Here is a 207,570-nt window from a genome sequence, read left to right as displayed (position 1 = left end):
AGATGTGTATAAGAGACAGCCCCAGCACCATCCCCGCCCCCAGCGTACCCATACCGCCAATAAACTTGACCGGAATAACCCGCCACCAGCGTACGGGTCTCAGCTCTTCAAGCGCCCCTTCTATTTCAGGAATCCCGGATCCAGATGCCTCAGGCGCAAAGCGCTGGACCAGCCAGTAGCCCGCTACGGCCAGCAGCGCCGAGAGAATAAAAGCCAGCGGAAACAGCAGCCAGTGCGCATCAAGGGCGGCCAGCAAAGACAAACGCCGGGTCGTGACCCAGAGGACGGCCTTTTCAAACCCTACCCCCAGCAGGCCAGCGAGCATTCCCACCACGCCGGCGAGAACCAGCACCGCCACCGATGTTTTATCTCGCTTCAGCAGTAGGCGCAGAAAGTCGCCGCGTCGGGCGGGAACGGAGGACAACGTATCGGTAGAAGGGGACGCTGAGTTCATAGGGGTTACAATATGTTCTAACAGAGGGGATATCATACTCAGCATCCGCGCAATGTCTTATGAAAAATTAGCAGCGTTGTGCATTAACGCGCGTCTTATCTTTTAACCCGCTGCCATGTTCCTTAGAATGGCGGGGTTTTCTTCGCAAATCCTCAGGAGCGGAACCATGAGTAAGTCTGAAAATTTGTATGCTCAGGCACAGCAACTAATTCCCGGCGGCGTTAACTCGCCGGTACGCGCCTTTACCGGCGTTGGCGGTGTACCGCTCTTTATCGAACACGCTGACGGCGCAAGGCTGTACGACGCCGACGGTAAAGCTTATATCGACTATGTCGGTTCATGGGGGCCGATGGTTTTGGGCCATAACCACCCCGCCATCCGTGATGCGGTCATCGAAGCCGCAGGACGTGGGCTGAGCTTCGGCGCACCGACCGAGATGGAAGTAAAAATGGCGCAGCTGGTGACTGACCTGGTACCCACCATGGATAGGGTCAGAATGGTCAACTCCGGTACGGAAGCGACCATGAGCGCCATTCGCCTGGCGCGTGGTTTTACCGGCCGCGACAAAATTATTAAGTTTGAGGGCTGCTACCACGGCCACGCCGACTGCCTGCTGGTGAAAGCGGGATCCGGCGCACTGACGCTGGGCCAGCCTAGTTCACCGGGCGTACCCGCTGATTTTGCCAAACATACCCTGACCTGCACCTATAACGATCTGGACTCGGTACGCGCGGCTTTTGAGCAGTATCCCCATGAGATCGCCTGTATCATCGTTGAGCCGGTTGCGGGTAATATGAACTGCGTGCCGCCGCTGCCTGACTTTCTGCCGGGCCTGCGCGCCCTGTGTGACGAGTTTGGCGCGCTGTTTATCATTGATGAAGTGATGACCGGGTTCCGCGTAGCGCTGGCCGGCGCGCAGGCTCACTACGGCGTGGAGCCCGACCTGACCTGTCTGGGTAAAATCATCGGCGGCGGAATGCCGGTCGGTGCCTTCGGTGGACGCCGCGAGGTGATGGATGCGCTGGCACCCGTCGGTCCGGTCTATCAGGCGGGTACGCTTTCCGGCAACCCCATCGCTATGGCCGCCGGGTTTGCCTGCCTGAGCGAAATCGCCAAACCCGGCTCGCACGACAGACTGACGGCGCTGACCGACCAGCTGGCTGAAGGCCTGCAGGCTGCGGCGAAAGCAGAAAATATCCCGCTGGTGGTCAATCACGTCGGCGGTATGTTTGGCCTGTTCTTTACCTCAGCAGACACCGTCACCCGCTATCAGGACGTGATGGAGTGCGATGTGCAGCGTTTTAAAACGTTCTTCCATCTGATGCTTGAAGAGGGGGTATATCTGGCTCCTTCCGCCTTTGAAGCAGGCTTTATGTCGCTGGCACATACCCAGCAGGACATTCAGCACACCGTCGACGCCGCGCGTCGCTGCTTCGCAAAGCTGGCCTGAATCACCCGGCCTCCCGGATCGCAAATGCGCCTCACGCATCCTGCATCGGAAAAATCAGCGTAACCCTCCGGCTTCCCTGACGGGAAGCCAACGCCTGAGAGCCTGCCCGGGAGATCGGCGCAGGCTCTCTCCTGTCGATAACAGGAGATCTCTGCTGTCGCAGCCGCACGCCCCTTTCCTCCTGCGACAACACCCGGCGTAAGAAAGGAGCGCGTTAAGCGCAGACTTACGCCTGCTGGCGTTAGTCATCCCTTCCGCCATCCTGTTTACATTTTTCGCAGCAGATAGACGAAGTAAGGCGCGCCGATAAAGGTCGCAAGCAGCCCCGCCGGGATCTGGTCGGGGAAGGCCACCATGCGACCGCACCAGTCCGCTATCACCATCAGCCCACCGCCCAGCAGCGCCGACATCACCTGCTGGGGTAAGGTACGGCGGAAGCCAAGCATCCGCGCAATGTGCGGCGCCATCAGCCCCACAAAGCTCAGCGGTCCAATCGTCAGCGTGGCGGCGGCAGTCAGCGCGGCCGCCAGCAGCAGCAGCAGCAGCCGGGAGGATTTCAGCGCCATACCCAGCGAACGGGCCGTCTCGCCGCCCAGCGGCAGAATAGTTAGCCAGCGGCGGCAGAGCGGAACCAGTGCCAGCAGCAGCGCTGCGGTGACGGCCGTACGCCACGCCTGGAGGGCATCAACGTGATAGGTTGAGCCAGAGATCCACGTCATCAGCTGGGCCATACGCGGATCGCCGCTGGCCATCAGTAACAGCAGCAGCGTACCAAAGGCGGTACTCAGCGCCATCCCCGCCAGCAGCATACGTTCCGGTGAAAATCCCCCTCTCCCGCTGGCGAAGGTGATAACCAGCAGCGTCGCCGCCGCGCCAAGCGTACCCGCTGGCAGCAGCCAGCCAAAGGCATCGCCGGGCACAATAAACAGCATCACCACCACGCCAAACGCCGCGCCCGAGCTGATGCCCAACACTTCCGGGCTGGCCATCGGGTTGCCGGTCAGCCGCTGAACGATGCACCCGGCCACGCCCAGCATCATACCGGTCGCCAGCGCCGCAGACAGTCGCGGCAGCCGCCAGGGCAGCAGCTGGTCCCACAGCTGGCCCGTCGCCCACTGCCAGCTATGCGCATCGCGCCCCAGGCTCAGCGCCAGGGTAGCCAGCAGCAGCAGCGCCACGCTACCCACAGCCGCCCACAGCAGCACGCGATGCCGCTCACGGGTCAGCCCTTCCCGCTGGCTGGTCGCAGACGGCACCGAGGTGGTACGCAGGCGCGGCAGCAGCCAGAGCAGCAGCGGGGAACCGATAATTGCCGTCGCCGTACCGGTTGACACCTCCCGCCAGTTATCGGTCAGCCAGATAACCGCCTGATCGGCCAGCCAGAGCAGCAGCATTCCAATCAGCGGGGCCAGCAGCATACGGCTGAGCAGGCGCCGTGCGCCAAGCATCTTCGCCAGCAGCGGGGCAAACAGGCCGATAAAGCCAATAATCCCGGCGGCGTTCACCAGCTGGGCGCTGAGAATAATCGCCAGCGCCAGCACGCCCATTCGGGCGGCCGACAGCGCCAGCCCGAGATTTTTAGCGACGCCATCATCCAGCCCCATCAGCGTCATCGGGCGCAGCAGCAGCAGGGAGAGCAGGAAGCCCACCAGCAGCTTTGGCCAGAGGAAGATGACGTTCTGCCAGTCCATCTGATTGAGCGTGCCGGTACTCCACAAAAACATCCCCTGCAGACGATCGTGGTTAAACAGCCCCAACAGCTGATTTACCGCTCCGCAGTAGAGCGACAGGACCAGCCCGGCAAGGATCAGCGTGACCGGAGAGAGTCGTTTTCCCCAGGCGATACCGAACACGATCAGCCCCACGATAATCGCCCCGCTCATCGCGGCGATCTGCTGGGTAGCCAGCCCGCCGGGCAGGCTCCACAGCGTCACCACCGTCAGGCCCAGCTGTGCGCCGGTCGCGACGCCCAGCGTGGTGGGCTCCGCCAGCGGATTACGCAGCACCTGTTGAAACAGCAGCCCCACCAGCCCAAGGCCGGCGCCCACCAGCAGCGACATCGCCAGGCGCGGCAGCAGGCTGTAGTGGAACACCATCTGCGTAACGCTATCCCTGTCCGGGGCAGTGAACGCGCTCAGCCACTGGTCGCGTGGCAGATGCTGGCCGAAATTGTAAAAAGTCAGCAGCGCGGCCAGCGCAAATAACAGCGTCAGCAGGGTCATCGGGAAGCGAAAAGTGGTCTTCATGATGTCCCCAGCGCGCGTTCAAGCGTTTGACAAAAGCGCATCGCAGACAGCGTTGCGCCATAGAACCAGACCTGCGGCACGCGCTGGAAGCGGTTTTCACGTACGAAGGGCATCGACTGCCAGAGCGGCGTCGAGGTGACCTGCTGCACCAGGGCATCATTTTCATGATCGAAGCAGATCGCCTCCACATTATGCATCGTCGCCAGGCGTTCGATACCAATAACCGCGCTGCCCCAGAAGTTGGTTTCTCCCCGCCAGGCGTTTTCAATATCCAGGGCATTCATTACTTCAAGAAACATACTGCCCTTACCGAAAACCAGCGCATGGCGTGAATCGAGAATCGACATCAGCAGCAGCGGCCTTTTCGCGCGATGCGCCAGCCGCGTTTTGGCCCCGGCCACGTAAGCATCGTACTGCGCCAGATGGGCTTTCGCCTGCGGTACACGCCCTACCCGCTCTGCCAGCTGCATCAGGGAGTTGCGCGCCATGGTCAGGGGTTTCCCGCTGGCATCGCTGAAAGGAAAGCCCATCGAGGGGGCAATCCGATCGATTATGTCCCGCGCCGGGCCATAGCCCGAGGAGAAAAGGATCAGGGAGGGTTTCATCTGGATAATGAGCTCCAGATTAGGTTCAGTACGCAGGCCGACATCCACCGTGGATGCCGGTAGGGCAGGCTGGCCGACCCACTGCTGGTAGTTGAAAATTTCAGCCGCGCCCATCGGTGCCACACCGAGCGCCAGCAGCAGCTCGGCGGGCAGCCATTCAAGTGTAATAATACGGCTGACATCAATGTCCTGTGCCGCCTGGCTTTGCAGCGCAGGCAGCAGGGGTGAAAGCGCCATCGCCATCAGCAGGCGGCGGCGAAAAAGATCCGGCATGACGTCTCAGTCCCTCAGTATACAAAGCTCACCGGCGCGCCGCCGTGAGGATGAGGCAAAATCCCCATGGGGATGCCGTAAATGCGCCCAAGTGATTCCGCCTGCATAATGGCTGCGGCATCCCCCTGGGCGATCATTTCCCCTTCCCGCAGCGCCACCAGCCAGTCGCTGTAGCGGGCGGCAATATTAATATCATGAAGGATCGCGATCACCGTCAGGCCGCGCTCGTGGCTCAGCCGCTGGATCAGCGCCAGCACCTCAACCTGATGCGCAATATCCAGCGCCGAGGTCGGTTCATCCAGCAGCAGGCAGCGGCTATTCTGCGCCACCAGCATGGCGATCCAGGCTCGCTGACGCTCTCCCCCGGAGAGGCTGTCAACCAGCCGCTTAGCAAACGCGTCCAGCCCCACCAGCGCAATGGCCTCATCAACCCGATCGCAGTCCTCCGGGCCAAAACGCCCCAGCGCACCGTGCCACGGATATCGCCCCATCGCCACCAGCTCGCGTACCGTCATCCCTTCTGCGGACGGCAGCTGCTGCGGCAGATAGGCCACCTCACGGGCAAAGGCTTTTCCCTTCCATTCTGACACCGGCCGATCGTTGAGCAATACCCGGCCTGCGGTGGCGGCATGGTGCCTGCCAAGCAGCTTCAGCAGCGTTGATTTACCCGAGCCATTGTGACCAATCAGCCCGCAAACTTTCCCGGCAGGAAAGGTCAGGGACAGCGGCTGCAACAGCGTACGGCCAGGAACGGTAAAGGAGGCGTTATCAAGCGAAAAGGTGGTTTCAGTTGCATGCAGATGAGACATAGCGGTCTTCTGATTGGTGGGCGCAGCAGAGCCGCGCCCGGGTGCAAAGATTAGAAACGGAAGGTTGCCGTGCCGACGATCTCACGCTCAGCGCCCCAGTAGCAGGCATAGTCGCGGTAGCAGCTGGCAACGTAGTTACGATTAAACAGATTACTCACGTTAACGCCAATTGACGAGCCCGGCATGCCAAAGCGGCCCAGATCGTATTTTACCAGCGCATCCACCGTGGTATAGCCTGCGACGTCAAAGTTCTGATTACTCTTAACGCCATTTTCTGCCGTCTCTGCGTACAGGCCTTTACTCTCACCGATATAGCGCACGCCTGCGCCCAGGGTCAGGCCGGAGAGTGCGGTTTCATGGAAGGTATAGTCTGCCCACAGGGAGGCCATATTTTTCGGCACTTCAACCGGCGTCTTGCCCTTCAGCAGAGTATCGTGAGTATATTCTGCATCGGTATAGGTGTAGGCCGCCGTCACGTTGACGTTTTCGTTGACCGCCGCTTTGGCCTCCAGCTCTACGCCGCGCGAGCGGATTTCACCGCCCTGCACGCTGAAGTTAAGATTGCGCGGATCGGCAGTCAGGTTTTTGGTTTTGGTCAGCTGATAGACCGCTCCGGTTAGCACCAGGGGGCGATCTTTCGGCACATATTTCACTCCGGCCTCATACTGTTTGGCGCGGGAAGGATCGAACGTCGCGCCGTCCAGGGTGCTGCCCGCGGTCGGAATAAAGGATTCGCTGTAGCTAAAGTAAGGTGCGATGCCGTTGTCGTAAACGTAGTTAAGCCCGCCGCGCCAGGTAAACGCCTGATCGTGGTTTTTTGCAAGGCTGTCGCCGCTGCGGTTGTAGGCAGAGGTCATCGCGTAGTCGTAGCGTCCGCCCAGGGTCAATACCCAGCGATTCCACTCCATCTGATCCTGAGTATACAGGCCGGTCTGTTCCTGCTTGTTCAGATAGTGATAGGGAAACAGTGAACCGGGCACCATTTGATCGCTGCCATACTGCGGATCCAGCGCGCTGAGCGAGGTCGCCGAGCCGAAACCGGCGTTGATATCGTTGCGGGTGCGCTGATAGTCGACGCCCATCAGCAGCGTATGATCCACCTGCCCGGTGGCGAACTTCGCCTGCAGCTGGTTATCGACGGCAAACTGATTCAGTTTTTCCTCAGAGAGGGCGTAGCCGCGCGTAATGGTATTGGTGCTGCTGTCGAAACCGTTGCCGTAAATGCTGCGATAATTCGTGCGCAGATCGGCATAGCGCAGGTTCTGCCGCACGGTCCAGGTATCGTCGAAGCTGTGCGAAAAGTTATAGCCAATCATTTTGGTGTTGCGGGAGATCTTGTTGCTGGCTTCGCCTTCATCAAAATCCCGGCCCAGCTTATGCTGATTGCCATTCGCATCGACGAACGGTACCACCGTCCCCTGACGCGGCAGCCAGCCGTAGTAGCCGGTTTGCGGTTCGTTCTGGAAATAGGTCAACAGGGTAAAATTGGTTTTATCATCCGGCTGCCAGCTAAAAGAAGGCGCGAGGGTGTAGCGCTTTTCCTTCTGCATGTCCTGCTGCGCATCCTGGCTGCGAGCCAGACCGGTCAGGCGGTACGAGTAGACGCCCGCATCATCAATCGCGCCACCGAAATCAAAACCGGTAGAGAAGCGGTTGTCGGTGCCCATCTGGAACTGCACTTCGCGCAGGGTTTCAGTGGTCGGACGCTTGCTGACCAGTGACACCACCCCGCCCGGGTTACTTTTTCCATACAGAACCGAAACCGGGCCGCGCAGCAGCTCGGCGCGCTCCAGGAAGTAGGGATCGATAGCGAATTCAGAGTAGTTATCGCCCTGTAATTTCAGGCCATCCAGATACTGGTTGGTATTGGTTTCACTAAAGCCACGAATCGAGAGCGCATCTATCACGTTGGAGCTGCCGCGGTTGCCCGTCAATACGCCCGGCGTGTAGTTGAAGGCGCTTTTCACCGTGGTGACGTTATGCAGCGCCATCTCTTCCTGAGTGACGACGGAAACCGACTGCGGATTTTTTTCTATCGGCGTATCGGTTTTAGTGCCGGTCGCGCTGTGCTTAGCCGCGATGGTTGGCGCTGGTCCCCAGGCGCTCTCCTGCGGCGCCGCGCTGGCATCGACGGTCATGGTCTGCTCAGCCGCGAAGGCGGAAGAGGACGAAACCGCCAGCGTCACCAGGACGGCCAGTTGGCGTTTAGAGGTATTAATTGGTGAAAAAGGAAGCAAAAATTCGGTCGCCATTGTGCTTTTCTCTGGATGTAATAAGTTAAATGCAAACGTAAACGATAATTATTATTATAACGATTGGATAATATGCGAAACGACGGAATTGGCGCAAGCAAAAATCATCAACGTTTCTGCCGCCTGAAAGGGGAAATAACCGCAGTTTATACGGGGTAAACAGGATTTTAAAAGTTCTGCTGGTACTAACGCACTTTTTTCATCTTATTTACACGCTTTACGCGCCAGCCAAAAAAAAACCGGCCCCCTGAGGGGCCGGTTTTTATCCGTAGGGTCGGGTTATTTACCAAACATATCCTTGATCCATCCCGCCACGCCGTTGCTGTCCTTCTGCTCACCCTGCTGCTGACCGCCCTGCTGCTGCTCATTCTGCTGCTGCAACTGCTGCTGCTGCACCAGCTGGGCCTGCTGCTGGCAAAGCGCGTTGGCATCGGTCGTCCACACGGGCAGTGTACGCCAGCTGCTGCTACCGGAGCCGCAGACGAAGTTACCGGCAGAATCGACGTTCATCGGTGCGATATCCTCCGGCGGCGTAGCCATCAGCGGCATCGGTGCCTGATTATCCAGGTAACGACGGTAGATCTGCATTGCACCGCTGGCACCGTACAGCTTCGTCGGCTGGTTATTATCACGACCAATCCAGGTGATCGCCACTTCCTTGCCGTCAACGCCTGCAAACCAGCTGTCTATCTGGTTGTTGGTGGTCCCGGTCTTCCCGGCCAGATGGGCCTTCGGATAGCGGGCGCCCAGCGCACGCGCCGTACCGTGATCAACAACCTGCTGCATCGCATACAGCGTCAGCCAGGCCGCCTGTGCAGGCACCACGCGTTCGGCCTGCGGGAAGCTCTGGTAGAGTACCGTACCGTCTTCCGCAATCACCGAGCGCAGCGCGGAGAGCGAAGCGCGGTTACCGCCGCTGGCGATGGTCTGGAACGCCTGGGCGACTTCGATCGGCGTCAGGTTCAGCGCCCCCAGCAGCATCGCGGGAACCGGCTGGAGCTGATCTTTTGGCACGCCCAGTCTGGTCCAGGTATCCACCACCTGCGGCAGGCCGAGGGTCATCCCCAGGTTCACCGTCGGCACGTTCATCGAGTTGGTGAGCGCGTCCACCAGCATCACCTGGCCGCTAAAGCGACGGTCGTCGTTCTGCGGTTTCCAGATCTGCCCGTTGGGCTGCTTCAGCGCGATAGGATTGTCGGCAATCCAGCTGTTCAGACGGTATTTATCGGGCTGGCTCAGCGCCGTCAGGTAGGTAGCAGGCTTAGCCAGTGAACCGATGGATCGACGGGCCTGTAGCGCACGGTTATAGCCGGCGTACTGCGGATCCGCATCGCCCACCAGAGCACGCACTTCGCCGCTAAAGCGATCGACAACCACCATGGCGGTTTGCAGGTCGTTAATACCCCGCTGTTTACGCAGCGCCGGGATCCCCTCTTCCACCGCTTTTTCCGCCGTATCCTGCGAGACAGGATCCAGCGTGGTGAAGATTTTCACGCCTGACAGGTCTTTAACCTTATCACCCAGCTTCGCCTGCAGCTCGTTACGTACCATCTGCATAAAGGCCGGCTGCGGCGTAATCACCCCGCCCTTCGGCTGGACGCCCAGCGGTCGGGCGCTCAGCATATCGTACAGCTCCTGATCGATAACCTTCTGCTGCTGTAGCAGACGCAGCACCAGGTTACGGCGTTCCAGCGCCAGCTTCGGGTTGCGCCACGGATTATAGAGCGACGCCCCCTTCACCATGCCCACCAGCAGCGCCTGCTGATCGAGGCTCAGCTCATCGACCGGGCGGCCAAAGTAGTAGAGGCTGGCCAGCGGGAAGCCGCGGATCTGATCGTTGCCCGCCTGCCCGAGGTAGACTTCATTCAGATACAGCTCAAGAATACGATCTTTACCGTAACGCGCATCCATGATCAGGGCCATATAGGCTTCGTTAGCCTTACGCCACAGCGATCGCTCGTTGGTCAGAAACAGGTTTTTCACCAGCTGCTGCGTCAGCGTACTACCGCCCTGCACCGCACGTCCGGCGGTGATGTTGGCGAGGAAGGCGCGGCCAATCGAGTAGAAGCTGATGCCATCATGCTGGTAGAAATGACGATCTTCGGTAGCGACCAGGGTATCCACCAGTAAATCGGGGAAGCCTGCACGCGGCACAAACAGGCGCTGCTCACCATTGGGGGATTGCAGCATGGTGATCAGGCGTGGATCGAGGCGGAAGAAACCAAAATCCCGACCGCTGTCGAGGTTCTTGATCTCAGAGAGGGTGTCATTGCTGAAGCTCAGACGCGCGCGGATCTGCCCCTCTTTACTGTCCGGGAAATCGAACGGGCGGCGGATCATCTCAATGCTGTTGGCCTGCACGGTAAACTCGCCGGGCCGCGTCATGCGCGTCACCTCGCGGTACTGTGTGCCTTCCAGCAGGGCGATCATCTCTTTTTTATTGTAAGACATGCCCGGCTCAAGGCTGACCATACGGCCATAGACCGTGGCGGGCAGCTGCCAGACTTTGCCGTCAATGCGGCTGCGGATTTGCGAATCGAGGTAAACCCCGTAGGCCGCCATCAGCACGATAAAGATCAGCAGTAGCTTGATCAACAGGCTCAGCCAGCCCCTTTTTTTCCGCGATGGACGCCCTTTTCCTTTACGTGGCACCGGTTTTATCTCCTCGTCTTCATTGTCATCGTCCTGAAAATCATCGTATTCATCATGTTCATCATCCCTGCGGCGACCTCTGCCCGCCGTCTTGCGCGGAGGTTTGGGCTGTTTGCCTTTGCGCCCAATGGGTTCGCGATCGTCAGACATCTGTTTCTTTTCTCCAGGGGTAGCCGTCGGCCAGGCCGACTACTCTGTTATGACTCAACTCGCTTCGGAACGGGAACCTTCCGAAATGCCTGCCTGCGCGCCACCGTCAGGAGGGCGCAGAATATTTTTTGCTGCGCCGCGTCGGCGCTGCCGTTGCCGGGTCGTCCGGCCAGACGTGTTTAGGGTAGCGACCCTTCATCTCTTTCTGTACCTCGCGCCAGGCACCCTGCCAGAACGCGGCCAGGTCGCGGGTGATCTGCAACGGTCGCTGCGCGGGTGAGAGCAGTTCCAGCACCAGCGGAATACGGCCCCCGGCCACGCACGGATTCTGCGCTTCGCCAAACATCTCCTGCAGACGAACCGCCAGCGCCGGCGGATTCTCTTCGTCGTAGCGAATCGGCAGCCGGCTTCCGGTGGGCACAGTGTAGTGAGTTGGCAGAGCAGTATCCAGTTGCTGACGCTGTGACCATGTGAGTAATTGTAATAAAGCGCTGGCGGCGTTAATTTGTCGCAGCCCTTTTGCGTCCCGCACGCCGCTCATCATCGGCAGCAGCCAGCGCTCAAGTCCGGCCAGCAGGCTGGCCTCATCGGCTGCAGGCCATCCCTCTTCCGGCAGCCAGCGTGCGGCACACACCAGCCGGATCCGTAGCTGTTCCGCCTGCGGCGTCCAGTTGAGCACCGACAGCCCTTTGCTGCGGATCCAGCGCAGCATCGCCGGATGCAAATCCGCTTCATCGGGCTTATTCAGCGGCTGTGCCTTGAGCACCAGCTCACCAATCTGCTCCCGCTGCCAGGCGCGCAGCGTACCGCGCTGTTCATCCCACTCCACCTCAGTGCGCTGTTCCACCAGGCCGGGACGCTGCTTAACCAGCCGCTCAGGTTCTACCGGCATCGCCTGAAGGATGCGCGCGGAGGTTCCGGCGCTGCCCTGTAACAGACCCGGCGCAATCAACCATTCATAACGGTTAAGGGCATCCGTACCGTCGAGCATTGCCCCACTGCCGTTCGCCAGCTGATAGCGTCCGGCCTCGCCGCGTTGGCGGGCTACCCGGTCCGGGAAAGCCCCGGCGAGCAGAGGCGCAATTTTTTCGCTGTCCGGCAGGCCGCTGGTCAGCTTCAGGCGCTTTTGCAGCTGTTTTGCCCGCGCCAGCCAGTTAGGCTGACGGCGGTGGAAGCTGTCGCGGAGATCGCTACTGCCGCGCGCGGGTTCTTCCAGCATCGCTACCAGCAGCGCAGCCGTAGCCACGCTGTCGGCATCGCTGCCCGCATCGGCCAGCATGGCGCTCAGCCGGGGATCGGCGCCGATCCGGGCCATACGCCGCCCTTTTGCGCTGAGCTGCCCGCTGGCATCGGTGGCGCCCAGCAGGCGCAGCAGGCGCGCGGCCTGCTGAATTCCGCTCTCCGGCGGGCGATCCAACCACTGGAGCTGACTGACATCGCGGCAGCCCCACTGCAATATTTCCAGCCACAGGGAGGCCAGATCTGTATGCAGGATCTCCGCGTCTGCATAGCTGGCGGCGCGCTCTGCCTGCTCTTTCGCCATCAGGTGCAGGCAGATACCCGGCTCCAGACGCCCCGCGCGACCGGCGCGCTGAGTCATTGAAGCCTGGCTGACCCGCTGCGTTTGCAGCCGCGTTAGCCCGCTGCGTGCATCAAATATCGCCGTGCGTTCCAGCGCGCTGTCGACCACCAGTCGGATCCCCTCAATGGTCAGGCTGGTTTCCGCAATATTGGTTGCCAGCACCACTTTGCGGCGGCCCGCAGGCGCGGGGAGGATCGCTTTGCGCTGTTCAGCGAGCGGCAGCGCGCCGTAGAGCGGGCAGAGATCGACATCCGTGGCAACCCGTGCTGAGAGCTGCGTGAGCACACGCTGGATCTCGCCGACCCCCGGCAGAAAGAGCAGCAGGGAGCCGTGCTCCTCGCACAGGAGCTGACTGACCTGACACGCCACGGCGTCTTCCATGCGCAGATGCGAGGGCAGCGTGACATAGCGACGTTCGACCGGAAACGCGCGCCCTTCTGAAGCGATAGCCGGGGCATCCGGCAGCAGGGCCTGGAGACGGGCATTATCCAGCGTGGCCGACATCAGCAATATTTTCAGATCGTCCCGCAGCGCCTGCTGCACGTCCAGCAGCAGCGCCAGCGCCAGATCGCCCTGCAGGCTTCGCTCGTGAAACTCATCAAGGATCACCAGCGAAATGCCCTCCAGCAGGGGATCCTGTTGCAGCATCCGGGTGAGGATGCCCTCCGTCACCACTTCCAGTCGGGTTGTTGGCCCGACACGGCTCTCCGATCGCATCCGGTAGCCAATGGTCTCCCCCGGCTGCTGGTTAAGCTGCTCCGCCAGGCGCTGAGCCACGTTACGCGCCGCCAGCCGACGCGGCTCCAGCAGCAGGATGCGTCCGCTGAAGTTAGCCTGGTGCAGGATCTGTAGCGGCAGCCAGGTCGATTTCCCGGCGCCGGTAGGGGCGGCAAGCAATACCTGGGGCGAGCGGCGCAGCGCATCAAGCAGTTCAGGTAAAACGGCACCGACCGGATATGAACTCACTTTTGGCTCCATAACGTAGTGGTCTGAATCAGCTGGGCATTGTAGCATTCCTGCTTATGGAATACCGGAGAGCACCATGAGTGAGCAAAAAAAGCTGTTTTTTGGCATCAGCCTGCCGGAAGAGAGCAGGCAGGGCATCATTCAGTGGCGGGCCGATACTTTTGTCGCCGGGACAGGTCGCCCGGTAGCCGCGGCTAATCTGCACCTGACGCTGGCCTTTTTAGGCGAGATCGGTGAAGAGAAATCCCGCGCGCTACAGCGGCTGGCGAGCCGCATCCGTCAGGCACCTTTTACGCTGACGCTGGATGATGCCGGACACTGGCCGCGATCGGGCGTGGTATGGCTGGGTCCCAGACGATCGCCGCGCGGGCTGCTACAGCTGGCCGAACTCCTGCGTTCGCAGGCGGCGCGCAGCGGATGCCATCAGAGCACAATGCCCTTTCATCCGCACGTCACCCTGCTGCGTCAGGCTACCCAGCCCGTGTCGCTGCCGCCACGCAATTTTAGCTGGCCGTTTCGCGTGGAACGCTTCGCGCTGTTTCAGTCCATTTATGCGCAAGGCCGCACACGCTATAGCGAAGTTGCCGCGTGGCCGCTGTCACAGGAAGAGAAATGAACTATACCCCCGCACTGCGTCCGGCGACGCTGATTAAACGCTATAAGCGCTTTCTGGCTGACGTGGTCACCCCGGAAGGAACGGAAATGACGCTGCACTGCGCCAATACTGGCGCGATGACCGGCTGTGCCACGCCGGGCGATCGGGTGTGGTACTCCACCTCGGACAGCCTGACGCGAAAATATCCGCACAGCTGGGAGCTGACGGAAACGCAACAGGGCGACTGGATCGGCGTGAATACCCTGCGCGCCAACACCCTGGTCAGGGAGGCGCTGGAGGCGCAGCGGATTCCAGAATTATCCGGTTACACCAGCCTGCGCGCTGAGGTGAAATACGGCGACGAAAAGAGCCGTATTGATTTCCTGTTGCAGGCAGACAGTCGGGTAAACTGCTATATTGAAGTCAAATCCGTGACGCTCCTCGAGCAGGGTAGAGGGTTCTTCCCGGATGCGGTCACCGAGCGTGGTCAGAAGCATCTTCGTGAACTTACGAAGATCGCCGAACAGGGCGCGCGCGCGGTGCTATTTTTTGCCGTTTTGCACTCGGGGATTGAGGACGTTGCCCCCGCGCGTCATATTGATGTGCGCTACGCAGAACTACTGGCACAGGCACAGCAGAGCGGTGTTGAGGTGCTATGTTATAAGGCGCAGCTGTCGCCCACCGGCATAGATTTAAAAAAGGCAATTTCGGTGACGTCGTAAACCAGAGGTCAATTGATTGTTATTAAATTACTTCTGCCGCGCGCCAGATACGCTTTTCCTCACAGCCTTGTCAAGGCATGTTCAGGAATAATTGCTAACCTCAATCGCTTCTGTTATTTATAGCGACCTGTTTTTTTCCCCAAGTGGGGATCGATAGTGCGTGTTATCCAGGAGAAGCAACATGCAAGAAGGGCAAACCCGTAAAACCTCGTCTCTGAGTATTCTCGCCATCGCTGGGGTGGAGCCTTATCAGGAGAAACCGGGCGAAGAGTACATGAATGAAGCCCAGCTGGAGCATTTCAAGAAGATCCTTGAAGCCTGGCGCAACCAGCTTCGGGATGAAGTTGACCGTACGGTTTCTCATATGCAGGATGAAGCCGCCAACTTCCCCGATCCGGTCGATCGCGCGGCCCAGGAAGAGGAATTCAGCCTTGAACTGCGTAACCGTGACCGCGAGCGCAAGCTGATTAAAAAGATCGAGAAGACGCTGAAGAAAGTAGAAGATGACGATTTCGGCTACTGCGAGTCCTGTGGCGTTGAAATCGGTATTCGTCGCCTTGAAGCGCGTCCTACCGCCGATCTCTGTATCGACTGTAAAACGCTGGCAGAAATCCGCGAAAAACAAATGGCCGGTTAATGGCCGCAAGACTGTGCAGTGAAGCTGGCCCTGCGGCCACTTCACTGCCTCTCTCTATGAATAACACCTCCGCTTATATCGGGCGCTTCGCCCCCTCTCCCTCCGGTGAACTGCACTTCGGCTCGTTAATTGCGGCCCTTGGCAGCTACCTGCGCGCGCGTTCTCAGCAGGGGCTGTGGCGGGTACGTATCGAAGATATCGATCCCCCTCGCGAGGTTCCTGGCGCCGCTCAGCGCATTTTGCAACAGCTGGAGCAGTACGGCCTGCACTGGGACGGCGAAATTCTCTGGCAGTCCCAGCGTCATGATGCCTATCGTGCGGCCTTGAGGTGGCTTAATGAGCGCCACTTCAGCTATTACTGTACCTGTCCGCGCAGTCGTATCCAGCAGCTCGGCGGCGTGTATGATGGCCACTGCCGTGAGCTGAACCAGGGTCCGGATAACGCGGCATTGCGCCTGAAATCGACTCAGCCCGCCTGCCTCTTTCAGGATATTCTGCGGGGGGAGGTGCGGCCCGATAGCGCCCTGGCGCGGGAAGATTTCATTATTCATCGCCGCGACGGGCTGTTCGCTTACAATCTGGCGGTGGTGGTGGATGACCACTATCAGGGGATGACCGAGGTGGTCAGAGGCGCTGATCTTATTGCGCCGACGGTGCGTCAGATAACGCTGTTTCAACGGTTTGGCTGGCCGGTACCGAACTATTTACACCTGCCGCTGGCGACCGGGCCGGACGGTAATAAGCTATCTAAACAGAATCACGCAGCGCCGCTGCCGCCGGGCGATCCGCGCCCCGTGCTAATAGAAGCGCTGCATTTTCTCGGCCAGCCGGTCAGCGAAGAGTGGCAGGATCTGACGCTGACCGCTCTGCTTAAGCAGGCGGTGCAGCAGTGGGATTTGTCTGGCGTCCCGCTTACGGCTTCAGCAAACCACGTGCAGTACGCAACGAATAGCGGAAAGCAGTAACGCCGTTACCGTCTTGCCGATACGCTCTGGCAGACAATATCAGGGTAAAAGCGTCCTGCCGCAGCGTGAAAGATGACGGGGGAGTTAATATGAGCATTCTCAAACGCCCCGCACTGAGCTATGATTAGCCGCTATTTTTTTTCGCCCAGATTAATTGTCACTATCGAGGTGTCCCATTTTTTCCCGAGTTGCTAATTTTTGCCGAAAAGTTTTGAGTCGCGAAGACGAAACGCCAGCTAAGGTTGAGGTTGTCCCGCAGATGACCGTTATCCCTCGCGATCGTCATACTATTTCGCGTAAAGACATCAGTGAAAATGCCCTCAAGGTATTATACCGACTGAATAAAGCCGGGTATGAAGCCTATCTGGTGGGCGGCGGCGTGCGCGATCTGCTGCTGGGGAAAATACCAAAAGATTTCGATGTGACCACCAATGCCACCCCGGAGCAAATGCGCAAGCTGTTTCGCAATTGCCGTCTGGTTGGGCGTCGGTTCCGCCTCGCGCACGTGATGTTTGGGCCGGAAATCATTGAGGTGGCCACCTTCCGCGGGCACCACGAGGCGGAGCAACTCGAAGAAAATCGCAATAATTCCCAGCGCGGTCAGAACGGTATGCTGCTGCGCGACAACATATTCGGCACCATTGAAGACGATGCCCAGCGCCGCGATCTGACCATCAACAGCCTCTACTACAGCGTGGCGGATTTTAGCGTACGTGACTACGTTGGGGGTCTGAGCGACCTGCAACAGGGTATTATCCGCCTGATTGGCGATCCGGAAACGCGCTACCGCGAAGATCCGGTACGGATGCTGCGCGTCATTCGCTTTGCCGCCAGGCTGAATATGTCGATCGCGCCGGAAACTGCCGAACCGATCCCCCGCCTGGCGACGCTGCTGCATGATATTCCCGCTGCCCGTCTGTTTGAAGAGACGCTTAAGCTGCTGCAAACGGGCTATGGCTATGCCACCTGGGTCAAGCTGCGTGAATTCCAGCTTTTCCAGCCGCTGTTTCCGATCATCACCCGTAACTTTACGGAGAACGGCGACAGTAATATGGAGCGGATGATTGAACAGGTGCTTAAAAACACCGATAACCGCATCCATAATCAGATGCGCGTTAATCCGGCGTTCCTGTTTGCCGCTATTTTCTGGTATCCCCAGCTGGAAGCGGCGCAGAAAATCGCTCAGGAGAGCGGCCTGGCCTATTACGACGCCTTTGCGCTGGCCATGAACGACGTACTGGACGAAGCCTGCCGGTCGCTGGCGATCCCTAAACGCATTACCACGCTGGTTCGGGATATCTGGCAGCTGCAGCTGCGGCTCTCCCGCCGTCACGGCAAACGCGCCTGGAAGCTGATGGAGCATCCTAAATTCCGCGCGGCCTACGATCTGCTGGCGCTGCGCGCCGAGGTGGAAAATAATCAGGAGCTGCTGCGCCTCTCCGCCTGGTGGAATGAATTCCAGGTCTCAGCCCCGCCGCAGCAAAAGACCATGCTGAATACGCTGGGCGACGATCCCGTTCCGCGTCGCCGCACCCGTCGCCCGCGCAAGCGCGTTCCCGGTCCGCGCCGCGACGGTAACAGCAATAACGTATGACCCGCGTTTATCTGGCCCTGGGCAGTAATCTTGCCGATCCGCTGCATCAGGTGCATGACGCACTTGATGCGCTGGATAAACTGCCCTCCACCCAGCGCATCGCCACCTCGTCTTTCTATCGTACGCCGCCCTACGGCCCACCCGACCAGCCCGATTTCCTCAACGCCGCGGTCGCACTTAATACCCAGCTAACGCCTGAAGCGCTGCTGGACGCGACGCAGCGCATTGAGCTGGAGCAGGGCCGGGTGCGCAAAAAAGACCGCTGGGGCCCCCGCACCCTTGATATTGATATCATGCTCTTTGGCCACCTGCGGCTAAACACCCCGCGCCTGATCCTGCCGCATTACGATATGCACAATCGCGCCTTTATGTTGCTGCCGCTGCTTGAGATCGCCCCCGATGCTGCCCTCCCGGACGGTCAGCGCCTCAACGATCTGCTTGCGGAACTGGACACCTCGGCCATCCGCCGCTGGGCATAGCGCCTGTTCTGATGGCCCAGGATCGCAGGACCTGACCCGCGGCACCTGGCCATGTGCAAACCCTTTCCCCATCCATTAAGATACGTCCATTATAAAATGCCTAAAGAGGTTGCGATGAAACCCACAACAATCACGACGCTTCGCCAGTGGAAAAAAAGCGGACGCCGCTTTGCGTCCATAACCGCCTACGACTATAGCTTTGCCCGCCTGTTCAGCGACGAAGGCCTCCAGGTCATGCTGGTCGGAGATTCCCTCGGCATGGTGGTACAGGGGCATGACTCAACGCTGCCCGTCACTCTGTCCGATATTGTCTATCACACGCAGGCGGTACGCCGGGGGGCACCAGCGGCCCTGCTGATGTCCGATCTACCCTTTATGAGTTATGCCACGCCGGAGCAGGCCTGTGAGAGCGCCGCGCAGCTGATGCGTGCCGGGGCCAATATGGTCAAGCTGGAGGGCGGAAAATGGCTGAGCGAGACGGTGAAGCAGTTGACCGAACGTGCGGTGCCGGTCTGTGGACATCTTGGCCTTACGCCGCAGTCGGTTAATATCTTTGGCGGCTATAAGGTGCAGGGCCGCGAAAGCGAGGCCGCTGACGGCCTGCTGGAAGATGCGCTGGCGCTGGAAGCCGCCGGTATACAGATGCTGGTGCTGGAGTGCGTTCCCGTGGCGCTGGCAAAACGCATTACCGACGCGCTGACCATTCCGGTGATCGGCATTGGCGCGGGCAACGTTACCGACGGCCAGATTCTGGTGATGCATGATGCCTTTGGCATTACCGGTGGGCATGTTCCCTCCTTTGCCAAAAACTTCCTCGCCGATACCGGCGATATCCGCGCAGCGGTCAGGCAGTATGTGTCGGACGTTGAAGCGGGAATTTATCCGGCTGAAGAACACAGTTTCCACTAACTCAGGAGAATATCCGTGCTGATTATTGAAACCCTGCCGATGCTGCGTCGGGAGATCCGGCGCTGGCGGCAGGAGGGTAAACGTATTGCGCTGGTCCCCACCATGGGAAATCTGCATGACGGGCATATGACGCTGGTTGACGAAGCGCGCGAGCAGGCTGATATTGTGGTGGTCTCCATTTTTGTTAATCCGATGCAGTTTGAACGCCCTGACGACCTGGCCCGCTACCCCCGAACGTTGCAGGAAGATTGCGAAAAGCTGAACCGACGCAAGGTGGATCTGGTCTTTGCTCCGGCACCTGGCGACGTCTATCCACAAGGGCTGAGCGAGCAGACCTTTGTCGAGGTTCCCGGCCTCTCCAGCCTGCTGGAGGGTGCCAGCCGTCCCGGCCATTTTCGCGGCGTTTCCACCATCGTCAGCAAGCTGTTCAATCTGGTCCAGCCCGATCTCGCCTGCTTCGGCGAAAAGGATTATCAGCAGCTGGCGCTGATCCGCAAAATGGTGGCCGATATGGGTTACGATATTGAGATCGTTGGCGTGCCTACCGTTCGGGCGAAGGATGGCCTGGCGCTCAGCTCACGTAATGGCTATCTGACCGCTGATGAACGCAAGCTGGCACCGACGGTAAGCCGCGTGATGAACAACATGGCGCAGCGGCTGGCTAACGGGGATCGCCATCTGGAAGAGATTATTGCCGAGGCTGAAACCGCTCTGGCAGAAAAGGGATTGCGGGCCGATGGCCTGGCTATCTGCGATGCAAATACGCTGCTGCCGCTCAATGTCGATAGCCAGCACGCGGTGATTCTGATGGCCGCCTGGCTCGGCAAAGCCCGCCTGATCGATAATCAGCAGGTTGATCTGACGCAATAGTGAGTGATTTCGCTCAGCCGAAGCTGGCGCAGGATTAGGTGATAGTGCTCAGCTGATACTGGCACAGTGGTCGTTGATAACACCGACTGATACTGATGCAGTAGCCGTTGATAATACCCGGCGGATAATGGCGCGGGTGTTTCTGGTAACTTTTGTAACTAGGGTAATAAGGCGATGAACCGTACTATGCTACAGGGCAAACTCCACCGGGTGAAGGTGACTCAGGCGGATCTGAATTACGAAGGCTCCTGTGCCATTGACCAGGACTTTCTCGACGCTTCCGGCATTCTTCAGTACGAAGCTATCGATATTTACAACGTGACTAACGGACAGCGTTTCTCCACCTACGCGATTGCCGCCGAACGCGGCTCGAAGATTATCTCGGTAAACGGCGCGGCGGCTCGCTGCGCCTGCGAAGGGGATATTTTGATTATCTGCTCCTACGTGCAGATGACGGATGCCGCGGCACGCCAATGGCAGCCAAAAGTTGCCTACTTTGAAGGGGATAATCAGATGAAGCGACTGGCGAAATCTATCCCGGTACAGGTGGCCTGAATAAACAGTATTCTCAATCAAAAAGCGGTATGAATAAAAGGAGCGGGCAGGTTGCCTGCCCCTTTTTTGCTGCACACCGCGCACGCTATTATCATTCAGCGCGCAAACGTCCAGGATGAGCCACCGCGATCTTCGCTGGCAAAACTCACCTGAACTACCCTTCAGCAGGCATATTGCCCTGAGGCTGCATTTCGATGTTGTCCGTGTTACGCTCAATTTGACTTCGGCGCTGTTCAGCCTGCCACTGGCGCGAGCTGGTCGCTACCCTTCCGATTGTATTATCAACGACTTTTCCCACGCCCTGCCCCAGCTTACTGTTAGCAAGCTCACTGGCTTTTTTATCCACCCACTCATCATTACGCGTTGGCGCTGGCCCAGCCAGCGCACCGGCCACTCCCTGCGCCGCATAGGCCACCCCCGATAACGCCGCGTTCAGATATGCGTCTTCGGCGATCTCTCCTCTTGAGGTTAGCTGTGCCGCACTCAGTCTTCCGGTAATGGCGTCAATAGTGGCTGAGGATGCCGTGCTGAGTGGTCCATGCGCGGGTGAATTCCGCACGATATTGCGCACAGCATTGGTCCCTGCAATACCCGCTGCCAGCGTACCAATTTCGGATACCATATTGCCGGACGCGATGTTCAGCGCTCCTTTTGCATAGTTTTTCGGCGTGAATAAGCTGCCCACCAGGGTTTTTGCTCTGTCTACCCCCCCCGAAACCATCTGGTGCGATACGCTGGTATTGTTGAGCGCCGTATAACGTTCTTTCCAGTCGGTGCGTCCAAAAAGGAACTCCGGCCCCCGCGTTGCACTGGCCGCATTAGTCAGAACGTTTCCTGCCGCGCCAGCCCCCAAACTCAATACGTTATTGAGGTTTGAGATAACGGCGGGGTTGTTTTTACTGGCGACCGCTGCGGTAGAAGTGACGAGATTACGACCGGTAAAGCCCAGCCCACCCAGCGGAGCCAGCTTCATGCTTTCACCCAGTCCTTCCCGTTGCTTCAGCACATTCTGCATGGCGGGCTCCAGTTTGTCGGCATCCGCGGCGAGCCACTGCGAATCCTTTACCGTGTCGGCAAAAACCTTATCGCCGACCGACTTAAGCACCATCGCGGTTCCACCGTCTACTGCCCCCGCCAGCGCCTCGGTACCTGGTGTGGTTCCATCAATGCCTAAACCGAGCTTTACCGCACCGGAAGCAAATCCGGAAACAGCAAAGGGGAAGGCTTTCACCGCCCCACCTGCCGCATCGCTGATATAATCCATTTTTTGTGCTTTTGCCATATTCGCGGCAATGCTCTGCGGCGTTTCCCCCATCTCATGCAGTTCGGTAGACCGGTTCTGAATCAGGTCATTGAGCTCTTCGCTGCCGGGGAAGTATTCCCGGAGCTGGGTACTGATTTGCGCTATCTGCTGCTGGCGCTGCGCTTCAGAGGTATTTGACGCGCTGGAGACCTGGGAGGTAGGGGTTGCAGTGGATTCGTGAGACTCATGCGACGCACTGGACTCGTGTGATTCCCCCGACGCCCCGGGCCCGTTGGATGCATTAGAACCCTGTGATTCACCCGACGCACTGCTCCTGTTGGATGCACTGGACTCATGAGATACGTGGGACGAATGGGTAGCGTCAGATGCTATTGAGGCTCCGGAGCCGTTTGGAAGGCTATAAAAGGATTGGGATGTACTCGATCCGCCAGACCCCCTCGAGCCGTTTGGAAGGCTATAGAAGGATTGGGCTGTACTCGATCCGCCAGACGCCCGGGAGGTACCCGACGCCAGGGAGGCACTTGAAGCGTTCGGTCTCCCGTTCTCTTCATTCTGGGAAGAGAGTAAGTCCACATGACCAGGAGGTAATCGGCTAATACCAGGCATAATAATCGCTCCGAAGATGAACAGGTCTGCACCACGCAGTTAACCTATGTTTTCCAGTAGGTATATCGTGCCAGATCCGGTAATAGCTGATACCAGTACAGCGTGTTCACGACGTTACTAAGTGAGTGCCCGTGGGGATAAGGTCGCTCAGCAATAACATTTAGTTATGTTTAGTGATCAACCTCTAAAGATTGGGTTACGTTTGTGTAGGCTGAGAGAGCTGCTGAGCCGCAGCGCTGAGTGAAGAGAGGAAGACCCGGATGGGCCAGTAGGGATGCTGGCACAAGGGCGCCACCCATTGGCGACGCCCACAGCCTTTGCAATATTAATCTGAACTGAAAAAAACTACGTCCGTAATCCTCTGCCGCGCTCAATAAGCACCCATACCAGCAGATAAAACACCGCGATAAAGCCCGCTAATACCGCCAGGGTGAAAAACAGCGGCACATCGTTAATCCCCAAAAAGCCAAAGCGGAAGCCGCTGATCATATAAACAATGGGATTCAGCTTCGACACCATCTGCCAGAATGGCGGCAGCAGCGTTAGCGAGTAGAATACCCCGCCGAGATAAGTCAGGGGCGTCAGCACAAACGTTGGGATCAGGCTGATATCATCGAACGTTCGGGCAAACACCGCGTTGAGCAAACCGGCAAGGGAAAACAAAATCGCCGTCAGCACCAGCGTGACCGATACCATCAGCCATGAATGAACGTGAAAAGGCACGAAAAACAGCGAAATAGCGGTAACCAGAATACCTACGCAAATCCCTCGCGCCACGCCGCCGCCAACGTAGCCAGCAATAATCACGTGCGTGGGCACCGGCGCGACCAGAAGTTCTTCAATATTGCGCTGGAACTTAGCGCTGAAAAACGACGAGGCCACGTTGGCGTAGGCATTGGTTATCACCGCCATCATAATCAGACCCGGCACGATAAACTGCATATAGGAAAAGCCGTGCATATCGCCAATGCGAGAGCCAATGAGGTTGCCGAAAATAATAAAGTAGAGCGTCATGGTGATCACCGGCGGCACCAGCGTCTGGATCCAGATACGGGCGAAGCGGTTAATCTCTTTTCCCCAGATGCTTTTCAGAGCTACCCAGTATAAATGTGTCATGCTTTCTCTCCTGTACGACCATTAACCAGGTCTACAAACAGCTCCTCGAGTCGGTTAGCCTTGTTACGCATACTTAACACCTGCACGCCCTGATGACTCAGCTGGCTGAATACGCTGTTCAACCCCTGCTCACGCAGCACTTCGACCTCCAGCGTAGAGGTATCCACCAGCCGGTACTGAAACCCTTCCAGCTGAGGCAGTGGGCTTTTCGCCGCCAGATCGAGAATAAAGGTTTCCGATTTCAGCTTGGAGAGCAGCCCTTTCATGGTGGTGTTTTCCACCAGCTCCCCGCTCTGAATGATGCCGATATTGCGGCACAGCATTTCTGCCTCTTCCAGATAGTGGGTAGTCAGAATAATGGTGGTGCCTCTGGCATTGAGATCCTGAAGGAAAGTCCACATTGAGCGGCGCAGTTCAATATCCACCCCAGCGGTAGGCTCATCCAGAATCAGCAGCTTAGGCTCATGCATCAGCGCACGGGCGATCATCAGGCGGCGCTTCATCCCCCCGGAAAGCATACGGGCACGTTCATCACGTTTGTCCCACAGATCCAGCTGCTTAAGGTATTTTTCAGCGCGCTTAATCGCCTCGGCTTTAATCACGCCATACAGGCCCGCCTGGCTGACCACAATCTGCATTACGGTTTCAAACTGATTAAAATTAAACTCCTGCGGCACCAGTCCCAGCTGACGCTTCGCGTTGACCATATCCTGCTGCAGGTCGTATCCAAACACCCGGACCCTGCCCGACGTTTTATTCACCAGCGAGCTGATGATACCAATGGTGGTGGATTTCCCCGCCCCATTAGGGCCGAGCAGCGCGTAGAAGTCACCCGCTTCCACGTTCAAATCAATTCCCTTGAGGGCCTGAACGCCACCCGCATAGGTTTTGGTCAGTTTTTCAAGTTCCAGTGCATAAGTCATAGGTTAAAGAGTGCCCTGTTTTGTGTGGTTTGCTTGTTTAACGTTTTAAATCACGGCGTGTTGACCTATATTATCGCCACGCATTTCGAGTATCGGTCGACACAACTATGAAAGACATTAATACCCTTATCAGTAATAATCGCGAATGGTCCAGACTGCTGAAAGAGGAAGATCCGGGCTTCTTTGAGCGCCTGTCACTGGCCCAGAAGCCCCGATTTCTCTGGATTGGCTGTTCCGACAGCCGCGTCCCGGCCGAGCGCCTCACCGGCCTGGAGCCGGGCGAACTCTTCGTTCACCGCAACGTCGCTAATCTGGTGATTCACACGGACCTAAACTGCCTCTCTGTCGTGCAGTACGCCGTTGAAGTACTGGAAGTGGAGCACATCATCATTTGCGGTCACTACGGCTGCGGCGGCGTACAGGCGGCGGTGGAAAATCCTGAGCTGGGCCTGATTAACAACTGGCTGCTGCACATTCGCGATCTGTGGTACAAGCATAGTTCGTTACTGGGTGAGCTGCCGCCGGAAAAACGCTTTGATAAACTCTGTGAAATCAATGTGATCGAACAGGTCTACAATCTGGGGCATTCTACTGTGATGCAGTCTGCCTGGAAGCGCGGCCAGAAAGTCACGATTCACGGCTGGGTTTACGGCATTCAGGACGGCTATCTGCGTGATTTGGAGGTCGCCGCCACCAGCCGCGAAACGCTTGAGCAGCGCTATCGCCACGGCATTGCTAACCTGCTTAACGAGCTTGAAAGCCCCAACTGATTACAGGCGACGCATCATATAACAGGCCGGGAAACCCGGCCTTAGTCGTTTGTGCGCAGGTCCGACTGCACGGCCAGTTGCAAAAATGCGTCTTACTCTTCCAGCATCACCACGTTGCCGACGTACGGCAGGTGACGATAGCGCTGGGCATAGTCAATGCCGTAGCCAACAACAAACTTATCTGGAATAGTAAAGCCCACGTACTCAACCGGTACGTCGACTTCACGACGTGAAGGTTTATCCAGCAGGGTGCAGATTGCCAGTGATTTCGGCTGGCGCAGGCTGAGAATATCGCGAACTTTGCTCAGCGTGTTGCCGGAGTCGATGATATCTTCCACAATCAGCACGTCCTTACCGCGAATATCCTCATCCAGATCCTTAAGGATTTTGACATCCCGGGTGCTGGACATACCGCTGCCGTAGCTGGATGCAGTCATAAAGTCGACCTCGTGAGGCACGTCGATTTTACGGCAGAGATCCGCCATAAACATAAAAGAGCCGCGCAGCAGCCCGACCAACACCATTTCGCTGCCGCTGTCACGGTACTGCGCCGTGATCTGCTGGCCTAATTCTGCGATACGTTTGGCGATCTCTGCCTCAGAGATCATCACTTCTACGGAATGTTTCATAAATTACTTATCTCACTGATTTTATTCAGTTAAAACTCAATACCAGCGCGTCGAGTCGCCGTTACCCAGCGTTGGATCCCCGAGGGTGCAGTCGGCAACCTGCCTCCCTGCGCTAACATATGGACAAAAGAAAGCGTGGGATTATATCAGGGATGTCGGCTTATGACCGCACAAGGTTGAAGCAGCAGGCCCATCCTGTAGAGTCGATTTACGCCAGCAGATTCGACGTCTCACCTTTATCAGGCAGACGTATGGACTTCCAAATACCAGCTTATCGAAATTTTATAACGCAAAAGCTTCTATAGATAGAACGTTAATTCATTTACAGCCGCGATTATGCGCATGATAACGTACGCTGAAGTGATTCCTTTTCAGCATGCCACATCGGCAGGAGATTGCATGGCTACCCCTCATTCTAAAAAGACCCATATCGGCGTACGCGAACTACAGCCGGAAACGCAAATGGTAAACTACGGCTACGACCCGGCCCTGTCAGAAGGTGCGGTTAAGCCCCCGGTTTTTCTGACGTCTACCTTTGTGTTTAACAGCGCTGAGGAGGGGAAAGACTTTTTTGACTACGTTTCCGGGCGGCGGGAACCGCCAGAGGGAGGTGCCAACGGGCTGGTTTACTCGCGTTTTAATCATCCCAATAGTGAAATCGTTGAGGACCGGCTGGCTCTCTATGAGCGAACCGACAGTGCCGCGCTTTTCTCCTCCGGTATGTCAGCCATCTCCACCACCCTGCTGGCCTTTGTTAAACCCGGCGATGCCATTCTGCATTCCCAACCGCTTTACGGTGGCACGGAAACGCTGCTGACCAAAACCTTTCGTCAGCTCAACGTAGCCACCGTGGGTTTCTCTGACGGCGTTGATGAAGCTTCCGTTCAGGCGGCGGCAAACGAGGCCATGCGCCAGGGGCGCGTATCGGTGATTCTGATTGAATCTCCTGCCAACCCCACCAATAGCCTGGTGGATATTGCGCTTATTAGTCGGGTTGCAGACGCTATTGAACAGCAGCAGCAGCATCGCCCGCTTATTGCCTGCGACAACACGCTGCTCGGGCCGGTTTTCCAGCGTCCCATTGAACAGGGTGCGGATATTTCGCTCTACTCCCTGACAAAATACGTTGGCGGGCATTCGGATCTTATCGCCGGGGCGGCAATGGGCAGTAGAGCGCTTATCCGGCAGATTAAAGCGCTGCGGAGCGCCATCGGCACGCAGCTCGACCCGCACTCCTGCTGGATGATTGGCCGCTCGCTGGAAACGCTGTCGCTGCGCATGGAGCGGGCAAATGAGAATGCTGCCGCCATTGCTGAGTTTCTGCGTGGGCACCCCAAAATCGAAAAGCTGCATTATCTTCCCTTTCTGGACCCTGACTCTTCGGCAGGTCAGACGTTCAGTAAACAGTGCAGCGGCGCGGGCTCAACCTTCTCGTTTGACGTGGTGGGAGGTCAACCCGTCGCTTTCAGGCTGCTGAATGCCCTGCAGCTGTTTAAGCTGGCGGTAAGCCTGGGCGGTACGGAGTCCCTCGCCAGTCACCCGGCCAGCACCACGCACTCCGGTGTGCCTGCGGAGGTGCGCGCACGCATCGGGATTGATGAGTCGACCATTCGCGTATCCATTGGAATAGAGAACCGGGACGATTTGATTGAAGACCTGCGCCTGGCGCTGGAACAACTCTGATGCTGGCTTCGCCATAGCCCCGGACAGGCCAGGTGGCTCAGCCGTTTTGCCCTCTGTCCTGTCTTTATCTGGCTGGCTCAGTACAGCAGCTCGCGGGCACAGGCGATAAAATCGCGCACCGCGCTGTTGTGCATATGCCTTTGCCAGCTTAGCGTCAGCGTGGTGGTCGCCAGCGGGTCATCCAGATGGCAATAGTCCACCTCCGGCACCATCACCGAAAGCTGGGTTTCCGGTGCCAGCGTCACGCCCATGCCGATGGCCACAAGGCCAATTGCGACGGAAACATCCCGCGTAAACTGAACCTTTTGCGGCGTAAAACCGGCGCGCAGGCAGGCTGAAAGCGTTGACCAGCCCAGTCCCACGCCCGGTGGGTCCTGCTGGATAAGGAACGGCTCCTCTGCCAGATCGCTCAGGCTGATCCGCGTGTTATGTAACTGTGGATGATGGTGCGGCAGCACGGCAATCAGCGGCCGGGTGGTTAAATCCAGATAATCCAGCTGCGCCTGGCGGGGAACGGGCGAACGCACCAGCGCAATATCCAGCTCATCATTTAACAGCAAGGTTAATTGTCGGTTAACATCATGTTCTTCAATAGAAATTTCTATCTCGGGCCAGGCTTTTCGGTAACCGCTGATTAACATTGCCAGTACCGGATCGATAATAGATGAGCCTACATAGCCCAGCCGGATCCGTCCTTTGAACCCCTTACGCAGGCTTAACGCCGTTTTACGAATTTTTTCATAGTGGCTGACCGCCAGGCGTGCATCCGCCAGCAGCTGTGCCCCCTCATGGGTTAATACCACGCTGCGCCGGTTACGTAAAAACAGCTTCACCCCCCACTCCTGTTCCAGCGCCTTAATATGCTGGCTTAAGGCTGGCTGGGCGATATTCAGTCTGAGCGCCGCCTTACCGAAATGAAGTTCCCCGGCCAGGATCACAAAGGAGTGCAGTTGACGATTGTCCATCAGTAATAAAGATTCCTTATCAGAAAGGCGTTATTTATTATTGGACATATATCACTGGGGTCCTGAAACTGCAAGGACAGCAGCGGCAGGCAAGGCCATCATCGACTGACCTCGCGGCTGCTGACGGCTGCGTCAGCAGAGTCAGGGCTGGCGTGATGGTGATGAAACGCGTTGAGGTTCATTAAGATGTCTGAAAAGAATAAACAGGATACCCAGCCAAAGGTCACAGACCTTCGCTCCGCACTGGCGCTACTGAGTCAGTATGATGACGAGTTGATTTATACCGATGAACCCGTCGACCCCATTGCCGAGCTATCCGGTGTTTATCGTTACGTGGGGGCCAACGGTACCGTGCAGCGCCCTACTCAAATTGGTCCAGCCATGATTTTCAATAAAATCAAAGGCTATGATGATATGCGCGTCCTGATTGGACTGCTGTCCTCGCGCAAACGTGTGGCACGCCTGTTTGGTACCACTCCCGAAAAGCTGGCCTTTATGCTGAAGGATTCAGTCAATACGCCAGTTGCCCCTGTCGTTATCCCGCGTGAAAAAGCCGCCTGTCAGGAAGTGGTACACCTGGCAACCGATCCCGATTTCGATATTCTTAAGCTGCTTCCCGCGCCGACCAATACGCCCGACGATGCCGGTCCCTATTTTACCCTGGGCATGTGCTATGCGGCCGATCCGGAAACCGGCGAACATGACGTGACCATTCACCGTCTGTGCGTACAGAGTAAAGATGAGATCTCCATGTACTTCGTGCCGGGTCGCCATCTGGACGTTTTCCGTCAGAAAGCCGAAGCCGCAGGTAAACCCCTGCCTATTTCAATCAGCATTGGCGTCGATCCCGCCATTGAAATCGGTGCCTGCTTTGAGCCGCCGACCACGCCGCTGGGTTTTGATGAGCTATCTATTGCCGGTAGCCTGCGTAACCAGGCAGTTGAACTGGTGGACTGCGTCAGCGTCAAAGCACGCGGTATCGCCAACGCCGAAGTGGTGATTGAAGGTGAATTACTGCCTAACGTTCGGGTACGCGAAGATCAGAACACCAATACCGGCAAAGCCATGCCAGAGTTCCCCGGTTACACCGGTGACGCCCAGGCAGAAGTGCCGGTGATCAAAGTGAAAGCCATTACCCATCGTCGCCACCCCATTTTGCAGACCTGCATTGGTCCCAGCGACGAACACACCAATATGGCCGGGATCCCAACCGAAGCCAGTATTCTGCAAATGGTTGAACGCGCCCTGCCCGGCTTCGTCCAGAATGTGCACTGCCCGTCACCGGGAACCGGCAAATATCTGGCGGTGTTGCAGGTCAAAAAACGTTCTCTGGTGGATGAAGGACGGCAGAAACAGGCCGCGCTGCTGGCATTTTCGGCCTTTTCCGAACTGAAGCACATTATGCTGGTGGATGAGGATGTCGATATCTTCGATCTCAGTGATGTAATGTGGGCGATGACAACGCGCTATCAGGCGGATATCAGCACCACCTTAATTCCAGGCGTACGCTGCCATCCGCTCGATCCCTCTTCGGATCCCGCTTTCAGCCCCTCTGTCCGCGCCCATGGCATTGCCTGTAAAGCCATTTTTGACTGTACCGTGCCTTATCATCTGAAAAAGAACTTTATCCGCAGCCAGTTCCTTGAGGTTGACGTTAACCGCTTTATTCCGGGCTTTAAAAAGTAAACGGGAGTAAAAAGTCGTGATTATTGGACCTTATATCAACGGTGCCGCGGTGCTAATTGGCGGTATTGTGGGTGCCCTGCTGAGCAGTAAGCTGCCTGAACGGGTACGCACCTCAATGCCGCTGATTTTTGGCGCGGCCTCAATGTGCATGGGGATCGTGCTGGTCAATAAAGTGTCCCATATGCCGGTGATGGTGCTGTCGGTTATCCTTGGGGCACTGTTGGGCGAGCTGGTTTATCTTGAGAGAGGAATCGGTAAGCTGGGCGCAAAGGCGCGCGGACTGGTTGAACTGGTGGTGCGGTCTGAGCCGGGCAGTGAAGAGTCACAGGCGCAATTTTTGCAAAGTTACGTGGCGATTATTGTTCTGTTTTGCGCCAGCGGCACGGGGATTTTCGGTTCCATGCATGAGGGAATGACCGGCGACTTTAGCATTCTGATTGCCAAGTCCTTCCTCGACCTCTTTACCGCGGCCATTTTTGCTACCACGCTCGGGTTTTCGGTCGCCATAGTGGCGATACCCCAGCTGATTATCCAGCTGCTGCTGGCCTACGGAGCCGTGTTTATTCTCCCGATGACCACGCCAGCCATGCAGGCGGATTTCTCAGCCGTCGGGGGCGTTCTGATGTTTGCGACGGGTTTTCGCATCTGCGGTATCAAGGTGTTTCCGGTGGCGAATATGCTGCCCGCCCTGGTGCTGGCCATGCCCATTTCGACGTTGTGGAGCGTGATATTCTGACAGGGTTTGCTTGCAGTAATAAAAGCAGCTGGCTCGTTTAGTGATAAACCCGCCTGCTGCCCCCTGTTTAACCATAGTGTTTTATCGTCAAATAACGACGGGGCGACCTCAACGTTAAGCCAGCCTGCTGCCGTAAGGTAACAATTTTCACCCCCTTGCCGTCGCTATCACGGGTTTAAGGCGGGGCCCTGCCCGCCTTATACTGGCCTCAGCTGACGGTAAAGCCCAGCATCATCCCCGTGTCCTCATGCTCCAGCAGATGGCAGTGCGCCATATAGGCCTGATCTGTGGTCGCTGAGTAGTTAAAGCGTACCAGTACTTCGCTGCGCCATCCCTCTACCCTGACGATATCCTTCCAGCCGCTGCGGTGCGCCGCCGGGGGCTTGCCGTTTTCGGAGAGGATGCGAAACTGCGTGCCGTGAATATGGAACGGATGAAGCATCTCGTCGCCTTCCCCGGAGATAGTCCACTTTTCCACCGTCCCACGCGGTACATCAAACGCAACTTTGGTCATGTCAAAGGGCACACCATTGATCTTATTGCCGCTATGAAAATCGTACTCATCCTGCCGGGGCTGAGGATGGGACATACCCGCCATGTCGCCGTCCGCAGGCCTTTTCTCAGGTGCCGCGTCGTTATCGTCGTGATCGTGCGCATCGCCGCCCATACCGGCCATCGCCGCCCCCCCATACCTTTTCATCAGCGCCAGCATTCCGCGACGCTCAAGCTCCGGATCCATTGACAGCTGTAGCCAGCGGTTCTTCCCGACCTGCTCCGGCAGCGCCGGTAGCTCAACCAGCCTGTCGGGCAGCGTGCCGCTCGCCATAACCCGTAGCGGGGTAATGCTCAGTACCGGGAGCGGCTGGTTGAACGGTTCCAGCGTCATGCCCATCTGCCGCACCGGCAACGTCTGCAGGTCAAATGCTTTGCCATCGTGGGTATCAATCAGCACTTCAAAGCGCTCGCCCGGCATCATTGACAGTGCCTTAAGCGGCACCGGCTCGGACAGCAAGCCGCCGTCGCTGCCAATAACATACAGGGTGCGGCTATCGCTGGCGGTGAGGTTAAGCGAGCGGGCATTGCAGCCATTCAGCAGGCGCAGGCGCAGCCAGCCGCGCGGTACGGCATGCTGCGGATAAATTGCTCCGTTCGTCAGCATCGTATTCCCGAACCAGCCAACCGCCGCACCCATCACGTCCAGTTCATAATCAATCCGGCTGCCATCGGCGCTCAGCCGTTTATCCTGGAGGATCACCGGAATATCATCCACCCCCCAGATTTTCGGCAACAGCAGCTTACCGCTTGCTTCATCATTGAGCAGAATCAGTCCGGCCAGCCCCTGCGCGACCTGGTAGCCGGTCCTGCCGTGCTGATGGGGGTGGAACCAGCAGGTGGCGGCGGGCTGATCGGGCGTAAAACTGACGCTACGGCTGGCCCCCGGCGCAATCAGCGCCTGCGGGCCGCCGTCCACGTCGCCAGGCAGCGCCAGTCCGTGCCAGTGAACCGTGGTCGCTTCGGGCAGCGCGTTGTGAACGTTGAGGGTGACGGCCTTGCCACGTTCAAGCTGAATGGCCGGGCCATGCAGGCTGCCATTATAACCCCAGCTGGTGACCGACTGACCCTGCCAGACGGTCCTGCCCTGCTGCGCGGTGATGTTTATGACGCCGCGGGGATCCGGCGTTAACAGGCTGGGAATGGGCAACTCGGCCCGGGGCATCGCGGCCATCAGTGAACGGCTCCACAACGGTAGCGCGCTGGCTGCGCCTGCTGCTGCACTCAGCTTAATAAAATCACGACGTTGCATTACCCTGTCCTTACGCTGGCGGTCGGTATCAGTGACGCAGCATAAACCCTTACCCTGCGGGAAGGTCAAGCCTTGCCGGTCACTCTGCGCCACCCACCGTAATAAAATCCCCGTTTCAGCGCGTTACTCTGGCAAATTTGTCTGTAGCCGCCGCGTAACTGTGCTAAGTTCAGCCTATTGCCAATCTCTGAGAACAATGTATGAAGAAAAGCATCAAGGCTCTGTTGATACTGGGCCTCTTCGGCTTCTCGTCGACCAGTTTTGCCCTGAGCGAATCGGAAGCGGAAGACATGGCGGATCTGACCGCCGTTTTTGTTTATCTGAAGAATGACTGTGGTTATCAGGATCTGCCTGATACGCAAATCCGTCGGGCGCTGGCCTTTTTCGCCCAGCAAAATCGCTGGGATTTAGCGAACTACGACAGTTTTAATATGAAAGCTTTAGGTGAAGACAGCTATCGCGATCTGAGCGGCATTGCGGTGCCCAACGCTGATAAATGCAAATCTCTCGCGCGTGATTCTCTCAGCCTGCTCGCCTGGGTGAAATAATCCTCTTTCTCATCTACCCTTTGTTGATAATTTGACCGTGCAACCGCGGTCAGAGTTAGCTATTATATCGCGCCCATTTTTCGTGGCTGTTTATGAGGAAGGAGAGTCCCACCATGGCCGAAAAAGAAATGTGGTATGAAACGCTTCATGCCGGGTTTGGACAGTATTTCGCTGTCGATAAGGTTCTGTACCGTGAAAAAACCGGACACCAGGATCTGGTTATCTTCGAAAATGCCGCTTTAGGTCGCGTTATGGCACTTGACGGCGTGGTACAAACCACCGAGCGCGATGAATTCATCTATCATGAAATGATGACGCACGTCCCGCTGCTGGCACAGGGTGCCGCAAAGCGGGTGTTAATTATCGGCGGTGGCGATGGCGCGATGCTGCGCGAAGTCAGCCGACATAAAAGCGTCGAGCACATCACCATGGTCGAGATCGACGCAGGCGTCGTGACGTTCTGCAAACAGTATCTGCCGAACCATAGCGCGGGGGCCTACGACGATCCGCGTTTTTCGCTGGTCATTGACGATGGCGTTAATTACGTCAGACATTGCCAGGATAAATTTGACGTGATCATCTCCGACTGTACCGATCCCATCGGTCCCGGAGAGAGCCTGTTTACCTCGGAATTTTACGAAGGCTGTCGCCGCTGCCTCAATGAAGATGGCATCTTTGTGGCACAGAACGGGGTCTGCTTTTTGCAGCAGGATGAGGCTGTCAACAGCCACCGCAAGCTAAGCCATTATTTTGGCGACGTGAGCTTCTATCAGGCGGCAATCCCCACCTACTATGGCGGCATCATGACTTTCGCCTGGGCGAGTAATAATCCAGCGCTGCGCCAGCTTGATAAGGCCACGCTACAGGCGCGCTTTGACGCCGCCAACCTGAATTGCCGCTATTACAATCCGGCAATCCATACCGGCAGCTTTGCCCTGCCGCAATATCTGTTGAATGCGCTGGCTAACTGACGGTGTATTTTAAGGGGGTGAACGAAATTGCAAAAGCTTAAACTACATGGCTTCAATAACCTGACCAAAAGCCTGAGTTTTTGTATCTACGATATCTGTTACGCGAATACAGATGCAGAGCGTGACGGATACATTGCGTACATTGATGAACAATATAATGCCAACCGCCTGACGGAAATCCTGAGCGAAACCTGTTCGATTATCGGCGCTAACGTGCTGAATATCGCCCGACAGGACTATGAACCACAGGGCGCCAGCGTCACCATCCTCGTGAGTGAGGAACCGGTTGATCCTAAGGATATTGATAATTCCGAGCACCCTGGCCCGCTGCCGGAGTCGGTGGTCGCGCATCTGGATAAAAGCCATATCTGCGTGCATACCTATCCAGAGAGCCACCCTCAGGGCGGCCTTTGCACCTTCCGCGCCGATATTGAAGTATCGACCTGCGGCGTGATCTCACCGCTGAAGGCGCTTAACTACCTGATCCATCAGCTTGAATCGGACATTGTCACCATCGACTACCGCGTCAGGGGTTTTACCCGTGACGTGAATGGCGTGAAACACTACATCGATCACCAGATCAATTCTATTCAGAATTTTATGTCTGACAGCATGAAGTCGATGTACGACATGATGGATGTGAACGTCTATCAGGAAAATATGTTTCATACCAAGATGATGCTGAATGACTTCGATCTGAAACACTACCTGTTTAATACCAAACCGGAAGATCTTAGCCCGCAGGAGCACAAGCGTATTACCGATCTGCTGTGGAAAGAGATGCGTGAGATCTATTACGGACGTAACATTCCGTCCGTTGGACTAAAAACACAGTAACGCATTACCGTCGATAAGATGCGGGCGGCCACTGTGCCGCCCGTTTTTATTTCAGCAACAGTCGCGGGCCTGACCTGTCTGGATTAATCGAAGGCGTGATACCCCCAGCCGACTATGCCCTTCATGCCTGTGCGGACCAACTAGTGCCCCTGCAAAAAGGCCCGGTAGGCGGCAATCACCGCAAGGAAATCCTCTACGCCGCAGAAGCACAGACTCTCTTCATCGTAGTAATTCATTCCCTCTTCTATCTCGTCTCCCTCGAAGCTGAGCAGATTCGCGCGGATGATCACCTCTTCTTCATCCAGCCACAGCGTATACTCATGTCCAATGCGCTGCCACTGACGCTCGCTGCCTTTCACCTCACGCACGGCGGCTTCAACCTCGTCCAGCAGCGTCAGGTTGCCCTCCACCTCTTCATTAAACCAGTGGCCGACGGCCTCATGACCCATTGACATGCGCACCTTCACGCTGCCGGTGATGTCGCGTAAAAACTCATATTCCACAGTAATACCCTTATACATGCAGCTGACGAAGTTGATGCTTCAGCCTTGCCTTCATTCTGACAGGATCCGGTTATTTTACCACGTTAAATCATTGCCAGCTGCGACTGACGGGGTAGCCAGGCGACCGCGCAAATATTGCCGATTTTCTCTGCATAGCGTTACGCGTGCATTTTAAAAAATAGTACAGCTTTACTGCTTTTGGTGAGGTGAAAAAATATTATGAACCTGGCTCGCAACTTAAAAATTAAGTATGAACCTTAATTAGACGACGTTTGTAAAAGCGATCGCCTTAGGATAAAATTCCCGCAAGAGATGCATGATGCATTGGTATATGATCAAGGATGACGATCAATGAACGCTACCCGTAAATCCGTCCTGCTTTTGCCCCTGGCGCTGCTCTTATTCCTTTCTGCTGCCCTGATAAGGGCTGATAGTGCGCCCGTTACCTCATCTGAACTCGTAGCCCTACCTGAGCCCCTGTATTACCATTCGCTCAGTCTGGACAGCCGGAGCAAATTAAAAAATCCGGTCAACCTGTTAAAAATACCCTCTTCTGAAATACCCCTCAGCCACTATTCAGGTGAGAAAAGCGTTATTATTCAGGCTCCATCAGTGATCTGCTCCTTAAATAATAAACCCTCTGAAATGAATGACCGTTGTTTTCCCGACTGGAACAGCCATTCTCTTTCCTCAGAAACGCTAATGGGCGATGGGGCTTATATATTGCCGCTCTTCAGTAATGAACCCGCTGTCCCTGCCGAGGAGAATCGCTCTGACGGGATGGGTGACAACGGGAATAGAGAAGCCCTGCCTTATCGCTCCCTCAGTACACCCTCAAGCTGGCAGCTCTCTGAACAGCCGCCGTTTACGCTAAGTGCCTACGCCCTGCGTATGGCCGCTCCCCCCCTGACAGACGAGATAACGCACGGCTGGTACGGCTGGATGATGGGCTCCCGCGGGTTGCTGGCAGATAACGAACAACAGCGGACCGGATTTCGTCCCGGTTTCTCACCGGGTGTGAAGGTAGCCAGCCCTGCAGCCAAAATCGGGTATGCCGGAGTGACGACCAGCAAGAGCTGGCGGTACGGCCATCATCAGCTTTCTCCCATGCTGGAGTTGTTGTTTCACTATCTGACGATTGACAGCGCCCGGTATGGCGTCGGGCCCGGTAAACAAAGCGAACGCAGAATAAGCTACTCTGGCGGAATGCGATATGAATTCACTCACGATGCTAAAAAGGTCAGCGGGCTGCGCTTTGGTAACGAAGCGATACTGGTACATCGTGCGGGAAGATCGGATAAGCGTATCGTCGCGGAGGGCTGCAGGGCCATAAGCTTAATATCCGACCCGAGGGGCAACAGTTTCCAGTTTAAAACGGATGCAGGTCTCCCGCTGGTGGGGAACACTGAACTCTCCAGTCAGATGCTCTATCAGAAGCGCCTGCAAAAAGAGGGTATCGACGACTGCGGAATTGCGGCAGGAATAACCGTGAGTTTCTAAAACAACCGGGGATGATTTCTCATCCCCGGTTTGGTGGCCATCTTCAGCGCCTGGGTAAACTTCCCCTTTATACGGCGGTCTGGAAGATCACGCCGTCGGCCTTATCCGTATACTGGCTCAGCTGGTCAAAGTTCAGATAGCGATAGGTATCCAACGCCGTCTTATCAACCTGATTCATAAACTGCTGATACTCATCCGGCGCAGGCAGCCGGCCCAGCAGGGAAGCAACCGCAGCCAGCTCCGCAGAAGCCAGATAGACGTTCGCCCCGGTGCCAAGACGGTTCGGGAAGTTGCGGGTAGACGTGGAAACCACCGTCGCGCCGTCTGCAACCCGAGCCTGGTTCCCCATACAGAGTGAACAGCCGGGGATCTCAATGCGCGCACCGCTTTTACCAAACACGCTGTAGTAACCCTCTTCGGTCAGCTGCGCCGCATCCATTTTGGTTGGCGGAGCCACCCACAGACGCGTTGGCAGCTGGCCCTTGTGGCTATCCAGCAGCTTACCGGCGGCGCGGAAGTGTCCAATATTGGTCATGCAGGAGCCAATAAAGACCTCATCGATCTTCTCACCCTGTACGTCAGACAGCAGACGCGCATCGTCAGGATCGTTAGGCGCACACAGAATCGGCTCTTTAATCTCAGCCAGATCGATCTCAATCACCGCTGCATACTCTGCATCAGCATCGCCTTCCAGCAGCTGCGGATCCGCCAGCCATTTTTCCATGCCCTGAATACGGCGTTCCAGCGTACGACGGTCGCCGTAGCCTTCCGCAATCATCCACTTAAGCAGGACAATGTTGGAGTTTAGATACTCGATAATTGGGTCTTTGCCCAGCTTGATGGTGCAGCCCGCGGCCGAACGCTCGGCCGACGCATCGGAAAGCTCAAACGCCTGCTCTACTTTCAGATCCGGCAGACCTTCGATTTCCAGAATGCGGCCAGAGAAGATGTTTTTCTTCCCTTTCTTCTCTACGGTCAGCAGCCCCTGCCGGATAGCATACAGCGGAATAGCATGCACCAGATCGCGCAGGGTGATCCCCGGCTCCATCTTCCCTTTGAAGCGTACCAGCACGGACTCCGGCATATCCAGCGGCATAACGCCGGTGGCGGCAGCAAACGCGACCAGGCCTGAACCCGCAGGGAAAGAGAGGCCAATTGGGAAGCGGGTATGGGAGTCACCGCCGGTGCCGACGGTATCCGGCAGCAGCATACGGTTCAGCCAGCTGTGGATAATACCGTCGCCCGGACGCAGAGAGACGCCGCCGCGATTCATAATAAAGTCAGGCAGCGTATGATGAGTTGAGACGTCCACCGGCTTCGGATAGGCCGCGGTGTGGCAGAAGGACTGCATCACCAGGTCGGCGGAAAAGCCCAGGCAGGCGAGATCTTTCAGCTCATCACGGGTCATTGGCCCGGTGGTATCCTGCGAACCGACTGAGGTCATTTTAGGTTCACAATAGGCTCCCGGACGTACGCCGTCGGTGCCGCAGGCGCGCCCCACCATTTTCTGCGCCAGCGAGAATCCACGCGTACTGGCCGCTACGTCTCTGGCCTGACGGAATACGGTGCTGTGCGGCAGACCGAGCGATTCACGCGCCCTGGTGGTCAGGCCGCGTCCGATAATCAGCGGAATACGGCCACCGGCGCGCACTTCATCCAGCAGCACGTCGGTTTTCAGCGCAAAGGTCGCCAGCACGTCGCCGGTAAGGTGATCCCTGACTTCGCCTTTATAAGGCCAGATATCAATCACATCACCCGTATTCAGGTTATCGACATCGACTTCGATCGGCAGCGCGCCGGCATCTTCCATGGTGTTGAAGAAGATAGGGGCGATTTTGCCACCCAGTACTACGCCGCCGCCTTTCTTGTTTGGCACGAAGGGCAGGTCATCACCCATAAACCACAGCACCGAGTTGGTCGCCGATTTACGCGAGGAGCCGGTTCCCACTACGTCCCCGACGTAAGCAAGAGGGAAACCTTTCGCCTGTAGCGCTTCAATCTGTTTAATTGGGCCAACGTTACCCGCCTCGTCCGGCTCAATGCCTTCACGGGCATTTTTCAGCATGGCTAACGCGTGCAGAGGAATATCAGGACGGGACCAGGCATCCGGCGCGGGAGAGAGATCGTCCGTATTGGTTTCACCGGTAACTTTGAAGACGGTAACAGTAATTTTTTCAGCCAGCTCGGGACGGGAGAGATACCATTCCGCATCGGCCCAGGAGTGCATGATTTTTTTAGCGTGCGGGTTACCGGCTTTGGCTTTTTCTTCTACGTCGTAGAAGCTGTCAAACATCAGCAGCGTATGGGACAGGGCTTTGGCGGCGATCGGGGCCAGCTTCTCATTGTCCAGCGCGTCAATCAGCGGATGAATGTTGTAGCCACCCTGCATTGTGCCCAGTAACTGGACCGCTTTTTCAGGCGTAACCAGAGGAGAAGTCGCTTCACCTTTGGCGACCGCCGCCAGGAAACCGGCTTTCACGTAGGCGGCTTCATCAACGCCCGGCGGGACCCGATTAATTAACAGCTCGGACAGGAATTCTTCTTCACCCGCTGGCGGGTTTTTCAGCAGTTCAACCAGCGCGGCCATTTGGGAAGCATCTAACGGTTTTGGAACGATCCCCTGGGCAGCACGCTCGGCAACGTGCTTACGGTATTCTTCTAGCACGACGTTCTCCTCGCTCACATTGTAATGGCTTACCGGGCGCCCTGAAGGTTCACCGTAACGTGACGACTGTCCATGTGTAGGGTATGGTGCCCGGTTCCGCGAGGGGCAGCATAGCAGGATTTCAAAGACATGTTAATCTGTTTACAAAAAAGCAACATATTTGCGGATTTAGAGGATCGCCTTTCTGGCTGGCATGAGGCATTTTGGCTTAGGGTGTTTTATTAAAAAATGGGCGTTGTAAACTGCTCTCGACGTAGCATGATTTGAGGGCAATATCTCTAAGCGGCCTGTAGGGCAGTCAGCTGTTGAAAAGTATCATAACGCAATATTTCACAATAGGAACTGCTCTAATCTGTGCCAGAACCCTTTTTATTCGGTATATTACATAAACATAATCAACAAGTTAAATACATTAAAAATAAATGCTTTTACCTTCCACGCCAGTTATACCAGTGAGGTCTGAGCTGGCGGTAATATCCCATGATGGAATCTTTATCGCCATGCTGGCTTCGCTAAAGTTTATATACCCATTATCAGGCCATCGACAGAGCTTTACCTGTCAGTGCTGAATCAGGGAAAAATGATATCGCCCAGCCAACCGGTTTACGGGAAAACAAATCGAGTACAACAGCCAGATAAGCCCAGCGTTTTCCCGTCCAGATATACGTCACATCACCGCACCAGGCCTGATCAGGCCCGGCAACAGGAAACCGCGCCCTGAGTGTCTCAACTAATGAGAATTGTTCAGGGAGTCTGACATCAGGAGCGCGGTAGCTTTTTTGATATATCCCATTTCAATGCGTTGAAGTCTTTTCATCAGCTCACCTGTCTCAATCTGCTCAGGCGTCATGGGTGAAACTGATTGCGTCTGTTACGTCCGGTCATAATGTCCTGTTTTGACGATGAAGTGATGATATCACCCCTGTTCAGGTGGCCAGATTCACTATGCCACTATAAGTCAGGGCAAAGTGACGGGTAAGGCAGGCGCTTAGCCAGCCCGCATAAATCCCTGCTTCACTTACTCATACGAACCTCACTACCCCCCAGCCAAAAAAAAAGCCCCCATTCGGGAGCTTTTTTATCAGCAAAGAGACTTACTTCTTCTTCGCTTTCGGGTTAGGCAGGTCGGTGATGCTACCTTCGAAGATTTCCGCCGCCAGGCCTACGGACTCATGCAGCGTTGGGTGCGCATGGATAGTCAGCGCGATATCTTCGGCGTCACAGCCCATTTCGATAGCCAGGCCAATCTCGCCCAGCAGCTCGCCGCCGTTGGTGCCGACGATGGCGCCGCCAATGACGCGGTGCGTCTCTTTATCGAAAATCAGCTTGGTCATACCGTCTGCACAGTCAGACGCGATAGCACGTCCCGAGGCCGCCCATGGGAAAATCGAGGTCTCGTAGCTGATGCCTTTTTCTTTCGCTTCTTTCTCGGTCAGACCAACCCAGGCAACCTCTGGCTCGGTATAAGCAATCGAAGGGATCACCTTCGGATCGAAGTAGTGCTTCTTACCAGAAATAACTTCGGCCGCTACGTGGCCTTCATGCACGCCTTTATGCGCCAGCATCGGCTGGCCGACGATATCGCCAATGGCGTAGATGTGCGGCACGTTGGTACGCATCTGCTTATCAACGCGGATAAAACCGCGATCGTCCACTTCAACGCCTGCCTTACCTGCATCAAGGCCTTTACCGTTAGGTACGCGACCAATAGCAACCAGTACCGCATCGTAGCGCTGAGGTTCGGTCGGCGCTTTTTTACCTTCCATGGAAACGTAGATACCGTCGTCCTTCGCTTCCACGGCGGTCACTTTCGTTTCCAGAATCAGGTTGAACTGCTTGCTGATGCGCCTGGTGAAGACTTTCACCACGTCTTTATCGGCAGCCGGAATAACCTGATCAAACATTTCGACCACGTCGATCTGTGAGCCGAGCGCATGGTATACGGTCGCCATTTCCAGACCGATGATACCGCCCCCCATAACCAGCAGGCGCTCAGGAACTTCTTTCAGCTCCAGCGCGTCGGTGGAATCCCATACGCGAGCGTCGTCATGAGGAATAAAGGGAAGCTGAATAGGACGCGAGCCCGCAGCGATAATGGCGTTATCGAAGTTAATGGTCGTTGCACCATTTTCCCCTTCAACCACCAGCGTATTCGCGCCGGTAAATTTACCCAGACCGGTAACCACCTTCACTTTACGGCCCTTCGCCATACCCGACAGACCACCGGTCAGCTGGGTAATCACTTTCTCTTTCCAGCTGCGGATCTTGTTGATATCCGTCTGCGGCTTGCCGAACACAATGCCGTGTTCTTCCAGTGCCTTCGCTTCTTCAATCACTTTAGCAACGTGCAGCAGCGCCTTGGAAGGGATACATCCAACGTTCAGGCAAACGCCGCCGAGGGTGCTGAAACGCTCAACGATGACGGTCTCCAGACCTAAATCAGCGCAACGGAAAGCTGCGGAGTAACCCGCAGGGCCTGCCCCAAGTACCACGACCTGAGTTTTAATTTCTGTACTCATCATGACCTCTTAGTTAACTGGGGGATATTCATCCGCCGGTTCGTATTCAGGGCAAGAGTTTACAGAATTGTTAACAGAGTGCAAACAACCTGCCCGATACGTCTTCAACGACCTTGTCGACCTATGGCATCGAAAGTCGGCTATGAGAAGGCCGGCAAAAGCCGGCCTTCATTCCTTACATCACCAGACGGCGGATATCCGCCATGAGGGTGGCGATATAGGCAGCAAACCGTGCGCCCGCTGCACCATCAATCACCCGATGGTCGAAGGAGAGCGACAGCGGCAGCATCAGGCGGGGAACGAACTCCTTCCCATTCCAGACCGGCTCCATCGCGGATTTTGACACCCCGAGGATCGCCACTTCCGGCGCGTTAACAATCGGCGTAAATGCCGTACCGCCAATACCGCCCAGGCTGGAGATGGTGAAGCAGCCACCCTGCATATCGGATGCGGTCAGCTTGCCGTCGCGGGCCTTTTTAGAGATAACAGCAAGTTCGCGAGACAGCTCGACAATGCCCTTTTTGTTAACATCTTTAAAGACCGGCACAACCAGACCGTTTGGCGTATCAACCGCCACGCCGATGTTAATGTACTTTTTCAGCGTCAGCTTCTGGGCATCTTCAGACAGCGAGCTGTTGAAGCGAGGGAACTCCTCCAGCGCTTTTGCCGCCGCCTTCATGATAAACACCAGCGGCGTGATCTTCAGATCCAGCTTCTTCTTCGCCGCTTCATCATTCTGCTGCTTACGGAAGGCTTCAACCTCGGTGATATCCGCTTTGTCATGCTGCGTAACGTGCGGGATAACCACCCAGTTACGGCTCAGGTTAGCCCCGGAGATTTTCTGGATACGGCCCAGCTCGACTTCTTCAATCTCACCGAACTTGCTGAAATCCACTTTCGGCCACGGCAGCATGCCCGGCAGACCGCCGGAGGCGGCAGCAGCTGGGGCAGACTCGGCGCGTTTTACCGCGTCCTTCACGTACGCCTGAACGTCTTCTTTCAGGATGCGGCCTTTACGGCCTGAGCCTTTCACCTTCGCCAGGTTAACGCCGAATTCGCGCGCCAGGCGACGGATAACCGGAGTCGCATGAACGTAAGCGTCATTCTCAGCAAATTCGCCTTTCGCTTCACTCTTCGCCGGGGCAGGAGCCGCCTGCGCTTCCTGCTTAGCCGGTGCTGGTGCTGGTGCCGCGTCCTCTTTCTTCGCCGCAGGTGCCGCTGCCGGAGCCGCGCCTTCCACTTCGAACACCATCAGCGGCGATCCGGTTTTCACCCGGTCGCCGGTGCTGATGTTGATCGCTTTGACGGTGCCGGCAAACGGCGCAGGCACTTCCATTGAGGCTTTATCGCCTTCGACGACGATCAGCGACTGCTCAGCGGCGACCTTATCGCCCACCCTGACCAGTATTTCCGTCACTTCAACGTCGTCGCCGCCGATATCCGGCACGGCAACGTCTTTTGAACCGCCGGCTGCAGCAGGTGCAGCCGCCGCTTCTTCTTTCACTTCAGGCTTCGCGTCGGCAGGGGCAGTAGCAGAACCCGCCGTTTCGAAGACCATTATCAGGGAGCCGGTGCTGATTTTATCGCCGGTGCTGATTTTGATCTCTTTCACCTTACCGGCGAAAGGCGCAGGCACTTCCATTGACGCTTTATCGCCTTCGACGACGATCAGCGACTGTTCGGCCTCGACCGAATCGCCCACTTTAACCAGAATCTCGGTGACTTCCACTTCGTCAGAACCGATATCGGGAACATTGACCTCTTTGCTTTCTGCTTTTGACTCGGCAGCGGCAGCGGGTTTCGCTTCCTCTTTTTTCTCTTCCGCCTGCGCTGGCGCCGCATCAGCAGCGCCTTCGGCAGCATCAAAAATCATAATCAGCTTGCCGGTGGCAACGGTATCGCCGGTTGCCACTTTGATCTCTTTCACCACGCCCGCCTGCGGAGAAGGCACTTCCATCGAGGCTTTATCACCCTCGACGACGATCAGCGACTGCTCAGCCTCAACCCTGTCACCCACCTTGACCAGGATCTCGGTCACTTCAACTTCGTCTGCACCGATATCCGGTACCTTAATTTCGATAGCCATTACTCTTTACCTCTTATGCCAGACGCGGGTTGACTTTATCGGCATCAATATTGAATTTGGTGATCGCTTCTGCCACCACGCGCTTATCAATTTCACCGCGTTTAGCCAGTTCACCCAGCGCCGCCACCACGACGTAAGACGCATCCACTTCAAAGTGGTGACGCAGGTTTTCACGACTGTCAGAACGTCCGAAACCGTCGGTGCCCAGCACGCGATAATCGCTGGCTGGCATAAAGGTACGGATCTGCTCGGCAAACAGTTTCATATAGTCGGTTGAAGCCACGGCCGGTGCATCGCTCATGATCCGGGCAACATAAGGCACGCGTGGCGCCTCGGTCGGATGCAGCATGTTCCAGCGCTCGCAGTCCTGACCGTCGCGGGCCAGCTCGGTGAACGAGGTCACGCTATAAACGTCAGAACCCACACCGTAGTCGTTTGCCAGAATCTGTGCCGCTTCACGGACGTGACGCAGAATAGAGCCGGAGCCCAGCAGCTGAACTTTACCTTTGTTCCCTTCTACCGTTTCCAGCTTGTAGATACCCTTACGGATACCCTCTTCCGCACCCTGCGGCATGGCAGGCATGTGGTAGTTTTCATTCAGGGTGGTGATGTAGTAGTAGACGTTTTCCTGCGCTTCGCCGTACATACGTACCAGGCCGTCATGCATAATGACCGCAACTTCATAGGCATAGGCCGGATCGTAAGAGATACAGTTTGGAATAGTCAGCGACTGAATGTGGCTGTGACCATCTTCATGCTGTAGCCCTTCGCCGTTCAGCGTGGTACGCCCTGAGGTGCCGCCAATCAGGAAGCCGCGAGCCTGCTGATCGCCAGCTGCCCAGCACAGGTCGCCAATACGCTGGAAACCGAACATGGAGTAGTAAATGTAGAACGGGATCATCGGCAGGTTGTTGGTGCTGTAAGACGTTGCCGCCGCCAGCCAGGATGCGCCTGCGCCCAGTTCGTTGATCCCTTCCTGCAGGATCTGGCCCTTCTCGTCTTCTTTGTAGTAAGCAACCTGCTCACGGTCCTGCGGCGTATATTGCTGGCCATTCGGACTGTAGATACCAATCTGACGGAACAGACCTTCCATGCCGAAAGTACGCGCTTCATCTGCGATGATCGGCACAAGGCGATCTTTAATCGATTTGTTCTTCAGCATCACGTTCAGGGCACGGACAAACGCGATGGTGGTGGAGATCTCTTTATTCTGCTCTTCCAGCAGCGAGCGGAAGTCTTCCAGCGTCGGCATCTCCAGCTTCTCGCTGAAGTCAGGCTGACGGCTTGGCAGATAGCCGCCCAGCTTCTCGCGCTGGCCGTGCAGATAGTTGTACTCTTCGGAGCCCTTTTCGAAGGTGATGTACGGCAGTTTTTCAACGCCCGCATCGTCCACCGGCACGTTGAAGCGATCGCGGATGTAGCGAACGCCATCCATGTTCATCTTCTTCACCTGGTGGGCGATGTTCTTACCTTCGGCGGTATCACCCATACCATAGCCTTTGATGGTATGCGCCAGAATCACCACCGGCTTACCTTTGGTATCCTGCGCTTTTTTCAGCGCTGCATAGATCTTCTTCGGATCGTGACCGCCACGGTTCAGCGCCCAAATCTCGGTGTCAGACAGATCTTTAACCAGCTCTGCCGTCTCCGGATATTTACCGAAGAAGTGCTCGCGCACGTAAGCGCCATCGCGGGATTTAAAGGTCTGATAGTCGCCATCAACGGTTTCGTTCATCAGCTGGATAAGCTTGCCGCTGGTATCTTTACGCAGCAGTTCATCCCAGCGACCGCCCCAGATAACCTTGATCACTTCCCAGCCGGCACCGCCAAAGATACCGGCCAGTTCGTTGATGATCTTGCCGTTACCGGTGACCGGGCCGTCCAGACGCTGGAGGTTACAGTTGATGATAAACACCAGATTATCCAGCTTCTCACGGGTGGCAATGGTGATGGCGCCTTTTGATTCTGGCTCGTCCATTTCGCCATCGCCCAGGAAGGCATAGACGGTCTGTTCAGCCGTATCTTTCAGTCCACGGTGCTCAAGATACTTCAGGAATTTGGCCTGGTAGATCGCGCCAATCGGGCCAAGGCCCATTGATACGGTCGGGAACTGCCAGAAATCAGGCATCAGTTTAGGATGCGGATAAGAGGAAAGCCCCTTACCGTGAACTTCCTGACGGAAGTTATTCATCTGATCTTCCGTCAGACGTCCTTCAAGGAAAGCGCGCGCATAAACGCCAGGGGAGATATGCCCCTGGAAATAGACCAGATCGCCGCCGTCTTTCTCGCTGCGCGCTCGGAAGAAGTGGTTAAAGCACACTTCATAGATAGTCGCAGAAGACTGGAAAGAGGACATATGTCCGCCCAGTTCCAGATCTTTTTTCGAGGCGCGCAGAACGGTCATAATGGCGTTCCAGCGGATCGCCGAACGAATGCGGCGTTCAAGCGACGTATTGCCCGGATAGTCCGGCTCGTCTTCCACGGCAATAGAGTTAACATAATTGCTGGCCCCAGCGCCCGCAGCCACTTTCACGCCACCTTTGCGTGCTTCGCTCATTACCTGATCGATCAGGAACTGTGCGCGCTCAACACCTTCTTCACGGATGACCGATTCGATCGCCTGTAGCCAGTCGCGGGTTTCGATCGGATCCACGTCATTGTGTAAACGTTCTGACATGGGGGTATTCCTTATCTGTGTCTAATACGTTGAATTGTCTGGAGCCTGTCTCCCTGTGCTCTGTTATCAAAGCACAGGGAGACAGGTCCGTCGTTTATTTGCCGCGTTATGTTTACGCGTTTATTCCTTACGTTGCTGTAAACGTCGTAAGGAGCGCTCTCTTCGACTCTGCTCCCGACTTCTGTCCAGCAATATTTCCTCAATAAACGCCAGATGGCGATGTGAAGCTTCGCGCGCCTTTTCAGGCTCACGGGCCACAATCGCCTCGAAAATTCTGGCGCGATGACCGCTTACTTTCGCCAGCATTTCGCGGCGGGCGTAGAGCAGTTCAAAATTCTGTCGAACGTTTTGTTCCAGCATGGGCCCCATACTGCGTAACAAATGCAGCAGCACCACATTATGGGCGGCTTCTGTTACCGCAATTTGATACTGCATCACCGCATCGGCTTCCGCGTCCAGATCGCCGCTGGCCTGAGCAGACTGGATCTGCACGTGACAGTGGCGGATGCGCGCTAAATCCTCTTCCGTGCCGCGTAGTGCGGCATAGTATGCGGCGATCCCTTCCAGCGCGTGGCGCGTTTCCAGCAGGTCAAACTGAGATTCAGAATGACCGGCCAGAAGTTCAACAAGCGGATCGCTAAGGCTTTGCCACAGGTTGGTCTGAACGAAGGTGCCGCCGCCCTGACGGCGTAGCAGCAGGCCTTTCGCTTCCAGACGCTGAATGGCCTCACGCAGAGAAGGGCGGGAAACATCGAACTGCTTAGCGAGCTCGCGCTCCGGGAGCAGTTTTTCGCCCGGACGCAGCGTCCCCTCCATAATCAGGGATTCAAGCTGTTGCTCGATAGCATCGGAAAGCTTTGGTTGGCGGATTTTGCTGTAAGCCATCATCCCTTCATCTGCTATTTGCCGGAGTAAATTGGTAATACCAATTGCAAAAAGGTGCCCGTAAAGTAACAAAGTATTCAGGCGATGTCCATATAGCAACCGCCCGAAATCGGACCCTGGTCTCGTTTCCCAGGTCACCATAAGGGAATGCTATTCGTTATTTATACCTGTTTATGGCAGAAACGAAGGGGCGACCTCTGATCTCGTTGTCGCTTTCTTCTCGTCACAAAAGAAAGCGAGTGCATTGGCGGCTGCTTATCATTATTCTTGTCGCCACGGTAGCGTCAGGCTGATTTTAATTTGACTGAGACTGTATCAATTTCAATACGCTCTCTGTAAGAAACGGATTACAGAGTTAGCCTTCTGGTTAACAAAATAACGGATAACGAGGTTTACTATGGAACAACAGCAGGGCGAGACGCTGAAGCGCGGGCTTAAAAACCGGCATATCCAGCTTATCGCGTTGGGCGGGGCCGTCGGGACAGGCCTTTTTCTGGGAATTGCAGACACGATCAGAATGGCTGGCCCCTCAGTGCTATTGGGCTATGCCATCGGCGGCTTTATCGCCTTTATGATCATGCGCCAGCTGGGTGAAATGGTTGTTGAAGAGCCGGTTGCCGGTTCCTTCAGCCATTTTGCTTATAAATACTGGGGTAATTTCGCAGGCTTCGCCTCCGGCTGGAACTACTGGATCCTCTATGTGCTGGTTGCCATGGCGGAACTGACGGCCGTGGGTAAATATATTCAGTACTGGTGGCCGGAGATCCCCACCTGGATCTCCGCCCTGGTGTTCTTCTTTATCATCAATGCGATTAATCTGACCAACGTAAAAGTCTACGGCGAGATGGAGTTCTGGTTTTCCATTATTAAGGTGGCAGCGGTAATCAGCATGATCGTCTTTGGCGCATGGCTGCTGTTTGGCGGTCATGCCGGGCCTGATGCCTCCGTCTCCAATCTGTGGGACCGGGGCGGCTTCTTCCCGAACGGCATCACCGGCATGGTTATGGCGATGGCGGTGATTATGTTCTCGTTCGGCGGCCTGGAGCTGGTAGGTATTACGGCCGCGGAAGCGGACGATCCTGAGAAGAGTATCCCGAAGGCCACCAACCAGGTGCTGTTCCGCATCCTGATTTTCTATATTGGCTCGCTGACGGTATTGCTGTCGCTCTATCCCTGGACCAAAGTGATCGGTGGTGCCAGCCCGTTCGTGATGATTTTCCACGACCTGGGCGATTCCCTGGTCGCCAATGCGCTTAATGTCGTGATTCTGACCGCTGCCCTGTCGGTCTATAACAGCTGCGTCTACTGCAACAGCCGGATGCTTTTTGGGCTGGCGCAGCAGGGCAATGGCCCTAAGGCGCTGATGAAGCTAGACGGTCGCGGCGTGCCGTTTGTCGCCATCGGCGTTTCTGCGGCGGCAACCGCCATTTGCGTACTGATTAACTACCTGATGCCGGGGGAAGCTTTTGGTCTGCTGATGGCGCTGGTGGTCTCAGCCCTGGTGATTAACTGGGCGATGATCAGCCTGGCACATCTTAAGTTCCGCCGCAGGAAAGATGCACAGGGCGTTAAGACCCGCTTTAAGGCGCTGTTTTATCCCGTAGGAAACTGGATCTGCCTGCTGTTTATGGCAGCAATTCTGGTCATTATGGCGGTAACGCCCGGCATGGCGATTTCCGTCTGGCTGATCCCGGTCTGGATCGCTATTCTGGCGGTGGGTTTCATGCTGAAAAACCGGCTGCAGAAAGCCTGATGATATAGAAAGCCGGGCCGACAGGCCCGGCGATGCACACTGCCCCCGGCACGCTCATTATCCTGCCCTGCTTATCAATATTCCCTTCGCGATCCGCCCGCCAGGCTAAGTGTTATCCTTCTCACACTTTGCTGTCCACAGCCTTTTCGTCCATGTCTGCGACCCATTCAGCCAGCGTAAGTCTGTGCTATTGCATAAATAATGCCTGCTGAGATTCAGACGGAGAAATATCCATGAATGGCACGGCACTTTCAATCAAAGAAAAACTGGGATATGGGATGGGCGATGCCGGCTGTAATATGATCGGCGGCGCAATCATGCTGTTTCTTAACTATTTCTATACGGATGTTTTCGGTCTGGCACCGGCGCTGGTCGGGGTGTTACTGCTGTCGGTCAGGGTGGTGGATGCCGTTACCGACCCCATTATGGGCGCTATTGCTGACCGAACGCAAAGCCGCTGGGGTCGCTTTCGTCCCTGGCTACTATGGATATCGCTTCCCTACGTGCTGTTCAGCGTACTGATGTTCACCACGCCGGACTGGACCTATGACAATAAAGTTATTTACGCCTTCGCTACCTATTTTCTGATGTCGCTCACCTATACCGCTATCAATATCCCCTACTGCTCCCTTGGCGGAGTTATCACTAACGATCCCGGTGAACGCGTCTCCTGCCAGTCGTGGCGATTTGTAATGGTCGGGGTAGCGACCCTGATCCTCTCCCTGACGCTGCTGCCGATGGCCGAGTGGTTTGGCGGCGAAGATAAAGCGCGCGGCTATCAGATGGCGATGAGCGTGCTGGCGCTTATTGGCCTGTGCATGTTCTTATTCTGTTTCGCGACGGTTCGCGAACGCATTCGCCCGGCCGTGCCGAGCAATGACGATCTGCGAGCCGACCTGAGAGACGTATGGAAAAACGACCAGTGGGTGCGTATTCTGCTGCTGACCTTTTGCAACGTCTGCCCCGGCTTTATCCGCATGGCGGCCACCATGTATTACGTTACCTGGGTTATGGGACAGAGTACGCACTTCGCCACGCTGTTTATCAGCCTGGGCGTTATCGGCATGATGATCGGCAGCACGCTGGCTAAGGTCCTTACGGACCGCTGGTGCAAGCTTAAGGTCTTTTTCTGGACCAACATCGTGCTGGCGATTTTCTCCAGCGGATTCTACTTCCTCGATCCCCAGGCCACCCTGCTGGTGGTAGTGATGTACGTTGTACTGAATATCCTGCATCAAATCCCTTCCCCGCTGCACTGGTCACTGATGGCCGACGTGGATGATTATGGCGAATGGAAAACCGGCAAGCGCATTACCGGCATCAGCTTTTCAGGAAACCTGTTCTTCCTTAAGGTTGGCCTGGCCGTGGCCGGTGCAATGGTCGGTTTCCTTCTTTCATGGTACGGCTACAGCGCTGGCGCTAAAGCCCAAACGCCGGAAGCGCTTAACGGCATCGTCATGCTCTTCACTGTGATCCCGGGCGTAGGCTACCTTATTACTGCTGGGGTAGTCAGATTACTGAAAGTGGACAAAAAAATGATGCAGCGTATCCAGCTTGAGCTGGAAAAGCGCCGCCATAATTTCCAGGAACTGAACGATTACCGCGACGGTAAAGCCACGATTAAACCGGAAGGAACTGCATAATGACGCTAAACCGCTGGCCAAACCCGCTGATAGAACAGCGGGCCGACCCTTTTATTCTGCATGTCGATAAAACCTGGTACTTCATCGCCTCGGTTCCCGAGTATGACCGGCTGGAGATCCGCCGCGCCAGCACGCTGACCGGGCTGGCCGACGCCGAACCGGTTGTGGTATGGCGCAAACATTCTCAGGGTCCAATGAGCGAATTGATCTGGGCACCTGAGCTGCACCGCATTGATGGCACCTGGATTATCTACTTCGCGGCTGCACCGACCCGCACAATTAAGGACGGGCTGTTTCAGCACCGGATGTTTGCCCTGGCCTGTACGGCAGAGGATCCGCTCAGCGGGGAATGGCGCGAGTGCGGCCAGATCAGGGTGCCGATCGACAGCTTTGCGCTGGATGCGACCCATTTTGTTCATCAGGGGAAAAACTGGTATCTGTGGGCGCAGAAAGATCCGCATATTCCCGGTAACTCTAACCTCTACCTTGCAGAGCTGGATGCCCCCTGGTCAATTAAAGGCGAGCCGGTCATGCTGAGCAAGCCGGAGTATGAGTGGGAGTGCAGAGGCTTTAGCGTAAATGAAGGACCGGCGGCCATTCGTCATGGCAGCCGGCTATTTGTCAGTTACTCGGCCAGCGCCACTGATGAAAATTATTGTATGGGTCTGCTGTGGATCGACGCGGAGGCCGATCCCCTGATCCCCGCTAACTGGCAGAAATCGCCCGTTCCGGTTTTCACCACCAGCCGGGAAAACCAGCAGTATGGGCCTGGGCACAACAGCTTCACCGTTTCCGAAACCGGCGAGGATCTGCTGGTTTATCACGCACGTAACTACACAGAGATTGAAGGCGACCCGCTTTACGATCCCAACCGCCATACGCGTATTAAAAGTTTCAGCTGGGAACGCGGGCTGCCGGTATTTGGCATTCCCCCAGCGGATGATACGTCAAACCAGCGTACCGTAAATCGTTAGCAGCGCCACCACCACTACCACCACCAGCGAAACCTTTTTGGCAAGGGATACCGCTACGCGAGGCGTTTCGACCTTATCGTTATGCGGATCCCGGGAGAGGGAAAACTGCGCCAGCCGCGTCAGTACCTGGTACTGCGACGTATGGCTGTCGGTCAGGGAAGCAAACCAGGCGGGCAGCGCGCGCTCTCCGTGTCCAAGCAAAGCATAGGCTACCCCGGCCAGACGAACCGGAAGCCAGTCAACAACGTGGAGGATGGCATCTATGCCCGACTGGGATCGCTCCAGCGGCGAATGATGCCGGGCCAGCCAGCTTTGCCAGGCGCGAAGAAACGCATAGCCGACCAGCAGTACCGGTCCCCAGGGGCCACCCACTACAAACCAGAACAGCGGGGCCAGATAATAGCGAAAGTTAATCCACAGCAGCGCGTTCTGTAGCTCGCGCAGATATTCGCGCTCATCGCAATCAATTGGGATACCGTGGATGAGCGTCAGCTCTTCAGCCATCGCGTTATGTGCGCTGGTATCGTTGCGGCTGGCGGCTTTAAGGTAAGCATGATAATGCAGGCGCACCGAACCGGCACCAATGCAGAGCAGCCCGACCGCTACCCAGAAAAGCAGCTGAGGTACGCCGAAAAATACGCCCTTCAGCCCCAGTAAACAGATGGCGATAATCGCCATCGTGACGAGAGTCATCAGCAGCGTTCGCAGCAGAGAAAAACGATCTCGCCCGCGAAACAGCGCTGCAAGATAATGGTCCAGCTGCCAGTGTTCGCCCATCTTGAAAATGCGTTCCCATCCCAGCACCAACAGCAAACTAAACAGCGTCATGCCCGTTACTCCTCCCAGGGGAAATGTCTGAAGCGCCTGACCGGGGCCGCCCGGAATCTGGCCCAGTCAAAGGCAGGACCGGGATCGGTTTTCCGCTCGGGTGCGATATCGCTGTGCCCGGTAATATTTTCAGCAATGGCCGGGTAGCGTTCAATCAGCAGCGCCGTCACCGCCTGCAGTGACGCATACTGTGCGTCGGTATAGGGCTGCACGTCGGTTCCTTCCAGTTCTATGCCAATGGAGAAATCATTACAGGCCTCCCGTCCCTGATAGCATGAGATCCCGGCATGCCAGGCGCGAAGGTGGAAAGGAACGTACTGCACGACCTCACCGTCCCGGCGAATCAGGCAGTGTGCCGACACCTTCAGTGCGGCAATCCCGGCAAAATAAGGATGTGCATCCGCATCAAGCGTACCGGTAAATAAGGCATCTATCCACGGGCCACCAAATTCGCCCGGCGGCAGGCTGATATTATGAATAACCAGCAGCGTTGGCGTCTCCTGGTCTGGCCGTTCATTGAAATGTGGCGAGGGAACCCGCCTCACTCCGGCGATCCAGCCCGCTTGCAGCTGCATACCTGACTCTCCTTTAATCCAGTAACGCCCAGATTAGCATGAATCATTTTACGAAAACCAACCTTCCGACACCGCGCATAACAGGCCCGAGCTGAGACTGACTCTCTCTCTATTTATGGCCCGCCTCTGCTTTGTGGTGGCTGGCAAGCCTGTGACAAACAGGCTAGCATGAGCATAACTTCCCCCCTCCCGGATCTTCGAAGATTTATCATGACGACCCGTCGCTACGATCCTGACCGCTGAGCGTACCGCGCTCAATTTTGTGCAAATGCTGTCTGGCGTCGCCGCAGAGGTGAGCCGCTACGTGGCTATTCTTAAGGGGACGCCGAAGAGGGGGGGCGCCCGGCGCCCTCTTTAATCTCTAATTTGCGCGCTGCCTTCCCTGTTTTTTGAACCCTGATGTAACGTCGAAAACATATCCAGACCCGCTTTCAGAATCCATCATCTGTGGGTGGTCAGGCATTTTTACGGCTATTACGCTTCTCTCCCCACCACAGAAGGAGAGATGCAATGGAACAGCAACAAGGATTTACCCTGATTGAGTTGATGATTGTCATCGCTATCGTCGCTATTTTAAGTGCCATCGGCATACCGGCTTATCAGAACTACCTGCAAAAAGCCGCGTTAACCGATATGTTGCAAACCGCCATGCCTTATAAAACTGCCGTCGAGCTGTGTGCACTTGAACATGGCGGGCCTGTTAACTGTACTGAGGGCGTTCATGGCGTACCTACGGGGAAAGGTTCGCGCTATGTTGCTAAGGTTGCGGTTCAGGCTGGCACAATCACTCTTACCGGGCAGGAGAGCCTTTCCAGTCTGAACGTGGTAATGACCCCACAGTGGCAGGAATCCGAAGGGCTAATGAACTGGCGTCGCAGCTGTACCAGCCAGCAGCCTGCTCTCAGGGAGGCCTGTGAAAGCCTGTTCCGCTTTGATGATGGGGATAAGGGAGAGCTGAAATGACGTCGCTCTCCACCCGCAACGCCATTGAAACCCTCTGTCGCCAGCATCAGGCGGTGATTTTAGCGCTAACCGATGAGCGACTACATATCGCCGTCGCCGAACCCCCTTCGGTTGAAATGATGGAAGCCCTGCGTTTTGCTACCCATGCGGCTATTGAGGTTGAAAGCTGGCCACCGGCGCGGCTCGACCAATATATTCAGGCTCAGGGATCCGGAACGGGGGATGAAACATCGGCGCGGGCTGGCCCTGCTGATGCCGTTCCGGAACGCATCGATCAGCTCCTGCAGCTGGCGATCCAGCGGCGGGCTTCCGATATTCACATTGAGCCCCAGTCGCACCTAATCCGCATTCGGCTCAGGGTAGATGGCGTATTGCAAAGCCTCCCCACCCACCCGGCGGATGTGGGTGCATCGCTCATCGCGCGGCTGAAGATCCTTGCCGGTCTGGATATCGCCGAGCGTCGCATACCACAGGACGGACAGTTTACCCTGGAGCTGAATGACCGTACTGAGTCATTCAGACTGTCGACGCTGCCCACGCGATATGGTGAAAAAGCCGTGATCAGACTCCTCCAGGGGAGCAGTCAGTCCGTGATGCTGGAAAATCTGGGTATGCCTGCGGCATCCCTGCGGCGTTTTCGCGAAATACTCTCGCGCCCGCAGGGGCTGATTCTGGTTACCGGACCGACCGGAAGCGGCAAGACCTTCACGCTGTACAGCGGCCTGAGCTGGCTTAACTGCCCCCAGCGCAATATATGCAGCGTAGAAGATCCTATCGAAATCCCGCTGTCCGGCGTGAATCAGACGCAGATCCATCCCAGGGCTGGCCTCGATTTTGGCCGTATTCTGCGCGCCCTGCTGCGCCAGGACCCTGACGTTATTATGCTCGGTGAAATACGTGACGCTGAAACGGCAGAAATTGCCATTAAGGCTGCCCAGACGGGCCATCTGGTGCTGTCGACGCTGCACACTAATTCAACAACCGAAACGCTGACGCGGCTTGGTCAAATGGGCATTCCGGGCTATTTGGTAGCCTCCGCCCTCAGGCTGGTTATCGCACAACGGCTGGTGCGGCGTCTTTGCCCTCACTGCCGCGAACCCGCTGAAGCCGTGGGTCATTTTCCTCAGGCCATATGGCCGGGAACCGTGCAGAACTGGCGGGCTGTCGGGTGCGAACACTGTTGTTCCGGCTTCTATGGTCGCCTTGCGCTATTTGAGCTTCTGCCTGTTTCAGCCCGCCTGCAGAACGCAATCGCAAATGAGCAGGGACCCGATGAGCTGGCCGCCATAGCGAAAAAACAGGGGATGAACTCGCTGTTTGTTGAAGGATTACACTGCGTTAATCGTGGAGAAACCACCCTGGAGGAGCTTAACCGCGTGGTAGGGCCGGAAAATGGCTGATCGACAGCTGTTTCGCTGGCATGCGCTGGATGAAGAGGGAAAAATGACCCGCGGCGCCTTCTTCTGTCACTCCAGACAGGAGGTAATGGATTTACTGGTCGCGAAAAACTATCAGCCGTTCAGGCTCTTCTCCGGGCGTCGTTATCGTGCCAGAGACTGGAAGTGGCACCATAAAACCAGCTTTTACCGGCAGCTTGCTACGCTGCTGAAAGCAGGGCTGACGCTGTCGGACAGTCTGAGTCTGATTGCGGACGGCCATGCCGAGGCCGGGTGGTCTGCGCTGCTCGTCCATATCCGGCAGCGCGTATCAGAAGGGATACCCTTTTCGGACGTACTGGCGCTCTGGCCGGACGTGTTTCCCGCGCTCTGCCCTGCCCTGATGAAAGTGGGAGAGATGACCGGCCAGCTGGATGAGTGTTGTCTCCAGCTGGCGCAGCAACAGGAGAGGCAGCAGCAGCTGCAAAAAAAGGTGGCTAAGGCACTACGCTATCCGCTCTTTATACTTGCCGTTGCGCTACTGGTCAGCCTGGGAATGCTGGTGTGGGTTCTGCCAGAATTTGTCTCCGTTTACCAGGCTTTTGATGCGCCACTGCCTGGGTTCACCGCTGCGGTAATCGCGCTTTCGGACTGGCTACGGCGTTTTGGGACGCTGTTTCTTCCCCTGCCCCTGTCAGGGACGGTCTGCTGGACGTGGTACACCCGCCGTTCGCCTGCTTTGCAGATGAGCTTTCAGCGGATCCTGCTGAAAATTCCGCTGATCGGCAGGCTCTATCGCGGCGGCCAGCTCAGTAAAATATTTACTATCCTGTCGCTTACCCAGCAGGCTGGCCTGACGCTACTGCAAAGCCTGCAGGCGGTGGAACACTCCCTGAATCATCGCCTCTGGCGCGAGGCTATCGTCGGCATCCAACAGCATATCTCCTCAGGAAGACCGCTCAGTCAGGCATTACAACAGCACCCACTCTTCACACCGCTCTGTTACCAGCTTATCAAAGTAGGCGAAGAAGCAGGATCGCTTGATAGCCTGTTGACCCGGCTGGCGAATTTTCATGAACAGTCAACTCAGGAGCTGGCAGACACGCTGGCTGCTTCACTTGAACCCCTGATGATGATCGTAACCGGCACAATGGTGGGAATACTGGTTATTGCCATGTATCTGCCCGTATTTAATCTCGGGGATGCGTTGGGGTAGTGTGCCTGTACTTGCCGCGTCACCGTCAGGCTGAGCGAAAAGAAGGGATGATCAAAAGCGTGAGTTTGAATGAGAGGCAGCATGGGATAGTGTTAACCCTCTCCTAAAGCTTACACCCTAAGGCACTTTCCCTGAAGCACACCCCCGCCGCCAGCGGCGAGAGAGGCGACAGGGGCGACAGGGGCGACAGGGGCGACAGGGCGCAAGATACACCAGAGGTGTCTGCTATATCCGTAGTGACCAGAGTGGCCGCCAGCTTTAGCGGTTAAATACCTGGTTTTCCTGCTCGGCAACGCGAATAAAGGTCGTACGCTTGGTCAGCTCCTTCAGGCGTTCCGCCCCTACATAGGTACAGGCGGAACGCAACCCCCCCAGAATATCCCGGGCAGTGTACTCAACCGGGCCTCGTACCGGGAGCCTGACGGTTTTACCCTCCGCTGCGCGGTAATCCGCTACGCCGCCTACGTGGCGTTTCATCGCCGACTCGGAGCTCATTCCGTAGAACAGCATAAACCGTTCGCCATTCTCTTCGACAACCGTGCCTTCACACTCATCGTGCGCGGCCAGCATGCCACCGAGCATCACAAAATCGGCCCCGCCGCCAAACGCCTTAGCAACGTCTCCGGGAACGGAACAGCCGCCATCGCTGACGATCTGACCGCCCAGGCCGTGCGCCGCATCCGCGCACTCAATCACAGCAGAGAGTTGAGGATAGCCCACGCCCGTTTTGACCCGTGTGGTGCAGACGGAACCTGGCCCGATGCCCACCTTGACGATATCCGCACCGGAGAGGATAAGCTCCTCAACCATTTCACCGGTAACGACATTACCCGCACAGATAGTTTTGTCCGGGCAGGCTTCACGCGCACGCTTCAGGAACTCAACAAAATGTTCTGAGTAGCCGTTCGCAACGTCAATGCAGATAAAGTTCAGCAGCGGTGAAAGCGCCAGAATCTGCTGTAGCTTGAGGAAATCCGCATCAGAGGTGCCTGTGGAAACCATCACATGGCGCAGTACGTTATCAGGAACGCGAGAGACAAACGCCTGCCACTGCTCCACGCTGTAATGCTTATGTACGGCGGTCAGAACGTCAAAGGATGCCAGCGCTTCGGCCATGCTGAAGGTGCCAACGGTATCCATATTCGCAGCGATAATCGGCACGCCCGACCAGGCAACACCAGAATGTTTAAAGGTAAACTGACGGGTGAGTTCGACCTGAGAGCGGCTTTTGAGGGTGGAACGTTTAGGACGGATCAGCACATCCTTAAAGCCTAACTTGATATCTTCTTCAATACGCATGAGATGTTTCCTGGTTGATGGCGCAATCTGTCGATTGGGTGCTGCTACCAGCTCCAGTGACGTTATCATACGCGCTAAAAACGCCACGACAAGACTGCGAAAACAGCTTTATTTACGCTACAATCCCCTAAATTTATCCAAAACCCCGTCATGTGATCCGTGCCGCAGTTTTGACCCGGCGCAGCGCGGAATGTCTGACACATGAGCAACCTGCGACGCTGAAGCCATGGGAGGTAAGCCTTATGCGCTATACTGTTGCCCTTACCGGTGGGATTGGCAGTGGCAAATCGACCGTTGCCAATGCGTTTGCCGCCAGGGGAGTGGATATCGTGGATGCCGACGTCATTGCCCGACAGGTCGTCGAACCCGGACAGGCGGCACTGGTGGCCATCCAGCAGAAATTTGGGGGGGAAGTGATTCAGCAGGACGGTTCACTTAACCGCGCCGCGCTGCGCGAGCGTATTTTCAGCACCCCCCAGGACAAAGCCTGGCTCAACGCGCTGCTGCACCCGCTTATTCAGGCTGAGACCCGCCGCCAGCTGGGCAAGGTTCAGTCAGAATGGTGCCTGTGGGTGGTACCGCTTCTGGTCGAAAACAATTTGCAGCACCTGGCAAACCGGGTGTTGGTCGTGGACGTCGATCGCGACACTCAGCTTTCACGCACCATGCACAGAGACGGGATTACCCGTGAACAGGCTGAACATATTCTTGCTGCTCAGGCGACTCGCGAAATGCGGCTGGCTGCGGCAGATGACATTATAGATAACGGCGGTTCGCCCGATAAGGTGGCCGCCAGCGTTGCCCTTCTCGATCGGCGCTACAGGCTGCTGGCGCAGGCAACACACCAGGATTAACAGTATGAGCACAACCGTTTTATTTGAGTATCCGTTAAACGAAAAAATGCGTACATGGCTGCGTATAGAGTTTCTCATCCAGCAGCTGGAGCAAAGCCAGACCATTACCGATCATCATGGCGCGCTGACGTTCTTTCGCAATGCGTCAGAGCTGCTGGACGTGTTTGAGCGCGGAGAACTGCGCACCGAAATTATCAAAGAGCTGGAAAAGCAGCAGCAAAAGCTTCAGGCCTGGGCCGATGTACCCGGCGTTGATATGGAACGGGTCAACGCGCTGCGCGAGCATCTGAAAATGCGATCAACTGTGCTGATGGCTGCGCCGCGAATGGGTCAGCTGCTGCGCGATGACCGGCTTATCGGGCTAATTCGCCAACGCCAGAGCATACCGGGTGGCTGCTGTAGCTTTGATCTTCCTACTCTGCATATCTGGCTGCACCTGGAACAAGGCGTGCGTGATGCTCAGGTCGGGATATGGATGGCCTCGCTGAGTCCAATCCGCGAGGCACTCATGCTGATCCTCGATTTGATTCGTCAGTCGGGAAATTTCCGTAACCAAACCAGCCTGAACGGTTTTTTCCAGGATAACGCGGAAGGCGCTGAACTGCTGCGACTGCAGCTGGCGTTAGAGGAGTCCCTATATCCTCAGGTTTCCGGCCATAAGAGCCGTTTCGCCATTCGCTTCCTGCCGCTCGACAGTGAAAATGGCGACGTTCCGGCACGGCTCGATTTTGAACTCGCCTGTTGTTAAGGTTATGACTAATGAATAAAGATGAAGTGATCAGCGTTAACTGCCCGACCTGTGCCAAAGAGGTGATCTGGGACGAATTAAGTCCGTGGCGTCCCTTCTGCAGCAAGCGCTGTCAGCTCATTGATCTGGGTGAGTGGGCAGCAGAAGAGAAACGTATCGCCAGCGGCGGCGGTATCTCCGAAAGTGAAGACTGGAGCGAAGACTCGCTTCCACCGTATGAACATTAAGAACCGAAACCGCAGGGTTTTCTCTTCAGGCAGATGATGACCGACAAGGCTGATCTGACTATGGATGAGCCTCTGCCTGAAGGCGGGCAACAATGGGTTTGTTTGCAGGCGGAAATTCATCTGCCTGTAACTCCGCTGCTGACAGCCAGCGGACAGGCTGGCCTTCACGACCATAAGGGGTGCCCTGCCACCGCTCGACAATATAAAAATGCAGAGTGACATGCAGAGTGTTGTCCGCATGAACGGCAGTATCGTAGGCGATAGCATTTTCCACGCAGATACCCGTTTCTTCCAGCAGTTCACGACTTAGCGCCTGCTCAGGCGTCTCGCCCGCCTCTATTTTCCCACCGGGAAACTCCCACATATTGGCCATGTGTGAATCCGCTGAACGCTGGGCAATGAATATCATGCCTTTCTGGTCCTTTATAATGCCAACCACAACCTGTAGGTATTTCATCGTCATTAACGTCCTTTATTCTGCTCGCTATCGGGAATCATACACCCTGAATATGGCTTGATCGTGGTAACTTTGCACAGTATGACCAGGATAGTCAGGGGCATTCTTCCACACGTTTTCAACTGGGTTTACATCCTCTGCCGGCCTGGGCTGGGACATCTGCGCCAGCAAAGTAATCCCAGTGGCTACTATCCATTAGTCGTCTATGCTGCTGACAGGATGCAAAAAAAGGAAAAAAAAAGCACCCACCAAAAGGCTGGGTGCCATTTATATTCAGTCAGGATCAGGCAAGACGTCCATGACACTGTTTGTATTTTTTACCCGATCCGCACGGGCAAAGATCGTTACGCCCTACTTTGCGGTCACCGGTCTGATCGGCCAGTTCAATCGCGGCCTCAGTTTCGGTTTCAACGTGGCTTAACTGCTGCTGCTGAGCAAGACGCTCCGCTTCTTCACGGCGCTGCTCCTCCATCGCTTCCACTTCTTCCGGCATGCGCACCTGAACCTTACAGAGGGTGCTGATCACCTCATATTTCAGTGATTCCAGCATCGCGGCAAACATCGCAAAGGATTCGCGCTTGTACTCCTGCTTCGGATCCTTCTGTGCGTAGCCACGCAGATGAATACCCTGACGCAGATAATCCATCGCGGCCAGATGCTCTTTCCAAAGGGAATCCAGAGTCTGCAACATCACGCCTTTTTCAAAGCTGCGCATCATTTCAAGGCCGACAACCTCTTCTTTCAGCAGGTACTGCGCTTTAGCCTGCTCCATAATCCGTTCGCGAAGGGTCTCTTCATGCAGCTCAGGCTCTTTATCCAGCCACTCTGCCACCGGCATATGCAGGTCGAAGTCATTTTTCAGACGCTCTTCCAGACCGGTGACGTCCCACATCTCTTCAAGCGACTGAGGGGGAATAAAGGTGTCAATGGTGGTTTTGAAGACATCGTCACGGATGCTGGCGATGGTTTCAGACACATCTGACACGTCCAGCAGTTCGTTACGCTGACTGTAAATGGCACGACGCTGATCGTTGGCGACATCGTCATATTCCAGCAACTGCTTACGGATATCGAAATTGCGGCTTTCAACCTTGCGCTGGGCGTTAGCAATCGCTTTGGTCACCCACGGATGCTCAATCGCTTCACCAGGCTTCATACCCAGCTTACGCATCATATTCGTTACGCGATCGGAGGCGAAAATACGCATCAGCGCATCTTCCATGGACAGATAGAAACGGGATGAACCGTTGTCCCCCTGACGGCCTGAACGGCCGCGCAGCTGGTTATCAATACGGCGCGATTCGTGGCGCTCGGTACCGATAATATGCAGACCGCCGGAGGCCAGCACCGCATCATGACGGATCTTCCAGGCAGATTTAATCGCTTCTATCTGTTCAGCAGTGGGGTCGGTCAGTTCAGCAATCTCTGCCTGCCAGCTGCCGCCCAGCACGATATCCGTACCACGGCCTGCCATGTTGGTTGCAATCGTCACCGCACCCGGCTGGCCAGCCTGTGCCACAATATCTGCCTCGCGGGCGTGGAATTTGGCGTTCAGGACGGCGTGTTTAATACCGGCCCGCGACAGCTCCTCCGACACCACTTCCGATTTTTCGATAGAAATGGTACCGACCAGCACCGGCTGACCGTTAGCGGTACGCTCACGGATATCCTCGATGATGGCATCAATTTTCTCTTTCTCGGTCATATAGACCAGGTCCGGCAGATCCTTACGAACCATCGGACGGTTGGTTGGAACGACGATGGTTTCCAGCTTATAAATCGAGCTGAACTCGAAGGCTTCGGTATCTGCCGTACCGGTCATACCGGCCAGCTTATTATACAGACGGAAATAGTTCTGGAAGGTAATGGAGGCCAGCGTCTGGTTCTCATTCTGGATATCGACGCTTTCTTTCGCTTCGATAGCCTGATGAAGCCCATCAGACCAGCGGCGGCCCTGCATCGTACGGCCAGTATGCTCATCGACAATGATGACTTCGCCATCTTTTACAATGTAATCCACGTCGCGGGTAAACAGCACGTGCGCGCGCAGCGCAGCCGTTACGTGGTGCATCATCATGATATTGCCCGGCGAATAAAGCGATTCGCCCTCCTGCATGATGCCTTCGCTGACCATCAGCTCTTCAATCGCGACCAGCCCACGCTCGGTGAGGTGTACCTGACGGGATTTCTCGTCCACAGAGAAGTGCCCTTCACCCTGGAAGCTGTCTGAATCCTCTTTTTCCTGACGGATCAGGTTAGGGATAATTTTATTTACTCTGATGTAAAGCTCAGAGCTGTCCTCTGCGGGTCCGGAGATGATCAGCGGCGTACGCGCTTCATCGATCAGGATGGAGTCAACCTCGTCCACCAGCGCATAGTTCAGCTTACGCTGTACGCGGTCCTCGGGGCTGAACGCCATGTTGTCGCGCAGATAGTCAAAGCCGTATTCGTTATTGGTGCCGTAGGTGATGTCCGCCGCATAGGCTTCACGCTTGGCAGGGGCAGGCATACCCGGCAGGTTGATGCCAATGCTCAGGCCGAGAAATTCAAACAGCGCACGGTTATTTTCGGCGTCACGCTGGGCCAGATAGTCGTTCACGGTAACCACGTGTACGCCTTCACCGCTCAGCGCATTGAGGTAGGCCGGCAGCGTTGCGGTCAGGGTTTTACCCTCACCGGTACGCATTTCCGCGATGCAGCGATTGTTGAGTACCATGCCGCCCAGCAGCTGGACGTCAAAGTGACGCATGCCAAACACGCGCTTACTGGCCTCACGCACGGTGGCGAAGGCTTCCGGGATGAGATTCTCCAGCACTTCGCCCCTGGCCAGACGCGCCCGGAATTCGACGGTTTTCGCTTTGAGCTCGTCGTCAGACAGCTTCTCGAAATCAGGCTCCATTTTGCTGATTTGCTCAACGACTTTACGCATGCGGCGCAGGGTACGATCGTTGCTGCTACCAAAAACCTTGGTCAATAATTTGATTAACATAATAAATAATTTCTCTCAGCCACCGCGTTCTGCGGTTTAGCATTTAGCTTCTAATGTAGTGGGTATGCGTCAGATATCAGGCGAGAGAAGCGGGTCCGGCACGAATACCCTGTACGCGCGACAGCCAGAGGCCGGGATGATAGCCGGGTGCGGAGGCCAGGGCAGGCCGCGCCGTCTGGCGGATAATAACCGGTGGCCGGGCTTCATGCGTCAGTAGCGCATTAAGCGTATCCAGCAGCGCCAGCTTATGGACCTCAAGCGGCAAAACCTGCTCGGCAGCAGGGAGACTGGCTGGCGTCAGCGTGAAGGAGAGATGGCGAATAACGGTACGAATGGCGTGCTGGTGCCAGTAGTCGACGTTAAAATTGGTGCGACGGACGCCCTCCTGGAGCAGCGCGAGGTGGTTACCACGCACCCCATTGCTGATATTCAGGCTTCTGGAAGAGGATTCTGATAAAGTTGTACGATCGCAGGCTGACGCGTGAGGCAGGCCAAGGCTCGCCGCGACCATCCCCAACAGGAGATGCGGCCAGAAGTAACGTCTGCCAAATTGTCGCCAACAATTTAAAATACCGATCACTGTTTTCCGCCGGAGCCCGCTATGCGTGATAGTCGCCCGCAATCAATTGAACATTTACTCGATGCCACCGAAGGTCAGGGGGTTCTGCAATCCATTCAGCAGCGTGCTGTCGCCCTGAACAAACTGAATATCGCCGTACGGGGGGTTCTTCCCGCCCAGCTTCATCCCTGGTGCCGCGTGGCAAACTTTCGCCAGGGCATTCTGGTGCTCGAAACGGCTAATGCCAGCTGGATGATGCGTCTTCGCTATGAACAATCCAGCCTGCTGTCAGCTTTACGTGCGCAAATATTACCATCATTGACCGCAATCGACATCAGGATAAATCCATCACTGGCGGCAAAAGGACAGGAAAGCGTACAGGAAAACAGCAGTCGGGCGATAAAGGAAGAAAAAACAGGTGGACGTGAGCTGAGTCAGCAGAGCGCGGAAATTTTAAGAGGCGTCGCGAGCCGTAGCCCGGAGAAGCTGAAAAAGATTATAGAACGACTGGCTGCACTGGCCGGAGAGAGTACCAGCTCAACCAGTCGTAATAAGTAACCTGGCGCTAAGCCAGAACCAGGTTTGGCGCCCTGAAGGTAACCGGCAGTTCGGCTTCATCTTCAAAGGTTGCCCATTCCCAGGCTTCCTGTCTGGCCAGAACGGCCTGCAACAGCTTGTTGTTCAGCGCATGGCCCGATTTGAATGCGGTAAAGGCACCGATAATGTTGTGACCACACATAAACAGGTCGCCGATAGCGTCGAGCATTTTGTGACGCACGAATTCGTCTTCGAAGCGTAAGCCGTCTTCGTTCAGTACGCGATAGTCATCTACCACAATGGCACAGTCAAAGCTGCCGCCCAGGCACAGGCCACGAGACTGCAACGCTTCAATATCACGCATAAACCCGAAGGTACGCGCGCGACTGATTTGACGGGCAAAGGCTTCAGCCGAGAAATCCATGCTGTAGCGCTGTGAGCTGGAATCGATCGCCGGATGGTTAAAGTCGATAGTGAAATCCAACGTAAACCCATTGTGTGGTCTGAACTCGGCCCACTTATCGCCATCTTCAACCCGGACAGGCTGTCTGATGCGCACGAATTTCTTCGCGCTATTCAGCTCTTCAATGCCGGCATCCATCAGCAGATAGACAAAGGGGGCAGCGCTGCCATCCATAATAGGAATTTCAGGCGCGTTCACTTCCACCACGATGTTATCAATACCCAGGCCAGCCAGAGCGGCGTTAAGGTGCTCGACCGTTGAAATACGTACGTCATGCTCATTAACCAGGCAAGTACAGAGCATGGTATCACGCACGGATTTAGCATCAGCCGGGAAATCCACCGGTGGATTCAAGTCAGTGCGGCGATAGATGACCCCGGTATTGGCCGGCGCAGGGCGTAACGTCAGTGTGACTTTCTTGCCGGTATGTAAACCGACACCTGTCGCCTGAACGATACGTTTTAATGTCCGTTGTTTGATCATCGCATTATCTCGCAAAATTACTCATCCGACCGCCAGTATAACTTACTGGCGGGCGAACACTTTAGCACAAAGAGCGGAGAATCCCAATTCTCAGGATATTCTTAATCTGCCTGCTTACGCAGGAAGGCGGGAATATCGAGATAATCAGGCTCTTTGTTGGTTTGCGCAGTCGGATCGTTGACCACTTTTGCCGCAGGTTTCTGCTCCTGAGGCAGCGGGGCCATGCCGTGCTGCTGATAGCGGTGATCCATCACAGGCTGCTGCTGCTTCTGGTTAGTGACCAGGGTAATCTCCGGACGCTTATCCATGCCGATACCTGTGGCGACAACGGTCACACGCAGTTCGTCGTTCATCTCAGGATCCAGAGAGGTACCGATAACCACGGTCGCGTTATCGGAGGCGAAGGCGCGGATGGTGTTACCCACCGTTTCAAACTCGTCCAGACGCAGGTCGAAGCCCGCCGTAATGTTAACCAGCACGCCCCGCGCACCGGAAAGGTCGATATCTTCCAGCAGTGGGCTGGAGATCGCCATTTCAGCGGCTTCTTCTGCACGGTCTTCACCGCAGGCCACGCCAGAACCCATCATCGCGTAGCCCATTTCGGACATCACGGTGCGCACGTCAGCAAAGTCGACGTTCATCAGGCCAGGACGGGTGATCAGTTCAGCAATACCCTGTACCGCGCCTTTCAGCACGTCGTTAGCTGCGCCAAACGCGTCCAGCAGGGAAATGCCGCGACCCAGTACTTTCAGCAGCTTGTCATTAGGAATGGTGATCAGAGAATCGACGTGTTTAGAAAGCTCAGCAATACCCTGCTCGGCAAATGCCATGCGTTTTTTGCCTTCAAAATTAAAAGGCTTGGTGACCACGGCAACCGTCAGGATACCCAGGTCTTTTGCCACTTCGGCCACAACCGGTGCTGCGCCTGTTCCGGTTCCGCCGCCCATACCTGCGGCGATAAACACCATGTCTGCACCTTCCAGTGCCTGACGCAGCGCTTCGCGATCTTCTTCAGCAGAGTTACGACCCACTTCCGGGTTCGCCCCTGCGCCCAGACCTTTGGTGATGCCATTACCGATCTGGATGGTCTGGCCGACAGCCGTTTTACGCAACGCCTGTGCGTCAGTGTTGACGGCAAAGAACTCGACACCTTCGATGCGCTCACGCACCATATGTTCTACGGCGTTACCGCCGCCGCCGCCGACGCCGATGACTTTAATCACCGCGTCATTGGTTAATTCCATTGGTTCAAACATAATTTCTCTCCGTTATGTGCCTGTCGCCTGGAGATCATAAAAAAGTCTAGCATGATCCCCTTTTATCAAAATTAAAACTCTTTTCTCAGCCAGCTGTTGATTCGTTTAAACCAGTTGCCCACCGAGGCTCTTTTTTCTACATCTGCCTCACCGTTGAGGTGAGACTCTTTTCCGTAGTGCAGTAAGCCTACTGCCGTAGAGTAGTATGGCTCCTGCGCGTAATCCGTTAATCCCGTAATGTTTAACGGCTGTCCAATACGCACCTGCGTGTGGAAAACGCGCTGGGCGCAGGCCGCTAATCCCTCAATCTGAGCCGCACCGCCGGTCAGGACGATGCCTGCTGCCAGGTGATGCTTCACGCCCTGCTGGCGCAGCTGTTCCTGCAACTGCAGGATTTCGTCGTTAACCAGATTCAGCAGCTCGGTATAACGCGGTTCGATCACCTCTGCCAGCGTCTGGCGCTGAAGGCTACGGGGTGGACGTCCGCCCACGCTCGGCACCTCAACATTTTCATCCTTACCGACGATGGAGCCCAGCGCACAGCCGTGACGCACTTTAATGGCTTCGGCATCCGTCGGCGGCGTACCAAACGCGTAGGCAATATCGCTGGTCACCACGTTGCCCGCATAGGGAATAACCTTGGTGTGACGCAGTGCCCCACCGGTATAAACCGCAATATCCATCGTGCCGCCGCCGACATCCACGACGCACACGCCAAGCTCACGCTCATCTTCGGTGAGCACGGCAAAGCTTGAAGCCAGGCCGGCGAAGATCAGTTGGTCAACTTTCAGTCCACAACGTTCAACGGCTTTAACAATGTTTTTCGCCATATCGTTGTGGCAGGTAATCAAATGCACTTTTGCCTGCATACGTACGCCAGACAGTCCCACCGGGTTTTTGATCCCTTCCTGGTAGTCGATGGCGTACTCCTGCGGGATCACATGGAGGATGCGGTGTTCATCCCGAACGCGAACCGATTTAGCGGTGTGTACCACATTTTCCACATCTTCCTGAGTCACTTCCTCTTCGGAAATAGGAACCATCCCTATTTCGTTCTGGCAGCTGATATGTTTACCCGATAATGCAAGGTAAACGGAGGAAATCTGGCAGTCAGCCATCAGCTCAGCCTGATCAATGGCGCGCTGGACGCATTTCACAACGGATTCAAGATCGTTTACGCCGCCTTTATCCATCCCCCGGGAAGGGCAGCTACCGACGCCGATGATGTTAACCATGCCGTCGGGCAGAATTTCACCTACCAAAGCGGCGACCTTAGCGGTGCCGATTTCAAGTCCAACTACCAGTTTTCTGTCCGTCGCTTTGATCATTGTTGTTTAACCTGTGCCTGATTCTGTTGCTGTTTACTGTCAGTGCTCTCAACCGCCGGTGCCCATCCTACTGCCGCGCCAGAGTCATACCGCAGATCGACATAGCTGATACGTTTGTTTCCCGCCTGCGCCTGCTGCTGTAGCGTTGGATAAAGCTGGATAAAGCGCTGAAGCCGTTTCATATCTTCATTGCGCCCTAACTCAAGACGGATATCGTCATCCAACACCAGTTGCCAGGACCGCCGGGCGGTCATTGATGCCACTTTCAACTTAAATTTGCTGGCAGCCAGCACATCGCTCATCTGGTGGTAGCCCGTCAGCACTTCAGACTCGCTGCCCTCAGGGCCGTACAGCATCGGCATCACCGCTTTGCCGAGATGGCTGGCCGGGACGCTAAAGGACTTCCCCGTCGCGTCCACCATATGCAGATCGTTCCAGCGCGCGACCGGAACATACTCCACCAGATGAATTTTCAACTCATCAGGCCACTGCTTGCGCACGCTCACCTGCTGGATCCACGGCAGACGCTCAATCTGCTGTTGAATCACATCCACATCCTGGGACATAAACGTTCCCGGCGCGCCCAGCGATAAAATCGCCTGGCGAATATCGTCGTTGGTGGTGTAGCGGGTCTGCCCCGTCACCACCAGCTTCGAGAGCGGCTGGCGCGAGGCGTCGTTCATCCACTTCACCACTACGAACCCAGCAGCCAATATCACGCCAAGCACCAACAGCAAAAAAATGATGCCGGCCAGCCGCGAACCATTACTGCGACCGGACCGCGCCTTCTCCTGCGCTTCACGGTTACGAACATTCAGAGCCGCCTGGGACATATCAGTCGGCAAGCTCCAGAATACGGGCGACCAGCTGGGAGAAGCTCATCCCGGCCTGCTTCGCCGCCATGGGAACCAGGCTGTGCCCGGTCATACCCGGTGAAGTGTTGACCTCCAGCAGATAAAACCGACCGTCGCCGCCCATCATCACGTCCACGCGTCCCCAGCCGCTGCAACCCAGTGCGCGCCAGGCTTTGATTACTATCTCGCTCAGTTCAGCTTCCTGTGTGACCGACAGCCCGCTTGGGCAGAAGTATTCCGTTTCGTCAGAGAAGTATTTCGCTTCATAGTCGTAAAATTCCGACCTGACCTGAATGCGGATCGAAGGCAGGATCTCGTCGCCAATGACCGCCACGGTATACTCCGGGCCACTCAGAAAGGCCTCAACCAGCACATCATCATCGTGGCGGAAAGCCTCATCCAGCGCGGCCTGTAGCGCCCCCACGTCATTCACCCGACTGATACCAACGCTCGACCCTTCACAGCTGGGTTTAACGAAAAGCGGCAGGCCCAGCGCCGCGATCCGTGCTTCCGTTTCGGGCGTCAGCCCGGCCTCCTGCTCCCGACGGGTAATCGCCACCCAGGGGGCGATGGGCAGGCCGCAACCCTGCCAGAGAAATTTGGTTCTTAGCTTATCCATGGTAATGGCCGACGCCATTACGCCGCTGCCGGTGTAGGGAATAGAGAGAAATTCCAGTACGCCCTGCAGCGTACCATCTTCGCCGCCGCGGCCATGCAGCGCGATAAAGGCTTTATCGAAGCCCTCTTCTTTCAGGCGCATCACCGGGAAGTCACGGATATCAACGGCATGAGCATCTATACCGGCTTCTTTCAGCCCGTTCAGAACGGCGCTGCCGGACATCAACGACACTTCACGTTCTGCCGACGTGCCACCCAGTAATACGGCGACTTTCTCAGCCATGATGATCACCTTCTTTATTCTGTAATTGTAACTTTTGATCGGCCAGATGACGCGCAATGCGCCCGACGTTTCCGGCACCCTGAACCAGAATCAGATCGTTACCGGAGAGCTTGGGTGCCAGCATTTCCAGCACCGCGTCATGGTCCGCGATCAGAATAGGGTCGACTTTCCCGCGACCGCGAATGGTCCGGCACAGCGAGCGGCTGTCAGCGCCCGGAATGGGCGTCTCGCCCGCGGAATAAACATCCAGCATCAGCAAAACGTCAACCTGAGACAGCACGTTAGCAAAATCGTCATACAGGTCGCGGGTGCGCGTATAGCGATGCGGCTGGAAAATCATCACCAGCTGTTTATCCGGCCAGCCCGCACGGGCGGCTTTAATGGTTGCATCCACCTCCGTCGGATGGTGACCGTAGTCATCCACCAGCATCGCCGTGCCTGCTGTACCGTCCGCGGCGGTGATGGGGAATTCCCCCAGCGAGTCGAAACGGCGTCCGGTTCCCTGAAAACTCTCCAGGGCGCTGAGGATCTCTGTATCCTCAATCCCCTCTTCCGTCGCGACGGCCACCGCCGCAGCGGCGTTAAGTGCGTTATGGCGGCCAGGCGCGTTAAGCGTTACCCGCATCAGCGGCTTATCCAGCCGGGCCAGAGTGAAATGTCCCTGCGCACCGTGCTGCTCATAGCTGGCGATGCGCACATCGGCATCTTCGCTGAAACCGTAGGTGGTTATCTGGCGACCCACGCGCGGGATCAGCTCGCGGATTACCGGATCGTCCACGCAGAGTACCGCACGGCCGTAAAACGGCAGGTTGTGCAGAAAGTTAATAAACGTCTGCTTCAGGTTTTCAAAGTCGCCCTGGTAGGTATCCATATGGTCGGCTTCGATATTGGTGACAATGGCCACCATCGGCTGAAGATGGAGGAATGACGCATCGCTCTCATCCGCCTCCGCAATCAGGTAGCGGCTGCTGCCCAGACGCGCATGGGTGCCTGCCGCTTTCACCAGGCCCCCGTTCACAAAGGTAGGATCCAGTCCGCCTTCGGCATAAATGCTGGACACCATCGCCGTGGTGGTAGTTTTACCGTGGGTGCCTGCAACGGCAATCCCGTGGCGGAATCGCATCAGTTCAGCCAGCATCTCCGCGCGGCGGATCACCGGGATGCGCGCTTCACGCGCGGCAACCAGCTCCGGGTTGTCATGCGAGACGGCGGTAGAGACCACCACCACGCTGGCATCGCTGACGTTTTCCGGGCGATGGTTGAAATAAATTGTCGCACCCAGTTTGCTCAGATGCTGGGTAACCGGGTTCGGCGCCAGGTCTGAGCCGCTGATTTCATAACCTTCATTGGCCAACACTTCGGCAATACCGCCCATGCCAGCACCGCCGATGCCAACAAAGTGGATGTGCCGGACGCGACGCATCTCGGGCACGATAGAACGCAGTTTTGCCAGTTGTTGTATATTCATCTTCTTTTGCCTGTCGGTACGTCACCGCACCGTATGTTGCGGGCCAGGTCGCCCTGCCCCTGAAAATCGTGTTTTATAACGCTGCGGCACTGACCTGTGCCGCAACGCGGTCGGTCGCATCCGGGACTGCCACGCTGCGCGCTTTTATCGCCATTTTTAACAGCCGGGGGCGATCCCACTGACCCAGCGTTTCCGCTACCGCATCCGCAGTAAACTGCGGCTGCTCATAAATTTTTGCCGCGCCCGCCTGCTCAAGCGGCAGCGCGTTCCAGTACTGCTGACGATCTTTATGCTGAAAGGGAACAAAGATAGCCGGCAGACCTGCTGCGGCCACTTCACTGACCGTCAGCGCCCCGGAACGGCACACCACCACGTCAGCCCAGGCATAGGCTTCAGCCATATCATCAATAAACTCGGTCACCCGATGCTGCGTCTGGTTGACCTGCTGATAAGCCTGATTCACGCTATCCAGCGCCCCTTTGCCAACCTGATGCCACAGCGTGATGGTATCGCCCGCTTTCGCCGCCACCTGCGGCATAGTCTGATTCAGCACCCGTGCGCCCTGACTGCCGCCGATCACCAGCACACGGATCGGGCCGGTGCGATTTGCCAGCCGCACCCCGGGCAGAGGCAGCGCCAGCACGTCGGTTCTGACCGGGTTACCGACCACATCCGCGTGTGGGAATGCGCCGGGGAACGCCTGCATCACCGTCTTCGCGATTTTCGCCAGCCATTTGTTGGTCAACCCGGCGATACCGTTTTGCTCATGCAGCACGACCGGGATGCCACAGCTCCATGCCGCCAGGCCGCCGGGGCCAGAGACATAGCCGCCCATACCCAGCACCACATCCGGGCGGTAAGCCTTCATAATGGCCCTGGCCTGACGCACGGCGGTAAAGATACGCAGCGGCGCGCTAAGCTGAGCCTTCAGGCCTTTGCCGCGCAGGCCGCTGATGCGAATAAAGTCGATTTCAATGCCATGCTTCGGCACTAAATCGGCCTCCATGCGGTCGGCGGTGCCCAGCCAGCGAACCTGCCAGCCCTGAGCCATCAGATGATGCGCAACCGCCAGCCCGGGGAAAACGTGCCCACCGGTTCCGCCAGCCATCACCATCAGTCGCTTCCCTTTCATCGACTACCTCGCGTAAACGCCTGCGCTTTAGCCAGACGTGTTTCATAATCTATACGTAACAAAAATACGATGGCGGTCGACATAATAATCAGACTCGACCCTCCGTAACTGATCAGCGGCAGCGTTAGCCCTTTGGTAGGTAACATGCCCGCAGCGGCACCCACGTTAACCAGCGCCTGGAAGCTAAACCAGACGCCAATCGAACAGCCGAGGAAACCGGAAAAACGCTGATCCTGCTCCAGCGCGCGGCGTCCAATCGACATCGCACGAAAAGCGACGAAGAATACCATTAACAGGGCTAAAACCACACCGATATAACCCAGCTCTTCACCGATAATCGAGAAGATAAAATCGGTGTGCGCTTCCGGCAAATACTCCAGTTTTTGCACCGAGTTGCCCAGGCCCTGCCCCCAGAATTCACCGCGGCCAAACGCCATCAGCGACTGGGTCAGCTGGTAGCCGCTGCCGAAAGGATCTTCCCACGGATTCCAGAAGGAGGTCACGCGGCGCATACGATAGGGTTCAGCAATAATCAGCAGGCAAACGGCAAAGACGCCCGAGCCGATAATTGCCAGAAATTGCCACATTTTCGCCCCGGCCAGAAACAGCATCGCCAGGGTGGTAACGAACAGTACCACTACCGTACCGAGGTCCGGCTGGGCCAGCAGTAAGACCGCCAGCACCACCATCACGCCCATCGGCTTACAGAAGCCCCAGAAGTTATTGCGAACCTCATCGACCTTGCGCACCAGATAGCTGGCCAGGTAGCAAAACAGTGACAGTTTGGACAGCTCTGCGGGCTGTATACGCAGCGGTCCCAGCGCGATCCAGCGCGAGGCACCGTTTACCGAACTGCCCACTACCAGCACAACCAGCAGCATCACCACCGTCACCAGCAGCATGATGTTGCTGTAGCGCTGCCAGAAATCCATCGGCACCCGCAGCGTGACCAGCGCCATACCAAACGCCAGCGCCAGATAGAAAGCGTCGCGCTTGGCGAAGAAGAAGGGATCGTCTGAGAGACGCTGCCCCACCGGCATAGACGCCGAGGTCACCATAACAAAGCCAACAATCGCCATGCCAATGGTCAGCCACAGTAGGGTACGATCGTAAAGAACCATCGAGCTGGCGTCGCTTTCTCGCGCGCCCATCACCCACTCTTTCAGACGATTAGAAAAGAAGGTGGCAAGACCAAAGCCGCGAATATTCATCAGCCAAGCTCCTTAGCCAGCTGCGTAAACGCATCACCGCGCTGCTCAAAGTTCTTAAACTGATCGAGGCTGGCACAGGCAGGCGACAGCAGAACAGTGTCTCCCGGCTTTACCTGTGCGGCGATATATTCCATCGCCTCAGCCAGGGTTTCCGTCTGCATGGCGATCTCAGGGCGCAGAGCAGCCAGGGCGGCGCGATCGCGGCCAAAGCAGCAGATGCGGACGTTATCGGACAGGTAGCGACTCAGCGGGCTGAAATCAGCGGCCTTGCCATCGCCGCCCAGCAGCAGCCAGAGCGTGCCCGCAACCTTAAGCCCGTTAAGCGCGGCTTCGGTGCTGCCGACGTTGGTCGCTTTCGAGTCGTTAATCCAGCTCACGCCGTTATGCCTGTAAGCCAGCTGAAACCGGTGCGCCAGCCCGCCAAAGGTGGTCAGCGCCTTCAGGCTGGATGCGCGCGGCAGGCCAACCGCGTCGGCCAGCGCCAGCGCCGCCAGCGCGTTGGTATAGTTATGCTGCCCGGTAAGCAACATTTCATCCGTATTGAGCACCTTCTCTCCCTTCACCCGCAGCCAGATGCTGCCCTGCTGGCGGTTGAGATGATAATCGCCCACGTCCGCGCCAAAGCTTACGCAGCGCTTATCGGCACCCCGTACCGGCATGGTCATCGCATCGTCTGCATTAACCACGCAGACGCTGGCCTGCTCGTAAACGCGCAGCTTGGCCGCGCGATACTGCTGAAGGCCGAACGGATAGCGATCCATATGATCTTCCGTCACGTTAAGCACGGTCGCGGCGGCGGCCTTCAGGCTGCAGGTGGTTTCAAGCTGAAAGCTCGACAGCTCAAGCACGTAAAGCTGCGCAGGCTGATTAAGCAGCATCAGCGCAGGCAGGCCGATATTTCCACCCACGCCGACCTGCCAGCCTGCGGCCTGCGCCATCTCACCGACCAGCGAGGTGACGGTGCTTTTGCCATTGGAGCCGGTAATCGCCACAATCGGCGCCTGTGCTTCCCGACAGAACAGTTCGATATCGCCAACGATCTCCACACCGGCATCCGCTGCTGCCGCCAGAGACGGATGCGCAAGCGGCATTCCAGGGCTGGCAACGATCAAATCGGCATCAAGCAGCCAGTCGTCGTTAAGCGAACCCAGCCAGCACGCCACCGTCTCCGGCAGCTTGTTAAGGCCGGCTGGCGCGACACGGGTATCCATCACGCGCGGCGTCACGCCACGCGCTAAAAAGAAATCAACACAGGACTGGCCGGTGAGGCCGAGCCCGATAATGACCACTTTTTTACCCAGATAGTCTGCCATTTTTTAGCGTACCTTCAGCGTTGCCAGGCCAATCAGCACCAGCATCAGCGAAATAATCCAGAAGCGCACGATCACGCGCGGTTCCGGCCAGCCTTTCAGTTCATAGTGGTGATGGATCGGCGCCATACGGAAGATGCGCTGCCCACGCAGTTTGAACGAGCCGACCTGCAAAATTACCGACAGCGTTTCCACGACAAAGACACCGCCCATAATTAGCAGCAGGAACTCCTGCCGCAGCAGCACGGCAATGGTGCCCAGCGCGCCGCCCAGTGCCAGCGATCCCACATCGCCCATAAACACCTGGGCCGGATAGGTGTTAAACCACAGGAAGCCCAGCCCTGCCCCGACGATGGCGGTACAGACAATGACCAGCTCACCCGCATGGCGCAGATAGGGGATATGCAGATAGTTAGCAAAGTTCATGTTGCCGGTCGCCCAGGCCACCAGCGCAAAGCCCGCCGCGACGAATACCGTCGGCATAATCGCCAGCCCGTCCAGGCCGTCGGTCAGGTTCACCGCATTGCTGGTGCCGACGATCACGAAATAGCTCAGCAGGATATAGAGCAGTCCAAGCTGCGGCATGATGTCCTTAAAGAAAGGCACCACCAGCTCGGTCGCAGGCGTATCCTTGCCTGCGGCGTACATCACAAAGGCTACTGCCAGCGCAATGACCGACTGCCAGAAATATTTCCAGCGGGCAATCAGCCCCTTAGTGTCTTTACGCACAACCTTACGGTAATCATCAATAAAGCCGATGATGCCATAGCCCACCAGCACAAAGAGCACGCACCAGACGTAAGGGTTAGAGGGATAAGCCCACATCAGTACCGAAACGGTAATTGAGAACAGAATCATGATGCCGCCCATGGTCGGCGTACCACGCTTGCTAAAGTGCGATTCCGGGCCGTCATTACGTACGACCTGACCAAATGACATTTCCTGCAGGCGCGCAATCATACGCGGCCCCATCCACAGAGAGATAAACAGGGCCGTCAGCAGGCTGACAATGGCGCGAAACGTCAGATACGAGAAGACGTTAAATCCAGAATAAAAAGTGACCAGATGTTCGGCCAGCCAGACTAGCATGTTCCTTTCTCCTGTAAGCTCTGCACTACCTGCTCCATGGCGGCACTACGTGAACCTTTAACTAAGATGGTGATATGAGGATGCTCCGACAGCAGCGCCCGCAGGCGCGTCGTAGCGGCACTCTTATCAGTAAAATGTTCGCCGCTCTCGCTGGCGTCGCTGATTAATTTGCTTAAGGTGCCGACGCTAAGGACTTTATCAATGCCCGCCTGGCGCGCGGCCTGCCCCACTTCACGGTGGCGCGCGTCGGCCTCATCACCCATTTCCGCCATGTCGCCGACCACCATCACGCGATATCCCGGCATCTCGGCCAGGACCTGCGCAGCGGCGGTCATTGAGCCGACGTTAGCGTTGTAACTGTCATCCAGCACCAGCTGACCTTCACCCAGCAGCAGCGGGAAAAGTCGGCCAGGCACCGCCTTAAGCGTTGATAAGCCCTGACTGACCGCGCTAAGCGGTGCGCCCACGGAGAGCGCCAGCGCGGCGGCGGCCAGCGCGTTAGCAATATTGTGACGGCCAGGCAGGGGCAGTTCGACGTTAACGTCGCCTGCGGGCGTGGACATCACAAAGCGCGTACCGATGGAAGAAACCCTGACGTCCGAGGCAGAAAAATCGCTGTTCGTCGGTGTACCAGCGGAGAAACGCCAGACGGTTTTACCCTCGAGCGCCGTCTGCCAGTGAGGCCAGTCGTTACTGTCGTCATTCAGAATGGCCGTGCCGCCGGCTGCCAGCCCCTGAAAGATTTCGCCTTTGGCCTTTGCCACGCCCGCAAGCGAACCAAACCCCTCAAGGTGTGCCGCGGCGAGGTTATTCACCAGCGCGCTTTCAGGGCGAACGATGCCGGTGGTCCAGGCAATTTCACCCTGATGGTTTGCGCCCAGTTCGATAACCGCATATTGATGCTGTTCGGTAAGGCGTAGCAGCGTAAGGGGGACGCCGATATCGTTGTTCAGATTGCCCGCGGTATAGAGCGTTTCACCGCACTGCCGGAGTATGGCAGCGGCCATCTCTTTCACCGAGGTTTTACCCGAGGAGCCGGTGAGGGCGACGATACGCGCCGTCGACTGCTGGCGAACCCAGCCGGCCAGCTGACCGAGCGCAATACGCGTGTCCTCTACCACCACCTGAGGAACAGCCACAGGTAAGTGCTTACTCACCAACAGAGCTGCCGAACCAGCGGAAATCGCTTCACCGACGAAGTCATGAGCGTCAAAGCGCTCGCCCCGCAGGGCAATAAACAGACAGCCTGCGCTCACTTTCCGCGTATCGGTGACGACCTCAGACAAGCGGAGATCGCCGCCCACCAGCGTTCCATTAGTGACTTCGGCCAGCGTTTGAAGAGAGAGAGGGATCATGCCATCACCCCCAACAACCGCGCGACGGTGTTACGGTCGGAGTAGTCCAGCCGACGGTTACCGACAATCTGATAGTCTTCATGGCCTTTACCCGCCACCAGCACGATATCGCCCGCTCTGGCCTGCATGACGGCGTTAGTAACCGCTTCCGCACGTCCCGGCATTACGCGGGCGCGTCCGGCATCGAGCAGCCCGCTCAGGATATCGGCGACAATGGCACCGGGATCCTCACTGCGCGGATTGTCGTCAGTGATCACCACCACATCAGAGAACTGTTCGGCAATCGCCCCCATAAGTGGGCGCTTACCTTTATCACGATCGCCGCCGCAGCCGAATACGCACCAGAGCTGCCCCTTGCAGTGGAGCCGCGCGGCCTGGAGCGCTTTTTCCAGCGCATCCGGGGTATGCGCATAATCGACCACCACCGTGGGTTTGTCCGGTGCGGTAAAGACTTCCATACGCCCTGCGACGGGTTGCAGCTGATGACCCGTGGCAACCAGTTTGGCCAGCGGATAGCCCAGCGCCAGCAGCGTAGCCAGCGCAATCAGCAGGTTACTGACGTTAAATGCGCCCATCAGGCGGCTTTCAATTTCGCCGGTTCCCCAGCTGGAGTCGAAGCTGATGCGGGCACCGTTATCGTGGTAGTCCACGCGGGTCGCGCTAAGCCAGCGTCCCCGGCATCCCGGCTGCAAATTGTTATCCATGGTAACCGCGACGGCATCAGGCAGCTTCGCCAGCCAGCGGCGCCCCACCTCATCGTCGGCGTTAACAATCGTCTGACCCACCTGGTGTTCAGAAAAGAGCAGCCACTTGGCCGCTTCGTAGCGGGTCATATCGCCGTGATAGTCCAGATGGTCACGACTGAGATTGGTAAAGGCCGCGGCGGCAAAGGGCAGCGCTGCCACGCGATGTTGCACCAGTCCATGGGACGAAATTTCCATTGCGGCAAGCGTTGCGCCTTTCTCAACCAGCGTGTGCAGCGTTTGCTGCACCTCAACCGCCGAGCCGGTAGTATTTTCCGTCGGCGCAAGCTGACCATACAGGCCATTACCCACGGTGCCCATTACGGCGCCGGTTTCGCCCAGCAGGTTCGCCCACTGCGCCAGCAGCTGAGTGGTGGTGGTTTTACCATTGGTACCGGTTATGCCTGTCAGCTTAAGCTTCTCGCCCGGCTGCTGATAAAAGCGCCCCGCCAGGGCAGAGAGCCGCTGCGAAAGCTGCGCCAGATAAATTACCGGCACGCCGTGCATCACGGTGATATGCCCATCTTCTGCTTCGCCGTCGGCATCAGCAATGACCGCCGCCACGCCCTGCGCGATGGCCTGCGGAATAAAACGGCGGCCATCCGCCTCGTGACCTTTAATGGCCACAAACAGGTCACCAGCCGCGGCCATGCGGCTGTCCAGAATCATTTCATGTAGCGGCAGCGAGGGTGCACCAGGCACCCAGGGAGCCAGCAGGTCGGACAGATTACGATCGGTCACTCGATCCCTCACTTCTGTTATCTACCATCTCGTTTTTTTCCGCTGGAACCGTTGAAGGAAGCGCATCGGGCTCGATATTCATGGTACGCAGTACGCCACCCATGATCGCACCAAAGACGGGTGCAGAAATGGCGCCGCCATAGTATTTCCCGGCCTGCGGGTCGTTAATCAGCACCACCAGGGCAAAACGAGGATGACTGGCTGGCGCGACGCCAGCGGTATAAGCGATATATTTGTTAACGTACTTCCCATCCGGCCCAACCTTTTTAGCCGTACCGGTTTTGATGGCAATACGGTAGCCTCTGATCGCCGCCTTAACACCACCCCCGCCAGGCAGCGCAACGCTTTCCATCATACGCATTACCGTGCGCACCAGGGGTTCAGGGAAGATACGCTGCCCGCCTACCGGCGGGTCAACTTTGGTAATCGACAGCGGGCGATAGACGCCGTAGCTGCCGATCGTTGCATAGACTCGCGCTAACTGTAACGGCGTTACCATTAGCCCGTAGCCGAAAGAGAAGGTGGCCCTCTCTATGTCAGACCACCGTTGTTTTTGAGGATATAAGCCACTGCTTTCTCCGACCAACCCCAAATTGGTCGCCTTTCCCAGTCCAAAGCGCGCGTAAGTATCTACCAGCGCTGAGGATGGCATCGCTAACGCCAGCTTTGATACACCAACGTTACTCGATTTCTGTAAAACCCCGGTCAGGGTCAGCTCGTTATAGCGCGCCACATCTTTAATTTCATGGCCGTTTACGCGATAGGGAATGGTATTGAGGACGGAGTTCTCTTTCACCACGCCGCGCTGTAAGGCCGTCATTACTACCATGGGCTTGACCGTGGATCCCGGCTCGAAAATATCGGTGATAGCGCGGTTGCGCATGACGTCTTTGGTTACGCCGGTCAGATTATTCGGGTTATAAGCGGGACTGTTGGCCATCGCCAGCACTTCGCCGGTGTTTACATCCACCAGCACCGCCGTACCTGATTCCGCCTTATTGAACGCCACGGCGTTGTTTAACTCACGATAAACCAGCGCCTGTAGCCGCTCATCAATGCTCAGCGTCAGATTATGTGCGGCCCGGCTGTCGACGGAAGAGATGTCTTCGATTACCCGACCATAGCGATCTTTGCGCACGGTGCGCTCGCCCGGCTGGCCGGTCAGCCACTTATCAAAGCTTTTTTCAACGCCTTCAATGCCCTGACCATCAATATTGGTGAAACCGATCAGATGCGAGGTCACCTGCCCTGCCGGATAGTAGCGACGCGACTCCTCACGGAGGAAGATGCCGGGCAGCTTGAGCTTTTTGATATAGTCGCCGATGGCGGGATTCACCTGGCGGGCAAGATAGACAAAGCGCCCTTCAGGATTGACGTTAACGCGAGCAGAGAGCTGATCGAGGGGAATGGACAACGCCTCGGAGAGCGCCTTCCAGCGGCTGTCTGCCGTGATGCCGCCCTTTTCGTTAAGGACCTTAGGGTCGGCCCAGATGGCATTAACCGGCACGCTAACCGCCAGAGGACGACCGGCGCGGTCGGTAATCATGCCGCGCGCGGTGGGTACGGCCTGTACGCGTAGCGAACGCATATCGCCTTCGCGCACCAGCCGATCGGGGTTAATGACCTGTAGCCAGGCCATTCGCGCGATCAAACCCAGCAGCGCCAGAAGAATACACCCGCACAGCAACACAAAACGCCAGCTTACAAAGCTGGCCTGATCGTGCGGGCGTTTTAACTTCAGCGTCTTGGTTGCCGGTTTCATTCAGTCCCTTATGGCTGTACCACAATATTTTCCTGCGATGGGTCAACATGCTGCATTTGCAGCTTTTCCGTTGCCGTTCTTTCTACCCGGCTGTGATCGCCGAGAGCGTTCTCTTCCAGGATCAGGTTACGCCATTCGATATCTAATGCGTCGCGTTCTAACACCAGCTGTTCACGCTGGGCGGTGAGCAGGCGGGTTTTATGCGCCGTGGTCACCACCAGTATCGCCGACACCACCACGGCCACGGCCAGAATCACCGGGATCTTACCGTGGCGGAGGAGATCGCCAGCAATCACGCCCGGCAGACTGTGCCGCTCGTTGCCGATCATGAAGCCGATCTTTCCGCAATACGCAGCACCGAACTGCGTGCTCTGGGATTTTCTGCCACTTCAGCTTCGCCCGGCATCATTTTGCCCAGCGCCTTAAGCTGACGTCCGCCCAGCTTGCTCAGCTGATCCTCGGTCATTGGCAAACCCGCAGGCACCTGAGGGCCGCGGCTGTTTTCGCGCATAAAGCGCTTAACAATGCGGTCTTCCAGCGAGTGAAAACTGATTACTGACAGTCTGCCTGCGGGTGCCAGGGCGGTCAGTGCCCCCTTAAGCGCCTGCTCAATCTCTTCCAGCTCGCTGTTTACCCAGATGCGAATCGCCTGGAAACTGCGGGTGGCAGGATGCTTGAATTTATCCTTAACCGGCGTGGCGGCGTAAATCACATCGGCCAGCTCTTTGGTACGCGTCATTGGCTGCTCGCGATTGCGCTCAACGATGGCGCGGGCAATACGTTTAGCAAAACGCTCCTCACCAAAGGTTTTCAGGACAAAAGCAATATCGCTCTCCCCCGCTTTCATCAGCCATTCGGCAGCAGAAAGCCCTTTATCCGGGTCCATTCGCATATCCAGCGGCCCGTCACGCATAAAGGAAAATCCCCGTTCGGCATCATCAAGCTGCGGCGAGGAGACGCCCAAATCCAGCAGGATGCCATTAATTTTACCGGTCAGCCCCCGCGCCTCGGCGTAGTCTGCCAGCGCGGAAAAAGGACCATAAATAATCTTAAAACGTGGATCGGTAATCGCGGCTGCGGCGGCAATAGCCTGCGGATCGCGATCGATGGCGTAGAGACGGCCACGCTCGCCCAGTTGAGAGAGAATCAGTCGTGAGTGGCCACCTCGTCCGAAGGTGCCATCAATGTAGATACCGTTGGGATCGATATTAAGGCCTTTCACCGCCTCGCCCAACAGTACCGTTGTATGATTGTAATTTTCCTGCATAGCTATAGCGACAAATCCTGTAGGCGCTCAGAAAGCGGTTCCTGAGCCGACTGCTCTGCTTCAACATCATCCCTGACTTGTTGATACCAGGTCTGTTCATCCCACAGTTCAAATTTATTGAACTGTCCAACCAGCATCACTTCTTTGGTCAGGTTCGCATGCTGGCGAAGCGTCGTTGCCACCAGCAGTCGCCCTGCATTATCCATCTGGCATTCGCTGGCATGCCCCAGTAACAGACGCTGAACGCGACGCTCTGCGGGGTTCATACTCGATAAGCGGGCCAGCTTACGTTCAATAATTTCCCATTCGGGCAGGGTATAAAGCAGCAGGCATGGCTGGTGAAGGTCAATGGTACAAACCATTTGCCCCTGTGATTCCCCGATCAGCGTTTCGCGATAGCGCGTTGGTACAGCAAGCCGTCCCTTGCTGTCGAGATTGACTAACGTTGCTCCGCGGAACATGCCAGCCTCACCCCCCAGTTACCCCTCATCACCACTTTACACCACAAATTCCCACCAAAGGAGTTTACGGAGCGGAGGAAAACATTGTCAAGCCGCAGCATACGCCGATTGAGATTATTTCTTAGAGGGAAAAAACGCGGTAAGAGTTAAAATATCGGGGATATTTACACAATTCAAAAATAAACCAATGAATACTGTCGTAAATTTCCTGCCATAATTTAAATTGCTCAAAAATATGTCGGCTTTAAGGTCCGCTTAACGCATCCTTCAGTTTGCGACACAGGCGGCATTTTAAGGTATTTCTTAATTTTTGTCCTGGGTAGCCCCGACAGGCCTGATGGGGTGTCAGCATGGATTATCGCCAGTAAAAATACTTATGTTAAATGAACAGGGCTGCGGCCTCTTCTTTACCTTTATTTACATCGGGCAGCCAACAGGTGAATACCTGCATTTTATTAACCTGTTGAGTGTGAAAACCTGGCTATATCTGAACGGGTTCGCTGCGAGATTAAAAAAGGGCAGCGTCGCTGCCCTGTTACGCAAATACTAAACCAGGTTACGGCTCAGACGCCCGCGTCGATATAGATTCCGGCGAATACGGGTCAGTCCCGGCTTCGGTTTACGGGGCTCATCCAGGCTTGCCAGCACCAGCTCCAGTACCCGCTCCGCCACGTCCCGATGTCGCTGAGCGACCGCCAGCACCGGACACTCAAGGAAGTCCAGCAGCTCATGATCGCCAAAGGTGGCGATCACTAAATCCGTAGGCAGGCGACCTTCACGCTTAAGGGTGACATCCATCACCCCCTGCAACAGTCCAAAGGAGGTTGTGAACAGCGCATCCGGCATCGGGTGCGTTTCCAGCCAGTTTTCAAACAGCGTGGCCGCCGCGCTGCGTTCAAAACTGTTGGCATAAATAAAGTCTGGCTGACGCGCATCTCCTTCCCAGGCATCACGAAAGCCCAGTTCACGCAGAAAACTGACCGACAGCTCCGGCAGAGCGCCCAGATAAAGCACCTTCTCTACCGGCTGCTTGCGCAATTCAGCCGCCAGCATTTCCGCATCATCCTGATCGGCCCCTACCACGCTGGTGAAATGCTCACGGTCCAGCGCGCGATCCAGCGCAATAATCGGCAGCGGGTCGTTTTTCCAGCGCTGATAGAAGGGGTGTTCAGGTGGTAACGAGGTGGAGACGATAATGGCATCAACCTGGCGCTGAAGAAGATGTTCAACGCAGCGCATTTCATTGTCCGGCTGATCCTCAGAACAGGCAATCAGTAGCTGATAGCCCCGCTGACGCGCCTGGCGTTCAAGATAGTTAGCGATGCGGGTGTAGCTGGTATTTTCCAAATCGGGGATCACCAGCCCGATGGAGCGCGTCCTTCCGGCGCGCAGGCCTGCCGCAACGGCATTCGGATGGTAATTATGCTCTCTTACCACCGCCATGACCTTCTCAACGGTTTTATCACTGACACGATACTGCTTCGCTTTACCGTTGATAACGTAGCTGGCCGTCGTCCGTGATACACCAGCCAGGCGCGCAATTTCATCCAGTTTCACAATAACTCCACACTTCAGGCACCGGGAAGGCGCGGATAATAGCCACAACGCAGCTATGGATTATAACTTTGTTACATCTAACAGCAGAACAGTTCAGCGAGCAACCGCTTTTAACCTCCGGCGATTGCTTTCAGATAAATTAAAAAACCCGACTTTACGCCGGGTTAGCTCACTTTTCACGCTGTCCGCTGCTAAATTAACGCATAATTCGCTCGCCGCGCGCCACGCCAACAACGCCGGAGCGCGCCACTTCGACAATTTCGGCTACGTCGCGCACCGCGCTGAGAAAGGCGTCCAGCTTCTCACTGGTACCTGCCAGCTGAACCGTATAAAGCGAGGGCGTCACGTCAACGATTTGCCCACGAAATATCTCCGCGCTGCGTCTCACCTCTTCACGCCCGTATCCGGTGGCCTGAAGTTTCACCAGCATGATTTCGCGCTCCACGAAGGCGCCCTGCCCCAGTTCGCTGACCCGCAGCACATCCACCAGCTTGTGCAGCTGTTTTTCAATCTGCTCCAGAACCTTTTCATCGCCCACCGTCTGAATGGTCATACGCGACAGCGTGGGATCGTCCGTCGGGGCGACCGTCAGACTTTCAATGTTATAACCGCGCTGTGAAAACAGCCCTACCACGCGGGATAATGCGCCGGACTCGTTTTCCAGCAGTACCGATAACACACGACGCATAATTATGTCCTCTCCGTTTTGCTCAGCCACATTTCGTCCATCCCGCCGCCGCGAATATGCATCGGGTAAACGTGCTCGGTATCATCTATTTTGACATCCACAAACACCAGGCGACCTTTCCCGACCTGCTCCAGCGCCTCGGTCAGTTTGGACTCCAGCTCCTCCGGATGCTCAATGCCAATGCCCACGTGGCCATAAGCCTCAGCCAGGCGCACGAAGTCGGGCAGCGACTGCATATAGGACTGTGAGTGGCGGCCGGAGTAGACCATGTCCTGCCACTGCTTAACCATCCCCAGGAAGCGGTTGTTCAGGCTTAGCACCAGTACCGGCAGATCGTACTGTAGGGCGGTGGATAATTCCTGAATGTTCATCTGGATACTGCCATCGCCGGTGACGCAGATAACCGTTTCTTCCGGTAGCGCCAGCTTGACGCCCAGCGCGGCGGGCAGACCAAAGCCCATTGTGCCCAGACCACCTGAGTTGATCCAGCGACGGGGTTTGTCAAACGGATAGTAGAGCGCGGCGAACATCTGGTGCTGACCAACGTCAGAGGTGACCCAGGCCTCGCCTCGCGTCAGCTTCCAGATGGTTTCGATAACGGCCTGCGGCTTAATGGCCGGGCTGCTGCGATCAAATTCAAGGCACTGGCGGGCACGCCACTGGTCAATTTTCTGCCACCAGTCGCGCAGGCTGTCGAAGTTTTGGCTGCTGTCACCGGCGTTTAACAGCTCGATGATCTGCGCCAGAACCTGCTTCGCATCGCCGACGATCGGCACATCTGCCGCCACAGTCTTAGAAATTGACGTCGGATCGATATCAATATGCAGCACGGTGGCGTTCGGGCAATATTTAGCCAGGTTATTAGTGGTGCGATCGTCAAAGCGCACGCCGACGGCAAAAATAACGTCGGCATTGTGCATGGTCATGTTCGCTTCATAGGTACCGTGCATGCCCAGCATGCCCAGGCTCTGGCGGTGAGTACCAGGAAATGCCCCCAGGCCCATCAGCGACGCGGTAACCGGCAGGTTGAGCGTTTCGGCAATCTGTCTGAGTTCATCATGACACCCGGCGTTGATGACACCACCGCCGGCATAGATTACCGGTTGTTTTGCGGCCAGCAGCGTTTGCAGGGCGCGTTTGATCTGGCCCTTATGTCCCTGGGTGGTGGGACTGTAGGATCGCATGCTAACGGCGTCAGGCCAGACATAGGGCAGCTTATTGGCCGGACTCATCATATCTTTTGGCAGATCGACGACCACCGGGCCAGGGCGTCCGCTGGCTGCCAGCCAGAAGGCCTTTTTCATTACCGTGGGAATATCTTCGGCGCGCTTAACCATAAAGCTGTGTTTGACCACCGGGCGGGAGATACCGACCATGTCGCACTCCTGGAAGGCGTCATAGCCGATCAGGGAAGAAGGTACCTGGCCCGAGAGCACCACCATCGGGATCGAGTCCATATAGGCGGTGGCGATACCGGTTATCGCATTGGTTGCACCGGGGCCGGAGGTTACCAGCACCACACCAACTTCGCCGGTCGAGCGGGCGTAGCCGTCGGCCATATGCACCGCGCCCTGTTCGTGGCGCACCAGAATATGGTCAATGCCACCCACGGTTTGCAGCGCATCATAGATATCCAGCACTGCGCCGCCGGGATAGCCGAAAACATGCTTAACGCCCTGGTCGATCAGCGATCGAACGACCATCTCGGCTCCTGACAACATCTCCATTTTTGCCTCCAGGCTTAAGGTACTGCGCTTTCAGCAGGCCGAATGCATGAGCGTTAATACTTCACATTCCAGCCGGATAAGCTCAATACCTGTGTTTATGCTCAGACATTGGAATGCATTTCCAAAATCCAGGGTACAGGGCAAAGCCCTTATTATTTTGCTTTTAATTGGTTGAAGTACCATAACCGTAGAAAAGTAAGCAGGCAAATAGCACGCCAATTACGGAAGGGGTATCTTCCCCCTGGCCCACTGCTTTCAGGCGGTTGCTGACGTTAATTAAACCGGAGTGAGGGTTAAAAGAAAGTGGTTTACGCTGCCGAAGGCTTTAATTTCAGAGCGATCGTTTTGTTGTTATCTGCATTCGCTGCAAAATAAAAGCGGTCTTGTTCAAACCCTCCGTTCTTTATAGATTTATCTGCTTTTTAATTTTATTTATACAAAATATTCCACCTGAAAGGTAGTGATTTTCACTGCACCTTAACCATAAGTTATTCCTTTACTACTGGTTTATCGCTCTTTGTAAAATGTGAGGACCGGTGCGGCAAAGGCCTGGGGTGTCGCCTGCGGGTTGGGACCGGTGCCTGGCGGTACTCGCGCCGCGCTGCGGCGCAGACGGAGGGCCAGGCGAGGGCAGCAGGGATGCTGCACTCAGGGAGCGGCGGGCAGGGATGCCCGCTCGCGACCGGGCCGTCCGGCCTGGCGTCGGAGCCAAAGGCACCAGGCAAAGCCTGTAGCTGTGACGCCCGGCAAACGCTGGGATTGTCCACCGACACCGCAGATACCGCGTTTCACCAGTTTGCCATTTATTCTGCGAATATCCTCGCAGACAGAGTATTTCCCCCCAGCCTTTACGCTGTTATTTCAGATCCCGGGTTGACATCTCCCCCGCCGATCAAGTATCAATAAAGGAACAGCACAATTTATTGAGGTCTGATTCAATGATTTATTCTACCCGCCTACCCGGTCTACTACTAAACGCATCTTTATTGCGCGGTAGCCTGGTGGGCGGAATCAATCACTGATTCACACTTCAGACTTAAAAAACCCGCGCCGCAGCGCGGGTTTTTTTATGCCCGCAGTAACGGCAAAACAAATTCGACAAGGAATTATCCGATGAGCCAACAAGTCATTATTTTCGATACCACTCTGCGCGATGGCGAACAGGCATTACAGGCCAGCCTGAGTGTGAAAGAAAAATTGCAAATTGCCCTGGCGCTGGAAAAAATGGGCGTTGACGTCATGGAAGTCGGTTTTCCTGTCTCCTCACCGGGCGACTTTGAATCCGTTCAAACTATCGCCCGTCAGATAAAAAACAGCCGCGTCTGCGCACTGGCCCGCTGCGTGGAAAAGGATATTGATGCCGCTTACGAAGCCCTGCGCGTAGCCGACGCCTTTCGCATTCATACCTTTCTGGCCACATCGCCCATGCATATCGCCACCAAACTGCGCAGCACCCTGCCCGAGGTAATTGAGCGGGCAGTGAAGATGGTCAGGCGGGCGCGTAACTACACCGACGATGTGGAGTTCTCCTGCGAAGACGGCGGACGTACGCCGGTTGACGACCTGTGCCGGGTGGTAGAAGCGGCAATCAGTGCGGGCGCAACCACCATCAATATCCCGGATACCGTGGGCTACACTCTGCCGTGGGAATACGCCAGCATCTTCAGCGCACTGCGCGAGCGCGTTCCCAATATCGATAAAGCCATTTTGTCGGTGCATACCCACAACGACCTGGGAATGGCAGTTGGCAACGCGCTGGCAGCGGTCAACGCGGGCGCCCGGCAGATTGAGGGCGCAATGAACGGCCTGGGTGAGCGTGCCGGTAACTGCGCGCTGGAAGAAGCCATTATGGCGATTAAAACCCGTAGCCAGCTGATGAATGTTCATACCCGCATCAGTCATCAGGAAATCTACCGTACCTGTCAGACCGTCAGCAAAATCTGCAATATGCCCATCCCGGCGCACAAAGCGATTATCGGCTCTAACGCGTTCGCACACTCCTCTGGCATCCACCAGGATGGCGTACTGAAGAATCGCGAAAACTACGAAATTCTGACCCCGGAATCTATCGGTCTGAAGCAGGTGCAGCTGAACCTGACCTCCCGCTCTGGTCGCGCGGCCGTGAAGCACCGCATGGAGGAGATGGGCTACGCCGACACCGATTACAATATGGACACGCTGTATGAAGCGTTCAAAACGCTGGCTGACAAAAAAGGTCAGGTGTTTGACTACGACCTGGAGGCCCTGGCGTTCATCGATAAACAGTCAGAGGAGCCGGAATACTTTTCCCTGGATACCTTTAACGTCCAGTCCGGATCCAGCGTGATTGCCACGGCGACCGTCCAGCTGCGCTGCGGTGACCAGCAGAAAACCGAAGCGGCAACCGGAAACGGTCCGGTCGATGCGGTTTACCAGGCCATCAACCGTATTACGGAGTTCGACGCAGAACTGGTCAACTACCAGCTCACCGCGAAGGGACACGGGAAAGACGCGCTGGGCCAGGTGGATATTGTCGTCAACTACAATGGCCGCAAATTTCACGGCATCGGACTGGCAACGGATATCGTCGAATCCTCCGCCAAAGCGATGATCAACGCGCTGAACAATATCTGGCGCTCGCGTCAGGTGGAGCAGGAACTGCTGCGTAAATCTCAAACTAACGACCAGAAGGAAGCGGTGTAATGTCCAGGAGCTACCATATTGCAGTTCTGCCCGGTGATGGCATCGGGCCGGAAGTTATGGCACAGGCGTCAAAGGTGCTGGATGCCGTCCGCCAGCGTTTTGGAATGCGCATTACCACCAGCGAATATGACGTCGGCGGCATTGCGATTGACCGTCACGGCGAACCGCTTCCCCCGGTAACGGTCACCGGCTGCGAACAGGCGGATGCTATCCTGTTTGGATCGGTGGGCGGCCCTAAGTGGGAGCATTTACCGCCCGCCGGGCAGCCAGAGCGCGGCGCGCTGCTGCCCCTGCGTAAGCATTTCAGGCTGTTTAGCAATCTGCGTCCGGCAAGTCTGCACAGCGGCCTGGAGGCGTTTTGCCCGCTGCGTGCCGATATTGCCGCGCAGGGCTTTGATATTCTGGTGGTACGCGAGCTGACCGGCGGCATCTACTTCGGCCAGCCAAAAGGGCGCGAAGGACAAGGGCCGCACGAAAAGGCCTGGGATACCGAAGTTTATCACCGCTTCGAAATCGAGCGTATCGCCCGCATCGCTTTTGAGTCTGCCTGCAAGCGTCGTAATAAAGTGACCTCGATCGACAAGGCCAACGTGCTGCAATCCTCCATTCTCTGGCGGGAAGTCGTCAGCGACGTGGCGAAGGATTACCCGGACGTCGCGCTCAGCCATATGTATATCGACAACGCGACCATGCAGCTGATTAAAGCGCCGTCACAGTTTGATGTGGTCCTCTGCTCAAACCTGTTTGGTGACATCCTCTCCGACGAGTGCGCCATGATAACCGGATCGATGGGGATGCTGCCGTCGGCCAGCCTTAACGAAAAGGGCTTTGGCCTGTTTGAACCCGCAGGCGGCTCAGCCCCGGATATTGCCGGTAAAAATATCGCTAACCCTGTTGCGCAGATTTTGTCGCTGGCACTGCTGCTGCGCTACAGCCTGGACGCCGGAGAAGCGGCGGATGCGATTGAACAGGCGGTTGCCCACGCCCTGGCAGAAGGCTACCGCACCAGCGACCTGGCCGGTGACGGCAAGGCAATCGGCACCGATGAAATGGGCACCCTGATTGCCCGGTTTATCAGCGGAACCTGACGATGAAAACACTCTATGAAAAACTGTTTGATGCGCACGTTGTGCACGACGCGCCTGATGAAACGCCGCTGCTCTATATTGATCGCCACCTTGTGCATGAGGTGACGTCCGCGCAGGCCTTTGACGGGCTGCGCGCCCATGGCCGGCCCGTCCGCCAGCCTTCAAAAACGTTTGCGACAATGGATCATAATGTCTCCACCCAGACGCGGGACATCAACGCCAGTGGCGAAATGGCCCGTATCCAGATGTCGATGCTGGTTAAAAACTGTAATGAATTTGGCGTCCGGCTGTACGACCTGAATCACCCTTTCCAGGGCATCGTTCACGTTATCGGACCTGAACAGGGCATGTCTCTGCCGGGTATGACCATTGTCTGCGGCGACTCGCACACCTCGACGCACGGCGCCTTTGGCGCGCTGGCGTTTGGCATTGGCACCTCGGAAGTCGAGCACGTGCTGGCGACGCAAACGCTGAAGCAGGCGCGCGCCAGGACAATGAAAATTGAGGTAATCGGTGAAACGCCGCCGGGCATTACAGCGAAGGATATTGCGCTGGCGATTATTGGCAAAACCGGCAGCGGCGGCGGTAACGGACACGTGGTGGAGTTCTGCGGTGAGGCGGTTGAGCGGCTCAGCATGGAAGGCCGCATGACCCTGTGTAATATGGCTATTGAACTGGGTGCTAAAGCCGGTCTGGTCGCGCCGGATGAAACCACTTTCCGCTACGTCAAAGGCCGTCAGTTTGCGCCGGATGCCCAGCAGTGGGACGCGGCCGTTAGCTACTGGCGTACTCTGAAAAGCGACCCGGGCGTGGCGTTCGACAAGGTGGTCACCATCAACGCGGCGGATATCGCACCCCAGGTCACATGGGGAACCAATCCGGGCCAGGTGATTGCCGTGAATGAATGCATCCCGGATCCGGCGACGTTTAGCGATCCCGCTGAGCGCGCATCGGCGGAAAAAGCGCTGGCCTACATGGACCTCAAGCCCGGCATCCGCCTGAGCGACGTGCGTATTGATAAGGTTTTTATCGGCTCCTGCACCAATTCCCGCATTGAAGATCTGCGCGCGGCGGCGGCGGTAGTGAAAGGTCATAAAATTGCGCCGGGCGTGCAGGGCTATGTCGTCCCCGGGTCCGGACCGGTGAAGGAGCGGGCCGAAGCCGAGGGGCTGGATAAAATTTTTCTGGCTGCCGGTTTCGAGTGGCGCCTGCCCGGCTGCTCGATGTGTCTGGCGATGAACAATGACCGTCTCAGCCCCGGCGAACGCTGCGCCTCAACCAGCAATCGTAACTTCGAAGGTCGCCAGGGTCGCGGTGGCCGGACGCATCTTCTGAGTCCGGCCATGGCGGCGGCGGCGGCAGTAGCGGGTCATTTTGCCGATATTCGCGACCTGCCCGGCTCTGCGGCAACCTCTACCATCCCAATGCAGTTATTCCCTTAAGGAGAAGCGCAGTGGCCACTCAATTTACCCGGCATACCGGCGTCGTGGTGCCGATGGATATCGCCAATGTCGATACCGATGCCATTATCCCTAAGCAGTTTCTGCAAATGGTCACCCGGACCGGGTTTGGGCGAAATCTTTTCTACGACTGGCGCTATACGGATGCCGCCGGGCAGATCCCCAACCCGGACTTTGTGCTGAATAAGCCTGAGTTTGCCGCTGCCAGCATTATGCTGACGCGCGAAAACTTTGGCTGCGGCTCGTCGCGGGAACATGCCCCCTGGGCGCTGGCGGACTATGGCATTCGGGCAATTATCGGCAGCGACTTCGCGGACATTTTCGCTAACAACGCCTTTAACAATCAGCTACTGCTGGTTTCGCTCAGGGAAGAAGAGGTTGACGCGCTGTTCCAGCAGGTTGCCGCCCAGCCCGGCATCAGCTTTACCGTTGACCTTGAACGGCAACAGGTGGTTGCCGGGAAGCAGCAGTATGCCTTCAACATTGACGGCTTCCGCCGTCACTGTCTGCTAAACGGGCTGGATAATATTGGCCTGACGCTACAGCATGATGCGGACATTTCCGCTTATGAAGCCCGGCAGCCGGCCTTTCTGCGCTAAATAGCCGTACTCACTGGCGCACGACGCAGCCGGGTACGCTTCTGCGTGCCTGGCCGCGCTATACGTCTTTCACCCTGGCAGACATCACCAGCGACGCCAGCAGCAGGGCAAGCGCCGCCCAATAGACCGAGTAGTGGCCAAAGTTTTCAGCCATGACCCCCTGGAGCACCCCGGCCATAATCACCCCGGTTGAGATACTGTTGGTAAACAGCGTGGTCGCGGCACCCGGCCTGCCGGGCATCAGGTCCTGGAACCAGAGCATGCCTATCCCGGCCACGATGCCAATAAATATCGCGTTGAACAGCTGTAACACCAGCAGCGCCGTGCGCGACTGAAACAGCACCATGCCGCCATAAAAAACAATACCGGCTACCAGCGCAAACAGCATCATTTTCCGCTTACCGAAGCGCTTAACATAATATCCCGCCAGCAGCATCGCCGGGATCTCCAGCCCGGCCGCAACGCCCATCAGCAGTCCCGCCAGGCGATCCGGCAGCCCCAGCACGCTACTGATGTAAAGCGGCATATCAATGATATACATGGTATTGCTGGTCCACATCAGCAGGGAGGCGATAAACAGCAGCCTGATATCCAGATTCTTCCAGCCGCCAGTTTGCGTGACTGGCACCTCTGCAGGCTGTTCAACGCGCGGGACGGAGGGCAGCGTAAAGGCGATCAGCGCCAGGCACAGCACAAACAGCCCGGCGGCAATAATAAACATGGTGGTAAAGCCATAGTTAAGCGCCAGGGCAAAGGAGAGCGGTGGCCCGACAACCCATGCCAGCGACAACTGCGCCCGCATTACCGAGCTGAACATTACCACTTCCCGCGCCGAACTGTCAGCGTACTCGCGGGCGAGGGCAAAAATTTGCGGCATCGAGACGCTGGCGATCGCCGACAGCAGCACGCCGCAGGTGACCAGCGTCAGATAGTGGCGGTTAAACGCGAAAAGCAGCGCGTTTCCCACCGCCATCAGGCAGCAGAACATGATTAGCCTGCGCCGATCGCCGCGGTTATCTGAGCGTTTCGCCAGCAGCAGGCTGACGGCGATGCCAGCCACGGCATTGATGGTATAAAACAGGCCAACCCACAGTGGGCTGACGTGGACTTCCCGACTCAGAAACAGGCTGAGCGTTGGTGCCTGTAGCGCGCCCGCCACCCCCACCATAAAAGAGACGGCCATAAAGGCGAGATAAACGGGATTAACACCCCGACGGCGCGTGAGAAGCGATTTCATACCTGGTCCTTCAACAACGGAAAGTCGACGCGGTACGCGTCTGACAAACAGGAAGCATAGGTTAAAAGTGGCACGGATGAAAAAAAGCCAGCAGCTTTAAGAGCCCGCTGGCTGGTGAAGTTGCACCATACTCAGATTCAAATTTCACAGATGGCCGAGCGCCATTCAGAGAATGCCTCCCGCTCTTCCATCTTTTATGAGTATGGTTTTAATATAGGGCACGAAAAACAGACAGCTTTCAGACAAGGGTTCCCCTTTTATGTCTTCACCCCGTTTACAGCAGCAGTTTATTCGTCTGTGGCAGAGCTGCGATGGACAGCCTCAGTCCACCACCCTCGGTGAACTGGCAGAGCAGCTATGCTGCTCACGTCGGCATATGCGTAATCTGCTGAATGGAATGCAGCAGGCGGGATGGCTGACCTGGCAGGCAGCGCCGGGCCGGGGGAAGCGCGCCCGGCTGAGTTTTCTCTATACCGGCCTGATGCTTCAGCGGCAGCGGGCGGAGGAGCTGCTGGAGCAGGATCGTATCGACCAGCTTGTCCAGCTGGTGGGCGACAAAGACAGGGTGCGTCAAATGCTTGTCTCACACCTCGGTCGCAGCTTTCGTCAGGGAAAGCACCTTCTGCGCGTGCTCTATTATCGCTCCCTGCTGAATTTATTGCCGGGTACGCCGCTGCGTCGTTCAGAAACGCATCTCGCCAGGCAGATCTTCAGCAGCCTGACGCGAATAAATGAGGAAAATGGGGAAATCGAACCGGATATCGCCCATCACTGGCAGCAGGTATCCCCAACCCACTGGCGCTTCTTCCTGCGCCCCGCCATCCGCTTTCACCACGGACGAGAGCTGGAGATGGCAGACGTGATCGGCAGCCTGCAGCGGGTACGGTCACAGCCGCTCTACTCGCATATCCTGCGGATTGAATCGTCAACGTCCTGGACGCTTGATATCCACCTGGCCTGTCCCGATTGCTGGCTCCCCTGGCTGCTGGGCAGCGTCAGTACCATGATCCTGCCGGGAGAGTGGCCCACCCTGCCCCATTTCTCCCGCCAGCCGATCGGCACCGGCCCCTATGCCGTGGTGGGGAATCAGCAGAGCCAGCTGCGCATTAAGGCTTTTGATGACTACTTTGGCTACCGGGCGCTGATTGACGAAGTCAGTATCTGGGTACTGCCGGAAATCAGCGAGGAACTGGTCTACTCAGGCGTCAAGCTACAGGGTTCGACGCGTGACGAAAAATCTGAGGAGAGCCGCCTTGAGGAGGGCTGCTACTTCCTGCTGTTCGATCAGCGTTCAGCGAACGGCCGCGATGAGCAAATCCGTCGCTGGGTGACCAGCGTGTTAAACCCAATCGCCCTGCTCAACGGATCGGAGCCGGGTTACCAGCGCTACTGGTTTCCGGCATATGGCCTGCTGCCACGCTGGCATCATCGCCGCGACATGGCACCGATGGCAAAGCCTGGCGGGCTGACCTCGCTGACGCTCACCTGGTACAACGATCATATTGAGCACCAGGGCATTGCCAACACGCTGGCCCCGCTGCTGGCAGCACAGGGCGTTGAACTGCTGACCCGCCAGGTGGATTACGAAACCTGGCACCGGGGTGAGGCCGAAAGCGACATCTGGCTGGGGAGTGCTAATTTCACCCTGCCGCTGGCGTTCTCGGTATTCGCCCTGCTGTATGAGATCCCACTGGTGCACTACTGCATACCCATTGACTGGCAGCGGGATGTCCGGCGCTGGCGAGAAAATAGCCTGCCGCTGGCCGAATGGAGCCAGCAGCTGCTGGCAAGCGGTTATCTGCATCCCCTTTTTCACCACTGGCTGCTGCTGGAAGGCCAGCGCAGTATGCGCGGCGTACGGATGAATACGCTGGGCTGGTTCGACTTCAAATCCGCCTGGTTTGCGCCGCCAGCGTCATGACGCTTTCGCCCGGGCGGGGAAATCACTAGAATAGTCCGTTCTCAACGGGGTGCGAAAAACCACGCTATTACCATGCTGCCCGCGCAGCCGTTTTTTTTCGCTGAGAAAGACCCGTCGAACCTGATCCGGCTTGTACCGGCGTAGGGATTTGAGAGTAGTCTCCCGCTCAGATCCTTTGCGACCCCCTAACCTGTTAAGGAACGCAAAGTGTTAAAAAAAGTGCTGCCCCTGCTGGTCCTGATCTCCCTGCCTGCGCTTGCGGCAAAGCCCCAGCTGACGGTCTATACCTACGACTCTTTTTCCGCTGAATGGGGCCCTGGCCCGGCGATTAAAAAAGCCTTTGAAGCGCGCTGCGGCTGCGAACTGAAATATGTTGCGCTGGAAGATGGCGTCTCGCTGCTCAACCGTCTGCGGATGGAAGGCAAAAACAGCAAGGCCGACGTGGTGCTCGGGCTGGATAACAACCTGCTGGATGCCGCGCAGAAAACCGGCCTGTTTGCGCCCGCAAAGGTCGATACCCACAGCATAACCCTGCCTGGCGGCTGGCATAACACTACCTTTGTTCCCTACGATTACGGCTGGTTCGCCTTCGTCTATGACAAGACCCGGCTGCAAAACCCGCCGAAAAGCCTCAGTGAGCTGGTCGACAGCGATCGTCCGCTTAGAGTCATCTATGAAGATCCGCGCACCAGTACGCCGGGCCTCGGGCTGCTGCTGTGGATGAAAAAGGTCTATGGCGACAGCGCGCCGCAGGCATGGCAGAAACTGGCGCAAAAAACCGTCACCGTCACCAAAGGCTGGAGCGAAGCCTATGGCCTGTTCCTGAAGGGAGAAGGCGATATGGTACTGAGCTACACCACCTCCCCGGCTTATCATCTGATCGAAGAGAAAAAGAGCCAGTACGCGGCGGCGGACTTTCAGGAAGGGCACTACCTTCAGGTCGAAGTGGCCGGACAGCTAAAGTCGAGCATGCAGCCAGAGCTGGCGCAGAAGTTTATGCAGTTTATGCTGGATAAACCCTTCCAGCAGAGCATTCCTACCGGCAACTGGATGTATCCGGTTGTGAAAACCGCCCTGCCCGCCGGATTTGCTACGCTGGCCATCCCGGCGAAGACCCTGACGTTCACGCCGGAAGAGGTCGCCAGCCAGCGCAGCCAGTGGATCAGTGAATGGCAACGCGCCGTCAGCCGCTGATCACCGGCCTGGTGCCCGGCGGCGTGGCCGCCACGCTGCTGGTGGCGACAGCGCTGCTGGCCTTTACCGCGCTCTGGCAAAATGCTCCGGCGATAAACTGGCGTGATATCTGGAATGATGACTATCTCTGGCACGTCCTGCGCTTCTCCTTCGGGCAGGCACTGCTGTCGGCGGCGCTGTCGGTTATCCCCGCCATCCCCCTTGCCCGGGCGCTCTACCGCCGCCGCTTTACCGGCAGACGTGCGCTGCTGCGCCTTTGCGCCATGACGCTGGTTCTGCCGGTCCTGGTCGCGGTATTCGGTATTCTCAGCGTCTACGGCAGAACGGGCTGGCTGGCCCAGCTCTGCGCCCTGCTTGGCATTCATTACCACTTCTCCCCCTATGGCCTGCAGGGCATCCTGCTGGCACACGTCTTCTTCAACCTGCCGCTGGCAGCCCGTCTGTTTTTACAAACGCTGGAGCTTATACCCGGCGAGCAGCGGCAGCTGGCGGCACAGCTTGGGCTGCGCGGCTGGTACCATTTTTATCGCGTGGAGTGGTACTGGCTGCGGCGGCAGATCCTGCCTGCGGGTGCGCTGATATTTATGCTCTGCTTCGCCAGCTTTGCCACCGTACTGTCGCTGGGCGGCGGGCCAAAAGCGACCACTATCGAGCTGGCGATCTTTCAGGCGCTGAGCTTCGATTACGATCCTGGTCGGGCGGCGCTGCTGGCGATGATCCAGATGGTCTGCTGCCTGGGGCTGGTGATCCTCAGCCAGCGGTTGAGCAAGGCTCTGCCCTCCGGCAGCAACAGCATTGCGGGCTGGCGCAATCCCGAGGACAGCCTGCTGGCAAAGCTGAGCGACGGGCTGGCAATCGGGCTGGCGCTGCTGCTGCTGCTTCCGCCGCTGCTGGCGATCGTGGCCGACGGGCTGAACGGTGGCCTGCTGACCGTCCTCCGGCAAAAGCCGCTCTGGCTGGCCACCCTGACCTCGGTACGTATTGCGCTGGGCGCGGGCATGCTTAGCGTGATCCTGACGGTGATGCTGCTGTGGAGCAGCCGCGAACTACGGCTGCGTCAGCATCCGGGGTGGGGCGAGTCTCTTGAACTGAGCGGAATGCTGATTCTGGCTATGCCGGGGATCGTGCTGGCGACCGGCTTTTTTCTGCTGCTGAACCAAACGGTCGGGCTGCCCCAGCAGGCTGACGGCATTATTATCTTCACTAACGCGCTGATGGCGATCCCCTATGCGATGAAGGTGCTGGAAAACCCGCTACGCGATATCGCTGAACGCTATAACCGTCTGTGCCTGTCGCTGGATATTCGCGGCTGGAACCGTCTGCGGCTCATTGAGCTGCGCGCGCTCAGGGTGCCGCTGGCGCAGGCGCTGGCCTTTGCCTGCGTACTCTCCGTCGGTGATTTTGGCGTGGTGGCGCTGTTCGGCAACGATGATTTCCGCACCCTGCCGTTCTACCTCTATCAGCAAATTGGCGCTTACCGTAGCGCAGACGGCGCGGTTACCGCCCTGCTCCTGCTGATGCTGTGCTTTTTGCTGTTCACCCTGATTGAAAAACTGCCGGGACGCCATGCTGACGCTGACTGATTTGACCTATCTCTATGACCACCTGCCGATGCGCTTCACGTTCAGTATGAAAGCGGGCGAAAGGCTGGCGGTGCTTGGCCCCAGCGGCGCGGGTAAAAGTACCCTGCTTAGCCTGATCGCCGGTTTTCTAAAGCCAGACGGCGGCAGCCTGCTGATTAACGGCGAGGAACAGCGCCTTGCGCCCCCCGCGAAACGCCCGGTTTCCATGCTGTTTCAGGAGAACAATCTGTTTCCCCACCTGACGGTGGCGCAGAATATCGGGCTGGGGCTGCATCCGGGGCTGAGGCTGAATGAGCAGCAACAGCAGACGCTGCGCAATATCGCGCAGCGCGTCGGTTTACAGGATTATCTGCAACGCCTGCCCGGCGAGCTTTCCGGCGGTCAGCGTCAGCGTGCGGCACTGGCGCGATGCCTGGTGCGTCAGCAGCCGGTGCTGCTGCTGGATGAGCCTTTTTCAGCGCTGGATCCGGCGCTGCGCAAAGAGATGCTCCAGCTGGTAGACGAGGTTTGCCTTGAACGTAATATCACCCTGCTGATGGTGTCGCACAGCGTCGGGGACGCCGCGCGCATTGCCCCCCGCAGCGTGCTGGTGGTGGACGGGAAAATCTACTGGGATGGCAGCACCCGAGCGCTGCTCAACGGCGAGGTCGCCGAGGCGGCGGTGTTAGGTATTGCTCTGCGCTGACGGGATGCCGGAAAAGCCGACATTTCCCTCAGCCACTAATAACGCCCTGCCGCAGCGATATCCCCTTCATCTGCCGATATCCGGCAGCTTGCGCCCGCTGTTCGAAATAAGCACAATACACGCAGGTTTAAGATGGACTTTCTCCGTCGGGGAGGCACGACCCGACAGGCCCCCCTCCAGGAAAAGGCGCTGATAAAGTATGCCTGCTTTAGAATGCGCAGCAGGCCTGCGATTTCCGGCTGGGGATCTGCTCGCGGGTGCTGCATATCGGGTTCTTTTTTGACGGCGTGGGCCGCAACATTGAGCAGGATGCGCCGCAAAACCGACTGAGTAATATTTCCCGGCTGTATAGGGCATTTCCAACCCCGGATAAAGACAGTTCAACTGAAACACATCAAAAACATTACATCTCCGGCCTTGGCACACCGTTTACCGAGACCATTGAGGAAAGGCTGCAGGAGGTAATGGATAAATCCCTCGGCTCACTGCTGACGGACCTCAGGGGCAAACCCGCCGATATGGCCAAAGAGGCCTTTCAGTCCTCGCTGGGTGGTGCCAGCGGCCGGGACGTGCTGACCGGGATGAAGGATCTGCTTCTGACGCCGAAGGGCCGACTGGGGCTGCTGGAGGATTCGGCGGTAAACGCCCTGAAACGGGTGAGCATTGAGGCAACGCCGTGGCTGCGTGATTCTGAGTTTATGGCCTACAACTTTGTGACGGGCGCTGACAGCCGACTGAACAGCGTGAAAGCGCGCTTCAAGCAGTCATTTAATGAGGCGGTAAAAGGCAGCGAAGTCCCCGTGCGGCTGATTTCAGTGTCGGTGTTCGGTTTTGATATGGGCGGCACGCTGGGGCGGCAGTTTATTGATATTCTGCTGAACGAAATGTGTGAAAAGGGGACGGGCGGTCAGTATACCTGGCAGTCGGTGCCGGTCGATATCGTGTTTGCCGGGCTGTTTGACTGCTCGCGGGATACGCCGCAGAGCAGCGACGACGGGCTGGACTATGCCGCTTCGGCGGTCAGCTGGCTGCCAGGCCCGGTCGCTAAAACAGCGGGAACGGTCGGTTCACTGTTCGGGCGTAAATACCCTGAACATCTGTCGCCGCTGCCGGAGACGGTCAAAAAATCCCTGCATCTGGGGGCGGCCCACGAGCGGCAGCGCTGGCGGTGCGTGTACCGCACCGGGCGGAAAGGTTTTGATCATCAGGAGATGCTGATGCCTGGATGCAGCGAGGATATCGGGGGCGGGATGAAACCTGATGAACAGAAACCGAGCGCGGAACTGTGCCGGGTATCGCTGCGGAAGATGTATGTGGAGGCCATGAAGGCCGCCGTACCGTTTCCTGACCTGAAGACCTTAGATGAGTTTGATCCAGTGGTCGCTGCCTATTTTAGCATGCAGAATGGCGTACAAAACCACTCTGCCGGGCAGTGGGTGAGCCGCTATCAGAAAGCAATCTCCGATAAAATGCTGAGCTACCGGGCGATGAACCGGCATTTGGACAGCTATTTTGAATGGCTGGGCAAACAGCACGATGAGTACAAGAGAGAGCGGCGGCGGCTGGAGAGTATCCGCGCCGGCATAATGGCCTCTGCCGGTGCGTCAATGGGGCTGGCGAGTATCACGCCGCAGGCGCGGCAGGCGGCGGAGGAGGTCAGTGAGGAACTGCGTATCCTGAACAAGCACTGGGGCTGGCTGTCGGATGTGGCCAGTGCAGCGGATGTTCTGCTGACCCGACGGTTGCACCATTCACCGCAACTATTTATGAAAAACATCCACGAACCAGCCTGCGCGCGTGCCGCACATTTTCTTGAATGCGGTACGGCAGGCTTTGATGGCAAGCCGCTGCCGATGATGTGGTACAACGCTCCGAATGCGCTATATGCATGGTTTTTGCATGATGTGCAGCGGCGGGAAACACTCAGTGACGCCTATTTTTCGGTTCGGTGGATGGAGCCGCGGGAATAAAAGCCCGGATCGGGCGAAAAGATGCGCTTTATGCCCGATAACCACCGGAAAAAGGCGGCGGCACTCAGCCGCCGATAAACACGTGCCACAGCAGATGGCGGAAAACCGGCATCATCGGGTGAAACTGGATAGCAGTAAAGCTGGCGACGGCAAGCAGCAGCATCAGCGGTGCCAGCCAGCGCAGTCGCGATGCGGGCAGCAACGGCGTTGCCCAGTCGGACTGCTTTTTCGAACGCAGCCAGCGCCATCCCAGCCAGCAGCCCAGCCAGACCACCGCTGCAACCGCCAGCAGCAGCCATTTGAAGCTGCCGCTGCTGGCGTCTTTAGGAACGTCAATCGCCACCCCCGCGAGGATGCCGGGCAGCAGATAGAGCGGCGGCCACAGCACGCAGCCGATGATATTCGGCGGGATAAACTTCTTAACCGGCAGTTCAAGCATGCCGGCCACCAGCGGGATCAGCGGCCGCGTCGGCCCCACGAAGCGCCCCACAATGATGGTGAACATACTGTGCTGATGCAGCGCATGTTCGGTCTTATCCATCATTTTCTGATGCCTTTTGATAAACGACCAGCGATGCAGCGGCCCCTTAAACTGCCAGCCAATCAGATACGAAATCCAGTCACCAACCAGGCAGCCCAGCGTGCCGACTGCCCAGGCGGGATACAGCCCAATCTGCCCGCTGCCAATCAGCGCGCCAAAGGAAGCCATCAGGACCGTGCCGGGTAGCAGCAGGCCAACAAGCGCCAGCGACTCGAAAAAGGTGATTACCCCAATAGCCAGTAGCGAAAAGGCCAGTGATTGCGTAACAAGGTGTTGCAGCCAGGCTTCCATACAACTCACGTTCTGTTTAATTGAGGACGGATTGTCCTGAGCCTCTCCCGATCCGTCAAGAGCTGTTTTGTATGCGAATGCGGATGCAGACGGGCGAAGGGGCTCCGTCCGTCTGCATGGTGGCCCCTCTTCGGATACGCTTAATGGAACAGATGCGGATGCAGAGAGTAATGGAGGATGTAATAGCTTATATAGGCAAAGGCGAACAGCAGCACCAGCGTGGCAAGGAATCCGAGGGTATTGGTCAGGGGTATGGCAAATACCGGCTGCCGTCTGGGGGTACAGGCAACGGCTATCAGCGGCACGACAAACAAAAAGTGCCCGATAAAATCAACCGTACCAAACGGGATGATAGCGGCCAGCACCAGCACGGCCAGTGCGCCCAGCGAAATATAACCCGCCAGCCTGCCGGTCAGGATATGCCAGGCCAGACAGAACTCCACGAATCCGGCGGCGCGAACAAAAAATTCCCGGTCGATACCCATGGTCAGATAGGGGTGTCCGGTAAGCAGCTGGTCGAACAGCGCGGGCTGCATAAACTTCTCTATGGCCCCCCACAGGAAGGAGTAACAGAGCGTCAGGCGCAGCAGCTCAATTTCTCCCCCCTGCTGACCGGGCTGACGAAAATTCTGCATAATCAGGTAGACCGCCGTTCCGACGAACACCAGATAATCCAGCATGTGGAACGTCCCGTACAGCTGCACGGCATAGCTGTAGAGAAAAAGTATGCCCAGACCGGCAACAATACTGGTTCTGCGGTGAAAGGCGGTGAGCGCGATAAGAAAATGCACGTAGCGCAGCGCCGGATTATCCGTCACCAACTCTGGCGTCAGCATAATGTAGGGGAACAGCAGCGTCAGCGTCAGAAAGAAAAGGCCGGTACCGTAACGCATGATACTGGGTGCCAGCCTTTCCAGTGCCGTTAGTCGGTTTTGCCAGCGAGGAACGTCAACCGGCGACGGCCAGCGGCGATCCAGCCAGGAGGTGACAAAAATAGCTGCCACCGACAGTAACAACAGCACCCCTGTCTGCGGTTCGCTGAGCAGGGCAATCATCGACTCAGGCTCTTTCGTGGTGTCAAACTGCACAAACCATTTCACATGGGCAAAAGCGCCCGACGAGAAGGCAAACAGCATGAATAAGTAGCGGGGACTCATCTTCATGGTGATTCTCCTGAGAGAGGCGGGTGAGGCATATTTACGCGCAGGCATTATGAGTATTACAGAGTTATAAAAATTTATTTTTTATTTACGTATGAATAATTTACGGTCTTACCAGCCTTTACTTTAGCCACAAACGTTAATGGACTCTCCCCACCCGTTAACCCGGACTGACTATCTGTTGTGGTGCCTGAACATGCTATTATTAGCCATCAATGAAATAATAAGGGTTCCGGTGAACAACGCGCGCGCAGGTTTCTTGCTCACCCGCCACTGGCGGGATACGTCAGCCGGTACGGAGGTGGTATTTTGGCTGGCCACGGATGAGGGTCCGCAGCGCGTGGTGCTACCGCCACAGGAATCGGTCGCCTTTATTCCGCTGGAATACCGCTCGCGAGTCGAAACCCTGCTGAAGCAGGAGCGTCATTTTCGGCTGGCCTCACTGACGCTAAAAGATTTTCACCAGCGCCCGGTTTTCGGGCTCTATTGCAAACAGTATCGTCAGCTTCAGAAGCTGGAAAAGCTGCTGCGTGAAAACGGCATCACCCTGTATGAGGCCGATATCCGCCCGCCCGAACGCTTTTTAATGGAGCGCTTTATCACCTCCCCGGTCTGGTTTAGCGGCGAACCGGCAGGCGACAGCCTGGTTAACGCCCGCCTCAAACCGCACCCTGACTACCGCCCACCGCTGAAATGGGTCTCGCTGGATATTGAAACCACCCGCCAGGGTGAGCTGTACTGCATCGGCCTGGAGGGCTGCGGCGAGCGGGTTGTCTATATGCTGGGGCCAGAAAATGGCGATGCCAGCGCGCTGGACTTTACGCTGGAATACGTCTCCAGCCGCCCTCAGCTGTTGGAAAAGCTCAATGCGTGGTTTGCCCGGCACGACCCCGACGTGCTGATCGGCTGGAACGTGGTGCAGTTCGATCTGCGCGTGCTGCAAAAACACGCCGACCGCTACGGCATTCCCCTGCGGCTGGGGCGCAACGGCGAGGCGCTGGAGTGGCGCGAGCACGGCTTTAAGCCGGGAATATTTTTTGCGCAGATGAGCGGACGGCTGGTGATCGACGGAATTGACGCGCTGAAATCCGCCTTCTGGAACTTCAGCTCATTCAGCCTGGAGTCCGTTTCCCGCGAGCTGCTGGGAGAAGGCAAAGCGATTGATAACCCCTGGGATCGGATGCAGGAGATCAACCGTCGTTTTGCCGAAGATAAACCCGCGCTGGCGCACTACAACCTGAAAGACTGCGAACTGGTCACGCGCATCTTCCGGCATACCGAGCTGATGCCGTTCCTGCTGGAGCGCGCCACCGTCAACGGTCTGCCGGTAGACAGGCACGGCGGCTCCGTGGCCGCCTTCAGCCATCTCTACCTGCCCCGCATGCACCGGGCGGGTTTTGTTGCCCCCGGCATGGGCGAGGTGGCGCCGGAAGCTAGCCCTGGCGGCTACGTGATGGACTCCCGACCCGGTCTTTACGACTCGGTGCTGGTGCTGGATTACAAGAGCCTGTATCCGTCGATTATCCGCACCTTCCTGATCGACCCGGTTGGCCTGGTCGAGGGGCTTGCTCATCCCGACGATGCAGACTCGGTAAGCGGCTTTCGCGAGGCGCGCTTCTCCCGCACTAACCACTGCCTGCCGGAGATCGTCAGGCAGATCTGGCTGGGGCGTGAAGCCGCTAAAAAAGCGGGCAATAAACCGCTCTCGCAGGCGCTAAAAATCATTATGAACGCCTTCTATGGCGTACTCGGCACCAGCGCCTGCCGATTTTTCGACCCGCGCCTCACCTCCTCGATCACCCTGCGCGGCCACGAAATTATGCGTCTGACCCGGGAGCGGGTGGAGGCCGAAGGCTACACCGTGATTTATGGCGATACTGACTCAACCTTCGTCTGGCTGAAAACGCCGCATGATGAAGCCAGCGCCGCCGCCATTGGTCAGCGCCTGGTAGAGAATATTAACGGCTGGTGGCGCGACCACTTGCGGCAGACGTTTAATCTGGACAGCGCGCTGGAGCTGGAATATGAGACGCACTTCAGCCGCTTCCTGATGCCGACCATTCGCGGGGCCGAACAGGGAAGCAAAAAGCGCTATGCCGGGCTGATCCGCAACGATCGGGAAGAGCGAATGGTCTTTAAAGGGCTGGAGACCGTCCGCACCGACTGGACGCCGCTGGCCCAGCGCTTTCAGCAGGCGCTTTATCTGAAAATTTTCAAGGGTGAACCCTACCAGGAGTATATCCGCGACACCGTTCGCCAGCTGCTGGAGGGCGAGCTGGATGAACAGCTGACCTACAGCAAGCGCCTGCGTCGTCCGCTGAACGATTACCAGCGCAACGTTCCCCCGCACGTGCGTGCGGCGCGGATCGCCGATGAGCAGAATCAGAAGCTGGGTCGACCGCTGCTCTACCAGAACGGCGGACGCATCCGCTACGTGATGGCCACCTCCGGCCCCGAGCCGCTGGAGGCCCGTATCACGCCGCTGGACTATGAGCACTACCTCTCGCGCCAGCTACAGCCGGTTGCCGACGGCATCCTCCCTTTCCTTCAGGATGACTTTGCTACACTGGTAACAGGTCAGTTGGGTTTGTTTTGACAGGTGACGAACGCGCCACCTTCCAGTACCATAGCGCCCTTCCTGATTATCTGAATTTTTCTGCCGGGCAGACTCTGCCGGGCGGTCGTGCTATTGCCTGAAATTATCACTACGAGAATCGAGCCGAATATCTATGCCTTTTACACTTGGTCAACGCTGGATCAGCGATACGGAAAGCGAACTGGGACTGGGAACTATCGTCGCGGTCGATACGCGCATGGTGACTGTGCTTTTCTCCGCCACCGGTGAAAACCGTCTTTATGCAAAAAATGATTCTCCTATCACCCGCGTGATGTTTAATCCGGGTGACACCATTACCAGCCATGAAGGCTGGCAGCTTGAGGTGGAAGAAGTCCTCAGCGAAAACGGGCTGATGGACTATATCGGGACGCGGCTGGACACGGGCGAAACCGGCGTGCTGCTGCGCGAGGTGATGCTCGACAGCAAGCTGGTGTTCAGCAAGCCGCAGGATCGCCTGTTTGCCGGCCAGCTCGACCGCATGGATCGTTTCGCCCTGCGCTTTCGCGCCCGTAAATATCAGAGCGAGCAGTACCGCCTGCCGGTCAGCGGCCTGCGCGGTATGCGCACCAGCCTGATCCCTCACCAGTTGCATATCGCTCACGATGTGGGCCGACGCCATGCGCCACGCGTGCTGCTGGCGGATGAGGTAGGACTCGGTAAGACCATCGAAGCCGGGATGATTATCCACCAGCAGCTGCTGGCGGGCCGCGCCGAGCGCATATTGATCGTGGTGCCGGAAACGCTGCAACACCAGTGGCTGGTGGAGATGCTCCGCCGCTTTAACCTGCGCTTTGCCCTGTTTGACGACGAGCGCTACACCCAGGCTCAGCAGGACAGCGACAACGCCTTTGAAACCGAACAGCTGGTGATCTGCTCGCTCGACTTCGTGCGCCGTAACAGACAGCGTCTGGCGATGCTGGCAGACGCCGAGTGGGATCTGCTGATTGTCGATGAGGCCCACCACCTGGCCTGGGAAGACGGGCAGCCGAGCCGCGAATATCAGGTGATCGAGCAGCTTGCCGAACAGATACCTGGCGTGCTGCTGCTGACCGCCACGCCAGAGCAGCTGGGTATGGAAAGCCACTTTGCCCGCCTGCGCCTGCTGGATCCCGATCGCTTCCACGACTTTGACGCCTTTGTTGAAGAGCAGCAGCATTTCCGCCCTATCGCCGACGCGGTGACCGGCCTGCTGGCCGATAAGTCCATCAGCCAGCAGGAGATGAACATGCTGAACGATTTGATGGGCGAACAGGATATCGAGCCGCTGCTGCAAACCGCCAACAGCGACAGCGAAGGCAAGCTGGAGGCGCGCAAAGAGCTGATCAGCATGCTGATGGATCGCCACGGCACCAGTCGTGTACTGTTCCGTAACACCCGCAACGGCGTGAAAGGCTTTCCGAAGCGCGAGCTGCATCAGATCCGTCTGCCGCTGCCGACGCAGTATCAGACCGCTATTAAAGTGTCCGGCATTATGGCCGCACGGAAATCGGCCGATGAACGCGCCCGCGATATGCTCTATCCCGAGCAAATTTATCAGGAGTTCGAGGGCGATAGCGGCACCTGGTGGAATTTCGACCCGCGCGTTGAGTGGCTGATGGGCTTTCTGACCAGCCATCGCGAGCACAAAGTGCTGGTGATCTGCGCCAAGGCCGCCACGGCGCTTCAGCTTGAGCAGGTACTGCGCGAGCGCGAAGGCATTAAGGCGGCGGTATTCCATGAGGGACTGTCAATCATTGAGCGCGACCGCGCCGCCGCGTGGTTTGCCTCTGAGGAAGAGGGCGCGCAGGTGCTCCTCTGCTCGGAGATTGGCTCTGAAGGACGTAACTTCCAGTTTGCCAGCCAGATGGTGATGTTCGATCTGCCCTTTAACCCGGACCTGCTTGAGCAGCGTATTGGCCGTCTTGACCGTATCGGACAGGCCCATGATATTCAGATCCACGTGCCGTGGCTGGAAAAAACCGCTCAGGCGGTGCTGGTGCGCTGGTACAACGAAGGGCTGGATGCGTTCGAGCACACCTGTCCGACCGGTCGCGCCATCTATGACAGCGTCTATTCGCGGCTAATCGATTTTCTTGCCACACCGGATAACACCGAAGGGCTGGATGCGTTTATCGCCGACTGCCGCAGCCAGCACGATGCGCTGAAATCCCAGCTGGAACAGGGGCGCGATCGCCTGCTGGAGCTGAACTCCAACGGCGGTGAACCGGCTCAGGCGCTGGCCGAGGCGATCAGCGCGCAGGATGATGATATCGAACTGGTTAACTTTGCGCTTAACCTGTTCGATATCGTCGGCATCAATCAGGAAGATCGCAGTGATAATCTTATCGTCCTGACGCCAGGCGATCATATGCTGGTGCCGGATTTCCCCGGGCTGCCGGAGGATGGCTGCACCATCACCTTCGATCGCAACCAGGCGCTGTCGCGTGAAGATGCGCAGTATGTGACCTGGGAGCATCCTATCGTGCGCAACGGTCTGGATCTGATCCTCTCCGGCGACACCGGCAGCTGCGCGCTGTCGCTGCTAAAAAATAAGGCGCTGCCGGTGGGAACGCTGCTGGTTGAGCTGATTTATGTGGTAGAAGCGCAGGCGCCGAAGCATCTGCAACTGACCCGCTTCCTGCCGCCGACGCCGGTACGCATGCTGGTTGATCGTAAAGGCACCAATCTGGCGGCCAGGGTGGAGTTCGAAAGCTTTAACCGACAGCTGAACGCCATCAACCGTCATAACGGCAGCAAGCTGGTTAATGCGGTGCAGCAGGATGTCCATGCGATCCTCAAGCTGGCGGAGGATCAGGCGGCGGCCGAAGCCCGCGTGCTAATTGATATTGCCCGCCGGGAAGCCGACGAAAAGCTGAGCGCGGAACTGTCGCGTCTGGATGCCCTGCGCGCCGTCAATCCTAACATCCGTCAGGATGAAATTGACGCGCTGGAGAGCAACCGTGAGCAGGTTCTGTCGGCGCTGAGTGAAGCAGGCTGGCGCCTGGACGCGCTGCGCCTGATCGTCGTCACGCACCAGTAATTACGCATGGGGCGGCGCAGGTCGCCCCGCTAAGGCAGCAGAATGGAACCCTATAATCCCCCGCAAGAGCCATGGCTACACGTACTGTATCAGGACGATTTTATTATGGTGGTCAACAAGCCCAGCGGACTGCTCTCCGTGCCGGGTCGCCAGCCGGAACACCAGGACAGCATCATGACGCGTATTCAGCGTGATTATCCGTCAGCAGAGTCGGTTCACCGGCTGGATATGGCCACCAGCGGCGTGATGGTGGTGGCCATGACCAAGCAGGCCGAGCGTGAGCTGAAAAGGCAGTTTCGCGAGCGTGAGCCGCAGAAAACCTATGTGGCACGCGTCTGGGGGCATCCGCAGCCGGAAGAAGGCATCGTTGATTTACCGCTGATCTGCGACTGGCCAAACCGCCCTAAGCAGAAGGTCTGCTATGAGACCGGTAAGGCAGCGCAAACGCTGTATCAGGTGCTGGAATATGCGGCGGATAACAACAGCGCCCGGGTTCAGCTGAAACCGGTAACCGGCCGCTCTCACCAGCTGCGTGTCCATATGCTGGCGCTGGGCCACCCTATCCTGGGGGATAATTTTTACGCCCATGACGAAGCCAGGGCGATGGCCGCACGCCTGCAGCTGCATGCGGAAATGCTGACCATCACCCATCCTAAGTACCTCTCGCCCATGACTTTCCGGCAGCCCGCTGATTTTTAAACGCGGCGGACGTGAGATCTGAGCAGCGAGGTTAGCGGAAGCCCTTTTCCCGTTTTATCAGGTCGTAGGCGGCCTGAATTTCCTGCGCTTTCTGTTTAGCCATCTCCATCATCTGCGGCGGCAGCCCTTTCGCGACCAGCTTATCCGGATGATGCTCGCTCATCAGCTTGCGGTAGGCACGCTTAATGGTGGCGGCATCGTCACTGCTTTTCACACCCAGCACGCTACAGGCATCTTCCAGCGTCGGCCCGCGCTGCCCGGGGTTGAAACCACCCTGAGAACCCGCGCCCCCGGCAGAATAGCCGCCGCCGCCAAACTGCTGTCCGCCGGCCATCATGCGCAGGAACTGATCGAACTGACTGCGGGAGATCCCCAGCTCTTCAGCGATTACGTACAGCACCTGACGCTCGTTCGGATGCAGCGACCCATCGGCAAAAGCGGCCTGAATCTGGATTTCAAGGAACATCCTGATCAGATCAAAACGACCAAAGCAGGCGCTGCGCAGCTCGCGGAGCTTATCACGCAGCGGATAGTTGCCCTCCTTACCTTCACGAAACGCACGCTGGGCCGAGGTGCGCGCTTCGCCGTGCAGCTGCATCCTGTCCATCAGCAGCGAGGCCATCTGAATATCCGCATCGGTGACGCGCCCTTTAGATTTGGTCAAATGCCCCATCACCTGAAAGGTGGTACGGAAAAACAGCGTCTGCCGGGTCTGCTGATTGGTGAAGTAGCCCTGCCCCTGTACACTTCGTACTTTATCGACCAGGTGGCCGATAAGCAGTCCGATTGCCAGTCCCCAAAAGCCGGTGCCGCTTAACAAACCCAGCACAAGACCCATTACTTTTCCCCAATAGCGCATATACTCCTCAATTCGCCATGCCGAAGGTTAAAAATTGCATTATCATACCCGTCATTTACTCAAGAGCCTAACGGCAACGCGGTCAAACAACCAGGATTAACACTAGCGCAACGCAGTTGAGTACGTTAGTCTCTGAGCGTTTTTCGGCAAGATGTCAGCTATCACGGAATTTTGATACCGCGTATGAAAAAACGACTACCTACTTTGCTGGCCACGCTAATCGGCACAGCGCTTTACAGCCAGCAAGGCCTGGCCGATGACCTCGCTTCCCAGTGTATGCTGGGCGTGCCCAGCTACAACCGTCCGCTGGTGCAGGGGAAGGATACCAACGCGCTGCCGGTCACCATCAACGCGGATAACGCGAAAGGCAACTACCCGGATAACGCGGTATTCAACGGCAATGTTGACATCAGGCAGGGCAACAGCCGCATGCTGTCTGACGAGGTACAGCTGCATCAGAAACCGCAGCCGGGCCAGCCGACGCCGGTACGCACCGTAGACGCACTGGGTAATGTGCACTACGACGACAATCAGGTCATCCTGAAAGGTCCGAAAGCCTGGTCCAACCTGAATACTAAAGATACCAACGTCTGGAATGGGACTTATCAGATGGTGGGTCGTCAGGGCCGCGGCAGCGGCGATCAGATGAAGCTTCGCGGGCAGAACCGCTATACCATCCTTGAAAACGGCACCTTCACCTCCTGTCTGCCCGGCGATAACAGCTGGAGCGTGGCGGGAACCGAGGTGATTGAGGATCGTGAAGAACAGGTGGCAGAGATCTGGAACGCCCGCTTCAAAATTGGCGCGGTGCCGGTACTCTATAGCCCTTATCTGCAACTGCCTATTGGCGATCGTCGCCGCTCCGGCTTCCTGATCCCTAATGCCAAGTACGGCAGTTCAAACGGCTTTGAATTCATTCTCCCTTACTACTGGAACATCGCGCCTCAGGCGGATGCCACCATCACGCCGCACTACATGAGCAAGCGTGGTATGCAGTGGCAGAATGAGTTCCGCTATCTGACCAAAGCCGGCGCAGGCCTGATGGAGTTCGACTACCTGCCAACCGACGATCAGTACAACCGGGATGCCGCCTCGCGCAATATCTCTGATGATAAAGACTCTAACCGCTGGCTCTTCTTCTGGAAGCACTCCGGCGTTTACGATCAGAACTGGCGCTTTAACGTTGACTACACCAAGGTCAGCGATCCTTACTACTTTACCGATCTGGATTCGACCTACGGTAGCTCCACTGACGGCTACGTGACGCAGAAGTTCAGCGTCGGCTACGCCGAGAAAAACTGGGATGCCACCCTGTCGACCAAACAGTTCCAGATTTTCTCCACCAACGCCAGTAACGATGTTTATCGCGCTGAACCGCAGTTCGACTACAACTATTATCAGAACGATGTCGGCCCGTTCGATACGCATCTCTACGCGCAGGCGGTGAAGTTCACTAACGTCAACGAAAACTACCCTGACGCGACGCGTCTGCATCTTGAACCGACGATCAACCTGCCGCTGTCGAACGGTTGGGGCAGCCTGAATACCGAAGCGAAGCTGCTGGCGACCCACTACGAGCAGGATGGTATTGACTACTACAACAAGAATGTTGATACCTCCAAAGTCAACCAGCTTAAAAGCAGCGTCAATCGCACCATGCCGCAGTTCAAGGTTGACGGCAAAATGGTATTCGATCGCGATATGGACTGGTCTCCGGGCTATACCCAGACTCTGGAACCGCGACTGCAGTACCTCTACATCCCGTACCGCGATCAGAGCGACATTCGCGCCTACGACTCCACGCTGCTGCAAAGTGACTATACCGGTCTGTTCCGTGACCGTACCTACAGCGGCCTGGATCGCATCGCATCTGCCAACCAAATGACCAGCGGCGTCACCACGCGAATTTTTGATAACGATTTGGTTGAACGTTTTAACGCTTCGATAGGTCAAATTTACTCGTTTACCCCCGCTCGTACCGGTCTTGAGACGGCAGACAACGACGATCGCGGCAGTCTGGTCTGGGCAGGTGATACCTACTGGAAGATCAGCGACCGCTGGGCCGCGCGTGGTGGCGTACAGTATGATACCCATCTCGATAACGTTTCTCAGGGAAATGCCGTACTGGAATATCGCCAGGATGCAGATCGGATGGTGCAGCTGAACTATCGCTATACCAGCCCGGAATACATTGAGCAGACGCTGAGTCAGATTACCAACCCGGGTTATCAGCAGGGGATATCGCAGGTTGGGGCAACGGCCAGCTGGCCGGTAGCCGATGCCTGGTCAGTGGTAGGCGCATGGTATTACGATACCAAAGCCCGTCAGCCTGCCGATCAGCTGCTTGGCGTGCAGTACAGCTCCTGCTGCTATGCGATCCGTCTGGGCTACGAGCGTAAAATTACCAATTGGGAAAACGACAGCAGTAAGTACGACAATAAAATCTCATTCAACATTGAGCTTCGTGGCCTGAGTCCTTCGTATAGCCTGGGCACCGGTCAAATGCTGCGTCAGGGCATACTGCCTTATCAGCGCTCTTTCTGATGTTGTAATAATTACTATGCCAACCCGCAGTGCGGATAGAAGAATGGAAAAAGTATGAAGAACTGGAGAATGCTGATCCTCGGTGCAGCGCTGTCAGCCAGCACTGCGTTTGCAGCCCCGCAGGTTGTTGATAAAGTTGCCGCCGTCGTGAATAACGGCGTGGTACTGGAAAGTGACGTCGACGGTATGATGCAGTCGGTGAAGGGTCAGGCCCAGCAGGCGGGTCAGCAGCTGCCTGACGATAAAACCCTGCGCCATCAGATCGTTGAGCGTCTGGTCATGGACAACATCCTGCTGCAAATGGGTAAACAGGCTGGGATCCAGATCTCAGACGCGCAGTTGGATCAGGCCATTGGCAATATTGCCGCGCAAAACAAAATGAGTCTCGATCAGCTGCGCAGCCGTCTGGCCTATGATGGCATGAACTACTCAACCTACCGTGAGCAGATCCGTAAAGAGATGACCATTGCGGAAGTACGCAATAATGAAGTGCGTCGTCGCGTGACCATTCTGCCGCAGGAAGTCGACTCGCTGGCGAAGCAGGTGGCTACCACCAACGATGCCGGGACCGAGCTGAACCTCAGCCACATCCTGCTGCCGCTGCCGGAAAACCCGACCCAGCAACAGGTTGACGATCAGGAAACGCTGGCGAAGCAGCTGGTTAGCGAAAGTAAAAACGGCGGCGATTTTGGCAAGCTGGCCATCACCTATTCAGCCGACCCTCAGGCGCTGAAAGGCGGTAACATGGGCTGGGGCCGAATTCAGGAGCTCCCTTCCCTGTTTGCCCAGGCGCTGGCTACCGCGAAAAAAGGCGATATCATCGGTCCGATCCGTTCAGGCGTGGGCTTTCACATCCTGAAGGTCAATGACATTCGCGGCGACAAGCAGAACGTCTCCGTAACCGAAGTGCATGCCCGTCATATTCTGCTTAAGCCTTCCCCGATTATGACCGACGCCCAGGCACGTGAGAAGCTGACCCAGGTTGCTGCGGATATTCACAGCGGCAAAACCACCTTTGCCGATGCGGCTAAGCAGCTTTCACAGGATCCAGGCTCAGCCAATCAGGGCGGCGATCTGGGCTGGAGCTCACCGGAGATGTATGATCCGGCGTTCCGCGACGCGCTGCTGAAGCTGAAAAAAGGCCAGATGAGCGCGCCAGTGCACTCTTCCTTTGGCTGGCATCTGATTCAGCTGCTCGATACCCGCCAGGTTGATAAAACCGATGCGGCGCAGAAAGAGCGTGCCTATCGCCTGCTGTTCAACCGCAAGTTTGCGGAAGAAGCACAGACCTGGATGCAGGAACAGCGTGCTTCGGCCTACGTGAAAATTCTGGATCCTAATGCTCAGTAACAGCCCCGTGGTTATCACTCCCGGCGAACCCGCCGGGATTGGCCCTGACGTCACCCTCCGGCTGGCCCAGCGCGACTGGCCGGTTGAGCTGGTAGTCTGTGCCGACCCGGACCTGCTGCGCCAGCGCGCCGCCACGCTGGGGCTGCCGCTGACCCTGCGGGAATACCAGCCGGGCCAGCCCGTGCCACAGCGGGCGGGTACGCTGACCGTGCTGCCGGTACACACCGCGCAGCCGGTCAACGCGGGAGAACTTTGCACCGGGAACAGCCACTACGTCCTTGAGACCCTGGCCCGCGCCTGCGACGGCTGCCTGAGCGGTGAATTCGCCGCGCTGGTTACCGGTCCGGTGCACAAAGGCGCGATCAACGACGCTGGCATCCCCTTCAGCGGGCATACCGAGTTCTTTGCCGAACGCGCCCGCTGCGCACGCGTAGTGATGATGCTGGCGACGGAAGCGCTTCGCGTGGCGCTGGCCACAACGCATCTGCCGCTTAAAGACGTCTCTGCTGCTATTACGCGTGAAAGTCTGCATGAGGTGATCCACATCCTGCATGCTGATCTACAGGAAAAGTTTGGCATTGCCTCACCGCATATCTTTGTTTGCGGGCTGAACCCCCACGCGGGCGAAGGCGGTCATATGGGACGGGAAGAGATCGACGTGATTATTCCTGCCCTGGATGCACTGCGCCAGCAGGGTATTCAGCTGACCGGGCCACTGCCGGCGGATACGCTGTTCCAGCCGAAATACCTGCAACATGCCGATGCGGTTCTGGCGATGTATCACGACCAGGGCCTGCCGGTGCTAAAATTTCAGGGATTCGGGCGAGCGGTGAATATCACCCTCGGCCTGCCCTTTATCCGCACGTCCGTTGACCATGGTACCGCCCTTGAACTGGCGGGCCAGGGGAGCGCCGATGCGGGCAGCTTTGTTACGGCGCTTAACCTCGCCATCACCATGATTAAGAGCAGTAATGAATAATCGCGTCCATCAGGGCCATTTCGCCCGCAAACGTTTCGGACAGAACTTCCTGAACGATCCCTATATTATCGACAGCATTGTCTCCGCTATCCATCCGATGCCCGGCGAGGCAGTGGTTGAGATCGGCCCGGGGCTGGGTGCCTTAACCGAGCCGGTTGGCGAGCGGCTGGATGCCATGACGGTGATTGAGCTTGACCGCGATCTGGCGGCCCGCCTGCAAACCCATCCGTTCCTTGGCCCAAAGCTGACTATTTTCCAACAGGATGCGATGGCCTTTGACTTTGCCGACTATGCGCGGCAACAGGGCCAGTCCCTGCGCGTATTTGGTAACCTGCCCTATAACATCTCTACGCCGCTGATGTTTCATCTCTTCAGCTATACTGATGCGATTCGGGATATGCACTTTATGCTGCAAAAAGAGGTGGTCAACCGTCTGGTTGCCGGGCCTGGCAGCAAAGCCTATGGCCGTCTTACCGTAATGGCGCAGTACTATTGTCAGGTGATCCCGGTACTGGAAGTGCCGCCGGAATCCTTTACCCCGGCGCCTAAAGTGGATTCAGCCGTGGTACGGCTGGTGCCCTACGCGAATATCCCCTACCCGGTGGAGGATATTCGCGCGTTAAGCAGAATCACCACCGAGGCATTTGGTAAGCGGCGTAAAACCCTGCGCAACAGCCTGGGTCATCTGTTTTCGTTAGAGGTGTTGCAGGAGATGAATATTGACCCCACGCTGCGGGCGGAAAACATCTCGGTAGCACAGTACTGCCAGCTGGCTAACTGGCTGACCGCGCATCCACATGCGCCGCAGGAGAACTGATTTTATGACTGAACGGCCCCGCGTCAGCGTCCAGGTGCAGAGTGCGTATATTCCTTCGCAGTCCGTGCCTGATGATGAGCGCTACGTTTTCGCTTATACCATCACCATTCGTAATCTGGGCCATGCCGCCGTGCAGCTGCTCGGACGCTACTGGCTTATCACCAATGGCAACGGTCATGAAACCGAAGTACAGGGCGAAGGTGTGATCGGCGAACAGCCGGTTATCGCGGCCGGGGGCGAATTTCAGTATACCAGCGGTGCAGTGCTGGAGACGCCGATAGGCACCATGCAGGGACACTATGAGATGGTTGACGCAGAGGGCGATGCCTTTCGCGTTGAAATCCCGGTGTTCCGGCTGGCCATTCCCACGCAGATCCACTAATTTTCGCCCGGCACCGTGCGGCCTTAACGGGCAGCAATAATCGGTGCCGGTGACCTTCATCGTAAACGCCTGGGGCGATTTAATGAGCACTTATCTTATTGGTGACGTTCACGGTTGCTATGATGAACTTCAATCCCTGTTACAGCAGGTCAGCTTCGATCCTGCTCAGGATACGCTCTGGCTGACCGGCGACCTGGTGGCTCGCGGACCCGGCTCACTCGACGTACTGCGGTTTGTCCGGTCGCTGGGGGATGCCGCGCGTCTGGTATTGGGTAATCACGATCTGCATCTGCTTGCCGTCTATGCCGGGATCAGTCGCAATAAGCCTAAGGATCGGCTGGCCGCGTTACTGGAAGCAGAGGATGCCGACACGCTGATTAACTGGCTGCGACGCCAGCCGCTGCTACAGGTCGATGAAGAGAAAAAGCTGGTCATGGGACATGCGGGTATTACGCCGCAGTGGGATATCGACACGGCGAAGGCCTGCGCCAGAGAGGTGGAGGCCGTACTCTCCAGCGATACCTATCCACTGTTCCTGGATGCGATGTATGGCGATATGCCAAACAACTGGTCACCGGAGCTTACCGGCCTTGCCCGGCTACGCTTCACCACCAATGCGCTGACGCGAATGCGTTTCTGTTTTCCCAACGGCCAGCTGGATATGATCTGTAAAGACACGCCGGAATCCGCCCCACCGCCGTTAAAGCCCTGGTTCACTATTCCGGGACCGGTATCAAAAACCTATACCATTGTGTTTGGCCACTGGGCGTCGCTGGAGGGCCAGGGCACACCGGAAGGGATTATCGGTCTGGATACCGGCTGCTGCTGGGGCGGCGTGCTGACGATGCTACGCTGGGAGGATAAGGCCGTATTTGTGCAGCCCTCTCACCGGAAACGGGCAGCAGAAGTCTGAATCAGTGAGCGCATCCTGATGCCGTAACGGTATTTCTGCCTTTAAGTGCATCCTGAATGCCGTAACGATATTTCTGCCTTTAAGTGCATCCTGAATGCCGTAACGATATTTTCTGCCTGTGCGCCCCACGCTGTGGGGCGCAACTTCGTTAACGACGATCGAGAATTTCCCAGCAGTAGCTGTGGGAGTTTTTTTCATCGGCGTCGTGGAATTCGCTAAACGTCGACTGCCACTGATCCGGCTCGTAGTCCGGGAAAGTCGTATCCCCTTCCACTTCGGCATCAATATGGGTCAGGTAGAGTCGGTCCGCTCGGGCCAGCAGCTGCTCGTAAATCTTACCGCCGCCAATCACCATCACTTCTTCTGCATCGCCAGCGGCCTTAAGCGCTTCCTCAATAGAGGTTACCCAGGTGGCACCTTCTGCATCGCCCGGCTGGCGGCTGATAACGATATTTAAACGGCCCGGCAGCGGACGCCCGATAGACTCCCAGGTCCGGCGCCCCATGATAACCGGCTTACCCAGCGTATTACGTTTAAACCACGCCAGATCGGCTGGAATATGCCACGGCATGGCGTTTTCCATTCCAATAACGCGGTCGGCCGCCATGGCCGCAATCAGGCTTATCATTATTGACACTCAACAGGCAGTAAATTTGGCGCCATCATACGGAAAGGTGAAACTTTCGTCGATACCCTACGGGCGGGTTTTACGTAAAGGTTTTTAAGGGCGATATTTACCCTGAAAGGCCAGCGGCTGGTTGCTCAAAAGGCCGGTGATCGTGCTAAAATCCGGGTCCCAACTCCAGGATACGATCATGTTAGAAACCAGCCTGATTATCTTCACTATTGCGGCCCTGGGAATGCTTTCCCCCGGTCCTGACTTCTTCCTTATTATCAAAAATGCCGCCCGTTATCCGCGTACGGCGGCGATGTTTACCGCGCTCGGGGTGAACTGCGCGGTCGCCACACATATGATTTACTGCGTGGCCGGGCTGGCCGTGGTGATCACTACCACCCCCTGGCTGTTTATGCTGCTGAAATACGTTGGTGCGGCATACCTGATCTTTATCGGCGTCCAGGCGCTACTGTCACGCGGCAGCAGCAAAATGGACCTCAGCAATGTGACCCCGGAGACCACCTCGCTGCGGAAAGCCTTTCTTCAGGGCTATCTCTGCAACCTGCTCAACCCGAAAGCGACGCTGTTCTTCCTGTCGATATTTACGCAGGTGCTTAACGTTCACTCCAGCTTTGGCGAAAAAATCTGGTACGCCAGCATTATCCTGATGCTCTCATCCCTGTGGTGGCCGCTGCTGGTGGTGATTATCCAGAGCGCCCCGGTACGCCGTGCACTGGCGAAAGCCCAGAAGCTTATCGACAAACTGCTGGGCGGCGTACTGATTGCGCTGGGTATTAAAGTTGCGCTTTCTTAAACTCGTCTTTCGCCTTCTGTAACTGCTGGCTAAAGGCCGGATCGGCATGCAGCCGCGCAACAACGGCGGCGGCAACGATCCGGGCAGCGGTCACATCGCTCTGCCAGTGGTATCCGCAAATCACCCGGCTCTGCCCCATCTCATAGCCCCTTTTAAGGATCTCACCCTGTCGGGCCGGATTGACCTCGGCCAGCACCAGTGCCGTCGCCCAGCCAATCGTGGTATGCCCGGAGGGATAAGAGCCATTTTTAGCGAGCGTGCTCTCTTCATCCGCGCGGCAGGTGGGTTCGTTGTAAAAGGCGAAAGGGCGGATGCGCATATAGTGCTCTTTCGCGCTGCGCGTCGCCAGATCGCCCGCATCCTCACGCATTTTCATAACCAGCCGGAACAGCTCAGGCGTTTTTTCTCTGGTAATGGGCTTGCCAAAAGCGGGCGACAGCGCCTCGGCGACGCCATCGCCTGAGACGTGTGCATCCTGCCAGGCCTGTTTACCCCTCGGGGTATTTCTCAGCATTTTCCCCACATCGTACTGCGCCTTGTCATTGAGAAAATCAATGCTGTCCATCGCCGGAGGAGGAGGCAGTAAAGCCAGGCTATCGGGTGACTGTGCCTCTTTCAGAAAGTACACATCGGGTTGGGTGGTCACGTCTTTTGCCGCGAAAGTGGCGGGTATAGTGGCGGCACAAATCAACGTGGCTAACAGAACTCTCTTCATCTTATCTCCCTGAATCACTCAACAGTACGTCATTTTCTGCCGCCTGTTTTCGGCAGACTTATCGGGTAGGGAAGAATACAGAAGGTCAGAATTTCGTTCTGGTAAACGCTTCACAAAAATCACACCGCCCTGGAAATATTGTATTTATTTGGAGCATTAATATTACATTGATTTATTAATGAAATCTTATATTGACGATTAGCCATCAAATAGTGAGTGAATCAATAAGATATCCGTATGATTCAAAAAATAAAAACAAACCCACCCAACTGAAATATAATGATTTATACCTGACCAGTACTGTAATCACCTCCATTTTCTTAACCTTCACGCACCCGCTCCTCACACTGAACTATGCTAAATAAAAAATGGTAATTAGCCTGAAACCTGGAAAACAGCGGAAAATACAATTATTCATTAAAAGATCAATTAAGTAACAGGCCGCTTACCCTTACTCATGACCTTCAATACTGGCAATGGCACTGCCCGTTCTAAATAATTAACGCAGAGCTTACTGCGCTGTGTTAACTGTCAGCCATTATTTCCAGTTAATAAGAGGTCGAGCTGCATGTACGGTACTGATAGTATTCTGAGAAAACTAAACACTATTGACCACGCGTCTGAAGAAGATGTGTCTGAAATTGGATCCAAACGTATCCAACGCGCGCCCTGGCCCCTGGCAGATATCATGGGCTACTCATCACCTGAAATACGTAATCTGTCCGCGAACAGGCTGACATGGGGTGAGAAAGAATACCTGCATCAGCAGGCCGATCAGGAGCTGAAAGAGAACCAGCTTGAGGAAGCGCGCATACTGACCCGGGTGAATCCTCAGTTGGCACATACCGTAAGTCTGGGTATCCGTCAGTCTGCGCAGAAGCGGAGCTATAACGATCTCTTTGGCCATCGCGCCAGCCAGTTTGTTAAACCGGTGAGCGGTTGCCTCGATGTTCTCTCCGGCAGGTTACCTGACAGAAACTGTACCACGAAGCCACAGGTCAGCGACAGCATGACGCCGGAAATCGCCAGCCTGATTGAGACCCTGAATAATGGCCTCGCCAGTCAGGGCGATAATGGCGACAGGTTGCTGAGCGATACCGCGCCGCTTATCGCCGCCGCAACCCAGCTTGAATCCGGGGAACACGCCCTGGCCATGCCGCAGGGCTGTTTTTCCGACTTCGCTCACGGATTCGACCTGCGCACCCGCCGCCTCTGTCGCCAGGGGCTGCTGTTTCACCGGCTGCGTACCCTCGCAGGGGCACATGAGGAGACGTTTTGACCGCACCTGTAGCCTGCAGATGGCAGATATCCAGGGGCTGGGCATCGCCAGCCTGATCCTGACCCTCACCCGACAGCTGGAAGACTGGGACAGAAGAAACCGCCGGGATATTACCTCCGCAGGTGATCACCCTGACGACCGACCGTTATGACGACGCTGCGGAACAGCAGATCCGCCAGCAGGTGGTGTTTAGCGATGGTTTTGGTCGCGTGCTCCAGGCCGCACCCGTCAGGCAAACGGTGAAACCTTGCAGCGAACCGACGATGGAGTGCTTGCGGTAGATAAAAATGGTGCGCCCATCGTGGCCGAAACGCGCTTCCGCTGGGCGGTAACCGGCCGCACCGAGTATGACAATAAAGGTCAGGCCATCCGCACCTTTCAACCCTGGTTTCTGAACGACTGGAAGTACATCAGCGACGTGAGCGTACGGAAGGATCTCTATGCCGATACCCATTACTACAATCCGCCTGGTCGTGAATGGCAGGTGAAAACGGCGAAAGGCTGGCTGCGTCGTACGCTATTCACGCCCTGGTTTGTGATCAGCGAGGATGAAAATGATACGGCGTCAGAGGTGAACGGGAACCTTTAGCCGAGATACCGGCTGGCGTGGACGGATTCAGGTCCAAAACTGCCGCCAGGGGATGCTCCCCTGGCGGTAACAGAGAACTACGCCTGGTGAGCGTTGATCTGCGCGTGCATCTCCTGCACCGAGATCACCTGCTCGCAGGGGTCAGAGTTGAGGGACATCGCCGTGGCAAATCCGCCGTTCAGCGTGGTGTCATAGTGCACCTTGTACTGAAGCGCACTGCGACGCAGCAGTTTAGAATCTTCAATAGCCTGGCGCCCTTCGGTGGTATTCACAATATAAGCATACTCGCCGTTCTTCAGACGATCCTGAATATGCGGACGGCCTTCGTGCACCTTGTTCACCAGACGCGGGTTGATCCCCGCCTCACCCAGCACCACGGCGGTACCGTGCGTCGCATCCAGTTCAAAACCGAGCTTTTGCAGCTTAGCGGCGAGGTCGACGATGCGCTTTTTGTCCCCTTCGCGCACCGACAGCAGAGCGCGTCCGGTTTTCTTCATATTGCTCTGCGCGCCCAGCATCGCCTTTGAGAACGCCTCGGCAAAGGTTCGTCCCACGCCCATCACCTCACCGGTAGAACGCATTTCCGGACCGAGGATCGGGTCAACGCCCTGGAATTTGTTAAACGGCAGCACTACCTCTTTCACCGAGTAGTAAGGCGGAATCACCTCTTCGGTTATGCCCTGCGCGGCCAGCGTTTTACCCGCCATTACCCGTGCAGCGACCTTCGCCAGCGGCACCCCGGTGGCTTTCGACACAAAGGGAACGGTACGGGCGGCGCGCGGATTCACTTCAATCAGGTAGACTTCGTTATCCTTCACCGCAAACTGCACGTTCATCAGACCGCGAACGCTAAGTTCGAAGGCCAGCTTCTCAACCTGCTGACGCATTACGTTCTGAATCGCTTTGCTCAACGTGTAGGCGGGCAGCGAACAGGCAGAGTCACCGGAGTGGACGCCCGCCTGCTCGATGTGTTCCATAATGCCGCCAATCAGCACCCGCTCACCGTCGCAGATGGCATCAATATCCACTTCGACCGCATCATCAAGGAAGCGATCCAGCAGCACCGGCGCATCGTTGGAGACGGAAACCGCCGTCTGGAAGTAGCGTTTAAGATCGACCTCGTCGTAGACGATTTCCATCGCCCGACCGCCGAGCACGTAAGAAGGACGAACCACCAGCGGATAACCCAGCTGTGTCGCTTTTTCGACGGCCTGTTCCAGCGCGGTCACCGTAGCATTGGCGGGCTGCTTCAGGCCCAGACGATCCACGGCCTGCTGGAAGCGTTCGCGGTCTTCCGCCCGGTCAATCGCATCCGGGCTGGTGCCAATAACCGGCACGCCTGCGGCTTCCAGCTCACGCGCCAGCTTCAGCGGCGTCTGACCACCGTACTGTACAATCACTCCTTTCGGCTTCTCAATGCGCACAATTTCCAGCACATCTTCCAGCGTCACAGGTTCGAAATAGAGGCGGTCCGAGGTATCGTAATCGGTCGAAACGGTTTCCGGGTTACAGTTAACCATAATGGTTTCGTAACCGTCTTCCCGCAGCGCCAGAGAGGCATGCACGCAGCAGTAGTCAAATTCAATACCCTGCCCGATGCGGTTTGGCCCGCCGCCCAGCACCATGATTTTCTCACGATCCTGAGAGGGGTTCGCTTCGCACTCTTCCTCGTAAGTGGAGTACATATAGGCGGTGTCCGTTGAGAACTCCGCAGCGCAGGTATCCACGCGTTTGTAGACTGGATGCAGATTGTAGCGCTCGCGCAGCTTACGGATCTCGCTTTCCGCTACGCCAGCCAGCGCACACAGGCGCGCATCGGCAAAGCCTTTACGCTTCAGGTCCCGCAGGAACGCTTCCGTCAGGCCGTTGATCCCTTCCCGGGCAACCTTCTCTTCCAGGCGCACCAGCTCTTCTATCTGTACCAGGAACCAGCGATCGATATTGGTCAGGTTAAAAACGCCATCAACGGACATCCCGGCCCGGAAGGCATCGGCGATGTACCAGATGCGATCCGAGCCGGCATCCTTTAGCTCACGGCGAACGTGGGTAAGGGCTTCGGGATCGTTGAGGCTAACCTTGGGATCGAATCCGCTGGCGCCCACTTCCAGCCCGCGCAGCGCTTTCTGTATCGACTCCTGGAAGGTGCGGCCAATGGCCATCACTTCCCCGACGGATTTCATCTGGGTGGTCAGGCGATCGTTCGCCCCGGCGAATTTCTCAAAGTTGAAGCGGGGAATTTTGGTGACGACATAATCAATCGACGGCTCAAACGATGCCGGGGTCAGGCCGCCGGTAATATCGTTCATCAGCTCGTCCAGCGTGTAGCCGACCGCCAGCTTGGCGGCGATTTTCGCAATCGGGAAGCCGGTCGCCTTCGAGGCCAGCGCAGAGGAACGCGACACGCGCGGATTCATTTCGATAATGATCAGGCGGCCATTTTCCGGATTCACCGAGAACTGCACGTTGGAACCACCGGTTTCGACGCCGATTTCACGCAGTACCGCCATCGAAGCGTTACGCATGATTTGATACTCTTTATCGGTCAGCGTCTGGGCGGGCGCGACGGTAATCGAATCGCCGGTGTGGATGCCCATCGCGTCGAAATTTTCAATGGAGCAGACGATAATGCAATTATCGTTCTTATCGCGCACCACCTCCATTTCATACTCTTTCCAGCCGATAAGGGATTCATCAATCAGCAGCTCGTTGGTCGGGGAGAGATCCAGTCCGCGCTCACAAATTTCCTCGAACTCTTCACGATTGTAAGCGATACCGCCACCGGTGCCGCCCATGGTGAACGAGGGGCGGATAATGCAAGGGAAGCCAAGCTCGTCAGCTACCCTGAAGGCCTCATCCATGCTGTGCGCAATGCCGGAACGCGCCGTATCAAGGCCAATCTTTTTCATCGCTTTATCAAAGCGCTGGCGATCTTCCGCCTTATCAATGGCATCGGCGGTGGCACCAATCATGGTCACGCCGAATTCAGCCAGCACGCCCTGACGCTCCAGCTCCAGCGCACAGTTCAGCGCCGTCTGGCCCCCCATGGTGGGCAGAACCGCATCCGGGCGCTCTTTTTCAATGATTTTGCGTACCACTTCCCAGTGGATCGGCTCAATATAGGTCGCGTCAGCCATATCCGGGTCGGTCATGATGGTCGCCGGGTTGGAGTTGACCAGAATAACGCGATAGCCCTCTTCCCGCAGGGCTTTACAGGCCTGAGCGCCTGAGTAGTCGAATTCACAGGCCTGTCCGATGACGATCGGACCTGCGCCAAGGATCAGGATACTTTTTATGTCGGTACGTTTTGGCATTTTCTCGCTCCTGATTATTTCGCGTTTGAACGGTAGGCTTCGATCAGTTCGATAAAGTGATCGAACAGCGGGGCGGCATCATGCGGACCCGGGCTGGCTTCAGGGTGACCCTGGAAACTAAAGGCCGCTTTGTCCGTACGATGAATCCCCTGCACCGTGTGGTCAAACAGCGAGGTATGGGTAACGCGCAGATTGTCCGGCAGGTTGCTGCCATCAACGGCAAAACCATGGTTTTGTGCGGTGATCATCACCCTGTTGTTATCGAGATCTTTTACCGGATGATTACCGCCGTGATGGCCCAGCTTCATTTTGACCGTTTTTGCCCCGCTCGCCAGCGCCAGCAGCTGGTGACCCAGACAGATGCCGAATACCGGCACGTCGGTTTCCAGAAAGCGCTTAATCGCCGTGATGGCGTATTCGCACGGCTCCGGATCGCCAGGGCCGTTAGCCAGGAAAATACCGTCCGGATTGAGCTTTAACACCTCTTCTGCAGAGGTCTGGGCCGGTACGACCGTCAGCCTGCAGCCGCGATCGACCAGCATCCGCAGGATACTGCGCTTAACGCCGTAGTCACAGGCCACCACGTGGAACGGCAGTTCTTCACTGCTTTTCGCCGCTGGCAGGCCGTTGAGCGTCCAGCTGCCCTGCTGCCAGCTATAGGTTTCCGCCGTAGAGACCTCTTTCGCCAGGTCCATGCCTTTCAGGCCGGGAAACGCCTGCGCTTTTTGCAGCGCCAGCGCTGCGTCTGGTGCATCACCGGCGATGATGCAGCCATTTTGTGCACCTTTCTCGCGCAGCAATCGCGTTAGCTTACGCGTATCAATATCGGCAATAGCGACAATGTTATTGCGCTGCAGATAAGCAGACAGCCCTTCTTCGCTACGAAAGTTGCTCGCGATCAGCGGCAAATCACGAATGACCAGCCCCTGTGCCTGAACCTTCGAGGACTCTTCATCCGCAGCGTTAGTGCCGACATTGCCGATATGAGGATAGGTAAGGGTGACAATCTGGCGGGAATAGGATGGATCAGTGAGGATTTCTTGATAACCGGTCATCGAGGTGTTGAAAACGACTTCTCCCACAGCCGATCCTGTGGCCCCGATGGCACGACCATGGAATTGGGTTCCGTCTTCCAGAACCAATAGCGCTGACTTAATCAAAACACCCTCCAGGGAATAAACAGTCATATTATTTGCATATTAATTCATTTCAAGCCTTAAAATCAATGCAAAACCGTCTGACCGTCCGATTTTGGCAAATTGCGCGCATTCTAATGATCGCCCCGGCCCTTGTCCACCCTGGCGCCCGATTTTTCATGGTTTTTTATCAGACTGGGGGATAAAAGTGATAGTTATGCCTGAAAACAGCAGATATCCAGACCAAAAAACCGATTGCCTTCGCGGGAAAAGTCCAGAATACTCTTATCAGGCGCGAAAAGTGGACCAGATGGTCAAAAATAGCGTTACAGAGAGGGCAGAAATGATAAAAACACCAAAAAATATGAGTCTAAAAAGAAAATACAACCAGGATGACTATTTTTTCATTAAACTTAAAAGGAGGTAAATAACCCCCTTTATCTCAACAAATTATGGAAATTATTTCTGAAGGATGTCAGGATTGCTTTTATAGATCGTCAAGATTAAGCACATTTTTCATATCAAAAATTCCATTTTTATGCGCACTTAGCCAGATAGCGGAGCGAACCGCCCCTTTAGCAAAGGTCATGCGGCTTGAAGCCTTATGGGTTATCTCCACACGCTCGCCGATATCGGCAAACATTGCCGTATGCTCGCCCACGATGTCACCGGCGCGTACGGTGGCGAAGCCAATCGTTTGAGCTTTACGCTCTCCGGTGTGGCCCTCGCGGGCATAAACCGCATGCTGGTCCAAATCCCATTCCATGGCATCGGCGATCGCCTCACCCATCGCCAGCGCTGTCCCTGATGGAGCATCTACTTTATGGCGGTGGTGGGCTTCCACAATCTCGATGTCGGCATAGTCGCCCATCACCTTTGCCGCCTTTTCCAGCAGCTTTAAGACCAGGTTAACGCCAACGCTAAAGTTGGCGGCAAACACGATGCCAATATGCTGGGCCGCCTCGCTGATGGCTGCTTTACCGGCCGGGCCAAATCCGGTGGTGCCGATCACTATCGCCTTATGCTGCTCACGGCAAAATTTCAGATACTCCAGCGTGGCTTCAGGCCGGGTGAAATCGATAAGTATGTCAAAGTCATCCACCACCGCCGCAAGATCGTCAACTATAGCAACGCCCAGCGTGCCCGCGCCTGCCACTTCACCGGCGTCACTCCCCACCAGCGTTGAACCTTTGCGTACCAGTGCAGCGCCCAGAGAGGCACCCTCGGCATCATGCACGGCCTGAATAAGCTGACGTCCCATGCGTCCCGACGCGCCGACAATGGCAATACGAATATCACTACTCATAATTTTTTTCTTTCCTGACGAAGATTGATTCGTTGAACTCTCTTTCAGATTAACCAGCCTCCGGGGCAGAAGCCAGAGCCAAAAAGGCATAATCAGAGTATCATTGCGTGAAATCAGGTGACAGGGTGCAACACTGCAACACAGGCACATAAGTACTTCGCAGGCAGGATCAGGGTGAACACCCTTTGAGACGTCGCGCGCTATATAAAAGTTATAGCGCGCTGTAAACTCTATATGGCTATGACCGGTACAAGCTCAGGTGTTTCCTCCGGGGGTGTGGTGACCTTGTGACCCAGGGCTAGCTTAACCGTGCCCAGAATCATCATTGCACCGGAAAGGGCCGTCACCACAATGCCTGAGGTCATTCCTATAAAGCCCAGCCCCAGAGTGGGTATGCCCCAGATTGCCCCACCGACAATAGTGGGTATACCTACGGCCAGGCCAGCACTGCCTGCACCCAGCAACAGACCGCCGCTTAGCGCATCAACAGCCCCTCCCCCAACGTTATTGAGTTCAGTAAGCGTTAGTTCTCTCATTATTAACTCCATTTAAATTTATTTAAAAAGATCCCGTGGTGATTAATCACCTTAAATAAGCATGTATTTAATAATTTCCCGTTGCCTTTCGGGAACAGAATAACCATAACGCATGAGACAGTACACTTCAATGAAGTGAAACAGTTTTATAATAGCCTGAGCCAGGTTTAAATATATTTCTATGGGGATAAGAATGGTTTGCAGGTCCGCGCATCCATGCGCCCGATGGTCCGTATGCCGCCCTGGCTCCCACTGGAGTAGTACCTTGATCTGCCAGTGAAAAAACCAGGAGAGAGATATCGTTATCGCTATTCCAGATACCTGCCGAATTATTCAGATGTAGCGATTTAAAAAACCTGTGCGGTATTAGTTAACTTCCCGAATATCTACACGCAACTCTTTCGGCACCTCGAAAACAATATTCTCTTCGCGGCCAATCAGCTCAATGGCGGCTTCGCCACCAAATTCGCGCAGGCGCTGAATAACCTCCTGCACTAAAATATCCGGTGCCGAAGCACCCGCCGTCACGCCAACGCAGCTCACGCCTTTAATCCACTCTTCCTGAATATCATCGGCAGAATCAATAAGACGGGCAAGCTTGCCCGCTCGCTGAGCCAGTTCGGCCAGGCGATTAGAGTTAGAGGAGTTGCGTGATCCGACCACCAGCACCACTTCTGCATCCTTTGCCAGCGTACGTACCGCTTCCTGTCGGTTGGTGGTGGCATAGCAGATATCATCTTTACGCGGCCCGATAATTTTCGGAAAACGCGCGCGAAGTGCGTCAATCACCTCTGACGTATCATCAACTGACAGCGTCGTCTGGGTCATAAAGCACAGATTCTGATCGTTCTTCACCTCAAGCTTCAGGACATCCGCCGGAGATTCCACAAGGTACATTCCGCCCTCAGGGTTGCTGTACTGGCCCATTGTGCCTTCCACCTCTGGATGCCCGGCATGACCAATCAGTATCGCCTCTGTCCCTTTACGGCTGGCGCGCGCCACTTCCATATGCACTTTTGTCACCAGCGGACAGGTTGCGTCAAACAGCATGGTCAGACTGCGCGCCCTGGCTTCTGCGCGAACGGCCTGGGAGACACCGTGAGCGGAGAAGATCAGAATCGAACCGTCCGGCACTTCTCCGATCTCCTCAATGAAAATAGCCCCGCGCTCGCGCAGGCTGTTCACCACGTAGCGGTTGTGCACCACCTCATGCCGCACATAAATAGGTGCGCCATACATCTCCAGCGCACGCTCTACAATGCTGATTGCGCGGTCAACGCCCGCACAGAATCCCCGAGGATTAGCCAACAGGATTTGCATTTCTCGCCTCCCGTACCGGATCGATCTCCAGCACCTCAACATCAAAATGGATGACCTGTCCGGCTAACGGATGGTTAAAATCCACGGTAATCGAGTCGCCAGAAATTCCGCGGATAACACCCGGCATCTCATTACCGTCCATCCCGCTGAACAGCATAATCGCCCCCAGCTCAGGCTCTCCCGCCTGGGTAAAATCCCGGCGGGAGAAGTACTGAACTAAATCCGGACTGGCAGAGCCAAATGCGGCCTCAGGTTGCAGCGAGAATGCTTTTTTATCACCCGGGTGCAGACCGAGCAGCTCATCTTCAAGCTGCTCTGAAAGGCTACCGTCTCCCAGACTAAACAGCGCCGGTTTTCCGTTATCCCGCGTGGATTCCGCCGTGGAACCGTCGGCGAGTTTTAACGTGAAATGCACCAGCACCGCGCTATCGCGCTGTACAGAATCAGTCATGCCCTACCCTTAGTTTTTAGCACGTTTGCTGGCCGGGCTGAGAAAGCCCTCCAGCACAATCAGTGCGGCACCGATACAGATAGCGGAGTCGGCAATGTTGAAAGTGGCGAAGTGCCAGTCGCCAACGTAAAAGTCGATAAAATCCACTACAAAGCCGTGATACGCGCGGTCAAACAAATTGCCTGCCGCACCGCCAATAATCAGCGCGTAGGCGATATTATTCAGCTTATTACTGGCCGCGGTGCGGTACATCATCACCAGCAGCGCAATAACAATCGCCGTGGCGATACCGGCAAAGAACCAGCGTTGCCAGCCCCCTTTATCGGCCAGGAAGCTAAAAGCCGCACCGTAGTTATGCGCGTAAAAGAAGTTGAAGAATGGCATAACATGCATCGACTCATGCAGCATCAGCGTATTCATAATCCACTGCTTACTGGCAAAATCGACGGCGATTACCACCACCACCAGCCATAGCCAGCGCAGTCCGGTTGAAAAAATTGATTTACGCATTATGCAAACTTACGCTCTTCGCCGTCACCGGCTACGTTAGTGACGCAGCGCCCGCAAATTTCCGGCCAGGCAGCATTTTGTCCAATATCGGTAGTGTAGTGCCAGCAACGCTGACATTTCTCACCTTCCGCCTTATGCAGGGCAATTTTCAGACCTTTCACCAGATCGCTCTGCTGAGCCTCTTCGGGCGCCTGTGCGTACGCCGCCACCTGCACTGATGAGGTTAGTAACACAAAGCGCAGCTCCGTATCCAGGCTCAGCAGCTTTTCAGCCAGCGCCGCATCGGCATAGAGCGTAACGCTTGCCTCCAGCGACCCGCCTACACGCTTGTCGGCACGCGCCTGTTCGATAACTTTATTCACTTCGCCGCGCACTTTCAGCAGCTCAGCCCAGAAGCCATCGTTCATTGATTCATTGTCCGCCAGGCCAAACAGCCCGTTGAACCACTCGCCGGTAAAGACATACTTCTCACGCTTACCGGGCAGCTCATTCCAGATCTCATCGGCGGTGAAGGACATGATTGGCGCCATCCAGCGCACCAGCGCCTCAGCAATATAGTACAGCGCGGTTTGGCAGCTGCGACGCGCCAGGCCGTCCGCACGGGCGGTGTACTGACGGTCCTTAATGATGTCCAGATAGAAGGAACCCATCTCAATAGAGCAGAACTGCATCAGACGCTGGACCACCTCGTGGAAATCATAGCGCGCGTAGGAGGCGATGATGTCCTCCTGTGCCGCTCTGGCCCGCCCTACTGCCCAGCGATCCAGTACCACCATCTCTTCCGGCTCAACGCGATCGGTTTCAGGGTTGAAGCCGTTGAGGTTGGCCAGCAGGAAGCGAGCCGTATTACGGATACGACGGTAGGAATCCGCAGAACGTTTCAGGATCTCATCGGATACTGCCATCTCACCGGAATAATCGGTGGAGGCGACCCACAGGCGCAGAATATCGCCGCCCAGCTTGTTCATGACATCCTGTGGCGATACGGTATTACCGATGGATTTTGACATTTTGCGTCCCTGACCATCCACGGTAAAGCCGTGAGTCAGTACCTGACGGTAAGGCGCTTTGCCCTTCATCGCCGTCGAAATCATCAGCGAGGACATAAACCAGCCGCGGTGCTGATCCGATCCTTCCAGATAGAGGTCAGGCGAATGCCCCTCAAATTCCGGACGCGCATCGACGACGGAGTAGCTGGTCGATCCTGAGTCAAACCAGACGTCGAGCGTATCAGGCACCTTCACGTAGCTGTCGGCATCAGCGCCCATTAGCGCGTGCGCATCAAGATCCCACCATGCCTGAATGCCATCCTGCTCAACGCGTTCAGCCACTTTCTCCATTAGCGCCAGGGTGTCAGGGTGTAGCTGTTCGGTATCTTTATGCACAAACAGCGCCATCGGCACGCCCCAGGTACGCTGACGTGAAATACACCAGTCCGGGCGGTTCGCCACCATGGATTCGATACGCGCCTGGCCCCAGTCAGGGATCCACTGCACATTTTTAATCTCAGAGAGTGACTGCGCACGCAGGCCTTTCTGATCCATGCTGATAAACCACTGCGGCGTAGCACGGAAGATGATCGGCGTTTTGTGACGCCAGCAGTGCGGATAGCTGTGCAGCAGTTTTTCAACGTGCAGCAGGGCGCCCTTTTCGCGCAGCAGCTCGACCACCAGATCGTTGGCCTTGAAGACGTTAACACCATCCAGCCCGGGGTAAGTGCCCGGCAGGTAGCGGCCATCCGGACCGACCGGGTTAGCGACTTCGATACCGTATTTCTGACCAATCACAAAGTCATCCGGCCCGTGGCCCGGCGCAGTATGCACCGCACCGGTACCGGCTTCGACCGTAACGTGCTCACCCAGAACCACCGGCGACGTCAGCGCCAGGAAGGGGTGCTGGAAAGTCATCAGCTCCAGCGCCGCGCCTTTTGCTTCGCCCAGTACCTGCCATTCTGCTACGCCAATGCGTTTCATGACGCTTTCAACCAGCTCTTTGGCCAGAATCAGCGCACGGCCTTCAATCTGTACCAGCTGATAGTCAAACTCAGGGTGCAGAGAGATCGCGCGGTTAGCAGGCAGGGTCCACGGCGTGGTGGTCCAGATAACCAGCGAGACGGGACCGGTTACGCTGCTAACACCAAATTTGGCCTGCACCGCACCGGCATCCACGGCGTTAAAGAGCACGTCAATGGAGGGGGAGGTTTTATCATAATATTCGACTTCCGCCTCAGCCAGCGCGGAGCGGCAATCCATGCACCAGTGCACCGGCTTCGCCCCTTTGTGCAGATGGCCATTACCGATGATTTTACTCAGCGCACGGATAATGTTCGCTTCGGTTTTGAAGTCCATCGTCAGATAGGGGCGATCCCAGTCTCCCAGCACGCCAAGGCGGATAAAGTCTTTTTTCTGCCCTTCCACCTGCTCAGCGGCATATTGCCGACAGGCGGCACGGAATTCTGCGGCGGTGACTTTCTCACCGGGCTTACCGATCATCTGCTCAACTTTATGCTCGATGGGCAGGCCATGGCAGTCCCAGCCCGGCACGTAGGGCGCATCAAAGCCCGCGAGGCCTTTGGACTTCACGATAATGTCTTTCAGAATCTTGTTGACTGAGTGACCAATATGAATGCTGCCGTTCGCGTAGGGAGGGCCGTCGTGCAGAATAAAGGTTTTTTTCCCTTTTTTAGCTTCGCGGATGATGCCGTACAAATTATCATCATACCAGCGTTGCAGCATTCCCGGTTCGCGTTTGGCCAGATCGCCACGCATCGGGAACCCCGTTTCCGGCAAGTTCAGGGTAGATTTATAGTCACTCATCAGATTCTCGGTTCCGTGTTTCGGTTCTGGTTAATCCGGTGTTTTCAGCCCAAAAAACCTTCGGGCGCTCACCACATCGTTAGCAATTTGCTCTTTCAGCGCGTCAAGTGAAGCAAAACGCTGCTCATTACGTATTTTTTCGCACAGCACCACATCTATATGGCGCCCGTACAGGTCGATTGCAACGTCAAGCAGGTGAACTTCCAGCTGCTGACGTACACCGGCCACCGTGGGCCGCGTGCCGATATTTGCCACGCCGGGCAGCGGGCGTTCGCTGATGCCATGGACCTCAACGGCATAAACCCCTTTGACCGGCGACACAAAGCGTCGAAGAGGCAGGTTAGCCGTGGGGAAACCTATTGTGCGGCCCAGCGCATCACCGTGCACCACCCGGCCTGAAATACTGAAGGGATGCCCCAGGAGTGAGGCGGCAAGCGGCAGATTGTCCTCTGCCAGCGCCTGACGAACGGCGGTGCTGCTGATTCGCCGGCCGTTATCACAGAATGTCTGCGTACCGACGACATCGAAGCCATAGTCGACCCCGGCTTTCTGTAATAACAGGAAATCCCCCCGACGACCAGCGCCAAAGCGGAAATCATCCCCGACCGCCAGAAATTTAACACCGAGCTTTTTCACCAGCAGATCGGTAACGAAACTCTGCGCCGTCAGCCCCGCAAACAAAGGGTCGAAACGCACGCACAGTACAGCGTCTACGCCCGCCTCGCTGAGGTAGCGAAGCTTCTCGCGCAGACGAGTCAGACGAGCCGGGGCTTTATCGGGCGCAAACAGCTCCAGGGGCTGCGGTTCAAACAACATCACCACCACCGGCAGATGACGCTGACGCCCCTCTTCACAGAGTCTTGCCAGCAATGCCTGATGTCCCCGGTGTACGCCATCGAAGTTACCGATAGTCAGTACGCAGCCACGATGCTGCTCCCTGAGGTTATGTATGCCGCGGATAAACTTCATGGCTGACTCAAATGGGTGGAAATCGGCGGATTATACCTTGTACAGCGATGAAGGTTAACCCGGTAATGCCGCTTTAGCGCTTTCTTACCGCCATTTTCCCTGACAAAAGCGGCCTGCGCCCGGCATTCTTATTTTTCTTGTGATTAAGCTGTATTCATCTGACCGAAGCTGGTAGAATCTTGCGCCATCGAAACGTAACCAGGCGTCGTTTTTTTAGCGGCGCTTATTTGCACAAATCCATTGACAACCATGGGCGAAAGAGGCATATTCCTCGGCCTTTGAATTGTCCTCATAGAACTATTTGGGAGTTGGACCTTGGCTAATATCAAATCAGCTAAGAAACGCGCTGTAACGTCTGAGAAGCGTCGTAAGCACAACGCTAGCCGTCGTTCAATGATGCGTACTTTTATTAAGAAAGTATACGCGGCTATCGCTACTGGCGATAAAGCAGCTGCGCAGAATGCATTTAATGAAATGCAGCCTCTTGTGGACCGTCAGGCAGCTAAAGGCCTGATCCACAAAAACAAAGCTGCACGTCATAAAGCAAATCTGGCTGCACAGATCAACAAACTGGCTTAATTGCCACGCTGTTATCTGCCTTTGAAAAAAAACCGGCTTAGCCGGTTTTTTTTTGCCTGTCATCTGGCGAGCCGTTCAGGAATCCCAGATTGCGCCATAGGCTGCCACACCCTTCGCTTCACATCCCTCCACCACATAATCGGTTAACTTACGGTTGGCGATGCAAATCACCGCTTCCGCCTCGCTCTCGTCTGCCATGTGTAATGCCAGCTGTAATAAATCTGGTTTACCGTGCGCATCGGTATCCCAGATCAGCACATCGGGTTGTAGTCGAATGATTTCGTCCACCATTTGGTCGCCATAGGTCAGTCGCGGGTTACGCGTCGACCAGATTAAGCGCCGGGGTCGGTTAAGCGTCATCAGATGGGGCAGCAGCGGCCCGATACCGCTACCGGTGGCAACATAAATGACCGAATGAAAAATTTTCCCTACGCTGCCGACCCCCGGTGTGGGCAGGCCTTTGAACCAGACATGAGAAGGGGGTGAGTCGATAAAGCGGCTTGTCCAGTCTCCGGCACGCGATATCAGCATACGGCAGCCGCTACGATCGCCGAACGGGATATTAGCAAAAGCGTGCCACTCCGACAGCGGTGACCGGCTGATGGCAAAAGAGGATCCGGCAAAAGGGTCACGCGGCAGGTCAAAGCTGACAATCGCGGCGTGTTCTGACGGGCGCTCAATGGTGACCGGCACTTTTCTCAGGCGCAGCCACGGCAAAATAATACTGCCGGTAATCGCCAAAAGCGTCCAGAATGCCGGCGTTTCCGCAAGCGTCAGTAACGACCACAGGCCGCCGTTGCAGTCGCGGGTAAAACAGACCGCCTGCCCCCAGGAGAGCAGCAGCGCGGCCCAGCCGACATACCGGTGTACGTGCTCAAACAGATTGTGGTATCGCCTGCGGATCGCCGGATGCGCCATTATTGTAATGATTGCCAGCAGCGCGGCCAGCAGGGCATTGATCGTTACCAGCGCAGCAGAGACATTCGGCAAGGCGTGGCAGTGATGATAATAAACCGCAGCACTGAATACGATAAGCCACAGACAGGCAAAGAGTGCACAGCCGGAATGCAGGCCACCAAAATGATATACTTTAGCCAGCCGACGCCGGACAAATAACGGCCAGCTCAGCGGAACCCGCCACACCAGACGAAAGAGAAAATTGATAATATATTGCTGACGGATCAGTACGGCAATGGCCAGATTAACCAATACCATATTACTGATATCGACCAGCTGTATCCCTTTTTCAGACCACCAGTGACCTGAGGTCACCCCGTAAATTAAAAAAAAGGTATTGACCAGCGTGACCAACAGAAATAGCCGCTGGTAATAACTCAGTGGTGTCCATCGCAGGGATAAACCCAGGATCGGGTAAGAGGGAACCAGCGCAGCGCCGCTCTCCCTTACTATATTTTTATTGTTGATTTTCAATATACTACCCTAAAAATAAATACTATTAACTGCTCATTCGTGACACGAATCAGTAAAGTCATTCAGTCATATTGATTAGAAAGAACGCAGCCTCAGGAGGCTTCAGCTGACAGCGTATGAAAGGTTCAGGTGACAGTAAATAGCCTTATTTTTTTTGAGAATTTCGCTATTACTTTACGGCGGAGGGAGAAATAATAAAGCCAGATATTACAGTAATAACTGGCATTAAATAAAAATAGCCTGCTAATTATTATCGACTTATTCGCCAGGCAGGCTGAAGATCCAGAATATGGCCTGCCGCTAGCGCAGCTTGATACGCAGCAGAATAAAACCGACCACCGCCGAAATGACCGAGCCAAAGAGAATACCGATCTTCGCCAGCGTGATCATCTCCTGATGCGCCGCATCGAAAGCCAGCGAGGCGATAAGTATCGACATGGTAAAGCCAATACCACACAAAACGCCGACGGCAGAAATATCACGCATCCGCGTGCTCTCCGGCAGCGCAGCAATGCGTAGCCTGACGGCCAGCCAGCAGATTAGCGTAATCCCCAGGGGCTTGCCGATAAACAGACCCAGGATAATGCCCAGTGGCACGGTTGAAAACACGCCGTCCAGCGAAACGCCGGTTAACGAAACGCCCGCATTGGCGAAAGCAAACAGCGGCAGGATAAGCCAGCTTACCCAGGGTGTCAGGCTGTGGGCCAGATGGATAGCCGGAGAGTGGCCGTTCTGTTTCTCCAGGGGAATAAAGAAGCCCAGAATAACGCCTGCCAGCGTGGCATGAACGCCCGATTTTAACACCGCCACCCACAGCACCATTCCCACCAGCAGGTAGACTGACAGATTTCGCACACCCATACGGTTGAGCAGCGCCAGCACCACAATCGCACCGCCAGCCACGCACAGTGAGGTAACCGACAGATCCTGGGTATAGAAGAAAGCGATAATTATAATGGCACCCAGGTCATCAATCACCGCCAGCGCCATCAGGAACATTTTCAGCGCGGGCGGCACGCGACTGCCCAGCAGCGCCAGAATCCCCAAAGCAAAGGCAATATCAGTTGCCGTGGGGATTGCCCAGCCGTGAATAGCCAGCGGATTGCTATGGTTCAACAGCGCAAAGATGGCACCTGGCGCAATCATCCCGCCAATGGCCGCAATCAGCGGAAACATCGCCCGTTCACGCGTCGCCAGCGAACCGGAATGCAGCTCGTGCTTCACCTCCAGCCCAATCATTAAGAAGAAGAGCGCCATCAGCGCATCATTGATCCACAGCAGCAGATCCTTACTGATATCCAGCGCGCCAAAACGAAACTCCACCGGCATGGAGAGGATAGCCTGATAAGCCTGCTGGGTTCCGGCATTGTTGGCCAGAAACATCGCCACCGCCGCAGCAATGATCAGTATTACCCCACCGGTCGCTTCATTTTTCAGTAGCCGCGTAAGTGCTGATTTCATTGATTCCATTCCTGATTACAGATTTGACTGACATAGCTCAAGCATAACCGCTTCAGCTACTGCCAAAGAAGCCTTTATACGCTCCTTTACCTCCCTCAGGCGAAAAAAAGGCAGCCCGCAGGCTGCCTTTTATGCTTCTACCACGTAAAGTTAGCGGGTTAAATCATCGAAAAATTTCTTAACGCCGTCGAAAAAGCTTTTTGAACGCGGGCTGTTTTTCTCACCGCTCGGTCCACCAAAGCTCTCTTCCAGCTCGCGCAGCAGCGACTTCTGCTTGTCGCTGAGGCTGACTGGCGTTTCAACGACTACGCGACACAGCAGATCGCCCTGCGCGCCGCCGCGTACCGATTTAACGCCCTTGCCACGCATGCGGAACAGCTTACCGGTCTGCGTTTCCGCAGGCACCTTGAGCTTGACCCGACCATCCAGCGTGGGCACTTCAATTTCCCCCCCCAGCGCGGCCATCACAAAGTTGATGGGCACTTCGCAGTAGAGGTTATTCTCTTCACGCTCAAATATGTTGTGCTTGCGCACCTGCACCTGAACGTAGAGATCGCCCGCCGGCGCGCCCTGCTCACCTGCTTCACCTTCACCCGTCAGACGAATGCGGTCGCCGGTATCCACGCCTGCCGGGATTTTAACCGACAGCGTTTTAGATTTTTCGACGCGACCGTGTCCATGACAGGCATTACACGGATCTTTGATAACCGAGCCGCGCCCGTGACAGGTCGGACACGCCTGCTGCACGGTAAAGAAGCCCTGGCGCATCTGCACCTGACCCTGCCCGTGGCAGGTCGAACAGGTCTGAGGTTTCGTTCCAGCCTTCGCGCCGCTGCCATGACAGACATCACACTCTTCCAGCGCAGGAATACGGATCTCTTTGGACACGCCGCGGACGGCTTCTTCAAGCGTCAGCTCCATGTTGTAGCGTAAATCGGCTCCGCGAGCGGCGCGCTGCTGACGGCGTCCCCCACCGAAAATATCGCCGAACACGTCGCCAAAGATATCGCTGAAGTCCGCGCCACCGCCGCCGCCAAAGCCGCCGCCACCGCCCATGCCGCCCTGTTCAAAGGCTGCATGACCGTACTGATCGTAAGCCGCACGCTTCTGCGCATCGGTCAGGATCTCGTACGCTTCCTTAACCTCTTTAAATTTAGCTTCGGACTCTTTATCACCTGGATTGCGGTCAGGATGGTGTTTCATCGCCAGGCGTTTGTAGGCCTTTTTGATTTCACGCTCATCCGCCGACTGGGGAACGCCTAAAATCTCGTAATAGTCTTTTTTCGCCATTCTGCTGGTCCTGCCCTTAATATGCATGCACGGGCGTGGAGATTAACTCCTACGCCCGTGGGTTTATGCAGTGGCCTGAATTGTTATACCTGAAGCTACAGGCCACCGTGCCCGCTCAAGGGCGATTATTTTTTGTTGTCTTTTACTTCTTCAAACTCAGCATCAACAACGTCGTCTTCTTTCTTAGCTGAAGCGTCAGCGGCATCCGCAGCGCCGCCAGCAGCCTGCTGCTGCTGAGCAAATTCCATCAGTTTGCTGGACACTTCCATCAGCGCCTGCATTTTGGCTTCGATTTCAGCTTTATCTTCGCCTTTCAGCGCAGTGTTCAGCTCGGTCAGGGCCGCTTCAATTGGTGCCTTGTCGTCTGCTGGCAGTTTGTCACCGGCTTCGTCCAGCTGCTTACGGGTGCTGTGGGACAGATGATCGGCCTGGTTACGAACCTGCACCAGTTCCTCGAACTTACGGTCGGAGTCGGCGTTAGCTTCCGCATCACGAACCATTTTTTCGATTTCATCATCGTTCAGACCAGAAGAAGCCTTGATGGTGATCTTCTGTTCTTTACCGCTGTTTTTGTCTTTAGCAGACACATGCAGAATACCATCGGCGTCGATGTCAAAGGTGACCTCGATCTGCGGCATGCCGCGCGGTGCGCCCTGAATACCGTCAAGGTTAAACTGGCCGAGAGATTTGTTATCCGCTGCGCGCTTACGCTCACCCTGTACAACATGGATGGTCACCGCAGACTGGTTGTCTTCAGCGGTAGAGAACACCTGGCTGTGCTTGGTCGGAATGGTGGTGTTCTTCGCGATAAGCGCAGTCATCACGCCGCCCATGGTTTCAATACCCAGCGACAGAGGCGTCACGTCCAGCAGCAGTACGTCTTTCACGTCGCCCGCCAGTACGCCACCCTGAACGGCAGCACCTACGGCAACCGCTTCGTCGGGGTTCACGTCTTTACGTGGTTCTTTACCAAAGAACTCAGCCACTTTTGCCTGAACCATTGGCATACGCGTCTGACCGCCAACCAGGATAACGTCGTTGATGTCAGAAACGGAGAGACCCGCATCCTGCAGAGCCACTTTCAGTGGATCAATAGAGCGTGCTACCAGGTCTTCAACCAGTGATTCCAGTTTTGCACGGGTCACTTTGATGTTCAGGTGCTTAGGACCGGTTGCATCAGCCGTAATGTACGGCAGGTTAACGTCAGTCTGCTGCGCAGAAGAGAGTTCGATTTTCGCTTTCTCTGCGGCTTCTTTCAGACGCTGCATCGCCAGCGGATCGTTGTGCAGATCGATACCCTGATCTTTCTTAAATTCCGCGACGAGATAGTTGATCATGCGGCTGTCAAAGTCTTCACCACCCAGGTGGGTATCACCATTGGTTGCCAGAACTTCGAAGGTTTTTTCGCCATCCACTTCATCAATTTCGATGATAGAGATATCGAAAGTACCGCCGCCCAGGTCATAAACCGCGATGGTGCGGTTACCCTGGCCTTTATCCATACCGTATGCCAGCGCAGCAGCCGTAGGTTCGTTAATAATACGCTTAACGTCCAGACCCGCGATGCGGCCTGCATCTTTCGTTGCCTGACGCTGCGCATCGTTGAAGTAGGCAGGTACGGTGATAACTGCTTCAGTGACCGCTTCGCCCAGGTAGTCTTCGGCGGTTTTTTTCATTTTTTTCAGCACTTCTGCTGAAATCTGCGGTGGCGCCAGTTTCTGACCTTTTACGTCAATCCAGGCATCACCGTTGTCTGAGCCGGCAATTTTGTAGGGCATGATTTTAATATCACGCTGCACTTCTTCGTCCTGGAAGCGACGGCCAATCAGGCGCTTGATCGCAAACAGGGTATTTTGCGGGTTAGTCACCGCCTGGCGCTTAGCCGGCTGGCCGACCAGAATCTCACCGTCCTGGGTATAAGCGATAATAGAAGGTGTGGTGCGATCGCCTTCCGCATTCTCAAGTACGCGAGCCTTGCCGCCATCCATAATAGCAACACAAGAGTTAGTCGTACCCAGGTCAATACCAATAATCTTACCCATCTAAACGTCTCCCACTTAAATTTGTTTCAAATCAGGTTATGCACACTTAATGCGGGCTATTTTGGCCATTTCAACTGCCAGTACCGCGCTTTTTTTCCAGGCCCATAACCTTGGATGCCAAATAAGATGGGGCCATCGCCAACGGCATCAAGGGGGGGAAGTAAAAAAATTTCAATTTTACCGTTGTCAGGATCAATGTTTACCCAGCACTAACTTATTACCATGCCGTCCGGACTGATAACGCGGCCTGTTTTTGCCGCTTCAGGCCCGTTTGCTAATGGTTTCATTATTATGATTTATTTCTACTATCACTGAGGATTTATGCACAACAACACACTGGCGAATCCCGGTCCTTTGGGGCTGATGGGGTTTGGAATGACCACTGTTTTACTCAATCTGCACAATGCAGGTTTTTTCCCTCTGACCTCGGCCATTATCAGCATGGGGATTTTTTTTGGCGGGATGGTGCAGATTATTGCGGGTCTGCTGGAGTATAAAAAGGGCAATACTTTTGGCCTGACCGCATTTACCTCTTACGGTGCTTTCTGGCTGAGCCTGACGGGCATTTGGTTGCTGCCGGAGATGGGGCTGGCCGAGCCAGCCGACGCCACTACGCTGGGCATCTATCTGGCGCTGTGGGGTATTTTCACACTGTTTATGTTTTTTGGCACGCTGCGCGCCAATCGCGCCCTGCAATTTGTGTTTGCCAGCCTGACGCTGCTGTTTGCGCTGCTGGCCTACGGCCATATTACCGGTAATGCTGTCGTGTTGTTGTTCGCAGGTTATGAGGGTGTGGTTTGCGGTGCCAGTGCAATTTATCTGGCGATGGCAGAGGTGATCAATGCGCAGCTTGACCGTCAGGTGCTTCCCACTGGCGAACCACGCCGCGCGTCGGTGCTGGCCAGCGCATTGAGTCAGGCGTAGCCCGTAGGCCCGGTGCGGCACAGGCATGGGGTGTCGCCTGCGGGTGGGGCCCGGTGCCTGCTCCTTTTGCATTGTGCTGGCTGCGGGTAAAAGCTTTTTCAGGTGTTACAGGAAACTCTTCAGTAGGTCTGAAAAAGAACCCGGCCAGGCGAGGGCAGCAGGGATGCTGCACTCAGGGAGCGGCAGGCTCCCACCCATGCCAAAGGGCAACAATGCACTGACTCCCGGAATTGAACCTCTACAAATCGGCATGCACGATAGCATCGCGATAAGAAAGATCACGGTTAAGATAAACCCCCAGCAGTAAACCCATGGCGGAAAGCGCCAGCACATAATAAGCCGGAGCCAGCGGCGTTATGGACATCATCAGCGTCACCAGAATCGGCGTTAACCCGCCAAAAAAGGCATACGCGACATTATAGGAAAACGAAATGCCGGTAAAACGCACCTCTGCCGGGAACGCGCGCACCATCACATAAGGCACCGCCCCCACCACACCCACGCTGTAACCCACCAGTGCGTAACAGGCAAAAAGCCCCTCAGGATAAGCAGCAGGAGCCTGATAAAAAATCCAGCTACATGCCGCTAACAGCAGGCTGCCGAAAATAAAGGTTTTGCTGGCGCCAAAGCGATCGGCGGCCAGGCCTGCGCTAATACATCCTGCTATCAGGGTAAGGGTCGCCAGACTGTTAGCCTGCAATGCCTCTGCTGCCGCAATGCCATAGCTTTTTTGCAGCCAGGTCGGCGTCATTAGAATCACCACGACCACGCCCGCCGAAAGCAGCCAGGTCAGCAACATACTGACGGCGATCTCTTTTTTATACTTCACCACCACGGTTTTTAGCGGCAGCTCAGCCGCCAGCGCTTTACGCGCCTCAAGCGCCTTAAAAACCGGGGTTTCATGCAGCCAGCGACGCAGATACAGGGCAACAAAGCCGAAAAAGCCACCGAGCAGGAAAGGAATGCGCCAGCCGCCCGCAGTAATTCCCTCGATACCAAACGCCCGATTAATCAGCGTTGCCACTACCGAACCGACCAGGATCCCCGCGGTCAGCCCCGCCGTCAGCATGCCGCAGGCGAATCCGATACGCTTCTGTGGAACGTGCTCGGCAACAAACACCCAGGCGCCGGGGACTTCACCTCCCACCGCGGCTCCCTGCAACATCCGCAACAGCAGCAGCAAAATGGGGGCCGCTATACCTAACGTTGCGTAGGTGGGCAGCAGCCCCATCGCTAACGTCGGCAGCGCCATCAACAGAATACTCAGGCTGAACATTTTTTTGCGCCCGCGACTGTCGCCAAAATGCGCCATAACAATGCCACCGAGCGGGCGCGCCAGATAACCCGCCGCGAAGATAGCAAACGTCTGGAGCTGGCGGAGCCAGTCGGGAATATCAGGAGGAAAGAAAAGATCGCCTATGACTGACGCGAAGAAGACGAAAATAATAAAATCATAAAATTCCAGCGCGCCGCCCAGCGCGGCCAGAGTCAGTGTTTTGTAATCCTGCCGATTCAGGCGGCCCGGGCTTTGAGGAGGCATAAATAGTCGCGTATATCCAGAAGTAGAGGGAAATAAGTATGTCAGAAGCTGTAAAACTAACCGTACTATACCGTCCATTTCCTGTTACGCCAGCCAGCCTGGCGTTTATGCCTGAATCAGAACATTTTTTAGCTGTTTGTCTCACGCCGGGCGCTTTTGGGGCGAAATGCTGCTACCACCACCGGGTGAGTATCGACCCACGGCCCTTCCAGCAGTTGAATACAGTATGGAACGCTGGCAAACAGGCCCTGCACCTTTACCGTTCCATCAGGCGCTTTTACGCCCTCAAGCGTCTCTTTGATCGACTTAGGCTGGCCCGGCAGATTGACAATCAGCGACTGCTTACGAATAACCGCCACCTGTCGTGACAGGATTGCCGTCGGGACGAAATTAAGGCTGATCTGCCGCATCTGTTCACCAAAGCCCGGCATTTCCCGATCTGCTACCGCCAGCGTGGCATCCGGCGTCACGTCCCGTCGCGCTGGACCGGTTCCGCCCGTGGTAAGTACCAGATGGCAAAAACGCTCATCCACCAGCTCACAAAGGGTCTGTTCGATCATTGACTGTTCATCCGGCACCAGGCGCTTTTCAATGCTAAAAGGCGTACTCAGGGCCTGCGTAAGCCAGGCCTCCAGCGCCGGCAGGCCCTCATCCTGATAGATGCCGTTTGCGGCGCGATCGGATACCGAGATCAATCCTATACGTAGTGTATTCATCGTGTTATCACCGTAATGCCCACGGCGTAAAGCGCGGACGCAGGTTAAAATTCATTTGCGGGAAGAATAAACATTGCAGGGCAGGAAGTACAGCCGGGGAAAAACGCGGCCAGGGGAGTGGCCGCGGGCATGCATTACAGCAGATCGGCAATCATTTTATCCAGCTTGCCCTGGTCAAGCGCAAAGTTGCGGATCCCCTGAGCCAATTTATCAACCGCCATCGGATCCTGATTGTGCTGCCACAGGAACTCGGATTCCGTCATTTTTGCCGGACGCGCTTTTACTTCGCCGCTGTAGGAGAGTTTACGCTCCAGTGTCCCTTCGCTCTCAGCCAGCTCTTTCAGCAGGCCTGGAGAGATGGTCAGGCGGTCACAGCCAGCCAGTTCGGTAATTTCACCGATATTGCGGAAGCTGGCACCCATGACCACGGTTTCATAGCCGTGCTGCTTGTAGTATTCGTAAATTTCAGTGACTGAAATAACGCCTGGATCTTCATGCGCCGCATACTCTTTCTTGTCAGTATTGGCTTTGTACCAGTCCAGAATACGACCTACGAATGGCGAAATGAGATAGGCACCGGCTTCAGCACAGGCACGCGCCTGAGCAAAGGAGAACAGCAGGGTCAGGTTACAGTTGATGCCCTCTTTTTCCAGGATCTCCGCGGCACGGATCCCCTGCCAGGTTGAAGCCAGCTTAATCAAAATACGGTCGTTGCCGATCCCGGCATCGTTATAAAGCTTGATCAGCGTACGCGCCTTATTGATGCTGCCTTCGGTGTCATAGGACAGGCGCGCGTCAACTTCGGTAGAGATACGGCCAGGCACCAGCTTCAGGATCTCCAGACCAATGTTCACATTCAGCTTGTCTGCCGCATGCTGGATCTGCTCATCCTTGTTGCTGCTGCGATCGCGTGCCCAGCTCACCGCATCATCAATCAGCCTGCGGTACTCAGGAATTTGCGCCGCGCTAAGGATTAGCGAAGGGTTGGTAGTGGCATCCTGCGGCTTGTACAGCTTAATCGCAGCAATGTCGCCGGTATCGGCAACAACGGTAGTCAGTTGACGCAGGGAACTCAGTTTGTCCGTCATGATTGTCATTCTCGTCAGAGTAGCGTTATCGGGATGTTAATCGTGTTTATGTCGATCATATCACGCGTACCAGGCCATGCAAGGTAAGGTTTCCGTCAGGCCACGTAGTGCTAAAAGTGTTAATAATAAGGGTAAGAGGCGATACGGCTATGGCAGTGATTTGCCCTTTCTCGTCGCTTTTTTGCTAAAGTAGCGGCCTCGTTTATTTCGCCCGGTCAGGGCAGTTTCACATAAGGATACAGGCATGTTGATGGTTATCTCTCCGGCTAAGACGCTGGATTTTGAAAGCCCGCTGGCTACCCGTCGTTTTACCCAACCTGCCCTGCTGGATGAATCACAAAAACTGATCGAAATAGCCCGCAGGCTCACGCCCGCACAAATCGGCTCCCTGATGAGCATCAGTGACAAGCTGGCCCACCTTAACGCCGAACGCTTCAACGACTGGCACCCGCCTTTCAGCCCCGACAATGCCCGCCAGGCGATTCTGGCCTTTAAAGGCGATGTGTATACCGGGTTACAGGCCGAAACCTTCCATGAAAAAGATTTCGATTTTGCCCAGCAGCATTTGCGTATGCTTTCCGGGCTGTACGGCGTGCTGCGACCGCTGGATCTGATGCAGCCCTACCGTCTTGAAATGGGCATCAAGCTGGAAAACCCGGCCGGGAAAGATCTCTACACCTTTTGGGGCGACCGGCTGACCGACGCGCTGAATACCGCGCTGGCCGAACAGGGCGACGATGTTCTGATTAATCTGGCCTCGGACGAATATTTCAGAGCGGTGAAACCCAAAAAACTGGCGGGCCGCATCATTAAACCGATCTTTCTTGATGAGAAAAATGGCAGGTTTAAGGTCATCAGCTTTTACGCTAAGGAAGCACGCGGGCTGATGAGTCGCTATATTATCCAGCATCGCCTGAGCCAGCCGGAGCAGCTTAAAAAATTCGATGTCGATGGCTACTTCTTCGTAGCGGAAGAGAGCACTGACAGCGATCTGGTCTTTAAGCGCCGCGAGAATCCATAACCTTAAATGATGCGTACGCGGCTTTTGCGCGTCAAAAGCCGTATTTTCTTCCCCCCCTTCCTGCCCCGCCATAGCCTTTCGTTATAACCGACGACAGAAACCGAACGCACGATCCGTTATTGACCACCCAAGCCCAGTTGCGACAAATCAGCTATCGGGAGGTAGGTATGGATCAGTACGCGCTGCGCAAAACCCTTAGCGATCGCGTTTGGCAGGCCACACATCATCAGCCGGAAAACGTACTGGCCACGTTCAACAATCCTGTACCCACGGCCGCCAGGGCCTGGCTCTGCGCGGCGGCAAAGCACCTGGGCGTTAAAAAAGCTGAGCAGCAGCAGTTTGCTGCCTCCGGACGCCTGAGGCTGGATGCGCTGGACGTGGTAGCCATCTGTCAGCGGGAAGCCCCCGTGCCCCTGTGGCTGGTGGTTGGCTTCCTGCAACCCCCCGCTGCACTCCATCCCGAGGTCTGGCAGGAGGCGCTGCTCAGAGCGAGCGATGTCGCCATGGGTCTGAGCGGCATCGCCCTTTCGCTGGATGAGAAGGGCCAGACGCGGCTAACACTGCGGCTGTCTTTTGATATATGGCAGGACGCAGAAGCGCTGGCAGAGAAATTAAACGACGTCAATTCGCTGGCCTCAAGCCTGACAGACTTACTGCTCTCTGCCGCAGGCACACAGCAGCCTTCCGCGTACACCCGCGATAGCGCACCCGTTGAAGATTGGGTGAGTGAGTGGCGGCAGACAACGTCGTTGCGACTGGATGAGCTTGCCGAACAGGCCATCAGCCATCGCTGGCACTATTCGCTGCTGCATCAGGCCATCGCCCAGCTTGAACTCCCCCCCACCCGCTATCGGCTGGAGGGCTGTTGCGGCATCCTCAGCTTTCCTGAACGCCAATTTACTTTACTTGCCGATGGCGATCGACGTCACCTCCTGATCTCAACGCCCCTGGCGCTGGATTTCACACCCGGCGCCGCGCAGCAACGCCTGTTGCAGGCTAACAGCGAGCTGATGGTGCTGACCAACTGCTCGCTGGCGCTGTGCGGTGAAATGCTGTGTCTGGTCTGCCGATGGGACACTCTGGGGCTGGACGGTTCCGATCTCGCCAGCTGGCTTGCCGACCTTATGACGCTCAGCGTCGCCATTGACCGTCGCGAACCCACCGCGGCCTGAATCGGAGCACAATGATGAGCGATACCATCCGGCCGGCTTCCGGCCAGTATGAAATGACCCGTCTGGGCGGTCGCGGCGATGAAGAGAGCGGTCCGCGCCCCGATGATGCCCCGGGGCGCGCAGCCCGGGCAGCCACCAGCGCGGGGCAGTTTTTCTCAACGCTCAGTGAGGGTGCCTGGGACGGTGCCAAAACGGGCGGGGGCAAAGTATGGGACGGCACCAAAGCCCTTGGCAGCATGACGCTTAACGGTGCGAAATCGGGAGGGAACAAGGTTCTGGAAGGCAGCAAAACCCTTGGCAATATGACGCTGAATGGCGCGAAATCGGGCGGAAGCAGGGTATGGAACGGTAGCAAAACCGCAGGTAAGCTTGGGTGGCAGGGCGCAAAATTTGCCGGTAAAGCCGGGTGGCAGGAGACGGCCGCCTCCGCCGCCGATTTAGGGAAGTTTACGCTGGCACCCCTGCAAAACAAAGCCTGGGGGGCGCTGAGTGGTCATGCCCTCCAGCAAATGATCACCTGCGGGCTGCCGACAATGGCTCGTGAAGAAGCCTTTATTGAGGCCTATAACCAGCTGCTCCCTCACCTGGTAGAAAAACATCCCGCCGCCGCCGTGACCCTACAGGCCGTTATCTCTCTTGCCAACGTTGCCCTTCAGCATCATCTTCGTGAGCCTCGGCTTATGCGGCAGACGGAGCCGGATGCGCAGCCTCAGTCCGGTAGCGCACAGCCCGGTGAGGTGGCCGTGCGCGGTCAGTTTGGCCTCAGCCCCAGCCAGGCCAACGCGATGAAGCGTGACAAACCCGCTGAATGGGCTCGCCTGAGTCAGCAAACGGTAAAAGATTCAAAGCGCGTTTCCGGTCAGCAGGTTATGGCTGAAATGCTCAATGTGGGTATGTCGCTGGCAGGCGTGCTCAGTGGGAATCCGGCCCTGACGGCGCGCGTAATGAGTACTCAGCTGCGCAACGTTATCTATGCGGGCGCCAGGGAGTCGTTGCAGGCGACGGGTAGCCTGGTAGCCTCACGTAAAGGCACGCCAGGCTATGGCGTTAATGACGACAATATGAGTACTAATGCGGCCTGGTATACATTAAACACGTTGGCAATGGGAATGCTACAGGATGGGCTGATCCAGAAGGCGCTACCAAAAGGCTACAGCGTTTCCGGCCCGGAAATCCGCGATGCGGCAGGACAGCGCCTGACCGGTAAAGCGCTGCATGAAATGGGCACTATCGTATCGGCCCTGCGATCGGCCTGTAACGCCTTTATCGAAACCGGTGATGCTTTTCTCGGCAAGCACTACGACAGCAAGCAGGTGGGTGACACGCAAAAATTCTCCCCTTCCCTGCCGATGAAGGATTACGTCCGTCTGCTCGATCACTCCATCGCCCGGCTGAGCTGGAATAATTTTGCCAACAGCAGCACGCTGGCCTCGCAACAGATACTGGCGGCAATAACGAAAGGCCATACCTCCCCGGCGCTATCCAGCCTTTTCAACAACGCCGGGACCGCGGCCGCCTTTGGCCTCACCTATAAAATGGTGAACCAGATTTATCAGGCGCACAGTAAGGTTCGCGGGGCTATTGCAGCGACACCCGCAGAATCACCGGCACCCGCATCGATACCAGCCGCACCCGCAGAATCACCGGCACCGGTTAGTACCCGTGATCCCAGGCCAGGATAATCACCGATCCCGGTAGCCGCCCTTAACACCCGGCCAGTGCAACCCGCCATGGCTGGACTGCGTTCGTCTGGTGGCACGCCGGGAAAGGGGGAACAGGGAGCTCGGGGTGGAGGATGAAGAGGAGAAAAGGAGGAAAGGAGAAGAGAGTTAATCAAAAAGGCCCCTACCGGAGTAAGGGCCACGGCGAAAGGCCGCAAGGAGTCAGGCCGCAGGTGTTATTTATGCAGAAGGAATTCACGCAGTGCGGAGAAGTCCGCCGCCATCTTGTGGGACAGCAACGGCAGCGCGGCACGATCGGCCAGCGCCGCTGGCAGCGGCAGCTTGCGCCCCAGCACCGCTTCCACGCTTTCAATAAACTTAGCCGGATGCGCGGTGCTCAGGAACAGGCCGTACTCCCCTTCCTGAAGCTGATCGCGCAGCAGGCGATAGGCGATCGCGGCATGCGGTTCAGAGATATAGCCCAGATCCGCCAGCTCGCGCAGGGTGGCCTTAGTGGTTTCATCATCCACCGCACCATAGCCAAGATCGGTCAGACGCCAGGTTTTACGGCGGAAGATCTCTTCGACGCGCGGCCAGTTGTTAGGCTGGCTGACATCCATGGCGTTAGACAGGGTGGAAACGGTCACGTTGGGCTGCCACTCGCCGCCGGTCAGGAAGCGTGGAACGGTGTCGTTGGCGTTGGTCGCCGCAATAAAGCGCTTCACCGGCAGACCCAGGGATTTCGCCAGCAGGCCCGCCGTCAGGTCGCCAAAGTTGCCGCTTGGCACAGAGATAACCAGCTGATTACGTTTTTCCTGCGGCAGCTGAGCGACCGCCTCAAAGTAGTAACAAATCTGTGCCAGCAGACGGCTGATATTGATGGAGTTGGCCGAGTTAAGGCCAATGGCTTTGCGCAGCGGCTCATCATCAAATGCCTGCTTAACCAGCGACTGACAGACATCGAAATCACCGTCGATGGCGATGGTCTGGATGTTGCCGCCCAGCGTACAAAACAGCTTCTCCTGTAGCGGGCTGATTTTGCCCTGAGGGTAGAGGATCACCACGCGAACGTTTTCCATGCCGTAGAAAGCATGGGCAACGGCGGCGCCGGTGTCGCCCGAGGTGGCGGTAAGAATGGTGATTTTTTCATCCGTTCCGCTCACATATGAGAGCATCTGCGCCATAAAGCGGCCGCCGAAGTCTTTAAACGCCAGCGTTGGGCCGTGAAACAGCTCCAGCGAAGCGATATCGTCGGTGACCTTTGCCACCGGTGCAGGAAAGGCAAAGGCGGTTGCCAGGCGCTCTTTTAGCTGATGCGCGGGGATCTCATCGCCAATAAAGGCCGACAGGATTTTGCTGCTGCGGGTAACGAAATCCATCTCCAGCATCTCGTCGATATCGGTCAGCTCAAACTCAGGCAGTTCAAGCGGGAAAAAAAGCCCCTGCTGCTTGCCCAGGCCCTGCCTGACCGCCTGTGAAAAGCTTACCTGTTCGTTATGGTCCTTAAGATTATAGAGTTTCATACGTTATCCCAGTTTACGTGCGCCTGCCGTATCAATACGACAGATATGAACGAAGCCTTCATCATTTTGCAGATAGTGCTGGCTGAGCCAGTCAGCCATACGCTGAGCCGTTTCCAGCTGGTTACTGACGGCAAACAGCGTGGGGCCGGAACCGGAAATGCCACACGCCAGTGCGCCAATATTCTTAAGTTCCTGCCGCGCCAGGGCAAAGCCTGGTAACAGTTTAGTGCGGTAAGGCTCGGCTATCACGTCACACATCAGCTTCGCCGCCAGTTCCGGCTGCTGGGTGTGACAGGCATGAACGAAGCCCCCCAGATAACGGCCGTGTTGAATAATATCCTCTTTGCGATACTGCGCCGGAAGGATCGCCCGCGCTTCTGCGGTCGACACCTTAATGCCAGGGTAGGCCATCACCCACAGCCAGTCGTTAAAGCTCGGTACTGGCTGGCTGATGATGCCGTTTGCTTCCAGCATCAGCTGGATACCGCCAAGAAAGCAGGGCGCGACGTTGTCATAATGGACGCTGCCGGATATACGCCCTTCCAGCTCCCCCATCAGCGCCAGCAGTTCAGTATCGCCAAGCGGTTTGCCACAGTGTTCATTCATTGCCACCAGGCCGGCGACCACCGAGCAGGCGCTGGATCCCAGACCTGAACCGATAGGCATATTTTTTTCCAGCGTCATCCTGACCGGCACCCGCCTGCCAATGGCCTCACAGAAGCGATCCCAGCAGTGCCAGACGATGTTGTCCTGCGGATCGGCGGGCAGCTTGCTGACAAAACGGCCCCCATTGTGCAGGCTGAACTCACTGGCTGCCTCCACGCTCACGCAGTCGCCCAGCAGCGTACCATCAATTGGCGAAACCGCCGCACCCAGCACGTCGAAGCCCACGCTGACGTTGCCGATTGAGGCCGGGGCATAAATTTTAACCATCGTTAAACTCCTAACTTCCATGACAGGGTACGCAGCAGATCGGCAAACACGCCGGCGGCCGTGACATCGTTACCCGCGCCGTATCCGCGCAGCACTAGCGGAATAGGCTGATAATAGCGGCTATAAAAGGCCAGCGCATTCTCGCCATTTTTTACCTTATACAGCGGGTCGTTACCGTCGACGGCGTCAATTTTTACCCGGCAGCGCCCCCCTTCTTCAATGGCCCCCACGAAGCGCAGGACCTTATTCTCATCGCGTGCCGCCGCGACGCGCGCAGTAAAGGCGTCATCCAGCTCCGGCAAACGCGCCATAAATGCCTCCGCATCTGCCAGCGAGGTAAGTGATGCTGGCAGTACAGCTTCAATTTCAATATCGCTCAGCTCCAGCTGATATCCGGCCTCACGGGCGAGGATCAGCAACTTACGCGCCACGTCCATGCCGGACAGATCGTCACGCGGGTCCGGTTCAGTAAAGCCCAGCTCACGCGCCATTTTCGTCGCGGCAGAGAGGGAGACGCCCTCATCAAGCTTACCGAAAATAAACGACAGGGAACCGGAAAGAATGCCGGAAAAGCGAATCAGTTCATCTCCGGCATTCAGCAGGTTTTGCAGGTTCTCAATGACCGGCAGGCCTGCGCCCACGTTGGTGTCATACAGAAATTTACGGCGCGATTTAGCCGCTGCCGCGCGCATCTGCTGATAATAATTCCATGATGAGGTATTGGCCTTTTTATTCGGCGTCACCACGTGGAAACCCTCGCCCAGGAAGTCGGCGTACTGGTCGGCTACCGCCTGGCTTGAAGTACAGTCGACAATCACCGGATTGAGCAGATGATACTCTTTCACCAGTCGGATCAGGCGCCCAAGGTTAAACGGCTCTTTAGCCTCCTTCAGGGCATTCTGCCAGTTATCCAGCGGGATGCCGTGTACGTTGGTCAGCAGGGCGCTGGAGTTGGCGATGCCGCACACCCGCAGATCGATATGCTTGTTTTTCAGCCATGCCTGCTGACGGTGTAGCTGTTCAATCAGTGCGGCACCCACGCCCCCCACGCCGATAACAAACACTTCAATCACCTGATCGGTGGCAAACAGCATCTGATGCACCACGCGCACGCCGGTGGTGGCATCGTCATTATTGACCACGACGGAGATAGAGCGTTCTGACGATCCCTGGGCAATGGCGATAATATTGATATTCGCACGGGCCAGCGCAGAGAAAAATTTGGCGGAGATCCCACGCAGGGTGCGCATACCGTCGCCCACCACCGAAATTACCGCCAGCTTTTCCATCACATCCAGCGGCTCCAGCAGGCCATCCTTCAATTCAAGATAAAACTCCTCCTCCAGCACCCGACGTGCACGGGCCTGGTCGCTCTGCGGTACGCAGAAACTGATGCTGTATTCTGATGAGGACTGGGTGATCAGCACCACGGAGATGCCGCTACGCGACATGGTGGCAAAGACCCGGGCGGCCATACCGACCATACCTTTCATGCCCGGGCCGGAGATGTTGAACATCGCCATGTTATTAAGATTCGTGATGCCCTTCACCGGATTTTCATCATCAGTACCGTCGCCGCCAATCAGCGTGCCGGGTGCCTGAGGGTTAGCGGTGTTTTTGATAAGACAGGGAATATGAAACTGGGCAATCGGGGCGATGGTGCGCGGATGCAGAACTTTGGCGCCAAAGTAGGAGAGCTCCATTGCTTCCCGGTATGACATAGAATTAAGCAGACGGGCATCTGGCACCTGCCGCGGATCGCAGGTATAAACGCCGTCGACATCCGTCCAGATTTCACAGCAGTCGGCGCGAAGACAGGCGGCCAGCACGGCCGCAGAGTAATCCGAGCCATTACGTCCCAGCACCACCAGCTCGCCTTTGTCGTTACCGGCGGTAAACCCTGCCATCAGGATCATATTTTCAGGCGGGATCTGGCTGGCGGCAATGCGGCGGGTCGATTCCGTAATATCCACGGTGGATTCAAGATAGTGCCCCACCGCCAGCAGTTTCTCGACCGGATCGATAACGCTAACACCGTAACCCCGCGCCTGTAGCAAGGCGGCCATGATGGCTATCGACAGCTTTTCACCCCGGCAGATAATGGCCGCGTTAACGCTGTCCGGGCACTGCCCCAGCAGGCTGATGCCGTGTAATACCTGCTTCAGCTGTGCAAATTCTTTTGCAACCAGGCGGGCGACGCCCTCGTCATCAAAGCCGGGCTGTGATTCCGCCAGCCCCTCTATGAGCGATGCGAAAATACTTTCCGCATCGCTCATATTCGGCTGCATATCCTGACCGTCGATCGTTTTTTCGATCATTGCGACCAGATGATTCGTAATTTTCGCTGGCGCGGACAATACGGTGGCAACCTGTCCCTGCTTCGCATTACTTTCCAGAATATCAGCCACGCGCAGAAACCGCTCCGCGTTAGCTACTGAGGTTCCACCGAATTTCAGCACTCGCATTCTAACTCTCCTGAATTTTTGCCGAAAAAAAAGCCCGCACTGGTTAGGTGCGGGCTTGTTTTTATTTTTTCCTGTATGCGTCAGCCCGCACCGTTACTCGTGGTAATGGTGGTGGTAATAATGATTGTTGTCATCAGGCTGTGGTTACGCATTATAGATTTATCATCTGTCTGTTTATAAAATCTGTCGGCTTTCAGAAGTAAAGCAATCGCCCTGCTAAGTCAATTTTTTTATCTTCCCCTCATTCCGGCAAACGCGAGAAGGCCACAGGGAATTTACCCCTGACTCAGCGCTTATCTTTCACCCCTTGCGGAAAAAGCAGCAGCACCTTCTGGAAATGCAGAATTAATCAGCGTTTTTATCTATAAGATTTTTTTCTATGTCATGCAGCAGACGATGCAGCATGGCGCTGTCGCGCTGGGCCAGCAGACCCAGACGCTGCGTCAGCCAGTCGGCCAGCTTGCGATCGTCGCTGACCGCCAGCCTTGCCAGCAAAGCATCACAGCGCTGCCGCAGCGCCGCCAGCTGCTGCACATCCGCCGCGATCTCTGGCCGGGCAGCGATCTGACGCAGCGTGGAAAGCTGGTAGCAGTAAACCATGACCGCCTGGCCCAGATTTAACGACGGGTAATCTGCTGCCATCGGAATACCGGTCAGCACATCGACCAGCGCCAGCTCTTCATTAGTCAGCCCGGTATCCTCGCGACCAAATACCAGCGCCATGCTGTTAACCCACTGCTGCTTCTCTTCAAGCAGCGGCAGCAGCTGCTGAGGCGTCGCGTAATAGTGGAATCGGGCGCGGCTCCGGGCCGTTGTTGCCACGCTGAAGTCGATATCATGCAGCGCAGCAGACAGTGAATCCCAGTGGGTGGCATTATCCAGAATATCTCCCGCACCGTGGGCTACCCTGCGCGCCGCGGGATCACGATGCGCCTGACTATTGACAATACGCAGCGTATCAAAACCCATCGTTTTCATGGCGCGCGCCGCTGCGCCCACGTTCTCAGCCCGGGCCGGGGAAACAAGGATTAGAGGGAAATGCATAATGGCCTTAATTTTCATCCAACAGGAATAGCAGTGTGACAGGATCGCATAAAAATAAAAGGCGATGATAAATAACAAGCCAACAACATCCGATCTCATGTGCGGGAGGGGGCAAACTCCGTTCTGCTTTAAATTAGTCCCACATTTAAATATAAACCTAAGTTAGCCTTCACTAAATACATATAAATCAATGCAATATAAAATGTTAAAACATTAGTAAGACTGAATGAGGCTACCGACGCCGAAGTCAGGGCAAAACAGGCATAATTGTGAGCTAAGCTGGCATTCTGGTAAGAGTTTTTCACAAAAGAGTTAACGTGCTACACTTGGTTTGATATAAGTCAACTAAGCGTTGTTTTATTACATATTGTTAGTGGCCAGTACTGTTATGTTACTGTTAATGCAGTTAGGATATACGCCTTTTCAGATCCCGCTACGGCAGGCTCTGACATCTTACTGGGGCAGCGGAACCGGTCGATGCTGATGAGGATGAGTATATCCTGCACATCATTCTGTACAGCTAAGGTTACGCGCCGGATAGCGTAAGCGCGATATCCGGATCGGTGTAACCGCTGTATGCCCTGTTTCGATTTTGTTGGCAATTTTAGGTAGCGAACACATGCAGACCCCGCACATACTTATCGTTGAAGACGAATTAGTTACTCGTAATACTCTCAAAAGTATTTTTGAGGCCGAAGGCTACATGGTTCATGAAGCTACGGATGGTGCTGAAATGCATCACATACTGACCGATAACGACATTAACCTGGTGATTATGGATATCAATCTCCCCGGGAAAAATGGCCTGCTGTTAGCGCGTGAGCTGCGCGAACAGGCTAACGTGGCACTGATGTTTCTGACCGGAAGGGATAACGAAGTCGATAAAATCCTTGGCCTGGAAATTGGTGCGGATGACTACATCACCAAACCCTTTAACCCGCGTGAGCTGACTATTCGTGCCCGCAACCTGCTGTCGCGTACCATGAATCTTGCGCCGCAGAGCGAAGAGCGCAAGCTGGTCGAAAGCTATCGCTTTAACGGCTGGGAGCTGGATATTAACAGCCGCTCACTGGTTGGCCCGCAGGGAGAGCAGTATAAGCTGCCGCGCAGTGAATTCCGCGCCATGCTGCACTTCTGCGAAAACCCGGGCAAGATCCAGACCCGCGCTGACCTGCTGAAGAAAATGACCGGTCGCGAGCTGAAGCCTCACGATCGTACCGTTGACGTCACCATTCGTCGTATTCGTAAGCATTTCGAATCCACGCCGGATACGCCAGAAATCATTGCCACCATCCACGGTGAAGGCTATCGTTTCTGTGGCGATCTTCAGGACTGAATTCCCCCTTTTAGCGATAAACAGGGCCGGTTATCCGGCCCTTTTTTTGTTGCAGATCATTTGTTCCACGGCATAATAGGCACGGCGCTCAGGGCATTTTTAGGTGAACCATTAACGATCTTGTCAGAATAGCTGAGATAAATCAGTGTATTACGCTTTTTGTCATAAAAGCGCACGACCTGTAATTTTTTGAATACCAGCGACGTTCGTTTACGAAACACCACCTCGCCCTCAGATTTATTCCGGGCAATGCTGTCACTGAGTTCCACGGGTCCCACCTGCTGACAGGAAATGGCCGCGTCTGAGGTATCCTCCGCCAGCCCCAGCCCGCCCTTGATGCCCCCGGTTTTAGCCCGACTGATATAACAGGTTACATTTTTTACATCGGGGTCATCGAAGGCTTCGACCACGATTTTATGATCCGGGCCTAAAATCTTAAACACCGTATCCACAGACCCGACTTCCTCCGCCTGTACGGCAAAAGAGGAAAAAATTACAGAAGTGATAATTAACAATTTTTTCATTGTCATAACGTTACCATTGCGTTGAAAATAGATGACATTGTAAGTTATCAACTCAGGCGATCACCTGCCCGGGAGAGCCCACAAAACCTGACGCGCTCTGGTATAGCACATCCGCAGCGATTAACAACGGATAGCGCGTCATTAGCGGCACAACGCATCATTTCTTTAGCACTACTCCGAACCAGGATGAGGACGTTTTATGGATCAGGCCGGTATCATTCGCGATTTGCTTGTCTGGCTTGAAAGCCACCTTGACCAGCCACTGTCGCTGGACAATGTCGCCGCTAAGGCTGGCTATTCGAAATGGCATTTGCAAAGAATGTTTAAGGAAGTGACCGATCACGCTATTGGTGCGTATATCCGGGCACGGCGTCTGTCAAAAGCCGCAGTTGCGCTGCGTCTGACCAGTCGGCCAATCCTGGATATTGCTCTACAGTACCGCTTTGATTCCCAGCAGACATTCACTCGCGCGTTTAAAAAACAGTTTAACCAGACTCCGGCCTGGTATCGCCGTTCAGCAGACTGGAACTCATTCGGCCTCCGTCCGCCTATCCGTCTGGGCGACTTTACCCTGCCTGAGGCCGCTTTCGTTACCCTGCCGGACATAGAGCTTATCGGCCAGACGCAGAGCTATACCTGTACGCTGGAGCAAATTTCCTTCTACCGTGATGAAATGCGCGTGCACTTCTGGCGTCAGTTCCTGGCCGAAACGGATAGGGTTCCGCCTGTCCTGTACGGGCTGCATAGGGTACGCCCGAGCATTGAAAAGGAGGACGAGCAGGAAATCTTCTATACTACGGCGGTGCCGTCAGACAAGCTGTCGCAGCCGCTTCAGTCTACGCAGAAAGTCCAGCTGGAAGCAGGTGAATATGTGCAGTTTACCTATGACGGCCCGCGCAGCAATCTTCAGGAATTTATCCTGTTAATTTACGGCACCTGTATGCCTACGCTACAGTTGACCCGCCGTCACGGCCAGGATATTGAACGATTTTATACTCACGGTGGGAAAAAGCTGTCAGAACCGCCAAAAAACATTCGCTGTGAATACTTAATTCCCATCCGTTCGCACACTGAAACCCCGTCGGTATAGCATAAGGGCGAAATAATTCGCCCTGTTACTCTTGACCGCAGGCCATCAATCAGCGCTGTCGCTCATACAGAGTCAAGCATCAATCAGCGCTGTAACTCATCCAGCGTGAAGCATCAATCAACGCTGTAACTCATCCAGCGTGAAGCATTAATCAGCGCTGTAACTCATCCAGGGCGGGCGCATTCAGGTGTGATATATCCCCTGCGGTTTCCACAATCCAGCCCGATGCCAGCCAGTCGCTTTGCTGATAATCCACCCGTGAGATTGAACAGTTACGCAGCCTCAGCCGACGTTCCGCATGCGCAGGCAGTCCAAGGATGGTACTGACCAGCACGCCGAGCGCCATACCGTGACTGACCAGCAGGGGTCGGCTGCCAGCGGGCAGTTGAAGACAGGCGTTAAGCGCTTCATGCATTCGGGTCGCCATTTCCGCCATAGATTCTCCCTGAGGGATGCGGCCATTGACAGTGCCGTTGACCAGCGCTTTACGCCAGCTCTCTTCCTCTTCCGTCAGATGGTCAATAGGACGCTGCTCCAGCACACCCATATTCAGCTCACGCAGGCGCGGATCGAGCTTAACGTCGCAGCCGCAGGCGTGGGCAATAATTTCAGCGGTGCGTCTGGTGCGCCCCAGATCGCTGGCAATAACATGGGTGATGCCGACGTGTTTGACGCACTCGCCCACCTGGCGGGCCTGATACTCTCCCTTATCCGTCAGCGCGCTGTCTGACTGTCCCTGAATGCGGCGCGCCGCATTCCATAGCGTTTCTCCGTGACGAACAAGATAAACCTGTAACATGCTATTTTCCGTTATACTGCAAAAAAATTACGTAAAGGGTTCAAACAATTATGTACCATGTTGTCGCCGCTACCATCAATCCAGCAAAAATAAAGGCAATTTCTCAGGCATTCAGCGATATTTACGGTGAAGGATCCTGCCATATTGAAGGGGTAGAGGTCGACAGCGGCGTGGCGGCGCAGCCCGTGACAAATGCTGAAACGAGAACTGGCGCACGTCATCGCGTGATGAATGCCCGTCAGGTCAGACCTGAAGCCGATTTTTGGGTCGCTATTGAAGCCGGAATAGAGGACGACAGCGCTTTCGCGTGGATGGTGATAGAAAACCATAAGCTTCGTGGCGAATCGCGTTCAGCCAGCTTTACCCTGCCGGCAGTGGTACTGAAAGGGATTGCGCAGGGTCGCGAACTGGGTGATGAAATGGCCCGTCTGACGGGTATTGACAATATCAAACAAAAAGGTGGCGCGATTGGCGCTTTTACCGCCGGTCTGCTGAGCAGAACCAGCGTCTACCATCAGGCGCTGATCCTGGCACTATGTCCTTTTCATAACGACGTCTATCAAGAGAAGCCCGCCGACGATGCTGATTCAGAGCTTGTCTGAAGACGCTGACTCAACGCTCGTCTGAAATACTGATTCAGAACTCATCTGAGACGCTGACTCAACGCTCGTCTGAGATACTGATTCAGAACTCATCTGAGACGCTGATTCAACGCGCGTCTGAGATACTGATTCAGTACTCATCTGAGACGCTGATTCAACGCGCGTCTGAGTCCGATAGCAGCTCGGCCTCCAGCCAGCCCTTCAGGGCGGGGGGCGCGCTTTTCAGGCTGTTCGATCCCCGCGTTATCGTCGCGATACCGACGCCCAAATCGTTTTTCAACTCACGCTGGCTCAGTTCACCGCGCATCAGCTCTTCAATAATACGCAGGCGCGTGCCAAGCGACTCACGCTCGTCGGGCGTCAGCATCAGCTGCAGGAGCGGCAGATGCAGGTTGTGGTTGAAGGCTCGCTGTAGCAGCGAGACGAAACGCTGCCACTCTTCGTTATGCGGCTCCGCCGTAACGGGAACAGAAGAATCGGTCATGTCAGGCCCATACTCATAAACTAGTACAGCAGCATAACATACCCCATTGCAGATCAGTAGCGCCGCTGCCATTCCGCGTCAGACAGAATTTTATCGGGCTTGCTCATCAAATGCCGGTAGTAAGCATCGTAAGCGAGCACGTTTTTGACATAACCCCGGGTTTCAGAAAAGGGTATCGTCTCAATAAATGCTACCGCATCCAGCCGCCCCGCACTGTTCCCCAGCCAGGTTCTGACGCGCGACGGGCCTGCATTATAGGCCGCCGAGGAAAATATCCGGTTTTCACCAAACTGCTGATACACCGACTCCAGATACTGCATGCCAATCTGAATACTGGTTTCAGGATCCAGCAGCTGGCTGCTGTTGCTGTAGCCAGGCAGGCTGTAACTTTTCACCGTATGCTGAGCGGTCGCGGGCATAACCTGCATCAGACCCGCGGCGCCGACCGGGGAGTGCGCCTTAGGATTCCACGCGCTCTCCTGGCGGGCAATCGCCATCGCATAGCTGATGGGTATCGCTTTACCGACTCCATAGCGCTGGAACTGGTCCTGATAAGCCAGCGGGAAACGCTCCTGTAAGCTGTTCCACAGCTTGCCGGTAATCGTCGCCTGAACGCTCAGATCCCACCAGTTTTGTTCGCGCGCAAAGCGGGCCAGCTGCTGCTGCTGACCGCTGTTTTTGCTGGCCACCAGATAGCTCCACTCCGTTCGGGCCAGGTTATCCATCCCCCAGTACATCAGCTCCCGCACGCGGGAAATCTCTGTACCGGTAGTCAGGGCAGCGTCCGGTGAGGCGGCCTGATCAATCTGCAGCGGGTAGGATTCACCCAGCCTTTGCGCGGCCACCATCGGATAGAATCCGCGCGCCTTCATCAGTCCATGCAGGATTGCTTCCGCTTCTTCTTTCCGCCCCTGCTCCAGCAGCAGGTCGGCCTGCCAGTACTGCCACTCATCTTTTTGCTTTGCTTCCAGCGGCAGGCGGGAAATCCAGGTATTCATACCCCGTCGGTCATTATTGCCCAGCGACATTCTGACTCGCCGTTCAATCAGGGAGGTAGACTCGCTGCGCATAACCACATTGTCCCGCCAGCGAGCCTGCTCAGAGGTGATGTCATTACCCATCAGACGCCAGGCAACCGCCTCGTTGAGATCCTGCTCATCGCTCTCGCTCATTTTTTGCAGACGCACCAGCGTGGGGATCATCGCCCGGGCGTTTTCAGCATCCTCACGCGCCACGCGCGCAAAGGCAATGGACGTCGCCTGGCGGGTAAAGTCAGTCGGCCCCACCGTTCGGGCAAAATTTTCCACGCTGGCCGGATTATTTTGCAGCGCCATAACGGCGTTCGCCATGGTCTGATAATCGCCAGGCAGCTGCTTCGCCAGGGCATTCACCAGGCTGGTATTGCCCTCTTTCATCGCCAGGCGGATGCGTGCCAGCGTGGTAATCGGCGTTTGCTCACCCGCGGCCTGCCAGGCGCTGAAAAGTTTGTCACAGGCGGAAGGCAACGAGGTTCCCCGCAGCCAGATAGATTTCGCCCCCTGCCAGGCCACCTGCTGCTGGCCTGTCGCCCACCTGGCGTAGTACCAGTTGCAGCGCGCCGCTACCGGTTTTGGCTCGTCAGGGCTGAAAACCAGCAGGCCTCGCCAGTCCTGACGATAGGCCAGCTCGTTGATAAAGCGCGCGGAAAGCGACTGTACCGGCGGCAGCGTGGGATATTTTTTGATAAACGCCTCGACGACGAAGCCGCTTTGCTGGTCAAGATTCTGCGTCAGTTCACGGTATTCCAGATAGGGGTAGAGTGGATAATCGCGCAGCGTTGGCATCAGCTCCGCCACCCTGTCCATCTGTTTGCTGTCCCAGGCCTGCTTAATTTGCTGGTAACGGCTGCGCTGCACATCCAGCGAATCCGCCTGTGCCGTGCCGGTGATAGCGGTTAAACAGGCGCCTACTATCCAAAACTTCCATTTGTCGACCATGACTTTCCTCACGTTTACGCCTCTCTTTGACCTGAATACTGAATCGCTCACTTCATGCTAACCAGGCTGGAGCCGTCCCGCTATGTAATGCAGAAAAATTTACGCTACTTACTGCTGCGCGCCTCTGGTGCATTCGAGCCAGAAGGGGTCAGTTCAGGAAGGGGGAGGCCTCCTGACTGCCTGTTTTCTCCCGTGGTGCGGACGGAGGGCTACCCACGTCGTCCCGGTTATTTCATCAGATAAAACGCCCTTATAAATGAATTAAAACAATAAAAGTTAATTATCAGGAATAATTAAATTGCCATCTCTTAAAAAAACGGCAATCTCTAAATGAAATAAATACCGATCGCGGCTAAAAAAACAAAACCTCATTTAAAAGGGTTTTTTGGGGTATTAAGATTGCTATCTCAAAACAAAAGTTATAATACCTAAAAGTAATTAAAATAAACGCATAACGAAATACCTATAAATGTGTATTATGGTTTCCAGGTATTTATATACTGGCCTGCCGTTAACCGTTTTTATTTTACTATCCTTAACTGGAGGTTCGCTTATGTCTTTGTTTCCTTTAACTTCCGTACAGCAGGCTGTATGGTTGGATCAGCTGCTTACATCCGATACGCCCTGCTACAACATCGGTGCGCAGTGGCGTATTGAGGGCACGCTGGATATCCCATTATTATGTAAGGCAATAATGGAGGTAGCAGAACAGCATGATGCGTTACAAATCACGCTTAAGGAAAGTGAAAGCGGCGTTAGCCAGACCTTTATTGATAATGAAGCCCCCTATCTGGAATACCATGACGTCAGTCAGGATGATAATCCTGAGGAGGCAGCGCGCGCGCTTACGCAGGCGACGTTTGTTAAGCCCTTTGCGCTTTATGAGCAACGTCTCTGGCGAACGAGTTTAATTAAAACAAATACCACAGCGTTTATATGGTCTATTAACAGCCATCACATAATAGCGGACGGCACTTCCGTATCTCTGCTGAGCAAAATCATTATTTCACGCTATAAGGCGCTGCTTAGGGATGAACCCGCTTTCGAGAATGAAGCAAAAAAATATGCGCAATTTATTATTGAAGATGGTGCTTATCTCACCTCCCCCCGCTACGCGCGTGACCGTGAATGGTGGCTGACCCATTTTAACAATGCTCCGCCCTCGCTGCTGGAACGCCGCAGCGGCTTTGAGGAAAACAACGCCTGGCCGAGCGCGCAGATTACCCGCCGACTCCCCCTGGCACGTTATCAGCAGTTAACGGAGTATGCACACCGGTATGGCGCCTCGCCGATGCACTTTCTCAGTGCGCTGATCGCCTGCTGGTTTTCGCGCCAGTGGCAAACGGAGGCGGTGACGCTCGGCGTGCCGGTGCATAACCGCGCCAGGCACAAACAGACGCTGGGTATGTTCTCCTCCATGATCCCGGTAAGACTGGATACCAACACCGCTAATCCTTTTTCTACGCTGGTAAAGCAGGTCGCAGGCGAACTGCGGCGCAGCTATCGCCATCAGCGTTTTCCGATCGCTGAGCTTAATCGCGAACTGCGACTGAGTCAGCAGGGGCGGCGCCAGCTGTACGATTTGAGCTTTTCACTGGAAACCTTTCCCACCGACATCGAGCTGAACGGTAGCCCACTTAAGGTCGAGGCCTTACAACACGGATACGAGCAGACGCCGCTGGCCGTTTATCTGCGCCACTACCATCCCGGTGACGATCCGGTGCTGGAGTGCAACGCTAATGAGGCCTGGTTCAGCCGGGACGAAGGTGAGCGTATCGCCGACCGTCTGCTGCACCTGATCGCGGCGATACTGGATGCCCCGCCGGAGCAGCCCATGGCGCTGCTGCCCCTGCTGCTGCCGTCGGAGCAGCACAGTATCCTAAATCTGTGGAACGACACCGCGCAGCCATGGCACTTCCCCCAGGGTATTCACCGCTATTTTGAACGCCAGGCGGCACTGACGCCGCAGGCAGTGGCGCTTTGCGGCGATGTGGCAACGCTAAGCTACGCCGCGCTCAACCAACGCGCCAACCAGCTGGCCGGATACCTGCGCGACAGCGGGATTGGGGCAGACGATCGCGTTGCGCTGTGCGTCGAGCGAAGTGCAGAGATGGTGGTGGCACTGCTGGCCATTCTGAAGTCCGGGGGCGCCTACGTCCCGCTCGACCCCGATTATCCGGCGGACCGCCTTCAGCACATGCTGACCGACTGTGGCGCAAAATGTCTGCTGATCGACGACGCCGGACAACGGGCGCTGAGCGGCCTGCTGGAGGGCAGTCTGGCGACGCTGCATATGCAGAGAGACAGACAGAAGTGGCGGCGAAGGTCCATGACCAACCTGCCTGATATCCTGCCGGATACGCAGCGATCGATGGCCTATGTTATCTATACTTCCGGCTCCACCGGCAAGCCTAAGGGCGTAATGAACGAGCATCTGGCGGTCATGAACCGGCTGCTGTGGATGCAGGAAACCTATCACCTGACGTCGCAGGATACCGTGCTGCAGAAAACCCCCTTTAGCTTTGACGTCTCAGTGTGGGAGTTTTTCTGGCCGCTGATGGCGGGTGCCCGGCTGGCCATAGCCAGGCCGGGCGGCCATCAGGATCCCGCCTATCTGAGCGACATGATTTCCCGGTGGAGGGTGACCACGCTGCATTTTGTCCCCTCCATGCTCCAGCTGTTTCTGCGTCACGGCGCGATGGCGCAGTGCGCCAGACTGCAACGGGTCTTCTGTAGCGGGGAAGCGCTGCCGCTGGCCGCCGTTAAGCGCTTTCATCATCAGCTGCCGCAGGCTGAGCTACACAATTTGTACGGGCCTACCGAGGCGGCGGTTGACGTCTCTTTCTGGCACTGTCGGTCAGACGATCCCCGCGCACGGGTGCCAATAGGAAAACCGGTAGCCAATACCCGCCTCTATATTCTGGATGCCGGGCTGCAACCCGTTCCGCCCGGCGTCAGCGGTGAGCTGCATATTGGCGGTGTCCAGGTCGCACGGGGTTACCTGAACCGCGATGCGCTCAGCCAGGAACGCTTTATACCCGACCCGTTTAGCGACGCCGCCGGAGCAAGGCTCTATAAAACCGGCGATCTGGCACGCTGGCTGGAAGATGGCAGCATTGAGTACCTGGGACGCAATGATTTCCAGGTGAAAATTCACGGACTGCGTATTGAGCTGGGTGAGATCGAGCAGGCACTGCGCGGCTGTCCGGGCATTGACGATGCGGTAGTGCTGGCCTGCGACGATCGCCAGGGCGACAAGCGTCTGGTGGCCTGGGTGGCCACGGCGGACGTCGCGGACGCTAGCCAGTGGCGGGAACAACTGAGCCGCTCGCTACCGGGCTTTATGATCCCGGCCTGCTTTGTTCCGCTGGCGGCGCTGCCGCTTTCACCCAACGGCAAGCTGGATCGCCGGGCGCTTCCCCAGCCCACTCTCGCCGGGGCGGAGAAAAAGATTTATCAGCCCGCCGTAACCGAACAGGAGCGCATTCTCGCGGTGCACTGGGCCGATCTGCTGGAGGTGCCCACCCCTGGCCTTGACGATGATTTCTTTGAGCTGGGCGGCCACTCACTGCATGGCATACAGCTGATGATGCGTCTTAAGCGTCAGGGAATGAAGATAGATATGAAGGCGCTTTACGCCCATACCACCCTGCGTACCCAGGCTGCCCTCCTGGCGCAGAACGGGCCGGAGCCGCAAACCAGTGACCTCAGCGTCCATGACTATGCATCACCGCCCTTACCGCCTTTAGCGGACTTCAGCCTGTTGCAGCCGCTGAACCAGCATCGCGCCGCGGAGGCTCTGTGGACGGTGCATCCGGCAGCCGTTGGCTGCGAGATTTATCAGGATTTGGCTACGCGCCTCGAGGGAGAGATGAACGTCACCGGGGTAAGCAACTACAACCTGTTTAACCGGCCACATATCCCCACCCTGCCCGCACTGGCCAGTTACTATCTACAGCATATACAGCAGCAGGGACTGCCCGTCGATCGTTCGGTAAACCTGCTTGGCTGGTCGCTGGGCGGCCTGATTGCGCTGGAGATGGCCGTGCAGCTGGAACAGCTCGGCTATCGCCATATTCACGTCTGCCTGCTGGATACGCTCTATCGCTGCGACGTTCACCAGCAGATTGCGCCTGGTATGCTGGCGACCTTACTCTCGGCCATCGGCCTGGACGAGATGGCCGTGAAACGCGCCATTCAGGCGGAAGAGACCGAGCTGGGCATGAACACTCAGGCACTGAGCGGAACGCTCAACGCGACCCGCGTCACGTTGTTTAAAGCCACCCAGTTTGTCGATCTCAGCGAGTCGGGCACGGCGGATGGCAGCAGAATACTGGCCCTCAGCGATAATGGTCTGGGCCAGGTCTGCCCTCACCTGCGGGTCATCCCGCTGGCGGAAAACCACCACTCGATGATTCACCGCCACGACGTGATTATCCCTGCATTGCTCGGCACGCTGCCGCCGCAAAGCATCGCCGTTTCGCGCGACGCCGTGGCGCAGAACGGCGGCCCGACGTTGGCGCTTTCCGGCAGTGAAAAACGACAGCGCTGAGCCAGACGCCCCGTGACGTGTAGCGTGCGCAGACTCACCGCGGGCAGGCGGTCTCCATCATGCCGGTTTCCACCCTGAAGTCCCGCTGTTGCCCGGGTGCCAGCTGAATAAGCGTATCCGCCTGCTTCGCTGCCAGAAACCCCTCGGGGCGACAGGTGGCGGGGAGGATAAAGGCGGCTACCTGCTGGTCAGCATTATGCAATATCCAGCGCGTCGCATGGGGAAACTGCGCGGTAGCAAACCGCGTGCTAAAGCCGTAACCCTGCGGCGATTGCACGCTAAATTCCGCGCTTTCGCCATACTTCGCAAGATTATCGGCAAAGAAGACAATCTCCGGATCGCACATTTCGGGGCGGCTCAGCCCGTCAAATTCCGCAGGCGCGCTCGCCAGCTGTCGCGTGTAGTCCAGCCAGCTGGCGGTCGGGTGAACGTGGCCCGGAATACTGGTTCTCAGTTGAAAAGCCGCCTGCGGAATAGTCTGGCGAAAGACGCCGTTGTCCACCCACGCATAGTTCATATGGCACATATACTGTAACGGCATTGGATTGCCGGAGAGGTTAGTCACCTTCATCGCTATCTCAAGGCGCGGCCTCCCGGCCAGCAGGGTCACCGACGGTGCGGCGCGGTAGTGGTGTCCAAACCCTTTGATATATTCCACCTCCCCCTGCAGCGTTACCCGCTCCTCATCCAGCGCCAGCCAGGCGCTGTCCATTCGCGCGCAGGCCATTTCGCCATGCAGGGGATGCTCGTCCTCCGGGGCCGGGCAGCCGTTGGCCAGCAGGCCGGAATGGAAAGCAAAGCAGCCATAGGTATCAATAATATTGTTACCCGGCAACGGCTGAGTAAAGCCGCTGCCCATGGTCAGAGATCGCCCGTCAAACACCGCGTCCCAAATCATCTGGCCATAGAACGGCAGCACGATAAGCGATCCCCGGCTGTTTATCAGCTTTACCGCCTCAATCCCTGAGGGGAAGCGGAACAGCTCAACGGTAAAAGCGGGGTTATCTAATAGCACGCGCGGCGTCGCAGAAAACAGCGCGGGGGTCAGCGGCAAACGCGTTGTCATAACGCCCCCTTAGCCAGATCGCCGCCGGCAACGGGCTGTTTTTTGAAGCGCAGCTCACCCCAGAAGTAAAAGCCTACCCAGGCAAAGCACAGCAGCGAGACGCCAAAGGCCAGCTGCATAGACCCCAGCCGATCGGACACCAGTCCCTGTAGCGCGGGCACGAAGGCCGCCCCCACGATAGCCATCACAATAAAGGCACCGGCCACCTCGGTATATTTATTGTCGACCGTCGCCAGCGTACCGGCGTAAATCGTCGCCCAACAGGGACCAAACAGCACGCTGACAAACACGGCGGCATAAACGGCGGTAAAGTCTGGCACCAGCATCACATAGAGTAGCGTGGCAACGCCCACCACCGAATAGGCGATCAGGACCTTCTCGGCGCGAAAGCGGGTCATCAGGAAATTGGCGACAAACTTGCCGATAAAGAAGCAGATAAAACTGTAAATCATAAAGTTAGAGGCATGACGTTCGTTCGCTGCGCCCAGGTTCAGCGCCAGTCGAATGGTAAACGACCACACCGCCACCTGCATGCCGACATACAGGAACTGGGTAATAATCCCGCGCTTAAAGTGCCGATTGTTCGCCAGATAGCGAAAGGTTTCACCCAGCGAGGGGCGCGCTCTGCCGACGCTTGCCGGTTTACAGTGTGGATAGCGCGTCAGCAGAAACAGCACCATAACCACCACCAGCACCATCACCAGATATTTGTAAGGCGCCAGCGTATGCTCCAGCATCGCCAGGCGGAACTGATGCAGCTGCCCGGCATCCATGCCCGCCATCTGGCTGTGCAGGCTGTCGCCATCCTGAAACACCAGATATTTCCCCAGCACAATGCCCATCAGCGCGCCAACGGGATAAAAGGTCTGGCTGACGTTAAGGCGCAGCGTAGCGCGGTCGCGATGGCCTATCATCGAGCTGTAGGTATTGGCCGCCGTCTCCAGAAAGCTCAGCCCGATGGCGATGGCAAAGATAGCCGCCAGGAACATGGTATAGGTCGCCATATGCGACGCGGGGTAAAACAGCACGCAGCCTGCAATATAGAGCGCCAGTCCCAGCAGGATGGCGACCTTGTAGCTGCTGCTGCGGATCACCAGCGAAGCCGGTATCGCAATCAGGAAATAGCCGCCATAAAAGGCGCTCTGCACCAGCGCGCTGGCGAAGTCGCTCAGCGCGAATACGCTTTTGAACTGGGTAATCAAAATATCATTCAGACTGGCAGCACATCCCCACAGCGGGAACAGGCAGGAGAGCAGAATAAACTGGAACAGCGGCGTTTTATTTAAGTAGCCGTCAGGCTGCTGGACAATGTTCTGGTGCATGGCGAATCCTCAGTTAAGCGGTGAGAAAACGGTGAAAGGCGTCGGCATCGGGGTATGACCGCTGCGTGCCCCGGCCGGTAACGCTACAGGCGGCGAAGGCCGATGCCGACTGCATTGCGCGCGGAATATCGCCGTGCTGGATCAGAAAGTGCGCGAAGCAGCCAATAAAGGCGTCACCGGCTCCGCTGGTATCGACCGCCTTAACGGGCACCGGCTCAACGCGATAAACCGCGTCACCCTGCATCCAGACCGATCCCCGACTCCCCAGGGTAATGATCAGATTCTTTAACCCGCGTCCAAGCAGCATCTGTCCGGCACGCAGCACCTCGTCATCGCTGCTTACCGGCATGCCGGTGAGGATCTCCAGCTCCGTCTCGTTCGGCATAAAAAAATCGCACTGACAGGCGTAGTCAATATCCAGTCCGGCCACGGCGGGTGCCGGGTTAAGGATCACCTGAATACCGTGCTGACGCGCAAAGGTAATGGCGTGGTAAACCGTCGGCAGCGGGATTTCCAGCTGGAGCACCAGCAGGCGACAGGCCTTAAGTTCCTCTGCGGCGGCATCAATATCGGCGGGTGTAAGCCGAGCGTTGGCGCCTTTGATGATCAAAATGCGGTTTTGCGATTGATCGTCCACAAAGATGGGCGCAACGCCGCTGGAAGTGCCGCGGGCAACGGTGACATGCTGCGTATCGACGCCAAACTGCTGTAAATTTCTGATGGTGTTCTCAGCAAAAAGATCCTCGCCCACCTTGCTGACCATCATCACGTTCGCCCCGAGCTTTGCGGCAGCGACCGCCTGATTAGCCCCTTTTCCGCCACAGCCCAGCGCAAAATCGGGCGCTTCAAGCGTTTCGCCAGCTTTTGGCATCGTACTGGTATAGGTGATCAGATCGACCATATTTGAACCGATGACGGCAATATCCATCACATTTCTCCCCTGTAAAGTACGATCATTTAATGTTGTAAAACTAACAATAACAACCAGGGTATGTTAAAAATGTGACACTCGTCTCATCGGAAAATTCTGGATAAAACGGAGGATATGCGCACTCACGCCGCTGAAAAAATGTTATTATTTTCACAATCGATGCGCTAATCTGAAAAATCTGCCGGGCTGGCATCCCGCAGCCGACATTACCCCTGCCGACCCGATCCGTCTTAAAAAGAGGTTCAGCCAGTTTGTGAGATTTGCGGCGCGATCCCATTGAAGGTAATATTGGCAACCTGTCTGCTCTGCGCGATGCAAACCTTTAAAATATGGGATATTTATCGCGATCTCAGGGGCGTTCCTGTCCTCTTCCACCGGCTCCGGCGTGGCAACATTTAAGGTCACAGCACGGCGGCGAGGGATGTTAACTGATTGATCCAGGAGTGATGAGTATGGAAACCCGGCGTGACGAGCGCATTAACAGACTGGCGCAGGCGCTAAAGCGGACCGACAAGATCCATCTGAAAGATGCGGCCCAGCTGCTCGGCGTCTCAGAAATGACCGTCCGGCGCGATCTCAGCGAACCCTCCGCCATGGTGGTGCTGTTGGGCGGCTATATCGTCAGCGATCCGAAAAGTCATCAGGGCCACTACTTTGTTTCCGATCAGCAGGCACAAAACGTCGATAAGAAACGGCGTCTCGGGCAGCTGGCCGCCGCGCTAATAGAGCCGGGCGATACGGTCTTTTTCGATTGTGGCACCACCATGCCGTGGGTGGTCGACGCCATTGATAACCAGCTGACCTTTACCGCTATCTGCTGCGCGATGAACACTTTCCTGGCGCTGAAGGAGAAACCGGCCTGCCGGGTGATCCTCAACGGCGGAGAGTTTCACGCCGACAATGCTCTCTTCACGCCGCTTGGCTCGGGTTCGGTAATGGACAGTCTCTGCCCGGGCAAGGCCTTTATCTCTGCCGCCGGTATTGACGATGTTCAGGGCGCGACCTGCTATAACCTGAATGAACTGCCCATGAAACATCAGGCGTTACAGCGGGCCAGCCATAAAATCCTGCTGGCGGACAGCAGTAAGTTTGGCAAAGTGCTACCTGCGCGCATTGGCGAACTCAGCGCATTCGATACGCTGGTAAGCGACGAAGCGCCGCCCGCGAGCCTGAATCAGCGGCTGACACAGCTGGGCATCGTGATGCTGAACGGCCAGGGGGGATAATCCCCGGCTCCCGGGCTGTGATTACCCCGGGAAACCCGCTAAACTTGCCGTCTGAGCGGGCGGCCTGCTGCCCCAATTAAAACACAGACACCAAGAGGCTCATCCTACGTGGCTCAATTCGTCTATAGCATGCACCGCGTCGGCAAAGTGGTTCCGCCGAAGCGTCATATTCTTAAAAACATCTCCCTGAGCTTTTTCCCGGGTGCCAAAATTGGCGTGCTCGGTCTGAACGGCGCAGGTAAATCCACCCTGCTGCGCATCATGGCCGGTATTGATAAAGATATCGAAGGCGAAGCGCGTCCGCAGCCCGGCCTGAAAATCGGCTATCTGCCGCAGGAGCCGCAGCTAAATCTGGAGCACAGCGTTCGCGAATCCGTTGAGGAGGCGCTGGCGGAAGTGGTCGGCGCGCTGAAGCGTCTTGATGAGGTTTACGCGCTCTACGCTGAAGAGGATGCAGACTTCGATAAGCTGGCTGCCGAGCAGGGTCGCCTGGAAGAAATTATTCAGGCCCATGATGGTCACAACCTGAATACCCAGCTTGAACGCGCCGCCGATGCGCTGCGCCTGCCGGACTGGGATGCGAAAATCGCCAACCTCTCCGGCGGTGAGCGTCGCCGCGTCGCCCTGTGCCGCCTGCTGCTGGAAAAACCCGATATGCTGCTGCTGGATGAGCCAACAAACCACCTGGATGCTGAATCCGTGGCGTGGCTGGAGCGCTTCCTGCACGACTTTGAAGGCACCGTGGTCGCGATCACCCATGACCGTTACTTCCTTGATAACGTGGCGGGCTGGATCCTTGAGCTGGACCGCGGCGAAGGTATCCCGTGGGAAGGCAACTACTCCTCCTGGCTGGAGCAGAAAGACGCGCGTCTGGCGCAGGAAGCATCAAGCGAAGCCGCTCGTCGTAAGTCGATTGAGAAAGAGCTGGAGTGGGTGCGTCAGGGGGCAAAAGGCCGTCAGTCTAAAGGCAAAGCCCGTCTGGCTCGCTTTGAAGAGCTGAATAACACCGACTATCAGAAGCGTAACGAAACTAACGAACTCTTTATCCCACCGGGCGCGCGCCTGGGCGATAAGGTGGTCGAGGTGAGTAACCTGCGCAAATCGTACGGCGATCGCCTGCTGATCGATGACCTTACCTTTTCCGTGCCGAAGGGCGCTATCGTGGGCATCATCGGCCCGAACGGTGCCGGTAAATCGACCCTGTTCCGCATGATGTCCGGTCAGGAACAGCCTGACTCCGGCAGCATTGTGCTCGGCGATACCGTGAAGCTGGCTTCGGTCGATCAGTTCCGCGACAGCATGGATAATTCCAAAACCGTGTGGGAAGAGGTGTCCGGCGGCCAGGATATTATGCGTATCGGCACCACGGAAATGCCAAGCCGTGCCTATGTCGGACGCTTTAACTTTAAGGGCGTGGATCAGGGTAAGCGCGTTGGCGAACTCTCCGGCGGCGAGCGTGGCCGTCTGCACCTGGCGAAGCTGCTGCAGGTTGGCGGCAACATGCTGCTGCTGGATGAACCGACAAACGACCTGGATATCGAAACCCTGCGCGCGCTGGAAAACGCCCTGCTGGAGTTCCCGGGCTGCGCGATGGTCATCTCGCATGACCGCTGGTTCCTGGACCGTATTGCCACCCATATTCTGGATTACCAGGATGAAGGCAACATCGAATTCTTTGAAGGTAACTTCACCGAGTACGAAGAGTATAAGAAACGCACGCTGGGCGCCGATGCGCTGGAGCCAAAGCGCATCAAATACAAGCGTATGAGCAAGTAATAAGCGTACGATCCAGTCACTGACGATAAGGCGGTGCAAACCGCCTTATCTTTTATAGCGTTTTCCATTCATACACTTCTCCCTGCCAGGCCCTGCTCTCTTTCTTAATAAGAACGATGTGCAACTGTTGTGCAGCATCGAAACCCGTTTTTTCGTCACGTATGTCGTTGCAATGATAAGGTGCAAAGCCCTGCGGGAACCGTTGTCACGCGGACACGCCGCAAGCACGTCCGTGTGGGCTCGGCTCGCGCATCCCTGCGCTCGACGGTCCGCTTAGCCAACGGTCCCCGCCTGGCCTCTGGCTCTGTTGTCGCTGCTAAAAGCGTTCTGACCCTCAGTATCAGATTACAAAACTACCGACAGATAATTACGGTAGGATCAGAAGCAGGTTCTGATATTTCTCAGTGCCAGACTACTTAAAGACCATTCCGCAGCCAGAAGGCGGTGTTGCGGAGCAGATTAGCCGGGTCTCTGCCGCAGGGATGCGGCAGTGAAGCCCCCAGGGAGGGGTTTATGGCGTCCCGGCGTTCTGACCCGCAACATAGCCCTGTCGCCGGGCCGGTTTTGACCTTCCTGCAAACAACATAGCTGTGTCACTGGGCGGGTTTTGACCCTGAATCCCGCCACACAGCCCTGTCTACATTGTACGTGGCGCAACCCGCCTGCACCGCGATATTACGCACGGTTATTTAACGATAAAACTCTTTAAAAATCGGCGATTGCAGCGCGAAATCGATAAAACACGCCAGCGCGGGTGAATTCAGTTTACGGCTTGGGTAAACCAGCCAGAGTTCATTACCTTCGACCTCCCACTCCGGCAGTGCCCTGACCAGCGATCCCTCCACGAGGAAATTTACGGCCATAAAACGCGGCAAAAGCGTTATGCCTGCATCTTCCAGTACGCACTCCCGGGCATAAATCAGATTATCCGTCATATGGACCGGCGGCAGCAGCCAGCGAAAATACTCCTCGCCGCGCTTTAACAGCCACGCGCTCCAGGCGCGATGGGCGATGAATCGGTGCTCAGCCATCTGGCCCGGATGCCGCAGCGTCTTGTTCTGTGCCAGATAGGCGGGCGAGGCAACCAGCAGGCGCTCGCAGTAGCCTATCCGCCGACCGATAAGCGAAGAGTCGTGTGGTTGACCCGTGCGCAGCGCAATATCAACTCCTTCCTGCACCAGATCGCTCATTTCATCGGATACCGACACTTCCAGCATTACCTCAGGATATTCTTTCTGAAAGGCGGCATTGAACCGCGCCAGCAGCGTGGCGCCAATCCCGGCGGGCGAGGTGATTCTTAACCGCCCGCTGGGATTATCCCGCAGGCGCTGGATCGCCAGACCTGCTCGCTCGCTGGCCAGCAGCATCTCCTGGCAGTGGACCCGATAGCGCTCGCCGGCAAAGGTCAGATTAAGCTGCCGTGTAGTACGATTAATAAGTCGCAGACCCAAAGTACGTTCCAGCTGGCTGATCCGCTGGCTAACGCTGGATTTCGGTAATCCAGCTCGCATTGCGGCGGCAGTAAAGCTGCCACATTCGGCCACCAGCGCAAAGAGCGCCATATCCTGGAGATGTTTAAACATGATTGTTCACCTGAGATGAACGCTGAGTTAGTTATTGTGCCACTTATCTTCAGCGTATTTAGCTTATACACTCAATGTCACACCTTATAGGAGATGCACTATGACTATCCAGGCAATTGCAATTAATCCAGAAAATCCGCAGCAATTTATTGAAATTTACCCGGAAAAAGCCACGCCGGGCGAATATGACCTGCTGGTAGAAGTTCACGCCGCCTCCGTTAACCCGGTGGATACGAAAGTGCATAAAGGCGCGCAAAAAAATGGCCTTCAGGTACCACGTATTCTCGGATGGGATGCCAGCGGCGTGGTGCATGAAGTCGGTAGCAAAGTCAGCGGGTTTAAGCCCGGGGACGAAGTCTATTACGCCGGAGATATTACCCGTCCCGGCAGCAACAGCACCTTCCAGCTGATCGATGCGCGAATTACCGGGCACAAGCCTGCTTCGCTGAACTGGGCGGAATCCGCTGCGCTTCCGTTAACGGCGCTGACCGCGTGGGAAGGTCTGTTTGACCGGCTGCACATTGACCAGGCGGAAGAGGGAAAAACGCTGCTGATCGTCGGTGGTGCGGGCGGCGTAGGATCGCTGGCCATTCCGTTCGCCAAACTATTCAGCAAGGTCACTATCATCGCCACGGCATCGCGTCCTGACTCGGTAGAGTGGTGTAAGGATCGCGGAGCCGACAAAGTCATCGACTATCGGAATATGCCTGCCGAGCTGGAAAAACAGGGGTTGCAGCAGGTGGATTATATTTTCTGCCTGAACGATACCGATGGACACTGGGCGACAATGGCAAAGCTGATTGCGCCTCAGGGACAGATCTGTACCATCGTTGAGAACGAAGCCCCGCTGGATATGACCGAGCTAAAGCTGAAAAGCGCGGCGCTGCACTTTGAGTTTATGTACACCCGCAGCATGTATACCACGCCGGATATCGCCCGTCAGGGAGAGATCCTTAACGAAACCGCTAAGCTTATTGACGAAGGGAAAATTACCACCACCCTTAGCAAAACGCTCCAGGGCCTGAGCGTTGAGACGCTGACAGAGGCACACCGGCTGGTACTGGATGGTCATATGCGCGGTAAAGTGGTCATCGCTTACTGAATATCCGGCTGGCATCAGGTCTGAGCTAATACACATAACGTCATTTACATTCGCTCAGTATCAGGCGAGCATAATGTCATTAACACTCGCTCAGTATCAGGCGAGCATAGCGCAATTATCGCTTACTCCGTCTCCGGCGGGCGCACTCAGGCCCGCCGTTTTCCCTCTTTTTGTGACCCGTCCCGCTACTCCTTATCCAAATGCCAAATTATGCCACCCGTTCCGGCTGCATCCTTGTGCGCCTGAACGATGAACCTCCCCGCGCCCCTTTTTATACTGGGAGTGTAGCAATCCACCTCTTATCTCCTCCGGTTGATACGCGCCCATTATGCTAATTACAAGCGTACAGCCGCCCTACTTTGTGAGGTTTATGGCATGAAAATCAGTTACGTGGAGGTTATACGCCTCAGCATCCCGTTTGCCAGCGATCGCGGTACGGCCGTCAGCGGCGAACGGGCGTGGAATGCCGCATCAGCGGCGCTGACGCAGATGGAAACGCTACTGATCCGGGTCGTTACCGACAGCGGACGGCAGGGATGGGGCGAGGGATTCGGGCACCTGTCCAATGCCGTTACCGCCCGGGCATTACAGGACCTGGTGATCCCCTACTTTCTGGGCAAAACGGTCCCCACCTGCCCTGAAACGCTGGCAACGCTGGTTGATGGAGCAGAAAAAGCGCTCCATGCCTTTGGCGGGAGCGGCCCGGTACGCTTTGCCCTGTCAGCAATGGATATTGCCCTGTGGGATTTACTGGGGCAGCATCATAAACAGCCGCTATGGCAGCTGCTGGGTGCCACACGCCAGCATATTGCGTGTTACGCCAGCCTGGTCAGCTATAACAATCAGCCTGAAGAGGTCGCGCGCCAGGTGAAAAGGGCGTGGCAGGCGGGCTTTCGCTCGCTGAAGCTGCATGAAACGCACGTTGAGGCCATTGCCGCCGCCCGCGCAGCGCTGCCAGCGGAGGCCCGCTTGATGGTGGACGTTAACTGTCCCTGGACGCCAGAGGAGGCCTGCCAGCGTGCGCGCGAGCTTAAGACGCTGAACCTGGCCTGGCTGGAAGAGCCAGTGTGGCCACCGGAAGATGCAGCCGGGCTGGCGCGCGTACGTCGGGAAGGTACACCGATCGCCGCCGGTGAAAACGCGTCAGGTGCAGAAGGGTTTGCGGCGCTGTTTAACCAGCAGGCCGTGGATGTGGCACAGCCCAGCGTGGCAAAAGTGGGCGGCATCAGCGCCGCGTTGCGAATAGCGGAACAGGCCAGACGTCATAAGGTGGAGATGGTACCCCACTGTTTTTACTACGGTGCGGGACTGCTGGCTAGCGCGCATCTCGTCGCCGCCCTGCCTGATGATGTCCAGCTGGAGCGCCCCTTTATTCACTTCTCTGCGCGGCTTCACCCACAGCCCGACCTCTCCCCGCAGTTCAGCCTGCCTGATATCCCCGGGCTGGGCTTTGAGCCGGATGCCGTGGTGATGAAGGAGCATACCCTTTACCATCGGCGAATTGATGCGGAGGGCGTACACTATGTATAAAAATATCCGCAGTACCGTCGCCCTGCTGTTGTTCTTCGCCGGCATGCTTAATTATCTCGATCGCGCCGCGCTATCGGTTATGGCCCCCCTGGTAAAAAAGGATCTGCATATTGATGATGCGCAGATGGGGATCCTCTTTAGCTGCTTTTTTATCAGTTACTGCCTGTTCTGCTTTCTTGGTGGATGGGGAGCAGACCGCTACGGCCCGCGTAAGGTCTTTGGCTGGGCGGCCGCTGTCTGGTCACTGTTCTGCGGTGCCACCGCGCTCGCTGGAAGCTTTTTCCAGCTGCTTATAGTGCGCGTGCTGTTCGGCATTGGCGAAGGACCGATGGGAACCACCACCAATAAATCGATTTGCAACTGGTTCCCCCGCCGGGAGGTGGGACGCGCGGTCGGTTTCACTAACGCAGGTCAGCCGCTTGGCGCGGCGGTCGCGGCGCCGATTGTGGGTCTTATCGGGCTACATTTTGGCTGGCGGGTCTCGTTTGTGGCTATCGCCGTTCTGGGCTTTGTCTGGCTGACCTTCTGGCTGTGGCTGTTTCGCGACAGGCCCGAGCACCATCCCCGCATTACGGCAGCCGAGCGCACGCTGATCGCTGCCGAACGCCCCGCGACACGGCTGACGGAGAAAGGTGCCCCCTCCCATGTCCGGCTGTGGCGCTACGTTTTTTCACTGCCGGTACTGGGCGTGGCGGCGGCTTTTTAGTACGGCGGCGGATACGCCTCGGCCTTTATGCTGGCCAGCGTGCTGGCGCTGGCAGGCATGCTGCTGCTGGCGATTTTCGTGCGCCAGCGAAGCGTGAATGCCCTGCGGGCGCTGGCCTGAAATAAAGCCCATTGCCTGTGGAGCCTGCGTAGCAAAGGCTGTGCGCAGGGCACAGCCTTTGCTACCGGGCGCGTCAGGTGCCCATCATCTCTTTCACCAGCTCCACGCAGCGCAGGAAGCGCTCATCGTAGTTATCCTGCTCAACGTGCACCCAGGGGATATTATTCGCCTCCAGCATCGAGATCAGTAGCTGCTGGAATTCCCTGCGATCCACTGAGCTGCCCAGGCTGCGCAGCCCATCGGCTACCCAGGGCACATTGTTCTCCACCAGAATAACCAGATCGAAACGGTACTCGTCGATCAGCGCCTGAACAAAGGGGTGCTCGCGCCCCTCATATTTTTTGCAGAAGGCCTGGGTAGTGACAAAATCGGTATCAATAAAGGCCACTTTATTGGCATATTTTACTGCGAAATCAATGTACTGCGCCTGACCCAGCGCGATTTTATCGTAGTCGGAATATTGCAGGGCCATCTCATCGCCGCCGAGATGGGAAAACACGTAGTCGCGGCCAAATTCCCAGGCGCTGGTGGTATTGAAGATGTTAGCCAGCTTGTTCACCAGGGTCGATTTCCCACTGGATTCACCGCCCAGAATCGCCACGGTACGCACGAAAAAGGGCTTAACTTCGGTGGGAATATACTCCCAGTAGCGGAACGGATCCTGACGGATCTGTCCGCCACTGATATTCATAAAGGATCGCTGCGGATCGATCAGAATGGTTTCAATGCCCAGATGCTGCTGATACTGCGAAGCATCCGGCTCCTCACTGGTATACACGCGATTCGGTACGATGCCGTGGTTTTCCATAAAGTCGGTGATGCCACGACTCCAGACATCCCAGCCGTGCGGATACGGCTCCATCCCCTCTTCGTTAAAAGAGTGAATACGAATGTTTTTCTGATACTTAAAGGTTTGCAGCAGCCAGCGCAGTCGGTCGCTGACGGTGGGCTGCTGCGACATGGCGCTGTCTTCAAACAGCTGCAGATCGCGTGGCTCATCGTAGCCCATGATGATATGCAGCTCATCGACCTGACTGCAGGCGCGTTGGATCAAATAGATATGCCCGGTATGCAGCGGGTAAAATTTGCCGAAGACCACGCCGACGGTTTTTTCGCGACGAGGGAATTCCAGCCCGAGATAACGGTGAATCGCTTCCAGCTTCCGGGCGCTGGGACTTTTTATTTTCGCGTTCAGCAGCTGGCTTAGGTAACCCTTTGTCATGCCGCTCGCATCGGCCACCTGCTGTAGCGTGCTGCCCTGCTGGCGGATAGCGGTTTTCAAATAATCAAATGACGACATCAAATGCCTCCTGCATAAAGGACGGCGTCAGGCCCGCCCTCAGATGATAGTACGTTCAGCTATCCGGGCGAACCCGCCTCACCGATCGCAATGACGTTCAACTGCCCAGACGAACCTGCCTGACCGATAGTAATACGTTCAGCCGTCAGGAGGAATGATCCCGGCCAAACGTTACAGGTCGTCCAGTATCGCCAGCGCGTCGGCGAGCTTTTTCACGCCATAGACTTTCATATTTTCCGGTGGCCTTTTCGGTACGTTAGCGGCGGGCACAATCGCGCGCCGGAAGCCATGCTTTGCCGCCTCAGAGATACGCTCCTGCCCGCTTGGCACCGGACGGATCTCGCCCGCCAGCCCGACTTCGCCGAAGACCACCAGATCATGAGGTAAAGGACGATCGCGCAGGCTGGAGACCATCGACAGCATCAGCGCCAGATCCGCACTGGTTTCCGTGACCTTGACGCCGCCAACCACGTTAACAAACACGTCCTGATCCGCCATCTGTAGCCCACCGTGACGGTGCAATACGGCCAGCAGGATCGCCAGTCGGTTCTGCTCCAGGCCAACGGCAACGCGCCGGGGATTGCCCATCATCGAGTGATCCACCAGCGCCTGAATCTCCACCAGCAGCGGACGCGTGCCTTCCCACAGCACCATGACCGAACTGCCGGAGGTCACTTCGTCACCGCGGCTCAGGAAGATAGCCGACGGGTTGCTTACCTCGCGCAGCCCCTGCCCGGTCATGGCGAAGACGCCCAGTTCATTCACCGCACCGAAGCGGTTTTTATGACTGCGCAGCGTACGAAAGCGTGAATCGGCATCGCCATCCAGCAGTACCGAGCAGTCGATACAGTGCTCAAGCACCTTCGGCCCTGCCAGAGAGCCATCTTTGGTCACATGGCCCACCATCACAATCGCCACCCCGCGCGTTTTGGCGAAGCGGGTCAGATAGGCTGCCGTTTCCCGCACCTGGGCGACGCTGCCGGGCGATGACTGGATATCGGCCATATGCATCACCTGAATAGAGTCGATGACCATCAGCCTCGGCTGCTCCTGATCGGCAATCTGGCAGATCTGCTCAATGCTGGTTTCCGACAGCATATTGAGGTTCTCCGTAGGCAGACCCAGCCGGTGGGCGCGCATTGCAACCTGCTGAAGCGACTCTTCGCCGGTAACGTAGAGGGTTTTCATTCCCTCAGAAAGTTTGCACAGCGTTTGCAGCAGCAGGGTACTTTTTCCCGCGCCGGGATTGCCGCCGATGAGAATCGCGCTGCCCGGCACCACGCCGCCGCCCAGTACGCGGTCAAATTCCTTAAAGCCGGTGCTGAAACGCGGTAGCGCTTCAAGGCTGATTTCAGACAGCTTCTGCACGCGGCTGGTGCCAGCGCTGCCTGCATAGCCCATGCGCTCATTACGCGCCACGGTGGGCGAAGCAGAGAGGCGAACTTCAGTAATGGTATTCCAGGCCTGGCAGGCGCTGCACTGCCCCTGCCAGCGTGGATAATCTGCGCCGCATTCGTTACAGACAAAGGCGCGCTTCACCGCTTTGGCCAAATCGCCTCCTTAACGCTCATCAGAGATCAGGCTGCCGCTGAGAATACAGAACACGCCCATCAGGTCGGCGTGACGAATGGTCACCGCCGTTTGTTCATTGACTTTCGGTTTAGCGTGGTAGGCAATGCCCAGCGCCGACGCCTTGATCATCAGCAGATCGTTCGCTCCGTCGCCGATGGCGACGGTCTGATCTTCCGCGATTTCAAAGCGTTCAGCCAGCTTAAGCAGCGTATCGGCTTTATAGCGGGCATCCACAATATCGCCCAGCACCTCGCCCGTCAGCCTGCCGTCGCGGATTTCCAGCACGTTAGCCGCAATGGCAGACAGATGGAGCCTGTCCCGCAGATATTCGGCAAAGAAGGTAAAGCCGCCGGAGGCGATTGCCACGTGCCAGCCCAGCGCCTGGAGTTTTTCTACCAGCTGCGTCAGGCCCGGCATCAGCGGCAGCTGGTCACGTACCTGAACCAGGATGTTGGCATCCGCATCTTTCAGCGCCGCAACGCGCTGGCGCAGGCTGGCAGCGAAATCAAGTTCGCCGCGCATCGCCCGCTCAGTCACTTCCGCCACCTGCTCACCGCAGCCCGCCAGCCTGGCGATTTCATCAATGCACTCCACTTCTATGGCGGTGGAGTCCATGTCCATCACCAGCAGTCCGGGCGTTTTCAGATGCGGAATTTTCCCCAGCGGTGCGACGTCCAGGCCCGCTTCGTGCGCCAGGCGTGTGGCGAGTGGGGTCAGTGAGCCCGCCAGGCGCACGACCTGATACTGATCAACGCACCAGGCGCTGACGATAACCATCGCCGCACCCAGCTGATGCTGGAGCGCCGTAAGGCTGGCTTTATCAAGCTTGCGGCCGTACAGAAGCCAGCCGGTGCGGCCAGCGCGGTAATCCAGCGGCATGACTTCATCACCGCTAAGAGAGAGAGGTAACCCCGGCCAGAGAGAGACATCGGAAGGCAGGTCGCACCAGGTCAGACTATTTGGCATTACAGCTCCTGTAGGGACATATTAACCACGCAAGAGGCTACCCTGTCAGCCCCGGTTCTGGCAACATAAAGCGAAGAGGCGGACGGCGTTCGTTGAAAAAATATGAAGGGTGAAGATGGCAAAGGCCAGATTAAAATTCCGACTACACCGTACGGCGATCGTGCTGATCTGCCTCACTCTGCTGGTGATACTGATGCAGGGAGCCTCATGGTTCAGTCTGGGTCATCAGATGGCCCGTTCAGCGCAGGTTGAGGAGCTGGCCCGAACGCTGACGCGACAGGTTGCCTGGAGCCTGACGCCGCTGATGGAAAACAGCGATGATAACCGGCAGAAAATTACCGAGGCCATTGCGCTGCTGACCACGGACAGCCGCATTCTTGATGCCTCGGTCTACGACGACAACGGTGCGCTGCTGGCTCACAGCGGGGAAACCATTAACGTACGCGATCGGCTGGCGCTGGACGGCCATCGCGCGGGCAGCTACTTCAACCATCAGATTGTGCAGCCGCTGGATACTCCCGATGGTCCTCGCGGATTCCTGCGCGTCACGCTGGATACCCACGTGCTGGTCACCGAATCCCGTCAGGTGGATAATACCACCAATATTCTGCGTCTGATGATGCTGCTGGCGCTGGCAATCGGCATTATTCTCAGCCGGACGCTGCTGCGCACCCGCCGCACCCGCTGGCAGCAGTCGCCCTTTCTGCTTACCGCCAACCATCCGGTCAGAGAGGATGATGAGGATGAGAGTAGCGAAAGCCCATCGTCACCAGAGAACCTGAAATAGCGGAGATGAGGCCTGCACGGGGCCGTTAACCGACAGGTTCCCCCCGCGTTACTGTCCTTGTTACGGCGTTGTAATCAAAAATAAAATATCGTATAACAGTTTGCTCCGAGGGGTGTCCAGTAATGGGCTGAGATGGCGTAAGCCGAACCCTTTGAACCTGATCTGGGTCATGCCAGCGAAGGGACGGGTTGGCACTGATCAATTGCCTGTTCACACTTCTGCGTGTCCGGATCTCCACTTATTTTCGGAGGTTCAGTGTCTCATCTACCCATCCCTGATTTCAGCCAGGGCCTGTATGGTCGTCTTCGCCAGCATGCGGGCGCAGAGTGGCAGCACTATGTTAATCACCCCTTCCTGCAACAGCTGGCTTCCAGCACGCTTCCCCATGCCGCTTTCCGCCGTTATCTGACGCAGGATTATCTGTTTCTCATCCACTTCGCCCGTGCCTATGGCCTGCTGGTCAGCAAACTGCACACCCTGCCAGAGATGCGCGCGGCGTCCACGTCTCTCAATACCCTGCTTAGTGAACTCCCGCTCCACGTGAGCTACTGCCAGCAATGGGGGCTGAGTGAAACGGACATGGCGAATGAACCCGAGGCGCCAGAAACCCTGAACTATACCCGCTATGTACTGGATATCGGCCACTCAGGCGACGCGCTGGATCTGCTGGCAGCGCTGCTGCCCTGTGTGGCGGGCTATGCAGAAATCGGGCTGGGTTTGCTCCAGAATACGCAGACTCTTTGGGAGGGGAATCCCTGGGCCTCATGGATACGCAACTATGGCAATGCGGAGTATCTCAGCGGCGTAGGTGCGACCCTGACACTGCTGGAGCGTGTTGGTCAGCAGCGCGGGGCCGGGGGGCGGTTTAACAGCCTCGCTGAAATTTTCACTACCGCCACCCGTCTGGAAGCTAACTTCTGGCAAATGGGGCTGAACGCGGCGTCAGAAACGTGAGCGGCGCACGACCACCGGGTATTGCCTGTCGCAATCTTGGCCTTAGCTTTGGCCAGCGCACCATTTTCCAACATCTCAGCGTTGATATTGCGCCCGGCAGCTTTGTGGCGCTGCTCGGTGCCAGCGGCAGCGGTAAGACCAGCCTGCTGAAAATCATCGCTGGCCTGGCGGCTCCCGACGCAGGTACGGTCAGCGGCAGCGATGGGCTCCCCCTGGCGGGCCGTATCGCCTGGATGGGCCAGAGAGATCTGCTCTATCCCTGGCTGACGGTGATGGATAACATCATGCTGGGCGCTCGTCTGCGAGGAGAAAAAGGCGATCGGGAATGGGCCACCCATCTGCTGGAGCGGGTCGGATTAAGCGGTCACGGGAAAATGCTGCCTGCGGCACTCTCCGGTGGGATGCGCCAGCGCGCCGCCATTGCGCGCACGCTGTATGAACGTCGCCCGGTCGTGCTGATGGATGAACCCTTCTCCGCGCTGGATACGCTCACGCGGGCCAAAATCCAGACGCTGGCCGCCGAGCTGTTGGTGGATAATACCGTGCTGTTGATCACCCATGATCCCATGGAAGCCTGCCGCCTCAGCCATCGCCTGCTGGTGCTGGCGGGTTCCCCGGCCCACATTGATGACAGTCACACCCTGGTCGGGCAGCCTCCGCGCGCGCCGGACGACCCTAATCTGTTAACCAGTCAGGGTGAACTGATGCGACAGCTGGTGAGGGCCGCAGAATGATGCGGGGAGGTGTGATCTTTTGCGGTTTGCTCCTGCTGTGGTGGCTGGCAACCTTAAGCAATATTCCGGCGTTCCTGCTGCCCTCGCCTGCGGCGGTTGCCTGCGCATTCTGGAACAACCTCAGCTATCTGGCCTGGCACAGTCTGATCACCGCCTCAGAGGTGCTAAGCGGCTTAGTGCTCGGTGTCCTGCTGGGCACGCTGCTGGCGCTCTGTATGACCTTTTCGCCCCGGCTCCAGCGCTGGCTGATGCCCGTCGTATTGACCAGCCAGGCCATCCCCGTCTTCGCGCTGGCGCCGCTGCTGGTGCTGTGGTTCGGCTTCGGGCTGAGCGCTAAGGTGGCGATGGCCGTGCTGGTGATCTTCTTTCCGGTGACCTCCGCGTTCTATGACGGCCTCCGTCGGGTTAACAATGACTGGCTTGACCTTGCCCGAACGATGGGTGCCACGCGCCGGGCACAACTGCTGCATGTCCGGGTGATGGCCGCGCTACCCGCCTTCGGCAGCGGCCTGCGGATGGCCGCTGCCGTCGCCCCCATCGGCGCGATTATTGGCGAATGGGTCGGTTCGGCAGAGGGGCTGGGGTACGTGATGCTTAACGCCAACGCCCGAATGCAGACCGATATCTGCTTTGCCGCGCTGTTCATTCTGGTACTGATGACCGTATTACTCTGGGTCGCGATTGATGCGCTGCTCCACCGCCTGATCCGTTGGGCGCCCGAAAATAGCTAATCAAGGAATCATTAACGGTGAAAAATACCCTGTGCGGACTGCTGCTGACCGCGGCACTGAGCGGCCATGCGCTGGCAGCGGAAAAGCTGACCCTGGTGCTCGACTGGTATATCAATCCTGACCATGCGCCCATTATGGTCGCTGAGCAGATCGGCGCGTTCCGGGCCGAGGGACTGGATGTGAACATAGTGTCGCCTTCCGATGCCGCCCTGCCGCCGCGCCTGGTTGCCGCAAAACAGGCAGACCTGGCCATTACCTATCAGCCCCAGTTGCACTTCTTTGCGGATCAGGGCCTGCCGCTGGTGCGCATTGGCACGCTGATCAATTCGCCGCTGAATACGGTTATCACTCTGGATAAAAAAATCACCTCCCCTGCCGGTCTGGCAGGGAAGAAAATAGGCTATTCGGTGAGCGGCATTGAGCAGGCAACCCTCAGCACCATGCTGAAACATGAACACCTTAAGGCTGATAATGTGCGGTTGATTAACGTGAATTTCCAGCTGGTCAGCGCGCTGCTGGCCGGTCAGGTTGACGCCGTGATTGGCGGCTACCGCAATATTGAAGCTCAGGAACTGAAGCTAAAGGGGAAAGACCCGGTGGTCTTCAATGTGGAAGATTATGGCGTTCCGGCCTATGACGAACTGGTGATCGTCGCCAACCGCGATGCGGTCAACGATCCCCGGATAAAGAAATTTCTTATCGCGCTGAAAAAAGGCACCGATTATCTGCTGGCTCATCCGCAGGAGAGCTGGCTGGCGTTTGCCAAAGCCCACCCGGAATTAAATACGCCGCTGAATCAGCTTGCCTGGCAAAACTCTCTGCCCCTGTTCGCGAAAGACCCGGCAAAGCTGGACCCTGCCCGTTACCAGGCATACGAACAATTTCTGTTTGATAATAAGCTGATTAAGAAGATGACGCCGGTGGCAGACTACGCGGTAGAAGTCCATTGATGATGTTGGAGAAGGTGGTTAACAACGCTGGAGACGGGCCTTCATGCTGAATAATGCCCGGCAGACGCAAAAGCGACGGCCGGGCGACGCAATGCGCCGCCAGCGAATGTATCAGACTGGCGGCTGGTAAGGGGTTATCAGGCTTTATCGCCCAGCAGCACCGACTCCAGCGCGATTTCGATCATTTCGCTGAAGGTGGTCTGGCGCTCTTCTGCCGTAGTCTGTTCGTGCGTACGGATATGGTCAGAAACGGTACAGATAGCCAGCGCCTTAGCACCGAACTCCGCTGCCACGCCGTAGATCCCGGCCGCTTCCATCTCCACGCCCAGGATGCCGTACTTCTCCATTACGTCGAACATCTGTGGGTCGGGGGTATAGAACAGATCGGCTGAGAAGATATTTCCCACCCGCGCATCCACGCCCAGCGCCTTTGCCGCATCGACGGCATTACGCACCATGTCGAAATCAGCAATGGCCGCGAAGTCGTGATCCTTAAAGCGCATACGGTTCACTTTGGAGTCGGTTGACGCGCCCATACCGATAACCACGTCACGCAGTTTCACATCGGCGCGCACCGCACCGCAGGATCCAACGCGAATAATTTTTTTCACGCCGAACTCGGTGATCAGCTCCTTGGCATAAATTGAGCAGGATGGGATCCCCATACCGTGGCCCATTACCGAAATTTTGCGTCCTTTATAGGTGCCGGTGTAGCCCAGCATGCCGCGTACGTTGTTCACTTCCACTGCGTCCTGCAAAAAGGTTTCCGCAATGTGTTTTGCACGCAGCGGATCGCCTGGCATCAGAACCACATCAGCGAAGTCGCCCATTTCAGCATTAATATGAGGCGTTGCCATCTTTTATCCTTATTTTCACTATTCATCTTGCCGACGTCAGCGCCGGCCAGTTATATGTCGCTTTACAGCATGCTTTTGCCATATTCCATATCGGAAAGGCCAAAATAGCGTGCTACGGTTTGCCCGATATCGGCAAAGGTGTCACGATATCCCAGCGAACCGGGTTTTACACCGGGTCCGTAGAGTAGCACCGGAATATGCTCGCGGGTATGTTCCGTGCCTTCCCAGGTAGGATCGCAGCCGTGGTCGGCGGTGAGGATCAGAATGTCACCTTCCTGCACCAGCGCCATCAGCTCCGGCAGCCGGCGGTCGAACAGCTCCAGCCCACCGGCGTAGCCCGGTACGTCGCGACGATGTCCCCAGGTGGAGTCGAAGTCCACGAAGTTGGTAAACACAATACTGTTGTCCGGCGCGATTTTCATTTCTTCAATCGTGGCGTCAAACAGCGCATCCAGACCGGTTGCCTTGACCTTTTTGGTAATGCCAACGTGGGCGTAAATGTCGGCAATTTTACCCACCGAGATCACCTGACCGTTCTGCTCTTCAACCAGCTTTTTCAGGATTGTCGGTGCCGGTGGTTCAACGGCGAGATCGTGTCGGTTACCGGTGCGCTGGAAGTTGCCTGCCTTGTCGCCGGTAAACGGACGGGCGATGACGCGGCCGATGTTATACCCGCCTTCGGTCAGCGCCTCACGGGCGATTTCGCACAGCTTGTAGAGGCGCTCCAGCCCAAAGGTTTCTTCATGGCAGGCAATCTGAAATACCGAGTCTGCCGACGTGTAAAAAATTGGCTTACCGGTTTTCATATGCTCTTCGCCGAGCTGGTCGAGAATAACCGTACCGGAGGAGTGACAGTTGCCCAGGTAGCCCGGCAGATCGGCTTTCTCAACCAGCTGGTCTAATAACGCCTGCGGAAAACTGTTCTCTTTATCGGAGAAGTAGCCCCAGTCAAACAGCACCGGCACCCCGGCAATTTCCCAGTGGCCCGACGGCGTGTCCTTACCGGAGGAGAGCTCACTGGCCCAGGCCCAGGCACCGGTTATCTCAGCGTCTTTATCCAGCCCCAGCGGGAACCGGCCGGTAGACCCTTCCGCCGCTTTGCCCAGGCCAAGCGCGGTCAGATTCGGTAAGTGCAGCGGGCCTTTTCTGCCCTTGTCAGCTTTCCCGTTAAAACAGGCCTCGGCAATATGTCCGAGGGTATCAGAGCCTTCGTCGCCATATTTATGGGCGTCTTTGCTGGAGCCGATCCCAAAGGAATCCAGCACCATGATAAATGCACGTTTCATCCTGGCCTCCTGCGTCTGTTAGGCGCTTAGCTTAAATTTTATCGATCAGAGTAGTATGACGCTTATCCGCTAATTCTGCGATAGATAACTGGCGTTTCTGCCGGGGACGTCTCACTGAGCGTAATGGCCGCTTTAACCGCCGCCGCCGCTTCCTGCCAGCTGGCTTCGCTGCTGGCGTGGATCACTGCCAGCGGCTGCTGGCTGTCAACGGCGGCCCCCAGAGGGGCAACCTCACTCAGGCCGACGCTGTAATCTATGCTGTCGCTGGCGCGACGCCGTCCGCCGCCCATTGCTACCACTGTCATACCCAGCGCGCGGGTATCCACTGCGCTGATAACCCCGGCGCTATCGGCATATATCGCTTTACTGAGCATCGGTGCGGGCAGATAGTTATCTATGTTCTCAATGAAATCGGCTGGCCCTTTCTGCGCCGTTACCATGCGGGAGAACACCTCTGCCGCGCGGCCATTATCCAGCACGGCCTGGAGCTTACGGGTCGCCTCATCAACGTCTGCGGCCAGCCCACCTGATACCAGCATTTCCGCACTCAGCGCCATCGTCACCTCCAGCAGGCGTGGATTGCGATAGTCGCCGGTCAGGAACTGCACCGCCTCGCGCACTTCCAGCGCGTTACCGGCGCTGGACGCCAGCACCTGATTCATATCGGTCAGCAGCGCGGTGGTTTTACAGCCCGCGCCGTTTGCCACACCAACGATCGACTGTGCCAGCTGTTCAGAGAGTTCAAAAGTCGGCATAAAGGCACCGGACCCTACCTTAACGTCCATAACCAGCGCATCCAGCCCTTCGGCCAGCTTTTTCGCCAGAATCGACGCGGTAATAAGCGGAATGGAGTCTACCGTAGCGGTGATGTCCCGCGTGGCGTAGAAGCGCTTATCAGCTGGCGCAAGTGAGTGGGTCTGACCGATGATCGCCACGCCCACCTCTTTAATCATCCGGCGAAAAGCCTCATCCTCGGGGAAGATATCAAAGCCGGGAATGGCTTCCAGCTTATCCAGCGTCCCGCCGGTATGGCCCAGTCCACGCCCCGAGATCATGGGCACATAGCCACCGCAGGCGGCGACCATTGGCCCCAGCATCAGCGAGGTCACATCCCCTACTCCCCCCGTGGAATGCTTGTCCACCACCGGTCCGTTGAGGTTTAGCGCCTGCCAGTTGAGTACCGAGCCGGAATCACGCATCGCCATGGTCAGCGCCACGCGTTCGGGCAGCGTCATGTCATGAAAATAGATTGTCATCGCCAGCGCGGCGATTTGCCCTTCAGAGACGGAATTGTCACGAACGCCGTTGATAAAGAAACGAATTTCCTCTTCACTCAGCGTCTGGCCGTCTCTTTTTTTGCGGATGATTTCTTGTGGCAGGAACACGTTGCCCCCTGATGTTAAGCAGCCGGGCGGGGAGTCGCGCCAGCTGAGAATGTGAGCATTACTATCCGGGCCGACACGCTGCGGCCCACGGGTGAATATATCGATTTGAGTACACTAACCGCCTCGCCAGTATGCTATCCGGCCCGCGATTTCTGATCTGACCGGGTGCGGACATAGCCCGCGATCCCCGGTCAGACCGGGATACTGACGAATGCCCGACTTAGTATCCTGACTGAGGCGCAGTGCTGTCATAGCCTGCGGCTTTCAACAGGCTGGCCAGCAGGCTTGAAGCGCCAAAGCGGAAGTGACGTGGGGTAGCCCAGTCGCTACCAAGAATATCATCGGCCAGCTTGAGATAGATGGCAGCATCGTCGGCAGTACGAACGCCGCCGGCTGGTTTAAAACCCACCTTATGCTTAACGCCTTTATCGGCAATCACACGCATCATGATTTCAGCGACTTCAGGAGTGGCGTTGACCGGTACTTTCCCGGTAGACGTTTTAATGAAATCAGCACCGGCATCAATGGCGATTTCAGAAGCTTTGCGGATCAGCGCGGCATCTTTCAGCTCGCCGGTTTCGATAATGACTTTCAGCAGCACATCAGCGTCGGCACAGGCCTCTTTGCAGGCGCTTACCAGTTGAAAACCGGTCTCTTCGTTACCCGCCATCAGTGCGCGGTAAGGGAATACCACATCGACCTCATCAGCGCCGTAAGCAATCGCCGCATGGGTTTCTGCCAGCGCAATTTCGATATCATCATTGCCGTGTGGAAAATTAGTCACGGTGGCGATGCGGATATCCGGCGTGCCCTGTTCGCGCAGCGTTTTGCGTGCAATGGGAATAAAGCGTGGATAGATGCAGATAGCCGCCGTGTTTCCCGCAGGGGATTTGGCCTGATGACAGAGCGCAACCACTTTCTCATCGGTGTCATCATCATTCAGGGTAGTGAGGTCCATCAGTTTCAGTGCGCGAACGGCAGCAGAAGTTACGTCAGTCATGTTTGTCTCCAGAGAGAAACCCGCAGGTCTTTATGTTAAAATAATAACACTTACAGAGGCGTATTTTCCGTGATGCAATTCACACCCATGAAAATGCCATTGCATTTATTCTATATTATGCGTGACTGATATCACATATAAAACCCTGTGATTAACTCATATGGGGCATGGCGAACGATATTGTCCTTCCTGGTTTAGGGGGTTGCGCATAATGTTATAATTATAACATTTATTGTTGCTTAATGCTAAAGGGCCCGGTGCGGCTTAGGTCTGGGGGGCATCGTCTGCGGGTGGGACCCGGTGCTGCACAGGCCCGTGTGGTCGCCTGCGGGTGGGGGCCGGTGCCTGGCGGTCCTCGCGCCGCGCGTGGCGCGGTTCCTTCGCTCCGCTCAGCGCTGCGGCGCAGACGGAAGGCCAGGCGAGGGCAGCAGGGATACTGCACTCAGGGAGCGGCGGGCAGGACGCCCGCTCGCGACCGGGCCGTCCGGCCCGGAGTCGGAGCCAAAGGCACCACGCAACGCGTGTAGCTGTGACGCCCGGCAACCGCTGGGATTATCCACCGGGACCACAGCGATGGCAGCCCAAACAACTAACCGGCAAACGCTGGGATTGTCCACCGACACCGCAGCTATGACAGCCCATACAACTCACCGGCGCACGCTGGAACAGTCCTCCGGCAAAGCCGAAATTGCCCGCCAGACACCGCCCCATGCTCAAAGCGCAAACAGCGCGCGGGTATTCTCCCGGATGGTATCGGCGATCTCCTCTGGAGACTCCTCACGAATTTCACACAGACTCTGCCAGACATTTTTAATCCGCTCCGGCCGGTTAGGCTGGCCCTGAAAACCCTGCACCGGCATATCGGGAGAATCCGTCTCCAGCACCAGGGATGAAAGCGGCAGGCGGGAAAAAGTATTACGCGTCTTTGTCGCCCGCGCATAGGTCATGGTGCCACCCACGCCAATGGCGTACCCGGCGCGAATAAAGGCCAGCGCCTGCTGCTCACTCCCGGCAAAACCATGAACCACACCGCGACGGGGAAGATCAATGCGCCTCAAATGCATCGCCAGCTTATCGTGCGTGCGCCGCGAATGCAGGATAACCGGCAGATCGTACTGTTTTGCCAGCCGCAGCTGCGCCTCCAGCAGCGCCTCCTGACGCGCAAACTGCGGATCCTCCATATAGAGATCCAGCCCTATCTCACCGATCGCCACCAGCTTCTTTGGGCGCAGCCGCAGCCAGCTCTCAAGCTGAGCCAGATGCGCCTCCTCAAAACGGCCAATCGCCATCGGATGGATCCCCAGCGCCGCGTAAAGAGGCTCATAGCGATCGGCGAGATCGATGACGCCGGCAAAGCGGTCTGCCGACACGCCAACCGCAATGATTTTTTCAACGCCTGCCTCTGTCGCCCGTTGAAGGCTTCCGGCTTCATCACCGCAAAAGGGACTAAAATCAAAATGACAGTGCGTATCAACAAATGATGTCATACCCGCGCTCCCGCACTAAAAAAATTACCCTGCGGCCCGCAGAATAATGCTAAGCCAGCGACTCGTTATCGTAATCTGCATCATTTCCTGCCAGAGGATCGAGAATAATCTCCCGACGATCGGGTTGATTGGCGACAGGCGCAGCAGGCACCACCGATGTCGGACTCAGGCGCGTATCACGCTCTTTCAGCCATTGCCCCACCGTCGCCAGGAAATAGCGTCCACAGCGGCGGCCAAGATGGTAATCCTGATTCAACGACGACACGCGGCTGCCCAGCGCCATGCTGGCAAGCGCGTGTGGCGGGGATATCTCAATCACCTTCAGCTTACCCGGAGGGTGAATGATAAACTGCTGCGTCTGCCGATAGCTCTCCTCATGCAGCTGCATGATATTCACCAGCGGTTGCAGCGCACCGTCACTCAGCCAGCGCTCGACGCGCTTCAGCCACTGCGGCGTATAGGTCATTTGTGAAGGAACCGTGCGGATCACTACTATGGTCTCCGCCCCCCGCCGCGCCGCTTCACGGACCGGGATCGCATCACTGATGCCGCCATCAAGATAGCTCACGCCCTCAAGATCAACTCCCGGACGGTACATCCCCGGGATGGCGCTGGAGGCTTTGATGATATTTAGCCAGTTAGCAGCGGTGGGCGCAAAATAGCCCGGTGAATAATCATCGCTGCGGCAGGCGCACATATAAAATTCACGTCCGGAAGAGAACATCTTCTCCCCGGCTTCCATCGCCAGCGGAAACTCCTGCGAGGTGGTCTCCACCAGCCAGTCAAGATCGATCAGATGCCCACCGCGCACGAAGCGCAGCGGGTTAAAAAAGAGTTTACTGGTGGTGTAGCGGGTAATCACTCTGCGGGCATAGCCCGGCTGGCCGCAGATATAGGCAGAAAGATTCTGCGCGCCTGCGGAGGTGCCCAGCATCAAATCGAACGGATTAAACTTCGCACGCTGGAATTCATCCAGCACGCCTGCGGTAAAAATTCCGCGCTGCCCGCCGCCCTCACAGACCAGAGCCAGTTTGCCCGGATGAAAAGGTGCCAGGGCAAGGGCTTCAATGCTGCCTGGTGTAACAGAGATATATTTGCCCACGTTGCGAACCTCTGAGAATTATTTTTTATCAGGATACGCGGGGTGCGTTTTAACCGTTTGGCGGTTTTTGCTACAGACGTTTTTTGCGCAGGAAATGACAAAGACCAGCCTGAGCTGGTCTTCTGATAAAGCGTACTACTCTGTAGTGGTGCGGTCTATAACTTCTTGCGGCCAGTAAACAGGCTGATAAGGAAGATAATAATACCGACAACAAAGACAATTTTAGCTGCCCATGCGGCTGTACCCGCCAGACCACCAAAACCTAACGCGGCTGCAATGAGCGCGATTACCAGAAAGATAATACCCCAACGAAACATAAGCCTCTCCTTACCCTATATTGAAAATCGAACTGCTTGTGTTATTCATACCAGCCGCACGCGGCATGATGCATTTATAGTGTTACAGCTTCATCCTGCTGGCTCGCCTGCTGGTGCAGGCGAGCCGCCAGTATTATTTAACAGTCAGGTCGTTCTTAACGCTTTTCACACCGTCGATAGCCTTGGCAATACCTTCAGCACGTTCAGACTGTGCCTGGGTTTTCACCGTACCTGAAAGCTCAACCACACCGTTGGTGGTAACAACTTTCACGTGGCGTGACGGAATGATGTCGTCCGCTAACAGTTTAGCTTTAATTTCGCTGGTCGTTGCCGCATCACCGGCATAACCACTTACGCTTGCTTTTGTGCTGTCTTTAACGTGTAGTTTATCGCTGACGGATTTAACCCCCTCGACCTTCTTCGCCGCCGCTACGGCCACTTCGGCCTGATCCTGCGACGGGACAAAACCACTCAGCGTAACCACGCCGTGATGCGTTTTGACCGAGATATCCGTACTTTTAATGGCGTCGTTGTCTACCAGTGCGGCTTTCACCTTAGCAGTCACGCCGCTGTCATCCATGTATCCACCGACTTTGTTCATAGAGCTATCGATTTTGGAACCCGTGCTGTCAGAAGAGGTTGAGGTATCTGCAGCCATCGCAGAACCGCCTACCAGCGCTGAACCAACCAGTACAGCCATCAGGGTTTTAGTAATCTTAGTCTTGTTCATCGATTTGTTCCTTCTCATATTATTGCACTCACAACTGTGAGGTTTCAGCCACAAACGGCGTGGCCTGAGTGGTAAGACGTTGCAGCAACCGCGCCGCCATGTTTTACGTCCTGTTGAAATCAATATAGTCGCTAATCAGGATTTCACCGCCGCTTGTGGTTGATATGATGGATAAATGCGCAAAAAAGAGATTTTTTAAGATGAGTCTGTAACTTCTGTAGAAAAACAGGTGAAAAAGTGCCAAAAAAAAAAGCGATGCCGTTGGCATCGCTTAGCGGGAGTCGCCTGATTGAAACACAGGCGAACCTTAGTGTTCGCGGGTTTTACGGAACGTCACGTCGGGATAGCGTTCCTGGGTAATATTCAGATTTACCATGGTCGGTGCGATATAAGTCAGGTTATTCCCGCCATCCAGCGCGAGGTTAACTTCGTTCTTACGCTGAAACTCATCAAACTTTTTCACGTCGCTGCATTCAACCCAGCGGGCGGTAGAGACGTTAATCGCCTCGTAGATTGCTTCAACGTTGTATTCGCTCTTCAGACGGGCGACAACCACGTCAAACTGCAGAACCCCCACCGCACCAACGATCAAATCGTTATTGTGGACCGGACGAAAGACCTGAACCGCCCCCTCTTCCGACAGCTGTACCAGGCCTTTCAGCAGTTGCTTCTGCTTCAGCGGATCGCGCAGGCGTATGCGGCGGAACAGCTCAGGCGCAAAGTTCGGAATGCCGGTGAACTTCATGTTCTCGCCCTGAGTGAAGGTGTCACCAATCTGGATCGTCCCGTGGTTATGCAGGCCGATAATGTCACCGGGGAAGGCTTCTTCAACGTGCGAGCGGTCACCGGCCATAAAGGTCAGCGCGTCGGCAATCACCACATCTTTGCCAAGGCGAACCTGACGCAGCTTCATGCCCTTCTCATATTTGCCGGAAACCACGCGCATAAAGGCCACGCGGTCGCGGTGTTTCGGGTCCATATTGGCCTGAATTTTAAAGACGAAGCCGGTAAATTTCTCATCAACTGCCGTGACGGTGCGCAGATCGGTTTCACGTGGCATCGGCGACGGTGCCCACTCCACCAGTCCGTCCAGCATGTGGTCGACGCCGAAGTTACCCAGCGCGGTACCAAAGAATACCGGCGTCAGCTTGCCTGCAAGGAAAGCTTCTTTCTCAAACTCATGCGAAGCACCCTGCACCAGCTCCAGCTCTTCCCGCAGCTGAGCCACCAGATCTTCGCCAATGGCTTCATCCAGCGCCGGGTTATCCAGCCCTTTCACTACCCGAACTTCCTGAATGGTGTGGCCTTTACCCGACTGGTAGAGATAGGTTTCGTCTTTATAAAGGTGATACACGCCTTTAAACAGCTTACCGCAGCCGATAGGCCAGGTAATGGGTGCGCAGGCGATTTTCAGCTCGCTTTCCACCTCATCCAGCACCTCCATCGGATCGCGAATATCGCGGTCCAGCTTGTTCATAAAGGTGAGGATCGGCGTATCGCGCAGGCGCGTGACTTCCATCAGCTTACGGGTGCGATCCTCAACGCCTTTCGCGGCGTCAATCACCATCAGGCAGCAGTCAACCGCCGTCAGGGTGCGGTAGGTATCTTCCGAGAAGTCCTCGTGACCTGGGGTATCCAGCAGGTTCACCAGACATTCACGGTAGGGAAACTGCATCACCGAGGTGGTAATGGAGATGCCGCGCTGTTTTTCCATCTCCATCCAGTCCGATTTTGCATGCTGGCTGGAACCCCGGCCTTTCACCGTTCCGGCAGTCTGGATCGCCTGTCCGAACAGCAACACCTTTTCGGTGATGGTGGTTTTACCGGCGTCCGGGTGAGAAATGATGGCAAAAGTGCGGCGGCGGGCCACCTCTTGCATAAAGGGTGCATTCGACATGGAAGTTCTTCTGGTTGGATGCCGTGCTGCTGCCGCGCATAACGCGCCAGGCCAGCTTCACAGGCGATTAATCATCAATGGCCGGCATTTTCGCCGATCCGGCAGTGATAAACAATGCGTTTACCACACCATTAACCGGGCCGTATCAGCATTTCCCGCTGTACGCTGAATTTATCGCGGCACTGGCATCCTTCAATATGGTCGTTAATCAGCCCCAGCGCCTGCATCAGCGAATAGGTAGTGACCGGGCCAACCCACGTCCAGCCGCGCTTTTTAAGCGCTTTCGACATGCGTACCGATTCCGGGGAGGTTTTGGCATTCTTCCACCAGGCAAGGTCGACCGTTAATGGACGTTCCTCCGGGCGGGGCTCAAACTGCCAGAACCAGGTAGCCAGCGATCCGGCCTCATCCACCAGCTCAATCGCGCGCCGGGCGTTGTTAATGGTCGAGAGGATTTTAGCGCGATTGCGCACGATGCCGGGATCTTCCATCAGCCTGGCCACCTCTTCATCGGTAAACTGCGCCACGGCATGGAAGTCAAAATCGAGAAATGCCCGACGAAAATTTTCGCGCTTGTTATAAATCAGCTGCCAGGACATCCCGGAGTGAAAACCTTCCAGGCAGACTTTTTCAAACAGCCGTCGGTCATCCACGACCGGGCTGCCCCACTCATTATCGTGATAATCAGGCATCGAGGGCTGCCAGTAGCAGCAGACGCGCCCGTCGTCGGTCAGGGTCAGACCGGCCTGTTTCAGATCCTCAAGATAATGCTCGTCCATATGTCACTCTCTGGTTGTGCGGAAAAAAATTGCTCTTTCAGGATAAGCGCCGCCCGCGTACCGGTGCTATATCTGACATCCGGTGTAACAACCGCGCCTGGGTTTTTGCATGGAACAACGCTATGTTTTAGTCCATCGGCGGCGTTATGTCAGGGGGAAAAACCGTATAACGCCTCATTTATTCAACAAAAAAGGGCCTTTCGGTTATGAGCAATAACGATTATCAACCAGCCAAAGTCTGGTCAGAAAAGAAAGAAGCGGGCGGCACCTGGGGCAGTATTAACCGACCCACCGCAGGTGCGCGCAGTGAAGCTACGCTGCCCACCGGCAGGCATCCTCTGCAACTTTATTCACTGGGAACGCCTAACGGTCAGAAGGTCACTATTCTGCTGGAGGAGCTGCTGGCGCTGAACGTTAACGATGCCGAGTATGATGCGCACCTGATCCGCATTGGTGAAGGCGACCAGTTCTCCTCCGGATTTGTGGCGATCAACCCGAACTCGAAGATCCCGGCGCTGCTGGATGTTTCAACCCTGCCCCCGACCCGCGTATTTGAGTCCGGCGCGATTCTGCTCTATCTCGCAGAGAAATTTGGTCACTTCCTGCCGAAGGACGCGGCCGCCCGCACCGAGACTCTGAACTGGCTGTTCTGGCTCCAGGGCTCGGCCCCTTATCTGGGCGGCGGCTTTGGGCATTTCTACAGCTATGCACCGGTCAAAATTGAATACGCTATTGACCGCTTCACGATGGAAGCGAAGCGCCAGCTCGATGTGCTGGATCGCCAGCTGGCCGAAACCCGATATATTGCGGGCGAGGAATATACCATCGCCGATATCGCCATCTGGCCTTGGTACGGTGCTCTGGTGAAGGGACAGCTTTATGGTGCGGCGGAGTTCCTGGATACCGGTTCCTATAAAAATCTGCTGCGCTGGGCCGACGAAGTGGCACAGCGTCCAGCGGTACAGCGCGGACGCATCGTTAACCGCACCCACGGCGATCCGTCAGAACAGCTGCACGAACGTCATGATGCCTCGGATTTCGATCTGAAAACCCAGGACAAACTGGCACAGTAAGCGGATTAAAACCCGCCGGTGGCGGGTTTGATCACTCAGGCGTGAAGGGTTTCATACCGCTCGCTGAGGGCGCGGATGTTATGCCCGCGCCCGCGTGGGGCGCACCACGATCTCACTGATATTCACCTCCTCTGGCTGCTCAATCGCGTAGCGCATAGCTCCTGCAATTGCCGCGAGCTGAAGCGCAATCGCGCGATATCGCTTCCACCGCGACCATGTTGATCTGAGACTCACGGGGCAGATCACGCAGTTCTGGTTGGGATCGGGATGCGTTTATGACTATCGCAAGATCCATCTGGCCCTGAGCGATAGCGGGCAACAGAGCGGAGTTAACCGGGTCTGACGGCTGGTTAAGAACGAATAATAAAAAAGATCTACGGCAGCTGTGGCGCCAGGCTATGCCTACTCAGGCATTTGTGCTCAGTTGCTGAGACGATCTACCAGATTTGTCAGCAGCTGTTCCTTATCCCTGACCCTATAGGGGCCGTAATACTGATCTGCACCCAATGTGTTGAACGTAATTGCTTTTGGCGTATTGGCAATGAAAATACCGCATGATTCCAGCCAACCAGGAGCCTGTTGCATAATTTCTGGTGCCAGCTCGCTACCGTCCTGTTTGAAAATCAAATACATTTTTGTCTGGCCATCCCCCAGACTTCTGAAAAGCGAGATAATGCTGATATGTTGATTCGCCAGTAACTCCTGGCACGCTGTCTGTACCCGTTCCGTCCGGACTTGCCAGTCATGCCTGACAAATTTCTGTACCGTAAAAGAATAGCGACCTTACATATTGATAAGCCCGCACTGTAATGGTGAAAGTTTTTCAACGCCTTCATCCTGAACCGGATAGCCTTTACGTCGGAACAACCACGGCATCTGCCGGGAAGGTGAGTTACTGTTACTGGCATATTTAAGTACCTCCACCATTCGAATTTGAGCGTTTTATGATATGCACACATTATCTCTTTGTATAAATCATATATTTACTTGGTATTTATAATGAACAATCTATCGCTACACCTTAAAGCTCGATTTTGTAATAGTGCAACAGCGGCTGTTCAACTAAATAGCTGATCCTAATACCGCTACACTTTTGCGAGACCGTGGTGACTACTCGGGAACGGACTGGCAGTTTTCATAAAATGGCGAACCTTTTTCAGTAATTGCCACATAGAACGGCACTGATGGTTTCGGGTTATCGTCTCATGCAATGCCAGCCAGAGTCGCTCAATATGGTTTACCCACGGTGACTACGCCGGTTGATAAATAACGGTGAACTTCGGGTTGGCTTTCAGCCAGCGCTGCGTTTCATGGCTTTTATGAATGATATAGTTATCCACGATCAGCGTGATGGTCTTAGCCCGCCGGTAACTCGCTCTCAGGTGCACCAACAGGCTAATAAACAATTTCGAGCTTTTACTGCTGCTGCCAACATAGCTGACCCGCCCGGTGCTGGCCGAAACACCGTTTACCCCCGCGCATGCTGAACGTGATGAAGGCAGAGCGCGGCACGGACGCCGCGCTCTGCCGTCCACGGTACAACCGCCCTTACAGGGTCTGAGCTACTTTTCGGCACTTTGGGTTTTACTCTGTTTCATCCGGTATCAGGCTGCTTTCATAGTTCTGCCCGCCATACCAGACGCCCACGATCCTGACCTGACCGTCTTCCACCAGGAACGCGATGATCGTTCGTTTGCGGTAGTTTGTCACCCTCAGCCCCGTCAGCAGATCATCTCTGGCGTTTCCCCTGTGCGGGAACAGGCTCAGGCTTTCACAGTAGCTGAGCACACCATCCGTATATGAAGCTGCCGTTGCTGCGCCAGCAACGTCGGCAAGATAACGCCACAGCGCTTTAACCTGTGCCTCCGCTTCCGGGGCGAAGATGACCTGATAATGCTCCATACCGATCTATTTTTCCTTATGCATTGCCGCCAGCGTTGCCCGCAGTTCTGTACTGCTGATGCCGCTCGCCGGACTGGCCCTCAGCTTTTCCGCAGCCGGTACAACTTCTTCCCGTAGCCAGTTTTCTACCGCACGATCGCGGGCTGCCAGCGCACGCATACCTTCACGGATCACCTCGCTTTCTGAGGCATATTCTCCGCTGGCCACGCGGGCTTTTATCTGGGCAGCCATTTCATTGGGTAAGGTAATACTCATCTGTTGTGTGGTTCGCATTGGTTTCTCTCCCTGCTAAGTATGATTTAATCATACTCATTCTCTTCACTGCTGTCAGGTATTAACCTGGCCGTGACCTGCGCCGCTTCGCCTTACGCTCTGCCGGATGGGTTTTATCATGCACCTTCTTCAGGTGTCCTATCGCCATCCAGCACCCTTTGCTACATCACCTGATCCAGGCGATCCCAGTGATAGCGACGCTCGAAGACAAGGCCGGTTCTGTCAGCAAAATCGCTGCGGCGCAGGTGAACATTGCGGGTAAATGGCTGGCTGAGGTGGGCTTTGAGGTGGGCACCGGCGTGAATCTGAAGGTGCTGAACGGCTGTCTGGTGCTGATCCCCGACAGCCGCGAAGAGACCCGGCTACGGCAGGAACAGGCGCGGCTTGAGCAACAGCGGCGGAAGATTGAGCTGGCCCGGCAGCAGGCGCTGGCCTTGCTGGCTCAGGCTGGCGGCTAAAAATAAAGCCGGAAGGATCGAGGAAGATCGCTTCCGGTTTATTTTTATCATTCACGTGGTATTTCTTTGATTCCTAATTTCTTTGCCATTAACTGTAATTCTTCTTCTGTACGCTTTTTTCGCTTAATTAATATAAAAGAAATAAGCTCACCAATATCTTCATTTATATACAACTTAAAGAAGTAAATGCTATTTTTTGCTGCCAGAATACTAATGGTTTCACCTTTAAATTCTGTCAAGACACGAACAGATGAATCACCACCATTAATAGACAACCCTGAATAATTTGCATTATCAATATGAATTATTAGCTCACGAAGTTCTTCACATTTATTCCTTTGATAATACTTAAAAAAAGTAATCTCTGAAGAAAACACCTCACTCATTATCTCATTCGGAGTGAATTTTTTTAATAAAGATATATCGCTAGAGTCCCTCATGGTAAGAACACCTCCACATCATTGTTTCGAATGCCTTTTAGCAATATTTCTCTTTCATAATAATCATCAATGGATATATCCCATGACCAAGTATCGCCTGCTTTAGGTGCACCTGTCTTGACTCTTAAGATAACACCATCTTCACCTGCGAATCTTCTCGCAATATTTGGATCGTCTGTCCAAGAAGTGTAGGGGCTATTTGCAGAGAAACCACCAAGATTATGCTCGTCTGCTGAGAGCTTAGAATTTATATTGCCTGGAACCACTTTCCCTCTCAAAGCATTATCCCATTCAGGATGGCCTTTATGTATTCCTCTGTAATTGTATTGCCCGGCTTCAGCATCAGGCAACCGTTCTATAGGTTTACAAGGACTCAACCCCAGCGGATCAACCCAGTTCAGCGGATTTGGTGCATAACTGTACTGGTTCAACCCGCCCAACAGCCCTATCGGATCAAGCTGGGTAAACCTGCCCGCCACAGGATCATAATACCGGAACAGATTGTAGTGAAGCCCGGTTGATTCGGCACCTGCGGTGCCTCACCCCTTCGGGGCCATCGCTGAAGCAATGTTCAAATTTGCTGAAGCAAATTAGTCCCTGTCCAGATACTGTCCCTGAAACCGCAGGTTCTGCGGTACCGACTGAAATCCGGTGGACGTTTCCCGCTCCGTTTCTCCCCAGGTCGGGAAGCTGCCGCGCCAGACCACTTCGCCCTATTCGTTGGTCATGCGCTGCGGCAGGCCGTTCAGCTCGGTGTGATACCAGAATATATCAGACTGTTCACCTATGCTGTCGACACATGCCAGCGGTTCCCAGCTTCCCTCACTGTACAGGTATTGTGTATTGCGTTCCGGGGTCGCACTGCTGCTGATCCCCGACAGCCGCGAAGAGACGCGGTTACGACAGGAGCAGGCGCGGCTTGAACAGCAGCGGCGGGAAATTGAGCAGGCCCGGCAGCAGGCGCTGGCGCTGCTGGCTCAGGCTGGCGGCTAAAATAAAAGCCGGAAGGATCACGGGGATCGCTTCCGGCTTTATTTAATGTTCGATTATTTCGTAATTATCAGGAGAACGCCACATAATTTCTCTATATGAGAAATCTATTTTCCCTTGTTCTTTTAAATAATCCATAACTTGAGAAGGTGCCCAGCCGTGGCCATATGAAAATAACGCCCCTATCTCAGCTAGCTTTTTAATTAAAAATATCTGCTCACTTTCGTTATCAAAACTAATATGATAAGAAATTCCTTTCTTTAAAAAGCCAAGTTTTAACAATATAGATGTATCATTTCCGCTCCCTCTTGATTCGACTATAATTCTTTTATGCTCCAATATTGTCACTAACATAGCGTTTAACATGCTAACCTCTACCTACATTAACCGTCAAAATAGTATTCACAATAGAATTATCAGTGGTTGACTGGGAGTTAATAACCATCTCAGGTGCGCCACCAGGCAAATGCTGACCTGGGCCTTTAAAGAAATCATTCCCACTTAAAGGACTGCGAGGTTCAAGTTCCTTGACGCCAGTTATTCTTCGAACTTTAAACCCTCCTGATAATGAATCTTTATTAAGTCCCATAGCCCTTTCAATAGCCCTGGCTCTTGCTCTGCTTATTGTGATTTCTTTTGCATTACCCGCATGAGAGAAATATTGCATAACGCCCTGCTTATCACTAATAAACGTACCATCTCTACCAATAGCCGGATATGCATCCCAATCTTTGGGACTTATATTATATCCTTCATTGGAATTCTTAAGCATGGCATGCTGACGTTGGCGTGCCTGATTTACACTACACCGACTCAACCCCAGCGGATCAACCCAGTTTAACGGGTTCGGTGCATAAGCATACTCATTTAATCCCCCCGCCAGCCCCACAGGGTCAACCTGCGTAAACCGCCCCCCGACAGGATCGTAATACCGGAACAGATTGTAGTGTAGTCCAGTTTCACGGTCCAGATACTGTCCCTGAAAGCGCAGATTCTGCTGCACTGACTGATACCCTGTGGTGCTTTCCTGCTCCGTTATCCCCCACGTCGAGAAGCGCCCGCGCCACACCACTTCGCCACGATCGTTGGTCATTCGCTCCGGCAGCCCGTTCAGCTCTGTGTGGTACCAGAAAATATCTGACTGTTCACCGAGGGTATCAACCCGGGCAACCGGCTCCCAGCTGCCTTCGCTGTACAGGTACTGCGTGTCACGCTCCGGCGCGGCGCTGCTGCTTTCGCCCACCATCCGCAGCCCGCTCCACAGAAAAGTGACGGTTTCCGCAGCCTTATTATGGTGGTGAAGGATTTTCTGCGTTCTTCGGCCCAGCGGATCGTAACGATATTCAACGCGGCTGTAGGCTTTATGGCCTGTGAAGCGCACTTCAGTCACCCGATCCTCATCGTCATAGCTGAAGGACTGCTCCACATCCTCATTCGCAGGCTTACGCCAGATGAGTCGCCCAAAACCATCATAGCGCCAGCGTGCTCCTCTCAGCCTCTGGAGCAGGTTCTGCCAGACTGTCTGCCCGGGTCTGTCCGTCGGGTTACCCGCCGCATCCCAGTGAAAATGCTCTTCCCTGAAGGTCCGCACATTGTGCGTAATCTGGCCCACCGCATCATAGCCGCAGCGCTGCTGCGCCTGCGCCCACCCGTTCTGCTGTGTGCCGCTGTCCATCACCCGCTGCTGGATAACCTGATCCAGTCGATCCCAGCCGTAGCGGCGCTCAAATATCGCCCCAGAACCGTCCTCAAAATGGCTGCGCCGCATTACAATGCGTCCTGCCGGATCGTACCCGGTCTGCTGGATCAGCGGCCCCTGCGTCCGCCCGGTTTCACGGTGAAGCCGGTCGCGCTGATAGCCAGCAATATCAAACCTTCTGCCATTATGCGTCAGATCCATTTGCAGCAGATGACCGGTACCATAACGTAAACAGCCGAGGGTACGTCCATCCGGTAGCGTGCTGCTGATGAGATTGCCGAGCACGTCGTACTCATGCGAAAACACCCCACCGCTGTTCTGCTCGCTGACCAGATTGCCGGCGGCATCGCTGGTGAATAGCAGGATCTCCGCATCGCTGACCTCCGTCCCTTCTGCCCGGGCCTGACGCCATTTCTCAGGCGGCATTTTCCTGACTTCGACCCTGCCGGAACGGTAGTGATATTCCGTGCGGTGCTGCTCAGTCATTTTGGCCGTCACGCGATTTACCGCGTCGTACTCAAATTGCAGGATCTGCGGCACCCGCTCCCGGCCATCCGGAGTCAGCGGATACTGCGCAATTTCAGCAAGTTGCCCCAGCGCGTCGTAGCGGTATGTCTTTCGCCGCCCCGCGTAATCCGTCTGCGCCAGCAGATGCTGGCCGTTGTCATATTCAAACTGCCAGCGCTCATTGTTTTGATTCGTCAGCACAATCAGACGGCCGAATCTGTCGTACTGGTAACGCACCTGATGACCGGCTGGATCGATTTCACAGGTAATTTGCCCGCGCGCGTTGCGGGTCACTTTACGTTCAGAAAAACCATCTGTATTTTCGCCCGTCAGCATCCCGGCGCGATCGTACTCATATTCTGTCTCACGACCGTCCGGGCGGATAAGGCACCGCAGTCGCCCGGCCATACTCCACCGGTAACGCGTGGTGTTACCCTCCGCATCACAGCTGCTGTGTAGCATGCCGGCATCATCATAGGTGCGGTAATGCTGGTTTCCGGAGCAGTCCTCTTCGCGCTCAATCTGACCCCGTTCGTTCCACCAGAAGCGATGAACGTTTTCCAGGGCATCGGTACGGGTGAGCAAATCCCCCTGCTCACTCCAGGAAAAGCGGGTGATGCCACCCAGCGGGTCGGTTATCTGAACCACATCGCCCAGCGCGTTATACTGGTAATCCCATGTGGCGCCGTCTGGCTGTACCTGCTTTACAGGCACAGCATAGGAGGGATGCCACAGAGTAAGGGTCGTTCTGCCCAGCGGATCCCGTACCATCGTCAGGTTGGCGTGCTCATCATAACCGTACTCCCAGATCCGGTTACCTGGCGCGCAGGTCGCCATCAGCAGCTCACCCTGTTCTGCCCAGCGATAGGACCAGTGTGCGCCGTAGCTGTCGGTATAGTCCGTTATCCTGCAGAGTTTATCCCAGCGATGATGTGTGGTGCCGCCCGAGAAACAGGTGACAGTCGCACTGCGATCCTGTTCATCCGCGTCGATCAGCCAGTGTTCAAGACATCTTTCGTTTTCATCCAGTACCTGAAACTCAGATACCCGCCAGTAGCGTGGATCGGCTGCAGGCTGCCACTGATACACCACGGTAAGCCCGGTGACATAACTGTGGGAGGCCATCAAATCACTCGCGCGATCCCAGCTGAAACGGCGGGTTTCAATATCATCGGCGTCATAAACCGCCACCAGCTGACCCTGCGGGTTATAGCTGTAGCGTACCAGCGGCAGCAGCTTCTCTGACACCAGCTGATGAATCGCGGCGAGGCGACCATTTACCGGCTCATAGCTCAGCCTGACGTCCAGCGCCCCGTTATCACTGGTAATGGCGTCCAGCTGTCCTGCTTCATTCCAGTGGAAGTGCTGAGCGTTTTCATGCCGATCGTAAATGCGTCCAATACGCCATTCACCTTCGCGCTGTGGATCTGGCTCGTAAAGATGAAACTCACCCTGCGCCGTCTGCATAATGATGACGCCCTGCAGCGTGCAGTAAAGCGTGATACCCTCTTCATCAAAACGGATCACATCGCCCGGCGAGACGTCGCCAAGCCCCAAATCCTGACCAGTCATATCACGCCAGATAAACTGCATGGAGCCATTTTCATGCCTGAAGCGGATCAGTCGTGTTTCAAACGGCAGCATCCAGCCTGTGCCAAGCAGACCGATTGTCAGATTGCGGCTGTGGTAGATACGCTGCCAGTAAAGCGGGATACGACCTTCCAGCACAAAATCCAGGTCCTCCTGCCCGGCCAGAATCTTTGCACCCGTAGCGTAATTTACCGGGTGGGAGCTTTGCATGGCGACAGCAGCAATCGCACCTGCCGCCACTGCCCCTCCAACCTGACTGGACGCCTCCCCGGCAAGTGTACAGGCTATTTGGCGCAGGGCGCGGCGGATCATATATCTGGAGAACAGCGCCTTAACCAGCTCTGCCCCCGCTTTGCCCACCACACCGCCCACCACACCGCCGATAAAATACGCCAGTATATTTTTACCGCTGCGGATATCCTGCACCACCACGCTTTCACCCCCGATTTGCACGCGTGGGTTATCACTGACTTTAATTTTTGCTTCGCAGGTGCTGCGGTCTCCATTGCGGGCCGCTGGATGACCATTAATCAGAACTTTTTTTGAACCCTCGGCGAGAAAATTCTTACTCTCCGCCAGGTGCCCTTTCTTACAGGCAACGGTATCCTTGTCCGCGGGTGTGGCGTACGGACTGGCGCTGGCCACTACGGGCTGCACCATTTCGTTCCACATATTGCCCAGCCAGTGCTTAACCGCGTCGCCACTGATATGACTGACGCTGTCCAGCATCGCGCTGGCGGACAGGCCGGGATGGCTGGCGGCAGACGCAATCGCGGCGGCCATCGCCACTGCAATATCCACGAAACCCGGCTCATCTTTACTGCCCGCAGACGGAGAATCCAGCCAGACACGGCTTACCGTGCCTGCTGCACGTGCGGCCGGTTTACCCTTAATAAAGACGTTATCAGAACCACTGGTAATCAGTGCGTCCGGCGGTCCCCGCATGCCCAGCATATCGAGTAGCCCGTCTACCGCCTCACCCACTTTATTCCCGAAGTTTTCGGGAAAGCCCTGCGCCATCGCACCTGCCATCGCGGCGGCCCCGACGGCAATCCCGGCCACCGGGTTGACGGCGAAAAGCAGACCTGCGCCAAAAAGAATGCCGCCATATATAGCTCCTTCCACCAGCCCGCTGGCAAAATCGGCCAGTAAAGAGCTGTGTACTAAAGGATCGCCAAGCCGGGCCGCGCTTAAATCAGACATAAATCACGCCCCCGCGCCTGCGGCTGGAATAAAGCCTTCTTTAATATTTTGCCAGACGATCAGGGATGCCGGGTCAAATCCGGCTGCGCGGCTGAAGGTCAGCGCCATCAGATGGGTTGCAGTCATTACCACCAGCAGCTTCTGCATGACCAGTACGCCCTGGTTTTCGAAGCGCATATTCACTTCGCGAGCGGGTAATCCGCCGAAAAGCGTTTCTGTCGCTTCTTCGGCCAAAAATTTCTTCATATCGCGCTTCACTTTTGCCAGCTGTTGCCTGAGATACGCTTCCTCCTGACCAGGTTTAACGTCCCAGGCTCGCGTTATGACCAGGGTCGCACGGGATTCCGGCAGTTTAAGCAGGGTGACACTCTGTTCCTGAATCGCTTCGGGCAGCAACAGCGTACCTTCTGACAGGCTGTAATGTACTGGCTCGCTCATGTGCTGCTCCCGCTATCATTAAATTTTTTCGTCACTTCACTCTGGATGTCTGACGGCGTGGGCTTAATTTCCGTTTTCGCTGGCTGAGTAATATTCAGATCCAGGGTTCCGCCGGTATTGATTTGCCCTTTTCCACTGGCGTTGATCTCAAACTGAGTGCACTGCAACGAGATAGTGCCGTTCGGATTAAGCGTCAGCATGCTGTCGCCGGAGATCAGGCTGATGCCATTTCCCGATGCCAGCGCTATCCCGCCCTGGGCTTTCATAACGTAGTCGCTGCCGACCAGTTCGCTACGCGTAAACTGCGTACTCTGGTCATAGGTTCCGCAAACCATGCTGGTCAGTTTGTTCTGAACGGTGATGCTCTGGTTACCGCCTACAGAATGGGTTTCATCATTCTTCACCTGGGTATCCATATTCTTCTGCGCCTGGATCCACACCTGCTCTTCCCCCGCTTTGTCCTCGAAGCGCAGGGCGTTGGCGTTGTCTGGCGAGCCATCCTTACTCCGGCTCAGAAAACCCATCTGCGTCGCCGCCGCCGGCAGCGCCCACGGCGGCATGCTCGCTTCGTTGTACACCCGGCCCGTGACGATCGGCCTGTCCGGATCCCCGTTGATAAAGTCAATCACCACCTCATCGCCCACCCGCGGGATCTGCA

General features: G+C 56.2%; 171 protein-coding genes, 5 pseudogenes, 2 riboswitches and 1 other annotated feature. Of the genes and pseudogenes, 74 read left to right on the top strand and 102 right to left on the bottom strand.

What is annotated here, in order from left to right:
- Nucleotides 1-454 (bottom strand): chloride channel protein (locus ACLRGG_RS10990; RefSeq protein WP_416249803.1); only part of this gene is annotated, 454 nt, incomplete at its 3' end.
- Nucleotides 455-620: 166 nt separating this feature from the next.
- Between ACLRGG_RS10990 and hemL the strand changes: the two genes are divergently transcribed.
- The gene (gene hemL / locus ACLRGG_RS10985; protein WP_416249802.1) at nucleotides 621-1,904 is read left to right on the top strand and encodes a glutamate-1-semialdehyde 2,1-aminomutase; all 1,284 of its coding nucleotides are present in this window, start codon (nucleotides 621-623) and stop codon (nucleotides 1,902-1,904) included.
- A gap of 266 nt (nucleotides 1,905-2,170) precedes the next feature.
- On the opposite strand, the gene fhuB is transcribed toward hemL, so the two are convergent.
- The 6 genes from fhuB to hrpB form a co-directional block, all read right to left on the bottom strand.
- Nucleotides 2,171-4,153: a Fe(3+)-hydroxamate ABC transporter permease FhuB gene (fhuB, locus tag ACLRGG_RS10980; protein WP_416249814.1), complete on the bottom strand. Its 1,983-nt coding sequence runs from the start codon at nucleotides 4,151-4,153 to the stop codon at nucleotides 2,171-2,173.
- Nucleotides 4,147-5,028, bottom strand: coding sequence for a Fe(3+)-hydroxamate ABC transporter substrate-binding protein FhuD (gene fhuD / locus ACLRGG_RS10975; RefSeq protein WP_416249801.1), 882 nt, complete (start codon nucleotides 5,026-5,028; stop codon nucleotides 4,147-4,149). The genes fhuB and fhuD overlap by 7 nt, the downstream gene beginning before the upstream one ends.
- A gap of 14 nt (nucleotides 5,029-5,042) precedes the next feature.
- On the bottom strand, nucleotides 5,043-5,837 hold the full coding sequence (gene fhuC / locus ACLRGG_RS10970; protein WP_416249800.1) for a Fe3+-hydroxamate ABC transporter ATP-binding protein FhuC: 795 nt from the start codon (nucleotides 5,835-5,837) through the stop codon (nucleotides 5,043-5,045).
- 50 nt (nucleotides 5,838-5,887) lie between these two features.
- Nucleotides 5,888-8,089, bottom strand: a complete 2,202-nt coding sequence (gene fhuA, locus ACLRGG_RS10965; protein WP_416249799.1) for a ferrichrome porin FhuA — start codon at nucleotides 8,087-8,089, stop codon at nucleotides 5,888-5,890.
- A gap of 279 nt (nucleotides 8,090-8,368) precedes the next feature.
- Complete coding sequence (gene mrcB / locus ACLRGG_RS10960; protein WP_416249798.1) at nucleotides 8,369-10,891, bottom strand: bifunctional glycosyl transferase/transpeptidase; 2,523 nt, start codon at nucleotides 10,889-10,891, stop codon at nucleotides 8,369-8,371.
- Nucleotides 10,892-10,997: 106 nt separating this feature from the next.
- Nucleotides 10,998-13,439 (bottom strand): ATP-dependent helicase HrpB, encoded by a 2,442-nt coding sequence (gene hrpB, locus ACLRGG_RS10955; RefSeq protein ID WP_416249797.1) that lies wholly within the window; start codon nucleotides 13,437-13,439, stop codon nucleotides 10,998-11,000.
- A gap of 76 nt (nucleotides 13,440-13,515) precedes the next feature.
- On the opposite strand from hrpB, the gene thpR reads away from it, so the two are divergent.
- The 9 genes from thpR (at nucleotide 13,516) to panD (ending at nucleotide 20,765) form a co-directional block, all read left to right on the top strand.
- Nucleotides 13,516-14,055, top strand: coding sequence for an RNA 2',3'-cyclic phosphodiesterase (gene thpR / locus ACLRGG_RS10950; protein WP_416249796.1), 540 nt, complete (start codon nucleotides 13,516-13,518; stop codon nucleotides 14,053-14,055).
- Nucleotides 14,052-14,756, top strand: coding sequence for a DNA/RNA nuclease SfsA (sfsA, locus tag ACLRGG_RS10945; RefSeq protein WP_416249795.1), 705 nt, complete (start codon nucleotides 14,052-14,054; stop codon nucleotides 14,754-14,756). The genes thpR and sfsA overlap by 4 nt, the downstream gene beginning before the upstream one ends.
- A gap of 181 nt (nucleotides 14,757-14,937) precedes the next feature.
- The gene (gene dksA / locus ACLRGG_RS10940) at nucleotides 14,938-15,393 is read left to right on the top strand and encodes an RNA polymerase-binding protein DksA (protein WP_034937242.1); all 456 of its coding nucleotides are present in this window, start codon (nucleotides 14,938-14,940) and stop codon (nucleotides 15,391-15,393) included.
- A gap of 56 nt (nucleotides 15,394-15,449) precedes the next feature.
- Nucleotides 15,450-16,358 (top strand): tRNA glutamyl-Q(34) synthetase GluQRS, encoded by a 909-nt coding sequence (gene gluQRS / locus ACLRGG_RS10935; RefSeq protein WP_416249813.1) that lies wholly within the window; start codon nucleotides 15,450-15,452, stop codon nucleotides 16,356-16,358.
- Nucleotides 16,359-16,533: 175 nt separating this feature from the next.
- Nucleotides 16,534-17,952 carry a polynucleotide adenylyltransferase PcnB gene (pcnB, locus tag ACLRGG_RS10930; protein ID WP_416249812.1) on the top strand — a complete coding sequence of 473 codons (1,419 nt, stop codon included), beginning with the start codon at nucleotides 16,534-16,536 and terminating at the stop codon, nucleotides 17,950-17,952.
- Nucleotides 17,949-18,431: a 2-amino-4-hydroxy-6-hydroxymethyldihydropteridine diphosphokinase gene (gene folK / locus ACLRGG_RS10925; protein ID WP_416249794.1), complete on the top strand. Its 483-nt coding sequence runs from the start codon at nucleotides 17,949-17,951 to the stop codon at nucleotides 18,429-18,431. The genes pcnB and folK overlap by 4 nt, the downstream gene beginning before the upstream one ends.
- Nucleotides 18,432-18,545: 114 nt before the next feature.
- A complete protein-coding gene (gene panB, locus ACLRGG_RS10920) occupies nucleotides 18,546-19,340 on the top strand; it encodes a 3-methyl-2-oxobutanoate hydroxymethyltransferase (protein WP_416249793.1) in 795 nt (264 codons plus the stop codon).
- Between the two features lie 15 nt (nucleotides 19,341-19,355).
- Complete coding sequence (panC, locus tag ACLRGG_RS10915) at nucleotides 19,356-20,210, top strand: pantoate--beta-alanine ligase (RefSeq protein ID WP_416249792.1); 855 nt, start codon at nucleotides 19,356-19,358, stop codon at nucleotides 20,208-20,210.
- A 174-nt stretch (nucleotides 20,211-20,384) separates the two neighbouring features.
- On the top strand, nucleotides 20,385-20,765 hold the full coding sequence (panD, locus tag ACLRGG_RS10910; RefSeq protein WP_416249791.1) for an aspartate 1-decarboxylase: 381 nt from the start codon (nucleotides 20,385-20,387) through the stop codon (nucleotides 20,763-20,765).
- Between the two features lie 154 nt (nucleotides 20,766-20,919).
- Here the strand turns inward: panD and ACLRGG_RS10905 are convergent, their stop codons facing one another.
- Nucleotides 20,920-22,047, bottom strand: a complete 1,128-nt coding sequence (locus ACLRGG_RS10905; RefSeq protein ID WP_416249790.1) for a hypothetical protein — start codon at nucleotides 22,045-22,047, stop codon at nucleotides 20,920-20,922.
- 36 nt (nucleotides 22,048-22,083) lie between these two features.
- On the opposite strand from ACLRGG_RS10905, the gene ACLRGG_RS10900 reads away from it, so the two are divergent.
- On the top strand, nucleotides 22,084-22,206 hold the full coding sequence (locus ACLRGG_RS10900) for a hypothetical protein (RefSeq protein WP_416249789.1): 123 nt from the start codon (nucleotides 22,084-22,086) through the stop codon (nucleotides 22,204-22,206).
- 774 nt (nucleotides 22,207-22,980) lie between these two features.
- On the opposite strand, the gene ACLRGG_RS10895 is transcribed toward ACLRGG_RS10900, so the two are convergent.
- Both ACLRGG_RS10895 and ACLRGG_RS10890 read right to left on the bottom strand, forming a co-directional pair.
- Nucleotides 22,981-23,751, bottom strand: a complete 771-nt coding sequence (locus ACLRGG_RS10895; RefSeq protein ID WP_067706653.1) for an ABC transporter permease — start codon at nucleotides 23,749-23,751, stop codon at nucleotides 22,981-22,983.
- The gene (locus ACLRGG_RS10890; protein ID WP_416249788.1) at nucleotides 23,748-24,674 is read right to left on the bottom strand and encodes an ABC transporter ATP-binding protein; all 927 of its coding nucleotides are present in this window, start codon (nucleotides 24,672-24,674) and stop codon (nucleotides 23,748-23,750) included. Before ACLRGG_RS10890 ends, ACLRGG_RS10895 begins: the two co-directional genes overlap by 4 nt.
- Before the next feature lie 107 nt (nucleotides 24,675-24,781).
- On the opposite strand from ACLRGG_RS10890, the gene can reads away from it, so the two are divergent.
- Nucleotides 24,782-25,444, top strand: a complete 663-nt coding sequence (gene can, locus ACLRGG_RS10885; protein WP_416249787.1) for a carbonate dehydratase — start codon at nucleotides 24,782-24,784, stop codon at nucleotides 25,442-25,444.
- A 92-nt stretch (nucleotides 25,445-25,536) separates the two neighbouring features.
- Here can and hpt read toward each other — a convergent pair whose 3' ends face one another.
- Nucleotides 25,537-26,073: a hypoxanthine phosphoribosyltransferase gene (gene hpt, locus ACLRGG_RS10880; RefSeq protein WP_416249786.1), complete on the bottom strand. Its 537-nt coding sequence runs from the start codon at nucleotides 26,071-26,073 to the stop codon at nucleotides 25,537-25,539.
- A 399-nt stretch (nucleotides 26,074-26,472) separates the two neighbouring features.
- Here hpt and ACLRGG_RS10875 point away from each other — a divergent pair, with 399 nt between their 5' ends.
- Entirely contained in the window at nucleotides 26,473-27,756 is a 1,284-nt protein-coding gene (locus ACLRGG_RS10875; protein ID WP_416249785.1) for a cystathionine gamma-synthase family protein, read from the top strand.
- Between the two features lie 77 nt (nucleotides 27,757-27,833).
- Here the strand turns inward: ACLRGG_RS10875 and ACLRGG_RS10870 are convergent, their stop codons facing one another.
- A complete protein-coding gene (locus tag ACLRGG_RS10870) occupies nucleotides 27,834-28,721 on the bottom strand; it encodes a LysR family transcriptional regulator (RefSeq protein WP_416249784.1) in 888 nt (295 codons plus the stop codon).
- Nucleotides 28,722-28,907: 186 nt separating this feature from the next.
- Here ACLRGG_RS10870 and ACLRGG_RS10865 point away from each other — a divergent pair, with 186 nt between their 5' ends.
- Entirely contained in the window at nucleotides 28,908-30,407 is a 1,500-nt protein-coding gene (locus tag ACLRGG_RS10865; RefSeq protein ID WP_416249783.1) for a UbiD family decarboxylase, read from the top strand.
- Between the two features lie 16 nt (nucleotides 30,408-30,423).
- Nucleotides 30,424-31,143 carry a DUF554 domain-containing protein gene (locus ACLRGG_RS10860; RefSeq protein WP_416249782.1) on the top strand — a complete coding sequence of 240 codons (720 nt, stop codon included), beginning with the start codon at nucleotides 30,424-30,426 and terminating at the stop codon, nucleotides 31,141-31,143.
- A gap of 208 nt (nucleotides 31,144-31,351) precedes the next feature.
- On the opposite strand, the gene cueO is transcribed toward ACLRGG_RS10860, so the two are convergent.
- Nucleotides 31,352-32,947: a multicopper oxidase CueO gene (gene cueO, locus ACLRGG_RS10855; RefSeq protein WP_416249781.1), complete on the bottom strand. Its 1,596-nt coding sequence runs from the start codon at nucleotides 32,945-32,947 to the stop codon at nucleotides 31,352-31,354.
- A 200-nt stretch (nucleotides 32,948-33,147) separates the two neighbouring features.
- On the opposite strand from cueO, the gene ACLRGG_RS10850 reads away from it, so the two are divergent.
- The 3 genes from ACLRGG_RS10850 to speD all read left to right on the top strand — a co-directional run bounded on the left by ACLRGG_RS10850 (nucleotide 33,148) and on the right by speD (nucleotide 35,303).
- Nucleotides 33,148-33,495 (top strand): YacC family pilotin-like protein, encoded by a 348-nt coding sequence (locus ACLRGG_RS10850; RefSeq protein WP_067706688.1) that lies wholly within the window; start codon nucleotides 33,148-33,150, stop codon nucleotides 33,493-33,495.
- 113 nt (nucleotides 33,496-33,608) lie between these two features.
- Nucleotides 33,609-34,466 (top strand): polyamine aminopropyltransferase, encoded by an 858-nt coding sequence (gene speE, locus ACLRGG_RS10845; RefSeq protein WP_416249780.1) that lies wholly within the window; start codon nucleotides 33,609-33,611, stop codon nucleotides 34,464-34,466.
- A gap of 27 nt (nucleotides 34,467-34,493) precedes the next feature.
- Nucleotides 34,494-35,303, top strand: a complete 810-nt coding sequence (gene speD, locus ACLRGG_RS10840; RefSeq protein ID WP_416249779.1) for an adenosylmethionine decarboxylase — start codon at nucleotides 34,494-34,496, stop codon at nucleotides 35,301-35,303.
- 140 nt (nucleotides 35,304-35,443) lie between these two features.
- Here the strand turns inward: speD and yacL are convergent, their stop codons facing one another.
- Nucleotides 35,444-35,806 carry a protein YacL gene (gene yacL, locus ACLRGG_RS10835; RefSeq protein WP_416249778.1) on the bottom strand — a complete coding sequence of 121 codons (363 nt, stop codon included), beginning with the start codon at nucleotides 35,804-35,806 and terminating at the stop codon, nucleotides 35,444-35,446.
- A gap of 645 nt (nucleotides 35,807-36,451) precedes the next feature.
- On the opposite strand from yacL, the gene ACLRGG_RS10830 reads away from it, so the two are divergent.
- Nucleotides 36,452-37,306, top strand: coding sequence for a hypothetical protein (locus ACLRGG_RS10830; protein WP_416249777.1), 855 nt, complete (start codon nucleotides 36,452-36,454; stop codon nucleotides 37,304-37,306).
- A 67-nt stretch (nucleotides 37,307-37,373) separates the two neighbouring features.
- On the opposite strand, the gene acnB is transcribed toward ACLRGG_RS10830, so the two are convergent.
- The 6 genes and pseudogenes from acnB to pdhR all read right to left on the bottom strand — a co-directional run bounded on the left by acnB (nucleotide 37,374) and on the right by pdhR (nucleotide 48,138).
- A complete protein-coding gene (gene acnB, locus ACLRGG_RS10825; protein WP_416249776.1) occupies nucleotides 37,374-39,971 on the bottom strand; it encodes a bifunctional aconitate hydratase 2/2-methylisocitrate dehydratase in 2,598 nt (865 codons plus the stop codon).
- Nucleotides 39,972-40,507: 536 nt separating this feature from the next.
- A pseudogene (locus ACLRGG_RS10820) lies at nucleotides 40,508-40,675 on the bottom strand (DDE-type integrase/transposase/recombinase); the annotation flags it as partial.
- Between the two features lie 390 nt (nucleotides 40,676-41,065).
- Entirely contained in the window at nucleotides 41,066-42,490 is a 1,425-nt protein-coding gene (gene lpdA, locus ACLRGG_RS10815; protein ID WP_416249775.1) for a dihydrolipoyl dehydrogenase, read from the bottom strand.
- Nucleotides 42,491-42,665: 175 nt separating this feature from the next.
- Nucleotides 42,666-44,576 carry a pyruvate dehydrogenase complex dihydrolipoyllysine-residue acetyltransferase gene (aceF, locus tag ACLRGG_RS10810; protein WP_416249774.1) on the bottom strand — a complete coding sequence of 637 codons (1,911 nt, stop codon included), beginning with the start codon at nucleotides 44,574-44,576 and terminating at the stop codon, nucleotides 42,666-42,668.
- 13 nt (nucleotides 44,577-44,589) lie between these two features.
- On the bottom strand, nucleotides 44,590-47,253 hold the full coding sequence (gene aceE, locus ACLRGG_RS10805; protein WP_416249773.1) for a pyruvate dehydrogenase (acetyl-transferring), homodimeric type: 2,664 nt from the start codon (nucleotides 47,251-47,253) through the stop codon (nucleotides 44,590-44,592).
- 120 nt (nucleotides 47,254-47,373) lie between these two features.
- Nucleotides 47,374-48,138 carry a pyruvate dehydrogenase complex transcriptional repressor PdhR gene (gene pdhR / locus ACLRGG_RS10800; RefSeq protein ID WP_416249811.1) on the bottom strand — a complete coding sequence of 255 codons (765 nt, stop codon included), beginning with the start codon at nucleotides 48,136-48,138 and terminating at the stop codon, nucleotides 47,374-47,376.
- A 397-nt stretch (nucleotides 48,139-48,535) separates the two neighbouring features.
- Between pdhR and aroP the strand changes: the two genes are divergently transcribed.
- The 3 genes from aroP (at nucleotide 48,536) to ACLRGG_RS10785 (ending at nucleotide 52,508) form a co-directional block, all read left to right on the top strand.
- Nucleotides 48,536-49,891, top strand: coding sequence for an aromatic amino acid transporter AroP (aroP, locus tag ACLRGG_RS10795; protein WP_416249772.1), 1,356 nt, complete (start codon nucleotides 48,536-48,538; stop codon nucleotides 49,889-49,891).
- Nucleotides 49,892-50,124: 233 nt separating this feature from the next.
- The gene (locus tag ACLRGG_RS10790) at nucleotides 50,125-51,534 is read left to right on the top strand and encodes a glycoside-pentoside-hexuronide (GPH):cation symporter (RefSeq protein ID WP_416249771.1); all 1,410 of its coding nucleotides are present in this window, start codon (nucleotides 50,125-50,127) and stop codon (nucleotides 51,532-51,534) included.
- The gene (locus tag ACLRGG_RS10785) at nucleotides 51,534-52,508 is read left to right on the top strand and encodes a glycoside hydrolase family 43 protein (RefSeq protein ID WP_416249769.1); all 975 of its coding nucleotides are present in this window, start codon (nucleotides 51,534-51,536) and stop codon (nucleotides 52,506-52,508) included. The genes ACLRGG_RS10790 and ACLRGG_RS10785 overlap by 1 nt, the downstream gene beginning before the upstream one ends.
- Here the strand turns inward: ACLRGG_RS10785 and ampE are convergent.
- Complete coding sequence (gene ampE / locus ACLRGG_RS10780; RefSeq protein ID WP_416249768.1) at nucleotides 52,482-53,336, bottom strand: beta-lactamase regulator AmpE; 855 nt, start codon at nucleotides 53,334-53,336, stop codon at nucleotides 52,482-52,484. The genes ACLRGG_RS10785 and ampE overlap by 27 nt on opposite strands.
- Before the next feature lie 5 nt (nucleotides 53,337-53,341).
- A complete protein-coding gene (gene ampD / locus ACLRGG_RS10775) occupies nucleotides 53,342-53,911 on the bottom strand; it encodes a 1,6-anhydro-N-acetylmuramyl-L-alanine amidase AmpD (protein ID WP_416249767.1) in 570 nt (189 codons plus the stop codon).
- Between the two features lie 217 nt (nucleotides 53,912-54,128).
- Between ampD and ACLRGG_RS10770 the strand changes: the two are divergent.
- The 4 genes and pseudogenes from ACLRGG_RS10770 to hofC form a co-directional block, all read left to right on the top strand.
- A pseudogene (locus tag ACLRGG_RS10770) lies at nucleotides 54,129-54,236 on the top strand (carboxylating nicotinate-nucleotide diphosphorylase); the annotation flags it as partial.
- A 185-nt stretch (nucleotides 54,237-54,421) separates the two neighbouring features.
- On the top strand, nucleotides 54,422-54,874 hold the full coding sequence (gene ppdD / locus ACLRGG_RS10765; protein WP_416249766.1) for a prepilin peptidase-dependent pilin: 453 nt from the start codon (nucleotides 54,422-54,424) through the stop codon (nucleotides 54,872-54,874).
- The gene (gspE, locus tag ACLRGG_RS10760) at nucleotides 54,871-56,274 is read left to right on the top strand and encodes a type II secretion system protein GspE (RefSeq protein ID WP_416249765.1); all 1,404 of its coding nucleotides are present in this window, start codon (nucleotides 54,871-54,873) and stop codon (nucleotides 56,272-56,274) included. Before ppdD ends, gspE begins: the two co-directional genes overlap by 4 nt.
- Nucleotides 56,267-57,466 carry a protein transport protein HofC gene (gene hofC, locus ACLRGG_RS10755; RefSeq protein WP_416249764.1) on the top strand — a complete coding sequence of 400 codons (1,200 nt, stop codon included), beginning with the start codon at nucleotides 56,267-56,269 and terminating at the stop codon, nucleotides 57,464-57,466. Before gspE ends, hofC begins: the two co-directional genes overlap by 8 nt.
- A gap of 258 nt (nucleotides 57,467-57,724) precedes the next feature.
- Here the strand turns inward: hofC and ACLRGG_RS10750 are convergent, their stop codons facing one another.
- The gene (locus tag ACLRGG_RS10750) at nucleotides 57,725-58,765 is read right to left on the bottom strand and encodes a GMP reductase (RefSeq protein WP_416249763.1); all 1,041 of its coding nucleotides are present in this window, start codon (nucleotides 58,763-58,765) and stop codon (nucleotides 57,725-57,727) included.
- Between the two features lie 242 nt (nucleotides 58,766-59,007).
- On the opposite strand from ACLRGG_RS10750, the gene coaE reads away from it, so the two are divergent.
- The 3 genes from coaE to yacG are packed head-to-tail and all read left to right on the top strand — an operon-like array spanning nucleotide 59,008 to nucleotide 60,594.
- Nucleotides 59,008-59,619, top strand: a complete 612-nt coding sequence (gene coaE / locus ACLRGG_RS10745; protein ID WP_416249762.1) for a dephospho-CoA kinase — start codon at nucleotides 59,008-59,010, stop codon at nucleotides 59,617-59,619.
- Nucleotides 59,620-59,623: 4 nt separating this feature from the next.
- Nucleotides 59,624-60,367 (top strand): cell division protein ZapD, encoded by a 744-nt coding sequence (gene zapD, locus ACLRGG_RS10740; protein WP_416249761.1) that lies wholly within the window; start codon nucleotides 59,624-59,626, stop codon nucleotides 60,365-60,367.
- A gap of 11 nt (nucleotides 60,368-60,378) precedes the next feature.
- Complete coding sequence (gene yacG / locus ACLRGG_RS10735; protein WP_416249760.1) at nucleotides 60,379-60,594, top strand: DNA gyrase inhibitor YacG; 216 nt, start codon at nucleotides 60,379-60,381, stop codon at nucleotides 60,592-60,594.
- 58 nt (nucleotides 60,595-60,652) lie between these two features.
- Here the strand turns inward: yacG and mutT are convergent, their stop codons facing one another.
- From mutT to secM, 3 genes are all read right to left on the bottom strand, one after another.
- Entirely contained in the window at nucleotides 60,653-61,051 is a 399-nt protein-coding gene (gene mutT / locus ACLRGG_RS10730) for an 8-oxo-dGTP diphosphatase MutT (protein ID WP_416249810.1), read from the bottom strand.
- A 283-nt stretch (nucleotides 61,052-61,334) separates the two neighbouring features.
- Entirely contained in the window at nucleotides 61,335-64,040 is a 2,706-nt protein-coding gene (gene secA, locus ACLRGG_RS10725; RefSeq protein ID WP_416249759.1) for a preprotein translocase subunit SecA, read from the bottom strand.
- 76 nt (nucleotides 64,041-64,116) lie between these two features.
- A complete protein-coding gene (gene secM / locus ACLRGG_RS10720) occupies nucleotides 64,117-64,620 on the bottom strand; it encodes a secA translation cis-regulator SecM (RefSeq protein ID WP_416249758.1) in 504 nt (167 codons plus the stop codon).
- 21 nt (nucleotides 64,621-64,641) lie between these two features.
- Between secM and ACLRGG_RS10715 the strand changes: the two genes are divergently transcribed.
- Nucleotides 64,642-65,157 (top strand): DUF721 domain-containing protein, encoded by a 516-nt coding sequence (locus ACLRGG_RS10715; RefSeq protein WP_416249757.1) that lies wholly within the window; start codon nucleotides 64,642-64,644, stop codon nucleotides 65,155-65,157.
- A 7-nt stretch (nucleotides 65,158-65,164) separates the two neighbouring features.
- Here ACLRGG_RS10715 and lpxC read toward each other — a convergent pair whose 3' ends face one another.
- From lpxC to ilvI, 19 genes are all read right to left on the bottom strand, one after another.
- Nucleotides 65,165-66,082, bottom strand: a complete 918-nt coding sequence (gene lpxC / locus ACLRGG_RS10710) for a UDP-3-O-acyl-N-acetylglucosamine deacetylase (protein WP_416249756.1) — start codon at nucleotides 66,080-66,082, stop codon at nucleotides 65,165-65,167.
- A 101-nt stretch (nucleotides 66,083-66,183) separates the two neighbouring features.
- Nucleotides 66,184-67,338, bottom strand: a complete 1,155-nt coding sequence (gene ftsZ / locus ACLRGG_RS10705) for a cell division protein FtsZ (RefSeq protein ID WP_416249755.1) — start codon at nucleotides 67,336-67,338, stop codon at nucleotides 66,184-66,186.
- A gap of 71 nt (nucleotides 67,339-67,409) precedes the next feature.
- A complete protein-coding gene (gene ftsA / locus ACLRGG_RS10700) occupies nucleotides 67,410-68,666 on the bottom strand; it encodes a cell division protein FtsA (RefSeq protein WP_067706788.1) in 1,257 nt (418 codons plus the stop codon).
- On the bottom strand, nucleotides 68,663-69,499 hold the full coding sequence (ftsQ, locus tag ACLRGG_RS10695; protein WP_416249754.1) for a cell division protein FtsQ: 837 nt from the start codon (nucleotides 69,497-69,499) through the stop codon (nucleotides 68,663-68,665). Before ftsQ ends, ftsA begins: the two co-directional genes overlap by 4 nt.
- A 1-nt stretch (nucleotide 69,500) precedes the next feature.
- The gene (locus tag ACLRGG_RS10690) at nucleotides 69,501-70,421 is read right to left on the bottom strand and encodes a D-alanine--D-alanine ligase (RefSeq protein WP_416249753.1); all 921 of its coding nucleotides are present in this window, start codon (nucleotides 70,419-70,421) and stop codon (nucleotides 69,501-69,503) included.
- Nucleotides 70,414-71,889, bottom strand: a complete 1,476-nt coding sequence (gene murC, locus ACLRGG_RS10685) for a UDP-N-acetylmuramate--L-alanine ligase (protein ID WP_416249752.1) — start codon at nucleotides 71,887-71,889, stop codon at nucleotides 70,414-70,416. The genes ACLRGG_RS10690 and murC overlap by 8 nt, the downstream gene beginning before the upstream one ends.
- A gap of 73 nt (nucleotides 71,890-71,962) precedes the next feature.
- A complete protein-coding gene (gene murG, locus ACLRGG_RS10680; protein ID WP_416249751.1) occupies nucleotides 71,963-73,021 on the bottom strand; it encodes an undecaprenyldiphospho-muramoylpentapeptide beta-N-acetylglucosaminyltransferase in 1,059 nt (352 codons plus the stop codon).
- Nucleotides 73,018-74,232: a cell division protein FtsW gene (gene ftsW / locus ACLRGG_RS10675; RefSeq protein ID WP_416249750.1), complete on the bottom strand. Its 1,215-nt coding sequence runs from the start codon at nucleotides 74,230-74,232 to the stop codon at nucleotides 73,018-73,020. The genes murG and ftsW overlap by 4 nt, the downstream gene beginning before the upstream one ends.
- Nucleotides 74,232-75,545: a UDP-N-acetylmuramoyl-L-alanine--D-glutamate ligase gene (gene murD, locus ACLRGG_RS10670; protein WP_416249749.1), complete on the bottom strand. Its 1,314-nt coding sequence runs from the start codon at nucleotides 75,543-75,545 to the stop codon at nucleotides 74,232-74,234. Before murD ends, ftsW begins: the two co-directional genes overlap by 1 nt.
- A gap of 3 nt (nucleotides 75,546-75,548) precedes the next feature.
- Entirely contained in the window at nucleotides 75,549-76,631 is a 1,083-nt protein-coding gene (mraY, locus tag ACLRGG_RS10665) for a phospho-N-acetylmuramoyl-pentapeptide-transferase (protein ID WP_416249748.1), read from the bottom strand.
- Nucleotides 76,625-77,986: a UDP-N-acetylmuramoyl-tripeptide--D-alanyl-D-alanine ligase gene (gene murF / locus ACLRGG_RS10660; RefSeq protein WP_416249747.1), complete on the bottom strand. Its 1,362-nt coding sequence runs from the start codon at nucleotides 77,984-77,986 to the stop codon at nucleotides 76,625-76,627. The genes mraY and murF overlap by 7 nt, the downstream gene beginning before the upstream one ends.
- Complete coding sequence (gene murE, locus ACLRGG_RS10655) at nucleotides 77,983-79,470, bottom strand: UDP-N-acetylmuramoyl-L-alanyl-D-glutamate--2,6-diaminopimelate ligase (protein WP_416249746.1); 1,488 nt, start codon at nucleotides 79,468-79,470, stop codon at nucleotides 77,983-77,985. The genes murF and murE overlap by 4 nt, the downstream gene beginning before the upstream one ends.
- The gene (ftsI, locus tag ACLRGG_RS10650) at nucleotides 79,457-81,232 is read right to left on the bottom strand and encodes a peptidoglycan DD-transpeptidase PBP3 (RefSeq protein ID WP_416249745.1); all 1,776 of its coding nucleotides are present in this window, start codon (nucleotides 81,230-81,232) and stop codon (nucleotides 79,457-79,459) included. The genes murE and ftsI overlap by 14 nt, the downstream gene beginning before the upstream one ends.
- Before the next feature lie 8 nt (nucleotides 81,233-81,240).
- Entirely contained in the window at nucleotides 81,241-81,561 is a 321-nt protein-coding gene (ftsL, locus tag ACLRGG_RS10645; protein ID WP_067706819.1) for a cell division protein FtsL, read from the bottom strand.
- A complete protein-coding gene (rsmH, locus tag ACLRGG_RS10640; RefSeq protein ID WP_416249744.1) occupies nucleotides 81,558-82,499 on the bottom strand; it encodes a 16S rRNA (cytosine(1402)-N(4))-methyltransferase RsmH in 942 nt (313 codons plus the stop codon). Before rsmH ends, ftsL begins: the two co-directional genes overlap by 4 nt.
- Before the next feature lie 2 nt (nucleotides 82,500-82,501).
- Nucleotides 82,502-82,960: a division/cell wall cluster transcriptional repressor MraZ gene (gene mraZ, locus ACLRGG_RS10635; protein ID WP_416249743.1), complete on the bottom strand. Its 459-nt coding sequence runs from the start codon at nucleotides 82,958-82,960 to the stop codon at nucleotides 82,502-82,504.
- Nucleotides 82,961-83,506: 546 nt separating this feature from the next.
- Nucleotides 83,507-84,517: a catabolite repressor/activator gene (gene cra / locus ACLRGG_RS10630; RefSeq protein WP_416249742.1), complete on the bottom strand. Its 1,011-nt coding sequence runs from the start codon at nucleotides 84,515-84,517 to the stop codon at nucleotides 83,507-83,509.
- A gap of 196 nt (nucleotides 84,518-84,713) precedes the next feature.
- Nucleotides 84,714-85,205: an acetolactate synthase small subunit gene (ilvN, locus tag ACLRGG_RS10625; protein ID WP_416249741.1), complete on the bottom strand. Its 492-nt coding sequence runs from the start codon at nucleotides 85,203-85,205 to the stop codon at nucleotides 84,714-84,716.
- A gap of 2 nt (nucleotides 85,206-85,207) precedes the next feature.
- Nucleotides 85,208-86,932, bottom strand: coding sequence for an acetolactate synthase 3 large subunit (ilvI, locus tag ACLRGG_RS10620; protein WP_416249740.1), 1,725 nt, complete (start codon nucleotides 86,930-86,932; stop codon nucleotides 85,208-85,210).
- Nucleotides 86,933-88,045: 1,113 nt separating this feature from the next.
- Here ilvI and leuA point away from each other — a divergent pair.
- From leuA to leuD, 4 genes are read left to right on the top strand one after another with little or no spacing between them, the layout of a single operon-like run.
- Nucleotides 88,046-89,614, top strand: a complete 1,569-nt coding sequence (gene leuA, locus ACLRGG_RS10615) for a 2-isopropylmalate synthase (RefSeq protein WP_416249739.1) — start codon at nucleotides 88,046-88,048, stop codon at nucleotides 89,612-89,614.
- Nucleotides 89,614-90,702, top strand: coding sequence for a 3-isopropylmalate dehydrogenase (gene leuB / locus ACLRGG_RS10610; RefSeq protein ID WP_416249738.1), 1,089 nt, complete (start codon nucleotides 89,614-89,616; stop codon nucleotides 90,700-90,702). Before leuA ends, leuB begins: the two co-directional genes overlap by 1 nt.
- A gap of 2 nt (nucleotides 90,703-90,704) precedes the next feature.
- Entirely contained in the window at nucleotides 90,705-92,144 is a 1,440-nt protein-coding gene (gene leuC, locus ACLRGG_RS10605; protein ID WP_416249737.1) for a 3-isopropylmalate dehydratase large subunit, read from the top strand.
- 11 nt (nucleotides 92,145-92,155) lie between these two features.
- Nucleotides 92,156-92,761 carry a 3-isopropylmalate dehydratase small subunit gene (gene leuD, locus ACLRGG_RS10600; protein WP_416249736.1) on the top strand — a complete coding sequence of 202 codons (606 nt, stop codon included), beginning with the start codon at nucleotides 92,156-92,158 and terminating at the stop codon, nucleotides 92,759-92,761.
- Nucleotides 92,762-92,819: 58 nt separating this feature from the next.
- On the opposite strand, the gene ACLRGG_RS10595 is transcribed toward leuD, so the two are convergent.
- Nucleotides 92,820-93,998, bottom strand: coding sequence for a sugar efflux transporter (locus tag ACLRGG_RS10595; protein ID WP_416249735.1), 1,179 nt, complete (start codon nucleotides 93,996-93,998; stop codon nucleotides 92,820-92,822).
- A gap of 259 nt (nucleotides 93,999-94,257) precedes the next feature.
- Between ACLRGG_RS10595 and sgrR the strand changes: the two genes are divergently transcribed.
- The 5 genes from sgrR (at nucleotide 94,258) to ACLRGG_RS10570 (ending at nucleotide 101,351) form a co-directional block, all read left to right on the top strand.
- A complete protein-coding gene (sgrR, locus tag ACLRGG_RS10590) occupies nucleotides 94,258-95,919 on the top strand; it encodes an HTH-type transcriptional regulator SgrR (RefSeq protein ID WP_416249734.1) in 1,662 nt (553 codons plus the stop codon).
- Nucleotides 95,920-95,954: 35 nt separating this feature from the next.
- Nucleotides 95,955-96,084, top strand: a riboswitch (TPP riboswitch).
- 42 nt (nucleotides 96,085-96,126) lie between these two features.
- The gene (gene thiB, locus ACLRGG_RS10585; RefSeq protein WP_416249733.1) at nucleotides 96,127-97,113 is read left to right on the top strand and encodes a thiamine ABC transporter substrate binding subunit; all 987 of its coding nucleotides are present in this window, start codon (nucleotides 96,127-96,129) and stop codon (nucleotides 97,111-97,113) included.
- Nucleotides 97,089-98,696, top strand: coding sequence for a thiamine/thiamine pyrophosphate ABC transporter permease ThiP (thiP, locus tag ACLRGG_RS10580; protein WP_416249732.1), 1,608 nt, complete (start codon nucleotides 97,089-97,091; stop codon nucleotides 98,694-98,696). Before thiB ends, thiP begins: the two co-directional genes overlap by 25 nt.
- The gene (thiQ, locus tag ACLRGG_RS10575; RefSeq protein ID WP_416249731.1) at nucleotides 98,680-99,381 is read left to right on the top strand and encodes a thiamine ABC transporter ATP-binding protein ThiQ; all 702 of its coding nucleotides are present in this window, start codon (nucleotides 98,680-98,682) and stop codon (nucleotides 99,379-99,381) included. Before thiP ends, thiQ begins: the two co-directional genes overlap by 17 nt.
- A gap of 257 nt (nucleotides 99,382-99,638) precedes the next feature.
- Nucleotides 99,639-101,351 (top strand): T6SS phospholipase effector Tle1-like catalytic domain-containing protein, encoded by a 1,713-nt coding sequence (locus ACLRGG_RS10570; RefSeq protein WP_416249730.1) that lies wholly within the window; start codon nucleotides 99,639-99,641, stop codon nucleotides 101,349-101,351.
- Nucleotides 101,352-101,415: 64 nt separating this feature from the next.
- On the opposite strand, the gene ACLRGG_RS10565 is transcribed toward ACLRGG_RS10570, so the two are convergent.
- Nucleotides 101,416-102,183, bottom strand: a complete 768-nt coding sequence (locus ACLRGG_RS10565; protein WP_416249729.1) for a DedA family protein — start codon at nucleotides 102,181-102,183, stop codon at nucleotides 101,416-101,418.
- Between the two features lie 140 nt (nucleotides 102,184-102,323).
- Complete coding sequence (locus ACLRGG_RS10560; RefSeq protein WP_416249727.1) at nucleotides 102,324-103,346, bottom strand: hypothetical protein; 1,023 nt, start codon at nucleotides 103,344-103,346, stop codon at nucleotides 102,324-102,326.
- A gap of 232 nt (nucleotides 103,347-103,578) precedes the next feature.
- Here ACLRGG_RS10560 and polB point away from each other — a divergent pair, with 232 nt between their 5' ends.
- The 3 genes from polB to rluA all read left to right on the top strand — a co-directional run bounded on the left by polB (nucleotide 103,579) and on the right by rluA (nucleotide 109,678).
- The gene (gene polB, locus ACLRGG_RS10555; RefSeq protein ID WP_416249726.1) at nucleotides 103,579-105,939 is read left to right on the top strand and encodes a DNA polymerase II; all 2,361 of its coding nucleotides are present in this window, start codon (nucleotides 103,579-103,581) and stop codon (nucleotides 105,937-105,939) included.
- 133 nt (nucleotides 105,940-106,072) lie between these two features.
- A complete protein-coding gene (gene rapA, locus ACLRGG_RS10550) occupies nucleotides 106,073-108,979 on the top strand; it encodes an RNA polymerase-associated protein RapA (RefSeq protein WP_416249725.1) in 2,907 nt (968 codons plus the stop codon).
- Between the two features lie 42 nt (nucleotides 108,980-109,021).
- Entirely contained in the window at nucleotides 109,022-109,678 is a 657-nt protein-coding gene (gene rluA, locus ACLRGG_RS10545) for a bifunctional tRNA pseudouridine(32) synthase/23S rRNA pseudouridine(746) synthase RluA (protein ID WP_416249724.1), read from the top strand.
- A gap of 31 nt (nucleotides 109,679-109,709) precedes the next feature.
- On the opposite strand, the gene djlA is transcribed toward rluA, so the two are convergent.
- The gene (gene djlA / locus ACLRGG_RS10540; protein WP_416249723.1) at nucleotides 109,710-110,537 is read right to left on the bottom strand and encodes a co-chaperone DjlA; all 828 of its coding nucleotides are present in this window, start codon (nucleotides 110,535-110,537) and stop codon (nucleotides 109,710-109,712) included.
- A 183-nt stretch (nucleotides 110,538-110,720) separates the two neighbouring features.
- On the opposite strand from djlA, the gene lptD reads away from it, so the two are divergent.
- From lptD to apaH, 6 genes are all read left to right on the top strand, one after another.
- Nucleotides 110,721-113,081 carry an LPS assembly protein LptD gene (gene lptD / locus ACLRGG_RS10535; protein ID WP_416249722.1) on the top strand — a complete coding sequence of 787 codons (2,361 nt, stop codon included), beginning with the start codon at nucleotides 110,721-110,723 and terminating at the stop codon, nucleotides 113,079-113,081.
- Nucleotides 113,082-113,135: 54 nt separating this feature from the next.
- Nucleotides 113,136-114,431 carry a peptidylprolyl isomerase SurA gene (gene surA / locus ACLRGG_RS10530; RefSeq protein ID WP_416249721.1) on the top strand — a complete coding sequence of 432 codons (1,296 nt, stop codon included), beginning with the start codon at nucleotides 113,136-113,138 and terminating at the stop codon, nucleotides 114,429-114,431.
- Nucleotides 114,421-115,410 (top strand): 4-hydroxythreonine-4-phosphate dehydrogenase PdxA, encoded by a 990-nt coding sequence (gene pdxA, locus ACLRGG_RS10525; RefSeq protein ID WP_416249720.1) that lies wholly within the window; start codon nucleotides 114,421-114,423, stop codon nucleotides 115,408-115,410. Before surA ends, pdxA begins: the two co-directional genes overlap by 11 nt.
- Entirely contained in the window at nucleotides 115,403-116,227 is an 825-nt protein-coding gene (rsmA, locus tag ACLRGG_RS10520) for a 16S rRNA (adenine(1518)-N(6)/adenine(1519)-N(6))-dimethyltransferase RsmA (RefSeq protein ID WP_416249719.1), read from the top strand. The genes pdxA and rsmA overlap by 8 nt, the downstream gene beginning before the upstream one ends.
- A gap of 4 nt (nucleotides 116,228-116,231) precedes the next feature.
- A complete protein-coding gene (gene apaG / locus ACLRGG_RS10515) occupies nucleotides 116,232-116,609 on the top strand; it encodes a Co2+/Mg2+ efflux facilitator ApaG/CorD (RefSeq protein WP_067709084.1) in 378 nt (125 codons plus the stop codon).
- Between the two features lie 82 nt (nucleotides 116,610-116,691).
- On the top strand, nucleotides 116,692-117,522 hold the full coding sequence (gene apaH / locus ACLRGG_RS10510) for a bis(5'-nucleosyl)-tetraphosphatase (symmetrical) ApaH (protein WP_416249718.1): 831 nt from the start codon (nucleotides 116,692-116,694) through the stop codon (nucleotides 117,520-117,522).
- 148 nt (nucleotides 117,523-117,670) lie between these two features.
- Here apaH and folA read toward each other — a convergent pair whose 3' ends face one another.
- Nucleotides 117,671-118,150 carry a type 3 dihydrofolate reductase gene (gene folA / locus ACLRGG_RS10505; protein WP_416249717.1) on the bottom strand — a complete coding sequence of 160 codons (480 nt, stop codon included), beginning with the start codon at nucleotides 118,148-118,150 and terminating at the stop codon, nucleotides 117,671-117,673.
- A 187-nt stretch (nucleotides 118,151-118,337) separates the two neighbouring features.
- On the opposite strand from folA, the gene ACLRGG_RS10500 reads away from it, so the two are divergent.
- Nucleotides 118,338-118,952: a LysE family translocator gene (locus ACLRGG_RS10500; RefSeq protein ID WP_067709088.1), complete on the top strand. Its 615-nt coding sequence runs from the start codon at nucleotides 118,338-118,340 to the stop codon at nucleotides 118,950-118,952.
- On the opposite strand, the gene ACLRGG_RS10495 is transcribed toward ACLRGG_RS10500, so the two are convergent.
- Nucleotides 118,933-119,667, bottom strand: a complete 735-nt coding sequence (locus ACLRGG_RS10495) for an acid phosphatase (RefSeq protein ID WP_416249716.1) — start codon at nucleotides 119,665-119,667, stop codon at nucleotides 118,933-118,935. The two genes, ACLRGG_RS10500 and ACLRGG_RS10495, sit on opposite strands and share 20 nt — an antisense overlap.
- 631 nt (nucleotides 119,668-120,298) lie before the next feature.
- Here ACLRGG_RS10495 and ACLRGG_RS10490 point away from each other — a divergent pair.
- From ACLRGG_RS10490 to ACLRGG_RS10480, 3 genes and pseudogenes are all read left to right on the top strand, one after another.
- A complete protein-coding gene (locus tag ACLRGG_RS10490; protein WP_416249715.1) occupies nucleotides 120,299-120,946 on the top strand; it encodes a SpvB/TcaC N-terminal domain-containing protein in 648 nt (215 codons plus the stop codon).
- A complete protein-coding gene (locus tag ACLRGG_RS10485; protein WP_416249714.1) occupies nucleotides 120,930-121,097 on the top strand; it encodes a hypothetical protein in 168 nt (55 codons plus the stop codon). The genes ACLRGG_RS10490 and ACLRGG_RS10485 overlap by 17 nt, the downstream gene beginning before the upstream one ends.
- A pseudogene (locus ACLRGG_RS10480) lies at nucleotides 121,057-121,535 on the top strand (SpvB/TcaC N-terminal domain-containing protein); the annotation flags it as partial. The gene ACLRGG_RS10485 and the pseudogene ACLRGG_RS10480, both read left to right, overlap by 41 nt.
- 77 nt (nucleotides 121,536-121,612) lie before the next feature.
- Here ACLRGG_RS10480 and carB read toward each other — a convergent pair.
- The 9 genes from carB to ribF all read right to left on the bottom strand — a co-directional run bounded on the left by carB (nucleotide 121,613) and on the right by ribF (nucleotide 133,890).
- On the bottom strand, nucleotides 121,613-124,846 hold the full coding sequence (carB, locus tag ACLRGG_RS10475; RefSeq protein WP_416249713.1) for a carbamoyl-phosphate synthase large subunit: 3,234 nt from the start codon (nucleotides 124,844-124,846) through the stop codon (nucleotides 121,613-121,615).
- Between the two features lie 14 nt (nucleotides 124,847-124,860).
- Nucleotides 124,861-126,006 (bottom strand): glutamine-hydrolyzing carbamoyl-phosphate synthase small subunit, encoded by a 1,146-nt coding sequence (gene carA / locus ACLRGG_RS10470; protein WP_416249712.1) that lies wholly within the window; start codon nucleotides 126,004-126,006, stop codon nucleotides 124,861-124,863.
- Nucleotides 126,007-126,469: 463 nt separating this feature from the next.
- On the bottom strand, nucleotides 126,470-127,288 hold the full coding sequence (gene dapB / locus ACLRGG_RS10465; RefSeq protein WP_416249711.1) for a 4-hydroxy-tetrahydrodipicolinate reductase: 819 nt from the start codon (nucleotides 127,286-127,288) through the stop codon (nucleotides 126,470-126,472).
- Between the two features lie 230 nt (nucleotides 127,289-127,518).
- Nucleotides 127,519-127,824, bottom strand: a complete 306-nt coding sequence (locus ACLRGG_RS10460) for a hypothetical protein (protein ID WP_416249710.1) — start codon at nucleotides 127,822-127,824, stop codon at nucleotides 127,519-127,521.
- A 366-nt stretch (nucleotides 127,825-128,190) separates the two neighbouring features.
- Nucleotides 128,191-129,144: a 4-hydroxy-3-methylbut-2-enyl diphosphate reductase gene (gene ispH, locus ACLRGG_RS10455; protein WP_067709104.1), complete on the bottom strand. Its 954-nt coding sequence runs from the start codon at nucleotides 129,142-129,144 to the stop codon at nucleotides 128,191-128,193.
- The gene (gene fkpB / locus ACLRGG_RS10450) at nucleotides 129,125-129,595 is read right to left on the bottom strand and encodes an FKBP-type peptidyl-prolyl cis-trans isomerase (protein WP_416249709.1); all 471 of its coding nucleotides are present in this window, start codon (nucleotides 129,593-129,595) and stop codon (nucleotides 129,125-129,127) included. Before fkpB ends, ispH begins: the two co-directional genes overlap by 20 nt.
- Nucleotides 129,596-129,604: 9 nt before the next feature.
- Complete coding sequence (lspA, locus tag ACLRGG_RS10445; RefSeq protein ID WP_416249708.1) at nucleotides 129,605-130,105, bottom strand: signal peptidase II; 501 nt, start codon at nucleotides 130,103-130,105, stop codon at nucleotides 129,605-129,607.
- Nucleotides 130,105-132,921 carry an isoleucine--tRNA ligase gene (gene ileS, locus ACLRGG_RS10440; protein ID WP_416249707.1) on the bottom strand — a complete coding sequence of 939 codons (2,817 nt, stop codon included), beginning with the start codon at nucleotides 132,919-132,921 and terminating at the stop codon, nucleotides 130,105-130,107. The genes lspA and ileS overlap by 1 nt, the downstream gene beginning before the upstream one ends.
- A gap of 30 nt (nucleotides 132,922-132,951) precedes the next feature.
- Entirely contained in the window at nucleotides 132,952-133,890 is a 939-nt protein-coding gene (ribF, locus tag ACLRGG_RS10435; RefSeq protein WP_416249706.1) for a bifunctional riboflavin kinase/FAD synthetase, read from the bottom strand.
- 315 nt (nucleotides 133,891-134,205) lie between these two features.
- Between ribF and rpsT the strand changes: the two genes are divergently transcribed.
- Nucleotides 134,206-134,469 carry a 30S ribosomal protein S20 gene (rpsT, locus tag ACLRGG_RS10430; RefSeq protein ID WP_067709112.1) on the top strand — a complete coding sequence of 88 codons (264 nt, stop codon included), beginning with the start codon at nucleotides 134,206-134,208 and terminating at the stop codon, nucleotides 134,467-134,469.
- A gap of 75 nt (nucleotides 134,470-134,544) precedes the next feature.
- Here the strand turns inward: rpsT and ACLRGG_RS10425 are convergent, their stop codons facing one another.
- The 4 genes from ACLRGG_RS10425 to dnaK form a co-directional block, all read right to left on the bottom strand.
- A complete protein-coding gene (locus ACLRGG_RS10425; RefSeq protein WP_416249705.1) occupies nucleotides 134,545-135,900 on the bottom strand; it encodes an FNR domain-containing protein in 1,356 nt (451 codons plus the stop codon).
- 300 nt (nucleotides 135,901-136,200) lie between these two features.
- On the bottom strand, nucleotides 136,201-137,361 hold the full coding sequence (gene nhaA, locus ACLRGG_RS10420) for a Na+/H+ antiporter NhaA (protein ID WP_416249704.1): 1,161 nt from the start codon (nucleotides 137,359-137,361) through the stop codon (nucleotides 136,201-136,203).
- Between the two features lie 150 nt (nucleotides 137,362-137,511).
- Nucleotides 137,512-138,651, bottom strand: a complete 1,140-nt coding sequence (dnaJ, locus tag ACLRGG_RS10415) for a molecular chaperone DnaJ (RefSeq protein WP_067709115.1) — start codon at nucleotides 138,649-138,651, stop codon at nucleotides 137,512-137,514.
- Between the two features lie 125 nt (nucleotides 138,652-138,776).
- Nucleotides 138,777-140,693 (bottom strand): molecular chaperone DnaK, encoded by a 1,917-nt coding sequence (dnaK, locus tag ACLRGG_RS10410; RefSeq protein ID WP_416249703.1) that lies wholly within the window; start codon nucleotides 140,691-140,693, stop codon nucleotides 138,777-138,779.
- Between the two features lie 321 nt (nucleotides 140,694-141,014).
- Between dnaK and satP the strand changes: the two genes are divergently transcribed.
- Nucleotides 141,015-141,617, top strand: a complete 603-nt coding sequence (gene satP, locus ACLRGG_RS10405) for an acetate uptake transporter (protein ID WP_416249702.1) — start codon at nucleotides 141,015-141,017, stop codon at nucleotides 141,615-141,617.
- A gap of 238 nt (nucleotides 141,618-141,855) precedes the next feature.
- Here satP and ACLRGG_RS10400 read toward each other — a convergent pair whose 3' ends face one another.
- The 3 genes from ACLRGG_RS10400 to tal all read right to left on the bottom strand — a co-directional run bounded on the left by ACLRGG_RS10400 (nucleotide 141,856) and on the right by tal (nucleotide 144,961).
- Nucleotides 141,856-143,157 (bottom strand): MFS transporter, encoded by a 1,302-nt coding sequence (locus ACLRGG_RS10400; protein WP_416249701.1) that lies wholly within the window; start codon nucleotides 143,155-143,157, stop codon nucleotides 141,856-141,858.
- A gap of 128 nt (nucleotides 143,158-143,285) precedes the next feature.
- Nucleotides 143,286-143,873, bottom strand: a complete 588-nt coding sequence (gene mog / locus ACLRGG_RS10395; protein WP_416249700.1) for a molybdopterin adenylyltransferase — start codon at nucleotides 143,871-143,873, stop codon at nucleotides 143,286-143,288.
- Between the two features lie 134 nt (nucleotides 143,874-144,007).
- The gene (gene tal / locus ACLRGG_RS10390) at nucleotides 144,008-144,961 is read right to left on the bottom strand and encodes a transaldolase (RefSeq protein WP_416249699.1); all 954 of its coding nucleotides are present in this window, start codon (nucleotides 144,959-144,961) and stop codon (nucleotides 144,008-144,010) included.
- Between the two features lie 244 nt (nucleotides 144,962-145,205).
- Here tal and yaaA point away from each other — a divergent pair, with 244 nt between their 5' ends.
- The 3 genes from yaaA (at nucleotide 145,206) to ACLRGG_RS10375 (ending at nucleotide 148,836) form a co-directional block, all read left to right on the top strand.
- Complete coding sequence (gene yaaA, locus ACLRGG_RS10385) at nucleotides 145,206-145,982, top strand: peroxide stress protein YaaA (RefSeq protein ID WP_416249698.1); 777 nt, start codon at nucleotides 145,206-145,208, stop codon at nucleotides 145,980-145,982.
- 167 nt (nucleotides 145,983-146,149) lie between these two features.
- Nucleotides 146,150-147,154, top strand: coding sequence for a type III secretion system chaperone (locus tag ACLRGG_RS10380; RefSeq protein WP_416249697.1), 1,005 nt, complete (start codon nucleotides 146,150-146,152; stop codon nucleotides 147,152-147,154).
- Between the two features lie 11 nt (nucleotides 147,155-147,165).
- Nucleotides 147,166-148,836 (top strand): Aim3 family protein, encoded by a 1,671-nt coding sequence (locus ACLRGG_RS10375; protein WP_416249696.1) that lies wholly within the window; start codon nucleotides 147,166-147,168, stop codon nucleotides 148,834-148,836.
- A gap of 215 nt (nucleotides 148,837-149,051) precedes the next feature.
- On the opposite strand, the gene thrC is transcribed toward ACLRGG_RS10375, so the two are convergent.
- The 5 genes from thrC to ACLRGG_RS10350 form a co-directional block, all read right to left on the bottom strand.
- A complete protein-coding gene (thrC, locus tag ACLRGG_RS10370) occupies nucleotides 149,052-150,338 on the bottom strand; it encodes a threonine synthase (RefSeq protein ID WP_416249695.1) in 1,287 nt (428 codons plus the stop codon).
- Between the two features lie 3 nt (nucleotides 150,339-150,341).
- Nucleotides 150,342-151,271 carry a homoserine kinase gene (gene thrB / locus ACLRGG_RS10365; RefSeq protein ID WP_416249694.1) on the bottom strand — a complete coding sequence of 310 codons (930 nt, stop codon included), beginning with the start codon at nucleotides 151,269-151,271 and terminating at the stop codon, nucleotides 150,342-150,344.
- Between the two features lie 2 nt (nucleotides 151,272-151,273).
- Nucleotides 151,274-153,736, bottom strand: a complete 2,463-nt coding sequence (gene thrA, locus ACLRGG_RS10360) for a bifunctional aspartate kinase/homoserine dehydrogenase I (protein ID WP_416249693.1) — start codon at nucleotides 153,734-153,736, stop codon at nucleotides 151,274-151,276.
- 23 nt (nucleotides 153,737-153,759) lie between these two features.
- Nucleotides 153,760-153,881 (bottom strand) — a sequence feature (Thr leader region).
- A complete protein-coding gene (gene thrL, locus ACLRGG_RS10355) occupies nucleotides 153,817-153,888 on the bottom strand; it encodes a thr operon leader peptide (RefSeq protein ID WP_073981044.1) in 72 nt (23 codons plus the stop codon). (Overlaps the previous feature by 65 nt.)
- Nucleotides 153,889-154,081: 193 nt before the next feature.
- On the bottom strand, nucleotides 154,082-154,780 hold the full coding sequence (locus ACLRGG_RS10350; protein ID WP_416249692.1) for a tRNA/rRNA methyltransferase: 699 nt from the start codon (nucleotides 154,778-154,780) through the stop codon (nucleotides 154,082-154,084).
- Nucleotides 154,781-155,399: 619 nt separating this feature from the next.
- Here ACLRGG_RS10350 and arcA point away from each other — a divergent pair.
- The gene (arcA, locus tag ACLRGG_RS10345) at nucleotides 155,400-156,116 is read left to right on the top strand and encodes a two-component system response regulator ArcA (protein WP_416249691.1); all 717 of its coding nucleotides are present in this window, start codon (nucleotides 155,400-155,402) and stop codon (nucleotides 156,114-156,116) included.
- 56 nt (nucleotides 156,117-156,172) lie between these two features.
- On the opposite strand, the gene creA is transcribed toward arcA, so the two are convergent.
- Nucleotides 156,173-156,646, bottom strand: coding sequence for a protein CreA (gene creA, locus ACLRGG_RS10340; protein ID WP_416249690.1), 474 nt, complete (start codon nucleotides 156,644-156,646; stop codon nucleotides 156,173-156,175).
- Between the two features lie 193 nt (nucleotides 156,647-156,839).
- Here creA and robA point away from each other — a divergent pair, with 193 nt between their 5' ends.
- A complete protein-coding gene (gene robA / locus ACLRGG_RS10335) occupies nucleotides 156,840-157,730 on the top strand; it encodes an MDR efflux pump AcrAB transcriptional activator RobA (protein ID WP_416249689.1) in 891 nt (296 codons plus the stop codon).
- A 151-nt stretch (nucleotides 157,731-157,881) separates the two neighbouring features.
- On the opposite strand, the gene gpmB is transcribed toward robA, so the two are convergent.
- Complete coding sequence (gene gpmB, locus ACLRGG_RS10330) at nucleotides 157,882-158,529, bottom strand: 2,3-diphosphoglycerate-dependent phosphoglycerate mutase GpmB (protein ID WP_416249688.1); 648 nt, start codon at nucleotides 158,527-158,529, stop codon at nucleotides 157,882-157,884.
- A gap of 50 nt (nucleotides 158,530-158,579) precedes the next feature.
- On the opposite strand from gpmB, the gene yjjX reads away from it, so the two are divergent.
- Nucleotides 158,580-159,131: an inosine/xanthosine triphosphatase gene (gene yjjX, locus ACLRGG_RS10325; RefSeq protein ID WP_416249687.1), complete on the top strand. Its 552-nt coding sequence runs from the start codon at nucleotides 158,580-158,582 to the stop codon at nucleotides 159,129-159,131.
- A gap of 154 nt (nucleotides 159,132-159,285) precedes the next feature.
- Here yjjX and trpR read toward each other — a convergent pair whose 3' ends face one another.
- Together trpR and sltY are read right to left on the bottom strand one after the other, a co-directional pair.
- Nucleotides 159,286-159,615 carry a trp operon repressor gene (gene trpR, locus ACLRGG_RS10320; protein ID WP_416249686.1) on the bottom strand — a complete coding sequence of 110 codons (330 nt, stop codon included), beginning with the start codon at nucleotides 159,613-159,615 and terminating at the stop codon, nucleotides 159,286-159,288.
- 53 nt (nucleotides 159,616-159,668) lie between these two features.
- Nucleotides 159,669-161,591 carry a murein transglycosylase gene (sltY, locus tag ACLRGG_RS10315; protein WP_416249685.1) on the bottom strand — a complete coding sequence of 641 codons (1,923 nt, stop codon included), beginning with the start codon at nucleotides 161,589-161,591 and terminating at the stop codon, nucleotides 159,669-159,671.
- A gap of 553 nt (nucleotides 161,592-162,144) precedes the next feature.
- Between sltY and ACLRGG_RS10310 the strand changes: the two genes are divergently transcribed.
- Nucleotides 162,145-166,143: a non-ribosomal peptide synthetase gene (locus ACLRGG_RS10310; RefSeq protein ID WP_416249684.1), complete on the top strand. Its 3,999-nt coding sequence runs from the start codon at nucleotides 162,145-162,147 to the stop codon at nucleotides 166,141-166,143.
- Between the two features lie 34 nt (nucleotides 166,144-166,177).
- Here ACLRGG_RS10310 and ACLRGG_RS10305 read toward each other — a convergent pair whose 3' ends face one another.
- From ACLRGG_RS10305 to rbsK, 3 genes are read right to left on the bottom strand one after another with little or no spacing between them, the layout of a single operon-like run.
- Nucleotides 166,178-167,209 (bottom strand): aldose 1-epimerase family protein, encoded by a 1,032-nt coding sequence (locus ACLRGG_RS10305; protein WP_416249683.1) that lies wholly within the window; start codon nucleotides 167,207-167,209, stop codon nucleotides 166,178-166,180.
- Entirely contained in the window at nucleotides 167,206-168,531 is a 1,326-nt protein-coding gene (fucP, locus tag ACLRGG_RS10300) for an L-fucose:H+ symporter permease (RefSeq protein WP_416249682.1), read from the bottom strand. The genes ACLRGG_RS10305 and fucP overlap by 4 nt, the downstream gene beginning before the upstream one ends.
- Nucleotides 168,532-168,544: 13 nt before the next feature.
- Nucleotides 168,545-169,459 (bottom strand): ribokinase, encoded by a 915-nt coding sequence (gene rbsK / locus ACLRGG_RS10295; RefSeq protein ID WP_416249809.1) that lies wholly within the window; start codon nucleotides 169,457-169,459, stop codon nucleotides 168,545-168,547.
- Nucleotides 169,460-169,914: 455 nt separating this feature from the next.
- Between rbsK and deoR the strand changes: the two genes are divergently transcribed.
- On the top strand, nucleotides 169,915-170,688 hold the full coding sequence (deoR, locus tag ACLRGG_RS10290; protein ID WP_416249681.1) for a DNA-binding transcriptional repressor DeoR: 774 nt from the start codon (nucleotides 169,915-169,917) through the stop codon (nucleotides 170,686-170,688).
- A 108-nt stretch (nucleotides 170,689-170,796) separates the two neighbouring features.
- A complete protein-coding gene (gene ettA, locus ACLRGG_RS10285; RefSeq protein ID WP_416249680.1) occupies nucleotides 170,797-172,464 on the top strand; it encodes an energy-dependent translational throttle protein EttA in 1,668 nt (555 codons plus the stop codon).
- A 689-nt stretch (nucleotides 172,465-173,153) separates the two neighbouring features.
- On the opposite strand, the gene ACLRGG_RS10280 is transcribed toward ettA, so the two are convergent.
- Nucleotides 173,154-174,047, bottom strand: coding sequence for a LysR family transcriptional regulator (locus ACLRGG_RS10280; RefSeq protein WP_416249679.1), 894 nt, complete (start codon nucleotides 174,045-174,047; stop codon nucleotides 173,154-173,156).
- 100 nt (nucleotides 174,048-174,147) lie between these two features.
- Between ACLRGG_RS10280 and ACLRGG_RS10275 the strand changes: the two genes are divergently transcribed.
- From ACLRGG_RS10275 to ACLRGG_RS10265, 3 genes are all read left to right on the top strand, one after another.
- Nucleotides 174,148-175,149, top strand: coding sequence for a zinc-binding alcohol dehydrogenase family protein (locus ACLRGG_RS10275; protein ID WP_416249678.1), 1,002 nt, complete (start codon nucleotides 174,148-174,150; stop codon nucleotides 175,147-175,149).
- A 375-nt stretch (nucleotides 175,150-175,524) separates the two neighbouring features.
- Nucleotides 175,525-176,679, top strand: coding sequence for a mandelate racemase/muconate lactonizing enzyme family protein (locus tag ACLRGG_RS10270; RefSeq protein ID WP_416249677.1), 1,155 nt, complete (start codon nucleotides 175,525-175,527; stop codon nucleotides 176,677-176,679).
- The gene (locus ACLRGG_RS10265) at nucleotides 176,672-177,385 is read left to right on the top strand and encodes an MFS transporter (protein WP_416249676.1); all 714 of its coding nucleotides are present in this window, start codon (nucleotides 176,672-176,674) and stop codon (nucleotides 177,383-177,385) included. The genes ACLRGG_RS10270 and ACLRGG_RS10265 overlap by 8 nt, the downstream gene beginning before the upstream one ends.
- Before the next feature lie 193 nt (nucleotides 177,386-177,578).
- Here the strand turns inward: ACLRGG_RS10265 and nadR are convergent, their stop codons facing one another.
- From nadR to serB, 3 genes are all read right to left on the bottom strand, one after another.
- A complete protein-coding gene (nadR, locus tag ACLRGG_RS10260) occupies nucleotides 177,579-178,805 on the bottom strand; it encodes a multifunctional transcriptional regulator/nicotinamide-nucleotide adenylyltransferase/ribosylnicotinamide kinase NadR (RefSeq protein WP_416249675.1) in 1,227 nt (408 codons plus the stop codon).
- A 171-nt stretch (nucleotides 178,806-178,976) separates the two neighbouring features.
- Nucleotides 178,977-180,356 carry a DNA repair protein RadA gene (gene radA / locus ACLRGG_RS10255; RefSeq protein WP_416249674.1) on the bottom strand — a complete coding sequence of 460 codons (1,380 nt, stop codon included), beginning with the start codon at nucleotides 180,354-180,356 and terminating at the stop codon, nucleotides 178,977-178,979.
- A 9-nt stretch (nucleotides 180,357-180,365) separates the two neighbouring features.
- The gene (serB, locus tag ACLRGG_RS10250; protein ID WP_416249673.1) at nucleotides 180,366-181,343 is read right to left on the bottom strand and encodes a phosphoserine phosphatase; all 978 of its coding nucleotides are present in this window, start codon (nucleotides 181,341-181,343) and stop codon (nucleotides 180,366-180,368) included.
- A 115-nt stretch (nucleotides 181,344-181,458) separates the two neighbouring features.
- Here serB and ACLRGG_RS10245 point away from each other — a divergent pair, with 115 nt between their 5' ends.
- From ACLRGG_RS10245 to ACLRGG_RS10225, 5 genes are all read left to right on the top strand, one after another.
- Nucleotides 181,459-182,130: a YtjB family periplasmic protein gene (locus ACLRGG_RS10245; protein WP_416249672.1), complete on the top strand. Its 672-nt coding sequence runs from the start codon at nucleotides 181,459-181,461 to the stop codon at nucleotides 182,128-182,130.
- Nucleotides 182,131-182,228: 98 nt separating this feature from the next.
- Nucleotides 182,229-182,331, top strand: a riboswitch (TPP riboswitch).
- A gap of 69 nt (nucleotides 182,332-182,400) precedes the next feature.
- Nucleotides 182,401-183,084 carry a TenA family protein gene (locus tag ACLRGG_RS10240; RefSeq protein WP_416249808.1) on the top strand — a complete coding sequence of 228 codons (684 nt, stop codon included), beginning with the start codon at nucleotides 182,401-182,403 and terminating at the stop codon, nucleotides 183,082-183,084.
- Complete coding sequence (locus tag ACLRGG_RS10235; RefSeq protein ID WP_345830397.1) at nucleotides 183,081-183,818, top strand: ABC transporter ATP-binding protein; 738 nt, start codon at nucleotides 183,081-183,083, stop codon at nucleotides 183,816-183,818. The genes ACLRGG_RS10240 and ACLRGG_RS10235 overlap by 4 nt, the downstream gene beginning before the upstream one ends.
- Nucleotides 183,815-184,549 carry an ABC transporter permease gene (locus tag ACLRGG_RS10230; RefSeq protein ID WP_416249671.1) on the top strand — a complete coding sequence of 245 codons (735 nt, stop codon included), beginning with the start codon at nucleotides 183,815-183,817 and terminating at the stop codon, nucleotides 184,547-184,549. The genes ACLRGG_RS10235 and ACLRGG_RS10230 overlap by 4 nt, the downstream gene beginning before the upstream one ends.
- 17 nt (nucleotides 184,550-184,566) lie before the next feature.
- Complete coding sequence (locus ACLRGG_RS10225; protein WP_416249670.1) at nucleotides 184,567-185,499, top strand: ABC transporter substrate-binding protein; 933 nt, start codon at nucleotides 184,567-184,569, stop codon at nucleotides 185,497-185,499.
- A 137-nt stretch (nucleotides 185,500-185,636) separates the two neighbouring features.
- On the opposite strand, the gene deoD is transcribed toward ACLRGG_RS10225, so the two are convergent.
- The 10 genes from deoD to ACLRGG_RS10175 form a co-directional block, all read right to left on the bottom strand.
- Complete coding sequence (gene deoD, locus ACLRGG_RS10220; protein ID WP_416249669.1) at nucleotides 185,637-186,356, bottom strand: purine-nucleoside phosphorylase; 720 nt, start codon at nucleotides 186,354-186,356, stop codon at nucleotides 185,637-185,639.
- Between the two features lie 62 nt (nucleotides 186,357-186,418).
- A complete protein-coding gene (gene deoB / locus ACLRGG_RS10215; RefSeq protein ID WP_416249668.1) occupies nucleotides 186,419-187,642 on the bottom strand; it encodes a phosphopentomutase in 1,224 nt (407 codons plus the stop codon).
- A gap of 62 nt (nucleotides 187,643-187,704) precedes the next feature.
- A complete protein-coding gene (deoA, locus tag ACLRGG_RS10210; RefSeq protein WP_416249667.1) occupies nucleotides 187,705-189,027 on the bottom strand; it encodes a thymidine phosphorylase in 1,323 nt (440 codons plus the stop codon).
- 220 nt (nucleotides 189,028-189,247) lie between these two features.
- Entirely contained in the window at nucleotides 189,248-190,027 is a 780-nt protein-coding gene (deoC, locus tag ACLRGG_RS10205) for a deoxyribose-phosphate aldolase (RefSeq protein ID WP_416249666.1), read from the bottom strand.
- Nucleotides 190,028-190,740: 713 nt separating this feature from the next.
- Entirely contained in the window at nucleotides 190,741-191,514 is a 774-nt protein-coding gene (locus ACLRGG_RS10200) for a TatD family hydrolase (RefSeq protein ID WP_416249665.1), read from the bottom strand.
- A gap of 49 nt (nucleotides 191,515-191,563) precedes the next feature.
- Nucleotides 191,564-192,616: a patatin-like phospholipase family protein gene (locus tag ACLRGG_RS10195; protein WP_416249664.1), complete on the bottom strand. Its 1,053-nt coding sequence runs from the start codon at nucleotides 192,614-192,616 to the stop codon at nucleotides 191,564-191,566.
- Nucleotides 192,617-192,771: 155 nt separating this feature from the next.
- Entirely contained in the window at nucleotides 192,772-192,933 is a 162-nt protein-coding gene (locus ACLRGG_RS10190) for a DUF1328 domain-containing protein (protein ID WP_071995405.1), read from the bottom strand.
- A gap of 133 nt (nucleotides 192,934-193,066) precedes the next feature.
- Complete coding sequence (gene osmY / locus ACLRGG_RS10185; protein ID WP_067706851.1) at nucleotides 193,067-193,663, bottom strand: molecular chaperone OsmY; 597 nt, start codon at nucleotides 193,661-193,663, stop codon at nucleotides 193,067-193,069.
- A gap of 307 nt (nucleotides 193,664-193,970) precedes the next feature.
- On the bottom strand, nucleotides 193,971-195,560 hold the full coding sequence (prfC, locus tag ACLRGG_RS10180) for a peptide chain release factor 3 (protein ID WP_416249663.1): 1,590 nt from the start codon (nucleotides 195,558-195,560) through the stop codon (nucleotides 193,971-193,973).
- 131 nt (nucleotides 195,561-195,691) lie between these two features.
- Nucleotides 195,692-196,339 (bottom strand): DNA-3-methyladenine glycosylase I, encoded by a 648-nt coding sequence (locus tag ACLRGG_RS10175; protein WP_416249662.1) that lies wholly within the window; start codon nucleotides 196,337-196,339, stop codon nucleotides 195,692-195,694.
- A gap of 206 nt (nucleotides 196,340-196,545) precedes the next feature.
- On the opposite strand from ACLRGG_RS10175, the gene yghU reads away from it, so the two are divergent.
- A complete protein-coding gene (yghU, locus tag ACLRGG_RS10170) occupies nucleotides 196,546-197,412 on the top strand; it encodes a glutathione-dependent disulfide-bond oxidoreductase (RefSeq protein WP_416249661.1) in 867 nt (288 codons plus the stop codon).
- Between the two features lie 1,085 nt (nucleotides 197,413-198,497).
- On the opposite strand, the pseudogene ACLRGG_RS10165 reads toward yghU, so the two are convergent.
- The 3 genes and pseudogenes from ACLRGG_RS10165 to ACLRGG_RS10155 all read right to left on the bottom strand — a co-directional run bounded on the left by ACLRGG_RS10165 (nucleotide 198,498) and on the right by ACLRGG_RS10155 (nucleotide 199,587).
- Nucleotides 198,498-198,947, bottom strand: a pseudogene (locus ACLRGG_RS10165) (IS630 family transposase).
- A gap of 49 nt (nucleotides 198,948-198,996) precedes the next feature.
- Nucleotides 198,997-199,314 carry a type II toxin-antitoxin system RelE/ParE family toxin gene (locus ACLRGG_RS10160; protein WP_416249660.1) on the bottom strand — a complete coding sequence of 106 codons (318 nt, stop codon included), beginning with the start codon at nucleotides 199,312-199,314 and terminating at the stop codon, nucleotides 198,997-198,999.
- Between the two features lie 6 nt (nucleotides 199,315-199,320).
- Entirely contained in the window at nucleotides 199,321-199,587 is a 267-nt protein-coding gene (locus ACLRGG_RS10155) for a type II toxin-antitoxin system ParD family antitoxin (RefSeq protein ID WP_416249659.1), read from the bottom strand.
- A gap of 188 nt (nucleotides 199,588-199,775) precedes the next feature.
- Here ACLRGG_RS10155 and ACLRGG_RS10150 point away from each other — a divergent pair, with 188 nt between their 5' ends.
- On the top strand, nucleotides 199,776-200,045 hold the full coding sequence (locus ACLRGG_RS10150; protein WP_416249658.1) for a SymE family type I addiction module toxin: 270 nt from the start codon (nucleotides 199,776-199,778) through the stop codon (nucleotides 200,043-200,045).
- Nucleotides 200,046-200,092: 47 nt separating this feature from the next.
- Here ACLRGG_RS10150 and ACLRGG_RS10145 read toward each other — a convergent pair whose 3' ends face one another.
- Both ACLRGG_RS10145 and ACLRGG_RS10140 read right to left on the bottom strand, forming a co-directional pair.
- A complete protein-coding gene (locus tag ACLRGG_RS10145; protein WP_416249657.1) occupies nucleotides 200,093-200,485 on the bottom strand; it encodes a hypothetical protein in 393 nt (130 codons plus the stop codon).
- 359 nt (nucleotides 200,486-200,844) lie between these two features.
- A pseudogene (locus ACLRGG_RS10140) lies at nucleotides 200,845-201,003 on the bottom strand (RHS repeat-associated core domain-containing protein); the annotation flags it as partial.
- A gap of 325 nt (nucleotides 201,004-201,328) precedes the next feature.
- Between ACLRGG_RS10140 and ACLRGG_RS10135 the strand changes: the two are divergent.
- Nucleotides 201,329-201,478 carry a hypothetical protein gene (locus ACLRGG_RS10135; protein WP_416249656.1) on the top strand — a complete coding sequence of 50 codons (150 nt, stop codon included), beginning with the start codon at nucleotides 201,329-201,331 and terminating at the stop codon, nucleotides 201,476-201,478.
- Nucleotides 201,479-201,520: 42 nt separating this feature from the next.
- Here ACLRGG_RS10135 and ACLRGG_RS10130 read toward each other — a convergent pair whose 3' ends face one another.
- The 4 genes from ACLRGG_RS10130 to ACLRGG_RS10115 form a co-directional block, all read right to left on the bottom strand.
- Nucleotides 201,521-201,841, bottom strand: a complete 321-nt coding sequence (locus ACLRGG_RS10130; protein ID WP_416249655.1) for a hypothetical protein — start codon at nucleotides 201,839-201,841, stop codon at nucleotides 201,521-201,523.
- A gap of 1 nt (nucleotide 201,842) precedes the next feature.
- The gene (locus ACLRGG_RS10125) at nucleotides 201,843-206,474 is read right to left on the bottom strand and encodes an RHS repeat-associated core domain-containing protein (protein WP_416249654.1); all 4,632 of its coding nucleotides are present in this window, start codon (nucleotides 206,472-206,474) and stop codon (nucleotides 201,843-201,845) included.
- Between the two features lie 3 nt (nucleotides 206,475-206,477).
- Nucleotides 206,478-206,912 carry a DcrB-related protein gene (locus ACLRGG_RS10120; protein WP_416249653.1) on the bottom strand — a complete coding sequence of 145 codons (435 nt, stop codon included), beginning with the start codon at nucleotides 206,910-206,912 and terminating at the stop codon, nucleotides 206,478-206,480.
- Nucleotides 206,909-207,570, bottom strand: a 662-nt coding sequence (locus ACLRGG_RS10115) for a bacteriophage T4 gp5 trimerization domain-containing protein (RefSeq protein ID WP_416249652.1), incomplete at its 5' end; no start/stop codon positions are given. The genes ACLRGG_RS10115 and ACLRGG_RS10120, both read right to left, overlap by 4 nt.

Source organism: Erwinia sp. PPS120, assembly GCF_047918655.1.
GTDB classification, from domain to species: Bacteria; Pseudomonadota; Gammaproteobacteria; order Enterobacterales; family Enterobacteriaceae; genus Erwinia; species Erwinia tasmaniensis_A.
Note: the sequence above shows the minus strand (reverse complement) of the source record. Positions and strands in the feature narration are given on the sequence as shown.

Excerpts from the sequence above, each read along its gene's own strand:
- hemL (WP_416249802.1), top strand. The coding sequence starts at position 621 with ATGAGTAAGTCTGAAAATTTGTATGCTCAGGCACAGCAACTAATTCCC.
- fhuD (WP_416249801.1), bottom strand. The coding sequence starts at position 5,028 with ATGCCGGATCTTTTTCGCCGCCGCCTGCTGATGGCGATGGCGCTTTCA.
- fhuC (WP_416249800.1), bottom strand. The coding sequence starts at position 5,837 with ATGTCTCATCTGCATGCAACTGAAACCACCTTTTCGCTTGATAACGCC.
- fhuA (WP_416249799.1), bottom strand. The coding sequence starts at position 8,089 with ATGGCGACCGAATTTTTGCTTCCTTTTTCACCAATTAATACCTCTAAA.
- mrcB (WP_416249798.1), bottom strand. The coding sequence starts at position 10,891 with ATGTCTGACGATCGCGAACCCATTGGGCGCAAAGGCAAACAGCCCAAA.
- thpR (WP_416249796.1), top strand. The coding sequence starts at position 13,516 with ATGAGTGAGCAAAAAAAGCTGTTTTTTGGCATCAGCCTGCCGGAAGAG.
- sfsA (WP_416249795.1), top strand. The coding sequence starts at position 14,052 with ATGAACTATACCCCCGCACTGCGTCCGGCGACGCTGATTAAACGCTAT.
- dksA (WP_034937242.1), top strand. The coding sequence starts at position 14,938 with ATGCAAGAAGGGCAAACCCGTAAAACCTCGTCTCTGAGTATTCTCGCC.
- gluQRS (WP_416249813.1), top strand. The coding sequence starts at position 15,450 with ATGAATAACACCTCCGCTTATATCGGGCGCTTCGCCCCCTCTCCCTCC.
- folK (WP_416249794.1), top strand. The coding sequence starts at position 17,949 with ATGACCCGCGTTTATCTGGCCCTGGGCAGTAATCTTGCCGATCCGCTG.
- panB (WP_416249793.1), top strand. The coding sequence starts at position 18,546 with ATGAAACCCACAACAATCACGACGCTTCGCCAGTGGAAAAAAAGCGGA.
- panD (WP_416249791.1), top strand. The coding sequence starts at position 20,385 with ATGAACCGTACTATGCTACAGGGCAAACTCCACCGGGTGAAGGTGACT.
- ACLRGG_RS10905 (WP_416249790.1), bottom strand. The coding sequence starts at position 22,047 with ATGGCAAAAGCACAAAAAATGGATTATATCAGCGATGCGGCAGGTGGG.
- ACLRGG_RS10900 (WP_416249789.1), top strand. The coding sequence starts at position 22,084 with ATGCAGTTCGGTAGACCGGTTCTGAATCAGGTCATTGAGCTCTTCGCT.
- ACLRGG_RS10895 (WP_067706653.1), bottom strand. The coding sequence starts at position 23,751 with ATGACACATTTATACTGGGTAGCTCTGAAAAGCATCTGGGGAAAAGAG.
- ACLRGG_RS10890 (WP_416249788.1), bottom strand. The coding sequence starts at position 24,674 with ATGACTTATGCACTGGAACTTGAAAAACTGACCAAAACCTATGCGGGT.
- can (WP_416249787.1), top strand. The coding sequence starts at position 24,782 with ATGAAAGACATTAATACCCTTATCAGTAATAATCGCGAATGGTCCAGA.
- hpt (WP_416249786.1), bottom strand. The coding sequence starts at position 26,073 with ATGAAACATTCCGTAGAAGTGATGATCTCTGAGGCAGAGATCGCCAAA.
- ACLRGG_RS10875 (WP_416249785.1), top strand. The coding sequence starts at position 26,473 with ATGGCTACCCCTCATTCTAAAAAGACCCATATCGGCGTACGCGAACTA.
- ACLRGG_RS10870 (WP_416249784.1), bottom strand. The coding sequence starts at position 28,721 with ATGGACAATCGTCAACTGCACTCCTTTGTGATCCTGGCCGGGGAACTT.
- ACLRGG_RS10865 (WP_416249783.1), top strand. The coding sequence starts at position 28,908 with ATGTCTGAAAAGAATAAACAGGATACCCAGCCAAAGGTCACAGACCTT.
- cueO (WP_416249781.1), bottom strand. The coding sequence starts at position 32,947 with ATGCAACGTCGTGATTTTATTAAGCTGAGTGCAGCAGCAGGCGCAGCC.
- ACLRGG_RS10850 (WP_067706688.1), top strand. The coding sequence starts at position 33,148 with ATGAAGAAAAGCATCAAGGCTCTGTTGATACTGGGCCTCTTCGGCTTC.
- speE (WP_416249780.1), top strand. The coding sequence starts at position 33,609 with ATGGCCGAAAAAGAAATGTGGTATGAAACGCTTCATGCCGGGTTTGGA.
- ACLRGG_RS10830 (WP_416249777.1), top strand. The coding sequence starts at position 36,452 with ATGAATGACCGTTGTTTTCCCGACTGGAACAGCCATTCTCTTTCCTCA.
- lpdA (WP_416249775.1), bottom strand. The coding sequence starts at position 42,490 with ATGAGTACAGAAATTAAAACTCAGGTCGTGGTACTTGGGGCAGGCCCT.
- aceF (WP_416249774.1), bottom strand. The coding sequence starts at position 44,576 with ATGGCTATCGAAATTAAGGTACCGGATATCGGTGCAGACGAAGTTGAA.
- aceE (WP_416249773.1), bottom strand. The coding sequence starts at position 47,253 with ATGTCAGAACGTTTACACAATGACGTGGATCCGATCGAAACCCGCGAC.
- pdhR (WP_416249811.1), bottom strand. The coding sequence starts at position 48,138 with ATGGCTTACAGCAAAATCCGCCAACCAAAGCTTTCCGATGCTATCGAG.
- aroP (WP_416249772.1), top strand. The coding sequence starts at position 48,536 with ATGGAACAACAGCAGGGCGAGACGCTGAAGCGCGGGCTTAAAAACCGG.
- ACLRGG_RS10790 (WP_416249771.1), top strand. The coding sequence starts at position 50,125 with ATGAATGGCACGGCACTTTCAATCAAAGAAAAACTGGGATATGGGATG.
- ACLRGG_RS10785 (WP_416249769.1), top strand. The coding sequence starts at position 51,534 with ATGACGCTAAACCGCTGGCCAAACCCGCTGATAGAACAGCGGGCCGAC.
- ampE (WP_416249768.1), bottom strand. The coding sequence starts at position 53,336 with ATGACGCTGTTTAGTTTGCTGTTGGTGCTGGGATGGGAACGCATTTTC.
- ampD (WP_416249767.1), bottom strand. The coding sequence starts at position 53,911 with ATGCAGCTGCAAGCGGGCTGGATCGCCGGAGTGAGGCGGGTTCCCTCG.
- ppdD (WP_416249766.1), top strand. The coding sequence starts at position 54,422 with ATGGAACAGCAACAAGGATTTACCCTGATTGAGTTGATGATTGTCATC.
- gspE (WP_416249765.1), top strand. The coding sequence starts at position 54,871 with ATGACGTCGCTCTCCACCCGCAACGCCATTGAAACCCTCTGTCGCCAG.
- hofC (WP_416249764.1), top strand. The coding sequence starts at position 56,267 with ATGGCTGATCGACAGCTGTTTCGCTGGCATGCGCTGGATGAAGAGGGA.
- ACLRGG_RS10750 (WP_416249763.1), bottom strand. The coding sequence starts at position 58,765 with ATGCGTATTGAAGAAGATATCAAGTTAGGCTTTAAGGATGTGCTGATC.
- coaE (WP_416249762.1), top strand. The coding sequence starts at position 59,008 with ATGCGCTATACTGTTGCCCTTACCGGTGGGATTGGCAGTGGCAAATCG.
- zapD (WP_416249761.1), top strand. The coding sequence starts at position 59,624 with ATGAGCACAACCGTTTTATTTGAGTATCCGTTAAACGAAAAAATGCGT.
- yacG (WP_416249760.1), top strand. The coding sequence starts at position 60,379 with ATGAATAAAGATGAAGTGATCAGCGTTAACTGCCCGACCTGTGCCAAA.
- mutT (WP_416249810.1), bottom strand. The coding sequence starts at position 61,051 with ATGAAATACCTACAGGTTGTGGTTGGCATTATAAAGGACCAGAAAGGC.
- secA (WP_416249759.1), bottom strand. The coding sequence starts at position 64,040 with ATGTTAATCAAATTATTGACCAAGGTTTTTGGTAGCAGCAACGATCGT.
- ACLRGG_RS10715 (WP_416249757.1), top strand. The coding sequence starts at position 64,642 with ATGCGTGATAGTCGCCCGCAATCAATTGAACATTTACTCGATGCCACC.
- lpxC (WP_416249756.1), bottom strand. The coding sequence starts at position 66,082 with ATGATCAAACAACGGACATTAAAACGTATCGTTCAGGCGACAGGTGTC.
- ftsZ (WP_416249755.1), bottom strand. The coding sequence starts at position 67,338 with ATGTTTGAACCAATGGAATTAACCAATGACGCGGTGATTAAAGTCATC.
- ftsA (WP_067706788.1), bottom strand. The coding sequence starts at position 68,666 with ATGATCAAAGCGACGGACAGAAAACTGGTAGTTGGACTTGAAATCGGC.
- ftsQ (WP_416249754.1), bottom strand. The coding sequence starts at position 69,499 with ATGTCCCAGGCGGCTCTGAATGTTCGTAACCGTGAAGCGCAGGAGAAG.
- ACLRGG_RS10690 (WP_416249753.1), bottom strand. The coding sequence starts at position 70,421 with ATGGCTGAGAAAGTCGCCGTATTACTGGGTGGCACGTCGGCAGAACGT.
- murC (WP_416249752.1), bottom strand. The coding sequence starts at position 71,889 with ATGAATATACAACAACTGGCAAAACTGCGTTCTATCGTGCCCGAGATG.
- murG (WP_416249751.1), bottom strand. The coding sequence starts at position 73,021 with ATGAAAGGGAAGCGACTGATGGTGATGGCTGGCGGAACCGGTGGGCAC.
- ftsW (WP_416249750.1), bottom strand. The coding sequence starts at position 74,232 with ATGAATATTCGCGGCTTTGGTCTTGCCACCTTCTTTTCTAATCGTCTG.
- murD (WP_416249749.1), bottom strand. The coding sequence starts at position 75,545 with ATGGCAGACTATCTGGGTAAAAAAGTGGTCATTATCGGGCTCGGCCTC.
- mraY (WP_416249748.1), bottom strand. The coding sequence starts at position 76,631 with ATGCTAGTCTGGCTGGCCGAACATCTGGTCACTTTTTATTCTGGATTT.
- murF (WP_416249747.1), bottom strand. The coding sequence starts at position 77,986 with ATGATCCCTCTCTCTCTTCAAACGCTGGCCGAAGTCACTAATGGAACG.
- ftsI (WP_416249745.1), bottom strand. The coding sequence starts at position 81,232 with ATGAAACCGGCAACCAAGACGCTGAAGTTAAAACGCCCGCACGATCAG.
- ftsL (WP_067706819.1), bottom strand. The coding sequence starts at position 81,561 with ATGATCGGCAACGAGCGGCACAGTCTGCCGGGCGTGATTGCTGGCGAT.
- rsmH (WP_416249744.1), bottom strand. The coding sequence starts at position 82,499 with ATGCAGGAAAATTACAATCATACAACGGTACTGTTGGGCGAGGCGGTG.
- mraZ (WP_416249743.1), bottom strand. The coding sequence starts at position 82,960 with ATGTTCCGCGGAGCAACGTTAGTCAATCTCGACAGCAAGGGACGGCTT.
- ilvN (WP_416249741.1), bottom strand. The coding sequence starts at position 85,205 with ATGCGTCGTGTGTTATCGGTACTGCTGGAAAACGAGTCCGGCGCATTA.
- ilvI (WP_416249740.1), bottom strand. The coding sequence starts at position 86,932 with ATGGAGATGTTGTCAGGAGCCGAGATGGTCGTTCGATCGCTGATCGAC.
- leuA (WP_416249739.1), top strand. The coding sequence starts at position 88,046 with ATGAGCCAACAAGTCATTATTTTCGATACCACTCTGCGCGATGGCGAA.
- leuB (WP_416249738.1), top strand. The coding sequence starts at position 89,614 with ATGTCCAGGAGCTACCATATTGCAGTTCTGCCCGGTGATGGCATCGGG.
- leuC (WP_416249737.1), top strand. The coding sequence starts at position 90,705 with ATGAAAACACTCTATGAAAAACTGTTTGATGCGCACGTTGTGCACGAC.
- ACLRGG_RS10595 (WP_416249735.1), bottom strand. The coding sequence starts at position 93,998 with ATGAAATCGCTTCTCACGCGCCGTCGGGGTGTTAATCCCGTTTATCTC.
- sgrR (WP_416249734.1), top strand. The coding sequence starts at position 94,258 with ATGTCTTCACCCCGTTTACAGCAGCAGTTTATTCGTCTGTGGCAGAGC.
- thiP (WP_416249732.1), top strand. The coding sequence starts at position 97,089 with ATGGCAACGCGCCGTCAGCCGCTGATCACCGGCCTGGTGCCCGGCGGC.
- thiQ (WP_416249731.1), top strand. The coding sequence starts at position 98,680 with ATGCTGACGCTGACTGATTTGACCTATCTCTATGACCACCTGCCGATG.
- ACLRGG_RS10565 (WP_416249729.1), bottom strand. The coding sequence starts at position 102,183 with ATGGAAGCCTGGCTGCAACACCTTGTTACGCAATCACTGGCCTTTTCG.
- ACLRGG_RS10560 (WP_416249727.1), bottom strand. The coding sequence starts at position 103,346 with ATGAAGATGAGTCCCCGCTACTTATTCATGCTGTTTGCCTTCTCGTCG.
- rapA (WP_416249725.1), top strand. The coding sequence starts at position 106,073 with ATGCCTTTTACACTTGGTCAACGCTGGATCAGCGATACGGAAAGCGAA.
- rluA (WP_416249724.1), top strand. The coding sequence starts at position 109,022 with ATGGAACCCTATAATCCCCCGCAAGAGCCATGGCTACACGTACTGTAT.
- djlA (WP_416249723.1), bottom strand. The coding sequence starts at position 110,537 with ATGCGCTATTGGGGAAAAGTAATGGGTCTTGTGCTGGGTTTGTTAAGC.
- lptD (WP_416249722.1), top strand. The coding sequence starts at position 110,721 with ATGAAAAAACGACTACCTACTTTGCTGGCCACGCTAATCGGCACAGCG.
- surA (WP_416249721.1), top strand. The coding sequence starts at position 113,136 with ATGAAGAACTGGAGAATGCTGATCCTCGGTGCAGCGCTGTCAGCCAGC.
- pdxA (WP_416249720.1), top strand. The coding sequence starts at position 114,421 with ATGCTCAGTAACAGCCCCGTGGTTATCACTCCCGGCGAACCCGCCGGG.
- rsmA (WP_416249719.1), top strand. The coding sequence starts at position 115,403 with ATGAATAATCGCGTCCATCAGGGCCATTTCGCCCGCAAACGTTTCGGA.
- apaG (WP_067709084.1), top strand. The coding sequence starts at position 116,232 with ATGACTGAACGGCCCCGCGTCAGCGTCCAGGTGCAGAGTGCGTATATT.
- apaH (WP_416249718.1), top strand. The coding sequence starts at position 116,692 with ATGAGCACTTATCTTATTGGTGACGTTCACGGTTGCTATGATGAACTT.
- folA (WP_416249717.1), bottom strand. The coding sequence starts at position 118,150 with ATGATAAGCCTGATTGCGGCCATGGCGGCCGACCGCGTTATTGGAATG.
- ACLRGG_RS10500 (WP_067709088.1), top strand. The coding sequence starts at position 118,338 with ATGTTAGAAACCAGCCTGATTATCTTCACTATTGCGGCCCTGGGAATG.
- ACLRGG_RS10495 (WP_416249716.1), bottom strand. The coding sequence starts at position 119,667 with ATGAAGAGAGTTCTGTTAGCCACGTTGATTTGTGCCGCCACTATACCC.
- ACLRGG_RS10485 (WP_416249714.1), top strand. The coding sequence starts at position 120,930 with ATGAGGAGACGTTTTGACCGCACCTGTAGCCTGCAGATGGCAGATATC.
- carB (WP_416249713.1), bottom strand. The coding sequence starts at position 124,846 with ATGCCAAAACGTACCGACATAAAAAGTATCCTGATCCTTGGCGCAGGT.
- dapB (WP_416249711.1), bottom strand. The coding sequence starts at position 127,288 with ATGAGTAGTGATATTCGTATTGCCATTGTCGGCGCGTCGGGACGCATG.
- ACLRGG_RS10460 (WP_416249710.1), bottom strand. The coding sequence starts at position 127,824 with ATGAGAGAACTAACGCTTACTGAACTCAATAACGTTGGGGGAGGGGCT.
- ispH (WP_067709104.1), bottom strand. The coding sequence starts at position 129,144 with ATGCAAATCCTGTTGGCTAATCCTCGGGGATTCTGTGCGGGCGTTGAC.
- fkpB (WP_416249709.1), bottom strand. The coding sequence starts at position 129,595 with ATGACTGATTCTGTACAGCGCGATAGCGCGGTGCTGGTGCATTTCACG.
- lspA (WP_416249708.1), bottom strand. The coding sequence starts at position 130,105 with ATGCGTAAATCAATTTTTTCAACCGGACTGCGCTGGCTATGGCTGGTG.
- ileS (WP_416249707.1), bottom strand. The coding sequence starts at position 132,921 with ATGAGTGACTATAAATCTACCCTGAACTTGCCGGAAACGGGGTTCCCG.
- ribF (WP_416249706.1), bottom strand. The coding sequence starts at position 133,890 with ATGAAGTTTATCCGCGGCATACATAACCTCAGGGAGCAGCATCGTGGC.
- nhaA (WP_416249704.1), bottom strand. The coding sequence starts at position 137,361 with ATGAAATCAGCACTTACGCGGCTACTGAAAAATGAAGCGACCGGTGGG.
- dnaJ (WP_067709115.1), bottom strand. The coding sequence starts at position 138,651 with ATGGCGAAAAAAGACTATTACGAGATTTTAGGCGTTCCCCAGTCGGCG.
- dnaK (WP_416249703.1), bottom strand. The coding sequence starts at position 140,693 with ATGGGTAAGATTATTGGTATTGACCTGGGTACGACTAACTCTTGTGTT.
- satP (WP_416249702.1), top strand. The coding sequence starts at position 141,015 with ATGCACAACAACACACTGGCGAATCCCGGTCCTTTGGGGCTGATGGGG.
- ACLRGG_RS10400 (WP_416249701.1), bottom strand. The coding sequence starts at position 143,157 with ATGCCTCCTCAAAGCCCGGGCCGCCTGAATCGGCAGGATTACAAAACA.
- mog (WP_416249700.1), bottom strand. The coding sequence starts at position 143,873 with ATGAATACACTACGTATAGGATTGATCTCGGTATCCGATCGCGCCGCA.
- tal (WP_416249699.1), bottom strand. The coding sequence starts at position 144,961 with ATGACGGACAAACTGAGTTCCCTGCGTCAACTGACTACCGTTGTTGCC.
- yaaA (WP_416249698.1), top strand. The coding sequence starts at position 145,206 with ATGTTGATGGTTATCTCTCCGGCTAAGACGCTGGATTTTGAAAGCCCG.
- ACLRGG_RS10380 (WP_416249697.1), top strand. The coding sequence starts at position 146,150 with ATGGATCAGTACGCGCTGCGCAAAACCCTTAGCGATCGCGTTTGGCAG.
- ACLRGG_RS10375 (WP_416249696.1), top strand. The coding sequence starts at position 147,166 with ATGATGAGCGATACCATCCGGCCGGCTTCCGGCCAGTATGAAATGACC.
- thrC (WP_416249695.1), bottom strand. The coding sequence starts at position 150,338 with ATGAAACTCTATAATCTTAAGGACCATAACGAACAGGTAAGCTTTTCA.
- thrB (WP_416249694.1), bottom strand. The coding sequence starts at position 151,271 with ATGGTTAAAATTTATGCCCCGGCCTCAATCGGCAACGTCAGCGTGGGC.
- thrA (WP_416249693.1), bottom strand. The coding sequence starts at position 153,736 with ATGCGAGTGCTGAAATTCGGTGGAACCTCAGTAGCTAACGCGGAGCGG.
- ACLRGG_RS10350 (WP_416249692.1), bottom strand. The coding sequence starts at position 154,780 with ATGCATTTCCCTCTAATCCTTGTTTCCCCGGCCCGGGCTGAGAACGTG.
- arcA (WP_416249691.1), top strand. The coding sequence starts at position 155,400 with ATGCAGACCCCGCACATACTTATCGTTGAAGACGAATTAGTTACTCGT.
- creA (WP_416249690.1), bottom strand. The coding sequence starts at position 156,646 with ATGACAATGAAAAAATTGTTAATTATCACTTCTGTAATTTTTTCCTCT.
- robA (WP_416249689.1), top strand. The coding sequence starts at position 156,840 with ATGGATCAGGCCGGTATCATTCGCGATTTGCTTGTCTGGCTTGAAAGC.
- gpmB (WP_416249688.1), bottom strand. The coding sequence starts at position 158,529 with ATGTTACAGGTTTATCTTGTTCGTCACGGAGAAACGCTATGGAATGCG.
- yjjX (WP_416249687.1), top strand. The coding sequence starts at position 158,580 with ATGTACCATGTTGTCGCCGCTACCATCAATCCAGCAAAAATAAAGGCA.
- trpR (WP_416249686.1), bottom strand. The coding sequence starts at position 159,615 with ATGACCGATTCTTCTGTTCCCGTTACGGCGGAGCCGCATAACGAAGAG.
- sltY (WP_416249685.1), bottom strand. The coding sequence starts at position 161,591 with ATGGTCGACAAATGGAAGTTTTGGATAGTAGGCGCCTGTTTAACCGCT.
- ACLRGG_RS10310 (WP_416249684.1), top strand. The coding sequence starts at position 162,145 with ATGTCTTTGTTTCCTTTAACTTCCGTACAGCAGGCTGTATGGTTGGAT.
- ACLRGG_RS10305 (WP_416249683.1), bottom strand. The coding sequence starts at position 167,209 with ATGACAACGCGTTTGCCGCTGACCCCCGCGCTGTTTTCTGCGACGCCG.
- fucP (WP_416249682.1), bottom strand. The coding sequence starts at position 168,531 with ATGCACCAGAACATTGTCCAGCAGCCTGACGGCTACTTAAATAAAACG.
- rbsK (WP_416249809.1), bottom strand. The coding sequence starts at position 169,459 with ATGGATATTGCCGTCATCGGTTCAAATATGGTCGATCTGATCACCTAT.
- deoR (WP_416249681.1), top strand. The coding sequence starts at position 169,915 with ATGGAAACCCGGCGTGACGAGCGCATTAACAGACTGGCGCAGGCGCTA.
- ACLRGG_RS10280 (WP_416249679.1), bottom strand. The coding sequence starts at position 174,047 with ATGTTTAAACATCTCCAGGATATGGCGCTCTTTGCGCTGGTGGCCGAA.
- ACLRGG_RS10275 (WP_416249678.1), top strand. The coding sequence starts at position 174,148 with ATGACTATCCAGGCAATTGCAATTAATCCAGAAAATCCGCAGCAATTT.
- ACLRGG_RS10270 (WP_416249677.1), top strand. The coding sequence starts at position 175,525 with ATGAAAATCAGTTACGTGGAGGTTATACGCCTCAGCATCCCGTTTGCC.
- ACLRGG_RS10265 (WP_416249676.1), top strand. The coding sequence starts at position 176,672 with ATGTATAAAAATATCCGCAGTACCGTCGCCCTGCTGTTGTTCTTCGCC.
- nadR (WP_416249675.1), bottom strand. The coding sequence starts at position 178,805 with ATGTCGTCATTTGATTATTTGAAAACCGCTATCCGCCAGCAGGGCAGC.
- serB (WP_416249673.1), bottom strand. The coding sequence starts at position 181,343 with ATGCCAAATAGTCTGACCTGGTGCGACCTGCCTTCCGATGTCTCTCTC.
- ACLRGG_RS10245 (WP_416249672.1), top strand. The coding sequence starts at position 181,459 with ATGGCAAAGGCCAGATTAAAATTCCGACTACACCGTACGGCGATCGTG.
- ACLRGG_RS10230 (WP_416249671.1), top strand. The coding sequence starts at position 183,815 with ATGATGCGGGGAGGTGTGATCTTTTGCGGTTTGCTCCTGCTGTGGTGG.
- deoD (WP_416249669.1), bottom strand. The coding sequence starts at position 186,356 with ATGGCAACGCCTCATATTAATGCTGAAATGGGCGACTTCGCTGATGTG.
- deoB (WP_416249668.1), bottom strand. The coding sequence starts at position 187,642 with ATGAAACGTGCATTTATCATGGTGCTGGATTCCTTTGGGATCGGCTCC.
- deoC (WP_416249666.1), bottom strand. The coding sequence starts at position 190,027 with ATGACTGACGTAACTTCTGCTGCCGTTCGCGCACTGAAACTGATGGAC.
- ACLRGG_RS10200 (WP_416249665.1), bottom strand. The coding sequence starts at position 191,514 with ATGACATCATTTGTTGATACGCACTGTCATTTTGATTTTAGTCCCTTT.
- ACLRGG_RS10190 (WP_071995405.1), bottom strand. The coding sequence starts at position 192,933 with ATGTTTCGTTGGGGTATTATCTTTCTGGTAATCGCGCTCATTGCAGCC.
- osmY (WP_067706851.1), bottom strand. The coding sequence starts at position 193,663 with ATGAACAAGACTAAGATTACTAAAACCCTGATGGCTGTACTGGTTGGT.
- prfC (WP_416249663.1), bottom strand. The coding sequence starts at position 195,560 with ATGTCGAATGCACCCTTTATGCAAGAGGTGGCCCGCCGCCGCACTTTT.
- ACLRGG_RS10175 (WP_416249662.1), bottom strand. The coding sequence starts at position 196,339 with ATGGACGAGCATTATCTTGAGGATCTGAAACAGGCCGGTCTGACCCTG.
- yghU (WP_416249661.1), top strand. The coding sequence starts at position 196,546 with ATGAGCAATAACGATTATCAACCAGCCAAAGTCTGGTCAGAAAAGAAA.
- ACLRGG_RS10160 (WP_416249660.1), bottom strand. The coding sequence starts at position 199,314 with ATGGAGCATTATCAGGTCATCTTCGCCCCGGAAGCGGAGGCACAGGTT.
- ACLRGG_RS10155 (WP_416249659.1), bottom strand. The coding sequence starts at position 199,587 with ATGCGAACCACACAACAGATGAGTATTACCTTACCCAATGAAATGGCT.
- ACLRGG_RS10145 (WP_416249657.1), bottom strand. The coding sequence starts at position 200,485 with ATGAGGGACTCTAGCGATATATCTTTATTAAAAAAATTCACTCCGAAT.
- ACLRGG_RS10130 (WP_416249655.1), bottom strand. The coding sequence starts at position 201,841 with ATGTTAAACGCTATGTTAGTGACAATATTGGAGCATAAAAGAATTATA.
- ACLRGG_RS10125 (WP_416249654.1), bottom strand. The coding sequence starts at position 206,474 with ATGTCTGATTTAAGCGCGGCCCGGCTTGGCGATCCTTTAGTACACAGC.
- ACLRGG_RS10120 (WP_416249653.1), bottom strand. The coding sequence starts at position 206,912 with ATGAGCGAGCCAGTACATTACAGCCTGTCAGAAGGTACGCTGTTGCTG.